We start from the raw sequence: 228,644 nt of genomic DNA on the forward strand, positions 1-228,644 counted from the left end.
CCATCCCGGTCAAATCCCCGCCGATACTGCCCAGCTCGGTCGCGATGTTCTTCCACGTCTCCGACTGCGCCGCAATCTCATCGGCATTGCCCGTCAGCCCGTTCAGCGCTTCCTTGAGCGGCCCGACATGCTCGATCAACCACCCCACCCCGGCAGCCAGGATCGCCCCGAACGGATCCATCGCCATCGACAACGCATCCAACGCCGTCCCGACAGCACCGAGCGCCACCGACGCCCAATCCCCGCTCTCGATCGCCGACTTCAGATCATTCGCCGACTCCAGCAGCGAAATCCCCGAATACGCCTGCGTGGAATCCTTCGTCTCCGCCACCAACGGGTTCGCCACTGCACGACCTTCTTCTCGCCGGGTCTCGGGACAAAATTAGCAGCGCTTGATCTTGCCGCGCCGGCACCCGAACCCGGCTGCCCGAAAATCCACGATCGCTGTCCGGGGCGGGCAACGGCGCCGGCGACGTGGAGGTGATCACCACCGGCGGTGGCCGACGAGTGGGCGGTTCGCACCTCTCGTCGCGGCCGGAACCGCTCCTAAAGTCACTCGCGACCCCGCCGCCACCCGACCGGAAGAGGCGCCATGGACGGGCTGATGCAGCCACGGCCGCTCACCATCGCCCACATCCTGGAGCGTGCCGAGCGGCTCCACGCGCACAAGGAAGTCGTCACGGCCGGTGGCGAGCGGCGGACGTACGCCGAGGTGGCCGACGGGACCCGGCGGCTCGCCACGGCACTGGCCGGCCTCGGTGTCCCGGCCGGGGCCCGGGTGGCGACCTTCGCGAGCAACCACCGGCGGCACCTCGAGCTCTACCTGGCCGTGCCGGTCACCAAGCGGGTGCTGCACCCGGTCAACATCCGGCTGACGGCCGAGCACCTCGAGTACATCGTCGAGCACGCCGAGGACGACGTGGTGTTCGTCGACCGCGCGCTGCTGCCGAGGATCCGGCCGAGTGCCGCCCGGCTGCCGCGGGTGCGGTACTGGGTGGTGCTGCCCGACGGCAGCGACGTGCCGATCCCGGCGGATCCCCGTTTCCTGCACTACGACGACCTGGTCTCCGGCGCCGCTCCGTTCACCGGTTCGTTCGAGGACACGTTCGCGCTCGCGGACGAGCACCTCGCGTCCGGGCTGTGCTACACGTCCGGGACGACCGGGCCGCCCAAGGGCGTGCTCTACAGCCACCGCTCGACCGTCCTGCACGGCCTGGGTACCCTGGCCGCGGGCCTGATCGGCCTCGGCGAAAGCGACGTGGTGCTGCCGATCGTGCCCATGTTCCACGCCAACGCCTGGGGCCTGCCCTACGGCGCGATGCTGGCGGGCGCCTCCCTGGTCCTGCCCGGCCCGTCGGCGGACCCGGACCACCTGCTGCGGCTGATGGCGGCCGAGGGGGTCACGGTCGCCGGGGCCGTCCCGACCGTCTGGGCCGGCATGGCGCCCGGCCTGCGGGCGCACGACCTGAGCGCCACGCGGTTCCTGCTCGGCGGCGGATCGGCCGTCCCGCCGGCGCTGTCGGAGACCTACCGCGCCGCGATCGGCGTGCCCATCACGCATTCCTGGGGGATGACCGAGGTCAGCCCGGTCGGCGCCATCGGCGGTACGCGTACCCGGCACCGGGAAGCGTCCGCGGCGGAGCAGGTGGCCGTGCGGGCCGCCCAGGGCCAGCCGCTGCCGCTGGTGAACGTGCGGATCGTCGACGTCGAGACCGGCCGGGAGCTGCCCCGCGACGGCGCCGCCGTCGGCGAGCTGCAGGTCGCGGGCCCGTGGGTGGCGGGTGGCTACCACCGGGTGGACGCCGACGGCAGCTTCACCGCCGACGGCTGGCTGCGCACCGGCGACCTGGCCACCCTCGACGCCCACGGCTACCTGCGGCTGGTGGACCGGATGAAGGACCTGATCAAGTCCGGCGGCGAGTGGATCTCCTCGGTCGAGCTCGAGGGCGCCATCGCGGCCCACCCCGACGTCGTCGAAGCCGCGGTCATCGCCCGCCCGGACCCGCGGTGGATGGAACGTCCCGTGGCGTACGTGGTGCTGCGCGAGGGCAGCGGGACGACGGCCGAAGGGCTCTTGGCGCACCTCACGCCGATGGTCGCGAAGTGGTGGCTGCCCGACGAATTCGTCTTCGTGACCGCCTTGCCGAAGACGGGGACCGGGAAGATCTCGAAGACCGCTCTGCGCGATGCGGCGCGGGCCGGCTGAGCCTCAAGACACGGCCGCCCGGAGCTGGTGCAGCCGGAGCCCGAGCTGCAGCTCCAGGTCGTTCTCGTGGCGCCAGTCGCGGCCGAGGACCGTGCCGGCCCGGTCCAGGCGCTTGAGCAGGGTGTTGACGTGCAGGTGCAGCGCACGGGCGGTCGCCGCCACGTTGGCGCGGTGGACGTAGTACGCGCCGAGGGTGCCGGCCAGATCGGTGCCGCGCCGCCGGTCGTACTCGAGGAGCGCGCCGATCGAGCCGGCCAGGAACCGGTCGAGCTCGCCGGCCCGCTCGGGGTCGAACACCATGGCGTACAAGGCATACCGGCCCGTGGTGGTGCCCCCGTCGGTGTGCCCGAGCGCACGCAGCACCGCGCCGCAGCGACCGGCCAGTGCCTGCGCCCGCGACCAGTCGTGGCCACCCGCCCGTTCCCCGACGACGATGACGGGACCGCCCAGCGCCCGCCGCAGTCTCGGGTGGACTTCCGCGACGGTCGCCTCGGCGTCGGCGCCGGGCAGGATCAGCGTGGCCCGGCCGAGGTGCTCGCCGGCCAGCCCGGCGCGCTCCCGGGCGATGTCGTGCAGGTGCCGCACGAGGTCGGCGGGCGGAACGGCGGGGGAGTCCGCGACCAGCACCAGATCCAGGCGGTCGACGTCGATGTTGCGCGCCCGGGCGCGGGCGCGCTGGGCCGGGCCGATCCCCGGACCGCCGACCATCAGCTCGGTCAGCAGCTCCCCGCTGAGCCGCTCGCCGGCTTCCGCGACGGCCCGCTCCTTGAGGATGAGCAGGCCCAGGATGTGCGTGGCGCGCTCGAGCGTCCGCAGGTCCGTGTCGTCGCCGGTGCCCGAGGGACGGCTCCACACGAGCGCGCCGAGGTAGCTGTCGCCCGCCTGGACGGCCGCCACGCTGCGGTCCGTGCCGCCGGGGCCGGACGACGTCGTGCAGCGGCCCGTGCGGCGGGCGTCCTCGACGGCGGCGGCCAGGTCCGTCCCGAGTGGACTCCCGGTCCGGTCGACGAGCGTGACGCGGCCACCGAGCTGGTCGGCCAGGTGCTGCGCGACGTCGTCCGGGGTGCCGCCGTCCAGCACGACCCCGGTCAGTGTTTCGTGGATCGCCTGCGCCCGCTCGATCTTCCCGTACGCGACCCGCAGCTCCCGCAAGGCGCGCTTGCTCTCTTCGTAGAGCCGGGCGTTGTCGAGGGCGACCGCGGCGTGGTCGGCGAACGCGTTGAGCAGCGCGATCTCCTCGGCCTGGAACGACCGTTCGGACCGGTCCGCGGCGAACAGGGCGCCCACCGCTTCGCCGCGGATGACCAGCGGCACGCCGAGCAGCGCCACCAGTTCCTCGGTGACGACCAGGCGGTCGAAGTCCGGATCGTGCTGGATGAGCGTCGAAGTGGCGTAGTCGCGCACCCAGTGCGGGCTCTTGGAGGCCAGCACCTTCCCGCCGAGCCCGACCGTGGCCGGGATGGTCGCCGCGAGGAACTCCGCGGAGATCGTGCCCTCCGACGCGCGGGCCGACAGCCTGCCGTCCGCGCCGACCAGCGAGAGGTAGGTGAAGTCCGTGCCGATCAGGTCGTGGGCGTGGTGCACGATCGACTGCAGGACCTCGTCGAGCTCGCCCAGGGCGGTGAGCGACTTGACGGTCGCGTACAACGACGCCAGTTCGCGCTGCCGTCGTGGTTCCGCCGCACTGGTCACCGGTTCGTCCTCCTCGGCATCGGGTGGGCGAAAGACCCACCGCTGTGGCGGGAGGAGTGGGTGGTCCACACCTCAGCCCGCAGCGTAACGGCGTCCTACTGTGCTGAACAGTTGCCCGTCCGACCACAGCCGGCGCTCCTCGACGAAGGCGGCACGCATGGCCATTCCGCTCACCCAACCCGAAGGGCAGTCCGGCACCGGCGTGCCCGCGACCCCGCGCCGGGCCTTCCGCAAGCTGCTGGCGGCCGGGCTGATCGGCAGCTCCATCGAGTGGTACGACTTCTTCCTCTACGGCACCGCGGCCGCGCTGGTGTTCCCCAAGGTGTTCTTCCCGGAGGCCTCGGCGCTGACCGGAACCCTCCTGGCCTTCAGCACCTTCTGGGCCGGTTTCGTGGCGCGGCCGATCGGCGGGGTGCTCGCCGGGCACCTGGGTGACAAGTACGGGCGCAAGCCGGTGGTCGTCGCCTGCCTGGCGCTGATGGGGGCCGCGACCTTCCTGATCGGCTGCCTGCCCGGCGCGGCGAGCGTCGGCGCGCTGGCGCCGACGCTGCTGGTCGTCCTGCGGTTCGTCCAGGGGCTCGCGGCCGGCGGGCAGTGGGGCGGCATCGTCCTGCTGCTGACCGAATCCGCCAGTCCCAAGCGGCGTGGCTTCGCCGGCACCTTCGGGCAGACCAGCGTGCCGGTGGCGGTGATCCTGTCCAACCTGATCTTCGTGGCCGCCAGCGGCCTGATGCCGGACGCGGCCTTCCTCGGCTGGGGCTGGCGCATCCCGTTCCTGCTCAGCGTCGTGATGTTCGGCGTGGTGCTCTACATCCAGGCCAAAGTGGAGGACACACCGGAGTTCCGGCGGCTGCAGGAAGCGGTGGCGGACCACGACGCCCCGGTGGTCCGGGCGCCGCTCGCCCAGGTCCTGCGCAGCAAGTGGGGCACCATCCTGCTCGGCTGCGGGCTGATGTCGGCCACCAACAGCCTGTTCTACGTCAGCATTTCGGGGTTGCTGAGCTACGGCACCGGCACGCTCAAGCTCCCGCGCGATGCACTGCTCGCGGTCGTGCTGCTCAGTTCGGCGGCGATGCTGGTGACGATCCCGTGGTCCGGGCACCTCTCGGACAAGGTGGGCCGCCGCCCGCTGATCCTGCTCGGCGGGCTGGGTGTCGCCGTCTGGGCCTTCCCGTACTTCGGGCTCGTCGGCACCGCGTCCCTGCCGCTGATCTTCGTCGCGGTGGCGGTGGGGTTCGTCTTCCAGTGCCTCACCTACGGCCCGATCGCGAGCTTCCTCGGCGAGCTCTTCGCCCCCCACGTCCGCTACTCGGGCGCGTCGCTGGCCTACCAGCTTTCCGCGATCGTGGTCAGCGGCGGCACGCCGTTCCTGATGACCGCGCTGATCGCCGGGACCGGCAGCACGTGGCCGGTCGCCGTCTACATCGCGGCGATGGGGCTGATCACCTTCGCGAGTGCGTGGTTCCTGCCCGAGACGAACCCCGCCGAGGTCCGGGCCGATCCGCACGCCGTCCCCGGCGCGCACCTGCACGAGACGGGGGCGCGATGAGGAAGGCCGTGGTGTCGGCTGCCGTGGTGCTGGCGGCGAGTGTTCCCGGCCCCGCTCTGGCGTCTCCCGCGGCGCCGGAGTGCGCCGGGCTGGCCGGGCTGCCGATTCCCGCCTCGGTGATCAGCCTGCCGACTTCGGGCGGGCTCGTCACGGCGGCTTCCGCCGTGCCCGGTGACCACTGCCGGGTCGACGCGGACCTCTACCCCGTCGACCCGGCCGCACCCGCCGTCAAGCTGCGCGTCGCCTTGCCGCGCGCCTGGAACCACAAGGCGCTGATGTTCGGCGGCGGCGGGTACAACGGCACCATCCCCGACGTGGCGGCGAACGTGCCGTTCGGCCCCGCCGACCGGCCGGTGCCGCTGGCCCGGGGGTATGCGACCTTCGCGAGCGATTCCGGCCACCAGCAGAACCCGGCGCGTCCGCCGTCCCTGGACGGGTCGTTCGGCCTGAATGACGAGGCCCTGGCCAACTTCGCCGCGGGCGACGCACTGAAGAAGGCACGGGACGCGAGCCTGTTCCTCATCCGGCACGCGTACTCCGCCACGCCCACCGAAGTCTTCTTCGCCGGTGGGTCGACCGGCGGCCGCGAGGCGCTCGTCGTCGCCCAGCGCTGGCCGACCGCGTTCGACGGCGTGATCTCCGCCTATCCGGCGTGGAACAACCTCGCCGAGATCCTGGACCTGGGGTACCTGGCGCAGGTGCTGTCGCGCCCGGGTGCGTTCCCCGGCCCCGCGCAGCAGACGCTGCTCTACGACAGCGTCGTCAAGGCGTGCGACGGCCGGGACGGCGTTGCCGACGGAGTCGTTTCGGATCCGGGCTGCCGCTTCGACCCGCGGGTGCTGCGCTGCCCGGGTGGGGCCGGCACCGGCCCGGCCTGCCTGCCGGATGCGCAGATCGGTGCGGTGACGGCGATGTCGTCGCCGTTCCGGTGGCCGTACCGGATCGCCAGTGGCGAGACGCAGTACCCGGGCTTCCCGTTCCTCTCGGGGGCGGACATGCGGACGCCGTTCCTCGGCTTCGGCACCACCGCGCCGGCCGACCCGATGCCGGTGACCAGTGGTTACGGGATGCAGTACTGGGACCAGTGGGTCAAGTACTTCCTGACCCGCGACCCGGGGCAGAAAGCGCTGGACATCGACCCCCGGCATCCCGGCCGGTGGCTGGCCCGGATCAGCGCGTTGTCCCTGGTCCAGGACCGCAACAACGCGGACCTGCGCCCGTTCGCCCGTGCCGGCGGCAAGCTGATCCTGCTGCACGGCGCCGCGGACGAACTGGTCTCCCCGTACTCGACGAGCGACTACTACTCGCGGGTGCGTGCGGCGGCGGGTCCGCGGGTGACCGACGAGTTCCTGCGGTACTACGTCGTTCCCGGCGCCAACCACGCCAACTTCGGGACACCGGCCTTCGCGGCGGGCTGGGACTCGCTCTCGGCGCTCGAACGGTGGGCCGGAACCGGCCGGGCGCCGTCGAACCAGGTCGTCACCGACCTGGCCCACCACCGCACCCGGCCGTTGTGCGCCTACCCGGGGTGGCCGCGGTACCGCGCGGGTGACCCGGACCGCGCGGCGAGCTTCGCCTGTGTTCGTTGAAGGCTGTGTTCGTTGAAAGACTGTGTCCGCTGACAGGCTGTGTTCGTTGAAAAGCGTCCCGCCGGCCCGGATCGGGCCGGCGGGACTGTTCACCCCGGTCAGCCGATGGCGGCCGTGAAGATGTGCATCGCCGTGGTGCCCATGTTCGCTCCGTCGCTGACGTCTGGGAGCGTCAGGTACTGCACCGTCTTGCCCGGCTGCAGCGGGATCGGGGCGTAGTACAGGCTCACCCGCTGGTCCAGCCGCCCGTTGCTGTTGTTCAGGTACGGCAGCGTCGTGAGGATGTCGCCGCCGGTGGCCGCGTTGGACCACCAGTCGGCGAAACTCACCGTGTGGGACTCGGTCGTCCCGTCCGTGTACGTCACCGTCGCCGTCCCGCTCGGGCTGCCGTAGTCACCCGTGCCGATCAGGCCCAGCGTGCGGCCGGAACCGGAGATCGCGATGGTCTGGCCACCGGCCACGCCGCCGGCCACCACGTTGTCCGGGCTGCCGGGCCGGACGTCCGGCCAGGTGAACGTCAGGCCGTTGTGGGTGAACGTGGCGCCCGGCGTCAGGCTGGGCGTCGCCGCGGCCAGTGCCTGTGCGGAGAAGCTGGCGTTGCCGCCGTCGAGGTTGCCCGCGCCGGGGGTGGCGTCGTCGCTGATGCCCACGTTGTTGTACGCCGCGGCCAGCGACGGGTACGGCGGGTGGGGCAGCAGCACGGTGGCCGCGTCCACCGAGGTGCCCCGCCCGTTGACCGAGGTGAACGTGGCCTGCGCCGACACGTCGAACTTGCCGGGCTGCGCCGACGCGGGCACGCCGATTTCCCACGTGGTGCTGACGGTCTGCCCGGCCGGCACGGTGGCGAAGGTGGACGGTGAGGTGGCCTTCACGGTCCAGCCGGCCGGCACGCTGAGCGTCAAGGCCACGTCACGCAGCGGCCGGGCGCCCGCCGGGTTCGGCAGCGTGGTGGTGGCGGGGTACGTCGTGCCCGCCTTCACCTGCCCCGGAGCGCTGAGTGTGAACGGCTGCTTGACCACCACCGGCGTGGTGCCGGTGACGCCGTCGACCGTGACGCTGATCGTCGCGACGCCCGGCGCCACCATGGTCACCTTCCCGGTCCGGCTCACCTGGGCCACGCGCGGATCGCTGCTGCGGTAACCGATCCGGGCGCGGGACAGGTCGACGAACGACTGGTCGTTGTGCACCGCTTCGACGATGTGGTCGGCGGGCACGTGCCGGTCGGCCTGGGCGGTGACGTCGGCGATCCACGGGTTCTTCGCGGTCAGGTCGAGGTTCTGCCCCGGCGCGAACACGACCTGACCGGGCTGCACGGTCACGTACTTCGTCTTCGGCGTGATCGCCCCGGTGACGGCCACCGTGGCGGCGCCGGCGAGGTGACCCGAGTCGGCGCCCACGCCGAACCGGTACTGACCGGGGTACACCACTTCCCGGCGCTTCCCCTCGTCCCAGAAGGACAGGTCACCGATCCGCACCGGGATGGCGATGTGCTGGGTCCGGCCCGGTGCCAGCACATCGGTCTTCTTGAAGCCGGCCAAGCGGTGCCGCGGCAGTTCCACACCGGGCACGGTGAACGCCGTGGCCGCGTACAGCTGCGCGACGGTGGCACCTGGCGTGCTGCCGGTGTTCGTGACGTCCACGTGCACCGTCACCTGCCCGTTCGCGTCGACGGCCTTGGTGTCGGCGTGCACGCGGGAGTAGGAGAACTTCGAGTAGGAGAGGCCGTAGCCGAACGGATAGGCGGGCGTTCCGGTGAAGTACTGGTAGGTGCGGCCGAGGCCGCCGGTCTGGGACGGCGTCAGCCCGTAGTTCTTCATGGGCGGCAACTGGGTGTCGTCGGCGTACCAGGTGAAGTTCAGGTGCCCGCTGGGGTTCTGCTTGCCGAACAGCACGTCGGCCAGCGCGGTGCCCTGGCTTTCGCCGTTGTACGCGCTGAACACGATGCCCGGGATCCCCGCGGCGTGGCCGAGGGAGACGGGGCCCGCCGCCTGGACGGCCAGCGCGGTCCGCGGGTTGCCGACCGCCTTGACCTGGTCGATCAGCGAGTCGTAGTTGCCGGGCATGGCGATGGTGGTGCGGTCCCGGCCTTCGGTGGCCACGTTCCCGTCGGTCCCGGCGAACACCACGACCAGGTCGGCCGTCTTGATCGCGGCCAGGGTCTCCGCCGAGCAGCTGGCCGCCGTGGTCGTGCCGGTGGAGGTGCCGCACGCGTCGAACGTGACCGTGGCACCCGGGTTGGCCGCCTTGACCGCGGACGTGATGCCCTGCACCGCGTCGACCTGCAGCGTGGGCTCGCCGGAGTAGCCGCCGAGGGTGACCTTGCCCGCGAGGTCGCCGACGACGACCACGGTGCCGAGCTTGGCCGGATCGGCGGGCAGCAGCGGCGCCCCGGTGCCGGCGACCGGGTCGTTCTTCAGCAGCACCAGCGAGTTGGCGGCGACCTTCGCGGCCAGCGCCCGGTGCCCGGCGCTCTGGATCACGTCCTTGGTGATCTTCGTGTAGGCCACCCGGTCCGGCGGGTCGAACTCGCCGGTCTGCATGCGCGTGGTGAACACGTGCACCAGCGCGTTGTCGAGCACGCCTTCGGACAGGACCCCGGCCTTGATGGCCTCCTGGATGTTGGCCACGGTGGCTTCCGAGCCGGTGCAGTTGAGCTGGGTGCCCGCCCGCAGCGCGTACGCCTGGCCGCCGGCGGCACCGGAGACCTTCTGGCCGGTCGCGGTGTTCGTCCACTGCGTCGCCGCCCCGGCGGTGGCCGTGGTCCAGCCCGGCGGCGCCCAGTTGTGGCTGCCCGGCGCGTAGATGTCGCCGACCGCGCCGCAGTCGGAGGTGGTGTAGCCGTCGAAGCCGTAGGTGCGCTGGGCGATGGCGTTCGCCGTGTAGGTGTCGGCCGGTGCGGGGGTGCCGTTGATCGCGTTGTACGACGTCATCAGGCCGGACACGCGCGCGTCCTGGATCAGGTGCCGGAACTGCCTGGTGTAGTAGTCGCGGATGTTGGTCTCGGTGGTGTCCGAGGAGTCCGCGTGCCGGTCGTTCTCCACGTCGTTGAGCGCGTAGTGCTTGGCGGTGGCCGCGACCTTGAGGTACGGCGTCACCGGCTTCCCGGACGGGGTCTGGCCCTGGTAGCCGTTGACGAACGCGCCCGCCATCTTCGCGACCAGGTGCGGGTCCTCGCCGAACCCCTCGTCGGTGCGGCCCCACCGCGGGTCGCGGTCCATGTTCACCGTCGGCGCCCAGTAGGTCAGGGAGCCGTAGTTGTTCTTGTCCGGGCCGATGTTGTTCTGCGCCACGCCCCACAGCGACTTGTCCAGCATGCCGCGGGCCTCGTCGGAGATCGCCGTGGTCTCCTGGTGGATCAGGTCCGGATCCCAGGACATCGTGCTCGCGAGGTTCGTCGGGAAGCTCGTGGCGTGCACCCCGCCGGTCGCCGTGCCGTCGTCGGTGTTGGCACCGAGGGTGTTGAGGCCGTGCTGGCCCTCGCTCCAGTAGGTGTACTGCTGCACGCCGAGCCGCGGGATGGCCGGTGCGCTGTTGGTGCGCAGCTGCAGCACCTTTTCGGGCAGGGTCATCCGGGCGACGAGATCGGCCGCCCGTTCGGCGAAGCTGTAGTGGGTGTCGCGGTAGACCGGCAGCGCGGCCGGCCGGTCCGGGGCCGCCGACGCGGCCGGGACGAGCGTGGCCCCCGTCATGGTGACGGTCATCGTGACGGCGAGCAGGGGAGCGGCGGCCAGCCGTACCCGTCGTCGTCCGGGGAAGCGCAAGGACATCGGATCTCCGTCGCAGAAGGTCGATGGGCCGGGTGCTCCGGTGCGTCGCCGGCCGAGGGGAACCGCCGGTTCGCAGGCTGGTCCGTGACCATCGTTCGCAGCGGATCCGGTTCTGGCAAGCCATTCACGGCCGTGCCGGTGTTGCCGCTGGCCGAAGCCCGGCGGCGGCTGAAAATTTCACTGACCCACGAGCGCCCCAAGGTGGCCTTCGGTGCGTTGAGCGCACCCAAGGTGGCCTTCGGTGCGTTGGACGCACCCAAGGTGGCCTTCGGTGCGTTGGACGCACCCAATGTGGCCTTGGGGCGCTGGGGAACTGCCGGCCGACGTCCCGGCGGGGGGCGGGTCAGGCCGGTTCGGCGTCGGCCATCAGGGTGCGCAGGCGGGCGCCGTGGTCGGCGACCTGGCCGAGCAGCTGGTGGCCGGCCTCGTCACCCCACAGCTTGCTCGCGGCCGGCCAGCTCGCGACCGAGGACACGCCGATCGTGCGGGTCATGCTGCTGGCCAACCGGGCCATGGCGCTGAGCCGCACCGGACGGCACGACGAGGCGATGCAGGACTGCCTCGCGGTGACCAGCCGGAGCAGCTGCTTTCCCGGCTGGTCCGGACGGACGTCCAGCTGCCGATCATGAACCGGTGAGCGGCCGCCGGGTCATGGGCGGCGGTGGATCGTGATCGAGTGGCCGACCTCGTCGATCGGGGTGCTGGTGCGGAGCAGCGCCGCCAGGCGGTCGTCGGCCTTGGCCATGGCGGAGTCCGACACGACGAGCAGCCCGTGCACGGATTCCGGGGGCACGGCCAGCGGGTCGGCGGCCTCGATGCCGTAGTGCGACGGCACGCCGCTGCCCTTGTAGACCAGCCAAACCCGCTCGCCGGGGTAGCCCTGCCGCAACCGGACGGCCAGGCGGCCGAGGTCCTGGCCCCAGTCGACGTTCGAGTCGTGCAGCAGGCGGTGGGTCCGCGCCGGGCCGCCGAACGCCTCGTTGGCGTAGGGCAGGTAGTACGGGAACGTCCGCAGCGAGCTGACCGCGACGAAGGCGACCAGGACCGCCACGGCGGCGGGCGCCCACCGGCGGCGGACGACGACCACCCCGGCCGCCGCGATCGCCAGGAACATCGGCACGAAGAGCGCGTACCGGACGCCCAGGTCGCGGCTGCCGGTCATCGCCGAGGCCAGCAGCACGGCCGCGGGCAGGAGGACGTAGGGCGCGGCCGGGCGCAGCCGGGAAACCATCGCGACGACGCCGGCCACCCACAGTGCCAGCGCACCCAGCGGGGTCTTCACCAGCAGCGCGGCCGGCAGGTAGTACCACAGCGCACCGACGTGCTGCTCGCCGAACAGGAAGGTGGTCCACACCCGGTCTTCGAAGCCGAACTGGACGCGCATCCCGTCGAGGTACGGCTCCGGCAGCGGCAGCAGGCCGGCCGCCGCCCGCAGGCCGTGCGGGGGCGGCAGACCCGGTGGCGGCACCCAGCGCAGCTGCGGATCGACGAGCAGGTACGAACCCCAGACCACGGCGACCGCGAGCAGCGCGACGCCGGCGGCCGCCGCGGCGCCGGCCGCGAGGTGCCGCGCCGTCCGGTGCGGACCGGCCGTGCGGCGAGCCTGCCACCAGGACAGCACGACCAGGAGCAGCAGTACCGGAACCGCGGCCAAGGCGCTCATCTTCGTGGCCACGGCCGCGCCCAAGGCCAATCCCGCGAGCGGGAGGTAGCGCCGGGGACGGCGCCGGGCCCGCCACAGCAACCACGCCGACGTCACCAGGAAACCGGCCGCCGGAACGTCCAAAGTGGCCAGTGAGCCGTGCGCGACGAGGTCGGGGGAAAGCGCATACAGCGCCAGTGCCACCACGCCGCCGGCCGGGCCGGCCAGGTCGCGGGCGAACGCGAAGACGACCAGCCCGAACAGCAGCGTCAGCACGATCACCGGCAACCGGGCGGACAACAGCAACCGGCCGGGGTCGTGGCCGGACTCGTACAGCACGGACCGGCCGAGCTGCGTCTGATCGCCCTCGAAGCCGGGGTCGACGTGCACGTCCGCGAAGGCCGTCCCGATCCCGATGAGCAGCTTGCCCAGCGGCGGGTGCTCGGGGTTGTACCGCAGGCTGTGGTGCTCCAGGGAGAAGATCGCCGTGCCGAGGTACACCGGCTCGTCGATGGTCGGCGTCTGCTCGACGGCCGTCGTGAGCATCGCGACGGCCATCTCGGCGAGCAGCGCGACCACGGCGAACGCCGGCAGCCACCGCCGGGCCGGACGCGCGTCCCCCGGGGGTGGCCCGTCCTCCCGGCGCACGTCGGCGATCACCTCCTGAAGACGTCCGGCGGCGGCGCTGGTTGAGTGCGCGGACGCTTTCCCGGCGGGAACCCCCGCTCGCGGGTTCCAGGTAATTTTCACGGGTTCCGAAAGTCGGTCGAAACTTTTTGCGTGGTGCTCCGGCGGCGTGCTCTCCTGCTGGCAATGGGGGAACCTCACGAAGGAGACCACGGATGGCGGAAAGTTCGTCGGACCTGCGCCGCAGGCGCTGGTGGCGGTCGACGACCACGCGAGTGCTGGCGGGCGTGGCGAGTGTGGCCGCGACCGCAACCGTTCTGGTGGCCGCGCCCGGCGCGGACGCCGCGGCCAGCACACTGGGCGCCGCGGCCGCGCAGACCGGCCGGTACTTCGGCACGGCGATCGCCGGTGGCAGGCTGAGCAATTCCGCCTACACCACCATCGCGGCGCGCGAATTCAACATGGTGACGGCCGAGAACGAAATGAAGCCGGACGCGACCGAGCCCAACCAGAACCAGTTCAACTTCTCCGCGGGCGACCAGATCTACAACTGGGCGGTCAGCCGCGGGTTGAAGGTCCGCGGGCACACCCTCGCCTGGCACGCGCAGCAACCGGGCTGGATGCAGAACATGGGCGGCAGCGCCCTGCGCAGCGCGATGATCAACCACATCCAGAAGGTGATGGCCCACTACCAGGGGAAGCTCGCGCACTGGGACGTCGTCAACGAGGCGTTCAACGAAGACGGCAGCCGCCGGTCGTCGAACCTGCAGGGCACCGGGAACGACTGGATCGAGGTCGCGTTCCGGACCGCGCGGGCGGCCGACCCGTCGACCAAGCTCTGCTACAACGACTACAACATCGACAACTGGAACTACGGCAAGACCCAGGGCGTCTACCGCATGGTCCAGGACTTCAAGGCCCGCGGCGTGCCGATCGACTGCGTGGGCCTGCAGGCCCACTTCACCGGCGGCAGTTCGGTGCCGAGCAGCTTCCAGCAGACGATCTCCAGCTTCGCGGCGCTCGGCGTCGACGTGGCGCTCACCGAGGTCGACGTCACGAACTCGAACACCGGACAGTACGCGGCGCTGACCCAGGCGTGCATGAACGTCGCGCGCTGCATCGGCATCACCGTGTGGGGCGTGCGGGACAGCGATTCCTGGCGGGCCAGCGAGAACCCGCTGCTGTTCGACGGCAACGGCAACAAGAAGGCCGCCTACAACTCGGTGCTGAACGCCCTCAACGCCGGCGGCCCGACCACGACCCCGACCACCCCGACCGGGCCCACCACCCCGACGACACCGACCACGCCCACGACACCGGGCGGAGGTAGTTGCACCGCAACGCTTTCGGCCGGGCAGTCCTGGGGTGACCGGTACAACCTGAACGTCTCGGTCAGCGGCTCGTCCTCGTGGACGGTCACGATGAACGTGCCCAGCCCCGCGCGGATCAGCTCCACCTGGAACATCAGCGCCAGCTGGCCCAGCAGCCAGGTGCTGGTCGCGAAACCCAACGGCAGTGGCAACAACTGGGGTGTCACCGTCATGGCCAACGGGAACTGGAACTGGCCCCGCGTCAGTTGCAGCTCCTCCTGACCGGCGTGGGGTGGTGACTCGCCCGCGGAGCGCGAGCTCCGCGGGCGAGTCGTCCCGCGGATCAGCAGACGTGGATGCCGTCGGTGGTCCGGATCGGGAAGTTCACCACCGGGATGAACTCGGGTGCCCGGGACCGGTCGAGCACCTCCCAGCGGCCGGTGGCGGCGTTCCAGTTGTTGAACACCGTGGTCGCGCCGGGCGACTGGTTGTTCTTGAACGACCGGATCCGGTCACTCCAGCCCATGGCGCCGATGTTTTCCCAGCCGCACCGGATGAACTGCAGCTTGGCGCCGTTGTAGTTGAACCCCTCCCAGACGCACAGGTAGAGGTACGGGCAGTTCGCGTCCGCGCTCGCGGTGGCGGGCGCGGCGACGAACGAAGCCGCCAGGAACCCCGCGGCGACGAACGGTGCCGCGATCTTCCGGATGATCTTCATGATTCCCCCTGGTTCAGACGAAGCGGACCGAGATCGGGCCGCTGAAGTACCCGCTGCCCGCGTGGGCCCACGAAATGGCCGGGGCGTTGACGACCGGGCCGCCGATCGTGGTGCAGCCACGCTCGTTGCACGCGGTGCCGATCACGTGGTACCGGCCGGACCGGCAGGACACGCCGACCGACTTGCCGTCGCCGGGTCGGTACGTCGTGCATTCCGCGGCGACCGAGCCCGTCGCCGCGCCGGCGCTCGCCGGTGTCACGCTCCAGCCGATTCCGCTCGCGGCCCCGGCGAGCACGAGTGCTCCGGGCACGAGGGTCTTCCATCGGTTCCCCATTCGCTTCCCCTCCCGTTGACGCGGGGCCACCCGCCGGTGCGGGAGCCCGCGGCAACGACGGTAACCGGACGAACCGAGCGAATCCGGCTCGCGGCCGAGGCGCGGACGGGTCGCCGTGACCTGGGAATTCCGGCGGCCGTGAAACACCATGAGGGGTGGTGTCACCGGCACTTTTGCCGGTGCTTCACCGGCCCAGCGGCACGGCCGCCGGACGCGCCGCGACGTCGAGGTAGACCCCTTCGAAAGTGTCCAATGTGGAGTCCAGGTCGTGGGCGGCGATCAGCTCGAGACTGGCCTTGCCCATCGCCGTCCGGGCCGGCTCGTCGGTCAGGACGGTGGTGAGGCGCCCGGCCAGGTCCGCCACGTCACCGGGCCGGTAGAGCCAGCCGTTGTGGCCGGGCCGCACCAGGTGGGGCAGCGCCATCGCGTCCGCGGCCACGACCGGCTTGCCCGCGGCCATGGCCTCCATCGTCACCAGGCTCTGCAGCTCGGCAGTGCCCGGCATGCAGAACACGCTGCACCGCCGGTAGGCCCGGATCAGGTCGGCGTCCGGGACGAAGCCGTGGAAGGTCACCCGGTCCGCGAGGCCCAGCCGCGCGGCGAGCGCCTCCAGCCGGGCGCGTTCGCTGCCGTCACCGACGAGCTCGACGTGCACGTCCGGGGGCAGCGCGACGGCGGCTTGCAGGAGTTCGTGGACGTTCTTCTCCGCGTCCAGCCGGCCCACGAACAACACGGACCGCGCACCGGCGGGCCCGGCGGGCGGGCCGGCGTAGTGCGCGCGGTCGACGCCGCAGGAGATCGCCAGCACGGGCCGGTTCAGGCCGTGGCGTTCGAGCAGCCCGGCCGCCCGGGGCGTGGGGGTGGTGCAGACCGTCGCCCGGCCGAAGACCCGCACGAGATCGCGCCACGCCAGCCGGGTCAGCGGGCGGTGGGTCCAGCGCGGCAGCGGGCCGTAGCCCAGCAGGTTCTCCGGCATGAAGTGGTTGGTGGCGACCACGGGGACGCCGGCCGCGGTGGCGGCGCGGACCGCGCTGCGGCCGACGAGGAAGTGGGCCTGGGTGTGCACGACGTCGGGGTCGATCCCGGCGAGCAGCGCCGGCACGGCCTTGGCCGTGCGCCACGGCGGGCAGATCCGGAACGTCGGGTGGAACGGCGTGCGCACCGAACCGAGCCGGTGGATCGTCACCCCGGCCAGGGTTTCGGTGAACGTCTCACCGCCGGGCGACGGGCACAGGACGTGGACGTCGTGCCCGCGCGCGGCCAGCCCGGCCGCCAGCCGGCAGGCGAAGTTCGCGGCGCCGTTGACGTCGGGCGGGTAGGTGTCGGCGGTGATCGCGACGCGCAGCGGGCCCTCGCGCCGCGTCCGGCGTGCGGGTGCGGACGGTGCCGGCAGGGCGCGGGTGAGGAGCACGAGCCCGGCGACGGCGACCACCCCGGGCACGGCCAGTCCGGTCAGCTGCCCCGGCGTCAGCTCGCCGTAGGCGAAGACGCCGATGAGGACCGCGCTGAGCGGGTCGGCGATGGTGGTCGCGCCGGCCACGATCGGCGCGGGGCCGCTCGCGTAGGCCTGGTGCAGCAGCCACGCCCCGGCGAGGGTCGCCGCCCCGGCCTCGGCGACCACGACTGCGGTCAGGCCGCCGGGCAGCGGGGCCACGGCCGCGGCCCGGACCAGCGCCGAGGTGAACCCGAAGAGCACCGCCGTCGCCAGCGCGGACAGCAGGGACCGGGTCCGGCCGCGGGTGTACCGGGCGGCCGCGGCCAGCCCGGCCGCGCCGAGCAGAGCCCACTGCGCGGTCCCGAGGCCGGGTGCCGGCAGGGCGGCGTTCGCGGCCGTGGCGGACAACGCGACGAACCCGGCCAGCCCGGCGACGCTCATCGCGAGCGCGGCGAAGACGGTCCGCGTGAGCGCAGTGCGCGCCAGCAGGACCGTGAGCACGAGGGTGAGCACGCCGATCGGCTGCACCACGGCGAGCGGGGCCATGGTGAGCGCGAGGACGTGCAGGGCGGCGCCCAGCCCGGCGAGCCCCGTCCCGGCGTACCAGCCGGGCGTGCGCAGGACGGCCCGGATGCCCGGCAGCCGCAGCACCGGGCCGCTCGCCGCCCGGTGGACCGCACGGTGCTGGAGGTGGACGGTGCCGGCGAAGCAGCACGCGCCGGCGGCGGCGAGGCCGATGGCCAGGGTCAGCATGATTTCCTCCCGGAGCGCAGGACGGCGAGGGCAGGCCCGCCGAGCAGGACGAGGTAGGCGACGAACACGAGCCGCTCGGCGAGCCCTTGGAACAGCGGGCCGTCGAAGCCGCGCGACGGCGCGAGGAGCACCGGCAGCTGGCTCAGCAGGAAGACCGCGAGGGCGGCCCACGCCCAGCGGGTGTGCCGCCGGAGCCGGGCGGCGAGGCCGCGGTGCACCGGATGGCGCGCGGCGCCGCGGGCGAGGAGCCCGGCCGCGGCGGGCAGGCTGACGAACAACACGAGGCCCGCGTAGCGGTGCACTTCGGCGGAGAACGTCATCGGCGCGCCGGTGGGGATGGTGGGGAAGACCGCGCACAGCGCCAGCCCGGCACCCCAGCAGGCCGCCAGCGCGACCACGGGCCGCGTCACCGGCAGCCCGGCCCTGGCCAGCCCGGCCAGCAGGAAACCGGTGCCGGCGGCGAGCGTCAGCACGCTGACGGCGAACCCGACGGCCCCGGCGGAGAGGGCGTAGTCGCTGATCACCTGCCGGACCGGATCGACCTCGGCCGCCTGGGTGAGGTGCAGGACGAGAGCGGTGGCCACGGACAGGCCGAAGCACGCGATCGCGGCGGTGGCCCAGGGTCTGGCGTTGCCTTGCCGCGGGCCCGCGGGAGCGGGACGGAGGGTTTCGACGGAGGACACGACTCGAACTTCGTGTCCTCGGATGAAGGAAGGTTAAGAACCGCCGCGGAGCCGGTTAAGAAAGCGGAGCCGGTCAAGACGCAGAGTCGGTCAAGAAGTGGAGTCAGTCAACTACTGGAGTCGGCCAACAAGTGGAGCCGGTCCAGAAACGGAGCCGGCCAAGAAGCACAGTCGATCAAGAAGCGGAGCCGGTCAAGCGAAGCGGTCCGACGGCAGCCGCACCCGCAGCTGCGCGCCGCCGCCCGCGGCCGCCCCGGCCACCACGCTGCCCGAGTGCGTCTCGACGATCTGCGCCACGATGGCCAGCCCGAGCCCGGAACCGGGCATGGACCGGGCCGCGGTGGCCCGGTAGAAGCGCTCGAAGACCTTCGGCCGGTCCTGCTCGTCGATGCCGGGCCCCTCGTCGGTGACGGTCAGCTCGGTGTATCCGTCCGTTGTGGACAGATCGACCCGGACGGTGCCGCCCGGCGGGCTCCACTTCGCGGCGTTGTCGAGCAGGTTCAGCACGACCCGGGCCAGCCCGCCGGGCTGGCCGGTCAGGTTCGCTGGCGCGGCCGAGACGGCGAAGACGACCTGCGGCCAGCGGGCGCGGGCGCGGATGACGGCGCCGTGGACCACGTCGGCCAGGTCGAGGGGGCCGAACGGCTCGGGATCGGTGTTCTCCGCGGCCAGTTCGACCAGCTCGGTGGTGAGGGTGGTCAGCTCTTCGGCCTGGACGCCGAGATCCCGCAGCAGCCGGGCACGGTCGTCCGGGGCGAGGGACCGGCCGGAGCCGGCTTGCGCCTCGGCGTAGGTGAGCAGTTCGACGTTGGTGCGCAGGCTGGTCAGCGGCGTCCGCAGTTCGTGCCCGGCGTCCTGCACGAGCTGCTGCTGGGCGGCCTTCGACGCGGCGAGCGCGGTCAGCAGGTGGTTGACCGCGGTGGCGAGCCGGGCGATCTCGTCGCGCCCGGCCACCGGGATGGAGCTGCCCAGGTCCTGCGTCTCGGCCACCTTCTCGACGGCCCCGGTGAGCCGGTGGACCGGCCCCAGCCCCGCCCGCGCGACGCCCCAGCCGACCAGGCCCGCGAGGGCGGCGCCGGCCAGCCCGATCCAGGTGAGCAGGATGCGAAGGTCGTCGAGGGTCTCTTCGATGCCGATGACGCGGCTCGCGACCTGGATCGCGCCGCCGGGCCGCGGCGCGGTGCTCACGCGGTAGACGGTGTCGTCCCCCGGCCCGGCGTCGGCGAAGTCCTGGCCGCTCCCGCTCGCCGCGATCCGGACGGCCGGGGAGGTCGCCGGCCCCAGCCACGCCGCTCCCGCGGTGGCGGCCACCGGGTGCCCGCGCGGGTCGAGGAACCGGACGACCACGGGCGGCGGCGGCCCGGCCGTGCCGAGCAGCCGCTCGACTTCCCGCGGCGGGCCGTCGTCGTCATCCCAGTGGCTCGGCAGCGCGTCGGCGCTGTCCACGCCGCGCAGCGCTTCCTCGGGGGTCGTGGCCGATGCCGCTTCGGTGGTGTCGGCGCTCAGCCGGCGGTCCAGGTTCTCGTACATCCGGCCGTGCATCAGCCACCAGCCCGCGAGGGACACGACGACGACGGCGAGCGCGACGCCGAGCGTGGTGAGGACCGCGACCCGCGCGCGCAGGGTGAGCTTGCGCCGTCCCAGGCCGCGCAGCAGCCTCACAGGGGGTCCTCGCGCAGGACGTAGCCGACGCCGCGGACGGTGTGCAGCAGCCGCCCGCCGCCGCCGGCTTCCAGCTTCTTGCGCAGGTAGCCGAGGTAGACGTCGAGGCTGTTGGAGCTGCTGCCGAAGTCGAAGCCCCAGACGTGTTCGAACAGGACGGACCGGGTGAGCACCTGCCGCGGGTGGCGCAGGAAGAGCTCGAGGATGGCGAATTCGGTCCGCGTCAGCCGCACCGGACGGCCCGCGCGCAGGACTTCCCGCGTGGCCGGGTTGAGCGCGAGGTCGCCGAAGCACAGGTCGGCAGGCGACTCCGGGACGGCTTCGTACCGCGCGCGCCGCAGCAGGGCCCGCACCCGCGCGAGCAGCTCCTGCAGCGAGAACGGCTTGGCGAGGTAGTCGTCGGCCCCGGCGTCCAGGCCCGCCACCCGCGCGGTGACGTCACCGCGCGCGGTGAGCATCAGCACGGGCACGAGGTTCCCGCCGGCCCGCAGCCGCCGGCAGGTCTCCAGGCCGTCGAGCACGGGCATGGTGACGTCGAGGATGACCCCGTCGGGCTCCCGCTCGCGGATGACGTCGAGCGCGGCTTGGCCGTCCTTGGCGATCTCGACGGCATAGCCCTCGAACCGCAGGGTCCGCGAGAGGGAGTCACACACGGCGTCCTCGTCGTCGGCGATCACGATCAGCACCCCGCCGATTGTCCGAGACGAGGGGGAGCGGCGGCCAGGCGAGGTTTTAAGAAACGGCTAAGAACTCGCCCCGGCGCTCTGTCTCCCGCACGGGCGGCCCCGCGCTGGCAGAATCGGGTGCGTGGACACGGGCAGGGGAGGCCTTCCGCACACCGAGCACACCGAGCACGCCCGGCACGCCGCCGCGGCGGGGGAGCCGTTCTCGGCGCTGCTCCGGCGGCGCCGGGGTGAGCTGGGCATCACGCAGGCCGAACTCGCGCGGCGGGCCGGCGTCAGCGTCCGGGCCGTGCGTTACCTCGAGCAGGGCCGGACGCGGAATCCGCGGAAGGCGTCGATCCGGCAGCTGATCGCCGCGCTCGAACCGCAGCCGGGGGCGCCGTCCGGGGCCACCACCCGGGTCGGCGTCCTCGGGCCGCTGCTCGTCGAGGTCCGCGGCGAGCAGCGGCACCTCCCGGACACGCGGTGGGCCCGGTTGCTCGGCCTGCTGGCCCTGCAGCCGAACCGGCCGGTCGCGGTGGACGAGATCGTCGACGTCCTCTGGAGCGGCCGGCCGCCCCGGTCGCACCTCGACCTGATCGGTGGCTCGGTGCGCCGGTTGCGGGCGCTGCTGCACCCGCAGCTGCGGCTGGCCGCCACCGGGCGGGGCGGCTACCGGCTCGAGGGCACGGCCGAGCAGTTCGACGTCCTGCGGTTCGACGCCCGGCTCGGCGAAGCCGAATCCGCGGGTGACCGCGAAGGCGTCTTCCGGGCCCTGGACGAGGCGATGGCGTGCTGGCGCGGCCCGGTGCTCGCCGGCCACGACGCCGTGCACCAGCACGCCGTCGTGGCCGCCCTCTCCCGGCGGCGGCTGTCCGCCGCGCTCGCCCACGCCGACGCCGGGATCGCCCTGGGGCGGCACGACGAGGTCGTCGCGCGGCTGGAGACCGTGCGTGACGACGAACCGCTGCACGAGGGGCTGCACGCCCGGCTCATGGTCGCGCTCGCCGGCAGCGGGCGGCAGGCGGCCGCGCTCGCCCTGTTCGACGACCTGCACACCCGGCTGGCGACCGAACTCGGCATCGAACCCGGGCCGGAGGTCCGGGCGGCCCAGCTGCACGTCCTGCGCCAGGAGGTGCCCGCCGCGGCCCCGCCGTTCGGCAGCGGCAACTACCTCCCGCGCGACGTCGACCCCTTCGTCGGCCGCGTGGCCGAGACCGGCCGGCTGACCGCCGCCGCCGGCCGGGCCGCGGTGTTCGGCATCTGCGGAATGGCCGGCGTCGGCAAGACCGCGCTGGCCGTCCACCTCGGCCACCGGTTCGCCGGCCGGTTCCCGGACGGGCAGCTGTTCGCCGACCTGCACGCCCACGGCCCGGACGGCGCGCTGCCCCCCGAAGCCGCGCTCGACTCGCTGCTGCGCCAGCTCGGCGTGGACGGGGCCCGGATCCCCGACCGGCTGGACCAGCGGGCCGCGCTCTGGCGGTCCCTGCTGGCCGGCCGCACCGCGCTGGTGGTGCTGGACGACGCGGCCGACGCCGCCCAGGTGCGCCCGCTGCTGCCCGGCGGCCCCGGCTCGCTCGTGCTGATCACCAGCCGGGCCCGGCTGAGCAGCATCGACGCCGTGACGACGGTGTCGCTGGACGTGCTCGCCCCGGCCGAAGCCGCGCAGCTGCTCACCCGGGTGGCCGGGGCGGATCTCTCGTCCGGGGGGTCCGGGTGGGAGAGCCCCCGGCCCGGGGCGGAGCCCCGGTTCCACCACCGCCGCACCGAGCACGATCCCGCGGTCGCCGAGCTGGCCCGGCTGTGCGGCCACCTGCCGCTCGCGCTGCGCATCGCCGCCGCCCGGCTCCGCGACCGTCCGTTGTGGACGGTGGCGCACCTGGCCGGCCTGCTGCGCGACGAGCACCGGCGGCTGGCCGAGCTGAGCACCGGCGACCGCAGTGTCGGGGCGGCGTTCACCCTCTCCTACCGCCAGCTCACCGAGCCGCAGCAGCGGCTGTTCCGGCTGCTCGGCGAATTCCCCGGCACCGACTTCGACGCCGGCGCCGCCGCGGCGATCGCCGGCCGCGAACCCCGTGAGACCGAACGGCTCCTCGAGGAGCTCGTCGACGTCCACCTGCTGTCCCAGCCCGCGCTCGGGCGCTACCGGTTCCACGACCTGATCCGCGACCACGCCCGCGCCACCGGCCGGGCCGGTCCCGCCACGGCCCGGGAAGCGGCGGCGACCCGGATGTTCGACTACTACCTGCACGTCGCCGGGCGCGCGGCCGACGTGCTGGAGCCGACCAGGAAACGGTTCCGGCCGGCCGGGTCCCCGCCGTCGTGCGGACCGGAGTTCGGCACCGCGGCCGAGTCGCTCGCCTGGCTGGAGGCCGAGCGGGCGAACCTCGCCGCGGTCGCCGCGGCGGCGGCCGGCCGGGACCGGCCGCGGCACTGCTGGCAGCTCGTCCAGACGTTGTGGCGGTTCTACTTCGTCCGCGGGCACGTGCACGACTGGATCCGGACGCACCGGCTCGCCCTGAGCGTGGTCCGGGATCCGGTCGCGGAGGCGGAGCTGCGCAAGAACCTGGGGCTCGGCCAGTGGCGCAGCGGCGACTTCGCGGCGGCGATCGGCCAGCACCACCGCGCCCTCGCGCTCGACCGCGCGAACGACGACGAGTGGGGCCAGGCCAAGACGCACAACCACCTCGGGTTCATCCACGCCCGCGGCGGCAGCCACGACGAAGCGCTCGGCCACCACCGCCGGGCGGCCGAGCTGTACCGCACGGCCGGCGACCGGTGTGGCGAAGCACGCGCCCTGGTCGGCCTGGGTGACCTGCACTACCACGCCGGCCGCCTCGCGCAGGGCGCCGCGGACTTCCGGCGCGGCCTGGATCTCGCCCACGAGGTGGGCGACCGCTGGGGCGAAGCACTGGCCGCGATCGGGCTCGGCTTCACGGCCGCGCCCCGCCACGCCCGCGGCTACCTCGAACGCGGCCTGGAGCACGCCCGCGCGGCGGGGGACCGCTGGGCCGAAAGCCTGGCGTTGACCGGCCTGGGCATGGTCCACCACACCGAGGGCGGCCTGCCGGAGGCGGCGAACTGCCTGCGGCAAGCGGTCACGTTGGCCCAGAACGCCGGCGACCGGTGGTGGGAACGCAGGGCGACCACCGCGCTGGGGCGGGTGCATTCGGCGCTGGGCCGCGACGCCGAAGCCGCGGTGCTCCACCGGCGCGCGGTGCAGCTGGCGCGGGAACTGGGTGACGAAGCCGCGGAAGCCGAAGCGGCGGCCGCGTTGGCGGAGATGCCGGTGGCGCACGGGAGAATCCACGCCTAGAGCGTGGTGGGCCGATCGGACGTCAGTTCTTCTTCAGCTCCTCGGCGAGCATCACGAGGATGCCGCTGGGACCACGGACGTACGTGAGCTTGTAGACGTCCTCATAGGTGGCCACGCCGCGAAGCGGACGGCAACCGTGTTTCGCGGCTGTCTCAAGGGCTTTGTCGATGTCGCCGACCGAGAAGGCAACGCGGTGCATGCCGATCTCGTGGGGAAGAGTGGGCTTCGACTCGATCGCTTCGGGGTGGATGTACTCGAAGAGCTCGAGGCGGCCGTGACCGTCCGGCGTCTGGAGCATCGCCACCTTGGCGTGGTTGCCATCGAGGCCGACGGCCGTGTCGGTCCACTCGCCACTGACCGTGTCACGGCCGACGACCGTGAGGCCGAGGTCGGTGAAAAAGGAGATCGCTGCTTCGAGGTCGCGAACGGCGATGCCGACGTTCTCGAGTTTGATGGCCATGGGTGGCATGTTACCGGGTCCCAGGGGTGGCCATCCGGCCGCTTTCTTGGCGGCGGGCGCCGATTTCCCGTGATATCCTGGTGGTGATCGGACCACTCGTTACCGAGACTTCCGCCCGCCGGCGAGATCTGCCTCGATTCGACGATCTTCTCCGGTTTTCGAACTCTTCGTTCAGCCCTGATCCATGTCCGGTGTGACGCACGAGCCCGCTGTTCCACGCGAGCGTGCGCGTGGACCGATGTGAAGGGGAATGTCCATGAGTGACACAGTTCTGGCCCAGGCCGTCAACATCAACCCCGGCCTCGCCGCCATCGGGTACGGGCTGGGGGCAATCGGCCCGGGAATCGGCGTCGGCCTCATCTTCGCCGCCGTCATCAATGGGACCGCGCGTCAGCCGGAAGCCCGCGGAAAACTGCAGACGCTCGGCTATTCGACCTTCGTGCTGAGCGAAGTGCTCGCGTTGATCGGCGTCGTGGTGTATTTCATCGCCTCCAACCGGTGAACCCCGCCGCCCGCGCCGGCCGGGAAGCCCGGGCGCGGGCGGCGGTTCGCCAATTCGGGAGGAGCCGGCCCGGCCGGTTACCCGGCTAGCTCGACCGCATCAGGATGAAGTCGCCGTGGCCGCCGTAGCCGAGGACGTCTTCGGCGTACTGGGTGCCGTCGAACGTCGGGAGCCACCAGCGGTTGCCGATCCTCACCAGCATCGGGTGCGGGATGTTGGTGCCGTACGGTGCGTTCAGCGTGCCGAGCTTGCGCAAGCTCAAGTCGTACACCGGGTATTCGCGGGCGTCGCCGTCGCTGGCGAACAGGTACCAGCGGCCGCCCACCCGCTGTAGGATCGTGCCCTCGGTCTGGTCGACCGACCGGTCGGCGCCCAGCAGCGTCAGCCCTTGGTCGTAGTCCGCGCCGCGCGGGGCGGCCGCCAGGGCCGGGTGGAACACGAACGCCGGTTGCTGGGCGGGGCTTTCGACGAACGCGATGTGCCAGCGGCCGTCGATCTTCGTCAGGGCCGGGTCCCACGAACTGACCGTCGTCGGCAGCGGCAGCTGCTCGGTGGGCAGGACGTGCACGCCCGACAGGACATTCGCGCGGGTGACCGTGTGGCGCACGTGGACGCCGTTGAACGCGAAGTCGCCCCAAGAGCTCATCAGCAGGATGAAGCGGTCGCCGTCACGGATGATCTGGCCGGCGTGGTCGCCGAGCACGACGCCGTCGCGCGCGAAGAACAGCGTCGCCACCTGCTCCAGCTTCGTCGGGTCGGCCAGGTCGAGCGTCCACACCGCCCAGTGCGCCTGCTGGAAGAACCCCAGACCGGCGTTGGTCATCGTCAGGTAGAGCTTGCCGTGGCGGATGTAGGGCCGGCCGTCGGCGTACTGCACGACGTGGGGGTCGCGGACGCCGGCCTGGCCGAAGTACCCGGCCCGGACCCGGCCCAGCCGCGCCGGCCCGCGGGTGCCGTAGGCGTAGCCCAGCCGGCCCAGCACGGCCGGGTCGCGCAGGTCGATCCGCGCCCGGACCTGGTCGCGCTCGGTCAGCAGCGGCCGCCAGCCGGTGCCCTGGTCGGCCAGGACCGTGACCGCGTTTTCGTTGACCACCACGGCGAAGCCGAACGGCGCCCGCAGGTCCGCCGGGGCGGTCTTGACCACGGTGGTGCCGCCGGCCGTGGTGAGCTCGATGCCCGCCCGGCCCGCCGCGGCGTCGTAGGTGCCGAGCACCGAAGTCCCAGCCCCGGCCAGTCCGGCGACGACGGGCGCGCCGTCGTCGCGCACCTCCACGGTCACCGTCCCGTACGGTGCCTTCGGCCGGATGCCGGTCCGGACGAGCGCGCCGGGGCGGGCGGGGGCGTCGAGCTCGACGAAGTTCGGGGCGATCAGGTCGAACGGCCGGAACTGCTCCGCGACGGAGAACTTCAGGTCCAGCGGGCTCGGGCCGGCCGCCTCGGCGGTGCCGCCGAACAGGCTCGCGGTCACGCCGGTCACGCCCAGGGCGGTGAGGGCACGCAGCACGTCACGTCGATCGAAGTCGGTCACCGTCGACCTCCGGGGTGGGGAGCGGGACCCCCAGTTTGCAACGTGGCATGCAACGTGGCAACCGCCGTCGGGCGTCATTCCTCGACGAGGCTCTCCAGGAGCCCGCCCGCCAGCTCCTCGGCCGGGCGCATCCACTGCTGACGCCGGGAGCGGAACAGCGCCGCGGCGCGCGTGCCCGGCCAGTCCGACGGCAGCAGGGCCGGCGGCAGGACCGGGTCGCGGCGGATCAGCAGGAGCCATTCCGCGCCCAGCCGGATGCGGCAGGCCAGTTCGTCGCCGGGCTCGCCGGGCGCGTTGCCGCTCCAGCGGCGGAGGAACTGCTCGTAGCCGGCCGCGATCCGGGGCAGGTCCCAGGCTTCGCGGGCGATCCGCGCGGGGTCGGTCCACATGAACGGTTCCGCGCGGAACACCTCGGCGTGGTCGAGCAGGTCGAGTTCGGCCAGTGCCGGCGCGATGTCGGCGGCGGACGCCGAGACCCACAGCCCGCTGCGCAGCGGGCCGAACCCGAACCAGCCCAGCCGGGTGCGCAGGGCGTACCGGTCCGCGCGGCGGCTTTCCGGCACCGAGAAGGTCAGCAGCGTCCACCGGCCGTCCCAGTGCCGGTCGACGACGTCGCCGTCGAGCCTGCGCTGCCCGTCGCGCAGCACGGCGGTGCCGTGCGCGGTCAGGCCCAGGAACGCCTGCCGCCCCCGGCGGACGGTGTGCAGCAGGTCGCGGCGGCTCATCCGGCTCAGCGTGGCCCGCGTCGCGTGTTCGCCGACACCGAGGCGGTCGAGCGCGGCGATGACCCCGCCGGTCGACACGGCGATCCCGCGGTCCAGCACGTGGTCGCCGAACAGCGTGAGCAGCAGGGCCTCCGGCCGCACGCCCGGCGCGCCCTCGTCCTCCGCCCAGCCGGCCGCTTCGAGCATGCGCCACCTCCGGCGTCCAACTTACCGCGCCGGATTGTTCGCTGTTCTGACGACGATCTTCAGTCATTTGTCCGGCGTTTCGAGAACATCGCCGAGTTCGAAACTTTCGGTCCGGGGAAATGCTCGATGAATTGTTGACGGTCGTCGGTGCTCTGCCTAATCTCAAGGCGCGAGGGGGGATCGCCGACCGGAGGTCACCGATGAGTGGATTCAGAACGGCGTTCGTGACCATGGCCAGCGCCCTGCTGATGGCCGTCACCACCGCCGTGGTCCCGGCCCCGGCGTCGGCCGCTTCGCTGGTGGAAGTGACCGGCTTCGGGAACAACCCGGGCGGGATGCGCATGCATGTCTACGTGCCCGACGCGCGGCCCGCCAACCCCGCGATCGTGGTCGCGATGCACGGGTGCGGCGGCTCGGGACCCGGGTTTTATTCCGGCAGCGAATTCGCCTCGCTGGCCGACCGGTACGGGTTCCTCGTGATCTACCCCAGCGCCCAGCAGCAGGCCGGGTTCGGCAAGTGCTTCGACACCTGGTCGGACGCGGCGAAGCGCCGGGGCGGCGGCAGCGACCCGGTGTCGATCGTGTCGATGGTGACCTACGCCCAGCAGCGCTACGGCGGCGACCCGAACCGCGTCTTCGCCACCGGCTCGTCGTCCGGCGGCATGATGACCAACGAGATGCTCGCGCTCTACCCGGACGTGTTCAAGGCGGGCGCGGCGTTCATGGGCGTGCCGTTCAACTGCTTCGCGAACGCCGCGGACTTCCCGCCGTGGTCGAGCAAGTGCACGGGCAGCGGCGGCGCGAACCGCACGCCCCAGCAGTGGGGTGACGCGGTCCGCCAGGCCTACCCCGGCTACACCGGTGCCCGCCCGCGCGTCCAGCTGTGGCACGGCACCGCCGACACGCTGGTGCCGTATTCGCTGCTGCAGGAGGAAATCGAGCAGTGGACCAACGTGTTCGGCCTGAGCCAGACGCCGACGTCCACCGACACCCCGCAGGCCAACTGGAACCGCCGCCGCTACGCCGACAGCGCCGGCGCGGTCCGGGTCGAGGCCTACAGCATCCAGGGTGCCGGGCACAGCCTGCCGTCGTCCGGCATGGCCGCGGCCGCCGTCGCCTTCTTCGGGCTGGGCGGGTGAGCGTCGCGCTCAGGCGGTGAGGACTTTCAGCGCGGCGGCGTGCACGCCGGGCGCGGAGGCGAGATAACCCCGGCTCGTCAGATCCCACGGGCCGCCGTCGAGATCGGTGACGACGCCGCCGGCTTCCTGGACCAGCAGGACGCCGGCGGCGTGGGCGCGGACGTTGTCGAACTGCCAGTGCAGGTCCATCCGGCCGGCGGCGATCTGGGCGAGCTGGTGGGTCACCGGCACGGAGATCCGGACGTATAGCGCGGCCTCCGACATCGCGGTGAACGAGCTCCCCATCCGGTCGAGGAATCCGTGGCCGGGCTGGGCCTGGCCCGTGCCCGCCAGCGCACCGTCCAGCGCCGTCTTGGCGGAGACCCGCAGCGGCTCGCCGTTCAGGTGCGCGCCGCCGCCTTCGGTGGCGGTGAACAGCTCGTCGAGCACCGGGAAGAAGAGCACGGCCAGCACCGGACGGCCGTCGCGCACGAGACTCACCCCGATGTTCCAGTCGGGCATGCCGTGCACGGCGTTGACGTTGCCGCCCACGGGATCGATGAGCCACCACTCGCCCGCGGGCAGCGGCCCGGACCCGTGTTCGTCGTCGAGCCAGCGCGCCTCCGGCCGGATCGCGCTCAACGCCGGCCGTAACACCTCGGCGACGGCGGAATCATTGTCGTGCAAGCTCTTCAGCAACTCGGGCAGGCCGAGCTGGCGGGACGCGGGGGAGTAGCGCGTCAGCATCCGGGCCCCGGCCGCGCGGACGGCGGCTGTGGTGGCGGCGAGCAGGTCCTGGGTCATGGTTTCTCCTGTGGTTGTCTTGCGTGCGTGCAACTCGACTTGAACTTGCTGACGGTGCTCGACGCGCTGCTCGAAGAGGGCAGCGTGATGGGCGCGGCCGAGCGGCTGCACTTGTCGTCACCGGCAGTGAGCCGGACCCTCGGCAGGCTCCGCGCGGTGACCGGCGACGACATCCTGGTCCGCACCGGCCACACGATGGTGCCCACGCCGTACGCGGTGGCCGTCCGCGAGGACGTGCACCGGCTGGTCCGGCGCGCGCGGGAGGTCCTGCAGCCGGCCCGCGAGCTGAACCTCGCCGAACTGGACCGCACCTTCACGATCCAGTGCCACGACGCGCTCGCCGCTTCGGTGGTCCCGGTGCTGGCCGTCCGGCTCCAGGAGCAGGCGCCCGGCGTGCGGCTGCGGGTGCTGGCCGAGCACTCCGCCGACACGGACGACCTGCGCCACGGCCGCGTCGACGTGGAACTCGGCGGCGCCCGGCCGGACCTGCCCGAGTTCCGGTCCGAGGTGCTCGGGCGCGACCCCCTGGTCGTGGCGATGCGCCGGGGCCACCCCGCGGCCGGGGGCCTCGACCTGCGGGCGTTCGCCGCGCACCCGCACGTCCTGGTTTCCCGCCGCGGCCGGCTCACCGCGCCGATCGACGACGTGCTGGCCGCGGAAGGCCTGCACCGCCGGGTGATCGCCTCGGTGGCCACCCTCGCGACGGCGTTGCAGCTGGCGGCGCGCAGTGACGCGCTGGTCACCTGCACGGCCGTCCTCGGCCGCCCGCTGATCGACGCGTTCGGCCTGCTCACCCGCCCGCTCCCGGCCGAGTCGCCGTCGGCGGAGATCTGCTGCACGTGGCACCAGCGCTACGACTCCGACCCCGCCCACGCCTGGCTCCGCGACCAGGTCCGGACGGCCCTCGAGCAAATCACCCCCGACCCCTGAGCCCACCACCGCCGGCCCTGCCTTGCCCTCCCCGGCCCGGCCCCAAGCGCCCCAATGTGGCCTTGGTTGCGTTCAACGCACCGAAGGCCACCTTGGGTGCGTTGAGCGCACCGAAGGCCACATTGGGGCGCTTGAGGTGCGGCTCAGGCGGGCAGCGGCAGGGCGATCGTGGCCGGGAAGCGTGGTGTCTCGGCCTCGTCGAGCATCGCCGCGGCGACGGTCGCCCGGCTGATCACCGCGTCGAAGTCGAGCGGGGGCCCCGATGCCAGCCCGACCGTGCGCCGCCGGGGGCTTTCCGGGCCGTCGGTGAGCAGGCCCGCGTGGAAGACCGTGCCGCCGGCGGCGAGGATCGTCGCGTCGGCCTCGACCTTGTCGGCGAGCCGGTCGCCCAGCAGCTTCGCGAGTGCACCGGCGGCTTCGCCCGCCACCTCGGCCGAGCGGCCCGTGCCGTACGCACCGAGCCAGATGATCCGCCGCGGCCCGGCCGCGACCGCCGCCTTGGCGCCCGCCAGGAGGACGCCCGCCCGGTCCGTGCCGAGTCCGGAAAGGACGGTCGAGCCGGCGGCGACGGCGAGGCTCGCCGGCTCCTCGACGTCGCCCGCCACCTTGTGCAGCCGCGCTGATTCGGGGAGGGCGATGCGTCCGGGATCCCGGGCGATCGCGGTGACGGTGTGCCCGCGCCGCAAGGCTTCCCGGGTGAGGGCGAGTCCGGTCCGGCCGGACGCCGCGAGGACGGTGAGGTTCATACCGGCCACGCTAGGGCGCCCGTCGATTAACATCAAATGCAAGTTGGCTAAGTCGTGATTTACCGTGGCGCAAGGGGCGGCCGCCGAGGAGTGCGGCCGCCCCTTGCCTCAGCGGCGGTCCGAGCCGGTGAGCGGCGCCGGGCGGTAGGGCAGGTAGCGGCCCGGTGCACCCAGCTCGGCCGCGGCTGCGTTGAGGCGCTCCGGCCGGAGGTCGGGCCAGCGGCCGGTTTCGATCCGGGATTCCAGGGCGTGCAACGCCGCCAGTGTCTCCGACGGCCGGAACGCGCAGTGCCCGGCCGCGCCGACGTAAGCCTGGCGCAGCAACGATTCCCGGCCCGCCGAGCGGACCCGCTGGGCGTACCAGTTCTCCTGCTCGACCGGGACCAGGTGATCCGCGGTGGTGTGGATGGCGAGCTCCGGGACGCGGAGCCGTCCGGTCGCCGTGGAGGTGCGGGCGAGCGTGCCGACGGCGTGGGCGTCGGGCGTGATGTCCGCGTGGCGGGTCAGCTCGGCCAGGTCGGCGTCGAGGTCGAGGCCCGCGCTGCGGTACAGCGCCCGCACCTGCCGGGCCAGCGGGCTGCCGGAGAGCAGTACGCGGTAGTCGACGCCGCGGGTGAACGCGCTGTTCCCGCCGGCCGCCAGTTCGATCTCGTAGCGGCCGGAGACCACGAACCCGAGCACGAACTGCGCCAAGGCCTGCTGCTGCTGCTGTTGCTGGCCCGCGTAGTCGGCGGGGCCGGGCGGTGCGTCACCGGTCAGCCACGGCGGCATGTTGATCAGCGCGGCACCGAGGGCGATCCGCGCCCGGCCGGCCGCGGTGCCCTGGGCGTCGGTGACGATCTTCGTCAGCGCCGCGCCCGCCGCGCTCGCTTCCTGGGCGTTCGCGTAGCGGACCAGCTTCACCGGCTGTGCCGGGGCAAGCAGGCGGGACAACGCGTATTCGCCGTCGAGCTGGTAGTTGTTCAGGTTCAGCGCACCCGCGACCAGGCCGCACGTGGTCAGCGCGCCGTCGAGCCGCCCGTTGCCGGACTCGGCTTCCAGTGCGCTGACCAGCCCGCCCATCGACGTGCCCCACGCGATGGTGCGGCGGGGCTCGCCGATCTTCCGCACGAGCTCGTCGAGGGAGGCGAACTGGTCCCGCGGGGCGGAGGCGAGTGCCCACAGCGACGGTCCGCTGTAGGACGAGCCGATCAGCGCGTAGCCGGCCGCGAGCAGGGCCTGCCCGGTCGGCTCGTCGGGCGCGTTGCGCGCCACGAGCGGGCCGAAGCCGTGGCTGTAGAGGATGACGGTGCCGTTCCAGGAGGACGGCACGTCCGCCACCCAGCTCGCGCCGTCGGGCAGCTGCCCGGTGTAGTGCGCGGGGGCGGCGGCCTGTGCCGTGCTTCCCGTGGTGAGGCCGAACGCGGTCAGCGTCGTCGCGACGAGGGCGCCGACCCGGCGGAGCCACTTGCTCATCCTCGGTTTCCTTCCCGCTGGGCGGCCGTGGGGACACCCGGCTCGGGGGTGAGGTCACGGCGGTGGGTCTCCCGCAGCGCCAGCATGCACACGGCGGAGAGCAGGCAGAACGCGGCGATGGTCCACGACACCGGGGTGGTCGTCCCGCCGCCGTTGGCGCGCTGGAGCTGGGCGAAGATCAGCGGCGCGAACCCGGCGCCGAGCCCGGCGAGCTGGTAGCCCAGCGACGCGCCGGTGTACCGGTTTTCGGTGGCGAAGAGCTCGGAGTACAGGGCGGCCAGCGGCCCGTACATCATCGGGTGGATCACGCCCTGGCCGATCACCAGCGCCAGGACCAGCAGCAGCCCGCTGCCGCTGCGGACCATCGGGAAGAGCAGGAACCCGAACACCGCCATCACGGTCACGCCGGCCAGGACGACCGGGCGGCGGCCGATCCGGTCGGACAGCGCCGACCACAGCAGGATCCCCGCCACCGCGCAGGCCGAGGACAGGGTGAGGGCGTTGAGTACGTCCTGCCGCGGGTGTCCCTGCTGGACGCCGTAGGCGAGCACGAAGGTCGTCAGCGTGGCCTGGACGACGAACGCGGCGAGCCCGACGCCGATCCCCAGCAGCAGCACGCGCGGGTGGTCGCGCAGCACGGCGACGACTGGGAGCCGGCGACGCTTTTCCTTGTCGGCGGCCAGGAACGCGGGGGTTTCCTCGACGCGCGAGCGCACGAACAGGCCGACCGCGAGCAGGACGATGCTGAGCAGGAACGGGATCCGCCAGCCCCAGGCGAGGAAGTCCGCTTCGGAGGTGAGCGCGGCGGTGGCGGACATCGCGAGCGTCGAGACGACCATGCCGCTCGGTGCGCCGGCGTTGGTGAAGCCGGCCCACAGCCCGCGGCGCGACCGCGCGTGCTCGGCGGACATCAGCACGGCGCCGCCCCACTCGCCGCCGACCGCGATGCCCTGGACGACGCGGAGCAGGACCAGGCCGAGCGGGGCGATCGGGCCGATCTGCTCGTAGCCGGGCAGCAGGCCGATGAGGAAGCTCGCGACGCCCATCATGGTCATGGTCAGCACGAGCATCCGCTTGCGGCCCAGCCGGTCGCCGAAGTGGCCGAAGATCAGGCCGCCGAGCGGCCGGGCGAGGTAGCCGGTGGTGAACGTGCCGAAGCTGGCGACCGTGGCCAGTGCCGGGTCGAGGTCGGCGAAGAAGACCTTGCCGAAGACCACCGCGCTCGCCGTGGCGTAGAGGAGGAAGTCGTAGTACTCGATGAGACTGCCGAGGTAGCTGGACGCGACCGCTCTGCGGAGCTGAGTGCTCATGAGGTTCACCCTCGTCTTTGGGGGCGGGGCTTCGGGGGGCGCTGCGGAGGGAGCAGGTTCGTCCGGGGTGGACGACGGGAGAGCGGACCCAACGTTAGTCATGGGTATGACGGCCGTCAACATTCTGCACAACATCAAACGGGTCGCGGCCCGGTTAGGCTGACGTCCGTGACGCACTCCGCCGAGACCGGCTCCGGGCCCCGCCCGAAGTCCGTCATGCTCACGTTCCTGGGCATCCACCTGCTCGGCCGGGCGAGTGCGATCTATTCGGGCAGCGTGATCGACGTGTTCGGGCGCGTCGGCGTCTCGGAGGAGGCGGTCCGTTCGACGCTGACCCGCATGGCGGGCACCGGGTTGCTGACCCGCCACCGGCACGGGCGGAAGGTCTACTTCGGTCTCAGCGAACGCCTCGCCGCGGTGCTCGAGGACGGCAGGCGGCGGATCTGGGAGACCGGAGCGGTCAACCGGTCCGAGGACGGCGGCTGGACGCTGGTCGGCTTCTCCCTGCCCGACACCCGCCGCGGCGACCGCCACGACCTGCGCCGCCAGCTGACCTGGGCGGGGTTCGGCCTGCTGCAGAACGGGTTGTGGGTCGCCCCCGGCGTCCGGGACGTCACGGCCATCGTCGAGCAGCTCGGGCTCGACGGGCACGTCACGGTGTTCACGGCACACCCGGCGAAGCCGACGGAAGCGGCCGAGCTCGTCCGCAAAGCCTTCGACACGGCGACCATCGCCTCGCGCTACCACGACTTCATGGAGAAGTGGGACGCCGGGACGCCGTCGTTCCCGGACGACCTGACGCGCCGGCTGATGCTGCACTCGGACTGGCTGCACGTCGTCCGCCGGGACCCCCACCTCCCGGCCGGGCACCTGCCCGGCGACTGGCCGGCGATCGAGGCCGAGACCTTGTTCCGCAAGCTGGACGCGGACTTCCGCGAGGGTGCGGACCGGCTGGCCGCCGAGACGCTCGAACTGATGCCGACGTCGGGTCAGCCCGGGTAGGTGTGCAGGCCCCGGCCGGTTTTCCGGCCCAGCCTGCCGGTTCCGACGAGCTCGGTCAGCAGCGGGCACGGGCGGTACATCGGTTGTCCGGTGCACTCCAGCAGCACCACCAAGGTGTCCAGGATGACGTCGAGGCCGATGAGGTCGGCCGTGCGCAGCGGGCCCATCGCGTGGCCGAAGCAGTTCTCGAAGACCTGGTCGACCGTGACGGCGTCGGCGACGCCGTCACCGACGGTCGCGATCGCCTCGTTGATCGTGGCCATCAGCACGCGGTTGGCGACGAAGCCGGGGCCGTCGGCCACCACGATCGCCTGCTTGCCGAGGCCGGCCAGCACATCCGTGGTGGTGCGCAGGGTTTCCTCGGCCGTCGCCGCCGCGCGGACCACCTCCACGGCGTTCTTGAGCGGGGCCGGGTTCATGAAGTGCGTGCCGATGACGCGGCCGGCCCGGGTGGTGGCGGCGGCGAGCCGTCCGATCGGGACGGCGGAGGTGCACGAGGCGAGGACCGTCGCGGCGGGACAGAGCCGGTCCAGCTCGGCGAACAGCTTTTCCTTCACCGCCAGCCGTTCCGCCGCGCATTCGACGACGAACTCGCTGCCGCCCAGCTCTTCGAGCCGGCCGGTCCAGCGGATCCGGTCGGTGACCGCGGCCGGCGGCCGGGTGCCGAGCAGTGCCGCCATCCGCAGGCCGGTCCGGATCCGCTGCGGCCCCCGGTCCAGCGCCCGCGGATCGGAGTCGGCGACGACGACGTCGTGCCCGGCCGCGGCGAAGCACTGCGCGACACCGGTGCCCATCACCCCGGCACCCACGATCCCGACTTTCACCGGCTCCTCCCGTCGACGATCCGGACGTGCGCGGGGCGCGGGGGTGGTGGCCGCCGCGGGTCGAAGACCAGGACCTGCTCGCCGGGGCCGGCCGGCTCGAAGCCCGCGAACCGCAGGGTCACCAGCATGATCCGGTTGGCCGCGGTGGGCACGAACCGGGCGACCGGACGCCGTCCGCGCGCGAGGACGTCCCGCACGAGGTGCCCGAGCAGGACGGTGCCGATCCCGCGGTTGAGCACCCGGCACGACGTCAGGAGCAGCTCCAGGACGACGTCCGGCCCGTCGTGGCGGAGCACGGCGAGCCCGACGGTGCCGTGCGCGCCGAACCGGTCGGTCACGTCCGCGACGAGCACCTCGTGCTCCGGTGACTCGCACAGCGCCCGCAGCTGGGCGGCGTCGAGGGTGCGGCCGGTGGTGTTGAGCTGGTGCGTCCGGAGGGTGAGTTCGTGCGCGCGGTCGAAGTCGGCTTCGGCGGCGGCCCGCACGGTCATCGTGAGCCCGAGCGAGGCGAGGAATTCGGGCGGGGAACCAGGGAACGCGCGTTCCGCCGCGGTGCGGTCGCGCTCGGCGAGGTACCGGTGGCGGCGACGGCGCGATTCGGCGGTTACCAGTTCCGGCCGGAACTCGGCCAGGCCGGCGAACTCGCCGACGCGCTCGGCGGGGTAGCAGCGCACCATCGGCAGCGCCGCGGCGACCTCGGCGCGCTCGGCCGGATCGTTGTCGGCGAAGGCGATCGTGTCCAGGCCGATGTTCAGCTCCGCGGCGATGCGGCGGATCGACGCGGACTTCTCGCCCCAGCCGACCTCGACCGCGCAGAACAGCTCCGCCAAGCCGTGTTCGGCCAGGTGGCCGGTGGCGCGGGCGAGCTCGCCCCGCCCCGCCACGGCGTGCAGGATGCCCCGGCGGTCCAGTGCGTGCAGCGCCTCGATCGCGGCGGGGAACGGCCGCGGCCGGTCGCCTTCGAGCACGACGCCGTCCCACAGCGTGTCGTCGAGGTCCCACACCAGGCACTTGACCGTTTTCACGGCCGCCACCGCAACGCGTACTCGCCGAGCTGCTGCTCGGCGACCTCGTCGGTGCCTTCGATGATCCGCATCACCTTGGCGTCGCGGAAGAACCGGCCCACCAGGCTGTCTTCCGCGCAGCCCGCCGCACCGAGGACCTGCCCGGCCCGGTCGGCGACCGCGGCGGCCGCCCGGGCGGCGACGTACTTGGCGAGCACGGTCCCGGCGACGGCCTCCGGATCGCCGGTTTCCCGCAGGGCCGCGGCGCGGGCGCACAGCCCGCGCGCGGCACTCGTGTCGGCCAGGCTCCGGCCGAGCAGGGCACGCACCGTCTGGTGCCCGGCCAGCCGCACCCCGCCCTGCACGCGGTCCGAGGCGTGCTCCGCGGCGGCACGCAGGCAGGCCTCGGCCATGCCGACGCAGCCCCAGGCGACGGTGAACCGCCCGTGGTCCAGCGCCGTCGCCGCGACGTGCGACAGGCCGAATCCCGGTGGGGCGAGCAGGTTTTCCGCGGGCACGAGCACGCCGTCGAACCGGACGTGGGCGAGCCGGGCCGCGCGCATGCCCAGCTGGCCCCGCACCGGCTCGGCCACGGTGCCCGGCCGGTCGGCTTCGACGAGCACGGCGACGGGTCGGCCCGCGCAGCCGACCAGCACCAGGAAGACGTCGGCGAGCTGCCCGAAGGTGACCCACAGCTTGCGGCCCCGCAGGCGCACCTGCCCGCCCTCGCGTTCGGCGGAGGTCGTCACGGCGGACAGATCGCTGCCGGCGCCGGCCTCGGTGGCCGCGAACCCGGCGAGCACGTCGCCGCGCGCCAGTGCCGGCAGCCAGTGGGCGCGCTGCCCGGCGGTGCCCCAGCGCAGCACGGCCGCGGCGACCATGCCCTGCACCGTGACGAGGGCACGCAGGGCACTGCACACCCCGCCGAAATCGGCGCACAGCTGCCCGAGGTCCGCCTGCGTGCGGTCGCCGCCGCCGAAGGTGGCGGGCAGGTCGGCGGCCAGGAAACCCGCGTGCGCCACGGCTTTGACGACCTCGGCCGGCAGGGCGCCACGGGCGTCCCAGTCCGCCGCTTCGCGCCGCACGGCTGCCGCGAACGCGGCGGAGTCCACTGTGGTCACGGAATTCCGGCCGATCTTTTCCGGAGCACGAAGGCGGTGACGCGGTTCATGGTCCGGAAATTGCCGAGGTCGAGATCTTCGACCGCGACTTCGATGCCGAACCGGCGTTCGATGTGGGCCACCAATTCCAGGGCCAGCAGCGAATTCACCAGCCCCAGCGCGAAGTAGTCTTCGTCGGGGCCGGGGGTGTTCCCGGCCGTCGCGGTGGCGAAGAACCCGGTCAGTTCGGCCAAGATTTCCTCGGCGGTGATGTCCGCCCCCACCGGCTGCTGGCCTGCCACGCGCCCCTCCCTCGACGGATGCCCCCGTTCGAAGCTAACACGGTCTGCGGTGCACCGACGGCGCCGAACGGCGTAATCGCTTGCGCGCGGTTTTGACTGTCCGCAGTGGACGATCCATTTCCGTTGTGGTCGGCGGCAATTATGGACAGTGACGATCAATCCCTCGATCGGCGGCTTGTCCGCGGCGCGAAGCCGCTGGAAGTATCCGGAGTTCGTCACCGCCGGGATTTCCGGCATCGTGCATGGGGAATTCTGGGGATGATTACCACGACCGGACCAGTGAGCAGCGTGGGCGATCTGCTGGCCCACCGGGCGGCGCGTACCCCCGCGGAAACCGCGGTGGTCTGCGGCCGCACCCGGATGAGCTACGCGGAGCTGGCCGCCCGCAGCGACGCGGTGGCTGCGCGGCTGGCCGGGCACGGCGCCGGCCCGGAGAGCCGGATCGGGCTCCTGCTCGGGCGTGGGGTGGACATGGTGGTGGCGGTGTTCGGCGTGCTGAAGGCCGGGGCGGCGTACGTGCCGCTGGATCCGGCGCACCCGGCACGGCACCGGGAATCGATCGTCGCGGACGCCGGGGTCACACTGGTGCTGACCCGGCCGGAACTGGCCGGCGGGCTGCCGCCGGAATGCGTGCCGGTGTCCGTGGCGGGCGGGATCCCGCCCGACGGCGAAGGCGGCGGCCCGGCCGAGCCGCCCCCGGAGGCTGCCGCCGGCTTCCGGCCCGGCGGCACAGCGGCCGGGAACCGCCCGGCCGTTCCCCGCCCGCGGATCCGGCCCGGCAACCTCGCCTACGTCCTCTACACCTCCGGCTCCACCGGACAGCCGCGCGGCGTGCTCGGTACGCACGGCGGGCTCCTCGCCCTCTTCGCCGCCCACCGCGCCGGAATCTTCGCGGCCGCGGGCGAACGGCGGTTGCGCGTCGCCCACACCGCCGCCCTGTCCTTCGACGCCTCCTGGGTTCCGCTGCTGTGGATGCTCGCCGGGCACGAACTGCACGTCCTGGCCCGCCTCGACCCGCAGGACGCCGTGGCCGCGCTGGCCGCCGCGCGGATCGACGTGCTCGACGTGACCCCGTCCTACCTCCGGATGCTGCTGCTCGCCGGGCTGCTGGACGGTCCCGCGAAGCCGCGCATGGTGGTCACCGGGGGCGAGCCCGTCGAGCCGGACCTCGGTGCCGCGCTGGCCGCCGCCGGGATCCTGGTCCGGACCGCCTACGGCACCACCGAGACCACAGTGGACAGTCTCGTCGGCGACACCGTGCCCGAAGGCCGCGCGGTCCTCGGCCGTCCCCTCGCGGGCACGCGGGCGCAGGTGCTGGACGACGGGCTGCGGCCGGCCGCGGAAGGCGAGCTGTACCTGGCCGGGGCCGGGCTCGCCCGCGGCTACCTCGGCCGGCCCGGCGCCACCGCGGCCGCGTTCGTCGCCGATCCGGCCGGGCCGCCCGGCTCGCGGATGTACCGCACCGGTGACCGCGTGCGCCGCCGGGACGACGGGCTGCTCGACTTCCTCGGCCGGGCCGACGGGCAGGTCAAGATCCGCGGCATCCGCGTCGACCCCGCCGAAGCCGAGGCGGCCCTGCTGAGCCACCCCGGACTGGCCGCCGCGGCCGTGGTGGCGAGGCGGGACGGCCGCGACGACGACCACCTCGTGGCCTACGTGGTCCCGAAGACCGGCCGGAAGACCGCGCCCGGCCTGCGGGAGTACCTGCGCGGCCGCGTCCCGGAGCAGCTGGTGCCCGCCCGGTTCGTCGAGCTGGCCGCCCTGCCGCTGACCGGCAGCGGCAAGGTCGACCGCCGGGCCCTGCCCGAGCCCGGCCACCCCGGTGGCGACGTCGCCACGCCCCGGAACCCGGCCGAGGAGGTGGTCGCCGGGGTCTGGTGCGAGGCACTCGGCCTGGACCGCGTCGGGACCGACGCCGACTTCGTCGAGCTGGGCGGTGACTCGATCCTCGCCATGCGGGTGGCCGGCACGCTCAACCGGCGCCTGGGCACGGCGCTGCCCGCCCGGGCCGTGTTCGAGCACCGGACGGTCGCCGGGCTCGCCGCGGCCCTGCCCGCCGCGCACGCCGGCCACGCGCCGTCCCGCACGGCGCCGGGGGCCGAGCTGCCCCTGTCGTCCGGGCAGCAGCGGCTCTGGTTCCTCGACCAGCTCGCCCCGGGCGGCGCGGAGTACAACACGAGCGCGGGTTTCCGGCTGCGCGGGCCGCTGTCGGTCGACGCGCTGGCCCGTGCGCTCACCGCGCTGGCCGGCCGCCACGAGTCGCTGCGCACGACGTTCCCCACCGTGGCCGGACGCGGGGTCCAGGTCGTCGGGCCGCCCCCCGAGATCCGGCCGGAGGTCCGCGCCGCCGAAGACGTCGAGGACCTCGAGGGCGCGCTGCTCGCCGAGGTGCACCGGCCGTTCGACCTCGCCCGCGGCCCGCTGTTCCGGGCGACCGTGTTCGAGCTGGGAACCGACGACCACCTGCTCGTGCTGGTGCTGCACCACATCGTCACCGACGGCTGGTCGATGGGCGTGCTCGCCGTCGAGCTCGGCCGGCTGTACTCGGACCCGGCGGCCGAGCTCCCGCCGTTGCCGTTGCGCTACACCGACTTCGCCGCCTGGCAACGCAACCGGCTCGCCGGGCCGGAACTGGACGACCGGATCGCCTACTGGGAGCGGCAGCTGGCCGGCGTACCGGCCCTGGAGCTGCCCACCGACCGGCCGCGGCCCGCCGTGCGGGGGACGGCCGGCGCCACGCACCGGTTCACCGTGCCCCCGGGCGTGACCACGCGGCTGACCGAGCTCGGCCGTGAGCGCGGCGCCACGCTGTTCATGACCCTGATCGCGGCGGCGCAAGTCCTCTTCGCCCGCTACACCGGCCAGCGTGACATCGCGCTCGGCACGGTGACGGCCGGGCGGTCCTGGGACGAGCTGGCGGGCCTCGCCGGCTTCTTCGTCAACACCGTCGTGATCCGCTCCCGCCTCGACGGCGACCCGGTCTTCGCGGACTTCCTGGCCGGCGTCCGCTCGACCGTGCTCGACGCGATGGCCCACGACGACGTCCCGTTCGGCCGCCTGGTCGAACTGCTCGCCCCGGACCGCGACGCGAGCCGCTCGCCGCTGGTGAACGCCATGGTGGTGCTGCAGAACGCGCCGTCGGCACTGCCGGAGCTCAGCGGCCTGGCGGTCGAGGAAACCGACCTGCCCCGGCGCTCGGCCCAGTTCGACCTCACGGTGGAGTTCGAACCGCGGGACGGCGGCCTGCGCACCACCGTCGAATACAGCACCGAGTTGTTCGACGCCGCCACCATCGGGTGGCTGGCCGAAAACCTCCTGGCCTTGCTCGAGGGCATCGCCGACGACCCGGGACGGCGGTTGTCCCGGCTGCCGTTCCCGGCACCCGCGCAACGGCGTGAGCTGCTGGCCGTGGGCCGTTCGACGGCGGACGGGCCCGGGCTGACCGTGCCGGACGTCTTCGCCGGGCGCGTCCGCGAGCGTCCGGACGCGCTCGCGGTGACCGGCGACGGCACGGCGTCGACCTACCGGGAACTGGACACCCGGGCGAACCGGCTCGCGCACGGCCTGCTCGCCCACGGCGCCGGACCGGACGTCCGGATCGGCCTCTGCGTGCCGCGGGGGATCGACGCGATCGCCGGGATGCTGGCCGTCCTGAAGGCCGGTGCCGCCTACGTCCCGCTCGACCCCCGCTACCCCGACGAGCGATTGGCGTGGCTGCTGGCGGATTCCGGGATCACGACGGTGCTCACCACGCGGGCGGTGCGCGACCGGGTGCCCCGCGGGGTGCGCGTGCTGACCCTGGACGACGGCTGGGAACGCGACCGGCCCGGTGCGGCCCCGCCGGTGCGGGCCCGGCCGGAGAACCTGGCCTGCGTGCTCTACACGTCCGGTTCGTCGGGCCGTCCGAAGGGCGTGCTGATCGAGCACCGTTCGGTGACCCGGTTGTGCGCGGACCCCTACGCCCGGCTCACCCCGGACGACGTCTCGACGCAGTACGCGCCGCTGTCGTTCGACGCCTCGACGCTCGAGATCTGGGGTGCGCTGCTGTCCGGGGCGCGGCTGGCGATCGACACCGACGACGTGCCGTCGGTCGACGCGCTCGGCGCCTTCGTGCGTGCCGAGGGCGTCACGGCGCTGTGGCTGACCGCGGGGATGTTCCACGAGGTGGCGGCGGCCGATCCCGGCGTGTTCGCGGGACTGCGGCGGCTGGTTTCCGGGGGCGACGTCCTGTCGCCGGGGCAGTGCGCGACGGTGCTGCGGCGGTGGCCGGACCTGGAGCTGGTCAACGGGTACGGGCCCACCGAGAGCACCACGTTCACCGCCTGCCACCGCGTCCGGGCCGCCGACGACGGACGGCCGGTGCCGATCGGGCGGCCGATCACCGGGACGCGGTGCCTGGTGCTGGACCGCCACCTCGACCCGGTGCCGGCCGGCGTGCCCGGCGAGCTGTACATCGGCGGCAGCGGCCTGGCCCGCGGCTACCTCGACCGGCCCGGGCTGACCGCCGACCGGTTCGTGGCCGACCCGTTCGGCCACGGCACCCGGCTGTACCGCACCGGGGACATCGTGCGCTGGCGCGCCGGCGAGGAGTGGGTGCTGGACTTCCTCGGCCGGTCCGACGACCAGGTCAAGATCCGCGGCTTCCGGATCGAGGTCGGCGAGGTCGAGGCGGCGCTGCGGCGGCACGCGGACGTCGCCGAGGCCGTCGTGCTGGCGCGGGAGGACACCCCCGGCCACAAGCGGCTGGCCGGGTACGTCGTCCCGCGGCGGCCGATCGAGCCCGGCGCGGTGCGGGAGTTCCTCGCGAAGAGCCTGCCGGGCCACCTCGTGCCCGGCGCGCTGGTGCTGCTCGACCGGTTCCCGCTGACGCCGCAGGGCAAGATCGACCGCCGGGCGCTGCCGGTGCCGCGGCCGCAGACCGCCGGAACCCGCGCGGCGCCCCGCGGGCCGGCCGAGGAGCTGGTGACCCGGGTGTGGGCCGAGGTGCTCGGCGTGGAGCGCGTCGGCACCCGGGACAACTTCTTCGAGCTGGGCGGGGACTCGATCCTCGGCATCCAGGTCGTGGCGCGCGCCCGGCAGCTCGGGCTGCGCCTGAGCGCGAAGGACGTCTTCCTCCGCCAGACCCCGGCCGAGCTCGCCGCGGCGGGGGAGTGGGCGGAACCGGCGGCGCGCGAGGCGCCCCGGCCGTCCGGCCCGGTGCCGCTGTCGCCGATCCAGCACTGGTTCTTCGAGACGGTCACCGAGCATCCCGGGCACTTCACCCAGTGGGTGTCGGCCGAGCTCGCCGCGGACGTCGACGTCGCGGCGTTGCGGACCGCGGTTTCCGCGCTGGCCGCGCACCACGACGCGCTCCGGCTGCGCTTCCGGCGCGCCGGTGGCTCTTGGCGGCAGGAGTACGCCGAATCCGTGTCCACCGACGTATTCCGCGTCGGTCCCATGTCCACTATGGACTTCTTCGAGCTGGACGGCGGCGCGTTGTTCACCGCGGTGCTGGACGGCTCGCGGCTGCTGCTGGCCGCGCACCACCTGGTCGTGGACGGCGTCTCGTGGCGGATCCTCCTCGCCGACCTGCGCACGGCCTACCGCGCGGCCCGCGCCGGACGGCCGGTGGAACTGCCGCCCCGGACCACGTCGTTCGGCGACTGGTCCCGGCGGCTGGCCGCACACGTGGCGGCGGGCGGGTTCGCCGACCAGCTCGGCTACTGGCGGACGCCGGCACCGGGCGCCCGCCCCGACGGCGACCCACGGCCACCCCGGTCGGTGACGGTCCGGCTCGACGCGGGCGAGACGGCGGCGTTGCTGCGCGACACCCCGGCCGCGTACCGCACCCGGATCGACGACGTGCTGGTGAGCGCGCTCGGCCGGGTGCTGGCCGCCTGGACGGGCCAGGACCGGGTGCTGCTGGAACTGGAGGGCCACGGCCGCGAGGACCTCTTCGGCGACGTGGACCTGTCGCGAACGGTGGGCTGGTTCACGACGCTGTACCCGTGCACGGTGGCGGTCCCGAAGGACGGCGGCTGGGCGGCGGTGCTGAAGTCGGTGAAGGAGTGCCTGCGCGCAACCCCGGACCGCGGCTTGGGCTACGGCGCGCTGCGGTACCTGGGCGAGACGCAGTTGCCGGCCCCCCGGCCGGTGGCGGCGTTCAACTACCTCGGCCGCTTCGACGCCGAGCCGGAGACCGGCGACCTGTTCCGGGGCGCGCCCTCCGCCATCCAGCTCAGCCGGGCGCCCCACGTGACCGGCACCGCGCGGCTCGACGTCACCGCGGCCGTCACCGCCGGTGGCGAACTCGAATTCGAGTGGACCTGCTCCCCGGGCGTGCACGACCACCGCACCGTCACCCGGCTCGCCACCGGGACGCTCACCGCGCTGCGGGAGATCGCCGCCCACTGTGCCGAGCCCGGTGCCGGTGGGCGTACCCCCTCCGACTTCCCGCTCGTCGCCGCCACCCAAGGCGAACTCGACCGGCTGCTCGGCGACGGCCGGCACGTCGAGGACGTCTACCCGCTGACCCCGATGCAGGCCGGGATGCTGTTCCACAGCCTGTCGGAACCCGGCACCTACCTCGAACAGGTCTGCTTCACCCTGGCCGGCGCCGCCGACCCCGCCGCCCTCGAACGCGCCTGGCACCGGGCCGTTGCCGACATCCCCGCCCTGCGCACCGCCGTCCGCTGGACCGGGGTCCGCGAACCGGTCCAGGTGGTGCACCGAGCCGTCACCCTGCCGGTGACCGTGTACGACGGGACCTCGCCGGACGAAGCCGACCTGCTCGCCGCCGACCGCGAAGCCGGGCTGGACCCCTCTGTGCCACCGCTGATGCGCGTCACCCTGATCCGGCTGGACGACCGCCGGATCCGGACGCTCTGGACCTTCCACCACGTCATCCTCGACGGCTGGAGCGTCTTCGAAGTTCTCACCGACGTCCTCGCGCACCTCTCCGGACAGCCCGCCCGGCGCCGCCGCCCGTTCGCCGACCACCTCGCCTGGCTCGCCCGGCAGGACGCGACGGCGGCCGAAACCCACTGGCGGAAGGTCCTAGCCGGGCTCACGCCCACCCGGCTGCCGTACGACCGGCCGCCCGGCCGGGCCCACCGCACCCGCTCCACGTCCACAGTGGAGCGTCAGTTGTCCACTGAGGACTCCCGGCGGCTGGCCGGCTTCGCGCGGCGGCACCGGCTCACCGTCAACGCCGTCGTGCAGGGCTCGTGGGCGCGGCTGCTCGCCCGGCACGGCGGCGACCCGGACGTCTGCTTCGGGGCGGTCGTGTCCGGCCGCCCGCCCGAGCTGCCCGAGGTGGACGCGATCGTCGGGATGTTCGTCAACACCGTGCCCGTCCGCGTCACCGTCGCCGAGGCGGAAGACCGGCCCGGCTGGTTCCGGCGCCTGCAGGCCGACCAGGCCGAGGCACGCCGGTTCGGGCACGTCTCGCTGGCCGCGCTGCGCCGCTGGAGCGGGCTGCCCGCCCCGGCCGGCCTCTTCGACAGCATCGTCGTGTTCGAGAACTACCCCTTCGACTCCGGCGCACTGGCCGAACGCGGCCTGCACGTGGCGGAGCTGACCGCCGTCGAAATCACCAACTACCCCCTGGCCCTCGTCGCCCACGGCAGCGCGCGCGACGACGAACCGCTGACCCTGCGGCTCGGCTACGACCCCGCGCTGTTCGACGGCAGCACGGCCGAAGCGCTCGTCGGCGAACTCGCGGACCTCCTGCGCGAACCGGCCGGACAGACCGCGCCGGCCGGAACGACCGCGCCGCCGCGAGACCGCCCGCCCGTCGCGGAGAAGCCGGACGGCAGCGCCCCGGCCTACCTCGAGCCCCGCACCGCGACCGAGCGGGCGCTGAGCCGCATCTGGGCCGAGGTCCTCTCCGTCGAGCAGGTCGGCGTCGACGACGACTTCTTCGCCCTCGGCGGCGATTCGCTGCTCTGCCTGCGGGTCACCGCCCGCCTGCGCGCGGACTTCGGCACGGCCCTGCCGCCGCGGGCGCTGTTCGACAACCCCACGGTCGGGGCGCTGGCGCTGATGCTGGAGCACCCCACCCTCGCCGCACTGGGCCGGGCGGTGGACCGCGGCCTGAACCCGCCCAAGGACTACGAGCTCTAGGAGGTCGGAGCCGGTGCGCAACGACGACGTGGCGATCATCGGGGTGTCCGCCCTGCTGCCGGGCGCCCACGGGCTCGACGCCGTGCACGACCTGCTCGCCGAAGGCCGCGACGTGGTCGGTCAGCCCGACCCGGAACGGCTGCGGCAGAACGGCTTCGCGGACGGCCCCGGCTACCTGCCGATGGGCTACCTGGACCGGATCGACCGGTTCGACCACCGCTTCTTCGGCGTGCCGCCGGCCGAGGCCGCGTGGATGGACCCGCACCAGCGGCTGATCCTGCAGCTGGCCCACGAAGCCCTCGAAAACGCCTGCTACGCGCCCCAGGCCCTCCGGGGCTCGCGCACGGCGGTCGTCCTCGGCAGCTCGCGGTCGGACTACGAAGACCTCTTCGAAGAGGAAGACCCGCAGCAGATCCTGGGCATCCTGGCCGCCTCGCTCGCGGCGCGGATCAGCTACCGCCACGACTTCACCGGACCCGCCCTCGTCCTCGACACCGCGTGCAGCGGCAGCCTGGTCGCCGTCGCCCACGCCGTCGCGCTGCTGCGCAGCGGAGCCGCGGACCTGGCGCTCGCGGGCGGCATCAGCGTGCGGCCGGTGCCGATCCGGGCGGCCGGGCACGTCCCGGTCCGCGGCGTCGAATCCCCCGAAGGCCGGTGCCGCCCGTTCGACGAGAAGGCCACCGGTGCGGTCGGCGGCGAAGGCGGCGGGATCGTCGTGCTCAAGCCGCTGCCCGCCGCGCTCGCCGACGGTGACCACGTGCACGCGGTCCTGAAGGGCATCGCGGTCAACCACAACGGCTACCGGATGGCCAGCATGAGCGCGCCGAGCCGGGCGGCCCAGACCGAGGTGATCACCGCGGCCTGGCGCGACGCCGGCGTCGAGGCGGCCACCGTCGGGTACGTCGAGTGCCACGGCTCGGCGACCCCGCTCGGCGACGTCGTCGAGGTCGAGGCCCTGCGGCAGGCGTTCCTCGACGCCGGCGTGACGACCCCGCACTGCGCGATCGGCTCGATCAAGGGCAACATCGGGCACCTGGACAACGCCGCCGGGGTCGCCGGGCTGGTCAAGGTGCTGCTCAGCGTGCGGCGCGGCGTCCGGTACCCGACCGCGCACTTCGAGACGCCCAACCCGCTGATCGACTTCGACGGCCCGGTGCGGGTCAACCCCGCGTTCGGCGCGTGGGACGACGACGCGCCGCGGCGGGCGGGCCTCAGCTCGTTCGGGCTCACCGGGACCAACGTGCACGCCGTCGTCGAGCAGGCCCCGCCGGCTCCGGCGCCCGCGGCACCGGACGGGACCGAGCACCTGGTGACGGTCTCGGCGAAGTCGGCGTCCGCGCTCGCGGTCTACCGCGACCGGCTCGCCGGGTTCGCCGAAGCCGGCGAGCACGGCGTGTTCGCGATCGGCCACGCGATGAACCGCGGCCGCGACGACCACCCGTTCCGTATCGCCGTGGTGGCCGGCGAACCCGGCGCACTGGCCGCGGCCCTGCGGTCGGTCGCCGTCCCGGACGCGCCCGCCGCGGACGACCCGCCGGTGGTGCTGCTCTTCTCCGGCGACGGCGGGGTCGAACCCGAGCTCTGGGAACAGCTGTGCGCGGCGTGGCCCGTCCTCGGCGACGACCCGCTGCCCGGCGAGCCGGGCCCCCGGCTGGTCGCCGTCCACCACGCCCTCCACCGGCTGGCCCGGTCGCTGGGCATCCCCGACACCCACCTCGTCGGTTCGGGCGTGGGCAACCTGTCGGTGCGGATCGCCCGCGGCGAACTGTCCCTCGCCGACGGCCTGGCGGCCGCGGCGGGCCGGGCCGTCGGCGCCACGCTCGACTCCGGACGGCTGGCCGAAGCCGTGCGCGGGTTCGTCCGGGACGGCGCGGTGCTGGTCGAGCTGGGCACCGGCGGTGTGCTGTCGCGGACGATGCGCCGCCTGGCGCCCGAGCTCGGCTGCGTCGAGCTGATCGCCGGGGCCGGACGGCGGGCGGTGCTGCGGCAGGTGGCGTCGCTCTACCGGCTCGGCGTCCGGCTCGACTGGGACCGCCACTACGCCGGTGCGGCCGTGCCGCGGATCGAAGCCCCGGTGTACCCGCTCGAGAGCGTCCGCTGCTGGTGCCGCCCGCCGGGCACACCGGCCGTCGAAACCCGCGTCCCGGCACCACCACCCGCCGCCGTGTCCGATGGGGACACCGAACGCCGGGTCGCCGAAATCTGGGCGCGTGCACTGGGCGAGGACGAACTCACCGCGGAATCGGACTACTTCGCCCTCGGCGGGACGTCCATCGCGGCGATCACCGCGCTGCGCACCATGGAACGCGACTTCGGTGTCGAGCTGACGTTCGCCGACCTGTACGCCCACCCGACCGTGCGGGCCTTCGCCGCCCGCATCGAGGCCGTGCGGGCCGAGCGCGGCCCGTTCGCCGACCTGCCCGCCGTCACGGTCCTGCCCCGCGGCGGCCCGCTGCCGCTGTCGGCAGGCCAGGAGCAGCTGTGGTACCTGGACCGGCTGAACCCCGGCAGCGCGCTCTACAACATCCCGCACGACCTGCGCCTGTCCGGCCCCCTCGACGAAACCGCGCTGACCGGCGCGGTGCACGACCTGCTCGCCCGGCACGAGGTGCTGCGCACCTGCATCCCCGACGAGGACGGCGTGCCCTTCACCCGGCTCGCCGAACCCGGGCCCCGGCTCGTCGTGCACGACCTGAGCACGCTGCCCGAAGCGGAGCGGAACACGGCGGCTCACCGGCTGGCCGACGAGGAGGCCGTCCGCCCGTTCGACCTGGCCACCGGCCCGCTGGTGCGGATCACCCTGCTGCGCCTGGCCGAAGACGACCACGCCCTGTTGTGGACCTACCACCACATCGTCTTCGACGGCTGGTCGCCGACGATCTTCTTCCGCGACTTCACCGAGCTGTACCGGGCGCGGCTGGCCGGCCGGGCGCCCGAGCTGCCGGACCTGCCCTTCCAGTTCGCCGATTTCGCGGCCTGGCAGCGGAAGCGGCTGACGGGGGAGACCCTGGAACGCGGCCTGCGGTTCTGGCGCGCCGAGCTGGCCGGGCTCCCCACCGCGCAGCTGCCGCTGGACCGGCCGCGCCCGGCCGCCCAGACCTTCGACGGCGGCCTCGTCGAGTTCACCATCGGCGAACCGGCGGCCGAGGCGGCCCGGGCGTTCAGCCGCGAACACGGCGTGACGACCTTCGTCACGATGCTCGCGCTGGTCGACGCCCTGCTGCACCGCTGGGCCGGGTTCACCGACGTCGTCGTCGGCGTGGCCACCTCCGGCCGGACGCACCCGGCGACGCACGACCTCATGGGGTACTTCAACAACCTGCCGCCGTTCCGCACGCGGGTCGAGGGATCGCTGTCGTTCACCGGCCTCGTCCGGCGCTGCGCGGACACCGTCGCCCAGGTCCTCGACCACGAAGAAATTCCCCTGGAGAAGATCGTTTCGGCGGTGTGCGGGCCGCGCGAGCCGGGCCGCCAGCCGGTGTTCGACGTCGCCTACACCTACCAGAACGTCCCGCAGGACACCGCCGAGCTGGGCGGGCTCGACTGCTCGCGCTTCTCCGACAGCGGCACGGTCGCCGGGATCGCCCCGGGCACCGCCAAGTTCGACCTCACCGTCGGCGTCATCGACCAGCAGGACGGGCCGATGGACGGCTACTTCGAGTACGCCACAGCCCTGTTCGACCGCGAGACGGCCGACGCGCTCGCCCGCCTGCTGCCCGGCCTGCTCGACGCCGTGCTGCGCGAGCCCGGCCGCGCACTCGATGCCTTGCCGGCCGTCGACGGCGAGCCGGTCCGCACCACCACCCACCGGGAGCCCGCCATGGCCGCACCTTCCTTTGTGGACAGTGACTCCGCCGCCCGTGCCGAACGGGTGCTCGCCGCGATCTGCGCGGACCTGCTGACCGGCGGTGGCCCGGTCGGCCCGAAGGACAACTTCTTCGACCTCGGCGGCGATTCGGTCCTCGGCGTCCGGGTGGCCGCGCGGGCGGCCAAGGACGGCGTCCACTTCACCCCGCAGCAGCTGCTGCAGTGCCGCACGCTCGGCGAACTGGCCCGCGCCGCGGTCGTCGACGGCCCGCCGTCGGCGTCGTCGGCGTCATCGGCGGGGTCGACGGCGGTGCCGGTGCCGTCCGGCACGCCGGTCCCCGAGCCCCTCCGGGCGATCCCGCCGACCCCGATCATGCTCAGCTTCCTGCACCGGATGCCGGACGACGTCGGGGACTTCGTCGACGTGCACACCGTGGAGACCACGCCGGGGATCGGCGCGGCCGCGCTCCGGACGGCGATCGGGCACCTGCTGGGCCTGCACGAGCCACTGCGCTACCGGTTGCGGCGCAACGCACTGGGCGCCCGGCTCGAGGTCGCGGACGTCGCCGTGACGGACGTGTTCGACACGAAGGTGCTCCCGCCGCTCGACTCCGGCGAGGAGCTCGGGATCGTCGCGGACGACTGCCTGGCGATGAAGGCGGAGATGGATCCCGCGCGCGGGCCGCTGTTCCGGGTCCGCCACTACGACCGCGGCCGGGCCCGCGGCGGCCTGCTCGTGTTGCTGGTCAACCACTTCGTCTTCGACAACATGTCCACTGTGGTCGTCCTCGACGACCTCGACGTGCTGCTCGCCGACCTCGCGGCGGGCCGCACCCCGGCCCCGGCGCCCCGGCCGGCGCGGTGGCGGGAGTGGGCCGGGCACCTGCAGGCGATGGCGGCCTCGGACGAGCTGTCCGGGGAACTGACCTACTGGACGGCGACCCTGCAAGCCGGCGGCGCCGCCGGGACGATCGGCGGCGCGCCCGGCGACGGCATCACGGCCCGGACCCTGGACGACCCCGCGGTCGCCACCCTGCTGTCCGCAGGCGGTGCCGAGGGCCGGGAGGCGGCGCTGTGCGCGGTGTCCTGCGGCCTGGCCCGCTGGCAGGACGCGCCGAGCGCCTTCGTGATGACCGAGGGGGAGGCGACCCCCAACCCGTTCCGGCTGGCCGGGCGCGGCCCGTCGGTGGGCTGGTTCACCACTCTGCACCCGCTGGTGCTGCCGGTCGGGCCGGGCACCACGGCCCGGGAGTGCCTGCCGGAGATCGCCGACCGCGCGCGGTCGGTGCCGAACGACGGCGTCGGCTACGGGATGCTGCGGCACCTCTCGCCGGACACGCCGGGCACCGCGCGGCTGCGCGCCCTGCCCGAGCCGGAAGTCCTGGTGCTGCACGGACCGAGCGACACCGCCGCCTTCGACTCCGGCGTCCGCCTGCTGCGGACCCGCTGGGACCTGTCGGTGAACCTCAAGCGCGCGGTCGCCTCCTGGTTCCCGCTCGTCGTCACGAGCGCGGTGCGCGACGGCGCGCTGCGGCTGGCCGTGGCCGGCGGCGTCGGCCAGGAGCGCCTGGACGCGCTCGCCGACGAAATCCTGGGCGCCTTCACCGAACTCCCGTGATCGCGCTCGCCGCCTCGGCCTGGTACCTGCCGGACACCTCGCTCGCCGTCGCCGACCTGCCGGAACTCGCCACGCTGTCCGGCACCGAACGCGCGACCTGCGCCGCGCTGGGCATCGACCGGGTGCCCGTCGACGACACGCTCACCGCGGCCGACCTGGCCGTCCGGGCGGGCCGGCGGGCGCTCGCCACCGCGGGCCTCGACGCCGGCGACGTCGACGTCGTCCTGACGGTGGAGCCGCGGGCCCCGCAGACGCTGGTCAGCTCGGAAGCCACCCGGTTGCAGGCGATGCTCGGCGCCGGGCGGGCGATGGCGTTCTCGGTCGGCGGCCTCGGCTGCGCGTCGCTCACCCCGGCACTGCTCGCCGCGAGCGGCTTGCTGCGCGCCGACCCGGACCTGGCGAACGTGCTCGTCCTGCACGGGAGCAAGCCCGCGACCCCCGGGCGCTACCGCCACCCCGTCACGGTCAACGGCGACAGCGGCGGCGCGCTTCTGCTGCGGCGTCGGGGAAAGCTCCGGATCCGGGACATCCTGCTGGAGACGAACGGCGCCTACGCGGACCTGTTCCGCGTCGAGTACCGCGACGAGGAGTTCGCCCGCTGGCGGGAGGAGTGCACCGATCCGGCGGCCTACTCGTTCCGGTTGGCCGTGGAGACCCGCAACCGGCTGCGGGCGCTGGTCACCCGCCTGCTCGACCGCAACGGCCTGAGCCTCGCCGACGTCCCGTGCTGCCTGACGCAGAACCTGTCCACGGCGGCGTTCCGGAACTGGTCGGAGGCGATCGGCGTCCCGATCGCGAAAGCGTGCTTCGAGAACCTGGCCCGCTACGGCCACCTCGGGCCCAACGACGTGTTCTTCAACCTCTCGACCGCCGAGGAGACCGGCGAATTCGGCGGGCGGGCGGTGCTGCTCAACATCAGCCCGGCCGCGGCCTGGAGCGCGCTGCTGGTGACCACCGACGACACCACAGCCCACGAGCTGTGAGCCCCGGGGCGGGCGGCGACCACCCGCCCCGGGGGGTTCACCAGGTCACCGCTTGCAGGGGTTGCCCGCCGGGTGCGCGGCGGTGCCGTGCACGTCGGCCTGGGACTCCGCCAGCACGATCTTCGCCAGCGGGGTCTCCAGCGCGACGGCCTGCTGCTTCACGACGCCGTTCGCGATGGTCTGGCCGTTCAGCTTCAGCGAGCCGATGACCAGCGCGATGGTCAGCGGGGCCGAGCCCACGGTGACCGAGACGCCGTTGATCTTCAGCGAGGCGACGTTCGAGCTGCCGGTCAGCACCGGGGCGAGCCCGCCCGGAGCCGGCTGGCAGGTCGCCGCCGCCTGGGACTGGATCACGCCCAGCTCGATGGTCAGCCCGAGCGTGCTGATCACCGTCTTGTCGATCTTGGCCGTTGCCTTCGCCTGGTCACCGGCCGCCGGAGCCGCCGACTGGTTGTCCGGCGTCAGGTCGGTCGACGCGGTCAGCGCGTGGGTCTGCACCTTGATCAGGCCGGCGTTGAGCGTCGCGTCGAGGACGGTCTTGCTGTCGTCGGCGCAGGGCAGGTTCGCCGGGTTCGCCACGGCCGCGGTGATGCCGATGACGTTCGCGGCGGTGCCGGTGCAGGAGAAGACGCCGTCACGGTCGTCGTCGACGATCGTGCCGACCCCGGTCGGGTCGACCAGCCCGGCGCCGACCGGAGCCGACAGCGTGACCGTGAACGTCTCGTCCGGCTCGTCGACGGTGTCCGGGTTGACCAGCACGGTCACCGGCTTGCTCGTCTCGCCGGGCGCGAAGGTGACGTCACCGCTCGCCGCCTGGTAGTCCGCCGGTGCGGTCGCGGAGCCGTTCGCTGTGGCGTAGTGGACCGACACCGGGTTCGGGCTCGCGCCGCCGAGCAGTGACACGGTGAAGGTGGCCGGCACCGGCGCGCCGCCGGAGCCCTCGTTCACCGTGACGTCGTTGATGCTCAGGCCGAGCACGCGCACGGTCGTCGTCTCGACGAACCCGCGGGACACGCCGTCGACCAGGTAGTCGACCGTGCAGTGGTAGGTGCCGGGCGCGGCGTCGGCCGCGGCGGCGACGGTCTCGGTGAACGTCGCGACGTCCCCGCTGGGCACCTTGACGCTCGCCGGGGCGTTGGTGACCGTCAGCTGCGGGTCGCAGGTGGTGACCTTCGGCGTCACCGTGACCTCGATGGACTTGATGCCGTCGAGGATGGCCTGCGAGACCTGGCTGGAGGGCACGTTGTTCAGCAGCATGCCGCCGGTGGCCGTGGCGATGGCGCTCGCCTGGCCGGAAAGGTCCAGGTTGCCGACGTTCACCGCGATCACCCGGATGTTCGCCGCCTGGAGCGCGGCGATCGTGTCGGCCAGGGTGTGCCCGCCGCTGGGGTCGTGCGACGGCGCGTCGCCGAACCAGGCGATGATGCGGGTGCCGTCCGGGCGGAAGGTGACCGCGCCGGTGGCCAGCTCGTAGAGGGCGTTGAGGTCGGCTTCCGGGAAGTCGCCGCCACCATTCGCGGACCACTGGTTGATCCCGGCCTGGACCGCGGCGGTGTCGCCGGTGATGCCCTGGTTGACCTTGAAGGGCACGGAGTCGGTGAAGTCCTTGTACTCGGCGACGCCGAACTGGGCGGTCGGCTGCGCGGCGAGCACGTCACCGGTGATGGCGCCGGCGTTCGTGCGGACGTTGGCGATCGCGCCGCCCATGCTGCCGGTGGTGTCGGCGAGCAGCACGAGGTCGGGGTTCGGCGGAACGGCGGAGGTGGTGACGTGCTTGGTGACGTCGACGCTCTGCCCGGCGGACAGCGTGAGATCGACGGTGGCCGGATCGACCCCGGGCGGCGCCGCGGCCGCCACCGCGGCCGGGGTGAGCAAGGCACTGACCGTGGTCAGCGCGACGAGCAATGATCTCCGCGACATGAACTTCCTTCCGAAGGCCGGATTACTGCGGGTTGCCTCGGGAAGACGGGAAAAGCGGGATTTCGTTAGCGAGCCGGGAAAACGTCACCCGGAGCGCCGTGTCAAGGAGCTCAACGGGGCATGTCACCGGATCGGGGCTACGTAAACCAGGGGTGCACTGCGCCGGACCATTGAAGATCGCCGGGGATTTTCACTCTATCCAGCGATGAAACGGGGTCGGACCGGCACGATGTGTACCGGCCGATCAAGGGCAGTGCAGTGCTTTTCGCAGCGCGGGGAGCGAATTTCCGCCCGGATGTCGTAATGCGGGAGGCGGTCAGCGTCCTGCCGGACCTGCCCGGCCGAGGTCGGCGAGCACCGCGCGGGCGGCCCGGGTGCCGGAGGCCAGGGCCCCTTGGAGCGAGCTCGTGTCCCGGTGGTCGCCGCACACGTACCGCCCCTCGCCCAGGCGCACCTCGCGCCGGAGCTCGTGGGGCGGGGGCATCGCCGGCAGCCCGTGGGCGATCTCGTACCGGGCGACCAGCGGCCACCGCGTCGCGTCCGTCCGGTACATCCGGCCCAGCGCCTGGCGCACCTCCGGTTCCGGCAGCGTCGTCAAGGCCGACGCGCTCACCAGCGCCGCCCCCGGCGGGGCGTAGGTGGGGCACACCTCGCTGACCACGCTGGTGTTGACGACCGGCCCGCCGCGGGCGTCGATCACGATCACCGGTTCGCGCAACGGCGACCGCGGCGGCGCGAAGTACCACGTCGTCCCGCTGTTCCAGCGCGGTTCCGCGACGCCGGTGAGCCGGGCGGCCGTGGATCCGTCGGTGGCGACGACGACCGCGCGGGCCGTCCACACCTCGCCGCCCGCCGTGCGGACCCGGCCCGCCCGGACCTCCTCGACCGGGGTGTCCCGGTGGACGGCCGACGTCGGCAGCGCGCGGGCGAGCTGCCGGGGCAGTTCGCCCATGCCCAGCGCCGGCAGCGACGGGGCCGACCGCAGGAAGCTCCGCCAGACCAGCTGGAAGAACCGGGCCGACGTGGCCAGCTCCGGTTCCAGGAACACCCCGGAGAGGAACGGCCGCAGCACCGTGTCCACGGCGCGGTCGGACACCCCGGCGCGGCGCAGTTCGTCGAGCGTCGTGCGGTCGTCGCGGTCGATGACCGCCTGGGCCGGTCCCGCGGCGACGCGGGCGGACAGCGCGCCGAGCGCGGCGAGGTCCTTCGCCGACAGGTAGCGGCGGGCCGCGATGTCGCGCAGCGCCTTGGGGGTGTCGATCGGGTGCCCGAGCAGCGAGACGCGGTCGTCGTCGGCCACCCGGACCGCGCGCCGGAACCGGCCGAGGTCCAGGGCGCCGACGTCCACCAGGCGGCGGATCGCCGGGTAGGCCGGGTTGAGGATCTGGAACCCGCGGTCGAGCCGGAAGCCGTCGACGACGTCGGTGCGCACACGACCGCCGACGTCGTCCGCGGCTTCCAGCACCACGCACGGAACTCCGGCCCGGTGCAGGGTGACGGCGGCGGCCAGCCCGGCGAGCCCCGCGCCGACGATGACGGCTTCGGCCATCCCGCTCACCCGCCGAAGTGCTTCGTCGCGGCGAGCCGGTTGAGCAGGCCGATGCGGCCGCGGTTGGGGACCGAGCGCAGCGGGTGCCCGGCGAGTCCCCAGCCCGCCAGGAGCGTGTTGGCCGCGGCCCAGCCGGTGGTGGCGGCGCGTTCCATCAGCGCGACCGGGAGGTCGATCCGCACGCCGTCGCCGGCCAGCGCCAGCGCCGGGTCCGGCGTCGCGACCGTCGGACGGCGGGCGAAGTCACCCAGCCCGAAGAGCGGGCAATCCTCGCGCCACAAGGAAACCGCCGCGGTGACCCGCGCGTCGAGGGTCTCCGGGTAGATCGCGTGCAGCCGGTCGTCCACGGCCTTCACCAGCGTCTCGCGGTCGTCCGTCGTGACCGCGTACGCGTGCAGCTCCACGACCGAGCCGCCGGTGCGGGCCGCCCACCGCCGGGCTTCGCCCTCGTAGCGCTCCAGCAGGCTGATGTTGTCCAGCGGCGGCACGCTGCCGGTGCCCAGGAACGGCGGCCGGGCGGGGTCGACGGGCCGGTCGAGCCAGAGCCGCCGGACGAGGAACGGCGGTGCCGTGCGCAACCCGGCCACGTTCGCCCGCCACCCGGCCGTGCCGAGGCCGGGCGAAGCGGCGACGATCTCCCGCAGGCCCCGCACGTCGCAGGCGAGCACGACGCTGTCGAACTGCGCGGTGTCTTCCGCCGTCGTGACCGTGAAGCCGTCGGACGTGCGGTCGAGCGACGCCACCGGAGTGCCGGTCCGGATGGTCACCCGGCGGTCGGCCAGGTAGCCGGCCAGGGGATCCCACAGCGCCTGCGGGAACGGCTCGGTCGGCACGTCGAACACCAGGCCTTCGCTGGAGCCCAGGAAGTACAAATGGAACATGGTCGCCAGTTCGGCCGCGGACAGCTCGTGCGGATCGGCGAAGAAGCTGCGCGAGAACACCTCGAACGCCAGGTGCTTGGCCGCTTCGGGGAAGTTGATCGCGTCGAGGAAGCTCGCGGCGTCGGTGCCGTCCAGCCGGTGGTAGGTCTCCGGGACGCTGACCGCCGCCAGCGGCAGGGCGGCGCGGCCGTTGATGCGCACCAGGTCCCGCCGGGTGAACGTCGGGCTGCGCCAGGCGAACGCGAGCGCGTTCCACGGCGGCGTCCGGGGGAGACCGGCGAAGGTGTCCGTGCGGCCCTGCGCGTCCAGCAGCGGGTAGTCCGCCAGCGGGGTCAGCCGGTCGAGCCGGGGATCGGTGCGCATGAGCAGCGACCGCAGGTTGTAGTACTGGCGGAAGAACGCGTGGAAGCCGCGGCTCATGGTCACCGCGGTGCCGTCCGGCAGCCGGTCGGCCCAGCCGCCGACGCGCCCGCCGAGGTGCCCGTCGCGCTCGAAGAGCGTCACCGTGACCCCCCGCTCGGCCAGCCCGGTCGCCGCGGTGAGGCCCGCGATGCCGCCGCCGACGACCGCCGCGGTCGGGCGGCGGCCGAGCAGCCCGGCGTCGGCCAGGCCGGGCGGGGCCGGCCGCGTCTCGATCCGGCGGTCGGTGCCGAGGGGGCGGGTCACGGGTGCTCCTGCGGGTTGGTGCCGAGGACGGTGTGGACGATGCCGTTCTGCCAGCCGGGCATCGAGGCGGTGCGGACGTCGGTGAAGCCGGCGTCGGCGAGCCGGCGGGCGAGCGCGGTCAGCCCGTCGAACTCGCACACGCTGCGGCGCAGGTGGCGGTAGAGGGTCGCGTCGCCGGTGGTGACCTTCCCGAGCGGGATGATCACGCCCGCGCAGACCGCGTTCCACACCCACCGGGCGCGCCGCGAATCCCGGACGGAGTACTCGTGCACCGCGATGCGGCCGCCGGGGCGCAGCAACCCGCGCAGCCGCCGCAGCTGCCGGGTCGGCTCGGTGAGGTTGCGCAGCAGGTAGGCCGCCAGGATCGCGTCGAACGGGCCGGAAATCCCGTCGAGCTCCTCGACCGGCGTGTGGACGAAGGCGACGCCGTCCGGCCAGTTCTTCGCCCGGGCCTGCGCGAGCATCTCCCCGGAGGCGTCGAACGCGGTGATCTCCGCCCGAGGGGCGACGGACACCAGTGCCGCCGTCGACGCGCCGGTGCCGCAGCCGGCGTCCAGCAGCCGCAGGCCCGTCCCCTCCGGCGGCAGGCCCAGCCGCCGCGCCGAGAGCCGGAGGTGCTCGTGGTAGCCCGGGTTGGCGCCGACCAGCCGGTCGTACCACCGCGCTTCGGTGTCGAAAGCCGACGGCACCGCGCCGCGGGGGAGGCCGTCCTTCGCCATCGCGTTCACGGTCGCTCCTCCCGGGAGCCGGTCCGTTCCCACCCGAGCAGCACCGCGGTCACCAGCGCGAAGCCGAAGAGGAAGTCTTCGACCGGGATGTCCCACGGGAAGCGCCAGTTCGTGATGTGCTGCGGGGCGTAGCGCACGATCGGGTCGGAAAGCTTGGTCAGCCAGCCGTCCACCGGGATCTGGAACGCGGTCACGATGGCGATCGTGATCCAGTAGGCGGGACGGCGGAACAGGCCCGTGCGCAGCAGGAGGAGCTCGGTCAGCACGACCGCGGCCACGGCGGCGACCGCGGGCACGGTGTAGCCCCACGGGATCACCGGCGTGCCTCCTGCCTGCCGAGCCGCCGGAGCACCGCGAGGGTGAGCTGGACGATCTCGTAGGTCAGCACCCCGCAGATCGGGACCACCACGAAGAACAGGATTTCCTCCAGCGGCACGGCGAAGGGGGCGCGAAGGCCGGTGACGTACTCGGGCGCGTAGTCCCAGACGCCGCCGGCGATCGCGAGGGCGTCCCAGACGAGGAACACCAGCGCGACCGGCAGCACCGCCCGCGCCAGCCGCCGCGGCTGCCGGTAGACGCGCGCCCCGGCGAGCTCCAGCGGCAGGGTGACGAGCACGCACGCGGCCAGCACGACGAGGTATTCGGCCTGGCCCACGTCAGCTCACCGCCACCGGGAGCGCCGGCGCGGGGTGCCGCCGCCGGGCCCACTGCGTCCGCGCGACCGCCCCGCACGCCACCGCCAGCCGCTGCCCGCGGGAAACCGCCGCGCGCCCGGCGAAGACGTCGTGGCCGGCGTCCTCGATGCGGCCGAGGATGCCGCCGTACAAGGTCGCCGCCGTGGCCACACACGGGCGGGAGACCGGGTGCAGCATGGCGAGGCCCGGCCGGGCCTCGGCGTAGCTCTCGCGGGTGACGGCGATCTGGTCGCGGATCGCGGCCCGGACCGGCCGATCGGCCTGGCCTTGCCTTGCGCACCAGGCCAGCCGGTCGCGGTCGACGCCGTGCGCGGCCAGTTCGTCGGCCGGCAGGTAGACGCGGCCGCGGCCGAGGTCTTCGGCGACGTCACGCAGGAAGTTGGTGAGCTGGAAGGCCTTGCCGAGCGCGGCCGCCCTCGGCTCGGCCTCTTCGCGCGGGGCGACGGTGCCGAGCACCGGCAGCACCTGCAGGCCGATCACCTCGGCCGAGCCGTGCACGTACGTGTCGAGCTCCGCGCGGGTGGCGTAGCCGGTGACGGTGAGGTCCATCCGCATCGAGGTGAAGAACGCCTCGAAGTACGCCTTGGCGAGCGTGTAGCGGGCGGCCGTGTCGATCACCGCGGTCAGCAGCGGGTCGTCGCTCACGCCGGCGTCGAGGTCGGCGAAGAAGCGCTTCTCGACTTCCTGCAGGCGGGTGTCGAGCGTTGCGGGTGTGGCATCGTCGTCCGGTTCGTCGACGATGTCGTCGAGCCACCGGGCGAAGCCGTAGAGCGCGTGGATCGCCGGCCGCTGCGCCGGGGTCAGCAGGCGCGTCGCGAGGAAGTAGGTGCGGCCGTGCCGGGCGTTGAGCTCGCGGCACCACGTGTAGGCCGCGCGCAACCCGGGTTCGCGGATGCCGGCGGCGTCGAGTTCGCGTCGGGTCATCGGGTCCCTCCGGTGAGCCGGTCGGCAGCCAGTCTGCCGGAGATGAGCACGGTCGGCACGCCGACGCCGGGCACCGTGGCGCCGCCGGCCAGGACAACGTTGTCCGTCCCGCGGGGGAGGTTCCGCGGCCGGAACGGCCCGGTCTGGCCGAACGAGTGGGCGTAGCTGAACGGCGTCCCGGCGACCAGGCCGCGTGCCGCCCATTCGGCCGGGCCGAGCACGTGCGTGAACTCCGGTTCGAAGCCGGGGAGGAGCCGTTCGCGGGCCAGGTCGAGGATTTCCCCGGCGTAGGCCCCGGTTTCGGCGGCCCAGTCCGCGGGGCCGCGGTCGAGGTTGGGCACCGGCGCGAGGATGGAGTAGAGCTGGCGGCCGGGCGGGGCGAGCCCGGGATCGGCCGCGGTCGGCCGCGTGACGAGCAGCGACGGATCGCTCATCCGCCTGCCCTGGGTGATGAGCTCGTCGAAGGTCGACCGCCACCCGTGCCCGAAGGAGATCGTGTGGTGCGCGACCTCGGGCTGCGTCGTGGGGCCGCCGGCGTGCACGACGAGCGCCGACGGCGCGGCCCGCAGCGGCACCGGCCGCCGGGGGCGCCGCCCGAGCAGCCGGTAACTCTCGGGGAGCTCGGTGGTGAGGACGACGGCGTCGCACGGGTGGCGGGCCCCGGAGGCGGTGCGGACCGCGGTGACGCGCGACCCGGCGCGCTCGAGTTCGTGCACGGCGTCGCCGTAGCCGAACTTGACCCCGGCATCGGCCGCGACGCGGGCGAGCGCCTGCGGCAGGGCCGCGATCCCGCCGGGCGGGAAGTACACCCCGCCGACGGTGTCCATGTACGAGATCACCGCGTACAGGGCCAGCGCCCGCATCGGGGATTCGCCCGCGTAGAGGGCTTGGAAGGTGAACACCCGCTTCAGGCGCTCGTCGCTCAGGAACCGGCCGACCCGGCCGTCGAGCCGCCGGAACCCGCCCATGGCCACGAGCCGGGCCAGTTCGGGCCGGAGCATGCCGAGCGGGGAGTCGATGTTCGCGTCGATGAACCGCCCGAACTCGGCTTGGTAGAGCCGGGTCAGCCAATCCCGCAGGCGGGTGTAGCCGGCGGCCTCGGCCGGGCCGGCGAAGTCACGGACGGCGTCGGCCATCGCGGCCGCATCGGTGTGCACGGGCAGCGTGCTGCCATCGGCGAACTGGGCGACGTACGCCGGATCGAGCCGGACGAGCGGCAGTTCGGCGGCGAGCTCCGCGCCGACGGCCCCGAAGGTGTCGCTCAGGATCGACGGCATGGTGAGCACGGTGGGGCCGGTGTCGAGCAGGTAGCCGTGGCGTTCGACCCGCCCCGCCCGCCCACCGGGGCCCGGATCGCGTTCGAGAACAGTCACTTCCCGCCCCCGCCCGGCCAGGTGCAGGGCCGAGGCGAGCCCGGCCAGCCCGGCCCCCACGACGACGACGCGGTGCACGGGTCCCGGCACGGTTTTCACCGGTCCCGCCCGCTGCCACGCCCGGCTGAGCCCGGCAGGACGACTGCTCGGACGACTTTGCCGGAACCCGGCCGTGCCGGGGAGGGGGCACGTTCGCGGATCGGGTGGCCCGTCATCGGTCCCGCTCCGTGCAGCGGGCGGCGAGCGCGGCGAGCAGGTCGACGGCGTGGCGCGGGACCACCGCCGGGTCGATCGCGGCCAGTGCCTTGTCGGCGCGTTCGGTGATCAGCTCGCCCATCCGCTCCCGCGCGCCGGTGGCCACGATGAGTTCCCGCCAGCGCCCGACCGCGTCGTCGTCCACGGTGTCCAGTGCGAGCAGCTCGGCGAACTCGGCCTGCCGGCGCCGGTCGGCCATCGCCGCGGCGAGGACGACCACGCTGGATGCCTTGCGCTCGCGCAGGTCCTGGCCGGCCGGCTTGCCCGTGACGTCCGGGGCGCCGAACACGCCCAGCAGGTCGTCGCGGAGCTGGAACGCTTCGCCCACCAGGCCGCCGAACTCGCCCAGCCCGGCCGTCAGCTCCGGGCCGCAGCCGGCCAGTGCCGCCCCGAACTCCAGCGGCCGCCGGACCGTGTAGTTCCCGGACTTGCGGCGCAGCACGTCGAGCAGGGTCTCCCAGCTGGGCAGCGCCCGCGCGTCGTTCACCAGGTCGGCGAGCTGCCCGACGGCCAGCTCGGCCCGCATCGCGTCGTAGTGCGGCCAGCCCCGCGCCAGCTGCTCCGCCGTCAGCCCGCTTTCGCGCAGCAGCTGCTCGGACCACACCAGGAACAGGTCGCCGAACAGGATCGCGGCGGACTCGCCGAACCGCGGTGCCGAACCCGCCCAGCCCTGCTCCGCGTGCCACCGGGCGAACCGGACGTGCAGCGCGGTGCGGCCGCGGCGCAGCGCCGAGCCGTCCATCACGTCGTCCTGGACCAGGGCGAAGCAGTGCAGCAGTTCCAGCGCGGCGGCCGCGCGGATCGCGGCGTCGGATTCCGGTTGCCCGCACCGCCACCCCACGTACGCGAAAAGCGGTCGGAGACATTTCCCGCCCGCGACGAACTCCGGTACCGCGGTTTCCGCAAGCGCTCCCTCGCTGCGTCCGGAGAAATGTTCCCGCGCCCGTGCGCGCACGAAATCGTGCGCTTCGGCGAGGCAGCGGCGGCCCAGCGCGTCCAGCTGCCCGGCGGGCGCGTCGTCCACGGGGACCGGCCCCGTCGTCATGGTCGCGGTCATCCGGCGCCCTCCCACTCTCGGCCCATTCGATTCGCAACCGTTTCACATGTGGGGTAGCTTGTCTACTTGAGCCCGATGAACCCCGGGCGACCCGGTCGAATCCGCCCGATGCACCGCGCGGTCGCCGAACTCTGCGCGGCAGTGTGGATCGATGCTGAATCGGGTACGACCTCCCTGTGGACGGGACGGCGATGCCACACGACGTCCCGGCGGGCCCGCCGTCCGATCCCCCGGCCGCGGGCCCCGCACCCGGCGGCGCCCCGCCCACACCCGGGCGCCGCCGGGTGTTCGTCGTGCATTTGATTGCCTATTCTTTGCTGGTTCAATGGCGTTTATCGGCGAAATTCGGGAAAGCGAGGCGGGTGACCCACGGCCGGTCTATTCTGCGTTCGTGATGGTTTCGCGGACTGCCGCATTCACCCGTCTCCGTCTCGGCCCGCCCGCACTGACCGCCTGGCTCTGCGCCGCGGCGACGGTGCTCTGCCAGATCCGCTACTCGGTGACCGACCCGGGCGGCCGCACGCCGCTGACCGTGCTCACGGTGCTGTGCTTCGCGGCCGCGTCACTCGCCGACGCCTGGTCCCGCTGCGGTGCCCGCGCGGCCGTCACGCTCGCGGTCGTCGCGGGCGGCGGCGGGCTGCTGGCCGAGGTGACGGGCCTGCACACGGGATTTCCGTTCGGGCGCTACGAATACACCGGCCTGCTCGGCTGGCCCGTCGCCGGCGTGCCGGGCATCGTCCCGCTCGCCTGGCTGATGATGGCGTGGCCGGCGTTGCTGGCCGGGCGCGCATTGGCCGTGAAGCCGGCCGGCGTGGTCGCGGTGGCGGCGTGCGCACTGGCGGCGTGGGACGTCTTCCTCGACCCGCAGATGGTGGACGAGGGGTACTGGATCTGGTCGTCGCCCGAGCCGTCGCTGCCGCTGGTGCACGGCATCCCGGTGACGAACTTCGCGGGCTGGCTGCTGGTCGCCGTCGTCATCCAGGCCGCACTGCACCACTGGGTGCCCCGGCCACCGGACCCGATCCCTGGCCCGGCCGCCGGGCCGGCACCGGCGTTGTACCTCTGGACGTGGTTTTCGTCGGTGTGGGCGCACTTCGCGTTCTTCGGCCGGCCGTGGGTGGCCGTCGCCGGTGGCGTGCTCATGGGTGCGGTGGCCGTGCCGTTCGCGATCCGCCTGGGAAGGGGATTCCGATGGGTTCGCGTGTCCGCTTGATCGTGCGCGCCGCCGCCTCGGCCGCGGTCGCCGGTGCCGCGCACGCGGCGTACAACGCGCGGATCGTCCGGGCACCGCGCGGAGGACCGGCGCGGTGCCGCGAGGCCGTGTCGATCCTGCTGCCGCTGCGCGACGAGGCCGCCCGCGTCGGCCCGGCCCTGCGGTCCCTGCTGGCGCAGCGCGGGCTCGACGACGCCGAAATCCTGGTGCTGGACGACTGTTCCACCGATGGGACGGCGGACGTCGTCCGCCGGATCGCCGGGCCGCGCGTGACGCTGCTGACCGGCGCCGAACCGCCGCCGGGGATGCTCGGGAAACCGCACGCGTGCCACCGGCTCGCCCAGCGGGCGCGGGGGAGCGTGCTGGTCTGCGTCGACGCGGACGTCGTGCTGGCGCCCGACGCGGTCGCCGCGGCGGTTTCCCTGCTGCGCGAGGCGGACCTCGACGCGGTGTCGCCGTTTCCGCGCCAGCACGCCGACGGGTTCGGCGCCCGGCTGGTGCAGCCGCTGCTGCAGTGGTCGTGGCTGGTGCTGCTGCCGCTGCGGCTCGCCGAGACGTCGCCGCGGCCGTCGCTGGCCGCCGCCAACGGCCAGTTCTTCGTCATCGACGCCGCGGTGCTGCGCAGGTGCGGCGGCTTCGCGGCGGTCGCGGGCGAGGTGCTGGACGACATCGCCCTGATGCGCGCGGTGAAACGCGCGGGCGGCTGCGGAGTGGTCGCCGACGGCAGCCGGATCGCGGAGTGCCGGATGTACGCGACGTGGGCGGAACTGCGCGAGGGCTACACGAAGTCCCTGTGGTCGGCGACGGGTTCGGCCCCGGCGGCGGCCGCGATCGCCGGGCTGTTGCTCGTGGTGTGGGTGCTCCCGGCGGTGGCGGCGCTGGGTGGTTCGCGGGCCGGGATGGTGGGGTACGCGGCCGGAGTGGCCGGCCGCGTGGTGACGGCCCGGCGCACCGGGGGCCGGGTGTGGCCGGACAGCTTGGCGCACCCGGCATCGGTACTCGCGCTGGCCGGGCTGATCGCGCGGTCGTGGCGGGCCCGCGCCACGGGCCGCCTGGTGTGGAAGGGACGGCCGGTGTGAGCGCCGTGGTGGTGGTGGGTGGCCTGGGGTTCGGGGCCTGGTTGGTGGAGGGACGGTCGGGGGTGGCCGGTGTCCGCGGGCTGGTTGGCGTGGAAGGGGCGGTCGGGGTGAGTCCTGCGGCGGTGGTCGGGGTGGCCCGGGGGATCGGGGCCGGTTGGTGTGAAGGGTGGCCGGTGTGAGCGCCGTGGTGGCCGGGGGCCGGTTGGCGTGGAAGGGGTGGTCGGTGTGACCGTCGTGGTGGTGGCCGCGCGTGGCCCGGCGTCCGCGGGCCGGTCGGCGTGGACGGGACGTCCGGCGTGAGCGCCGTCGTCGTGGTCGGGGGTGGCATGGGCGGCCTCGCGTGCGCGGCCCGGCTCGCCGCCGGCGGTCACCGGGTGACCGTGCTGGAACGGTCGGCGTCGTGCGGGGGCAAGCTCGGCACCCACACCCGGGACGGCTTCACCTTCGACACCGGTCCCTCGCTGCTCACCCTGCCCTCGGTCTACCGCGAGCTCTTCGCGGCCACCGGCGCCGACCTGGACGAGCTCGTCGACATCGTCCCGGTCGACCCCGCCTGCCGCTACCGGTTCGCCGATGGCACCGAACTGGCCGTGCCCCACGAGCGCGCCGCGGTGCCCGACGCGCTCGAAGCGGCCTTCGGCGGCGGTGCCGGTCAAGAGTGGCGCCGGCTGATGTGCGACGCGGAACGGCTCTGGGGCCTCGTCGGCGAACCGGTGCTGCGCCGCCCGCTCAACGGCACCCGCGACCTCCTCCGGCACGCCAAGGGCGTCCGGGACCTGATGGCGATCGCGCCGTGGCGCACGCTGCGGGGCACCGGGCGCCGTCGGCTGACCGATCCGCGCGCCCGGATGCTCCTGGACCGCTACGCGACCTACGCCGGCTCGGACCCGCGCCGGCTGCCCGCCGTGCTGAGCGTCGTCCCGTTCGTGGAGCAGGAATTCGGTGCCTGGTACGTCCGCGGCGGCCTGCGCCGGCTGGGGGATGCCCTGGTGGACCGGCTCGTCGCCCTGGGCGTCGACGTCCGGACGGGCGCGGAGGTCACCGCGATCGAGACCGGCCCGGCCGGCGTCCGCGGGGTCCGGCTGGCGGACGGCGAACGGCTCGCGGCCCCGGTCGTCGTCGCCAACGCGGACGCGGCGCACGTCTACGACGACCTGCTCGACGACCCCCGCACCCGACGGCCGCGACGGGCACTGCGGCGGACGCAGCCGTCGCTGGCGGGGTTCGTGCTGCTGCTCGCGCTGCGTGGCACGACACCCGGCCCGAGCCACCACCGCGTGCTCTTCCCGGCCGGCTACGACGCCGAATTCGACGCCATCTTCGGCCGCTGTCCCCGGCCGGTCGAGGACCCCACGGTCTACGTCTGCGCCCCCGCCGACCCGCAGCTGCACCCGCCGGGCTGCGAAGCGTGGTTCGTGCTGGTGAACGCCCCGCGCCACGATCCGGCGGCCGGGGTCGACTGGACGGCGCCGGGGCTGGCGGAGCGGTACGCGGACCGGGTGCTCGAGATCCTCGCCGCCCGCGGGGTCGACGTGCGGGACCGGGTGCTGTGGCGCGAAATCCGCACCCCGGCCGACCTGGAACACGACACCGGCGCGCCGGGCGGAGCGATCTACGGCTCCTCGTCGAACGGCCCCCGCGCGGCCCTCCTGCGCCCGGCGAACGCGACTCCGGTGCCCGGCCTGTACCTCGCCGGCGGATCGGCTCATCCCGGCGGCGGCCTGCCGCTCGTGGCGATGTCCGCCGAGATCGTGGCGGGGCTCGTGGGGCCGGCCGGTGCGTGAGCTCCGCCCTCCGGAAGGCCCCCAAGGGGCACTTTCACGTGAAAGTGCCCCCTTTGGAACGCGAAGCGAGGTCAGCGGCGCTCCGAGGCCCGTCGGAACGCCCGCGCGACACCCACCCACAGCTGGGCCAAGCCGATGAGTGAGAGACCCGTTCCCAGCACCGCGCAGGTCGTGCCCCACGGCCAGCCCGTCCACGGCGTCCCGGCCGGGGCCAGCGCCGCCCCGGTCACCGCGACCGCCGTCACGGCCAGGCGCGTCGGGCGCTCCGCCACCGTGATCGCCCCCGCGCCGCGCATCCCCGCCGCCTGTGCCCGGGCGCGGACGTACTCGTGCAGCAGCAGCAACACCGCCATCGCCGCGCACCACGCCGCCGGGGCGCCGAGCACCAGCAGAACGGCTACGAAACACAGTTCCGTCAGCCGGTCCGAAGCCGCGTCGAGGACCGCGCCCAGCGGACGGGCCCGGCCCGTCCGCAACGCCACCGCGCCGTCCAGGCCGTCGAACACCCCGGAGGCCACGATCGCCGCCAACGCGAGCCACAGCGCACCACCGCCCAGCGATGCCGGCCAGATCGCGGCCAGCGCGCTCAGCACGCCGCAGCCGGTGAGCACGTCGGGCGGCACGCCCAGCACCGGCCGGGCCAGCAGGTGGACCGCCCGCAGCCAGCCGACGGCGAGGGTGCTGCCCGACACGTCGTGCTCGTGCACCCGGGACCAGCCGGCCACCCCGTCATCCACCCCGCCGTCCGCCTCGCCGACCGGGGCACCGGTGTGAGCGCCTGCGAGGTGGCCCGCCGGGCGGGCGTCGTCCTGCGGCACGCCGGCCGGGAACTCCGCGGCCGGGACCTGTCCCTGTGGGCCGCCGGTGTCACGTTCTTCGCCGCGCTGGCCGTCGTCCCGCTGGTCCTCGTCGCGCTGCGGGGCGCCGCGTTCCTCGGTTCGCCGGAGTTCGTCCGCCACGGTGTCTCGCGCTGGGCCGACGCGCTGCCCGCCGATCACGGGCCGGGACCGGCGCTGGCCGCCCTGGCCACGGCCGCGCTCGGGACGCCGTGGACCGCGCTGCTGGTCACCCTGCTGCCGGCCACCTTCTACGGCGAAGGCCTGCTGCGCGGCCTCGTCCAGGTCGCCGGGCAGCCCGCCGGGGCGCTCGTGGGCTGGCGCGGACGGCTGATGTTCGTGCCCGTCCTCGTCCTCAGCCCGACCCTGGCGATCGCGCCGCTGGCCACCGCCGACACGGTGGCCGGCTGCTACACGCGCGGCGGGTGGGCGACGTTCTGGGGCATCACGCTGTCGTTCCACATCGACTGGCTGATCATCGCGGCGGTGACCGCGATCGTCTTCGCCGGCAGTGCCCCGCGCGGCGTGCGCCGCGGGCCGCTGGTCGCGGGCGCGCTCGCCGTGGCCGCCGTCCTCGCGGGGTTCTTCCACGGGTTCCTCCTCTTCCTGGCCATCCCGCTGGACTGGAGCGTGCCGTTCGGCGGCCTGGTGGCGGTCGGTGCGGTGTCGGCGCTGCTCCTGTGGCTCTACCTGCTCCACGTGCTGCTCCTGCTCGGCTACCGGCTGACCCTCAGCGCCGAACGAACCCGGCTCGGGTCCCGCGAACCACAGCCGGCGCCCTCGAAGCGTTGCACAAGCGACTCGATGACGCCGTCTCCCCGCCGCCCTCCCACGGGATAAACTATGATTCGCGCCACAAAGCACCCCTCGGAGCGTGCTCTCGAGCGCCGGGAGTGCCGGACCGGCGCCGGCGTGTGGAAACGTGGTGCGGATGGACGTCGACGCGGTGAGTGGCCGGGACGGGCCCCGTGCCGGGGGTTCGTGGACGCCCGGCAAGGTCGCCGAACTGCTCGGCGTCTCGCCGGTGACGCTGCGGACCTGGGCTGCGCGCTACGGGGTCGGCCCGACGCTGCGGGACGACGGGCGGCACCGGCGGTACTCCGACGCCGACGTCCGCCGGCTGCAGTACATGCAGCGGCTCATCGACCGCGGCGTGCGGGCCAGGGAAGCCGCCGCGGCGGCGTTCGCCGGCGTCGGCGAAGCGGTCCCGGAGGTTTCCGTCGGCCGGCACGTCGAGGAGCTCGAGCGGGCCGCGGACGGTCTGGACTTCGCGACGCTGGCCGCACTGCTGGACGAAACGCTGGACGCGCTCGGCCCGGCCGCGGCGTGGACCGAAGTACTCGTTCCCGTGCTGCGCCACCTCGGCGGCCGCTGGCTGCGCGGCGACGTCTGCTTCGACTCCGAATGGGCGCTGACCGGCGAGATCTCCCTGGCCCTGCAGCGCTACAGCGCCGGGTTCGCGAACACCCCGCCCGGACGGGCGGTGCTGCTGGCCTGCTGCCCGGAGGAGCGGCACAGCCTGCCGATGGAGGTGCTGCGGGCCACCATGGTGGAGGTCGGCATCCCGGCGGTCCACCTGGGCCAGCTGGTGCCCGCCGAGACGACCGTCGCCATCGCGGCCAAGCTCGACCCGGTCGTGGTGTTCCTGTGGTCGATGTCCGCCGGCACCGTCGACGACCTGCTGCTCCAGCGGCTGCGGCGGCGCGGCTTCGACGTCGCCACGGCCGGCCCGGGCTGGGAGAACCTCACCGAGCGGGACGTTCCCTGGGTCAACGACCTGGCCGCCGCCCTCGATCTGGCCACCGAACGCCTGAAGGCGTGAGGCGCCTCCGGAAGCGTTGCGCAATCGCTCCAAATGCCCGAGGATGACTCGCGTGCCGGTCTTCTCGGCCGGCCGTGGCAGGCGGGAGCGTGTCCGGTGGACCTCAAGCGGCAGGTGATCGAACGCTGGCCGGCGCGCTGGCCGGTGCAGCCGTTCCGGGAACCGGCGTGGGCGCGGCAGGAACCCACCTACGCCGACTGCAGTCCCGCGCTGATCGAGGCCGCGGTCAAGCGGGCGAGTGCCCGGCCGTCGGGCAACTGGTTCGTCTTCGCCGCCGGCCGCGAGATCCGCGCCGACCGGCCGTTCGGCGTCCGCGTCGGCGGCCGTGAGCTGGTCGCGTGGCGCGGGCCGGACGGCGCGCTGCTCGTCGGCCCGGGCGCGTGTCCCCACCTCGGCGCGCCGCTCGACCAGGCGCGGGTGCACTGCGGCGAGCTGGTCTGCCGCTGGCACGGCCTGCGCGTCGGCGCGGACCGTCCGGGGTGGACGGCACTGCCCGCCTACGACGACGGCGTGCTCGCGTGGGTCCGCCTCGACCGGATCGGCGGGGAGCAGCCCACGGACCGGCCGATCGTGCCGGTCCGCCCGGCCGGGACCACGGTCGACGCCGTGGCGACGCTGGCCGGCGTCTGCGAGCCCGAAGACGTCGTCGCCAACCGCCTCGACCCGTGGCACGGCGCGTGGTTCCACCCGTATTCGTTCGCGCGGCTGCGCGTGCTGTCGGCGCCGCAGGGGGTCGACGTCGCGGAGGCCGAAGACCGGTTCGTCGTCGAGGTGACCTTCCGGCTGGCGGGCAGGATCGGCGTCCCGGTGGTCGCCGAGTTCACCTGCCCGGGCCCCCGGACGGTCCTGATGACCATTGTGGACGGCGAGGGCACGGGCAGCGTGGTCGAAACGCACGCCACCCCGCTCGGCCCGGGCCCCGACGGCCGGCCGCGCACGGCGGTGATCGAGGCGACGATCGCCGCGTCCGGCCGCCCGGGATTCGCCAGGGCGGCCCGCATGGCGCCGGTGCTGCGGCCCCTCGTGCGCCGCGCCGCCGCCCGGCTGTGGCGGGACGATCTCGCCTACGCCGAGCGGCGTTACGCGTTGCGCGGGGACCACCACTGACTCACCGGCGGCACCTCGCCGAGGGGGATCCGGCTCAGGCGCTCGCGCGGGTGATCAGCGAAACCGGCAGCGAAATCCGGTCGGCGGTGTCCGCCAGCAGCGCCCGCACCAGGGCCTGGCCGTGGTCGTACTTGTCGATCCGGACCGTGCTGAGCGGCGGGTTCACGTAGGCCGACATCTCCAGGTCGTCGAAGCCGACCACCGCGCAGTCCCGCGGGACCGTGCCTCCGCGCGCGAGGACGGCCTGCACCGCCCCGATGCCCATCAGGTCGTTGACCGCGAAGATGCCGTTGACCCCGGGCCAGGCCGCGAGGAGCCGGCGGGCCGCTTCCGTGCCGCCCGCGATGGTCGGCGGGCCCTGGACGATCCGCGCCGAGACGTCGCCGAAGCCGTGGGCGGAGCACGCGGCGACGAACGCCGGCCGCCGCCGGTCGGCCGCGACGCCGACCGAGCTGTCCAGCATGCCGAGGCAGGCATCCGGCCGCCGCGCGAGCAGCTCGACGGCCGCTGCCGTGCCGGTCGCGAAGTCGTTGCTCACCGAGGCCGCCACCTCCGTCGGCAGTTCCCGGTCGGCGACCACCAGCGGGACCGAGCGCGCGTAGCCGGCGAGGACGTCGTCGGGCATGCCGTAGAAGAAGCCGACGACCCCGCGCGCGGAGCGGGCCAGCGCGTCCTCGATGGCGTCGCGTTCCCGGCCCGGGTCGGCGTCGGTGTTGTACAGCACGACGCTGCACCCGGCCGCCTCCGCCGCGTCGTACACCCCGCGTGCCACGGCCGGGTAGAACGGGTTCGCGATGTCGGAGACGATCAGGGCGATGACGTCCGACCGCTGGGTGCGCATGCCCTTCGCCAGCGCGCTCGGCCGGTAGCCCAGCCGGGTCGCCGCCGCCAGCACGCGCTCGCGGGTGTCCGGGGCGATCTCCGGCAGATCGCGCAGCGCACGCGAAACCGTCTGCCGCCCCACGCCGGCTTCCCTCGCCACGTCCTCGATGGTCACGCGCTTGACGCGCGGGAACCGCCCGTGTCCGGTCACGTCGTCACCTCCCTCCGCAGTTTCGACGAGCCTAAGGGGCAGCCCGGGGTGCCGTTCCTGCGCAGCTCGACGGCAGGTGCCGGAATACGTTTTCCCTCCTCTGGTGCAAGTGCTCGGACGGTGTGGCACCCACCATGGCCGGAAGGGCGGCTGACCCGCTCTTGACCTCGTCTGTGGTGCCCGCCACACTGGGGAATGCGTTTCCCGGGCCTCGCCGCAGAGACGACGGCATGAGCGCCCTCGGCGAACTCCGGCCTGTGGAGGAACATCCGTGGTGAAGAACAGGGTGCGTGCCGCGATCATGGCCTTGTCCTTGGTGCTGACCGCACCGCTGGTGGTGGGGGCCGGGACGGCCGCCGCGTCGCCGGGCACGGGCTGCGCGGCCGGGGCCGCCGGCGCGAAGACGGCGGCGGCCGCGATCAAGGTGTGGCTGGCGGGCGACTCGACCATGGCGGACCCGAAGTCGGCGTGTCCGGTGGGCTGGGGCAGCCGCTTCGATCGGCTGTTCACCGACGACGTCACGGTCGTCAACAACGCGGTCGCCGGACGCAGCGTCCAGACGTGGCTGTACGAGTCGAACGTGACCGGCGCGAAGGACGCCGCCGGCGAGTGCGTGGTGAGCCCGAAGGCGTACGCCCAGCGGTGGCTGAACATGCTCGACCCGGTGAAGGGTATGCACGCGGGCGACTACCTGGTGATCCAGTTCGGCATCAACGACGGTGATCCGAACTGCCCGCGCCACGTGGGCCGGGCCCGCTACCAGAGCCTGCTGACGGCGATGGCCCAGGCGGCCCGGGACCGCGGCGCCCACCCGGTCCTGCTGACCCCGGTGGCGGCGATCACGTGCAGCGGCAGCACGGCCGTGGGCAACCGGGGCTTCCTGACCGAGACGGCGGCCGCGGGGTCGGCGACCGGAGCGCCGGTGATCGACCTGCACAAGCTGAGCTACACGTTGTACAACACGCTGAAGCTGTGCCCGAACAACGGCGACTACACGAGGGGGGCGGTGGGGGCGTTCTTCTGCAACGACCACACGCACTTCGAGGCCGCCGGCGCGGACAAGATCGCCGAGGTGGTGGCGAAGGCGGTGCGGGCGCAGCGGATTCCCCTGGCGAGCTACCTCAGGTAGCCGGGCCCATCGCCCATGTTCAGCGCCGGAGGGCCCGGCGCCAGTGGCCGGTGACGCTCCGCCGCAGTGCCTCGGGATCGACGCCGGCCGGGTCGAGCAGCCGCTGCAGGGCGATCCCGCGCAACTGCCCGACGACGGCGGTCGCGACCTCGTCCGCGCCGACGCCGGCGTCGATGGTGCCGTCCGCGATACCGGCCTCGACGTCTTCGCGCAGGTCGGCGCGGAAGGCGGCGTCCCGCTCGCGGAAGATCGGGGCCAGCTCCGGCTGGGTGGCGGCTTCCGCCCACAGCAGCAGGAAAGCCCGGTTGAACGCCCCGATCCGGCCGAGCTCGCCGAGGTAGCCGTCGATCAGCCGCAGCAGGCGGTCGAGGCCGGGCGGCAGGTCGTCCAGCCCCGGGACGAACCCGGCCTGCGTGGCCCGCGCGAGCCGTTCGACCAGCGCCTGCTTCCCGCCGAAGTGGTGGGTGACGATGCCGCGGCTGTACCCGGCGCGTTCCCCGACGCGGGCGAGCGTCAGCGAACGCACGCCCTGCTCGACGACGAGTTCGGCGGCGGCGGCCAGGAGCGCGGCTTCGGCCTGCTCGCGGCGTTCCTGCTGGGTGCGGCGCATGATCGGAGCCTATCAAAGTAACTTGCGTGTCAGGCAACAAGTATGTGTAGGCTGCGGTCCCAGGAGGTTCTGATGATCGAAATCGAAGACCACGCCCTGCTCGCCGACGACCCGGGCGGCCCGGTCGTGCTGCTCAACCGGCTGCGGTTCCGCCCGGACGACGGCCGCGCCCCCGGGTACCAGGCGATCACCCCCCGGTGCACCGAGGCGCCGGGGGAACCGGTCCTGCCGCCGACCACGCCGGTGGTGGTCTGATGCCCGCGGTGTTCGTCCACGGCAACCCGGAGACGGCGGCGGTCTGGGACCTGCTGCTGGCGGAACTCGCGCCGGCGCGGTCCGATCTGGTCTGCCTGTCCCCGCCCGGCTTCGGCGCGCCCCTGCCCGCCGGGTTCGCCGCCACCCCGGCCGGCTACCGGGACTGGCTGGCCGGCGAACTGGCGGCTTTCGGCGAGCCGGTGGACCTGGTGGGCCACGACTTCGGTGGCAGTCACGTCCTCAACGTCGTGCTGAGCCACCCGCACCTGGTCCGCAGCTGGGTCAGCGACGCCCTCGGGGTCTTCGACCCGGACTACGAGTGGCACGAACTCGCCCGCCGCTGGCAGACACCGGGCGTCGGCGAGGTCGACGTCGCGGCGCGGTTCGGTGCCGCGGCCGAAGAGCGTGCGGCGGTGCTGGTGGAACGCGGGATGGGCCGGGCGGTCGCGGCCCGCGTCGCGGCGGGGCAGAACGAGGCGATGGGCCGCGCGCTGCTCACCCTGTACCGGTCCGCCGCCGCGCCGGGTGCACCCGGCCTCGGGTTGCCGCTGGAACGGGCGGCGGCCCGGCCGGGGCTGGCCATCCTGGCCACGGCCGACCACGTCGTCGGCACCGAAGAACAGCGCCGCCGGGCGGCCGCCCGCGCCGGTGCCCGGGTCGCCGTCCTCGACGGCCTGGGGCACTGGTGGATGACCCACGACCCGGCCCGCGCCGCCGCGGCGCTGACCGGGTTCTGGGCCACCGTCCACTGAGGATCAGCGGGCGTTCCACGAGCTGGTCGGCTGCCGGCTGTCCGGCGGGAGGCGGATCCCATGGGCTCTCCTCCCGCCACCGGTCAGCGAGCCGGCCGGTGGTCAGCCGCAGCCCGATCGCCGGGGGCCAGCCGACTGTGCTGACCCGGGGCTCCGCCCCGGCCCGGGACTCAGGCGCGCCAGGCCGGGTCGCGGCCGAGGAAGCCCATCAGCTGGTCCTGTGCCGAAGCGCCGTCCGCCACCGGCACCGCCCGGCCGAACTGGCCGCTGTCGCGCAGCAGTTGCTCCATCGGCCGCATCGCCGTCAACGCCTCCGCGCAGCGCTCCTCGCCGAGGTCGGGCTCGCGGCCGAGAGCCTTGGCGAGATCCCACGAATGCACCCAGACGTCTTCGGTGTAGAACTGGTCGATCGCCTCGTCCACCGGCCGGTCGCCGGTGTGCGGGTTGCTGAGCACCCGCCCGGCCGGGTCTTCGAGGATGGCCTGGATGTCGGCGACGTGCTGCTTCCACGCCCCGGCCGGGTCGGCCTCGACGGCCAGGGCCGGGAGTTCGATCCCCGCGCCGCGGAGGAAGCCACGGGGCCACTCGACCAGGTGCCGCACGACGTCGAGCGCCGTCCACTCCGCCACCGGCGACGGCCGCGCCCAGTCGCCGTCCGAGGCCGGCTCGACCAGCTCGGTGAAGCGGGCGGCGTCGGCCGCGTGCTTCCGGGCCGGGGTCATTTCGCGAGCAGTTCGTCGAGCTTGGCGTACCCCTCGTGAATGCCGGTCTCCATGCCGCTCGCCAGCATGCCGTCCCGGGTCGCGAAGTCCTGCACCACGCTGAGCATCCGCAGCCGGGTGCGGCCGCCCTCGATTTCCTCCAGGGTCAGCGTTTCCAGTGCGACGCCGTCGGGCTCGCCGTCGTAGGTGAACGTCGACACGATCCGCTCGTTCGGCCGCACTTCGTGGAAGCTGCCGTGGAAGGTGGCGAGCTCCTCGCCGTCGCGGTCGTTGGCGAAGGCCCATTCGCCACCCGTGCGTGCGTCCCACCGCAGGATCCGCGTGGTGACCGAGTGCGGCCCGACCCACTGCGTGTACAGCTGGGGGTCGATGTGGGCGCGGAACACCTGCTCGGGCGTGGCGTCGAACTCCCGGACGAGCCGGATCGTCGGGACCTTCTCGTCGGCCAGGATCTCGGTCTGGTGCTTCGCCATGGTCATGATGCGTCCTCTTGGGGTCGGGTTTCGTGGCCGGTCATGCGGCCCAGCAGGGCGTCGAGGCGCCGGTAGCGCTCCTCGGCCTGCCTCCGGTACCGCTCGATCCACTTGGTCATCAGGTCGAACACCTCGGCGTCCAGGTGAACCGGACGGCGCTGGGCGTCCTTGCTGCGCGTCACCAGCCCGGCCTCCTCCAGCACTTTCACGTGCTTGGAGACCGCCTGCAGGCTCATGTCGTACGGTTCGGCCAGCTCGCCCACGGTCGCGTCCGCGCCGGCCAGCCGCGCCACCAGATCGCGCCGCGTCGGGTCGGCCAGTGCCGCGAACACCCGGTTGAGCCGTTCGCTGTCTTCGTCCACCGGTTCTTCCTCAACTCTTCGGTTGAATAAGACGGTAGAGGGTCGCCCCGGCCGTTGTCAACCCGACGGTTGAGAAAGGGGTGGGGTTCCGCGCGCGGAACCCCACCCCGGGATCAGAAGCGGTCGGCCGTGCCGATGCGGCTCCGGACCAGGGAGCCGGACGCGGTCAACCGGCCGGTGCCGTAATCGCCGCCCGCGCAGGTGCCGGGCCGCAGTGCGGCGCTGCTTTCGTCGGCGTCGGAGTACGTCCAGTTCGCGTAGCCGATCTGCAGCTGGTCGAGCAGGTCCAGCCAGGCGGTGGTGCTCGCCTGGTCGAGGGTGCCGCCGCCGGTGGCGGTCACGGTGCCGAACTCCGTGACGAACAGCGGCAGCCTCGAGGCCGCCCGGCTCACCGTGGAGCGGTAGTTGTCCTTGTGGCTGGCGGCGTAGAAGTGGAAGGCGTACATGATGTTCGTGGCGTTGACGGGGTTGTTGACGACCTCGGTCTCGCTCGAACCGTCGGAGACGCCGAGGGAGGACCAGCCGCGGGTGCCGACGATCACGACGGCGTCCGGATCGGCGGCGCGGATCACCGGGATGACCTGCTCGGCGTAGTTCTTGATGGCGCTCCAGCCGACGCCGTTGGGTTCGTTGGCGATTTCGTAGATCACGTTCTTGCGGGCCGCGTTGCGCGCGGCCACCGCCGCGAAGAACGTCTTGGCGCGGTCGAGGTTGTAGTTGGGGTCGCCGGGGGTGAGGGTGTGGAAGTCGATGATCGCGTACATGCCGCGTTCCTCGGCCTCGCCGACGAGGCTGTTGACCCGGTCGGTGAACCACGCCGGGTTGGTCTCGTAGCCCTTTTCCTGCACGTACATGGCGATGCGGAGCAGGTCGGCGTGCCAGTCGTTCGCGAGGGCGTTCAGGGACGCGTCGTTGTAGCAGGAGTCGAACCACTGGAGGCCGTGCGTGCTCATGCCGCGCAGCTGGATCGCCCGGTTCGCTTCGTTGCACAGGTGGACGCCGCAGACGTGCAGCTGCCCGTTCGCGGCCAGCGGCGTGCCGCCGGGGGACGGGGTGGTGGTCGTGGTCGGCGTGCTGGTCGTGGTGGGGGTGGTGGTCGTGGTCGTCGACCCCGTGCAGGTGACGCCGTTCAGGGTGAAGGACGTCGGGATCGGGTTGGCGCCGGTGGAGGTGCCGGTGAAGCCGAGGTCGGTGACGGCACCCGTGGCCAGGGTCCGGTTCCACTCGGCGTTGGCCGCGGTCGCGGTCGCGCCGGACTGCGACCACGTGGCGTTCCAGCCCTGGGCGACCTTCTGGCCGGCGTCGGGGAAGGTGAACCGGAGCGACCAGCCGGTGATCGCGTCGCCCAGGTTGGTGACCTTGACCCCGGCCTGGAACCCGCCCTGCCACTGGTTGGTGACGGTGTAGTCCACCCGGCAACCCGACGTGGCGGCCGAGGCCTGCGGCATGGCGAGCACGGCGGTGCCGCCGAGAACCGTCGCGCCGGCGGCCGCCAGTGCAGCGATGGAGCGCTTCATTGAACTCCCTTGGGTCCGTGTTCGAGTGTTTCGACGGGCTGGGAGCGCTCCCAGAGATGAGAACATCCGGCACCGGCGGACGTCAAGGGTGTGCTCGCCGAAGGGGGAAGGGCCGCTGGTCTCGAACTCCGGTGGCGCTGGCTGGGTCGCGTTCCGGTCGTCTGCGCTGCGCGAGGCCGAGATGCCAACGCCCGGACACGACCACCAGGTCGGTGGCCGGATCGGGTCCGTTCGCACGTACCTGCTCGAGTGCGCCCAGTCGCCGGCCGCCGGCCAGCCAGAGGAAACCCGCCACGGCGGCGAGTTCGGCCGGGACACCGTCGGCGAGCGCGATCTCGCCGGACCGGTCGCCGAACAGACACGCGCCGCTGCCGACGGGAACCGTGACGATGGTGAGCCCGGGCAACCGGTCGAGGGTCGCGGCCACGACCACGCGTGCCGCGGTGCGGGACGGCTGGGGCGCTGTGACCGCGATGTCGGCCAGTGCCGGCAGGGCGTGGGCGTCGGCGTCGGCCAGGAAGATGCTGAACGCCGTCCCCAGGCGGGATTCGCGGCGGTAGCGCCAGCAGGTGAGCGGCGGCCACGGGATGCGGGTGGCGACGATCCGGTGCGCGTGGGCGCTCATACCGGCATCGCCACCGGCGCCGGCAGCGGGACCGGCGAGACGGGGACGGCACGGGCCGGTTCGGACAAGCCGAGCAGTCGGTACATCGTGCGGCGCAGGAGGTGCCCGGCTTCGCCGGGCCGCGAGCTGAGCAGCCTGCGGATCAGCTCGGGAATTCCGTTGGTGTCACGACCTTCCCGCGCCACCGCCAGCTGTGGCGTGAGCGGCCGGTCGTGCCGGCGGCGGGGAGCGTGGCGTGCCAGGGCCGCGGCGGGTGTGTCCTCCAGGAGCGGCTGGCCCGGCGTATCTTCGAGCAGGACGGCGGCACCGGCGGCCGCCGCGTAGCAGGTCACCGACCCGTAGTCGCCGATCACGTAGTCGGCGGCGGCCAGTGCCGCCCGCCAGCCGTCCTCGGGCGGCACGAGGACGAGCCCGGCGCGCAGGGCATCGGCGAGCCAGGACCGGACCTGCCAGGCGCCGTGGTGCGCCCAGATGTTCGGGTGCAGGGCCCCGACCACCCGGAACCGGTCACCCGGCAGCTCGGCGAGGACGCGGTCGAACAGGTCGGGATGACGGCCGAACGCCGAGCGCGGCGACCAGGTCGAAGTGACCACGACGATCTCCTGGTCCGCGGTGAGGCCGAGTGCGCGCCGGTAGTGGCCGCGGTAGGGAAGGCTGGCGGTGAGCCGGTCGAGGGTGATGTCGCCGGTGACGACCGCGGCGGGCAGCGCCTGCGGGCACTCCCGGGCGAGCAGGACGCGCTCCCGGTCGTGGACCAGCGCGAGCGCGTCGGCACGGAGCCGGCCTTCCCGCAGCAGCTGGTCCGGACTCAGACCCGTGCCGTGGCGCCGCGGCCGCGGCACGGCGGTGTCCGGCGGGCGCCAAGGCCGGTACTGGCCGAACCCGCCGCCGTGGGGTACCAGCAGGGTGGGGGCGGCTAGGTCGTCGAGACCCCGGGTGCTGCCGGCGAGCACGAGGTCGAACTCGCTGCGCCGGGCCTGCGGCCAGGGCAGCACGACGCCGCCCTGCGCATGCAGGAACGCCCGGCCGGCCTGCCAGTTGTCGCCCCCTTCCGGATCCGCGAAGACCACCTGAATGCGGTGGTCGGCCTCGATCAACGGCAGCAGGTCGGACAGCCGGGCGCCGGCGACGGGGTGCGGAACGAGCACCAGAACGGATTTCGTGCCACGCCGTGTGGCGTAGTGCCGGTCGGTGCGCCCGACAGGACTGCGTACCCAGGCTGTCTCGATCATGTGTTTCTCCCTCGCTGTCCGAAAACTGTCATCAGACTGCGCCGGGCGGTGGAAAACCGGGTTTGGCCTGCTGCTCCACAACTTGACAATGGATCGACAAAGATCGTCATTTCGGGACATTTGGGGCTTTGACCTGGTACTTCGTGGTGTTGAATGCGAAAATTCGGTGGGCGGAGAGGGGCGGCGTGCCGGTTCGCCGCGGGGAGGGGATCTGATGGAAATCGGGTTCGGAATTCTCGGGCAAACGGCTCTGCTGCTGCACGGGAATATGGACGTGAAGCCGGTTCGCGGTCGGCCCGGCCAGGTGCTGGCGGCATTGCTGGCGAATCCCGGCCGGCTGGTTCCGGTGGACACCGTGGTGGACTGGGTGTGGGCGGAACACGAAAATCCGCCCCGGGACGCGCTGGGAACGCTGCACCAGGCCGGCGCCCGGTTGCGGCAGGCGTTCCAGGCCGACGGCGTCGACGCCGACGTCACCATCGGCAAGGCGGGCTGTCGGCTGGAGGTCGACCGGCGCCGGATCGACTACCACCGGTTCCGGGCGATGATGGCCCGCGCGCGGGAATTCCACGACCGGGGGCAGCACGACCGCGCACACGTGGAGGCACTGGCCGCGGTGCGGCTGCGGCGCGACGAGCCCCTGGTCGGTCTGCGAACGGGCCTCGCCGACGGGTGGCGGCTGCGGTGGACGCGCAACGAGTGGGTCCCGGCCAATGCGTTCGTTGCGGCGCAACAGCTTCTGCTCGGTCAAACGGAACTGGCGGTGGTGCGGCTGGAGGAGCTCGACGTCAGCCACCCGATGGAACTGAGCCTGGCGAAGCTGCGGATCCGCGCTCTCGTCGCCGCCGGGCGGGCACTGGAGGCAACCGAGTACTTCCGCGACATCCGCCGCGAGTTCCGGGAATGCGGGGATCTGCACGCGGCCGGCGAGCTGCTCGCCGTCTACAACGAGGTGATCGAGTCCGGCGCGACCCCCTTCCCAGCGCCGGCGCGACCGGCGCTCACGGCCGCGGAAGAATCGGCGGACGGCGAGCCGCAGCTGCCCGCGATCTGGCACCTGCCGCCCGACGTCGACGGCGTCGTGGGCCGCGAAGCCGTCTTGGCCGAGCTCGACGCGTTCACTGCGGACTCGGCAGGCGTACCGCGCGCGGACGTGGTCATGCTGACCGGCGGCCCGGGCGTGGGGAAGACGACGGTCGCGGTGCGGTGGGCCCATCGGTCGGCGAACCGCTACCCGCACGGCGTGGTGCTGCTCGACCTGCGCGGGGACGGCCAGGTCGCGGGCGCCTCGGCGGCGGACGTCGTCGAGCTCCTGCTGGAGCTGCTGGACGTGCCGGTCGACCAGATCGTCTCCCCAGTGGCGCGGGCCGTGCGGCTGACCCGGCTGCTGCGGCGGCGGCGCCTGCTCGTGGTGCTGGACAACGTCGCGCGCACCGACCAGGTCGAGCCGCTGTTGCGGGTGCTGGCGGACTGCACGGTCGTGGTGGTGACGCGGCAGCGGCTGTCGGCGTTGCTGGCGGCCCGGCCGAGCCCGGTGGTGACGGTGGCGCCGCTGTCGGCGGACGCGGCCCGGGCGTTGCTGGAGCGGCGGATCGGGCCGCGGGCCCGGCAGGACCCGGACGGGGTCGCCGCACTGGTGCGGCTGTGCCAGGGCAACGCGCTGGCGTTGACGCTGGTGTCGGTCCGCGCCGCGGCCCGGACCGGAATGCGGCTGGGGACGCTGGCGGAAGCGTTGCGCGACGCGGACATGCTGCTGGACGTCGGCAACGACGGCGACTGGCCGGGACGCAGCCTGCGCTCGGCGTTCACGCTGTCTTACCGGGGTTTGCCGCCCGCCGAGCAGCGGACGTTCGCGCTACTGGGGCTGCACCCCGGCGCCGAGGTGGCTTCGGACGCGATCGCCGCGGCGGACGGGCGGCCGCTGTCGCAGGTGCGGCAGTCACTGGCCGTGCTGGTGGCCGCGCACCTGATCGAGCAGCCGGGTGACCTCGACCGCTATCGCGTGCACAACCTGCTGCAGCTCTACGCGGAGTCGCTGGCGCGGCAGCTGGCCGACAGCGTGGAGGCACGCCGGAGGCTGCTCGAGTTCTACCTGTTGACCGCGTACGAAGCCCACCGGACGGTATATCCGGGGCGGGACCGGCCGGAGCTGCCGCGGACCGGCGGCGACGTGACCGCGGCGCGGTTCGCCACGCCGGCGGCGGCTCGGCAGTGGGTGCTGCGCGAACGCACGACCCTTACTGCCGCGGTCGGGCTCGCGGCGGAGGCGCGGTTGCCCGGGATCGCGTTCACCCTGCCGTCGCTCACGGCGGACGTGTTCGATCGCCACGGCCACTTCGGCGACATCATCGCCGGGTTCACGGTCGCCGCGTCCTCGGCCGCGGCGGTGGGTAACGCCTACGCGGAGGCGTCGAGCCTCAACGACCTCGGGCAGGCTCTGCTGCTGATGGGTCAGGACGCCCAGGCCGAGCCGTACCTGCAGGCGGCGTTGCGGCTGGTCGACGCCCATGGCATCGGTATCGGCCGGGTGACGGTGATGCTGAACATGGCGCGGCGGCACCTGCACGCCGGCCGGGTCGTCGAAGCCGTGACGATGTCGCGCGAAACGCTCGAGGCGGCGCGGGTGCTGGGCGAGCCCGAGCGGTGCGCGGCCGCCCTGCACCGGCACGCGGACGCGTTGCTGGAGCAGGGCGGGCACCAGCTCGACGCGCTGGCGCTGTATCGGGAGGCGTTGGCGCTACGGGAGCGCATCGACGACGGACCGGGCCGCACGTTGACCCATCTCGCCTTGGGTGACCTGCTGACCAGGATGGGCCACCACGGCGAAGCCGGCGACCAGTGCGCTCGGGCGGCGCGCCTGGTGAGCGAGAGCCAGCACTTGCCGACGGCGATGAAGCTGAACACCGTCCTGGCGCGCTTGCGGCACGCCGAAGGCGACGACCGCGCGGCCCTGCGGCACGCCCACCAGGCGGTGGAGCTCGCCGATCGGTCGGGCCACGCAACAGGCCGCGGCAGGGCCTTGGACACCCTTGCGAAGATCCTTTTCGACCGCGGCAACATCGAAGACGCCCGCCTCCTGTGGGAGCGCGCGGCGCGGTTGTTCCGGGACCGGGAGCGCGTCGGGCAGGCGCAGCGGATCGAGGCGATGCTGGAGTCGCTGGACGCCGTGGTGATCCCATCGGCTCGGGACGGCGAGCGCGACACGGTCGCGATGCCGTCCCCGCATCTGTCGTCCGACGAGCGCGTGCCCGCATCGACTTCTCGACTGGGCACCTGAGGCGGTTGTCGCTGTCGGTTACCGCCAGTTGATCGGCCGTAGTGGCCCAGCGTGACGGCCACGAATGGCCGTAACCCATGATCGCGAATGGCGGCTCGGTGTATCGTCAGCGGCCACCAAGGTGTGAAAAGTCGGCCCGATAGTGTGAAGAACTTTCGCCTTGCCCGCGGATTCGTCATTTCGGCTGGTGTGTCGTCACTGGATCGACAGGTCCACCCCCACATTGAGTGACAGATGCATTGCGCTATTGTCTCGGCGACCCACTAAATGACGACTGCTGATCCAGGCAGTCGCATCGCCCCCGAGGTGACGATTTGAAGCGTGTTCGGTCGCATCCGCTGGTTTTGACCGGCATCGTGTGCATGCTCGCTGTAATGCCCGCCGTGATGGCGTGCTTGCCGGCGCACTGGCGTTATTACTGAGGGTTGCTGAGGCGCCCGGATCCCGCCGGGCGCCTCGACCGGTCAGAAATCGGTGAAGTCGGATCCGCTGGACGCTGACCTCGGTGGCCGTCCCCGCCCGCGAAGCTCCACCCCGGCTTCCAGCAACATCCGTTTGGTGATGTCCCGCCCGAGCCCGAACGCTTTCCCCGTGTCGGCGATCGACTTGCCGCTGCAATAGGTCTCGACCATTCCCGGCGGCGCAGGTGGCGTCATCGGCTGCGGCGCCCGAAACGTGACACCTTGAAGTTGCAGGACGGCGCGCAGAGTCCGATAGCTGCCGTCGAAATCTTCCAGCAAAGTGCTCAAGGTGGCACCGGCCAGGTACCGGCGCTTCAGATCGGCGGCTTCATCGGCTGGTACGTCGGCGGGAAGCCGGTGGGCCCGCCGGTTCGGTCTGTGTTCTTTCCCGGCCTCGTTCACGAGATCATCGCCGCCCCGAACAGCTGATCCGGTATCGCCGGGTTGTCGTTGCCGTCCCCGGCGATCTGAGGTGTTCCTCCAGGCAAGGCGATCGGCGAAGAGGCGTACACCGCCAGATGTGTTTTACCGGCTGCCCCGTACGAGCGAGGTTTGAGTTTGCCGTGGTCACCGCGGGTTCACCCCTCGGTTCGCGGAAGTGTTGCTGATTACGGGACATGGAGGGCCAGGACGACGAGGAGACGGGCGACCTTCCAGTTCGTGACGGGATTTGTCGGGACGAGTTGCTGTTGATCATGGCTGTCGCGCCGAAGCGACACCAAGATCCCGAGAAGGGTGAACGCGCCGGCGCACGGCCCGCTGCGCCGGCCACCGTCGAGTCGCTCCTTACAGCGGGCGGGACGGCCGGGGGTTGCTCACTCGCGCCTCGCCAGCCCAAACCCACGCGGCTCCCGCCGGGACCGGCCGGGCCGACCCGCGGCTCGAGGCCGGTTTCTGGCACAGTGTTGGCATGGGGGAAGCTGGCATGGGGGAAGACCTTGCCGTCGCCGTGGCGGCCGTCGTGCCCGCCGTCCGTGCCGTGATCCCGCCCGCGCCGGCCGCCGTGCTGGGCCGTCTCCGGCTCGAGCCGCCACGCCATCGGTTCCCGGACGTTCCCGAGCCCGATGTGGTGCGGTCACTGAGGACGCTGCCGTCGTGGGTGGTCGAGCGGGTGCACGGTGCGGTGGAGCTGACGCTGGCGTCGCTGGACGTGCCGGCGCCTTCGGTCGCGTCCGCGCTGGAACCGCCGCCGGACGGAACGTTCGGCTTCCTCACCTCGGACAGCGAAGCGGAAGCCCTGCGCGAGACGCGGTTGCTGGCCCGGCTCCGGCCCGGCCTGCTCGAGCTGGTGGCCGACCTGACCGCCGGCTTGGTGGCTCGAGCCCGGCTCACCGCCGAAGGTGACGAAGCCGCGATCGCGGCCGCGCACGGAGCCGGCCACCTCGCGATCGCGTTGGTGACCGCGACGATCGCCGCGCGCGAAGCCGGCCGGCCCGGCGTCGCGGGCATCGTCGGGACGGCGCTCGGGGTCGCGGCGAGCCTGCTCCGCTCGGCACCGGTGCCCGAAGGCTACGCGGCGGCGCTGCGGGAGAAAGAGCGTGCCGAGTACCTGCTGCCGCAGTCGGGTAGCACGTTCGTGAACGTCCGCAACCACGTCTTCGCCCTGACCGAGGGCGGCTTCCCGGCCTTCGGCAGCTTCGCGGAGAACGGTCTCGCGGAGGTCGCCGACGGTGGCGTGGTCGTCCGCACGGGCACCGAACAGGGGTCGGTCCGGGTCGGCGTCCGGGTGCTGGCCGAGCCACCTGCCACGGTCGAAACCCTGGGCTGGGAGGAAGTCGTCGACCTCAGCTGGCGCGCGGAGCACGGCTCGGCCGGTGTCGGCGGGGGAGTGACGACCCCGCCGTGGCCCGGCGACTACCGCGTCCGCGTGCACGCCTACGGCCGCGACGACCCCGAGAGCGAGAGCTACGACCTCCTGGTCTGGGCGGCACCCGCCGCGCCGCCGGTGGTGCACGCCAAGGCGGACCGCCTCGGCCACCGCCTGCGCGGCGAGCCGGAGCCGCCGGCCGTGGACCGGCCCGAGGTGCGCTACCGCTGGGTCGGGCGGTCCCGGCTGACGGTGGCGGCGACGGTCACGGTGGCCACCGGCCTTCCGGCGGACGAGGTCGTCCGCGCGTTCGGCGCGGACCCCGCCCGGCCGGAGCCGCTGGAGGAGCTGCGCGAGGCCTACGCCGACCCGTGGCTGGCGGTCCTCGACCTCGACGGCGTGGTCGTGGCGATCGAGGAAAACGGCTACCTCGGCTCCCACGCCCACGTGCTCACCGCGGTGTCCCGGGCCGGCCGGGCGGCGAGCATGTTCTGGAACGTCAACGCCGTGACGCGCCTGTCCTTCGCCCGCGGCGGGGAAGTCCTCTCGTCGTTCGAGCCGGGGCCGGCAGAACCGTCCGCGAACGAGGAGGTCGCCGCGGCACTGGCCGGTCTCGACCTGGCGGACTACCGCGACCGCACCGGGAAGGGCCTGGTGGCGGTGGAGCGGTTCACCGGCCGTGGGCTCTACCCCGAAGATCTGGAGGACCTCGACCGGCTCGGGGTGGCGTACCGGATCAGCGACCGCGGTTGACCGCGCTGATGTCGTCCTGGAGCCGTTCCCGGACACCCGTGCGGCTGTCCCGCGGCGCGGCCGCGGCCGACTGGGACGGCTCGCCCGCCGGGCCCGGCACCGGGAACACCCGCTGCTCCCCGGGCAGCGGGGTGCCGGGGCAGATGGTGGCCGCCGGTCGGCCGGCGCCGAGGAAGAAGCCGTTCACCAGATCGTCCACACAGGAATTGCCGCTGACGGCGTACTGACCGTGGAAGGGTGATTCCGCCACCGAGATCATCGGGATCCCGGCCGCCCTGGCCGCCGCCTCCGCCTGTTCGTAGCCGGTCTGCGGATCGAACTCGCCCTGGACGACGAGGATGTTCTTCGCCGCGCGCGGCGAGAGCCTCGGCAGCTCCTGCCGGGGCGGGTCGGACCAGTAACCGCACGCTTCGCTGAGGCCGTACGCCCAGCCGAACAGCGGGTAGGCCGGCCCCTGCAGATCGCTGAGCAGCTTGTACCAGCTCGCCGTCCGCGTCGGCTGGTCGCCGCACGCCACGGCCAGCCGCGTCCCCGGGACGTCGGCGTAGTCGGGCTCCGGCGGGTCCGCCGCCACGTCGGCGGCGGTCAGCCGGTCCGCCGGACGGCCGAAGACGGCCCGCGAAGCCCGGTCGAGATCGCTCCGCAGCGCGGCCGGCGTGGTGGCGGCCGCCCCGTCGAGCGCCGCCGCGCCCTTGGTGAGGACCAGGGCACCCACCATCCACTGCCGCGTGCTGCCGTTGCCGACGAAGACCGAGTCGAAGACGTCGGGCGGCACGCCCTGGGTCTTGAAGTAGGCCCGCAGCCGCTCCCACTTGGCCCGGACCTCCCCGGCGGTCTTGCCGAGCTGCTCCGGGAACCGGCGGGCCAGCCACGGCGCGTAGACGCGGTCGAACTGGCGCTGGTCGATCTTCGGGAACGCCTCGAACGCGGCCTGGAGGCGGCCTTCGAAGTTCACGCTGGAGTCGAGGACCAGCTTGCCGGCGTGGTCCGGGAACAGCGAGGCGTACTTCGCCCCGAGCCAGGTGCCGTAGGAGAAGCCGAGGTAGTTCAGCTTCTCGTCGCCCAGCAGCGTGCGGATCAGGTCCATGTCGTGCGCGGTCTGCCAGGTGGTGATGAACGGCGCGAGCGCGTCGCTCTGGCAGGCCTCGGCCAGGACGCGCGGCGTCCGCTGGTGCAGCGCGATGCTGGCCGCCGAGCGGTCGCGGGCGTCGAGGCCGTCGTCCTGGGGCAGCCGCCCCAGCGGCACCTGGCACACGTACCCGGGGTCTTCGCCGCCTTCCTGGCCGGTGCCGCGGGGGTCCATCCCGATGATGTCGTAGTGCTCGTTCACCGACGGTTCCAGGCCGGCCAGCGCGCCCGCGAGCGACGTGCCCCGGCCGCCGGGCCCGCCGGGGTTCACCAGGATCGCGCCCCGGCGGCTGCCGCCGGCCGTCACCCGGCTGATCGCCACCTTCAGGTCGTTGCCGTCGGACGGGGCCGCCCAGTCGCGTGGGACGGTGATCCGCGCGCACTGTGCTGTCCGGGACGGTGCTGTCCGGGGCTGGTTCCGCTGCTTGAACGGGCAGGCGCCCCAGGCGACCTCCTGGCTCCGGTACGGCGCGAGCGGGTCGGGTGTGGTCGCGGCGGCGGGCGCCGTGGTCGCCACCAGTACCGAGATCGCCACCACCAGTCCTGCTCGGGACGTTCGCACCGCAGCCTTCCTTCCTCGCACACCGGCCGGGCAAGATCCAATCACGGCGGGTGGGGGAGCGGCAGCGCAAAGTCGCGGCTCGCCGCGTGGATTCCTTCGATCCGGTGAACGCCGCGGGGCAGGTCAGGTGCGGTACGGCCCGTGGCTGCCGAGATCGGGGCTCACCCGCGGGTGCGGGCCGTCCTGGCCGGGCACAGGGGTGACGGCGGGGCGCCACGCGGGCTCCGTCGCCGCCGGTTCGACGACCACTTCGGTGGCGGGCCGGACGTAGGTTTCGGTGCCGCGCGGCTCGCCGCCGGAGTCCTGGAAGTGGTTCTCGACGATCCGGTCCTGGCGGCGGCGGGCGAGCACGGCCAGCGTGAGCACGTGGGCCACGGCCATCAGCAGCAGGAAGATGCCGAGCCTGCCGACCAGCGCGGCCGTCGAACCCGACCACTGCGGGCCGACCACCGAGAGCAGGGCGAGCACGCCGAACGAGACCAGGTGGAAGACGGTCACCACCATCCACGCCAGCGAGCCGGTGCCTTCCTCCCCGTCCGGCCCGCTGAGGTAGCGCCGGCCGCCGCGGTAGAGGATCTGGCCGTCGGCCACCACGAAGACCAGGCCGATGAGCAGGAAGCCGGTGAGGTCGTTGTCGGGCATGCGTCTCCTCCTCGTTTCCGGCGGAGTACCCGGCCGGGCGGGTGACCGGGCGCCGGTTCACCGGAACGAGCGACCCGCGCACCCCGGGAATCAATCCCGGGCGCCGGACGCTTGAGCAGGCGTGAAGAAGATTGGTTTCCTGTCGTTCGGCCACTGGTCGGCGAGCGCGCACTCCGAGACCCGGTCGGCCGCCGACTTCCTGCACCAGTCGATCGACCTGGCGGTCGCCGCCGAGGAACTCGGCGTGGACGGCGCCTACTTCCGGGTGCACCACTTCGCGCGGCAGGCGGCCGGCCCGTTCCCGCTGCTGGCGGCGATCGGCGCGCGGACCTCGAAGATCGAGATCGGCACCGGCGTGATCGACATGCGCTACGAGAACCCGCTGTACATGATCGAGGACGCGGGCGCCGCCGACCTCATCTCCGGCGGCCGGCTCCAGCTCGGCATCAGCCGGGGATCCCCCGAGCAGGTGATCGAGGGGTGGCGGTACTTCGGGTACGCCCCCGGCGAGGGCGAGACGGACGCCGACATGGCCCGGCAGCACACCGAGGTGTTCCTCAAGCTGCTCGACGGCGAAGGCTTCGCGCAGCCGAACCCGCGGCCGATGTTCGCCAACCCGCCGGGGCTGCTGCGGCTGGAGCCGCACTCCGAGGGCCTGCGCGAGCGCATCTGGTGGGGGTCCGGCTCGAACGCGACGAGCGTGTGGGCGGCGAAGCTGGGCATGAACCTGCAGAGCTCGACGCTCAAGGACGACGAGACGGGTGAGCCGCTGCACGTCCAGCAGCGCAAGCAGATCGAGGCCTACCGCGAGGCGTGGACCGAAGCCGGCCACGAGCGGGAGCCGCGGGTTTCGGTCAGCCGCAGCATCTTCGCGCTGACGAACGACCAGGACCGGGCCTACTTCGGCCGCGACCGCCACTCGCGCGACCAGGTCGGCATGATCGACGAGAACACCCGGGCGATCTTCGGCCGCTCCTACGCCGGGGAGCCCGACGAGCTCGTGCGGCAGCTCAGGGAGGACGAGGCCATCCAGGCCGCGGACACCCTGCTGCTCACCATCCCGAACCAGCTCGGCGTCGGCTACAACGCGCACGTGCTGGAGAACATCCTCACCCACGTGGCCCCGGAGCTGGGCTGGCGCTGAGCGAAGACGAACGGGCCCGGCCGATCGCGAGGATCGGCCGGGCCCGTTGCGCGGTTGCTCAGGCGAGGTCGAAGCGGTCGAGCTCCATGACCTTCGTCCACGCCGCGACAAAGTCGGCCACGAACTTCTCGCGGGCGTCATCGCCGGCGTAGACCTCGGCGAGGGCCCGCAGCTGCGAGTTCGAACCGAAGACGAGGTCGACCGCGGTGGCGGTCCACTTCACCTCGTCGGTCGAGACGTCGCGGATCTCGTAGACGTTCTCCGCGGACTCCGACGCCTTCCACCGGGTGCCCGGAGCGAGCAGGTTGGCGAAGAAGTCGTTGGTGAGCGCGCCCGGCCGGTCGGTGAGGACACCGTGCGCGGCACCGCCGTGGTTGGTGCCGAGCGAGCGCAGGCCGCCGACGAGGACGGTCATCTCCGGCGCGGACAGGCCGAGCAGGTAGGAGCGCTCGACGAGCAGCACCTCCGGCTGGAGCTTCTCGCCGGAGCGCAGGTAGTTGCGGAACCCGTCGGCGCGCGGCTCGAGCGGCTTGAACGAGTCGGCGTCGGTCTGCTCCTGCGAGGCGTCGGTGCGGCCCGGGTGGAACGGCACGGTCGTCTCGACGCCGGCGTCGCGCGCCGCCTTCTCGACGGCGGCCGAGCCGGCCAGCACGATCAGGTCGGCCAGCGAGATCTGCGCGCCGCCGGCCTCGTTGAACTCGCGCCGGACGCCCTCGAGGACCTCCAGGACCTTGCCGAGCTGCTCGGGCTGGTTGACCTCCCAGTTGCGCTGCGGCTCCAGACGGATCCGGGCACCGTTCGCGCCACCGCGCTTGTCGGTGGAGCGGAAGCTCGCGGCCGACGCCCACGCGGTCGAAACCAGCTCGGAAACCGAAAGTCCGGACTCCAGCACCTTCGCCTTGAGGGCGGCGATGTCGGCTTCGCTCACGAGCTCGCCCTCGACGGCCGGCACCGGGTCCTGCCACAGCTGCGGCTCGGCGACCCACGGGCCGAGGAAGCGGCTGACCGGGCCCATGTCCCGGTGCAGCAGCTTGTACCAGGCCTTGGCGAAGGCCAGCGCGAACTCGTCCGGGTTCTCCAGGAACCGGCGCGAGATCGGGCCGTAGACCGGGTCGAAGCGCAGCGACAGGTCCGTCGTGAGCATCGTCGGCTTGTGCTTCTTGGCCGGGTCGTACGGGTCCGGGATGATCTCCGGCGCGTCCTTGGCGACGTACTGCTTGCCGCCGCCGGGGCTCGTGGTGAGCTCCCACTCGTAGCCGAACAGGATCTCGAAGAAGCGGTTGCTCCACTCGGTCGGCTTGTCGGTCCACGTCACATCGAGGCCACTGGTGATCGTGTCCGGGCCCTTGCCGCTGCCGTGCGTGCTCAGCCAGCCGAGGCCCTGCGTCTCGATCGGGGCGCCCTCGGGCTCCGGGCCCACGTGGTCGTCGGCCACGGCGGCACCGTGGGTCTTGCCGAAGGTGTGGCCGCCGGCGATGAGGGCGACGGTCTCCTCGTCGTTCATCGCCATCCGGGCGAAGGTCTCGCGGATGAAGTGCGCGGCGGCCTCGAAGTCCGCGCTGCCCCGAGGGCCCTCGGGGTTGACGTAGATGAGCCCCATCTCGGTCGCGCCGACCTCGGGCGCCATCTCCGAGTCGCTGACGTAGCGCTCGTCACCCAGCCAGTCGTCTTCCGGGCCCCAGATGACCTCTTCGGGCTCCCAGACGTCCACGCGGCCGAAGCCGAAGCCGAATGTCTTGAAGCCCATCGACTCCAGGGCGACGTTGCCGGCGAGCACGAGCAGGTCGGCCCACGAGATCTTCTGGCCGTACTTCTGCTTGACCGGCCACAGCAGGCGGCGCGCCTTGTCGAGGTTGGCGTTGTCGGGCCAGCTGTTGAGCGGGGCGAAGCGCTGGTTGCCGTCCCCGGCACCGCCGCGGCCGTCGTGGATGCGGTAGGTGCCCGCGGCGTGCCAGCTCAGGCGGATCATCAGGCCGCCGTAGTGCCCGAAGTCGGCGGGCCACCAGTCCTGCGAGGTGGTGAGCACCTCGGTGATGTCCCGCTTGAGGGCCTCGACGTCCAGCTTCGCGAACTCCTTGGCGTAGCTGAAGTTCTCGCCGAGCGGGTTGCCCTTGGCAGAGTGGGCGTGCAGGACCGACAGGTCGAGCTGGTTGGGCCACCAGTCCTTGTTCGTGCGCGGACGGCCGCCCGTCTTCGGCTGCGGCGAGTCGATCGCCGGGTTCTCGCTCTCGCTTCCGTGCGAAGTCACCGAGTCGTGTGCGACCGGGCAACCGGCCGCCGCCTTCTTGTCCACGCCCTGCGCGCTGGACGGGTTGTCCTGGGTGGAGCTCATGTACTTCCTTCCGGGAGCGGCGAATCATTTCGGGAGCGGTCGGCCGAGCAACCGGGGCAGGTGCCCCAGTAGACGACCTCCGCCTGGTCGATCACGAAACCGTGGTCGTCCGAAGCGGTGAGACAGGGGGTGTGGCCGACGGCGCAGTCGACGTCGGCTATCGCCCCGCACGCACGGCACACGACGTGGTGGTGGTTGTCACCCACTCGTGCCTCGTAGCGGGCGTTCGCACCGGCCGGCTGGATGCGCCGGATCAGCCCGGTGTCGGTGAGCGCCCGCAACACGTCGTAGATGGTCTGGTGGGAAACCGTCGGGTGCCCGGTCCGCACCAGATCGATCACCGTTTCGGTGTCGACGTGGGGATGGTCGCGCAGCGCGGCCAGCACGGCCAGCCGGGGCCGGGTGACCCGCAGCGAGACCGCACGCAGCTGTGCTTCGAAGTCCGACATCGCCGCCGACCCTAAGGGCTTTTCTGGAATGGGTCAAGTTATGGGCCTCGTCCGTGTCGGCCATCCGGGGTTCACGCTGAGTCAGCGGCATCGCTAGGCTCCCGGGCATGCCGGACACGCAGTACGAAGACCTCCTCCGCCACGTTCTCGACGCGGGCGCCCGCAAGGGTGACCGTACCGGCACCGGCACGCGGTCGATCTTCGGGCACCAGCTGCGGTACCGCCTGTCCGAAGGCTTTCCGCTCATCACCACGAAAAAAGTCCACTTCCGGTCGATCGCCCACGAGCTGCTGTGGTTCCTGCGCGGCGACGCGAACGTCTCGTGGCTGCGCGAGCACGGCGTGACGATCTGGGACGAGTGGGCGGCGGACGACGGGGATCTGGGGCCGGTCTACGGCGTGCAGTGGCGGTCGTGGCCGACCCCGGACGGCGGACACGTCGACCAGATCGCCGAGGTGCTGCGCACGCTGCGTGAGAACCCGGACTCGCGGCGGATCATCGTGTCCGCGTGGAACGTCGCCGACATCCCGCGCATGGCGCTGCCGCCGTGCCACGCGTTCTTCCAGTTCTACGTCGCCGGCGGCGAGCTGTCCTGCCAGCTGTACCAGCGCAGCGCGGACCTGTTCCTCGGCGTGCCGTTCAACATCGCCAGCTACGCGCTGCTGACGCACATGATCGCCGAGCAGGTCGGGCTGCGCGTCGGCGACTTCGTCTGGACGGGCGGGGACTGCCACATCTATGACAACCACGTCGACCAGGTCCGCACGCAGCTCGCCCGCGAGGCGCGGCCGTTCCCGGCACTGAGCCTGAAGCCGGCGGAGAGCCTGTTCGACTACACCTACGAGCACTTCGCGGTCGAGGGCTACGACCCGCACCCGGGCATCAAGGCGCCGGTGGCGGTGTGATCGGGCTGGTCTGGGCCCAGGCGGCGAACGGCGTCATCGGGCGGGACGGCACGCTGCCGTGGCACCTGCCGGAGGACCTGCGGCACTTCAAGGAGCTGACCGCCGGGGCGGCGGTGCTGATGGGCCGCCGGACGTGGGAGTCGCTGCCGCCGCGGTTCCGGCCGCTGCCGGGACGGCGGAACCTGGTGCTGTCCCGTGCGCCGCAGGAGGGCGTGGAGACGTTCGCGGAGCTGCCGTCGGCGCTCGCGGCGGTGGCCGGGGACGTGTGGGTGATCGGCGGGGCGGCGGTGTACCGGGCGGCGCTGCCGGTCGCGGACCGGATCGTGGTCACCGAGCTCCGGGAGTCCTTCGAGGGGGACACGTACGCGCCCGAGGTGGGGCGGCCGGCGGACTTCGTGGGGGAGTGGCTCGAGTCCTCGACCGGCCTGCACTACCGCTTCCTGACCTGGGCCTGAAGCTTCCCTGCCCGGGCACTTTCACGGGAAAGCGCCCCCTTCGGGGCGGCACTTTCCCGTGAAAGTGCCCTCGGCGGGGCCGTTGCGCTCCCCGGGGCGGCGCTATACGGTTGGCTTGAACTAGAACACGTTACAGTTCTAGCGGCCGGTCGTACCGAGGAGCGAGTATGGCGAAAAGGGCGGCGCGCGGCGACGAGGCCGACTACGTCGTCGTCGGGTCGGGGAGCTCGGGCGCGGCGATCGCGGGGCGGCTCGCACAGGCCGGGGCCAGCGTGATCGTCCTCGAGGCCGGCAAGAGCGACAAGCAGCTGCTCGTCCGGAAACCGGGGCTCGTCGGGCCGATGCACGCCGTGCCCCAGCTCAAGAAGCCGCTCGACTGGGGCTTCTACGGAGTGCCGCAGAAACACGTTCTCGATCGCCGGATGCCGGTGCCGCGTGGCCGGGTCGTCGGCGGCTCCAGCTCCATCAACGGCATGGTCTACGTCCGCGGCAACCGCGCCAACTTCGACTCCTGGGCCGCCGAGGGCAACACCGGCTGGGACGCCGAGAGCGTCAACGCCGCCTACAAGCGCATGGAGGACTTCGAAGACGGCGAGAACGCCTTCCGCGGCGCCGGCGGGCCGATCCGGGTCACCCGCGCGAAGAACCCGCAGGAAGGCTCGCTGCAGTTCATCGACGCCACGTCCGACGCGCTCGGCTGCAAGATCCTCGACGACTACAACGCCGAGTCCCAAGAAGGCGTCAGCCGGATGCAGCAGAACGCCGCCGACGGCCTGCGCTACAGCGCTTCCTGCGGCTACCTCCACCACCTCGCGCCCCCGGCCCTGCAGCTGCAGTCCGGGGTCATGGTCGAGAAGGTGCTCGTCGAAAACGGCCGCGCCGTCGGCGTCGAGGTCCTCGACCGCGGCCGGCGCCGCACCATCCGCGCCGGCAAGGAGGTCATCCTCTCCGCCGGCGTCATCGGGTCCGCGCAGCTGCTCATGCTGTCCGGTGTCGGGCCCGCCGAGCACCTCCGGGAACACGGCATCGACGTCGTCGCCGACCTGCCCGTCGGCGACAACATGCACGACCACATGTTCCACGCCCTGACGTTCCACGTGTCGACCAGCAGGCACAAGGGCACGGCGCCGTACTTCGCCCGCGGGCTGGCCAGGGAGCTGCTGCGGCCCGGCACCACGTTCCTGGCCAACTCGGTCTTCGAGGCGGTCGCGTTCCTGCGGACCTCGCAGGCGGGCGCGGTCCCCGACCTGCAGCTGCATCTCCTGCCGTGGGCGTACGTCTCGCCCAACCAGGACGCGCCGATCCGGCACGACGTCGACAAACGCCCCGCGCTCACCGTGCTGACCACCCTGATCTACCCGAAGAGCCGCGGCACGCTGCGGCTCGCCTCGGCCGATCCCGCCGCGGCCCCCCGCATCGACTTCGGGTACCTGTCCGACCCGGCCGACCTCGAGCTGCTCGGCGAAGGCTCGGAGATGGTGCGCGAGATCTTCGCGTCCAAGGCGTTCAAGGGCGCGGTCAAGGAAGAGATCCACCCGGGCAAGGACCTCAAGGGCCAGGGCCTGCGTGACGCGATCCTCAACCGCGCGACGTCGGTCTACCACGGCGTCGGCACCTGCCGGATGGGTGTGGACGAGCTCGCCGTCGTCGGCCCCGACCTGCGCGTGCGCGGCGTCGAGGGCCTGCGGGTCTGCGACGCCTCGATCATGCCGTCGATCACCGGCGGCAACACCAACGCGCCCTGCATCATGATCGGGGAAATGGGCGCCCAGCTCGTTCTCGGGAGCCGGTCATGACCCTCACCCCGCTTCAGCTCACCCGTCCGGCGTCGGTCACCGACGCGTTCCTGCGGCAGCTCGTGGCGCGGGTGCCGGGCTCGTCCGGCGCGACCTGGCAGCTCACCGAGGTCTACACCGGTGACGTGCTCGTCGAGCTGCCGCAGTCGACGCCCGAGGACATCGAGCGGGCGTTCGCCGTCGCGCGGGAGGCCCAGCGGAAGTGGGCGGCCACGCCGGTCAAGGAGCGGCTGGCGGTGTTCAAGCGGGCGCACACGCTGTTCGTCGAGCACGCGCGGGCCGTCGCCGACCTCATCCAGGTCGAGAGCGGCAAGAACCGGCGGATGGCGATCGAGGAGACCTGCGACCCGCCGATGGTGATGAGCCACTACCTGAAGCGGGCCGCGAAGCTGCTGGCACCGGCCAAACGCGGCGGGCCGGTGCCGCTGCTGACGACGTCGACCGAGGTCCGGCAGCCCAAGGGGGTCGTCGGCATCATCGCGCCGTGGAACTTCCCGTTCGCCACCGGCGTTTCCGACGCCGTGCCGGCGCTGATGGCCGGCAACGCGGTCGTGCTCAAGCCGGACAACAAGACGGCGCTTTCCCCGCTCTACGGCGTCCGGCTGCTGGAGCGGGCGGGCCTGCCGGCAGGCCTGTTCCAGGTGGTGTGCGGCGAGGGCCCCGAGGTCGGCCCCACGCTGATCGACCACGCCGACTACGTGATGTTCACCGGTTCGACGGCGACCGGGCGGGTGATCGGCGAGCGGGCGGGCCGCAACCTGATCGGCTGCTGCCTCGAACTCGGCGGCAAGAACCCGATGATCGTGCTCGAGGACGCTTCGTTGGCCGATGCCGTGCAGGGCGCGATCTTCGGCGCGTTCGGCAACACCGGCCAGATCTGCATGCACATCGAGCGGATCTACCTGCCGGAGTCCCGGTACGAGGAGTTCAAGGCGGCCTTCGTGGCGGCGGCGTCGGCCCTCGACGTCCGCGCCGCCTACGACTTCGGCCCGGACATGGGGTCCCTGGTCTCGGTGGACCACCTGCGCCGCGTCAAGTCCCATGTGGACGATGCGGTCGCCAAGGGCGCCACCGTCCTCTGCGGCGGCAAGCCGCGCCCCGACCTCGGGCCCGCCTTCTTCGAGCCGACGATCCTCGAGGGCGTGACCAAGGACATGCTCTGCGGTGTCACGGAAACCTTCGGGCCGGTGGTGGCGCTGCACAAGTACCGCACGGTCGACGAAGCCGTGGCGCTGGCCAACGACACGGACTACGGGCTCAACGCGTCGGTCTGGAGCACCGACATCGCGGCGGCGCGGGCACTGGCGGCCCGGATCGAGTCCGGCAACGTGAACGTCAACGACGTCCTGGCCACTGCGTACGCGGCGAAGGGGACGCCGTCCGGCGGCGTGAAGAACTCCGGCGTCGGCGCCCGCCACGGCGACCAGGGGCTGCTCAAGTACACGGACGTGCAGAACCTGGCCGTGCTGAAGAAGCAGGTGATGGGGCCGAGGCCGGGGCAGGGCTACGAGAAGTACGTCGAGAGCATGCTTTCCGGGCTGAAGCTGCTGCGCAGGCTGCGGATCCGGTAGCGCTCAGCCGTCGACCAGCAGCCCGCGCAACGGCCCCTGCAGCCGGGCCACGCGCCGGGAGACCCCCGGCAGCAGCACCAGCCGGTGGGTCCGCTGCTCGCCCCGGCGTTCCCGCTCCGCCTGCTCCTCGGCCAGCGGCCGCCACAGGTGGTCCACGACGTCCGCCGGGTCGCGGTCCGCCAGCTCCGACACCGGACGGCCGAGGTGCTCGGCCCACAGCCGCAGCCGCGTCGCCCGGACCACCTCCGGGTCGTCGGTGGCGATGTTGACCTCGGTGTCGTTGAACAGCGAGTGCTCGTTCAAGTTCGCCGAGCCGATCGTCAGCCACGAGTCGTCCACGATGCCGAGCTTCGCGTGGACGTACACCGGGGCCGCCGAGTCGCCGTCGTGAGCGCTGATCGTCGTGGCCAGCAGGCGGCGGTGGCCGTCGTCGGCGTCGAGCAGCCTGCCCAGCTGGCCGCGGGTGGTGTCCGAGCCGTTGCTCGGCTTGCGCGGCAGCAGCAGGACCACGCGGAACTGTTCGTCCGGCGGGTTGCGGAGCTTGTCGAGCAGCACTTCGGCGATCTCCGGCGACCACAGGAACTGGTTCTCCAGGTAGACCAGCCGCCGCGCCGAGCGCAGCGCGCGCAAGTAGCCGTCCAGGACGGTGAACTCGCCCTTCGGCAGGAAGCCGTAGGTGTCGTTCGGCACCGTCCGCAGCAGCTGCACGCGGCTGCCGCCCACCGGCTCCGGCACCGCGGGTGACGGCAGGTCCTCGCCGGCCACCTCGGTCCACCGCCGCCGGAAGTGGTCGGCGACGTCGGCGACGACCGGTCCGTCGAGCCGCGCCATCAGGTCGTGCCACCCGATCGGCCGCGGCGGGTGGTCCGGGCTGTCGTGCCGGTCGCCTTCCAGCGCGGTGAGGTCCACCCCGCCGACGAACGCGACGGCGTCGTCGACGATCACCAGCTTTTCGTGGTGGCAGTGCAGGGTCCGCTCGCGCGAGTCCAGCACGCAGCGCACGTCCGTGCCCTCGGTGAACTTCCGCTGTTCGGACCGCGCCAGCTTCCGCGACGGCTGGAACGCGGGAAAGGGCGGCCCCGCCCACAGCAGGACCCGGACCTCGACCCCGCGCCCGGCGACCTCGGCCAGCAGCTGACGCAGGGTGGGCGAGCCGGGCTCCCGCGTCAGCCGGAAGTCCGCGCTGGCGTGCCAGTTCGCGATGTGCACGTGCGACTTGGCCTGCCGGATGGCCTCGGCGACGGCGGGCAGCGACTCCTCACCGTCGATCAGCACCTCGACGCGGTTGCCGTCGCGCACCGGACCCCGGCCGCCGAGCGGCTCTTGCGCGCCGCCCGGTTCGAGCACGGCACCCCAGCCGAGCCCGCGCAGCCGCCGCCGGTGGTGGGCGCACAGGAGCCCCTCCAGCCCGTCGCCGAGCCGCTCGTCCACCTTGTCCACGAAGGAGTGAAAGCTCTTCACCCGTCCCATATCACTACAGATCGGCCGGGTTCGCCGTGCAGTGACGCTCCGTCAGAGGTCGAGCACCAGCCGCGGGGAGCAGGCGCGGGAGACGCAGAGCATCATCACCTCGTTCTCGAGGCGCTCATCCGCCGTCAGCACCGAGTCGCGGTGGTCCGGTTCGCCGCCGAGCACACCCGTCTCGCAGGTGCCGCACGTGCCCTCTCGGCACGACGACAGCACCGTGACCCCGGCTTCCTCGACCACCTCCAGGATCGACCGGTCCGCGGGCACCGGCAGCACCCGGCCCGATCCGGCCAGCTCGACCTCGAACGCCGTGCGCTCACCGTCGTCCGGCGCCGCCGTGAAGCGCTCGACGTGCAGGTCGGCCGGGGCGAGTGCCTCCACCGCGGCCAGCAGCGGTTCCGGGCCGCAGCAGTACACCGCGGTGCCCGGCCGGGCCGTGGCCAGGAGCGTCGGGAGGTCGAGGAGCCCGTGTTCGTCCTGGGGCCGGAACGTCACGCGGTCGCCGTGGCGGGCCAGGTCGGCCGTGAACGCCATCGAAGCCGAAGTCCGGCCGCCGTAGACCAGCTGCCAGTCGCGACCCGAGCGAGCGACCCGGTCGAGCATCGGCAGGATCGGCGTGATGCCGATGCCGCCGGCGATGAACAGGTACCGCTCGGCGTCCACCAGCGCGAAGTGGTTGCGTGGGCCGTCCACCGGGACACGGTCGCCGGCGAGGAGCTTGTCGTGCACGTACGCCGAGCCGCCGCGGCCGTCGGGTTCGCGCAGCACGGCCACCCGGTACGCCGACGCGTCCGCGGGGTCGCCGCACAGCGAGTACTGCCGCACGACGCCGTCCGGCAGCCGGAGGTCGATGTGCGCGCCCGGCTCCCAGGGCGGCAGCGAACCTCCGCCGGGGGCGCGCAGCGTCAGTGCCACGACGCCGTCGGCCAGCTCTTCCTTGCGGTCCACCAGCAGTTCGAGAGTCATGAGTGTCCTTCGGGGTGGGCGAGCAGCCAGTCCCACAGCCGCACCGGGTCTTCGAACTCGCGCTCGGCGCCGCAGTGGCAGACCGCGCGCAGCCGGTCGGTGCCGAGCACCCAGTGGATGCGGTTGACGCGGTCGCCGGTCAGCATCGGGCGGGTCATGACGCGGCCATGCGCTGCAGCATCCGGCGGGCCGCCAGGCCGCCGGTGTCGATGTTGATCGACAGCTCCTGGTACCCGTCCGGTTCGGCCGCGATCACCCGCTCGAGGACGTCGAGGGCTTCGACGTCCTGCAGCACCACCGTGCGGTTGTTCTCGGCGAGGAACGCCGAAACGCCTTCGTCGTCGAGCGCGAAGTCCCGGGCCACCGCCCAGAAGTCGTGGGTCGAGTGCTCGGTCTCGGGGGTGATCGCGTAGACGACCTCGACGTGGAAGGCGTCCGGGTCGCTGCCGTCCGGGCGGGGCACGGATCCGACCGGCGCGATGCGGCTGTGCAGCTTGTACAGGCACGGCGGCGTGTACTCGATGTCCTGCCAGCGCGTGATGCGGCCCTCCAGGCCGGTCGACTTGGCGTAGAAGGGCGGGCACGCGGCGTCGGCCATGTGCCGGGAGACGTAGACGACGCCGGCGTCCTCGTCGACCTCGGTCGTGATCGGCGTTTCGGCGACCTCCGGGGTGCCGATGTAGCCGCCGTGCAGGTAGGTCTCGTGGGACAGGTCCAGCAGGTTGTCCACCAGCAGCGAGTAGCGCGCCTTGAGCGGTTCCATCCCGGCGACCGTGGTGTAGCCCGGCGAGTCGAGCCAGGGCGCCCGTGGAATCGCGGCCGCGTCGGCCTTCTCCGGGTCGCCGATGAACACCCAGACGAAGGAGTCCTGCTCCACCAGCGGGTAGCGCGTCAGCCGCGCGGTCCGCGGCACCCGGGTCTGCCCGGGCACGGCCACGCACTTGCCGTCCACGCCGTAGGTGAAGCCGTGGTAGCCGCACACGACCTGGTCGTCGACCAGCCGCGAAGGCGCCTGCGACAACGGGAACCGCCGGTGCACGCACCGGTCGGCCATCGCGGTGACGTTGCCGTCGCGGGTGCGCCAGAACAGGATCGGCTCACCGCAGATCGTGCGGCTGAACAGGCCGGCCCCGATCTCGGAGCCGTAGGCGGCGACGTACCACTGGTCGCGGGGAATGGCGCTCATCGGGTCGTCCTTTCGTGGTGGGCCGGGTCACAGGTTGCGGGACCGGTCCGGGGCCACGAAGGGCTATTTCATAAGATGGAAAGCGCTCGTGAGATTGCGCGGGCGCTGGTCATCACCAGCGGAGCGAGCGCGTGCGGTGCCGCGCTCCCGTACCGCACGACCAGCGACACCGCGGCGACCACCCGGCCCCGCGCGTCGTGGATCGGCGCGCCGACCGACAGCGCGTCGAGGGTCACCTGGCGCTCGCTGATGGAGAACCCGTGCGTCCGCACGTCGGCCAGCAGGTGCCGGAGCCGGTCCGGGTCGGTCACCGTCTCGCTGGTGTACCGCTCGATCGGGCTGCCGAGCACCTCCTCCTGCACCTCGGCGGGGGCGTGCGCGAGCAGGACGAGCCCGACACCCGTCGCGGTCAGGGCGAACCGGCCGCCGACGCGGGTCAGCACCGGAACCGCCCCGGTGCCGGCGATCCGCTCGATGTAGACCACCTCGGTACCCTCGCGGACGGCGAGCTGGACGTTCTCCCGCGTGATCTGGGAGAGGTCCTCCAGGAACGGCAGGGCGAGTTCCCGCAGGCCCAGGCCCCGCGGCGCGAGCGCGCCCAGCTCCCACAGCCGCAGCCCGACCCGGTAGACGCCGGCCTCGTCGCGCTCCAGCGCGCCCCAGGCGCAGAACTCCCGCAGCAGGCGGTGCGCGGTCGCGGCCGGCAACCCGGCCCGGCGGGCGACTTCGCTCAGCCGCAGCGCCGGCCGGTCCGGCGAGAACGCCTCGAGCACCCGCAGGGCGCGGCCCAGCACCGGCCCGGTGGCGCCGGGAACGCGACCTCGGTGCGGCACGGCGACCTCCGGCGGGTGCGGCTCAGAGGTCCACTATGCCCCGCGCCGCCCGGCGCGCGGCGGTCGCGTCACGCCGTTCCTCGAACCGGGACGCCTGGGTGTCGAGCCCCTTGACGAACGTGGCGAGTTCCTCCCGCGCGGCTTCCCCGACCGCGCCGAGGCCGGTCAGGTCGAAGACCTTCCAGTACCGCAGCAGCGGCTGGACGACGTCGTCGTGGTGGATGCGCAGGTCGTAGATGCCGGCCTTGGCCATCAACGCCGCCTTGCGCTGGAAGCTCGGGATCACCGCGCCCGGCATCGCGAAGTCCAGCACCTCGTCGGCGATCGCCCGCACCATGGCGTCCGGCGAGATCTCCAGCGCCGCCTTGACGAGGTTGCGGTAGAAGACCATGTGGAGGTTCTCGTCCGTGGACACCCGGGCCAGCAGCTTCTCGGCCAGCGGGTCCTGGGTGTAGCGGCCGGTGTTGCGGTGCGAGAGCCGGGTCGCCAGCTCCTGGAACGAGACGTACGCGCAGACGTTGAGCAGCGGCTTGTCACCGGTGTCGTAGCCCGCCTGCATGGTCTCCATCCGCATCCGCTCCAGTTCGACGGGGTCGACGGCGCGGGTGACCAGCAGGTAGTCGCGGATGCAGATGCCGTGGCGGCCCTCTTCGGCCGTCCACCGGTGCACCCAGGTGCCCCACGCGCCGTCGCGGCCGAACGCGCGCTCGATCTCGCGGTGGTAGCTGGGCAGGTTGTCCTCGGTGAGCAGGTTGACTTCCAGAGCCGTCCGGGCGATCGGGCTCACCCGGGACTGCTCCGGGTCCCAGGCCTCGCCGCCCAGGTCGGCGAAGTCGCGCCCCTGGCTCCAGGGGACGTATTCGTGCGGCATCCACTCCTGGGCGGCAGCGAGGTGCCGGTTGAGGTTCTCTTCGACCGTGCCTTCCAGCTCGTGCAGCAGGGCGGTGGTTTCCGGGACCGGCATACGACGTCCTTCCTGACCTACGCGACCGTAACTTACGGTGCCGTAGGAACGGACAACGGACGCGGGGCCCCGGTGGTTCCCGGGTGTGACGCAGGACCCGCCGGGCGGGGCTCAGGACGTGCCGGGCACCAGGTCGAACACGTAGTCCTTGAGGATGGGCCCGAAGGAGCTCTTCGCGGTGACCCGCACGACGGCCCGCCCGGGAACGCCGCGCGCCTGCGCCAGTACCTCGCACCGGGCGGCCGGGTCGGCGGGCACGACCTTCGTGATCTTCGGCGAAGCGCCGGCCGCCACCGGGATGGCGAACGACGGCGCGCCCGCGTCGAAGCCGCCGACCGTCCGGCCGCCGACCGTGATCCGGATCGAGAGCGGCCCGTCCGTCGGGACGGCCCGGCCGTTGAACTCCTGCCAATAGCGCACGCAGGTGTCGCGCCAGTCGCCCGCGTCGGCCTCGTGGGCGGCGAGCTTGGCCTTCACCTCGGCGAAGCGCCGGGCGTCGACGTGGGGCTCGAGCGAGTCCCAGGCCCGGCGCATCCACGCCACGTAGTGGACGCCCGTCTGGTAGCGGTACACGAGTTCGTCCCAGAAGATCCGGCCGCTGCGCATCCGCCGGTCCCACGGCACGTGGTGGAACCACATCAGCAGGTTCTCGGGAACGGTTTCGATGCCGGCGTACCGGGCCGCGAGCACCGGGAAGTACTGCGCGGTGAACCCGCTGCCGGTGGGCGAGCGGTCGTAGCCCAGCCCGGCGCGGTCGGCCCGGTTGTAGTACACCGGGCTCCAGTCGTCCCGCGCGAGCCGTTCGCCGGGGGCGGGACCGTAGTGGTCGCTGGACCGGAACTGGTGCGCGACACCCAGCGGGGTCTGGTAGCTCACCAGCGCCTCCCGCGAGCCCAGCATCATCGCCACGATCGTCCGGACGGCGAAGTCGCGGTTGCTCCACGTCAGCCGGACCCAGTCCTCGGCGATGCCGCGGGCGTCGAGGGTCCAGTCCCACGCCAGCCTGCCGAAGGCGTACAGGTTCGCCTGCGCGAAGTGGTGCCCGGTCAGGTTGTCCGCGTTGCCGAAGTTGGCCACGCCGACGATGGCGCTGTCCGGGTGGCCCTGCGCCGTGCCGTCCACCACGTGGCCGACCAGCCGCTTGTCCAGCAGCCTGCCGTCCTCGCCGGTGGCGTACGTGTCGGATTTCAGGACCTCTTCCCACAGCGGGCCGAGGTAGCACAGCATCGTGTTCTGCCCGGTGTACTCCTGGGTGATCTGCAGCTCGATGGCCTGTTTGGTGTGTTCCATCCGGCCGAAGAGCGGGTTGGCCGGCTCCCGGGGCTGGTAGTCGAGCGGGCCGTTCTTGGTCTGCAGGAACACGTTCCCGGCGAACCGGCCCGTCGTGCCGTCGGGCTGGGGTTCCTCGTCGATGGGGCCGAACTCCAGGTAGGCGCGCTTCAGCCGGTCCTCGTCCACGTCGGCGTTGTAGACGAAGGTGCGCCAGAAGATCCGCATCCCGAGCGGTGCCACCGCCGCCGCCATCCCGTTGGCGCCGTCGCCGTGGTCGTAGCCCAGGTCCTGGGGACCCGGCTGGCCTTCGGAGTTCGCTTTGACGGTGAAGCCCATGAAGTCGGGGATGGCGGCCTGCAGCATCCGGGCCCGGCGGGTCCACCAGCCGCGGAACTCCGCGCTGTAGGGGTCCAGCTGTTCCCGGGTGAGCGTGTCGGGCGCGAACCGGGCATCCGTGGGTGCCGCGTAGTTGATGGACACGGCCAGCTTGATGCCGTACGGGCGCAGCGCGTCCGCCAGCGCGGCTTCCTGCTCGATGGCGGCCGGGGTGAGGTAGAAGCTGTTGGCGTTGACGTTGTTGATCGTGATGCCGTTGATGCCGACCGAAGCCATCGCCCGTGCCGCCACGAGGTACCGGTCGAGGATCACCGGCAGGTTCAGCGCGGCCGAAGCGCCGGTGGCGAAGAAGTCGAAGATCGCCCCGGTTTCGCCGTTCAGCCCGCCGGTGCCGGCCGGGTCGTTCCCGGCGTAGAGGCGCTCGGTCTCCCAGTAGTTCAGGTACCGGCGGTTGATCCGGGGGACCGAGGAGATGTCCAGGTCGGCAATGGGGTGCTGCGCTTGGAGCCGCCGGAGGAAGGCGAAGGTCCCGTACAGCGCGGCGAGGTCGGTGTTGCCGGCGATGACGATCGACCGGTGCCCGCCGCGGGACAGCGAGCGGATGAGGTAGCCGTCGGCACCGAGCGGCGCCAGGTCGCCCGCCGGAACGAGCCGCCGCACCAGGGGCGAGCTGTCCGGGGTGCCCACGACCACCGCGCGGCCGGGGAACCCGCCCTGCACCGGCACGGGTCGCCCCAGCAGCCCGCCGAGGCCGCGGACGAGTTCGTCCCGCGCCGCTTCCAGGGTGCTTCGCACCAGGTGCTCGGTCGAACCGGGGGCCATGCTCAGGTTCGCCGTGTGGCGGTGGACCTTCGTCCGGGTGGCGTTCTCCACGACGATCGCGCCGAGCGCGGCCCGGTACCGGGCGAGGAGCCCGGGATCGGCGACCGGCTCGTAACGCAGCCACAGGTCCGAGCCGTCGTAATCGTCCGGGAAGGCGCTCGGCGGACTCGCTTGCGCCGGAACGGCCCCGAACATCGAAGTGGCCACGACAGCTCCGCTGCCGATCAGGAAGGAACGCCGGCGCAACCGGCTCTGCTCGTTCTCGTCGCTGGAAGACACCGCGCCCCCATCGTGTTCACGAGTATTTAGTTCGGTTCTCGCACTATTGCGGGCATGGTCCGCGCTGTCAAGAATTGGCGCTATACCAGGGAATTCCGAAAGTTTCGGCGAACGCCCGGCGTGTCGGGGACGGCGTGCTCCGGCCCGGATGATCGGCCGTGCCAGACTGCGCGGCGATGCTCACCCCAGCCGATCTCGCCGACCTGCTCGACTGCGAACACCGCAGCATCCTCGGCCAGGCGCTGGCCGCGGGCCTGCCGGGCGCGCCGCGGCCCGCGCCCGCCGAACCGGACACCCGCCGCGGGCAGGCCACGGCGATGCTCGCCCGGTTCCGCGCCGACGGGCGCGAGATCGCCGAAATCGACGTCGAGGACACCGCGCTCGCGGCGAAGTCGACGGAGGAGGCGATGCGGTCCGGGGTCCCGGTGATCCACCGGGCCGTCTTCCTCGACGGCGAGTTCTCGGCCCAGGCGGACTTCCTGGTCCAGGACGACGAAGGCCGCTACGAGGTCCACGACGCCAAGCCGGTCCGGCAGGCGACGCCGGCGGCGGTGGTCAAGCTGACCGCGTGCGCCGACGCGATCACCCGCGCCGGCCGGCCCGCGGGGCCGCACCTGCACCTCCGGCTCACCGACGGCGGCACCCGGACGCTGCGCGTCGAGGATTTCCGGCCGCTGGTGGACCGGCTGCGGGCCCGGCTGGACGGCCGGCCGCCGCGGCTGCCGGTCCCGCTGTGGGCCGACGAACGCCCGGCCTGCGCCGGCTGCGGGTTCGAGCGGCACTGCGCCTCGGCCCGGGAGGCCGACCGGGACCTTTCGCTCGTGGCCGGGATGCGGGGCGACCAGCGCCGCAAGCTCGTCGCCGCCGGGCTCGGCTCGATCGACGCGCTGGCCGCGGCCGGTCCGGCCGACCGGCCGCGGGACCTGTCCGCGACGGCGTTCGCGACCCTGCGCGCCCAGGCCGCGCTGCAGGTCCGGCAGGACACCACCGGCGAGATCGCCTACGAAATCGTCGACCCGGACGAGCTGGCCGCCCTGCCGGCCCCCGCCCCGGGTGACGTCTTCGTCGACCTGGCGGGCGATCCGCACGCCCTCGCCGGCGAGGGGCTGGAGTACCTCTTCGGCGCGGTCGGCGACCGGCAGTTCACGCCGTTCTGGGCGCACAGCCGCGCCCAGGAGCGGCGGGCGTTCGAGGAGTTCGTCGACTTCGCCGCGGCGCGCGTCGCCGAGCACCCCGGCTCACACGTCTACCACTACGCGCCGTACGAAGTCACCGCGATCAAGCGGCTGGCGGCGGTGCACGGCACCCGCGAGGAGACCGTCGACCACCTGCTGCGCAGCGGCGCGGTCGTGGACCTGCACGCGGTCGTCCGCAAGGCACTGCGGGTGTCGCAGCGGTCGTACTCGATCCGCCACCTCGAGCCGCTCTACCAGCCCGGCGCCCGCGGGAAGACCGCCGTGTCCGACGTCGAGGCGTACGAGGAATACCTGGCGCTCGCGCAGTCCGGCGAACCGGAACGCGCCGACGAGGTCCTGCGCCGCATCGGCGAGAACACCGAGGACGACTGCGTCTCCGCGCAGCGGCTGTTCGAGTTCCTGCACCGCGTCCGGGCCGGCGCGGGGATCGAGGTCCCGGAGCCCGCCGCGGAATCCGCCGAGGACGCGCTGCTGCGCGCGGCCGAAGAGGACGTCGCCGCCGAGCGGCGCGCCGAACGGGCCGCACAGCTGGCGGCGCTGGTCGACCCCCTCCTCGACGGGCTGCCGGACGACCCGGGTCACTTCACCGCCGACGAGCGGGCCCGCGCGCTGCTGGCGGCGTCCGTCGGCTACCACCGCCGCGAGACGAACCCGGCGTGGTGGGAGTACTTCCGCCGGCTGGCCGCCCCGCTGGGCGACCTCGAAGTGGACACCGCCTGCGCCGTGCCGGTGTCGCTGGACGCGGGGGAGTGGGTGCCCCCGGCCGGGCGGGCGCGCACCGCGAAGCGGACGCTGCTGCTGGCGTGCGACCCCGACCGGCCGCACCCGTTCGCCCCCGGCGACGACGTGCGGCTGCGCTACGGCGACACCGCCCGCGACGCGAAGGTCGTCGCCGCGTCGGCCGTGGAGCTGACGCTGGAGGAGAGCTGCCCGCCGGACGCCACCACGAACGACCGGCCGAGCGCGGTGCTGCCGGGCAGCCCGGTGCGGCCCTCGCCCAAGGACGAAGCCGTCGCCGACCTCGCGCGCCTGGTCGTCGACGCGCTGCCGGAGCTGCCGCGGCACCCCGGCGTCGACCTGCTCCGGCGGACCCCGCCGCGGCTGCGCGGCGGCGCGGCGCTGCCGGCACCGGGAGCGGACCTGGTCGCCACGGTGATCGAGGCAGTCGACGCGCTCGACGGGTCGGCGCTGGCCGTGCAAGGGCCGCCGGGGGCGGGCAAGACCTACCTCGCCGGACGGCTGATCGCCCGGCTCGTGCGGGCGGGCCGCACGGTCGCGGTCACCTCGACCAGCCACAAGGCCGTGGAGAACGTGCTGAGGGCGGCCAAGAAGAGCGCCCCGGAGCTGCCGTGCGCCAAGCGCGCGAAGAAGACGCCGGACCCGGCCGCGCCGTGGGACCAGCCGAAGAGCAACCCGGCGCTGGTGAAGTGGCGCGAAGAGCACGACGCCGGGCACCTGGTCGGCGGCACGGCGTGGACGTTCGCCAACGCCGCGGTCCGCGAAGAGCCCTTCGACCTGCTGATCATCGACGAGGCCGGCCAGTTCGCACTGGCCGACGCGCTCGCGGTGTCGATGTGCGCGAAGAACGTCCTGCTGCTGGGCGATCCGCAGCAGCTGCCGCAGGTGGTGCAGGGCACACACCCGGCGGGCGCCGAGGCCTCGGCGCTGGGCCACCTGATCGGCGACGCCGACATCATGCCGGCGTCACTGGGCTACTTCCTCGACGAGACCCGGCGGATGCACCCCGCCGTGTGCGAACCGGTGTCGAACCTGTCCTACGCCGGAAAGCTCCACGCCCACCCCTCGGCCGCGCAACGCGCACTGGACGGCGTCACCGCGGGGCTGTACCTGGCCGAGGAAGACCACCAGGGCAACACGACCCGCTCGGTGGAGGAAGCCGCGGCCGTCGTGCGCATCGTGTCCGAAGTGCACGGTCGCTTGTGGACCGACCACGGCCCGGCCCGGCCGCTCGGCGACCACGACGTCCTCGTCGTCGCGCCGTACAACCTGCAGGCGCGCACGGTGACCCGGGCGCTGGAGGAGGCCGGGTACCCGGGTGTCCGGGTGGGCACGGTCGACCGGTTCCAGGGCCAGGAGGCCCCGGTGGTGATCACGACGATGACGTCGTCGTCGGCGGTCGACCTGCCGCGCGGGCTCGACTTCCTGCTGTCCCGCAACCGGCTGAACGTCGCGTTGTCGCGGGCACAGGCGCTGGCGGTCCTGGTGTGTTCCCCCCGGCTCGTGGAGGCCGACATCCGGACGGTGGACCAGATGCGCCTGGTCGCGGGCATGATCGGCCTGATGACGGCGGCACGGCCCTGGCCGGCCGGTCAGCTGGGCGGCTCGATCTCACCCGCGTCTTCGTCGACGTCCTGAGAGCCGGGGTTCTTCCGCTGCCGGTCGGCTTCGGGAATTTCCACGTCGAGGTCGAGCTCCGGGGTGCCCGGAGGGGCCGGCACGTCGGGGGTCAGCGGGCGGTTTTCGGATTCGCTCATGCGAGCCGGTTACCCGGTGGCCGGTGATCGAAGCCTGGGCCGGTCAGGCGGAGTTGCGCGCGCTCGACCAGCGCCGGGGTGTCCTACGGCGGTCGACAGCGGCCGGCCCCCAGCGCCCCAATGTGGCCTTGGTTGCGTTCAACGCACCGAAGGCCACCTTGGGTGCGTTGAACGCACCGAAGGCCACCTTGGGGCGCAACGCCCGCATGTCAAGGCCGTGGCGGGTCGCACCGCGCGGAAGGGAGCTGCACCCCGGCCGCCGGGTCAGGCGGGGTTGCGGGGTGCCGCCGGTTCTCCGCCCGCGAGCTCTGCGGGCGCCAGGTCGTTCAGGGGCTGCCAGCGGAACACGCCGGCGCCCTGGGCGTAGGCCAGGTGCCCGCCGAGCGCGCCGCCCATGCTGGTCGCGGCCAGGCCCAGGACGCCGAGGAGCCGTCCGCTGCGGCCGCCGCGGCGGGCCAGGTAGGACGCGGCGAACAGCGCCGTTGCCGTGGCGTTGGCGGCCGCGTGGACCAGGCCGACCCGGCGTTGCCGTCCGTCCAGGCCCGTGTAGTCGGCCAAGCCGAGCACCATGGCCGCCGGGGCGGCCAGCAAGCCGGCCGCGACCAGCCGGCGCGCCGTGTCGCGGCCGTCCGGGCGCAGGTCGAACGCCGCCGAGCAGAGCCAGGCGCCGACGGGGACCGTCACCGCGAGCGGGTGCAGCGGATGCCCCAGCCCCTGGCCGCGCAGCTGCCGCGTTACGCTGCTTCCGGCCACGCCGCCCAGCAGCCGCTTGAGGCCGGTGGCCGGGCCGTCGAGCACCTGGGCTTCTTCGGCCTTCCACAGGATTCGGTGCGCCCAGCCGGGCTTCGACCGGGCCTGACCATCGTGTGTCGGATCCATACCGGCGCGGCTACCCCGCCGCGCGCCGGTCAACCCTCAGCCCGTCGCGCGGTGGCGGCGCGACACCGCCGCGGTGAGCAGGTCGCCCGGGCGGGGGAGCGTGCCGGCCAGCCTGGTGAACGCGCTGCGCCGGATCACCCGGCCGGGATGGCTGCCGTGGACCTGACCCGGTTCGTCCACAGTGGAATCGACGTTGTCGGTTCCGTTGTCGGGCAGCGTGTTGCGGAAGCTGCGCGAGCCGACGCGGCGCAGCGAGAGCAGCGCGTCGGTGATCGCGGGGGAGAGCCGCTGCCCCAGGAAGAAGCCGACCGCGGCGCCACCGACCGGGATCTCGCGGCGCGGGTGCGTCGAGGCGAAGACGATCGTGTCGGCGACCGTCTCGGGCGCGTACACCGGTGGCGGGGGCTTCGGCAGCGCGCCGAGCTTGCTGCGCGCGTGCTCGAAGAACGGCGTGTCGATGGCCCCCGGCAGGATGGTGGTGACGGCGATCGGGGCACCTTCCTGGGCGAGCTCGATGCGCAGGCAGTCGTAGAAACCGCGCAGCGCGAACTTGCTGGCGGTGTAGGGCGCGTGCAGCGGCACCGCCCGCACCCCCTCGACCGACGCCACGCCGATCACCGACCCGCCGCCCGCGCGGCGCAGGGCGGGCAGCACCGCGCGCACACCGTGGACGTGGCCCAGGAAGTTCACCCGCAGGACGCGTTCGAACTCTTCGTCGGTGATCTCTTCGACGCGGCCGAACACCGACACGCCGGCGACGTTCACCCAGGTGTCGATCCGGCCGAACTCCGCTTCGGCCGCATCGGCCAGCGCGCGGACGGCGGCCGGATCGGTGATGTCGGTGGGCACGGCCAGTGCCGTCCCACCCGCGCCGCCGATCTCCCCGGCCAGCGTGTCGAGGGCCCGCGCGGTGCGTCCGGCGCACACGACACGCGCTCCCCGGGCGGCGAAGGCGAGCGCGGTGGCGCGCCCGATCCCGCTCGACGCGCCCATGAGCACGACCACCTGGTCGGATACCGGTCGGGGCATGACGCCTCCTCGTGTTCGGGGGTACCGGAAGGCCCCGGATACCGCTGGTGGTGCCGCACAAACGCCGATAACCGGCGCGGTTCCTGACGGGGGAGCGCCTCGAACCCGGGGCACGCTTTCGGGTGGTCCCGGCCGTGGTGGGGGTGATCCTGCCGGCCAGAACCGGCGAAGGCGGCCGGTGTTTCGCCCTCGCGTCAGCGGGAAGCCCGGGGAACATGACCGAACCGGACCAGAGCTATGACCCGCCGCAGGACACCGGCGAACCGGACGCCGTCGAGACGGACCCGGCCGCGTTGAACAGCGCCGAGGACCTCGACGAGGACCGGATCCGCGCCGACCCGCTCGAGGAGGGCATGGATCCCCCGGAGCACTGGTCGGGCGTGACGAAGTACGGGATGACCCCGTGGGAGCAGGCGCACCCGAGGGGACTGGGCGACCGCATCGCGGAGGAGCGCCCGGACCCGGCCGCGGAAGTGCCCCCGGCCGGCCTCGGGGCCCGGACGGACGAGGAGGCGGACCCGGACCCGGACACGGGCGCGACGCCGGACCAGCCGATGCAGCTGGAACCGGTCGACGGCGACGGCCGCCCGGTCGACACCGAGCCCGACCAGGTGGGCGTGGAGGCCGGTTCGGCGGCGGCCGCGGGGCCGGAGCAAGGGGCGTTGCACGTGGAGGGGGAGACCCGGGGCCGCTGAGGCCAGGCATCGGGCGAGCCGGGCGTTCCGGCTCACCCGATGCGGACCCGCGTGTCCCGCAACCCGGGCGGGTGGCCCGACGACCGGAGGTGGTGCAGATGCCGGAAGCAAGACGGTCGACGTGGGCCGGGATCCTCACCGGGATCGGCGTCGCCGCGTTCGTCGACGAGACCGTCTTCCACCAGCTCCTGCACTGGCACCACTTCTACGACCGCTCGACCACCGACGCCGGGCTCGTCTCCGACGGGCTGTTCCACGCCTTCGGCTTCTTCGCCGTCGTGTTCGGGCTGGTGCTCGTCGCCGACCTCCGGCGCGGTGACCGGCTCTCCGGCCGCGCCTTCACCGGTGGCGTCCTCACCGGGGCCGGCGCCTTCCAGCTCTACGACGGCACCGTCCAGCACAAACTCCTCGGCCTGCACCAGATCCGCTACGCCGTGGACCTCACGCCCTACGACTGGACGTGGAACGTCGTCGCGGTGCTCCTGGTCGTGGCCGGTGTGGTCCTGGTGCGCCGCGCGCGGACGACCGCGTGATCGGCCACGTCGTCCACCAAGGCCTGGCGTTGTTCGCCCTCGCGGCCTACGAAACCGGCGCGTGGCGGCTGCGGCGCCGCGGTGACCGGTGGCCACCCGCCCGGGACGTCGTGTTCGCCGCCGGCGTCGGCGTTGCGCTGGTGCCGGGCACCCCGTCCTTCACCGGGCACATGCTGCAGCACGTCCTGCTCGGCATGCTGGCGCCCGTCCTGCTGGTGCTCGCCCGTCCGGTCACCCTCCTGCTGCGCGCGGTGCCGGCGGCCGCTCGACGGCGTCTCAAGCGGGTGCTGGGTTCGCGGCCCGCCGGCGTGCTGGTCCACCCGCCGGTCGCGGCCGTCCTGGAGGCGGGGAGCCTGTGGCTGCTCTACCGGACCGGCCTCTTCGCCGCGATCGGCGACGAACCCTGGCTGCACGTCCACGTCTTCCTGACCGGCCTGCTGTTCACCACGGCGATCTGCCGGCTCGACCCGCTGCGCCACCGGGCCGGGTTCGGCGTCCGCGCGGGCGCCCTGATCGGTGCCGCCGCCGCGCACGCCGTGCTGGCGAAGACCTTGTACGTCACCCCGCCGCCGGGCGTGGTCCTCGCCGTCGCCGACCGGGAGGCCGGGGCCGAACTCATGTACTACGGCGGGGACGTCGTCGAACTCGGGCTCGCGCTGATCGTCGCCCTGCAGTGGTACGCCGCCCGGGGCCGGGCCGAGGTCCGCGCGCGCCGCCGGATCGCGGCCGCGCCGGGGGAGTAGCCGCCGAACGGGGGTGCCCAGCGGAACGCGATGCTGATAAGCCTCTGCGCGTGACCATGGACACGATCGACCTGCACAGCATCAACCCGTGGGAGGTGTCCTTCCTCCGCGAGGAGGTGGGTGCCTACTTCGCCAACGGCGTCGAGCTCGCCCCCGGTGCGACCGTCCTCGACGTCGGCGCCAACATCGGCGTCTTCTCCGCGGCCGTGTACGAGCGGCTGGACGGCGACGTGCGGATCTACGCGTTCGAGCCGCTCCCGCCGCTCCACGCGACGCTGGAGCGCAACGGCCGCGACTTCTTCGGCGGACGGCTGACCGCGTTGCCCTACGGGCTGGCGGCCGCCGAGGACGAACTCGACTTCAGCTACTTCCCGGCGGCGACCATTTTCTCGTCGTCGTGGCGGGACGCGGCGAACGTCGACGCCGAGCGGCGCCGGGTCACCGCCAGCGTCGTCGAGATGATCCGCCGGGGCGGGCTGGGTGCCGGGCTGCGCCGCGTGCCCGCGCCGATCCTGCGCGGGATCGTCGGGCGCAAGCTGCGGGTGATGCGGGAACTCGAAACCCACCGCGTCCGCGTCCGGCCGCTGTCGGCGGTGCTCGACGAGCAGCGCATCGAGCGCATCGACCTGCTGAAGGTCGACGTCGAAGGCGCCGAGCTCGAGGTCCTGCGCGGGCTCGAAGACCGGCACTGGCCGCTGGTCCGCCAAGCCGTCGTCGAGGTCGAAGGGTGGCGGCAGCACCGCGACACCGTCCGCGAGGTCTTCGCCGCGCGCGGCTTCACGGTCGAGGCCACGCAGGACCCCGTCCAGGAGGCCGCCGACATCGGCATGGTGTTCGCGGTCCGCTAGCCGCGGTACCCGAGCCAGCCGAGGTCGACCGCACCGGCGTCACCCGCGGCGAGGTGCGCCCCAAGGTGGCCTTCGGTGCGTTGGACGCACCCAAGGTGGCCTTCGGTGCGTTGAACGCACCCAAGGTGGCCTTGGGGCGCGCTACCGGGCCGCGGTCACGAACCTCGGACGCGCGACCCCTTTCGGCGCCGGCGCCATTGCGCCACGGAACCCCGCAGTCTCTCTCCGGATACGGCCGGATCCTGTCCGTTCCTGCCCGCCACCGTGGTGGCATGTCCGGTGACCACGGGTGATCATGGACGGGTGTGGTCCGCCAACCGGGTGGCAGGGCCGGGCACCGCCGTTGCATACTGCTGGGATGGCGCCCAGGAACCCGGAGACCGCACGGTGAGTCCCCGAGAGGGGCCGAAACGCCCGAAATTCGGCCGCATCGACCCGTTCTGCCTGATGGCGGTGCTGCCGGTGCTGCTCGTCGCCGGGATCCTCGGCGCACTCGTCCACATCGCGCTGGGCATCGGCTGCGCGGTGTTCGCGGGCTTGATCCTCCTGTTCGACTCGTGGGTCAACCGGCCCCGCCCGGTCCCGCAGGCCGCCCGCCCGCCCCGGCCGGCCCGCCCGGGACCCCCACCACCGGCCCGCGGACCCGCGCGGGCACCCGGCCGCGCACCCGCAGGCGGTCCCCGCCCGCAGGACGGCCGTGGGCCCGCGCGAGCACCGGCCCGCGCCCCGGTTCGGCGGGGAGGTCCACCGCCTGCTGGGCGGTGAGCGTTCGGGGCTTGTGGTGAGCTCGTGACCCCGTCCGGTTGGGCGTGCTAACCGCCCACGTGGATGCCCGGGCGGCGAGCCGGGTCCTTCTCGCTGCTGCGGATGATCTCCCGGACGACCGGTGCCGTGTCGCCGCGGCCGAGGAGCAGGTAGCGGAACAGGTGACCGAGCGGGTTGCCCTCGGACCATTCGAAGTAGCAGCGGGGTTGCACGCCCGTCACGTCGCGCAGGGTCAGCAGGATCGCGGCGATCGCGTTGGGCGCCGCGGGGCTGTCCGTGCGGAGGATGCGGTAGCCGTCGATCTCCACGCCGCGCACCTTCAACACGTTGCTGAACTCCGAGGGGTCCACGACGTCGACCTCCAGGAACAGGATGTCGGCGGCGCCGGGCACCGGGTTCATCCCGCGCTGTTCGGCTTCCTTCGCGGAATACTCGGCGTGGTCGCCGTCCTGGCGCTTGTTGGCGACGATGTTCAGGGCGCCGTCGTGGGCCAGTGAGTCGGCGATGAAGCGGCGGGCCTCGTCGTCGAACTCGATGCGGTCGGCGCGCAGCTCCGTCGTCCGCGAAACGCGGGACACCAGCGAAACGACGATGATCCCGAGGATGAACAGGGCCGAAATGGCGATCCCGTCCGGCTTTTCGATGACGTTTTCGACGAGTGCGTACAGCAGGACGAGCGTGAGGACGACGAAGCCGGCGGCCGCGCCGCGCTGACGTCGCCGGATCGCCGAGATGCTGACCGCGACCGCGCCGGAGACCATCATCGCCAGGATCCCGGTCGCGTAGGCGCCGGCCTGGGCGTTGACGTCGGCGCCGAACGCGATGGTGATGAGGACGCTGATCGCGGTGTAGACGAGCACGACCGGCCGGACGGCGCGGCCCCACTCCGGCGCCATCCCGTAGGACGGCAGGTACCGCGGGACGATGTTGATCAGCCCGGCCATCGCCGACGCGCCGGCGAACCACAGGATCAGCACGCTGCTGATGTCGTAGGCGGTCCCGAAGACCTCACCCAGTTCGCGGTGGGCGAGGTAGGCCATGGCGCGGCCGTTGGCCTCGCCGCCGTCCTCGAACGCGTCGGCCGGGATCAGCACGGTGGTGACGAAGCTGGTGGCGATCAGGAACACCGACATGATGAGCGCCGCGGCGGTCAGCAGCTTCCGCGTGTTGCGGATCCGCGATTCCCGCTTCTCCTCGGCGGTCTTCCCGTCGGCCTTGACCAGCGGCATCATGCTGACGCCGGTTTCGAACCCGGAGAGCCCCAGCACCAGCAGCGGGAACGCGAGGATGGCCGGCCCGATGACGCCGGTGAAGCCGCCACCGCCGGCGGTCAGCGCGTCGGTCCAGTGCGAGAGCGCGGCGGGATCACCGAGCAGGTCGATCACGCCCGCGACCGTCACCACGGCGTTGAGCAGCAGGAACACCGCGACGAGCGGGATGGCGACCCCGACGGCCTCGCTGAAGCCGAGCAGGAACACCCCGCCGAGGACCAGCAGCAGCACGACGGTGATCAGCACCGCGTGGCCGTGCAGGAAGCCCGGCAGGTACGGGTTCTCCAGCATGTGCACGGTGGCGTCCGCCGAAGACAGCGTGATCGTGATGATCCACGACGTGGCGACGAACCCGAGCAGGGTGAGGACGAACAGCTTGCCGCGCCAGAACGGCAGCAGGTTCTCCAGCATCGCCACCGAGCCCTGGCCGTGCGGGCTTTCGCGGGCCACCCGGCGGTACATCGGCAGCATCCCGAGCAGCGTCAGCGCGACGATCAGCAGGGTCGCCAGCGGCGAGAGCGCCCCGGCGGCGAGCGCGGCGATACCGGGCAGGTAGGAGAGGGTGGAGAAGTAGTCGACGCCGGTCAGGCACATGACCTTCCACCAGGCCTGCGGCGTGCCGTGGTCCTCGCCGCCCGCGCGCCCGACCGGCGCGACGCGGTGCTCCAGCAGCCACCGGGCCACGGGCGAGCCGGGTGGCTTCGGCGGCACCGGGCTTTCGACGCTGGCCGGCACGCTCAAATCGGGTGAAACACCCATAACGCCCTCTTGTCCCCTCGTCCCCGGATAGCAGTGGCCACCAGCATGCCCGACCCGGCAGCGGCCCCGCGCAGGAGGCTCCGCCCGCCCGCTCGGGTCCTGTTAGGACGGTAGCGGCGCCCCGTCGCCGGCGCGAGGTCGCCACGCCGGTGCGGCAGCCGGGTCACATCCGGGCGATCCAGGTCGTGGTCGTGCTGGCCGCCGCCCCCGCAGCTACGCGACCCGACCCTGCAGCTACGCGATCCGACCCTGCAGCTACGCGATCCGACCCTGCAGGTACGCGACCCGACCCTGCGGGTACGCGACCCGACCCTGCGGGTACGCGACCCGACCCTGGAGGTACGCCAGCCGACCCTGCGGGTACGCGACCCGACCCTGCAGGTGCGCCAGCGGACCCGGCAGGTACGCGAACCGCACCCGGCGCAGCGGCACCGCGTACCCGGCCGGGTCGGTTTGCGTACCGGAACGGTCGGCCGGCGTACCCGGACAGTCGGTTCGCGTGCCCGGACGGTCGGCCGGCGGGCGCTCGCCGTTTCACCACGGGCGGTGGCGGGTAGCCGAGGTGGCATGCCCGGACGCGAAGACTTGCCCAGCACCCTGCTGCGGTCGCCGCGCAAGGCCCAGGACACGTGGGTCGCCGCGCACGACTCTGCGCTGAAGACCTACGGTCCCGGCCGGCGGGCGCAGCAGACCGCCTACTCGGCCTTGAAGCACACCTTCGAAAAGGTCGGCGACCACTGGGAGCCCAAACCCGAACGCGGCCCGTCGGACGAGCAAGCCGCCGGGGGAGCGGGGCAGCCCGGACGGCCGACCCGTGGCGGCGTCAACGCCACCGCGAGCCGGCAGCACCTTTACGAGCGCGCCAAGCAGCTCGGTGTCCCTGGCCGTTCGCGGATGTCCAAAGAGGAACTCGTCGCCGCGCTGGAAAAGGAGAACCGGCGGCGGACCGACCGGGCCCGCCGCTCCCGGTGAACCCGGTGGGGACGCTCAGAACTCGTCGCCGTCGGTGAGTTCGTGCTCGAAGGCGTCCGCCCGGGCGACGACCGCCTTGAGCGGCCGCTCGAACTCCTCCAGGATGCTGAGGTCCTCCAGCGGCACCGTGTGCTTGAGCAGCGCGACACCGTCCACCACCGCCGCGCCGCCGACGGCCGAGCCGCCGGCGAGCTCGAGCAGCCGCCGCAGGTCGACCTTGTCGGCCCAGCCGACCGGGGAGGAGATCTCGATCCACGAGCCGCCGTCGAGCTCGGCGAGGTGGTGCACCGTCACCTGCTGCGTCCGGTCCCGTGGCCCCTCCAGCCGGAACCGCAGCCAGTCCTCCGACTCCTCGAGGACCTCGTACCGCGTCCGAACAAAGTTGATCACGTCGATCCACGTGGTCACCCGCTGTGCCTCCCGCCTTCGGCCTGCCTGCGTGGTCGAGCATCTCACGTCCGCGGGAACCGCGGTGCCCTGGTCGCCGGGGCGGCCCCGCGACACCACGAAACCCGTGCGCGGCCGTCGGGAAGTGCGGCGGGTTTTGCCGGTCGACGCCGGCGGTGAGCGCCGGTGACCTCCGGCGATCCGGCGCGGTTCCCGGTCGTCGCCCTGGTCGCCTCGGCGGGCGGCTTGGACGCCCTCGCGCGCGTTCTCGGCCCGCTGCCCGCGGATCTCCCGGCGGCGGTGCTCGTCGCCCCAGCACCTGGACCCGGACCGGCCGAGCCTGCTGACCGCGATCCTGGCCGAGCGCACGGCCCTGCGGGTGGCCGACGCCGTGGACGGTGCCGAGCTGGTGCCCGGGGTGGCCTTGGTCGTCCCCGCGGCCCGGCACCTCCTGCTGACCCCGGAGTCGCGGATCGCGCTGCTCGACGTCGGCGCCCTGCCGCCGGCGCGGCCGTCGGCGGACCTGCTGCTGGTCACGCTCGCCGTCAGCTGCGGATCGCGCGCTGGCCGTCGTCCTGACCGGCAAGGGCACCGACGCCCAGGTCGGGATCCGGGCCGTCGTCCGCTTCGGGGGCACCGTGTTCGCCCAGGACGAGGCGACGTCCGCGCACTTCGGCATGCCCGGCGCGGCCAGCGGCACGAGCCTGGTCCACGCCGTGCTGCCGCTGCCGGGGATCGCCTCCGCCATCCTCGGCCACGTCCGTCCGGCGGACGCGGCGGATCCGGCGTTTAGCCCGCCCGGCGGGGGCTACCCGGAGTAGTGAGCGGCTTCCACTACCGTGCGGGGAAGAGTGAGGAGGTGGACGCTGTGCCACCTTTCCGGCGCGACCTCGTCGCGATCGGCGCTTCGGCCGGAGGCGTCGAGGTGCTGCGGTCGGTGGTGTCCGCGCTGCCGCCCGGCTTCCCGGGCACGGTCCTGGTCACCCTGCACCTGTCCGCCGGGACGCGCAGCGCACTGGGCGGCATCCTCGACCGCGCGGGTCCGCTGCCTGCCCGCTTCGCGCGGCACGGCGAACCGATCGAGCGGGACACCGTGTACGTCGCGCCGCCCGGCCGGCACCTGCTCACCGACGACGGATCCCTGGTCCTCACCCAGGGCCGACCGAGAACGGGCACCGGCCGGCGATCAACGCGACGTTCCGGTCGGCGGCCGTGACCGCCGGGCCGAGGGCCATCGGGGTCGTGCTGTCGGGGGTCTTGGACGACGGGGCGGCCGGGCTGCGCGCGATCGTGGGCCGGGGCGGGCTCGCCGTGGTCCAGGACCCGGCCGACGCGCTGTACAGCGGCATGCCGCAGAACGCGCTGTCGCTGGTGGACACCGAACACGTCATGCGGGGCGGCGAGATCGGCGTGCTGCTCGACAAGCTGGTCCGCCTCGACCCGGCGGGCCGCTACCGCTGCCGGATCGGGCACGCGTGGCCGGCCCAAGCACTGCTCGGGGCCCACGACGACGAGGTCCGGTTCGCGCTGCAGAAGGCACTGCGCGCGCTCGACGAAAAGGCGGAGCTGGCCAGGAAGCCGGCCGCGCAGTTCGCCGCCCGGCCCCCGGGCGGGTTGTCGGAACGTTACGCCGCTTCGGCCCGTGAAGCCGCCGATGCCGCCGAGACGCTACGCCGGTTCTTGCTCGAGACGAGCGAGCGGCCGGCAGAGGAGGCTGCTTCACCATGAACCGCACTCCGGTCCACCTGACCGTCGAACGCCACGGGGAGGCGACTGTCGTGCAGGCCACCGGTGAGCTGAACCGGGTTTCGTACCCGGCGTTGCGGGACGGCCTGCTCAAGATCGCCACCGACGCGCCGGAGGGCCTGGTGGCCGACATCAGCGGGCTGGTCATCGCCGACGTGGCGCTGGTGAGCGTCTTCTCCCTGATCGCCATGCGGATCGGCGACTGGCCGGGCATCCCGTTCACGCTCGCGGCCGGCGGGACCGGCCACCGCGAGCTGCTCAGCCGCCACGTCGTCGACCGCTACGTCCCGGTCCGCGCCGACCTGGCGGCCGCGACGGCGGCACTGGCGCACCCGGTGCGCCGCCGGTGCGAACGCGTCTTCCCGCGCAGCGAGGGTGTCTCGGCGCAGATCCGGGAGTTCGTCACGGGCAAGCTGACCGAGTGGGACGTGGCCGAACTCGGCGAAGACGCCCGGCTGATCGCCACCGAGCTGGTCGAGAACGTGCTGCGGCACACCACTTCCGATCCGAAGCTGCGGCTCGACCTGCGCCGGGGGATCTGCACGGTAGCCGTGGCCGACCAGGACACGCGGCCGGCCGTGCTGCTCGAACGGCTCTCCCCGTTCGAGCCGGGCATGGGGCTGAAGCTGGTCGCGCAGATCGCCCGTACCTGGGGCTGCAGCCGGTCGTGGGCCGGCGGGAAGGTCGTCTGGGCGGTGCTGCTCCCCGGTGCCCGCACCGCCGGTGACCGTCCGGCCGGGTAGCGTGTCGGACCGTGACCGAGCCCAGGGAATCCCCGGCGACTTCGAGTCCGTGCTGACCTACCTCAAGGAATCGCGGGGCTTCGACTTCACCGGGTCGAAGCCTTCCGGCAGCGGGTGAAGATCTACGCCACCGACGTCGACGAGGAGGCGCTGGCGCAGGCCCGGCACGCGGCCTACCCCCCCCGGCGGAGGTCGACGGCCTCACCGAGGCGCAGCTGGAGCAGTACTTCGAGCTGCAGGGCGGCCGCTACTGCTTCCGCAAGGACCTGCGCCGCTCGGTCATCTTCGGGCGCAACGACCTGGTGCAGGACGCGCCGATCTCCCGGATCGACCTGCCTCGAGGAACTGCGCGAGCACGCCTTCTCGGCGAACTCGGTCGCCCAGATCGTCTTCACCGAAGGGGAGACGACGGCCCTGATCAACGCGCAGGCGGAAGTCGCGTTCGGACTGTCCGAACGCGATGTCGGGCGGCCGCTGCGCGACCTCGACGTCTCCTACCGGCCGGTGGCGCTGCGCGCGTACGTCGAGCAGGCCCGGCTGGAACGCCGGTCGCTGCGATCAAGGACGTCGAGTGGCGCCGGGCCGGGGAGACCGTGTGGTACGAGGTGCACGTCAACCCCTTGGTGAACAAGAACAAGACGCTGCTCGGCGTCTCCGTGGTGTTCCACTCGATCCGGGCCGGCATCGTCGTCATCGACGCCGAGATGCGGATCAAGGCGTGGAACCGCGGCGCCGAGGACCTGTGGGGCGTGCGGCGTGACGAAGCCGAGGGCACGCACCTGCTGAACCTGGACACCGGCCTGCCGGTCGCCGACGTCCGCCCGATGGTGCGCGAAGCGCTGTCGGACCCGTCGTACTACGGCGAGCTGCTGCTCGACGCGATCAACCGGCGCGGCCGCACGACGGTCGTCCGGCTGCTGTGCAGCTCGAACGGCGAGAGCCACGGCGCGCTGCTGATGATGGACGAAGCGAAGCCCGGACAAGCCCCGTGAGCCATCGGGGGATTGCGGCGCCGCGGCGCGGCTGTTATCCGTTGACCCATGGGGTTGACCAAGGTGTGGCTCGCGACACTCAGTGACGGCCTGATCCGCGCCGACCAGGTCGTCGGCCTGACCGCGCACGCGACGCCGGCGCTGGCCGGGAAAGCACCGCGCTGGCTGCTCGACGTGACCCTCCGGGTGCCGGCGGGCAGCGGCAGCGTGGACGGCTGGGACGTGGGGATCCTCCACCGCACGCTGATCCAGACGCCCGGCGAACCGGTGGGGGCACCGGAGGCACTGGCCCGCCTCCTGGCCCGGCTGGACGGCGAGGACGCGGCCGGCTTGATCACCGCGGTGGCCGACAGCGGGGCCAGGACCCAGCCGGCGAGCGTGGTGCGGTTCGGCTTCCGTCCCTTCGAGGACGACGGCGCGGGCCCCGGCGCCTGACGCCGGGGCCTCCTCGTCGCTACTTGGTCAGCGCGGCGATCCGGCCGAGGACTTCCTCCTGGCCCAGCGCCTGCGTGATCGCGTGCAGGTCGGGGCTGCGCGTCGACCCGGTGAGGGCGATGCGGATGATCTGCGACGCCTCGCGGATGGAGCCGGGGAAGTCCTCCGGGTTCTTCTTGAACTCCTTGGCGTTGCGGGCGAAGCCGTGCTTGGCCGCGACCGCGCGGATCTGGTCGAACCACTCCTGGCCGTCGTCGAGCTGGCGGTAGTCCGCGGCGAAGTCCCGGGCCACGGCCCGGACGACCGCGGGGTCGACCCCGAGAGCGGCGATGCGCTCGTCGTCCGGTCCGGTGACGGCCGCGTGGAGCTGCGGGAAGAAGAAGCCGTAGACCGCGCGGAACTCGCCCCACTTCTTCAGGTCCTTGCGCGGGTTCTCGGCACCGTCGCGCTCCACGGCCAGCGCCCGCAGGGCGAGGTCCGGCTCCTCGTCGAGGACCCGGCGCAGCTCGGGGTCGAACCGCTCGGCCCAGGTGCGGACGGCGTCGAGGATCGCGGCACCGGAAAGGGTGGCGATGTGGTCGGCGGCGATGTCGTCGAGCTTGACCAGGTCCACCAGCGGGCCGGCGACACCGCACTCGTCGAGGTTGATCGGCTCGGTCAGCGCCTGCTCGAGCGGCAGTTCGGCGAGCCGGCCGTTGGCGAGGCCGCGCAGGTAGTACAGGACGGCTTCGGCGGGGTAGCCGGCCTCGATGTAGAAGTCGACGGACGCTTCCGGGTCCTTGCGCTTGGACAGCTTGCGCTTGCTGCCGCCCTCCTGCTTCATCAGCGGCGCGATGTGCGCGTAGGTGATCGGCTCGAAGCCGAGCGCGTCGAACAGCTGCTGGTGCACCGGGACCGACGAGATCCACTCGTCGCCGCGGATCACCAGGTTGACCCGCATGAGGTGGTCGTCGACGGCGTGGGCGAAGTGGTAGGTCGGCAGCCGCGGGCTCTGGTCGGAGCTCTTGAGGATGACGACGTCGTTGCGGTTGGCCTCGGCTTCCAGCGGCCCGCGGATGGCGTCGGTGAAGCGGGCGCGCGCGCCCGTGTCGTCCGGGGCGCGGAACCGCACGACGTACGGGGCGCCCGCGTCCAGCTTGGCCTGGACGTCGGCCGGGTCGGCGTCGCGCCAGATGGCCCAGCTGCCGTAGTAGCCGGTGGGCAGCTTCGTGGCCTGCTGCCGCTGGGTGATGGCGGCCAGCTCTTCCTTGGTGGCGAAGTCGAGGTAGGCCTTGCCCTGGCGGAGGAGCTCGCGGACGTAGGTGAGGTAGATCCGCTCGCGGGCCGACTGCTGGTAGGGGCCGTAGTCGCCGCCGTGGTCGATGTCCTCGTCGGCGGCGAGGTGGAAGTAGGAGAAGCCGCGCTCGAACTGCTCGAGGGCGCCTTCGACCTCACGGGACTGGTCGGTGTCCTCGACGCGCACGAGGTACCGGCCGCCGGAGCGCCGGGCGACGTCCTGGTCGATGGTGGCGACGTAGATGCCGCCGACGTGCACGAACCCGGTCGGGGACGGGCCGAAGCGGGTGACCAGCGCGCCCTCGGGCAGCTGCCGGGCGGGGTACTGCTGCTCCCAGTGCCCGGGCTCGGGCAGGTCGGCAGGGAAGAGGGCGTCGATGACCGCTCGGTCCAGCATGGGTTGTTCTCCCCGCGTCGTGGTGCACATGCGTCGGCGAAATGGTGGTCGTTTTCGCCGACGAAGAGCCTAGCCGTGCGGCCTGCCGCCACTTCCGGGCAGGTGGTGCTCGTCCGGAAACTGTCGGTGCCTCGTGTGACACTGCGGGCGTGATCATCGTCTTCGAAGCAGAGCTGTGGGAATGGGATGCCCGGCGCACCGACAGCTGGGTCTTCGTCAGCCTGCCCGCCGAGGCGTCGGACGACATCCGCGAGCTCGCTGCCGAGCCGCGGCGGGGCTTCGGTTCGGTGCGCGTCCGGGTGACGATCGGGGCCACGAGCTGGCAGACCTCGATCTTCCCGGACGGTGCGCGCGAGGCCTACGTCCTGCCCCTCAAGCGGGCCGTCCGGGTGGCCGAAGGTCTCGACGTGGGGGACGTCTGCACCGTGACCGTGGAGCTCGACGGCGGCTGAGGACCCGATCCGGCGAAACGCGATCCGCGGCGGAACGGATCTGTCATGATGCGGGCACAGGGGCCCCGAACCGCGCAAGGGAGACACGATGTCCGCCCAGATGGACGAGCTGATCGCCCAGTTCGAGAACTTCCGGAGCAAGGTGCGGCAGGCCGAGGCCCGCTTCGCCGGCGTAGGCGACATGCAGGAGCGGATCGCCCGGCTGGAGACCACCGTCACCTCGCCGGACGGCACCGTGACCGTCACCGCGGGCGCCGGCGGGACCATCACCGACCTGCGGCTCACCGCCGGGGCCACCCGCGTCGAGGCCGGGCAGCTGGCGGCGACGATCATGAACACCATCCGCCGGGCGGCGGCCGGGGCCGCGCAGCAGCAGGCCGGCATCGTGGACGAGACCTTCGGCGACGCGTTCGGCGTGGACGTCTCCGCGCAGGTGCGCGAAGCCCAGGCGGAAGCGTTCGGAACCGCGGCGGCCGAACCCGCGTCGGACCCACAGCCGCGGCAGCCGTCGCGGCCCGTCCGCCGGCCCGCTGCCGGGGACGACGACGACTTCGACCAGGGCCCCATCCTCCGCCGATCCTAGGGAAACCCGCGATGCCAGACGGAATCCAGACGAACATCGGGGCGATCTCCGCCTACGCCAAGCAGCTGCCGTTCTACGAGCAGGAAGCGGACAAGTTCGGCGCGAAGATCGACGCCGCCGACGTGACGAACGAAGCGTGGGGCCTGGTCGGCCTCTTCGCCAAGCAGGGTTACACCGACCGCCTCGCCGAACTGCGCTCGCTGCTGACCGACCTGAAGGACGGCGTGGACGGGTTCACCACGAAGCTGACCAAGGCCGCGGAGATGTACCAGGGCGCCGAAGACGCCGGCAAGGTCACCTTCGGCCGGCACGAGGCGCAAATCGACGCGATCGGGCAGGGCGAATGACCGAGCCGAAGAAGAGCATCGCCGACGCGCTGGACGTCGGGGCCTACGACGAGAGCATGAGCGCCAACCTCGACCGCGCCGCCGGCTTCGTCCCGGTGGCGGGCACGATCTACAAGTCCGGCAAGAAGATCGGCGAGCACGCCCAGCAGGCCGCGGAGGCCGACAGCCCGGCCGAGCTGGCGTCCGCGGGGGCCGCGCTGGTCGGCGACGGTGCGGCGTTCGTCGGTGCCGCCGCCGCCGACATGGTCACCTTCGCCATGGACCCGATCGGCTGGCTCGTCAGCCACGGCCTCAACATGCTGCTCGAACTGGTCCAGCCGCTGCAGGACGCGCTGCACCAGGTCACCGGCGACGGCCCGGCCATCGGCCACGCCTCCGGAAACTTCGTCACGATCGCGCAGGGCTTCGTCGCGCTCGCCGACGACTTCGAGCGCACCGGCGACACCGCGCTGGCCGAGTGGGTGGACGAAGCGGGCAACGCGGCGAAGGAAGCACTCGGCGACTTCTCCTCCGGCATCCGCGGCATCGGCTCGGCCGCCGGGTCGGTCGCCGAGGTGCTGCAGATGTGGTCGATGGTCATGGTGGTCATCGAAGAGGTGATCAAGGGCATCATCACCGAACTGGTGTCCTGGCTGATCACCCTGTGGCTGCCCGCGCTGGCCGCGTCGGTGATCAGCTTCGGCGGCTCGGTCGCCGCCGCGATGACCGCGTCCATCGCCAAGGCGGCCACCGTGCTGCAGAAGGTGACGCGCTACCTCGGCAAGTTCGGCAAGCTGCTCGACACGTTCATGGAGTTCCTGGTCAAGTACTCCGGGAAGCTCGAGGTGTTCGCCCGCAAGCTGCGCATCGGCGTGATGCCGGGGGAGACGAAGTTCGGCTTCGGCGCGGCGGCGCAGGGTTTCCAGCCGAGCAACCGGGTGCTCACCACGATGTTCGGCACCGACGCCGGGGTGAAACCGTTCCTCGCCGGTGCCGGCGTGAAGGCCGGCATCGGGGCGGGGAAGGGCGCGTTCGCCGAAGGCAAGGAAGCCGTCACGCCCGAGGGGGATGAACCGTGGTTCGACAAGAGCGAGATCGGCGGGGACCGGAGCCCGGAGGAGACCCGCAAGGACCTGGACATTTGAGCGGGTTCGCCGGACGCGTCGACCGCTGGTCCGAGGAGACCCAGGTCCGGCCCGGGTTCCGCGAACGCGTCGAGGCGCTGATGCGGGAGCGGTGGCACGAGCCGGTCATCGTGCTGCGCCTCGGCGACACCGACGTGGGTTTCGCCGTGCCCGGCCGTCGTCCGGACGGCACCGTCGAGGGCAAGCGGCTGGTCCGGCGGTTCTTCTGGAACATCCTGCGCGGGATCGGCACGGCGGTGTTCTCCGTGTTCGCGCTCGTGAACGGCGGCGCGCCCGGACGGCCGTCTCAGCGGGACATCGGGGTGTCCGGCCCGGAAAACGCGATGGTCCTCGACCTGGCCGACCGGCTCGGCTCGGTGAAGGGACCGTGGCTGGTGTGCTCGCCGTCGTGCCTGGCGGTGGTGGACACCGGAAGGACCTTCACCGACCCGGCCGACGCGCCGCCGCCGCGGATCGTCTGGGAAGCACGCAAACCCCAGGCGCCCGAGCTCAGCTTCCGCAAGAGCACGCTGACCTGGCCGGACGGCTCGACCTTCCGGTTCCCCCTGCACGGCAGGTCCGAGCAGCAGCACCTGCGGAAGTTCGTCGAGTTCCCGGACGTCATCCACTGGAACGGCCGCTAGTCCGCACAGGCGAGGCGTGCCCAGACGACCTTGCCGTCGTCGTGGTGGCTCACGCCCCAGGTGAGGGCGAGCTCGTCGACGAGCAGCAGGCCCCGTCCGCCGGACCGGCCCGGCACCCGCAGCCGCGGTTCGCCGGTACCGGTGTCGGCGACGGCCACGGTCACCACGCACGGATCGTGCGCGACGTGGAGCCGCAGCTGCCGCGGGCCGGTGGCGTGGACGTAGGCGTTCTCCAGCAGCTCGCCGATCACGATCACGGCGTCGACCCGGTCGGCGTCGGTGAGCGACGCCAGCTGCGCCTCGGCCCACCGGCGCGCGGCGGCCAGCCCCGAGGGGTCCGCTCCGGCGACGTCCAGCACCTGCCACCCCGGCTCGTGCGCCGCGCCCCAGTTCACTCGCACCGTGCGACTCCTCCTTCTGAGGAGGGCTACCCGGAAAACCGGGCGATACTCGTCCGGTGCCGCCCGGCCGGCGCTAGCGGAGCCCGGTCCGCCAGAGGAACGCGGCGCGCAGAGCTTCGATGAGCGTTTCGTCGTCGGCTTCGCTGGGGAGGTCGCCCATCGGGAGCCAGAGGCCTTCGTCCGGGACGCCGGCGATCACCCGCGTGAGCGTGACACCCGGATAGGTGAGCGTCTCGCGACCGCCATCGACGTCGGAGACGATGACGTGCCGGGACTCCGCCCGGACGAGCACCTGCCGCTGGTCGTTCATGTCGCGTGTCTTCCCGAGGCCGAAAGTCGTGCCGCCGTCAAGCATAGACACGCAAAGCGGCGAACACCTTCGGGCGAACAGCGGATTCTCGTTCACTTCAGCTCAAGAACCACTGCAGGCCAACATCTCCGCTGGCGGGCACGGCGCGCTCCGAGGGGGAGGTGAGCACGCCGTGCCCGTATCCGGAACGGTACGCCGCACCCGGGCCGGGGGCGGGGGAACCACTCGTACGCCGGAGCAGCGCACGGTGACGCACCGGTTTTGTCGGTGCTCGCCGATACGCTGGACCCGGGGGGCGCCCCCGCGGGCGGAAGTGGCTTCGCCAACCTGCCCGACGGCTCGTTTGCGTTGCCGAGTAACGGTTTCCGGCGCCCAGGACCCCGGCCTTCCGCGGCATCGGCCGGTGGCCGCTCGGGAACGGCGCGGATCCCGAGGTGCGTCGCCACCGGAGCCAGGCCCTGCTGCCCGCTTGCTGTGCGCAAACCACCGCTGGGCGAATTGCCCGGTACCTATCTTTTGTCCTGTCCGACGAAAGTCGGTACCGCCGCGCCCGGCCGCAGGATCACCCTCGATCACCGGTGCCGGTCCCCGGTGCCGCTCATCCGGCGTGGCCACCCCAGCGCCGGCTCGTCCGCGATCGCGAAAGTGAGTTACCGGCATGCGCAGAACGTCCCCGGGACACCACCTCCTCGCCCGCTCCGCCACCTCTCTCGTGGCCGCCGCCGCGGCCATCGGCTTCTTCACCCCCGTCTCCGCCTCCGCCACCACCATCGACGGCTACTCCGCCACGGTGCAGCAGGAAGCAGTTGCTTCCCTGGCCGCGGAAGCCGGGATCAGCGAGGCCGCCGCCGTTGCCCTGCTGCGCACCCAAGCGGCCAGCGTCGACACCCTGCAGCGCGTCACCGCTTCCCTCGGGTCCCGCGCCGCCGACGGGTACCTCGACGCCGCCGCCAAGCCCGTCGTCAACGTGCTGGACCAGGCCGCCGCCGACCAAGCCGTGCAGGCCGGCGCGCAGGCCCGGCTGGTCAAGCACTCCAGCGCCGCGCTGGCGAGCGCGCAGGACACCCTGCAGGCGCTGCCCGCGGTGGCGCACACCTCGATCGGGCTCGACCCGAAGACCAACCAGGTCGTGCTGACCGTGGCGGACGCCGCCAAGGGCACCGAAGCCCTGCTGAAGGCGGCCGGGTCGCTCGGTGACCGGGTCCGCGTGGAACGGGTCGCCGGTGAGATGCACACCGCGATCTACAACGGCGAAGCCATCACCGGCGGCGGCACCCGCTGCTCGGCGGGCTTCAACACCAACCGCGGCGGCCAGAACTACCTCATCGACGCCGGCCACTGCACCCGCGCGGTGTCGCAGTGGAACGTCGGCCCGTCGCAGGGCGCCAGCTTCCCGACCAACGACTACGGCCTGATCCGCAACACCACCGGCAGCGCACCCGGCGCGGTCACCCTGTGGAACGGCTCCACCCAGCGGATCAGCTCCGCCGGCACCGCCACCGTCGGGCAGCGGATCAGCAAGAGCGGCAGCACCACCCGGCTCACCTCCGGGTCGGTGCAGCGGACCAACGTGACGGTGAACTACGCCGAAGGTTCGGTGTACCAGCTGATCCAGACCAACGCGCTGGTCAACCCCGGCGACTCCGGCGGCTGCCTGTTCGCCGGCAGCGTCGGCCTGGGCATCACCTCCGGCAAGGGCGGTGGGAGCTCCTACTTCCAGCCCGTCGGCGAGGCGCTGAGCGCCTACGGCGTCACCCTCAACTGAACCGACGCCGGTGGGGGCACCTAGCCGGTGTCCCCACCGGTGCGTCAGTCGCGGCGGTGGAAGATGAGCCGGTAGCCGGCCAGGATGATCAGGGCGCCCAGGACGGCCAGGCCCCAGGTGCGCAGGTCGAAGAACGTGCCGAGCTCGGTGTGGAAGAGCGTCTTGCCCACCCAGCCGCCGACGAACGCGCCCGCGACGCCCAGCAGGACCGTGATGATGCAGCCGCCGGGGTCCTTGCCCGGCATGAGGGCTTTCGCGATCACCCCGGCGATGAGACCCAGCACGATCCAGGCGATGATGCCCACGGGGTGTCCTTCCGTCCGCTACCTCTTGACGGCACAGGATGGCAGGCCACCGCCTCGGCGGCGCGCCAAGCCACGCGGACGTGACCCGGATCTCACCCGGTCAGCGACGGGTTCGGTGGTGGCGAGGACGACGTGCTGATCCTGCTCGGTGCGCAGCGCCTGCTGCGTCACGGTCAGCGGGCCCACCAGGGGGTGGTGCATTTCGTAGACCGCGGCACCGCCGGACTTGACGCGCTGGTCCGCCCACCACGCTGCGAACTCCGTGCTGCGGAAGGAAAGTTCGCCGACGAGGGTGGCCGGGCGCGGGTCTTGGCCGGCCCGTGTGGCCGGCCGGCTTTGTTCGAGCCTCGAGTAGTAGGGCGTGCTCACCCCGGCCAGCCGGGCGAGCTCTTCGCGGCGCAGCCCCGGCACCCGGCGCAACCACACCCTCGCGGGGTGCGGCTCGAGGGTCAAAAAAAGGCCCGCCCGGAACTGTCCGGACGGGCCCTTCGCGATCAGGCTGCTCAGCCACCGCCGTAGGTGGCCTGGGTGACCGCGAAGACGTTGCGGTTGCCCGTGCCTTCCTGCAGCGACCAAAGCAGGTCGGCGGCGGTGTCGTCCTCCCAGTACGAAATGCTCTCGCCGCTGCTCACCCAGGAGAACGTCTGCGCGGCGGCCGCGGGCTTCCAGTAGTAGAGCTGCTTCTGGCCCGACGACTGGAACCACCAGCGGCCGTTGTGCGAGGCCACGCCGTTGAGCTTGTACCAGGGCAGCTGCAACGCCTGGCTCGCCGTCGTCGTCGCGGCGAAGGTGCCGGAGGCGGCGAACGGGTAGCGGATCGCCCGCGGTGCGCGGTTCGGGTAGGCCGTGCAGCCGGACGAGCAGGTGTACTCGGTCATCACGATCGACTTGCTGACGCGGTCGAGCGAGATCGACGACCACGCGAGGTTCGTTCCCGACGTCGTCTTCGAGGCGATGCTGCCGACCTGCGGCAGGACGTAGGCGTAGTTGTGGGCGTAGTACGTGCTGCCGCTCTGGTGGCCGATCTGGTCGGCGGTGCCGCCGGTGTTCGTCTTGAGGATCTTGCGCATGTCGAACACGCGCATACCCTTCCCGGTGTCGGCGACGTAGAGGTAGTCGCCGTACCAGGACATGCCGCCGACGTGGATCGGGATGTCCTTGAAGTCCGGCGCCGCCGCGGTCCCGGTCGGCTCGACCAGCAGGATCTTGCGGTAGGCGTTCGGGTAGTCGGCGTCCCAGTCGACCAGGGTGATCCGGCTCCGCTGCTGGCCGCCGTCGCAGCCGTCCTTGGTGTACCAGCTGACCGCGATGAGCTGGTGCCCGTCGTAGTGGCCGCCGTTCGCCGTGCCCACGGCGTCGCGGCTGGTGGTGATGCCCTGCGGGTAGTTGGTGCAGTCGGAGTTGTCGCCGCTGTCGAACCGGAACCCCGTGGAGAGCCCGGCGACGGAGAACGACGACGGCAGCGCGGTGCGGTCGTGGTTCGCGTTCTCCATCACGGTGTGGACGGCCGCGGTGCCCAGCGTCGACACCAGGGCGCTGTTCACCGCGTCGAACTGGTTGTAGTTGGCGGTCAAGGTGTATTGGTCCGCGGGCAGGGTGGCCGGCGCGGCCGCGGCGGCGGCCGCCGGCGCGGCGACCAGACCCGCGAGCACGCCGGCGGCCAGCGCGGCCTGGGCGAGGCGATGGTGCAGTGACATGGGGACCATCGTCGGACGGGGCCGTACAAGAGCCGTACAACCGCGGGTGAACACTTTCCGCCCGTCCCGCGACCTCCGGGCTTCCGAAAGGTCCACATCGGACATACCGGGTGCGCCGGGCCGGGCTAAGCCGGTCCGCCACGCCGGTCGAGCACCTTCAGCGACTGCTCGCACCACCGCAGGTTCTCCCGCTCGAACGACAGTCCCCGCATCAGCGTCAGGTACGGGCCGATCCGCTCGGCCTCGGTGAGGTAGTCGTCTTCGAAGCGGCCGTCCAGCAGCCGCGCGCGAAGCCGTTCGTAGCCGGCGATCTTGGCCTCCGCCCGGGCCATCCGCTCCGCCAGTGCCCGCCGGACCGCGGTCTCGTCGCCCACGTCCACGGCCTGGACCTGCACCAGCAGCTCGTCGCGGATCACCCCCGGCCGGGGCGGGCGCGCCGTGAACCCGTGCAGCGCCCGGCGCCCGGCTTCGGTCAGCGAGAACAGCCGCTTGTCCGGGCGCCGCTCCTGGTGGACCACCCGGGCCCGCACCAGGCCGTCGGCCGCCATGCGGTCGAGCTCCCGGTAGAGCTGCTGCGGGGTGGCCGCCCAGAAGTTCGCCACCGAAGCGTCGAACCCCTTGGCCAGGTCGTAGCCCGACGCCTCGCCTTCGAGCAGCGCCGCCATCAGCGCGTGCCGCAGTGCCATACTCAACTAGTTGACTGCTTCGCGCTGGATCCGCTCGAACTGCGCCGCCATCGCCGCCTCGAGGGCGTGTGCTGCCGACAGCGGCCGGACCATCACCGTGAACTCGTCGATCAGGCCGTCTTCGCCGAAGTGTAGGAAGTCGCAGCCCTCGACCCGCACGTCCCCGATCCGGGCCTCGAAGACGAGCGCGTGATCCCGGCCTTCGCCGCCACTCAGCTCGCGCACGTACCGGAAATCCTCGAACACCCGCAGCACGCCGCGCAGGATCGCGGCGGTGATCGCCTTGCCAGGGTACGGCTTGAACGCGACCGGGCTGCGGAACACGACGTTCTCCGCCAGCGTCGCGGCCATGGCGTCGGGATCGCGTGCCTCGACGGCCTTGCGGAAGCTGCTCATGCCTACCCCTGACCTACTCAATTAGTTGACTATCCAGGGGCAGTGTACCCGCTCGCCTTCGGTGACCACGTGGCGGCCGTATAACGGCCTACACGCCGGCGCTGCGAGGCTCGTACCGGGCGCGCAGCGCCTTCTTGTCCGGCTTGCCCAGGCCGGTCATCGGCAGCGACTCCGCCACGATCACCTGCTTGGGCACGTGCACCGGGCCCTTGCGTTCCCGGACCGCCGCCTGGATCTCGCCCGTGAGGCGCTCGAGGTCGCCGTCCGCGTCCTTGCGCAGGACCACCACCGCCGTCACGGCTTCGCCCCACTTCTCGTCGGGGGTGCCGATCACGCCGACCTGCGCGACCGCCGGGTGTTCGGCGACGACGTCCTCGACCTCGCGGGGGAACACGTTGAACCCGCCGGTGACGATCATGTCCTTGACCCGGTCGACGATGAACCAGAAGCCGTCCTCGTCTTCGCGGGCGACGTCGCCGGTGTGCAGCCAGCCGTCGCGGAAGGTCTCCGCGGTGATCTCCGGCAGGTTCCAGTAGCCGCCGGCGAGCAGCGGGCCGGCCACGCAGATCTCGCCCGGCTCGCCCGGCGCCACCGGGGCGCCGTCGGGGCCGAGCAGCGCCGTGCGCAGGAAGGCCGACGGACGGCCGCAGGAGGCCAGCCGCGCGTCGTCGTGGTCGCCCTTGGCGAGGTAGCTGATCGCCATCGGCGCCTCGGACTGGCCGTAGTACTGGGCGAAGATCGGGCCGAACCGGTCGATCGCCTCGCGCAGCCGGACCGGGTTGATCGACGCCGCGCCGTAGTACACCGTCTGCAGCGAAGACAGGTCGCGCGTGCGCGAGTCGGGGTGGTCCATCAGGGCGTAGAGCATCGTGGGCACCAGCATGGTCGCGGTGATCCGCTGCTCTTCGATGATCCGCAGGACCTCGGCGGGGTCGAACTTCGGGACCACGATCAGGGAGCCGCCCTTGAGCAGGGTCGGTGCGAAGAACGCCGCGCCGGCGTGCGAAAGCGGGGTGCAGATGAGGAACTTCGGCGCTTCGGGCCACTCCCACTCGGCCAGCTGGATCTGCGTCATCGTGGTCATGGCCTGCGCGGTGCCCATGACGCCCTTGGGCTTGCCGGTCGTCCCGCCGGTGTAGGTGATCGAGACGACCTGGTCCGGCGGCAGCACGGCGGGCACGAGCGGCTGCGGCTCGAACGTCGCGGCGGCCGCCGTCAGGTCCTTGCCGACGTGGGCCAGCCCCTCCGGCACCGGCCCGATGGTGAGCACCTGCGTGAGCCCCGGCACCTTTTCGAGGAGGCCGAGCGCACGGTCGGTGAAGGCGGGCACCGGGTCGATGATCAGCGTGGTGATGCCGGCGTCGGCGAGGATGTAGGCGTGGTCGTCGAGCGACCCCGGGGGGTGCAGTGCCGTCCGGCGCGAGCCCTGCAGCTGGCCGGCGGCGATGATGAGCAGGACTTCCGGCCGGTTGAGCGACAGCAGCGCGACCGGCGCGCCCGTGCCGGCCCCGAGTGCCTCGAAGGCCTGGGCGTACTGGCTGACCTGCTCGGCGGTCCGGCCGCCGGTCATCGTGGTCTCGCCCAGCACCATGACCGGCTTGTCCCGGTGGCGTTTCAGCGCCGAGACGACCAGGTGGCCGAGGTGGTTCGGATACCGCATCGCCTGCTCGTCCATCCCGGTCCCTTCCACGGCGCCAGACTAGAACACGTTACTGTTTCCGGCAAGATACGGCGATCAGGTCGCGTTTGTCAGGTGGGCGACGTGGTGGAACAGGTTTCAGCGCCGCGGAGGACGCGCCGCGTCGTGACGCGTCCTCCGCGGGCTGCCCTCAGCCGGGCAGGCGGCCGGTGTAGCCGCGGTTGACGGCGACCGCCGACACGCTCACGTACCCGTCGAACAGGGCCTTCGTGTCGCTGTCGGGCTCGAACTCCGGCGCGGGCGTGACCGGGTTGTAGGACAGCTGGTAGGTCCCGTCGCCCGCCGGCACGTACGTCACCCGGCCCTGCGCCACCCGGCCGACCTTCGTCCAGCGCACCGGCGACGGCCCGGATCCCGGCGTGACGTCCGGCTGGTTCACGTTCACCAGCACCATGTCCCGCACGAGGGTCCACATCCGGGGCGACGCCAGCAGCTTGACGACGACGTCGGCCGCGGCCGCGTAGGTTTCCGTCGACGGCGGGGGTGCCACGCGGGTGCCCGCGCTGACCGCCACCGTCGGCACGCCCCGCTCGACCGCCGCGGTGGCCGCGCCGACCGTGCCGGACAGGTTGATCGAGATGTCGGTGTTCGGGCCCGCGTTGACGCCGGAAACGACCAGGTCCGGGCCCTTGGTCCAGCCGAGCCGCTGCGGCAGGACACCGGTCAGCGCGAGCTCGACCACGTCCGCCGGGGTGATCGACGGGCTGCCGGGAACGCACGGGGCGCTGCCCTGGCAGGCGCCCAGCACCAGCCCGCGCCCCGGCGCGTTCGCGCAGTCGGCGGCGAACTCGGCCGGCACCGCCAGTGGCGGCGCCACGGACGCCGAGGGAGACCCCGCCGTCGACCGGCTCTTCGCGCCCTGTGACGCCCACGGGCCGACGATCGCCACGTCGGCTCCGGCCCGGCACAACGCCTGCCGGAGCACGTAGATGCCCCGCCCGTCCGAGCCGTCGGGCTTCGCCGCCTGCACCGAATCGTCGTTGACCAGCAGAACCTTCTTGCCCCCCAGCGAAACCGGTTGATCGGACCGCGGGCTGGCTTGGGCGGGCACGGCCAGCGACAGGGCAACCACTGCCGCGGCCGCGACGCGCAAAGCCTTGAACCGCATCGCCACCTCCTCGTCTGTTCGGAACTTCAATCGTTCGGAATCGGAGGGCCAGGGTAGCGAGAACGGCGGTGGCGAGGGGGTGTTTCGGCGGTTTCGACGGCGAGCCCGCCCCGGACCGGACGGGCTCGCCCGGGCAATTCCTTTGTGGACGGTTACGGCACCGGTGCCGCCTGTGCCCTGGCCACGGCCTCGTCGCGGTCGGCCGGCAGCAGGTAGCCCGACCGCACGGTCCGGTCCGCCGCCGCGGTGAACTTGGCGACGTAGGTGGCGTGGTCCGGGTAGAGCTGCCGGATCCGGTCCGGCGTCAGCGGCGTGGTCGTGCCCAGCAGCAGGCACGCACCCGGCACGTTGCCGCCGCTGTTGTTGGGCGAGTAGGACGCCACCGGCACGTCGAGGTCGGGCAGCCGGACGCCGCCGAGGGCGTTCTGGTCGGCGTCGCGCAGGATGATGAGGTTGAACAGCATCGAGATCGGGGCCGCGGTGGGCGGGGCCGCGCCGCCGCGCGCCCAGCGGTCCAGGTAGCGGAACGCCGTGTTCTCCGCGTAGCGGGACGTCATGCTGTTGACCGGCTTGTCACACGTCGTCGGGGCGCCGCCGTTGATCGACTTGTCGCGGGCGTTGGCGGCGTTGTACAGGTTCAGGCCGTACTGGTCGGCGTGTGCGGTGCCGGCGACCTCCCACGTGCGCACGCGGGCGGTGTCCTGCCGGACCGAGGCCGAGGCGATGACGTCGGTCTCCGACTGCAGCACGAACACCGGGACGCCGAGGTCGGTGCGGATCCGGGCCGACAGCGGGCCGACGACGCCGTCGCCGATCGGCGCCGCGAGCGCGGCCCGGCCGTGGACCATGAAGCCGTCGTGGCTGCGCCGCACCGGCTGGATCGCGTTCGCGTAGGTGGTCATCCGGAGCGCGGACTGCGAGTGCCCGCTGCCCAGCACGACCGACGGCGTCCGGCCGCCGAGCAGCTGCGGGTTCGCCCGGACCGCCTGGGCGGCCTGGGCGAAGATGTCGTAGGAGAGCGCGTCACCGCTGAGGTTCACCGCGGCGTACCGCGCGGGGTCGAGGCTCTTGAGCTTGTCGGCACCGGCTTTCTGGGTCGTCAAGCCGACGTAGGTGTAGCCCTCGCGGATGAAGTGTTCGTAGGACTGCGAGAAGTCCACCGGGATGTCGACGCCGAAGCTGACGTTGAGCCACTCGATCACGACGGTGCCGTTGAACCGGGCGGCATCGCGCGGCCGCACCACGACCATCCGGGTCGTGTACGGGTTGCCGGTGGTGGCCACGCGGGTGGTCCAGCGGCCGTCTTCGGTCCACAGGCCCACCTGGTCGAACGTGTCGGCCTGGCCGGAAAGCAGGTACTCCTCTTCGACGTACCCGCGGCCGGCGAGGTCCAGGACGCCTTGTGAGCCGCTGACCGGCCAGCCCCGTCCGGCGTTCGCGGGGATCGCCGTGACGGTGGGGGCGGCGGCGGCGGCGGACGGCCGGGCCTGTGCGGCCGGGGTGATCAGGACGGACGGCAGGAGCACGGTCAGCAGCACGAGCAGGGCTCTGCGCATGGGTAAACCCTTCTGATGGTCGACGGCACGCCGAGCGGCTCCCGGCTCGCGTACCGTCCACATCGGACTTGTGGGTGGTGGCCGGACAGCCACCACCGTTGTCTTCTACTCGCCGGTAATGGCGGGGGCAACGCCGTGTCCGCGAACCGGCGGGAAGCCACCCGGGAACGCTCAGGGATGTGACAAGTCCACGTCCCCGGCACTCGACGAAGGCAAATCGGGGAAAGTGCTTTCCGCGCCGCAACCTTGCGCTGGTGTCACTCGTTGCGCGACTATCTCGGGACGTTCTGCACGTGCATGCGCACGGCGAGGGGGAGTGGTGACCGAAGTGGCGCCGGCGGTGGCCGGGACGACGGACGTCCCGACCGACGCGGCCTTGATCGCGGCAGTCCGTGGTGGCGACATCGCGGCCTACGGCGAGCTCTACGACCGGCACCTCGCCGCCGCCCGCCGGGTGGCCGCCGCGATCGCGGCCGACCAGGCGGAGCGGGACGACCTGATCGCCGAAGGATTCACCCGCGTGCTGCGGATCCTGCGTTCCGGCGAGGGGCCGGACGAGGATTTCCGGCCGTACCTGCTGACGACCATCCGGAACACGATGATCAGCTGGCGCCGTCGTGACTCGGCCGTCTCACTGGTGGCCGAGGTGCCGGACGTCCTGCCGGGTGCGGGCAGCGACGAGCCGGTCGGCAGCCGGCTGCACGCCACGGTCGCCGCGGACGCGTTCGCGAGCCTGCCCGAGCGGTGGCGGACGGTGCTGTGGCGGACCGAGATCGACGGCGAGTCGCCCGCGCGGATCGCCGAGGACCTCGGGATGACGCCGAACGGAGTGGCCGCGCTGGCCTACCGCGCCCGGGAGGGGCTGCGCCAGGCCTACCTGGACCAGCACGTGCCCGAAGCGCGGCGGCGCAACTGCCGGAACGTCTCGGGCCAGCTCGCCCGGTGGGTGCGTGACGGCATCTCCGACCACAAGAAGCACCGGGTCGCCGCCCACCTCGACCGCTGCCCGGACTGCCGGGAGCTGGCCGACGGGCTCCGCCGGCTCAACCAGGAACTGCCCGCCGCGGTGGCCCCCCTCATCCTCGGCATCCCGATCGTCTCGCAGTGGTTGTCCACCACCGGCTCGCTCGCCACCTCGGGGGCTGCCGCCGGTGCCACCGGTACGGGCGTGTCCGCCCTGTCGTGGGCCACGGCGGCGAAGGTGGCGGCCGCGGGCGCGGCGCTGGTCACGACGGTGACGATCGGCGCGAGCACGTCCAGTGACGCCCCGCCGCCGCTGTCCGGCGGCGAGGGGACGACCCAGCCCGTCCGGACCGGGCCGCAGGCCGGCTCGCGTCCCGGCGTCCTGCCGGGCGGCGTCGCGCCGGCCTCGGCCGGGACGGGCACGCCCGCGGCCGTCACCCCGGGCGGGGAACCGGCGGGCGGGCAACCGGCGGGCGAGCCGGCGGGGACCGCGGAATCCGGGCAGCCGGCGGCGACGGGCACCGGAAACGGCAACAACGGCAACGGGAACGGGAACGGCAACAACGGCAACGGGGTCGGCAACAACCCGGACAAGGAAGCCGCGAAGTCGTCCAAGCAGGCGGCGAAGGAGTCGTCCAAGGCCGCGAAGGAATCCGCGAAAGAGTCCAAGAAGGCCGAGAAGACGAAGAACGCCGGGGAATGACCCGGCGCCGCGTGGCGCCGGGTCATCCCGCTCAGCAGGGCTGCAGCAGCCAGCAGAGCCGGTAGTTCGCCTGGTAGGTCGCGCCCGCCGCCGGCGCGACGACGTTCTGCGTCCGCGCCCCGCCGTGCGCCCAGCTGGTGAAGGCGTACTTCATGTTCAGCGGGGGCAGGTTCTGCGGGCTGTTCGCGCTGATCGAGTTGCTGGATCCGGCGATCACCGTCCGCGAGAACGGCGTCCGCTGCTGGGTCCCGCCCACGGTGAGCATCGCCTGGCTGGGGCTCGAGGTGAAGTTCAGCGTCACCGTCTTCGGCTGGAGGTCGATCGTCTTGGACCCGGTGCGGCCCGTCGAGTCCGTCGCGGTCAGCGTCAGCTGCAGGTGCGACGGGTATTCGTGGTCCGGCGCGACGAACGACCCCGCGGCGGTGCCGGGGAAGTCCTGGACGTTGTGGGTGTGGCAGGTGCCGTTGGCCGCGCAGTGCCGGATGGCGAGCCGCCAGGACAGGGCCGAGGGCGGCAGTTCGCCGTCCTGGGCGTCGACGGCGCGGCCGGAGAACGGCACCGTCTGCCCGACCGACCAGGTCAGCGTGCCGGCCGGGGTGTCGATGACCGGCACCGGGTCGAGCCCGGCCGGGGTCCCGACGGTCACCCGGACCGTCGTGGTCGCCGACGCGCCGTGGGAGTCGGTCACCCGCAGCCCGGCGTCGACCGTCGCCGCGGCGGTGTAGGTGCGGGTCGGCCGCGCGGCCGAGGAGTCGTCGTAGGCACCATCCGCGTCGAGGTCCCAGGCGTAGGAAAGCGTGTCACCGGCGTCCGGGTCGGTGGAACCGGTTCCGTCGAACTGGACGGTCAGCGGCGCCGGCCCGCTGGACGGTGTCGCCGTGGCCACGGCGACCGGCGGCCGGTTGGTGCCGCCCGCGTAGCCGACCCGGCGCAGTTCGCCGGCACCCAGCGCGACGTAGAACAGGTCGCCGCCGGGACCGGTGAGCACCTGCACCGGCGTGCCGGCGCCGGTCACGAAGGGCACCAGCTTGCTGGGACTGGGCTGGCCGGAGACGGTCTGCATCGCCCAGATGCAGCCGCGGGAGGAATCGGCGAAGAACAGCGCGCCGGCGTACTCGGCCGGGTAGTTGCTGCCCGACTCGAAGGCGATCCCGCTGATCGAGGAACCCCCGGTGGGACACGGGTCGGTCGCCACGACCTTGGCGGCGTGGTTGTAGGCGTAGTACGGCGCGGTCTGCCCGCCCGCCGAGTACAGCGATTCGCAGCGGTCGAGGTTCGCGCCGTCGTAGCCGGCCTGGCGGCCGGTGCCTTCGAAGCAGGGCCAGCCGAAGTTCTCGGCCACGCCGTCGCCGACGTTCGCGATGCGGTTGATCTCTTCCCAGGTGTTCCAGCCGACGTCACCGGACCACAGTTCCCCGGTGCCCGGCCGGAACCCGAAGCGGAACTGGTTGCGCGAGCCGTAGGCGATCACCCGGCGGGCGTTGGCGTCGGTGCTGCTCGCGAAGGGGTTGCCGGGCAGGCCGGCGCCGGTGTCGGGGTCGATGCGCAGGATGGCGCCGTTGAGCAGCACGGGCTGCCCGGCGGCGCGGCGCGGGGACTGCGACCGCAGCGCCCCGCCTTCGGCCGACGGCGGGGCGAGGTTCGTGCCGGCCGGCGAGGGCGGGTCGGCGCAGGGGTTGCCGACCTGGCCGTAGTCGGCGAAGTTGAAGCTGGCGCCGTCGCCGCCGCCCGCGTAGAGGGCGCCGTCCGGGCCGAAGGCCAGTGAGCCGACCGAATGACTGGGGTACTGCTGGCACCAGCCGGTGACCAGGGGTTTCTCACTCACCGCCGTCCCGGCCGCGCCCATGGTCAGCTGGGAGACCCGGCCGGTCACGACACAGCCCTGGTCGGTCGCGCCCGGCGGTGTCGGGCAGGTGTCGCCCCACCTCGGCGCGGTGCCGCCCGGGAGGGCGTCGAGGGTGTAGGAGACGTAGACGTACGGCCGGGCGGGGAAGGCCGGGTCGACCGCCAGCCCGAGCAGCCCGCGGTCCCAGAAGTCCTGGGTCGGGGTGCGGAGGTCGGCGAACACCGTCGCCGTCGGATCGGCGAGGGAGTCGAACACCTTGACCAGGCCGCTCTTCTCCGCGACGAACACCCGCCCGTCGGGCGCGAACGCGGCGGCGGTCGGCGAGCTGAGACCGCCGATGGCGACCGTGTCGGTGAAGCCGGCGGGCACGGCGGCGACGGCGGGGGCCGCGGCGGCGACGGCCACCGCGAGGGCACCGGCGACGGGTACGACCACCCCCGCCGCCAGTGCGCGTCTTGATCTTCGCAGGACCGGGAAACGACAAAAACCCATCACGAACTCCTCGTGCGGCGGGGACCGGACTGGCGCGGACGCCGTCCGGTATGGCGCGCGGAGCCGGAAAGTTGTTACGCGACACACAAGAATGTGCCCGAAAAGCTCAATCCCGTTAAGGGTCAACGGCTTACCGGTACTTGCGTGGCCGCCGTGGTGCGGCCATGCTGGGCGGCTCGCCCGAACTGATTCCAGTGTTAACTCACTCCTGGTATCAATGATGCTAACCTGGTTACTATCAGCGTGAACATCCACGAAGGGGAGCACCATGATCGTCATCACCGGGGGAACCGGGAAGCTCGGTTCCCGGATCGCCGAGCGGCTGCTCGAGCGGGTTCCGGCCGCCGAGATCGGGGTCAGCGTCCGGGAGCCCGGCCGGGCCGCGCAGCTCTCGGCACGGGGCGTCCGCGTCCGGCGTGGGGACTTCGCCGACCCGGGCTCGCTCGCCGAGGCGTTCGAGGGGGCGGCGCAGGTCCTCGTCGTTTCGACGGACGAGTCGGGCGACGAGGCCGTGGCCCACCACGTCTCGGCGATCGAAGCCGCGCGCGAAGCGGGAGCGAAGCGCGTCCTCTACACCAGCCACCAGGGTGCGGCCGCCGATTCGGTGTTCGCGCCCATGGCCGACCACGCCGCGACCGAGCGCCGGCTCGAAGGGGCGCCGTTCACCGCACTCCGCAACGGGTTCTACGCCAGTACGGTGCCGCTGCTGCTGGGTGCGGCGCTGGAGACCGGTGAGCTGGCCGCCCCGGCCGACGGGCCGGTGTCCTGGACGGCGCACGCCGACCTCGCCGAAGCGGCGGCGATCATCCTCGCCGACGAGGGCCGGTTCGACGGGCCGACGCCGCCGTTGACCGCGCCGGTGGCCCTCGACCTGCAGGACGTCGCCGCCCTGCTCACCGGCCTCACCGGGCGTCCCGTCCGGCGGGTGGTGGTCTCCGACGAGGCCTGGGTGGCCACGCTGACCGGGCACGGCGTCCCGGCGCCGCAGGCGGAGCTGCTGCTCGGCATGTTCCGGGCCGCCCGGCGCGGCGAGTTCGCGACGGCCGGGCCGGAGCTCGAAGCCGTGCTGGGGCGTCCGGCGACGCCGCTTCGGGCGGTCTTGGCCGAGGCGCTCGGGCGGTAACCGGGTCCGGCGGCGCGGGCAGGATCCACAAAGGACGGTCGCGGATACAAGAGGCGTACAAGGCCGGTGTATGGATTTTGGACCACCGGCTGGCGTACTTTCTCCCATGCGAACTCCGAAAGTGATCCTGCTCGCGCTGGCCGTGGCGGCCGGCGCGCTGGCGCTGCCCGGGACGGCCGGCGCCGCCTACAGCGATCCGCTGACGACGACGACCAAGCAGAGCCTCGTGTGGCACGCCACGCCGGCCGCCGCGTTGACCGCGCTGGACAACGCGCTTCCGAACGTCAGCCTCAACACCGTCGTCAACGACACCAGCTACGACATGACCGGCTGCACCGCCGCGGAAAAGGCCTCGCTGCCGAAGGCGCCGGTGGCCACCAAGGCGATGTGCTGGGACGCCGACCGCGCCGGGACGACGACGTGGAGCCCCCAGGGCATCACGACCTCCGGTGACGCCGACAACGACGGCAAGTGGGGCGAGGACAAGGTCATCCTGTCCGGCTGGCACGGCACCGACGCGCTCGGCCGCTACAACGACGCGCGGATCCAGGCGATCAACTACAACGACCCCGCCAAGCCGTCGTACCGGATGATGTACCTCGGCGTGCCCAACAGCACCGGCAGCAGCTTCTCCGCCGCGCAGGCGCACATGGGCGGGATGGCCTGGTACGGCGACAAGATCTACGTGACGGCCGAGGGCAGCACCTCGACCGCCATCCGCGTCTTCAGCACCAAGCACATCCTGCAGCTGACCGACACGACGTCGAACGCGATCGGCAAGACCTCGGGCGGGTACGCCGCCTACACCTACAAGTACGCGATGATGCAGATCGGCTACTACACCTACGCCGGCGGCACCTGCAGCATGTCGTCCGACACGGGTGTGCCGTGCTTCTCGTCGATGTCGCTGGACCGCAGCACCACCCCGGCCAGCGTCGTGACGACGGAGTACTTCTCGGACCAGAGCCGCCACGGCCGCCTCTACCGCTACCCGATGGGCACGGACTACCTGCTGGCCGCGTCGTCGGGCACGGTGGCCGCGACCGAGGCGGTCCGCAGCTCGGTGGGCAACATGCAGGGCGTGCTGTCCAACAACGGCAAGTGGTACGTGGCCCACAGCTCGGCGACGATCAACGGCCAGCTCTGGACCCAGACGACGGCGAAGAGCAGCTCGGCGACCTGCGGCACCGGCACGACGGCCTGCTGGGCGGTCCACCCGGAGGCCCTGACCTACGACTGGTCGACCGGTCTGGTGTGGTCCCAGTCCGAGTGGTCGACGGCCGACTGCACGGCGAAGAACCAGGTGTGCGGCCGCGCGGTGTTCGCGGTGCCGCTGTCCTCGCTGGCTGCGTGACCTGAGCTCGCGGAAAGCCGCCCCGGGAGAAGTTCTCCGGGGCGGCTTTCGGCGTTCAGGCGCCCGGGTGGCCGCAGGCGTAGACGTTCGCCGAGGCCAGTGCCACGCAGGCGGGGCAGGTGTTGACCGGCCGGTCGCGGCGGCCGTGGTACGGGTGGCGGGCGCCGCACAGTGCCGTGAGCACGTCCCCGGGGCGCGGGTCCGGGGTGCACCGGGGGCAGTAGGCGTGCGCGGCGCGTTCGACGTCGGCGCTCATGTCACCCGGGTACCCCCGGCGGCGGCGCGCCAACCCGCCGCCACGCCAGGACCGACCGGCCGCCGGTGAAGCACCAGATCGCGATGACCGGGTCGCAGATCGCGCAGCCGAACGACGAGTCGTGGGCGAACGGCAGGATCGGCTGGCCCTTGAGGTGGTGGACGACGTCCCAGCCGGTGTGCAGCAGCCAGCCGATGCCGATGAACGTCCACGAGCCGAGCCCGCGGAACGCGACGTAGGTCAGCACCGCGCAGAACACCAGCTCCCACGGCCCGAGCGCGCCGCCGGAGAGGTAGGCCGCGCCCGCGCCGCCCACCAGCACGGCGTTGAAGCGCTGCCGGTGCCGTTCCGGGATCAGCGAGCTGAGCAGGACGTAGCCGAGGCCGATGAGGATCGGCGCCAGGATCTGGATCACGAGCTCGACGTTAGGAACCGGCCGGGCGGGCGGCCAGTGGCCCGGCGGCCAGGCAGCACCGGGATTTCGCCACCTGTGAGTGAATTAACTCAAGTGATTGACTTAAAGCGGGGGTATGCTGCCGTCATGACCACCACGGAACCGCCGGTCCACTCTTCCCGCGACCGGCCGCGATCATGACCGTGCCGCTGTCCGCGGTGGCGCCCGAACTGCGTGGCCGCGTCCGGCGGATGCCGCGCCTGCCGCTGGAGCGCGCCTGGGTGCGGCGCCTGCTGCGGGCGGCGGGCGCGCGGATGCGGCCGCCGTCGCTGCCGGACGTCGCCGTCGAGCTGCACCCCGGCCTGCGCGTGTACCGGCCGCGGACGCCCCGGTCCGACCTCACGCTGTTGTGGATCCACGGCGGCGGCCTGGTCATCGGCGGCGCGGCCCAGGACGACCGGTTCTGCGCCGGGACGGCGGACGAGCTCGGCATCACCGTCGTGTCGGCGGAGTACCGCCTCGCGCCGGAGAACCCGTACCCGGCGGCGCTCGACGACTGCCACGCCGCCTGGACGTGGCTGCGGAGCCACGTCGACGCGGAGCGGGTGGTCGTCGGCGGGCAGAGCGCCGGCGGCGGGCTCGCGGCGGCACTCGTGCAGCGGCTGCACGACGAGGGCGAGCGGCCGCGGGCGCAGTGGCTGTTCTGCCCGATGCTCGACGACCGCACCGCCGCGCGGCGCGGCCTCGACGACGCCGGGCACCGCGTCTGGGACAACCGCCTCAACCGCTTCGGCTGGCGCTCCTACCTCGGGACCGAACCGGGCGCGCCAGTCGTGCCGCTCTACGCGGTGCCCGCGCGCCGGAACGACGTCACCGGGCTGCCGGACACCTGGATCGGCGTCGGGGACATCGACCTGTTCCACGACGAAGCCGCCGCGTACGCCCGGCGGCTGCGCGCGGCCGGCGTCGGCACGACGCTGCACGTCGTGCCCGGCGGGCCGCACGGGTTCGAAGCGTGGGCGCCGTCGATCGAGTTCAGCCGCCGCTACCTGGCCGAGGCGCGGGCGTGGCTGGGACGGCTCCGGTAACGGCATCCGTAAGGTGGGGTCCGGCAGAGCGTCGGGTGACCGGGTGGGTGGATGAACGTCAAGGCGGATCGCGCGAGTGCCACGCGGGAGACCATCCTCGTGACGGCGGAGCGGTTGTTCGCCGAGCACGGGGTGCACGCGGTGTCCAACCGGCACATCAGCGAGGCGGCCGGGCAAGGCAACAACGCCGCGGTCAACTACCACTTCGGCACCAAAGTGGACCTGGTCCGCGCGATCGCCCGCCGGCACTCCGGCCGGATCGAGCGGTTGCGCGCGGAGCTCGTCGACGCCATTGACGGCGACGGCGACCTGCGCGACTGGGTGGCCTGCCTGGTCCGCCCGTCGACGAGCTACCTGCACGAACTGGGTTCCCCGACGTGGTTCGCGCGGTTCAGTGCCCAGGTGATGACCGACCCGGCGCTGCGGGCGATCCTCGAGGAGGAGTCGCTGGCCTCGCCGGCGCTGGCCCGCGCGGTCGAAGGACTCAACCGCTGCCTGGACGGCCTCCCGCCCGAAGTCCGCGCCGAGCGCGGCGACATGGCCCGCCAGCTGATGATCCACATGACGGCCGAGCGCGAGCGCGCGCTGGCCGAGGGCACCCCCACCCCCCGCGCGAGCTGGAACGACGCGGGCACGGGCCTGATCGACGCGATCACCGGCCTCCTCCTCGCCCCGGTGACCCCCGCTTCCTGACCCGGCCGGACGACAGACGGCAGGTCCGCCGCCCGCCCGGCTGTCCCTTGTGGACCCGGAAGGGAAGCGGGCTTCCTCAGTGCACCGAAGTGGACGCGGCCACCGTCGGCCCGCGCCGGATCAGCCAGCTGCCCGCGAAGGTGACCAGCCCGACGATCCCGGCGACGGCGAACGCCGCTCGCAGGCCCGCGGCGTCCGGGCCGGTGGCCGCGGCGTCGTGGCTGCCCAGTGTCGCCACGCTGATGAACACCGCCGTGCCGAGCGCGCCGGCCACCTGCTGCAGCGTCGAAAGGATCGCGCTGCCGTGCGAGTACAGGTGTTCGGGCAGCACGCCGAGCGACTCGGTGAACAGCGGCGTCATCATCAACCCGAGCCCGGCCATCATCAGCACGTGGATCCCGATCACCGCGATCAGCGGCGAATCCGGCCCCAGCACCGCGAACAGCCACAGCGAAGCCGCCATCGCCGCCGCGCCGGGGATGACGAGCGGGCGCCCGCCGACCTTGTCGAACAGCGCGCCGACCGGGCGGCCCAGCAAACCCAGCACCAACCCGCCGGGCAGCAGGACCAGCCCGCTGACGAACGTGCTGGTGTGCAGCACCGTCTGCAGGTACAGCGGCAGCAGGATCGCCGCGGCGCCGATCAGGCACACGAACAGCAACGCCGTCAGCACCAGCGCGACCACGAAGCTGCGGTGGGTGAACGGCCGCAGATCCAGCAACGCCCGGTCCCGGCGCTGCAGCCGCAGCTGCCGCCAGGTGAACACCACCAAAGCGGCGACCCCGGCGACGACCGGCACCCACCCCGGCACCAGCGGCCCGGCCCCGGCCTGCTCCCCACCCGACGACAGGCCGTACAGCACCCCGCCGAACCCGATCGCCGACAACAGCACCGACGGCAGGTCCAGCGGCACCCGGCGGCGTTCGCTGCCGAGCCGCAGCAGAAGACCACCGGCCACCAGCGCGGCCACCGACAGCGGCAGCACGATCCAGAACATCCAGCGCCAGCCCAGCGACGACAGCACCGCACCGCCGATGGTCGGCCCGATCGCCGGCGCCACCGCGATCACGATCGTGATCGTGCCCATCGTCGCGCCGCGCCGCTCAGCCGGCACCAGCCGCATCACCGTCGTCATCAGCAGCGGCAGCATCACCGCCGTGCCGCACGCCTGCACCACCCGCCCGGTCATCAGCAGCCCGAACCCGGGCGCGACCGCGCTGAGCACCGTGCCCAGGGTGAACGCCGACAGCGAGAACAGGAACACCTGCCGCGGCGAAAACCGTTCCAGCATGAACCCGGTCGTGGGAATGACGACGGCCATGGTCAGCAGGAACCCGCTGGTCAGCCACTGCACGGTCGTCGTCGGCACCCGGAGGTCGACGGTCAGGTCGCGCAGCGCGACGCTCAGGATCGTCTCGTTCAGGATCATCACGAACGCGGAAAGCACGAGAATCCCGATGAGGACTCCCGAGCGCGCCGGGGCGCGGTTCACATCGGCGGGCGGAGTGGACATGGTTTCGGTCATCGGGGTGGGAGTCTCCTGGTCGGCCGGGACGGCCGGGACGAACACGGACGTCCCTCGCAGTGTGCCCGCTCCGGACTGCTCCTGCCAGGCGGTTTCGGCACACCGGACCCCCCGCAAACCGGCTCGCGGCGTCCGATATGCTTCTGTCAGTACGAAGTTCCGCAGCGCGCGATTAGCTCAGCGGGAGAGCGCTTCCCTGACACGGAAGAGGTCACTGGTTCAATCCCAGTATCGCGCACCACGAGTCCACCCCCGGATTTCGTGAAAGTTCGTACCACGGGCGATTAGCTCAGGGGGAGAGCGCTTCGTTCACACCGAAGAGGTCACTGGTTCGATCCCAGTATCGCCCACAGTGTGTTTGGACTGGTCAACGGCCTGCCGATGATTTTTGTCGGCAGGCCGTTGACCGTTTCGGGGAGCAGGTTCTGCTGACCACAGACGCGAATCCGAAGGGTTCATGCCGCTGTCTCGGCCTGGCTGAGACGTTCGTCCCATGACCAGCCCCCGTCCTGCTCCCAGCGTTGCCGGAGGGCGGTCAGGAGGTCTTCGACCATCCGGTCGGTGACGTGCGGCCCTTCGCGGCCGGCCGGGTCGTGCTTGTCACAGCCGAGGTGGTCGGTGATCTCGCCCTCGAGCGCGGACTCCGGCAGCCGCTTGGTCAGCTGCGCCAGCACCCCGCCCTCACCGGTCAGCGCCGGCCCACCGGCCTTCGCGCGGCTCACCAGCTGCGCCACGAGCTGCTCGTCCAGGCCGGTCCCGGGGTTCGAGTTCTCAGCGTTCTCCACGCCGGACATCATGTCGGTCATCAGGTGCACTTCCATGATCGGGAGTTACACCGAACTTTTACAGTCCCTTCGTTCCGGCAGGTTCAGGCGGTCGTGGCAGGTGATCTTGGCGATCGGTGGGGGAAGGATTCCCTGTCGTGCGGGAGATGGTGACGTTGGCCGATCGGGAGGAGATCTCCCGGGGCCTGGTGGAGTTGTTGGAGTTCAAGGACATCGCGGCGCGGATCGGTCGTGATCCGTCGGTCGTGTCGCGTGGGGTGGTTGATCGCGTTACGCACCGGCCGCACCGGCCGCACCCGGCGCACCGGTCCACGTCCGGCCCCGGCGCCGCGGATCCGGGAGCCCCGCTACATCGACGAGCGCCCGACGAGGTGCAAGGGCGTGCCGTGCCTGGTCACCGGGAGGGGGATCTGGTGATCGGGAAGGGCGGCAGGTCGGCCGTGGCGACCCTGGTCGAGCGCACCAGCAGGTTCGGTGATCCTCCTCCGGCTCCGATGCCCCTCACCGGACACTCCCCAGGCGGTACTTCGAAAGCCCGTGTTCGCGACAGCACCTTTGCGCGGCGCCCGGGGTCAGCCGCCGGTGGCGCTCGGGAGGAGGGCTGGGCAGCCCGCGCTCACGTCGCCCGCGTCGTACTCGAAGTGCCAGGGTTCGTTCTCGTAGCGGCGGCACCAGCCCAGGGGGCGCCCTCGCGCTCCACCCGGGCCGCGGCCGACAGCGGTGGCACGTCCACGGCGATGCCCTGCACGTGCATAGACTCCTCCGGTTGCAGCACGTAGCGCGAGGCCAGTTCGCGGGCGCCGAACTTGCGCACGGCCTCGGCGAACTCGCGCTGCTGCTGGGCCACGCTGCGCTTGCCGTCCTGCGCGCACAGCCGGACACCCCGCTGTTGTGCGGTGGCGCGCAATCGGGTCCTCGATGAGGATTTCCCTGGGCTGACCGGCGATGGCCTCGGTGGGCGCGAGCGCGGACAGCGGGACGGTCAGCCACCGGGGCCCGACGAGGCCCGTCGCCAGGCTCGCGAGGAACACCAGCACCGGCGCGAGGCCGATCGTCGTGCGCCTCTCGCGGTCTTCGGCGTGGTGGACACTGATCCGACAGTACCGAGGGACCGGCCCACCCTGACCCGTCCGGTCCGCGCGGGCCCGCGCCGCCCTGGCCGTGGATCCGTTGCCCACCAACGGTTCCGCCCCGATCAGACCCTCGTGGATTCGGCGGCCCGGGGCGGCACCGCGTCGAGGGGGGCGTCGCGCAGCGCGGGCAGCACGGGGGCGATGACGGCCAACGCGAGCATGACCGCGGCGATGCCCAGGAACGCGTTCCCGTAGCTGTCGGCCAGCGCGGCGGGCGCGGCCGTGCTGTTGGCGGTGGTGAGGGTGATCAGGACGGCCAGGCCGAGTGCGCCGCCGAACTGCCTCGTGGTGTTCATCAGCCCCGAGGCGGCGCCCGCGTCCGCCACCGTGACGCCGGAGGTGACCGTGCGTGCCAGCGGGGTGCCGATCAGCCCGCCCGCGAGCGAGATCAGCACCGCGGGGCCGAGGACGCCGGTCAGGTAGTCGCTGTCCGGGGTGATGGTGCTCTGCCACCAGAAGCCGATCGCCCCGAGGACACCGCCGAGGGAGATGACCACCTTGGCCTGCAGGTGCCGCATCAGCACCGGTGTCAGGCGCAACCCGACGGCGAGCATCAGCACCGCGTGCGGCAGGAACCCCGCGCCGGTCTGCGCGGCGTCGTAGCGCAGGACGTCCTGCATGGTCAGGGTCAGGAAGTACCAGACGGGCACCTGGCTGGCCCCGGCCAGCAGCATCGCGACGTTGCCCCAGGCGATGCCGGGCAACCCGAAAAGCCGGGGCGGGATCAGCGGGGCCGCGGCGAACCGGGCTTCCACCAGCACGAACGCAGCGAGCGCGGCGACCCCGCCGAGCAGCGGCACCGCCGCGGCCGGGTCGGTCCAGGCGTGCGCGTGGGTCTGCGAGGCGCCGAAGGTGAGCAGCGTCAGCCCGGCGGTGGCCAGCACCGCGCCGGGCAGGTCGAGCCGGGCGCGGTGCGACCGGTCGGTGCGCTCGGACAGCGCCCGCAGCGCGAACCAGATCACCGGGATCCCGATCGGCACGTTGACCAGCAGCACCGACCGCCAGGTCAGGTACTCGGTGATCACGCCGCCGAGCAGGTTGCCCGCCGCCCCGCCGACCAGGCTGACCGCGGTGGAGATCGTCATCGCCCTGGTGCGCTTGGCCCCCTCGGGGAAGGTTGTGGTGATCATGGTCAGCGCGAGCGGGGCGAGCACGGCCGCGCCGACGCCCTGCGCCGCCCGCGCCGCGATCAGCACCGCAGGCGAGGTCGCGACCCCGCCGACGAGGCTGGCGGCGGTGAACACCGCGAGCCCGGCCACGAACACCCGCCGGTGCCCGTAGAGGTCGGCCAGCCGCCCTCCCAGCAGCAGTAGGGCGGCGAAGGACAGGGTGTAGGCGTTCACCACCCACTGCAGCACGCCGGGGCCGACGCCGAGGTCCTCCTGCATCGACGGCAGCGCGACGGTGATCACCGACATGTCGAACAACACCAGGAACTGCGCGATGCACGCGAGCGCCAACGCGGTCTTGACGGACTTCCCAGCCATGGTAGGACATTCCCCCTGATCGAGTGGCGGACCTGCGCTGCGCGGAGTGCGCCGATGACCCGGAACCGCTGTTCGGCAACGGTTCCGGTTCGTTCGCTGTCCTATCGGGAGAAATCGACGCCCTGGGCCAAGGCGACCCTGCCGGAGTGGTTCACGGTGTTGGTGGCCCGGCGCATGTAGGCGCGCCAGGCGTCGGAGCCGGACTCGCGCCCGCCGCCGGTCTCCTTCTCACCGCCGAACGCGCCGCCGATCTCCGCGCCCGAGGTGCCGATGTTGACGTTCACGATGCCGCAGTCCGCGCCGTCGGCGGCCAGGAACCGCTCGGCCTCGCCGTGGTCGCGGGTGAAGATCCCGGCGGACAGCCCCTGCGGCACGTCGTTCTGCAGCCGGATCGCCTCGTCGAGGTCGGTGTAGGTGAGCACGTAGAGGATCGGCGCGAAGGTCTCCTCGCGCACGACCGCGGTCTGCCCGGGCATCCGCACGAGGGCGGGCCGCACGTAGTAGGCGTCCGGGTTCGAGTCGGTGAGGCACCGCTCGCCCCCGGTTCGGACCTCGCCGCCGTCGGCGCGCGCGCGGTCGAGGGCGGCCCGCATCCGGGTGTGGGAGTCCGCCCCGATCAGCGGGCCGACCAGGGTGCCGTCCTGGAACGGGTCGCCGACGGGGAGTTGGTCGAAGGCCGCGGTCAGCCGCTCGACGACAGTGTCGACGACGCCGGCGTGCACGATCAGCCTGCGCAGCGTGGTGCAGCGCTGGCCCGCGGTGCCCGCCGCGGAGAACACGGTGGCGTCCACCACGAGGTCGAGGTCGGCCGACGGCGCCACCACGGCGGCGTTGTTGCCGCCGAGTTCGAGCAGGGAGCGCCCGAACCTTGCGGCCACCCTCGGCCCCACCTCCCGGCCCATGCGCGTGGAGCCGGTGGCGCTGACCAGCGGCACCAACGGGGAATCGACGAGCCGCTCCCCGACATCGGCCCCGCCGAGCACGACCTGGTTGAGCTTCGCCGGGGCGCCGGACTCGACGGCGGCGCGGTCGAGCAGCGCGGCGCAGGCGAGCGCGGTCAGCGGGGTCAGCTCCGAGGGCTTCCAGACGACGGTGTCGCCGCAGACCAGCGCCACGGTGGTGTTCCAGGCCCAGACGGCGACCGGGAAGTTGAAGGCGCTGATCACGCCGACGACGCCGAGCGGGTGCCAGGTCTCCATCAGCCGGTGCCCCGGGCGCTCCGAGGGCATCGTGCGGCCGTAGAGCTGGCGGGACAGACCCACCGCGAAGTCGCAGACGTCGATCATCTCCTGCACCTCGCCCAGCGCCTCGGAGCCGATCTTGCCCGCCTCCGCGGTGACCAGGTCGGCCAGGTGCCGCTTGTGCTCGGTGAGCAGCTCGCCGAACCGCTTGACCAGCGCGCCCCGCACCGGCGCCGGGGTGGTGCGCCAGGTCAGGAACGCCGCGCGCGCGTCCTCGACGGCCCGGTCCACCTCGGCGGGGGAGCTGGCGCGCAGGGAGGACAACCGCCCGCCGGTCACCGGCGTGCGGGCGGTCAGGTCGTCGCCCTTGGCCGCGGCGAGGTCGACCCCGCACGCCACCAGGGCGGTCTCGGCGATGGCGCGGACGTCGGCGGTGCTGTTGACTGCGGGACTCACGGGCACTCCTCGTCGTTCGTGGTGGTGGTCAGCGGGTCGCACCGGTCTTGCGGATGTCGATGTAGTTGCCGCCGATCCAGTCGTTGAACGTGGCGGTCTCCCCGGTGAGGCTCACGTCGAAGCCCAGCTCCTTGGCCCGGAGGACGGAGAAGGCGAAGTCGGGGTTGGGGCGCAGGAAGAACACGCTGGACGTGCGGGCGCTGCCCACCCGCTGCTCGGCGCCCGGGGCGGCCACGTGGTGCCGGGGTGCCTTGACCCGGCCGTCGGCCACCAGGGTGGCGATGGCCCCGCAGAACACCAGCACCGCGTCCGGTTGGGCGGGCAGCCCCACGAACTCCCCGCCCACCTCGCACTGCAGGCTGACGAAGCCGTTGGGGCACGGGGTCTGGTGGATCAGCGTGACGGTCGACAGGTCGTAGTGCGGCGCCATCCGCAGCGGCTGCTCCTCGGCGACCCGGTCCTCGGGGACCTCGGGGAAGGAGCGCAGTCGCAGCAGGGGCTCGCACTCCAGGAACGACTCCATGCCGCCCTCGGGTTCGCCGCCCGCCGCGGTCAGCACCTGCTCCGCGGCGGCCCGGGCGGCGGCGTACATCCGGTCGAAGTAGTCGGTCCAGATGGCCTCGAACTCGGGGGTGGGGAAGAGGTTGTCGGTCGTCCCCATCGAGTAGGACATCGAGTAGTCGGTGTACTGGCCGGTGTTGGTGATGCGCGCGGTGCTCTCGGACTCCAGCCTGGTGAAGCCGCGGCGAATGGTCTGGACCGGTGAGGTCACCGCCTGCTTGGCCGCCTCGTCGGCGTTGTCGAAGAAGTCCACCGCCGCTTCCCTGGCGGCTCGGTGGTCGGCGTCGGTCAGCCCGCTGTCCACCAGGTGGAAGACGCCCTTCTCGGCCAGGCAGCGGCGGAACTCCTCCCGGTGCAGGCCCTGTCGCAGCTCGACCAGGCTGAAGGTCGGCACGGTCGTGTCCGCCACGTTGATCACTCCTCGTGTGTTCGGCTTGTCGTTCAGACATCCGGGTGGGTGCGGCGGACGCGGGAACCGCCGCACGGTGAAGGGGACAACCGCTGCCCGAGCCGGTCCGGTGGTGCCAGGCCGTGTCCCCGAGTCCGCGTCCGCACCCCCGATCGAACGAGACTCACCGGACACGGCCTAGGCCCGCATCAGTTCCTTGAGCGCCTCGGCGAGGCGCTCCACCTCTGCCTCGGTGTTGTAGAAGTTCGTGGACACCCGCAGCAGCGCCTGTTCCGGCCGCTCGACGACCGGCACCTCCACGCGGAACCCCTCCCAGAGCCCGCGGTGCAGTTCCGCCCCGTCGGTGCCTTCTGGCAGCCGGAACGCCGTCATGGCGCCGGAGAGCGCGGGGTGGTTCGGAGTGACCGGTTCCAGGCCCCGCCAGCCGGTGAGGCGTTCGCGGGTGAAGGCGACCAGTTCGCCCCTGCGCGCCCGGATGCGATCGTGACCGAGTCCGGCGTGGAAGTCGAGGGCGGCGGGGACCGCCAGCCACGGCGTGATGTCGCGCGTGCCCTCGCACTCGAACTCGCGCAGCCGCGGCGTACTGCCGAAGCGGTCCCGCCCGTCGGGCGGACCGGCGCCGGCGGGCGGCTCGAACCCCCAGCTCACCTGCGTGGGTCGCAGCAGCCGCGCGGTGCTCGCCCCGGTCCGCTCGTCCGCTCCGAAGTGGAGGAAACCGGTGCCGGTGGGCGCGAGCAACCACTTGTGACCGCTGCCCGCGTAGAAGTCGCACGGGATCGAGGCGAGGTCCACGTCGGTGAACGCCGGTGCCTGGGCGCCGTCGACAACCGTGGTGATGCCGCGGCGGCGCGCCTGCTCGCACAGCTCCGCGACCGGCAGGACGACGCCGGTCGAGGAGACCACGTGGCTGAGGAACAGCAGGCGGGTGCCGGGGGTCATCGCCGCCACGGCCGCCTCGACGACCTCGGCCGGGTCGCTCGGCCGCGCGGGCAGTTCGAACTCCCGCACGGTCAACCCCTGCCGCCGCGCCGCCCGCTCCCAGCACCGGCGCATCGGGGCGTACTCGTGGTCGGAGAGCAGGACCTCGCCGGGTCCGGCCAGCGGCAGCGCGGTGGCCACCAGGTTGACGGCCCCGGTGACGTTGGTGGTGAAGGCCAGCCGGTGCGGGTCGCCACCGAGGAACGCGGCCAGCCGCGCTCGCGCCTCCCAGAGCAGACCCGGCACGCGGCGCAGCAGGAAGTCCATCGGGGCGCGGGCCAGGTGCGCGCGCAGGTTCGTGACGCGGTCGAAGACAGTGCGGGGCAGCGGGCCGCAGGAGCCGGTGTTGAGATTGACCACGGTGGGGTCGAACAGCACGCCCTCGCGGGCGGCACCCCAACCAGAAGCGACCATGACGGTTCCCCAAACAAGTGATTCGTCGGGGGTGCGAATCCGCCGGGGATCGGGCACGGGGCGGAACGCGACACCACTCGACTGTCCGACGGGCGGTTCAGGTGGACCTGCTGGCCGGTCCGACCACCGTACCAGCCGCATCGGGAAGGGGAGGACCGACGAAGGTGGCAATAGGCAATAGGGGGTATAGCGCTGTTTCCCATGGCCGAACGGTGTTTGCGCTGGGCTCGCCGCCACCCCCCCCGGCCCGGGTTCAGCATCACTCCATCGGCGGTGTCCGACAAGGTCAACCCTGTTAATCTCCAAACAGGTGGACAACTGGCGGAACCCTTGACGCCAACTGATTCCAAGAGCGAATTGCTTTAGTCATCGCAAGCACGCCCGGGTGCGACGGGAATTGCGGTCGGTCTCGCGAACGGATGCGGCAGGACCGGGAACGACGCACGAGGCGTGGATCGACTCGGTCCCTGGGGGCCGTTCACCACGAGCACCACACTCACATCACGCGGCGGTTCCGCCGAGTGGGCGAACGCCTGCCGAGGACCGCTAATGCCGGGGGACGCATACCTATGAGTACGCCGACAGCAGCGCAGGAGCCGTCGGGCACCCGCGAACTCAACGCGAACGACGTGCACGGGGCGCTCGAATCCCACGTGCTCGTCGACGGCTACGACATCGTGCTCGACCTCGCGGCCAGCTCGGGCAGCTGGCTCGTCGACGCCGTCAGCGGCGACTCCTACCTCGACCTGTTCTCATTCTTCGCCTCCGCGCCGCTGGGAAGCAACCCGTCTTGCATAGTGGACGACCCGGCGTTCCTGGCGGAGCTGACCGCGGCTGCGGTGAACAAGCCGTCGAACCCCGACGTGTACACGGTCCCGTACGCCAGGTTCGTGACGACCTTCGCCAGGGTGCTCGGTGATCCGCTGCTGCCGCACCTGTTTTTCGTCGACGGCGGCGCGCTGGCCGTGGAGAACGCGCTCAAGGCCGCCTTCGACTGGAAGGCCCAGCGGCTCGGCCTGGCCGACGACGCCATCAACGACCTGCAAGTCCTGCACCTGGAGCAGTCCTTCCACGGCCGCAGCGGCTACACCATGTCGCTGACCAACACCGAGTGGGCCAAGACCGCCCGGTACCCCAAGTTCGACTGGCCGCGCATCCCCTCGCCCGCCCTGCGCCACCCCGTCGAGGCGCACGCGGCGGCCAACGCCGAGGCCGAGCGGCTGGCGCTGGCCGCCGCCGAGGCCGCGTTCGCCGCCGCCGACGGGATGATCGCCTGCTTCATCGCCGAGCCGATCCAGGGCGAGGGCGGCGACAACCACCTCAGCGCCGGGTTCCTGCTGGCCATGCAACGGCTCTGCCACGACCACGACGCCCTGTTCGTGCTGGACGAGGTGCAGACCGGGTGCGGAATCACCGGCACCGCCTGGGCCTACCAGCAGCTGGGACTGCGCCCCGACCTGGTGGCCTTCGGCAAGAAGACGCAGGTCTGCGGCGTGATGGGTGGTGGCCGCGTCGACGAGGTGGTCGACAACGTCTTCGCCGTCTCCTCCCGGATCAGCTCCACCTGGGGCGGCAACCTCGCCGACATGGTGCGCGCCACCAGGGTGCTGGAGACGATCGAGTCCGAGCGCCTGCTCGACACCGTGGCCCGGCGCGGCGAGTACCTCCGCGACGGCCTGGCGGCCCTCGAGGGCAAGCACCCCGACGTCGTCGGCAACGCCAGGGGGCGCGGGCTGATGTGCGCGGTCGACCTGCCCGACGGGGCGTACCGCGACGAGGTCCTGCGCCGGATGTACGAGCGGCACCGGGTGATCGCACTGCCCTGCGGTGCGCGCGGATTGCGATTCCGACCGCCGTTGACCATCACCGAGGAGCAGATCGACCTCGGTCTCTCGGCCTTGGCCGACAGCGTCGAATCCATGGCCGAGTGAGCGGGCACCGATAGCGGCCCACCCGAATTCCACCCGGCCGCAGCCGGGCCGGTGGGTCCACGACGACCACCACACCGAGTCGCACACCGTGACGATAAGGAATTGTCCCCGATGACGTCAGCACGACACCTGAAATCAGCCGCGGACTGGTGCGACCGCATTGACGGGATATCGGACCAGCGGTGCGACCTGGAAATGCTGCTCAAGGACGAGTGGCGGCACCGGGTCGCGGTGCGCGACGACGATCCCCAGGTGCGGGCGACCCACCGGCGGGAACTGGTCGTCGACGGCCAGGACTACGCGGCGCTCACGGAGGTGCTCGCGGGCGGGGACCTCTCCCTCGGCGCGTTCGCCCTCACCGCGCTGCACAGCGTCCTGCACGCCTACGGCCACGGGCACCAGACTGTGGTGGCCTTCCTCGACGCCACCCGGGCCGACCCGCGCGCGGCCGGGGTGCTGCCCGTCGTGGTGGACCACGTCGAGCAGGCGGACCTCGCCTGCGCCGAGGCGGTCGGGCGGATCGACGACGCGGTGCGCAGGCCGAGCGCGTACCTCGCGCAGCCGGAACTGCTGCAGCGCGGCCTCTTCGACGCCCTGCTGGTCCTCGTGGACCGCGAGGTCGGGCTGACCGACCTGCCGCCGTCGCCGCTCGTCGCCGTGGTGCGCGACGACGCGGCGGGCGGGCGCCTGGTGTGGACGATGGCGTACGCGGGCGAGCTGTTCGAGGACAAGATCGTCGCCGGGGTGCTCGACGTGGCGCGCGAGGTGCTCGGGCACCTGCTGCACCGCCCCGGCCAGCTCGTCGCCGACATCGACCTCGTCTCGACCGAGCAGGAACTGCGGCTGCACCAGTGGAACGGCACCGACGGCGACTTCCCGGCGGACAAGCGGCTCAACCAGTTGTTCGAGGACGCCGCCCGCCGCGGCCCCGACCGCGAGGCGGTCGTCTTCGACGAGGTGCAGCTGACCTACCGCGAGGTCGACGAGCGGTCCAACCAGCTCGCGCACTGGTTGCTCGGTGCCCCGGTCCACGTGCGACCGCAGGAGTTGGTCGGGCTCTACCTGGACAAGAGCGACCACGGTGTGGTCGCCACCTTCGGCATGTGGAAGGCCGGGGCGGCCTATGTCCCGATCGACCCCGCCTACCCGGCCGAGCGCATCCGGTTCCTGGTCGCCGACACCGGCCTCAACGCGATCGTCACCAGCACCCGCCACGCCGAGCGGCTGCGGGAGGTCCTCGGCCCGCGCCACGCGGGGGTCCACGTCGTCGAGGTCGACGCCCTGTTCGCCGAGGGCGGCGCCGCGCTCGAGCAGCCCCGGGAGAACCCCGACCTGCCGCTGGGCAGCCAGGACCTGGCCTACGTCACCTACACCTCCGGCACCACCGGTGTGCCCAAGGGCGTGCCGAAGTACCACGACAGCGTCGTCAACAGCATCACCGACCTCTCCGAGCGCTACGACATGCTGCGCGCGGGAACCGAGCGGGTCGCGCTGTTCGCCTCGTACGTGTTCGAGCCGCACCTGCGCCAGACGCTGATAGCGCTGATCAACTCCCAGACCCTGGTCATCGTCCCCGACGAGGTCCGCCTCGACCCCGACCGCTTCCCCGAGTACATCGAGCGGCACGGCGTCACCTACCTCAACGCCACCGGGTCGGTCCTGCAGCACTTCGACCTGCGGCGCTGCCCCAGCCTGACCCGGTTGCTGCTGGTCGGCGAGGAGTTGACCGCGGCCGGCCTGCAGCGGCTGCGGGAGAGGTTCGACGGCCGCGTCGTCAACGAGTACGCCTTTACCGAGGCCGCGTTCGTCACCGCCGTCAAGGAGTTCGCGCCCGGGGTGGGCGAGCGCCCCGACCGCAGCATCGGCAGGCCGCTGCGCAACGTCAAGTGGTATGTGCTGAGCCAGGGCCTCAAGCAGTTGCCGATCGGCGCGATCGGCGAGCTCTACATCGGCGGCCGCGGTGTCGCCCCCGGCTACCTCAACCGCGACGACCTGACCGCCGAGCGGTTCACCGCCAACCCGTTCCAGACCGAGCGGGACCGGGAACTGGGGCAGAACGGCCGGTTGTACAAGACCGGTGACCTCGCGCGCGTGCTGCCCACTGGCGAGGTCGAGTTCATGGGCCGCAGCGACTTCCAGCTCAAGCTCAACGGCGTGCGCGTCGAGCCGGGGGAGATCGAGGCGCGGGCCACCGAGTTCCCCGGTGTGCGCAAGTGCGTCGTGGTGGCCCGCGAGGGCACCGGCGGCGCGGCCGACCGCCACCTCGTCGGCTTCTACGTCACCGAGGACTCCGCCGAGGTGACCGAGGACGAGCTGCTGGCCCACCTCGGGGAACGGCTGATCCGGATCATGGTCCCGGCGCGGATGGTCCGCGTGGCGAGCATCCCGGTCAACGTCAACGGCAAGGTGGACTGGCGGGCGCTGCCCGAGGTCGGGCCCCGGGAGTCCGCGGCCCCGGCCGAGGACCGCCCGGTGGCCGGGGTCGCCGGTCGGCTGCGCGAGATCTGGAGCCAGGTCCTGGGCGTGCCCGCGGCGCGGATCGGCGCGGAGGACGACTTCTTCCGGCTCGGCGGGCAGAGTATCTCCTGCATCCTGCTCATCGCCAAGGTGCGGCAGCGGCTGCGCGTGTCGGTCGGGGTGGACGACGTCTTCACCCTGCGGACCCTCGGCGAGCAGGCGCGGTTCCTCGAACAGCAGGTGGCGCAGGGCAGCGACGCCGCAGCCGACGCCGAGCAGGCGGTGGCGGACGCGCCGACCGGCGGGGAGCCCACCCGGCTGCTCGCGAACGGCCTGCAGCAGGGCCTGCTCTACCACGCGCTCAAGAGCGTGGCGGGCGATGACGCGTACGTGATGCAGTCGGTGCACCACTACCGCTGCGCCATCGACCCGGACCGGATGCGGGAGGCCTGGCAGCACGCCAGGCAGCGCTACCCGTCGCTGCGCCTGCGCTTCGAGTGGGCGGGGGCGCCCGTGCAGGTCGTCGACAACGACGACGAGCCCTTCGACTGGCGCTTCACCGACCTCACCGATCTCACCGACCTCCGCGACGAAGCCGAGCAGGACGCCCGCGTGCGCGAGCTGCAGGAGCGCGACCGCACCGAGCCCTACGACCCCGCCGCAGGCAGGCTGTTCCGGGTATACCTGATCAAGCAGCGCGACGACCTGTTCTCGCTCATCTTCAGCTGCCACCACATCATCCTCGACGGCTGGAGTCTGCCGGTCCTGCACGACGAGGTGCACCGCGCCTACCTGCGGCTGCTCGACGGCCTCCCGGTCGAGTCCACACCGGACACCGCCTACCTCGCCGCGCAGCGGTACTGGGAGGACCACCGCGGCGACCACACCGACTACTGGGTGCGGCAGGTCGAGCGCATCGACGAGCGCGGGGACTTCGCGGGCCTGCTCAACGAACGGAGCCGCTACCGGGTCGGCCTGGGCAACTACGACCACATCCGCGACCACCGCACGCGGACGCTGGGCCTGGGTGCGCGGCGGACCGCGGCGCTCAAGGCGGTGTGCGCGGCCGACCGCGTGACCCTGCACTCGGTGCTGCAGTTCGTCTGGCACAAGGTCCTCTACGCCATCGGCGGCGGGAACACCACCGTGGTCGGCACGATCGTGTCCGGCCGCAACGTGCCGGTCGACGCCGTCGAGGCGTCGGTGGGGCTGTTCATCAACACCCTGCCGCTGGTCGTCGACCACGACGACCAGGCCACTAAGAGCGTCGCCGACGCCGTCCGCGACATCCAGTCCACCGTGAACACGATGAACAGCAAGAGCGTCGTGGAACTGGGCAGGTTGCAGCGCGGCGAGATGAAGCGCAGGCTGTTCGACACCCTGCTCGTGCTGGAGAACTACCCTCGCCTGCTGGACGAGGCCGAGGAGCGCGAGCACCAGGAGCGGCTGAGCTTCGAGAAGGCCTACGACGCCGACAACGTCGACTACCCGCTCGCCGTCGTGGCCCGCGAGGAGGGCGACGAGCTGACCGTCACCCTCTGGTACGCCGGTGAGCTGTTCGACGACTCCGCCATCGACACCCTGCTCGACCTCACGGAACTGCTTTTCCAGCAGGTCATCGACGACATCTCGGGGCCGGTCGCCGACCTGGGGTTCGCCTCGCCGACCACGCTGGCGACGTTCGACCGGTGGAACAGCACCGCGGAGGACTTCCCGGCCGACAAGACCCTGCACGGCGTGTTCGAGGAGATGGCCGAGCGCTGGCCGGACGAGATCGCGCTGGTCCACAACAAGACCCGGCTGACCTACCGCGAGTTCAACGAGCGGGCCAACCAGCTCGCCCACCACCTGCGCTCGGTTGCGGAGCTGCGGCCGAACGAGGTCATCGCGCTCGTGCTGGACAAGAGCGAGCTGATGATCATCGCGATCTTCGCGGCCTGGAAGACCGGCGCGGCGTACGTGCCCATCGACACCGGCTACCCCGACGACCGCGTCGCGTTCATGGTCGAGGACACCGACGCCAGGATCGTGCTGACCAACCAGGCCCACGGCGACCGGCTCCGCTCGCTCGCCCCCGGCCGCCCCGTCCTGGAGGTCGAGGCGCTGCGCCTCGACGGGCAGCCGCGCGAGAACCCCGTGACCGCGACGACGAGCACCGACCTGGCCTACGCCATCTACACCTCCGGCACCACCGGCAAGCCCAAGGCGGTGCTGCTGGAGCACCGAGGCGTCGTCAACCTCCAGTCCTCGCTGGCCACGCTGTTCTCGCTGCGCAAGGAGGACGGCGACGAGGCGCTGCTGTCGTTCTCCAACTACATCTTCGACCACTTCATCGAGCAGATGACCGACGCGCTGCTCAACGGCCAGAAGCTCGTGGTGCTCGACGACACCATGCGCACCGACGAGGCTCGGCTGTGCCGGTACATGAACGACGAGCAGGTCACCTACCTCTCCGGCACGCCCTCGGTGCTCTCGCTCTACGACTACTCCGCGGCCACCTCGCTGACCCGCGTCGACGCGATCGGCGAGGACTTCACCGAGCCGGTGTTCAACAAGATCCGCGGCACCTTCCCCGGCACGATCATCAACGGCTACGGCCCGACCGAGGTCTCGATCACCAGCCACAAGCGCCCGTACCCGCCGGAGCAGGGCCGGGTCAACAAGAGCATCGGCCACCCGGTGGGCAACACCAAGGTCTACGTGCTCAACCGCGAAATGAAGCTGATCCCGGTCGGCGGCATCGGCGAGCTGTACCTCGGCGGCATCGGCGTCGCCCGCGGCTACCTCAACCGGGAGGACCTGACTGCGGAGCGCTTCCTCGACAACCCCTTCCAGACCGAGGAGGAGGCGCGGCTCGGCGAGAACGCCCGCGTGTACAAGACCGGTGACCTGGTGCGCTGGCTGCCCAACGGCGAGATCGAGTACCTCGGCCGCACCGACCTGCAGGTCAAGATCCGCGGCCAGCGCGTGGAGCTGGGCGAGGTCGAGGCCGCGCTGACGTCCTTCCCCGGGGTGCGCCGGTCGCTGGTGATCGCCCGCGAGCACCGGATGACCGCCTCGGCGGTGTCGCAGAAGTACCTGGCGGGGTTCTACGTCGCCGACGACGAGTTCGACGAGCAGGACCTCAAGCGGTGGATGCGCAAGACGCTGCCGGAGTCGGTGGTCCCGGCCCGCGTGGTGCGCATCCTCGACATCCCCGTGACGCCGAGCGGGAAGCTGGACACCCACAGGCTCCCGGAGACCGACTTCGGGCCCGGCGACGGCGTCCGCTACGTCGGCCCCTCGACCGACGTCGAGATCAAGCTCTGCGGCATCTGGTCGCGGGTGCTCGAGGTGGCCCCGGACCTCGTCGGCGTGCACGACGACTTCTTCGCCCTCGGCGGCGACAGCATCCGCGCGATGGCCTTGGCGCAGGCGATCACGACCGGCTTCGGCGGCGGCCTCGGTGTGACCACCGTGCTCCAGCACACCACGCTCGCCGCGCAGGCGGCCCACATCCAGGAGACGGCCGCCGCGCGCGACGCCGAGGCCTCCGAACCCGCCACCGGCCGGGCCGCGGCCCACGAGCAGCACCCCCCGGTGTCGCTGGCCCAGGAGCGGCTGCTGTTCATCGACGACTTCGAGGGCGGCACCGCCGCCTACAACATCCCGTTCGCCCTGCGGGTCGAGCTGGACGACCGGGTGGGCCCCGACGCCGTCGTGGCCGCCCTGCGCACGCTGGTGCGGCGCCACCCGGCGCTGCGCACCCTGCTCAGGACCGGTGCCGACGGCGTCCGCCGCCAGCACGTGGTGCCCCCGGTCGAGGCGGTGGGCATGCTCGAGCTGACCACGCACGCCGTCGACAGCACCGCCGAGCTCGACAGGTTGCTGGTCGAGCTGTCCGAGCACGTGTTCCGTCTGCACGAGGAACTGCCGATCCGGGTGCGGCTGTGCGAGCTGGGCACCGACCCCGGGGCCGCGCAGGTGGGTCTGGTGATCCACCACAGCGCCTTCGACGGCTGGTCGTGGGGCCTGTTCCGGCGCGAGCTGGCCGAGCTGCTCGGCGGCACGCCCGAGTCCGCCCTGCCCGGGATCCGCGGCTCCTACGGCGACTTCGCCGTGTGGCAGCGGCAGTACCTCACCGAACAGCGGCTCTCGGCGCTCACCGACTTCTGGACGGAGGCCCTCCGCGGGTTCGACACGATCAAGCTGCCGCTGGACCACCCCCGGCCCCCGCAGTTCGACTACCGCGGCCGCGAGCTGGAGTTCGCCCTCGACGCCGCCACCGCGGAAGCGCTGCGCGAGCTGGCCCAGTCGGCCAGGGTGAGCCTCTACAGCGTGCTGCTGGGCGCGTGGAGCCTCGTGCTGGCGATGTACACCGGCCAGCACGACGTGGTCGTGGGCACCCCGTCGGCCAACCGGGGGCGCCCGGAGTTCGACCGGACGGTGGGCTTCTTCGCGAACCTGCTCGCCCTGCGCGTGCGGGTCGACCATGGCGCGAGCGTGCGCGACCACGTCCGCGCGGTCGGCGAGGCCGTCATCGCCGCCCAGGTCCACGGCGAGCTGCCGTTCGAGCAGCTGGTCAAGGAGCTGGCGGTGGTGAAGGACCCGAGCAGGCACCCGATCCTGCAGGTCAACTTCACCCTGCAGAACGTCACCGACCGGGTCGAGCCGCCCGAGGACGCGCCGGCGGTGGCCGAGTACAAGCCGGACAGCGGCGGCTGGACCAGCACCAAGTTCGACCTGTCCGCAACGCTTTCGGAGACCCCGGACGGCCTCGCGGGCAACCTGACCTACGCCGCCTCCCTGTTCGACGACACGACCGCGGCCGGGATCGTCGAGACCTTCCGGCACGTCCTGGCCGAGTTCGCCCGGCTCTCCGCCACCGGGGACCGCACGGCGCTGTCGGCCATCACCCCCGTCGACCGGGACCGCGCGGCCCCGGCCGGGGCGCCGGTCGAGGCGCCCGCCCCGGCCCGCACGCTGCACTCGGTGTTCGAGGAGGCGGCGGCGCGCACGCCGGACGCGGTGGCGGTCGTGCACGGCGACACCCGGTTGACCTACGGCGAACTCGACGAACGGGCCAACCGGCTCGCCCACCACCTGCGGTCGGTGGCCGAGGTCCGGCCGGGTGACCTGGTCGCGCTGGTGATCGACCGCGACGAGCTGGTGGTCGTGGCGATCCTCGCGGTGTGGAAGTCCGGCGCGGGGTACCTGCCCGTGGACCCGGGCTACCCGGACGAGCGGGTCGACTTCATGCTCTCCGACACCGGGGCCCGCCTGGTGCTCGCGGGCGGGGACCACGGCGCCCGGGTGCGGGAGCTGCCCGCCGCCTCGGCGCTGCCGGTGGTCGACCTCGACCGCGTGGTGCTCGACGAACACCCGGGGCACGCCCCGGAAAACGCCGTGACCAGCGGCGACCTGGCCTACGCCATCTACACCTCGGGCACCACCGGCAGGCCCAAGGCCGTCCTCGTCGCGCACCGCTCGGTCGACAGCTTCCGCACGAGCCTGGTCCACGTCGACGACGACGCGGCGGACCGGACCGTCCTGCTGCTGTCGAACCACGTCTTCGACTTCTCCGTCGAGCAGTTGGCGCTGTCGGTCCTGAGCGGGGCGAAGCTCATCGTGCCGCCGCCCGACCCCGCGGGGGACGACGCCTTCTACGACCTCGCCGACCGCGAGGGCCTGAGCTACCTCAGCGGCACGCCGACGCAGGTCGAGCGGCTCGACCTCGCCCGGCTCCCGCACCTGCGCACCGTCCTGGTCGCGGGCGAGGCGTTCCAGGAGCGGCACTTCGACAAGATCCGCTCCCGGTACGGCGGCGTGCTGTTCAACGCCTACGGGACCACGGAGACCTCGGTCTACAACACCGTCGAGCGCTTCGAGCCCGGCGCGGGGTACCGCAACTCCCTGGGCGAGCCCCTGGCCAACACCCGGCTCCACGTGCTCGGCGACGGGATGCGGCTGCTCCCGGCGGGCGCCGTCGGCGAGCTGTACGTGGCGGGCGAGTGCGTCACCGAGGGCTACCTCAACCGGTCGGAGCTGACCGCGGAGCGGTTCCTCGCCAACCCGTTCCAGACCGACGCCGAGCGCGCGGCGGGCCGGTTCGGGGTCCTCTACCGCACCGGCGACCTGGTCCGGCGCGGGCCGGGCGGCGACCTGCGCCACCAGGGCCGCGCCGACGCGCAGCTCAAGATCAACGGACTGCGGGTGGAACCGGGCGAGGTCGAGGCGGCGCTCGGCTCCTGCGACGGCGTGCGGCAGTGCGCGGTGGTCGCAGGCGTGGACGAGCGCTCACCCGACCGCAAGCGGCTCGTGGCCTACTACGTCCCGGAGGACGGCGCGGTCGTCGACGAGGCCGCTGTCCTGCGCGCCCTGCGCGGCAAGCTGATCCCGGGCATGGTGCCCTCGCTGCTGGTGCGCCTCGACCAGCCGCTGCCGATGACCGTGAACGGTAAGGTCGACACCGCCGCCCTGCCCGGGGTCGACTTCGGGGCGCGGCGGACGGCCTACGCCGCCCCGCGCGATCGCGTGGAGGCCAGGCTGTGCCACCTGTGGGGCGCGCAGCTGGGGGGCGGCTCGGTCGGCATCGACGACGACTTCTTCCGCTCGGGCGGCGACAGCATCAGCGCCCTGCACCTGGCGAGCCAGGTCCAGCGCGAGGTGGGCCGCAAGCTCAGCGTCAAGCACGTCTTCGACCACCCGACCGTTCGGCAGTTCGCCGACGCCGTCCTCGCCGCCGAGGAGGGCCCGGACGACGGCCGCGGCCACGCCGAGCAGGGGCGGCTGAGCGGACCCTGCCCGACGCTGCCGGTCCAGGACTGGTTCTTCGCCAAGTCGCTGCCCGAGCCCGCCCACTGGAACCAGACCTTCGCCATCCGCACGCCCGAACTCGACGTCGCGGTGCTGCGCGGGGCGCTGGACCGGCTCGTCGAGCACCACGACGCGTTCCGCCTGCGCTTCCGGGGCGGGGAGCAGTTCTACGGCGACGGCGACCCCGGCGTGGTGCTGCACGAACTCGACCTGCGCGGCCTGTCGGAAGAGGACCTGCACCGGCAGCTGGCCCGGTGGCAGTCCGGGTTCGACCTGGAACACGGCCCGACCGGCTGCGCGGCCTACCTGCACGGGTTCGAGGACGGCTCCGCGCGCGTGTGGTTCGCGGTGCACCACCTCGCCGTCGACAGCGTCAGCTGGCACATCCTGGCCCAGGACCTGGAGATCCTGCACCACGGCGGCGACCTCGGCGAGAAGACCGCCAGCTACCGCCAGTGGGCGCGGGCCGTGCGGGACCACGAGCCGGACGAGGGCGAGCGGCGAGCCTGGGCCGAGGTCGTGCGCGCCATGGCCGACGACGCGCTCCCGGCCGCGGGCGCGACGAGGCACCACGCGGAGTTCGCCCTCGACGCCGCCGAGACCCGGATGCTGCTGACCGAGAGCACTTGGGCCTACGACACCGAGGTCAACGACCTGCTGCTGACCGCGACCGGGTACGCGCTCAGCTCGATCACCGGGCGCGCCGGCAACCACGTCACCGTCGAGGGCCACGGCCGGGAGCTGTTCGACGGCGCCCCCGACGTCCGGGCCACCGTCGGCTGGTTCACGACCATGCACCCGGTGGCGGTCGAGGCGCACCCCGACGACCTCGCCCGCGGCATCCTGGCCACGCGGGCGAACCGGCGGCGGGTGCCGCACCACGGCATCGGCTACGGCGCGCTGCACCCCGGCTACGACGCGGGCGGGGTGCCGCTGCCCGCCGTCACCTTCAACTACCTCGGTCGCCTCGACGACGGCGAGGACGCGACCGCCCCGGGGTGGTCGCTGGACTCCGCGCTCTGCGGCGGCCACTCCGCCGAGGGCAACGAGGTGGCCAACGACTCCGCCGTCGACGTGACCGTGCGCTGCACCGGCGGCCGCCTCGTCGCGGAGGTCGACAGCCGCTGGGACGAGGCCACCACGCGGCGGTTCGCCGACGAGCTGCGCCGGTGGCTCGGCCGGGTCGTCGAGCACACCACCGGCGTGGCGCGCGCCGGGGCCACCGCGGCGGGCGAGCGGCGCGGCGCCGACGCCTTCGACCCGTACATCCTCGTCGACGAGGACGCCGAGCCCACGATCTTCGTGCTGCCACCGGGCGAGGGCGGTGCCGAGAGCTACCTGAACAACATCGCCAAGAACCTGCCGGGTCACCGGTTGGTGCTGTTCAACAACGTCCACCTGCACTCGCCGATGGGCTCCTTCGAGGAACTGGCCGAGTACTACGTCGAGCACGTCCGCCGGCTGCAACCCGAGGGCCCGTACCGCCTGCTCGGCTGGAGCTTCGGCGGTGTGCTCGCGGTGGAGCTGGCGTTGCAGCTGGCCAGGGCGGGCGAGCGGATCGACGCGCTGACGTGCATCGACTCCTACTTCGCCATGCGGCAGGCCTGCGCCGCCATCGGCCTGCCCGACGTCGAGGACATCCTCGACCCGATCAACTACCACTACCTGCCGAGCCAGGAGGACCTGGCCGGCCTCAGCGCCAACCTCGGGGACCTGGTGCTGTTCAAGGCCGGTGAGCGCAACGACGTCGTCACCGGCGAGCACCAGCGCCGCCTGTTCGACCACTACCAGCTCACGCCCCACAACAACCTCGACAAGCTCCTCCCGGCCGAGACCATCGAGACCCGCGTGCTGCACGGCGGGACGCACCACTCGTGGGTACAGGACGACGCCCTCGTCGCGGCCGTGTGCGAGCGGGTCTCGGCGCTACGGAGTCAGCCATGAAGATGCCCTCTTCGGAAGTCCCCACCATCGACGTCTCCCCCCTGCTCGGCGACGACCCGGCGGAGAAGGCGCGAGTCGGCGAGGAGATCAACAGGGCCTGCCGAGGCTCGGGGTTCTTCTACGCCGCCAACCACGGTGTCGACGTCCAGCGGTTGCAGGACGTGGTGAACGAGTTCCACCGCACCATGACCCCGCAGGAGAAGCACGACCTCGCCATCCACGCCTACAACCCGGACAACCCGCACATCCGCAACGGCTACTACAAGGCGATCGAGGGCAAGAAGGCCGTCGAGTCCTTCTGCTACCTCAACCCGTCCTTCCACGCCGGGCACCCGATGATCGTCGCGGGCGACCCGATGCACGAGGTGAACGACTGGCCGGACGAGACCAGGCACCCCCGGTTCCGCCCGTTCTGCGAGGAGTACTACTGGACGATGTTCCGGCTGTCCTCCGCGCTGATGCGCGGGTTCGCGCTGGCACTGGGCAAGGACGAGGAGTTCTTCCAGCCGGAGCTGGCCGAGTCCGAGACGCTGTCGTCGGTCTCGATGATCCGCTACCCGTACCTGGAGGACTACCCGCCGGTCAAGACGGGACCGGACGGCACCAAGCTGAGCTTCGAGGACCACTACGACGTCTCGATGCTCACCGTCCTGTTCCAGACCGAGGTGCAGAACCTCCAGGTCGAGACGGTCGACGGGTGGTGCGACCTGCCCACGTCGGGGGACGATTTCCTGGTCAACGCGGGCACCTACCTCGCCTACATCACCAACGACTACTTCCCCTCCCCGCTGCACCGGGTGAAGTTCGTCAACGCGGAGCGGCTGTCGCTGCCGTTCTTCTTCCACGCGGGCCACCACACCCTGATCGAGCCGTTCTCCCCGGACGGCTCGCGCGACGGCGACCTGAACCCGCCGGTGGTGTACGGGGACTACCTGCGGCACGGCTTGCAGGCGTTGATCGTCAAGAACGGCCAGACCTGAGGCGCACACCCTCCCGAGAACAAGGACTGCTCAGTGGACAACGGCTCGAAAGAGAAGTACCTCGACCTCAACCTGTTCCGCGGCCTGGGCGAGGACCCGGTCTACCACCCGCCGGTCCTCACCGACCGGCCCCGGGACTGGCCGCTGGACAAGTGGGCCGAGGCACCGCGTGACCTGGGGTACTCCGACTTCTCCCGCTACCAGTGGCGCGGGTTGCGGATGCTCAAGGACCCGGAGACCCAGGCCGCCCTGCACGACCTGGTCTGGGAGGTGCGACCGCGCACGATCATCGAGCTGGGCGTCTACGGTGGCGGGTCGTTGGTGTGGTTCCGCGACATCGCGAAGCTGATGGGCCTCGACACCCGGGTGATCGGGCTCGACCGCAACCTGTCCCGCTGCCAGATCCCGGCCGAGGAGAGGGAGAACATCTCCCTGCACGAGGCCGACTGCGACGACCTGGCGTCCTTCGAGGTGCTGCGCGACGCCGTCCACCCGATCCTGTTCATCGACGACGCGCACGCCAACACCTTCAACGTCATGCGCTGGGCGGTCGAGAACCTGCTGACCCCGGGCGACTACTTCATCATCGAGGACATGATCCCGTACTGGTCCCGGTACGCGCCGAAGCTGCTCTCGCAGTACCTGGCCACCTTCCGCGACGAGCTGACCATGGACATGGTGTACGCCAACACCAGCCCGCAGCTCGACCGCGGGGTCTTCCGCCGCTCGTGACGCACGGCAAGGAGGGGTGCCATGTCGACCACGTCGACCCAGCTGTACTACAGCGCACCGCTGGTCCCGGGCGGCCGCGCCGACGACTGGTGCATCGACGCGGTGTCGCGGCCACCGGAGGTGCTGTTCAACTTCCGCAAGGTGGCCGTGGAGTCGGAGATCACCGACCTGCGCCACGGCGGGCTGCAGCCGCGGCTCGACGTCACCGGATTCGAGCGGGCCGTGGCACCCACCCGGGTCGACCACCGCGCGCTGGCGGCGAAGTCCGAAGCCGCGCTGGCTCAGTACCAGGAGGAGACGGCGGAGCTGCTGATCTCGCTCACCGGCGCGGACGAGGTGGAGTTCTTCGACGCGACCGTGCGCCGCGAGGTGTCCGGTGAGGACCGGGCAGCGGAGAACCAGTCGGCGCACCAGCGGGTGCACGTCGACCAGAGCGCGCGCAGCGCGCTGGCGCGGGCCGAGCACCACCGCGCCGGGCGCGGGTTCAGCCGGTTCCAGATCGTCAACACCTGGCGACCGCTGCTACGGCCCGTGCGCAACTTCCCGCTGGCGGTCTGCGACTTCCGGTCGCTCGACGTCGCCACCGACCTGGTGCCGACCCGGTTGGACTTCCCGGAGTGGCTGCGCGACCGGGAGAACTACTCGGTGCGGCACAACCCCGACCACCGCTGGTACTACTGGGACGCGCTCACCCCGGACGAGGCGCTCCTGTTCAAGTGCCACGACAGCGCGAGCCGCGACCTGGCGCCGGACGGCGCGCCCGGGGCGGGCCTCGCCGACGTGGCCGGGTTGTGCCCGCACACCGCGTTCTTCGACGAGGACGGGCCGAGCACGGGACACCTGCGGGTGTCACTGGAGCTGCGCGCCCTCCTCTTCCACGACTGACCCGGAAGGAGCACGTGGACATGGCCACGACGACGGTGCCCATCTTCAGCCTCGAGGACCTGCGGGAGGGGGTCTCGGACGAGTTCCGCAGGTGCGTGGCGGACCTGGGCGTCTTCTACCTCACCGACTACGGCGCTGTTGACGCCGACCACGAGCTGGCTTACGACACCACGATGGACTTCTTCGCCAACGGCACCGCCGAGGAGAAGCAGGCCGTCACCACCGCCACCCCGACGCTGCGCCGCGGCTACTCGGGCCTGGAGGCCGAGAGCACCGCGCAGGTGACCAACACCGGCACCTACACCGACTACTCGCAGGCGTACTCGATGGGCGTGTCGGGCAACCTGTTCCCCAACCCGGAGTTCGAGTCCGTCTGGAAGACCTACTTCGACACCCTCTACGCCGCGGCGAAGGAAGCCGCCGCGCTGGTGGTGCGGGCCAACGGCACCTACGACGGCGGGGACCTGGACCGGCTGCTCGACTGCGACCCGGTGCTGCGGATGCGCTACTTCCCCGAGCCGCCCGCGCACCGCGCCGCCGAGCACGAGCCGCGGCGGATGGCCCCGCACTACGACCTGTCGATCATCACGCTGATCCACCAGACGCCGTGCGCCAACGGGTTCGTGAGCCTGCAGGCCGAGGTCGGCGGCACCATGGTCGACCTGCCCGCCGTGCCGGACGCGATCATCGTGCTCTGCGGCGCCATCGCGCCGCTGCTCACCCGAGGCGTGGTGCCCGCGCCCAACCACCACGTCGCGTCCCCGGACGCGGCCAACCTCGCGGGCAGCGACCGCAAGTCGAGCGTGTTCTTCCTGCGGCCCTCGATCGACTTCTCCTTCTCCGTCCCCGCTGCCCGGTCCTACGGCCTCGACGTCAGCCTCGACGCCGAGACCGCGACCTTCGGTGACTGGATCGGCACCAACTACGTCACCATGCACACGGTCGAGCCGCGGAGCTGATGGAGGGACACAGATGCTCGTCGTCGCAATGAAGCCGGGTCACGACGGCGCGATCGCCGCGATCGAGAACGGCAAGTTGCTCTATTCACTGGAGTCGGAGAAGGACTCGCGGCCGAGGTACTCGCCCTTGCTGCCGACGACGTTCCTCGACATCGCCGAACGGCTCGACGCGATCCCGGACGTGGTGGCCCTCGGCGGCTGGGGCGACCTGCGGCCCAACCGGGTCCAGTACACCGGCGCGGGGTACTCGGGCGTCGCCGAGCCGACGGTCACCACGTCGCGCTTCTTCGGCAAGGAGGTCAAGTTCTTCACCTCATCGCACGAGCGCTCGCACGTCTACCAGGCGATCGGCATGGCGCCCAGGGGCGACGCCCCGCTGCGGACCGTCCTGGTCTGGGAGGGCGACGTGGGCGCCTTCCACCTGGTCGACCGGGAGAACCGGATCGTTCGCACGGCGCAGGTCATGACCGGCCCCGGCGCGCGGTACTCGTTCCTGTTCGCCCTGGCCGACCCGACCTTCCCCGACACCGGCGGCAAGCCCCGGCTCAACGACGCGGGCAAGCTGATGGCGTTGGCGGCCTTCGGCGACCCCGCCGCGGCGAGCGCCGACACCACCGGTGTCGTCGAGCGCATCCTCAAGCAGGACTCGCTCTACCCGGCGCCGAAGTCCGAGTACCGCGACTCGCCGCTGTACAACGCGGGAGTCGAGTCCGACGTCTGCAAGAGCGCCGCCGCGCTGCTGACCGAGCGCCTGTTCGAGGCGTTCGTGCGGGTCGCCAGGGAGGAGATGCCCGAGGGCAGCCCGCTGTACATCTCCGGCGGCTGCGGGCTCAACTGCGACTGGAACCGGCAGTTCGCCGACCTGGGCTACTTCTCCTCGGTCTCCGTCGCCCCGTGCACCAACGACTCCGGCTCGGCGATCGGCACCGCGCTCGACGCACTGGCCACCTTCACCGGCGACCCGCACATCGAGTGGGACGTCTACAGCGGCCTGGAGTTCGTCCACGACGTCCGCCCCGACACCGCGCGCTGGCGCGCGACCCCGCTGGTGCTCGACGAGCTGGCCACCGCGCTGGCGGCGGGCAGGCCCGTGGCCTGGGTGCAGGGCCGCTGGGAGATCGGGCCGCGCGCGCTGGGCAACCGCTCACTGCTGGCCGAGCCGTTCAGCCCCGGCACCCGCGACCTGCTCAACACCATCAAGATGCGCGAGGACTACCGCCCCATCGCGCCGTGTGCTCGGGTCGAGGACCTCGGGACCGCCTTCGACGCCGACTTCGAGGACCCGCACATGCTCTTCTTCCGGCGGGTCCGCCCGTCGAGCGGCCTGCGGGCGGTGACCCATGTGGACGGTTCCACCCGGGTCCAGACGGTGCGGGAGACGGGGAACCCCCGGCTGCACCGGCTGCTGACCGCGTTCGCCGCGCAGCGCGGGCTCGGGGTGCTGTGCAACACCTCGCTGAACTTCAACGGCGACGGCTTCATCAACCGCATGTCCGACCTGGTGCACTACTGCGAGTGGCGCGAGATCGACGACATGGTGGTGGGCGACACCTGGTACCGGCGGGTCGGGGACCGATGACCGCGCGGGGCTCAGCCCAGCGCGCCCACGGCGACCCGCGCGGCGTCGGCGAGCAGCGCGTCGACCCGCGCGCCCCGGGGCGTCGGGCGGTTGGTGAGCACGGTCAGCACGATCGGCGCGCGGTTCGGCGGCCACAGCACGGCGATGTCGTTGCGGCCGCCGTAGGAACCGCTGCCGGTCTTGTCGCCGACAACCCAGCCGGCGGGCACGCCCGCGCGGATCACCGTGGCGCCGGTCGTGTTGCGCCGCAACCAGTCGGTCAGGACGGCGCGGTCCTCCTCGTCCAGCGCGTTCCCGAGGACGTACGTGCGCAGGCTTTGCGCCAGGGCGCGCGGGGTGCTGGTGTCACGCACGTCACCGGGGATGGCGGAGTTGAGGTCGGGCTCGAAGCGGTCGACCGAGGTCACGTTGTCGCCGATGGCGGCCAGCGCCGCGTCCAGGCCGGGCGGGCCGCCGAGGCGGCGCAGCAGCAGGTTGCCCGCGGTGTTGTCGCTGTAGCGCACGGCGGCGTCGCACAGCTCGCGCAGAGTCATGCCGGTGGCCAGGCGCTGGTCGCTGATGGGGGAGTTGGCCTGCATGTCGGCGGGGGTGAAGCGCACGACCTCGTCCAGCTCCGCCGTCGTGGTCTTCGCCAGGACCGCGGCGGCGGCGAGCACCTTGAAGGTGGAGGCGTAGGCGAAGCGCTCGTCGGCGCGGTAGGCCACGGTCCGCCCGGAACCGGTGTCGAGCGCGAACACCCCGAGCCGGGCGTCGTACCGGGTCTGCAACCGGTCGAACTCCTGCTCCACCGCGGGGTCCGGCGGGGGCGAGGTGGTCGCGGTCGTCGTCTGCGCCGGGCTGTTCGGTGCGGGCACCCGGTCCGGGGCGACCGGGGCGGGCGCGCACGCGGTGAGCGCGAGGAACACCACCGCTCCCGACACCGCGCACCGGGGTGATGTCCAAGGCATTCGGTCGATCCTCCAGTGGTTTCCGGGCGACGCACCCACTATGGCACGGTGCCGCGCCGGGACGCGCGCGCCCTCGGCGAAACCACCGAGAAGTGTTCACGGCCACGCGAATCCGATTCCCGGTTCGGTTGTCCACGCCGGATTGCGAGTCGTCTGCATTCTACTGTGGACACCAGGCTGGAGAGGTCCACCCGTTCAGCGGATCGCTCGCCCGTCAGCGGTCTGATTGGCTGGCGCCGAGGCCCGATAGCGTGGTCGGTGCGAGACTGAGGGGTCGAGCAGATGGATTCGCGACACGCACCACCACCGCACGGCGCGCACAGGGCAGTGAGGTCGGTGGGGTCGGTGCTGTCCCGCCGAACGCTGCTCGCCGCGACCGCTGCCGCCGCCGGGGTGGCCCTCGTCGGCCTGCCCGCCACCGCCGCCGCGCAGGGCACACCGGCGACCACGCCTGACGGGTGGCCGGTGGACGGCGCCATCGCCCCCGTGACGGTCGAGGGCAGCGGGGTCGTGGTCGCCCTGCGCACCGGCGCGGCGACCACCGTGCTCGCCCACGTGCTGCGCCGCTTCCACCTGGAGGTCGCCGCGTTGGCCCCCGGTGACGTGGTCGGTCACCTCGACGGCGCGCCGGACGGGGTCGACCACCGCTCCGGCACCGCCGTGGCCGTCCTGCCGGGCAGGCTGCCCGCCGGGGCGAGCGGCGGTCTCTTCCCGCACGAGGTCGTGGTCGTCCGCGACATCCTCGCCGACTGCGAGGGCACCGTCCGCTGGGGCGGCGACGACCCGGCCGTCCCTCGGGAGGGCAACTTCCGGATCGACGTGCCCCCGCACAGCGCGCGGCTGCAATCGGTGTCCGAGCGGCTCCTGGCCCGCCGGGGCCGGGACGCGGGCCCGCAGGTCGACCCGCACGAGCCCGCCCGCCGCGACGCCGCCATGGCGCTCGCGCGCAGGCAGGCCCGCTGAGGAGGGATGGACGTGTCAGACCCCAAGGTCCTGGCGGCCCAGCAGTGGGTCAACGCCACCTACGGCGCCGTCTCCGGCTACGTCCGCTGTCCCGAGGACGGCAAGACGGGCTGGAGCACGATGTACGCGCTCACCCGCGCGCTGCAACACGAACTGGGCATCACCGCGCTCTCCGACAGCTTCGGGCCCACGACGCTGAGCAAGCTCACCGCGCTCGGCCCGATCGGCACCGGCACGACCAACCGCAACATCGTCAAGATCGTCCAGCACGGCCTGTTCTGCAAGGGCTACTGGGGCGGGGCGGGCGACGGCGTGTACGACTTCAGCACGATCACCAGCGTCCAGCAGCTCAAAGCGAACATGGGCGTGGCCGCGGGCGACGGATTCGTGCAGCCCAAGATCTTCAAGGCGCTGCTGACGATGGACGCCTACGTGCTGCTGGCCGGGGGCAGCGAGGAGATCCTGAAGATCCAGCGCTACCTCAACGGCGCCTACCTCGACCGCTCCACGTTCTTCGTGATGCCCTGCGACGGGCACTACTCGCGCGACGTGCAGCAGGCGCTGATGAAGGCCATCCAGTACGAGATCGGCATCCCGCCCGACCAGGCCACCGGCAACTTCGGCCCGGCCACCCAGGACGGCCTGCGCGCGCACCCCGCCGGACCGGGCACGAACGCGACCTGGATGCGGCTGTTCAGCGCCGCCTGCGTGTTCAACGGCATGGTCGACAACGTCATCACCTCGTTCAAGACCGCCTGGGACGACAAGATCTCCCAGTACGTCCGCGCGTTCCAGAAGTTCTCCGTCCTCGAGGAGAACGGCGTCGGCGACTACCGCACCTGGGCGCAGCTGCTCGTCTCCACCGGCGACCCGGACCGGCCCGCGGGCGCGAGCGACACTCGCTTCCACATCAGCACCACCCGGGCGCGGGCGCTGGTGCAGGCCGGTTACAAGGTCGTCGGCCGCTACCTCGACGAGGACGCCGACAGCACCCTGGACAAGGAGTTGCAGCCCGGCGAGCTGGACGCCATCTTCGCGGGCGGCATGCGGGTCTTCCCCATCTCGCAGTACAACGGCCGCAGCATCGACAACTTCACCTACCCCCAGGGCTACCAGCACGGCCTCCGGGCACACGCGCGGGCGGTGGGCTACGGGTTCAACCGGGGCACGGTCATCTACTTCGCCGTCGACTACGACGCGACCGACGAGCAGATCACCTCGAACATCCTGCCGTACTTCCACGGCGTGCAGGCCGGTCTGGCCAACCAGGGCAAGCGCTACATCGCGGGGGTCTACGGCTCGCGCAACGTCTGCGGCAGGGTCAGCGCGGAGGCGTACGCGCGGTACTCGTTCGTCTCCGGCATGTCCTGGGGGTTCTCCGGCAACCTGGGCTTCCCGATGCCGTCGAACTGGTCGTTCAACCAGATCAAGGAGTTCCGCTTCGCCGCGGGGTCGGACTCCTTCGACCTCGACCGCGACGTGCACCGCCCGGGCAGCGACCCCGCGTGCGGACCGGAGAACGTCAACGGCACGTCCTCACCGGTGGCCGCGTACCTGGCCTACATCGACGGCCTCTACGCGACCGCCGTCAGCTACGGCAGGGGCGACCCCAGCCTGCGCGTGCTGGAGTACCTGCGCTTCCCCAACTACGTCGACTTCTACGACGGCTGGGAGGTGCTCATCGGCGACGTCGACCGCGCCTGGATCGACTACGCCAAGGCGCACGCCCCCGCCAAGGTCACCACCTTCGTCGACCCCTCCTACGGCGTCACGGTCAACGTCGACCACTTCGGCGCGACCGCCAACGCCGTCCTGCTCAAGGGCTCCGGCCCCGGCTCGACGCCCACCGGCGAGGGCTGGCGCGGCGACTTCGGCGGCTGGGGCGGCGACCTGAGCACGTTCTACGGCGAGTGGCGGGCGGAGTCGGACCAGAATTCGTCCGGGTACACCTTCTGCCGCGACCGGCTGGCCAAGATCAACGTTCAGTCGTCGTTCTCCTTCAACGACCTCATCGAGGACGTCGACGGGTACCTGATCGGCACCGCGGTGCGCGGTGGGGCCAAGGTGCACGAGGCGATCCGCGCGCACATCGGCGGCACCGGCCACCTCTCGCGCTTCCAGCGCTTCGTCTCCGGCCGCTACGGCAACACGGCGGGAATCATCGCCGCCGCGAAGACCATGCTGTGCGACGTGGGACCGGACGACACCCTCGACGCTCTGCGTACCGCGGCGATCCGCAAGGTCTCCGGCGCGCTGTCGCTGATGCCCGCCTGGCTCCCCGCCGACAAGCTCGACGAGTTCCTGCGCGGGTACGCTGACACCCTGCAAGCGCTGGTGGGCCAGGAAAACGCGCGCCGCGCCGGGCGCTGACGAGGGAGGTCCGCAGAACATGCCGTCGAGTCCGGTGCGCGGGTTCGCCCGGGCCTCCCTGGCCGCGCTGCTGGCGGCCGGAGCGGTGGCCGCCTGGGGCGCCTGGCACCTGTTCAGCCTGGCGATGCCCATCTCCGAGACCTGCGAGGTCATCCACGGCCAACCGTTCGACCCCGACTACGGCGTCTCCCGGCTGTTCCCCCTCAGCCGCAAGTGCAACGCGACCTACGACCTGGTACCGGGGTACGTGAACCCGACCATCGTGGTCCTCGTGTCGGCGGCGGTGCTTTTCGCGCTCGCGGCGCTGGTGACCTCCCGGCGTCTCAGGGCCGCTCGTGCGCGCTGACCAGTGCCGCGTCAGGTTTACCCGCGGTGCCCAGGACGCCGATGGTGGCCCCGCCGAGCACGCCACCCTCCCGACCGCCCGAACGTGGCACCCCCAGGGGGCGAGCATCGAACTGACCGCCGCCGTACCCGCACCCGGCGCACCCCCCACGATCGCCGAACGCATCCCCACCGCGGGCACCGTGGCCCTGGTAGTCCCCCCGGTCACCGCCGGAACCGCCATCCTCACCGAAGCCACACGCGTCGCGATCGAACACGCGCGAACCGCAGGGCCCGAGCCCTCCTGGTCGACCTGGCCCTCACCGCCTCGGGCCTGGCCGTCACCGGTTGCCGCCCGGGCACCCACCCCCCGGGCCTGCTCGGCCCCACACGCCCCTGGCTCACCGCGTACCGCGCAGGCACCACCGCCATCGGCCACACCCTCGGCGAAGCACTGGCCCGCACCCACCTCCACCGCGGCGACCCTCCACCGACGAGCGGAGTCATCCACGTCGCCGTTGACGGCGCAGCCCTGTGGTCGGCCCTACTGCCGCTGCGCGAACTCCTCGACCTCGGCTTCACCCTGACCGCCACACCGAACATGCGAGCCCTTTTACGCCGCCACGCAATTCCCGCGGCGACGGGCGGCAACGCCGACGTGGTGGTGGACCGGTCCACTGTGGCGGAACTGCCCGCACTGGTGTTCACGATCCAGGCGCTGGCCTCGATGCCCGCAGACCCGGCGCAGTCCCTCACCGCCGGAACCCGCGGATAGGGACCAGCTGCCACAGACCCGCACGAGGTCAACAAGACGGCGGGTCTGCAGGTCTGACAGAGCGGAGAAGCGAGTAGGGGCATTCGAGCAGGGCTCGCCCCACTGGATCGGATCGATCTGCTGATCCCGGATTCGCCGTGCGCCCGCAGAGCGGCGGGACGGCTCTGGTGGACAGCCAGACGGTGTTTCCGGCGATCGTGTTCGTGTCGACCAGCAGGTGCTGGTGGCGGGACATCCGCCGTCGTTCGGGGTGGCGGCACCGCCAGCGCACCGCAGGTTCACGCAGTGGGTCGCGGCCGCGCTCTGACGCGGGGTGCGCCAGGCCGTCCTCGACCGGTTCGAGGGACTGGAAAAAGTTCGGTGTAACTCCCGATCATGGAAGTGCACCTGATGACCGACAGCGTCCGTGTGCGGCAGCCGCTCGCGGACGGACCGTGACAGCGGAGTGTCCGCGTAGCGAGCTCGCAGATCCCATCCGGAAGGCTTCGGCGCTGCTCAGCGGACCTGAGCGGTGACGGTCTGGTCGCGGCCGCGGTCCTTGGCGCGGGAGACCGCGTTGTCGACGGCCGGCAGCAGGGTGGTCAGGTCGTCGCCATGGTCGGGGAACAGCGCGGCGCCGATGGAGGTGGTCAGGGTGATCACCGCGCTGTTGCCGGTGCGGCGGTCGTTGGCGGGCACGGTGATCGCGGATCCGCTCGGCGGCTGCGGTGAGCCCGGCCGGGTCGACGCCGGGCAGGGGGACCGCGAATTCCTCCCCGCCCCAGCGGCCGGCCGGGTCCGGTCCGTGGCCGCGCACGCAGCTGCGGACGGCGTCGGCCACGGCGCGCAGCACGGCGTCGCCGGCGAGGTGGCCGAGCTGGTCGTTGGTTTGTTCGAAGAGCACGCGAACCAACCCAGGAACGCGAAGTCCGCCTCGCCGCCCAGCGCATCCTCACCGACCACCTCAAACCGCGCCGAGACGTTCTGGACAGACATCGACCTCGACCTCACAGGCGCTCACCTCGTCCACTTCAAGTTCGTGAACGGACGCACTCGGACGGCCCTGTTCCCCCGCGCGACCTTCACCGGTATCGCCTCGTTCGGCGAGGGCTCGCCAGGTCTCGCGTCGGGCAGGGGTGCCGTAGGCGAAGAACTTGGTGGCCGGGGAGCAGGGTGGGGAGCGAACGGGAGCGGCGCCCTGCGCTGAAGGTCCTCGAACGGACCCCAACGGCCTCGAATGCACCCGCGCTGACCTGCAGAAGCGCTATTTTCGCAGGTCAGCGCAGTATATCCGGCATAGTTCACACCGAAGAGGTCACTGGTTCGATCCCAGTATCGCCCACTCGATCGCGGGAGAGCCCTGTTTGCGGATTGCGCAAACGGGGCTCTCTTCGTCGTGTCCTGTGGGGGCCGAGCCCCCACACCCCCGCCGGGGGCGAGCCCCCGGACCCCGCGTGTGGTTGCGTTTCGGTGGGCGTGCGGCTTGGTCCACACCGGATCTTTGTTACAGCAGGCGGCGTTGGACGACGTCGGCGATGATCGTGTCGACCATTTTCTCCACGTCCTTGTGGTCCCGGAGGGTTTTCCGGCGGTGGTCGGCGGAGAGCAGGTGGGCTGCGCCGATCAGTGACAGGGCCAGGGAGTTCGTGTCGGCGTCGGGGGCTATGCGGCCCTGTTCCCCTTCAGCTGACAGGTAATTCGACAGCATCGTGCGGGCCTCCGTGAGGATCGGGAGGCCGCTGTCGGTGCGTACGCGGGTGCGGAGCTCGTCGCGGAAGAAGACGAGGCTCGTCAGGGCCACGGTGACCGGGTCGAACAGCTCGATCAGCGCGGCGACCAGGTTTTGCGCCACCGACCGGGTTCCGGCGGCCGCGTGCAGGAGCACGGCCTGATCCGCCAGGCGGGCGAGGCGGTCGCGGACGAGTTCGGCCAGGAAGTCGTCGAAGTCGGCGAAGTGCCGGTGCAGAACGCCCTTGGCGACGTCCGCCTCCGCGGTGACCGCCCGGCTGGTCAGCGCACCCGGGCCGTCGCGCAGGAGAACCCGCTCGGCCGCGTGGAACAGCTGCTGGCGCACATCGCGCAGGTGCACTCCGGTCGGCATGGCGGCCATTCTCCGTTACGCCGGCCGCGAACGCCCGCACGGTAGCCTTAGTGGGCAAGTGCCCATTAAAGTGGGCGCATGCCCACTCAACCTCATGAAGCACGTTCGATGGCCGAATCCTTCGGGGCCGACGCCGAACGCTACGACCGGGCGCGGCCGGCGTACCCCCGCGAACTGGTGGCCCGGATCGTCGCCGCGAGTCCCGGTGCCGACGTCCTCGATGTCGGCTGCGGGACCGGGATCGAGGCGCGGCAGTTCCGCGCGGCGGGCTGCCGGGTGCTCGGCATCGACCCCGACGCGCGGATGGCCGCCTTCGCACGGCGCGGCGGGATCGACGTCGAGGTGGCGACGTTCGAGGACTGGGAGCCGGCCGGGCGGACGTTCGACGCGGTCGTCGCCCGGCAGGCCTGGCATTGGGTGGACCCGGTCGCGGGCCTGGCCAAGGCGGCGCGGGTCCTGCGGCCGGGCGGGTTGCTCGCCGTGTTCGCGCACGTGTACCAGCCGCCCGCCGAGGTGGCCGCGGCCTTCGCGGCGGCGTGCCGGCGGGTGCTGCCCGGCTCGCCGTTCGCGGGGGAGTCCCGGCCGGCCGCGGAGATCTACGACGTGATGTTCACCGGATTCGCCGACGCGATCGCAAAGGCGGACGGCCTCGGCAGCCCGGATCGCTGGCGCTTCGCGTGGGAGCGGACGTACGCCCGCGACGAGTGGCTCGACTTCTTGCCCACGACCGGCGGCCTGACGCGGCTGCCGCCGGCCGCGCTGGCGGAGGTGCTGTCCGCGGTCGGCGGGGCGATCGACGAGCTCGGGGGGAGTTTCGTGCTGCCGTACACGACCCTGGCGGTGGTCGCGGGCAAGTCTTGACAAAAAAAGTTGTCGGTGAGACGGTGGTGACAGACGGGGAAGACCCCGACTTCGTTCGGCTCTAGCTGGGGAGCAACCATGTCTTTTCAGGCCTACCTCGACAACGCGGAGAAGCAGACGGGCATCACCCCGCGCGGCTTCCTCGAGCTGGCGGCGGGCAAGAACCTCACGAAGGCGGCCGAAATCGTGGCGTGGCTGAAAGCGGACCACGGCCTCGGCCACGGCCACGCGACGGCGATTGCCCGGTTGGTCACGAAGGGGCCGGAGTTCGTCGCGCAGCACCACACCGGCGGGGTGCTGCACCTCGACGGCCTGGCCGCCCGGACATAATCCGGGCGGCCACCGCCCTCGACGCGGCCGGTCGGCGGTGGCGGTCGGCCGGTCAGCGGCCGGCGGCGGGGGCGGACTCCGGCTGGGCGGTCGTGGTGGCTGCGGGTGACCAGCGTGGCAGGAAGGCCGCGACGGCCAGTGCGATCAGCGCCGCCGCCGAACCCATCCCCAGCACGAGGCGGAACCCGTCCTGCGACGGCAGTGTCGCCGGTCCGAACGGAATCGTCAGGCGGGCGAGGATCAGCCCGGCCGTCGCGCTGGACACCGAGGTGCCGATCGAGCGCATCAGCGTGTTGAGGCTGTTGGCGGCCGCCGTTTCGGACACCGGTACCGCGCCCATGACCAGCGCCGGCATCGCGCCGTAGGCGAGCCCGACGCCGGCGCCGATGATGCTCGAAATCAGCACCAGGTGCCAGGTCGCGCTCATCAGGACGATGCCGAGGGTGTACCCGGCGGCGACGACCACCGCGCCCAGCATCAGCGTCGTCTTCGGGCCGCGCGTGGCCGAAAGGCGCGCGGACACCGGAGCCAGGGCCATCATCACCAGCCCCGACGGCGCCATCACCAGGCCCACCGTGAGCATCGAGCTGCCGAGGCCGTACCCGGTGGCCGCGGGCAGCTGCAGCAGCTGCGGCAGGACCAGGGACATCGCGAACATCGCGAAGCCGAACACGGCCGAGGCGATGTTCGTCAGCAGCACCTGCCGCCGCGCGGTCGTCCGCAGGTCCACCAGCGGCTGCGCCGTCCGCAGCTCCCAGCGGCCCCACAACAACAGCACAACGACGGCGGCCGCGAGCAGGCCCAGTGTCGCCGCGCTGCCCCAGCCCCAGTCGGCGCCCTTCGAGATGGCCAGCAGCAGGCACACCAGCGCGATCGACAGCCCGGCCGCGCCCGGCACGTCGAACCGGCCGCCGGTGCGGACCGGCGACTCCGGCACCCACGCGACGACCAGCGCCGTGACGATCACGCCGAGCCCGGCCGCGGTCCAGAAGAGCGCGTGCCAGTCGGCGTTCTCGGCCAGCAGCGCCGCCGCGGGCAGGCCCAGGGCGCCGCCGACCCCGAGTGACGCGCTCATCAGCGCCGTGGCGGAGCCGAGCCGCTCGGCGGGCAGTTCGTCGCGCATGATGCTGATCCCGAGCGGGATGACGCCGGCGGCGAGGCCCTGCAGGGTCCGCCCGGCGACCATCGGCACGAGGCTGTCGGACAAGGCGCCGATCGTCGAGCCGGCGACCAGTGCGCCGAGGCTGATGAGCAGCATCCGTCGTTTCCCGTACATGTCGCCGAGCCGTCCCATGGTCGGCGTCGCCACCGCGCCCGCGAGCAGGGTGGCGGTGATGGCCCAGGTGGCGTCGGCGGCGGAGGCGTGCAGCAGCCCGGGCAGCGCCGGGATCAGCGGGATGACCAGTGTCTGCATCAGCGAGACGGTGACGCCCGCGAGAGCGAGGACCGCGACGACGAGGTTCGCCCGCGGCGAAGCCTCCGGTGCGGACGGGGATGGGTCGGGCACGGGAGGTCCTCCGGAGGTCGCTTTAAATCAGTCGCTTGACTTAGCGTAGCAGTCTTCGGGTTGACTGCTCACGAACTGACGGCCACCGCGGAGGAACGATGACGAGTACCGCCGAGGTCCCGATGACCCGGGCCGCGGGCTGTCCGTTCGACCCGCCGCCCGCTCGCTGCAGGAAGCGGCGCCGCTCGCCCGCGTCCGGCTGTGAGCTGCTCGGCGTCCCGTACGCCGGTCACGGCTTCTTCCGGGAGAGCAGCAAGTCATCATCCGCCGCGACGCCAAGCCCGAGGAGCGTGCGGCGGGACACCGGGCGCCGATCGGCTACCTCGACCGACTGGTGGGGGAGAAGCTCGAACACCCCGCCGACGACCCGCTTTCCGGGCTCGCCACCCGCGTCGTCACCTGGTGGGTCAGACGCTCCGCAGCACCGACACGACCGCGCCGAGGATCACCGCGCGGTCGCCGTCGATGACGTCGTAGGCCGGGTTGCGGGGTTCGAGGTACACGTGGCCGTCGCGGCGGCGGTAGACCTTGACGGTCGCCTCTTCGTCGATCATCGCCGCGACGATCTGGCCGGAATGGGCCTCGGACTGCTGCTTGACCACGACGATGTCGCCGTCGCAGATGGCCGCGTCGATCATCGAGTCGCCGCGGACGCGCAGGCCGAACACCGTGCCGCGGCCGGTGAGGTCGCGGGGGAGCTTGAGGACGTCGTCGGTGTGCTCGATCGCCGAAATCGGTGTGCCGGCCGCGATGTCGCCGACCACGGGCACCGGCACCGAGTCGCCGTCCTCGGCGGAAGCCGGGCCGTGCAGGAACGCTCGCACGTCGATCGGGCGCGACACGGTGGCCCCGCGGCGCAGGAAGCCTTTGTCTTCGAGGCTCGCCAGGTGCTTCGACACCGACGACGTCGACTGCAGGCCGACGGCCTCGCCGATCTCCCGCGTGCTGGGGGAGTAGCCGTGCTGAACCGCCCAGTCCCGGATCGCGACCAGGATCCGCTGCTGCCGCTCCGGCAGCGCCGAGGGGTCGAGGTGCTCGAACGTGTCGTCGTAGGTGGTCACCGGCGTGATCCTAGAGGCACGCGCCCGCCGCCTCGCCGCCGGACTCGCCGCCGCGGTCCCGCTCACCGGAACAGCGGGGGACGGTTGGCGCCTTACCAACACCGACTGCGACTTGGCCGGCCGTTGACCTGCGTAACGATTCGCCGTATGGTCTAGACCACAATTTTCCTTCGCTCGTAACCCTTCCCGTCGCGGCGGACCTCCCAGCGAGGCCGGGGCCGCGGCCTCGCCGTGCCCGGCGGCGGGAGGCGAGCCTGTCCCCGAAGGAGCTTGGCATGAACCGCAAACTGATCGCGGCCGCGGCGGGTGTCCTGCTCGCCCCGGTGCTGGTGGTGCTCAACCCCGCCGGGATCGCGAGCGCGCACGGCTACGTCAGCTCGCCGGCCAGCCGGCAGGCGCAGTGCGCCCAGCACGTCGTGCCGTGCGGGCAGATCCAGTACGAGCCCCAGAGCGTCGAAGGACCCAAGGGCCTGCGGTCCTGCAACGGCGGCGTGGCCCAGTTCGCCGAGCTCAACGACAACGGCAAGGGCTGGCGCGCCGCGAAGGTCGGCCGCACGGTGACCTTCACCTGGACCTTCACGGCCCGCCACCGCACGTCGAACTACCAGTACTTCATCGGTGGTCAGAAGATCGCGGAAGTGAGCGGCAACAACCAGCAGCCGCCGTCGACGGTCGCGCACCCGGTGAACCTGGGCAACCACACGGGCCGCCAGACCGTCCTGGCGGTGTGGAACATCGCGGACACGGCGAACGCGTTCTACGCCTGCATCGACCTGCAGGTGAGCTGAGCCGGCGCACCGTCCACTGTGGCCGGGCGGACCGTGCCACCCTCGCCGGCACGGTCCGCCGGGTTCCGGTACGCGTCACTCGCGTGATCAGGCGCGGATCTCGCGTGATCAGGCGCGGATCTCGCGTGATCGGGGGCGGATCTCGCGTGATCGGGGGGCGGGGCCCGGGGGCATCCTGGGTGTTATGGCCTTGCACGATCTCGGCGCCGCGGTGCGCCGGCTGCGGGAAAACACCGACCCGGCCGCGGCCGGGCTGCCGGGTGGACGGCGGCGGACCCGGGGGTTGCGGCGGGAGGAGCTCGCCGAGCTGGCCGGCGTCTCCGCGGACTACGTGCGGCGCCTGGAGCAGGGGCGCCGTCACCCGTCGGCCGGAGTGGTGACCGCCATCGCCGGGGCGCTGCGGCTCGGGCGGGCGGACTACGAGCGGCTCTGCGCGCTGGCCGGGTACGCCGCGGTGGACGGGCAGGTGCCGCGGGAGGCCGGGGCGGCGGCCCTGCGGCTGCTGGAACGGTTCGGCGGCACCCCCGCGTTCCTGGCCGACCCGGCGTGGAACGTGCTCGCCGTCAACGGGGCGTGGCTCGCGCTGCAGGCCGGCGGCCCGGCCGGGCACGCCAGGGACTGGAACGTCGCCTGGCGCACGTTCCGCGACGCACCCCGCGGGATCAGCCGCACCGACGAGCGCGCGGCCGGGTTCCGGGCGATGCTCGCCGCCCGGCTGCGGGACACCTCCTTGCGCTACCCCGGCGACGCCTCGCTCGCCGAGCTCGTCGACGAGCTGCGGAGCACGAGCCGGCCGTTCGACACCTTGTGGCGTGCCTCGGAACCGGTTGGCTCATACGAAAACCGGGCCGTGTTCCGGCATCCGGACGGTGGTGACATCACACTCGACGGCGCCCTGCTCGAGGTGCCGGGGGACGGCCTGATGGCGGTGGTCCTCACCGCGGCACCGGGCTCGGCCGACGCGGCCCGGCTCGGCGAGGTCGTCAGCGCCTCCGGTGCGCCGTCCGTCGTCAGGGTGGGCCAAGCCGGCCCAGGCTGATCCGCTCCGGGGCCGCGATCCTGGGGACCCGTGTGGATCACCGACGAAAGCGAGAAAGCTCGATGAAGGCAGTGCGGTTCCACGAGTACGGCGATCCCGGCGTCCTGCGCTACGAGGACGTGGACCTGCCCGTCCCCGGCGCCGGACAGGTCCGGATCCGGGTCGCCGGACAGGTCCGGATCCGGGTCGCCGCGACGTCGTTCAACCCGGTCGACGGCAACATCCGGGCCGGCTTCATGCAGGGGCCGATCCCGGTCGTGCTGCCGCACACGCCCGGCCTCGACGTCGCCGGCACGGTCGACGCCCTCGGGGAGGGACTGGACGGCCTCGCGGTCGGTGACCAGGTCGTCGGCTTCCTGCCGATGGACAAACCCGGCGCCGCCGCGGAGTACGTCCTCGCTCCCGCCGAAATGCTGGTGGCGGCCCCGAAGACCCTCCCGCCGGCTGACGCCGCCGCGTTGCCGCTGGTGGGTCTCACCGCTTACCAGGCGCTGTTCGACCACGGCAAGCTGACGGCCGGGCAGCGCGTGCTGATCAACGGCGCCGGCGGCGCGGTCGGCGGCTACGCCGTGCAGCTGGCCAAGAACGCCGGCGCCCACGTCATCGCGGTCGCCGGCCCCCGCGGCGGCGACGCGGTCAAGATCGCCGACGAAGTCGTCGACCACACCACCACCGAGGTGACGACGGCGGTGACCGAGCTGGTCGACGTCGTGCTCAACCTCGCCCCGGTCACCCCGGACCAGCTGGCCGCGCTGGTCGCGGTGGTCCGCCCGGGCGGTGCCCTGGTCAACACGACGGTGTGGATGCCCGCGCCGTCCGACGAAGAGCGCGGCGTGCGCGGTATCGACCTGTTCGTCCGCAGCGACGCCGACCAGCTGGCGAAGCTGGTGGCCCTGGTCGACCGCGGCGAGCTGCGCATCGACGTCGCCGAGCGGGTGCCGCTGGCCGAGCTGCCGTCACTGCACGCCCGGGCCGCCGCGGGCGAGGTGCACGGCAAGGCGATCGTCGTCCCGCCGGCCACCTGAGGCGTGACCCACCACAGTTGACGCGTGTGGACAGTGAGCGTCAGCGGCGCTGTGCTGCGGGGAGCCCGGCGGCGGCCAAGGCGTCCCAGAGCGGCCTCGCGTCGTACCGCCGGGTTCCCAGGCCTTCGACGAACTGGCAGCCGTGACTCGCGGCGGTGAGCGTCGTCGACCGGCCTTGGGCGTCGAGGAACCGGAGTTCGTAGCTGGGCCCCAAGTCGGCGGTGCAGGCCAGGTCCGACGGCGGCTCCGGCAACGCGCACGCGGCCGCGGCGATCTTCCTGATGGCGGCCGCGTCGGTGGTGCGGCTTTCGGAGGGCACGCGGCCCGGACTGGCGGGCAAGTCCGGGTACCGCGGCCCGCTGCCGACGAGTTCGCGGGGCTCGTAGGAGGCCGAGCACAGCGCCGACGCCGAGCCGGGCCGGGCGTTGCTGCCGCAGGCCACGACGCTCAGGACGACGAGCGCCACGGCCGGAACAGCGGACCACCTGCGCATGAGTGCCTCCCTCGGCTCCGTCGATCCCTGGACGGAACCGAGGGCCGCCGGGTTGCACGTGTTCGGCCCGAGGCGGCGGCGCGTCCTAAGGGTGCACCCCCTCGGCGAGGATGATGTCGGCGAGGTTGTCCATCGCGCGGGTCATGTCGGCGCGGAGTCCCGCGGCGACGACGCGGTGCACCAGCGGACCGAGCGGCCCGAGGCCGAGGCGGTAGTGGACGGCGTACGTCATGATCGTGTTTTCCGTCCCGTCGCCGCGGGTGATCGGCTCGAACTCGAAGACGTTGGTCAGGTCCTGCAGCGGGGCGAAGCCGACGCCCGTGTCGACGCGGCGGGTGAGCGGCTCGATTTCACGGACCGTCCAGGTCGACCGGGTGGTCAGCGGGCCGAGTGACTTGTTGTGCTCGCGGTAGGTCCGGCCGATCTCCGCGGTGCCGTGGTGTTCGGTCACCTCGAGGACGGTCGGGACCCATTCGGCGTAGCGGTGGGTCGCGGAGATCACCTCCCACACCCGCCGCACCGGGTGCGGGATGATCGCCTGCTCGGAAACGGTGTAGTCGCGCACCATCGTCCCCTCTACTCGTGGCCGAGGACGGCGCGGGCGGCGGTTTCGCCGGAGCGGACCGCGCCGTCCATGTATCCGTTCCAGTGATCCGAGTGCTCGGCGCCTGCCCAGTGCACGCGGCCGAACGGCCGGTCGCGCCACGGGCCGAGCTCGGTCAGCACGCCGGGCCCGGGCACGGACGTCGGTCCGCCGCGGGTCCATTCCTCGCCGACCCAGTCCTGTTCGAAGTAGTCCACCGGGCTCAGCGCCGGTTTCCCGACGGCGGCGGCGAAGGCGCGCAGGACGGCGGCACGTCGTTCGCGGGGCGGCCGGGCCGCCCAGGTGTGCCACTGCGGGCCGCCGAGGAAGCCCATGAGGACACCCGGCTTGCCGTCGGGCGGGGAGTTGTCCCACATGGAACAGATCGGGGAGCCGTGCCGGAACACCGCCTGGCCGTTGAGCCCGTCGGCGCGCCAGAACGGCTCGGGGTACACGGCTTCGCACTTCATCAGCGCGCCGAAGGTCATCCGGGAGAACAGCGCGTCCTGCTGCGGGGGCAGCAGGGGGCGCCAGGAGATCCGGGCGGCCAGCGCGGGCGGGACGGCGACGACGACGTGCCGTGCGCTCCAGGTGTCCACATCGGACTTCACGGTCACCCGGCCGTCGTCCTGCTCGATCGCCCGCACCGGCGAGCCGAGCACCACGCGTCCGTCGAGCTCGTCGCCGATGCGCTGCGAGATCAGCTGGGAGCCGCCGGCGAAGCGGGATTCCTGGGCGCCGCCGGTGACGCCGATGCCGCGTTCGACCGTTCCGGGGGTGGTTTCGTTGCCGAAGCCGGCGATGTACCAGAGGCTGTAGAGCAGTGAGGCGTTGGCGGCACTGCCGCCGTAGGCCGAGCCGAGCAGCACGTTGACCAGGTCCAGTGCCCCGGCGCCCGCCGTGGTGTGCCGGATCCAGCTTTCGAACGTCATGCTGTCCCACGCCCGTGCCTTGGGCGCGCGCCACGGCGCGTCGAGGGGGATCTTCCCGGCCAGCTGGTTGATCCGGCGCATGGCGATCCCGAGGTCGGGCAGCGCGAGCGGGTCGGGCGGGATGTCGCCGCGGTACCGGCGGGCCCGGTCGCCGTTGACGTAGACCGACGCTCCCCAGGTGAAGGCGGGGAACGTCTCGACGCCGACCTGCTTGGCCAGCGCGAGGATGTGGTCCTGCGTCGGGCCGACGAACTGCCCGCCCGCTTCCACGACCTTGCCGTCGCCGAGGTCGTGGTTCACGGTGCGGCCGCCGACCCGGTCGCGGGCCTCCAGGACGACCACGTCCCGGCCGGCCGCCGTCAGCTCGCGGGCGGTGGTGAGCCCGGCCAGGCCCGCGCCGACCACGACGACGTCAGTGCGGCGCATCGGCGGCCTCCAGCGTGGGTGTGGCCGCGGCGAACGCGTCGGCGGCGGCCAGGTCGAACTCGCCGTGGTCGCTGCCCAGTCCCTGGGCGACCAGGGCCGCGGCGGCCGAGCCGAGCACCGCGGCCTCCCGCGGGGAACGGTCGAGCCCGATGCCGCGCAGGAAGCCGGCGGAGAACGCGTCACCGCAGCCGGTGGTGTCGACGACGTCGACCGCGAACGCGGGCACGGCGATCACCTCGTCCGCGGTGATCACCAGGGCACCGCGGGCCTCCCGCGTGACGGCGACACAGCCGACGCCCTGGCCGAGCAACGCACGAGCGCCGTCTTCGAGGGTCTCGGCGCCGGTGAGCCCGAGGACCTGCTGCTCGTTGGGCAGCAGGTAGTCGAGGTGGGGCAGCGCGGGCGCGATCCAGGCCAGGATGCCGGGGTCGCCGGGGGCGAGCAGGTCGGCCGAGGTGACCACCCCGGCCGCCCGGGCGGGGGAGAGGATCTTCGCCGCGTTCTCCCCGCCCATCAGCTCGGGGGCGCCCAGGTGCAGGTGCGTGGCCTGGGCGACTTCGGCCTGCGCGATGTCGTCGGGCCCGTAGGTGAGGTTGGCGCCCGGGACGTGGAAGGCGGGCCGGCTGCCGTCCGGGCGGATGGGCAGCACCGACGCCGAGGTCTGCACGTCCTCGCGGCGGACCACCAGCGAGGTGTCGATCCCGTACCGGGTCAGCATGGCCAGCAGCAGGTCGCCGATCGGGTCGGTGCCGATCGCGCCGGCGGTGCGGACCGCGGCGCCGAGCTTGGCCAGCGTCAGCGCGGTGCCGGCCGCGGTCCCGGCCGGGCCGAACCGGATCTGCTCGACCAGGGCCGCGCCCTGGCCGGGCGGAATCGCTTCCACCGGCCGGACCTGCACGTCGAACACGTGCGCCCCGAGCGTGATCACCGTTTGCGTCACAGATCCTCCTCGATCCGTCGGGTACTTCCGTAGCCACGCCGCAGGGCGGCTTCGATCACCGCGGTCTGCTGGGCGGTGTCCAGGACTCGGGGGGTGCCGATCGACGCGGCGTGCCGGTAGAGCTCGCAGGCCCACTCGAGCAGCAGCGCGTTGTCCACCGCCGCCTGGAGCGTGGGGCCGTGCACGACGGCGCCGTGGTTGGCCATCAGCGCCGCCGACTTGCCTTCCAGCGCGGTCCACACGTGCTCGGCCAGCTCGTCGCTGCCGAACACGGCGAACGGTGCGACCCGCACCGCCCCGCCGAGCAGGAGCTGCTGGTAGTGCACGCACGGGAGTTCGTCGAGCACGAGGGACACCGCGGTGGCCTGCGGCGAGTGCGTGTGCACGACCGCACCGGCGCCGGAGCGGCGGTAGATCCCGAGGTGCAGTTCCAGTTCCGACGTGGGCGCGAGCTCCCCGGCGACGACGGTCCCGTCCAGGTCGACGACGGTCACCTGCTCCGCCGTGGCCCGCCCGAGCACGACCCCGGTCGCGGTCACCGCGACGTGGTCGCCGGCGCGCACGCTGACGTTGCCGGCGGTGCCGATCAGCAGCCCGGCGCCGGCCAGTTCGTGGCAGGCGGCGACCACGGCCTGCCGCTCGGCCTGCAGGAGCACTGTCCCCGGTGTCATCGGCTCAGCGTAGGATAAACGTGAAACAAAGTCACGTTCACCTTCGCCGAGCGCGGCGGGACGGTGCGTAGGCTCGCGGCGAACGGACGATCCGGCCCCGGAGCGGTGAGGAGCCACGATGAGGAAATGGGCGATCCTGGTCGCCGCGATCGTGCTGGAGGTCGCGGCGACACTGGCGCTGCGGGCGGCGATCGACAACGCCTGGTGGGCGGCGCTGACCGTCGCGGGGTACGCCGGTGCGTTCGTGGCGCTGGCGGCGTTGCTGCGCCTGGGCGCCCCGATCGGAGTCGTCTACGGCATCTGGGCGGCGGCGGGCGTCGCACTGACCGCGGTGCTGGGTACGGTGCTGTTCGCCGAGCCGTTCACCCCGCTGATCGGAATCGGGATCGCGGCGGTCATCGCGGGTGTGGTGCTGGTGGAAACCGGCCACGACCGCGAGGTCCGCTCATGACGTGGCTGTTGCTGGCCGGCGCGATCCTGGCGGAGGTGGCGGCGACGCTGTCGCTGCGGGCCTCGGAGGGGCTGAAGAAGAAACGCTGGATCGCCCCCGTCGCGGCCGGCTACCTCGGCGCCTTCGGGTTGCTGACCATCGCGCTCGCTCAGGGCATGCCGGTCGGGATCGCCTACGGCATCTGGGCGGCCTGCGGTGTCGCGTTGACGGCGATCGGAGCGCGGGTGTTCTTCAAGGACGCCCTCACCAGGCGGATGGCCGCCGGCGTCGGGCTCATCGCGGCCGGCGTGCTGATCATCGAACTCGGCGCGACCGCGCACTGACCGGAGGCACCGCGATGGCCAGGCTGGTGGACGAGACGATCCTGATCGTCGGCGCGTCCTCGGGAATCGGTGCCCAGGTGGCCCGCGACGTCGCCGGCCACGGCAACCGGCTGGTGATCGTCGCCCGGCGGGCGGCGGAACTCGCGGCCGTGGCGGCCGACGTCCGCGCGGCGGGGAGTGCCTGCCTCGACATCGTCGCCGACGCACTCGACCCGGAGGCGGCGGCCGCGGTGGTCGCGCGGACGGTGGCGGAGTTCGGCGCGGTGGACGTCGCGCTGCTCAACGTCGGCCAGGGCCCGGACATGTCCATGGCCGAGGCCCGGGTCGAGGACATCGCCCGGATGATGGCGCTGAACTACGACGTCACCGTGCACTACCTCGTCCCGCTGATCGCGCAGCTGCGCCGGCAGGGCGGAGGCTTGATCGCGCAGACGAATTCGCTGGCGGGCCTGATGGGCATCCCGCGCCAGGGCCCGTATTCGGCCGCGAAGGCCGCCGTGCGGATCCTGATCGACGCGGCGCGCGTCGAGCTCGCGCCCGCGGGAATCCGCTTCACTTCGCTGTACCCCGGCTTCGTGGCGACCGCCCGCGTCAGCGCCGACGGCCTGCCGAAACCGTTCCAGATCAGCCAGGAACAGGCCGCCCGGCACGTGGTCCGGGCCCTGCGGCGGGAACCCGCCGACGCGTCCTTCCCGTGGACGACGTCCGCGCTGGTCCGGGTCCTGCGGGCGCTGCCGGTCCCGGTTTCCGGCCCTTTGCTGCGAAAACTGGCTCGCTGAAGGGGAGGGCCACCCCGGGGCAGCCGCCGCGGTGAACCGGACGGCCCCGCGAACCGTGTAACCGGCACGGGTGTGGAGCGGAAGTACGGGAGATCGCCGTTGGCTGCCATCGATGAGGGCCGGCGCCGCGCCGCCGGCCGGGAACGGGACGGACAGCCGGGCTGGAACGTCGATCCCGTCCTCGTGCTGACCTTGGTCCTGCTGGTCGGGTTTCTGGCGCAGGGCCCGGTCCGGCGGCTTCTGTCCACTCCGGTCATGCAGAGCTGGATGACGGTGTTCGTGGCGGTGGTCGTGCAGGCGCTGCCGTTCCTCGTCCTCGGTGTGCTGCTCTCGGCCGGGCTCGCGGTCTTCGTGCCGCCGTCGTTCTTCACGCGCGTGCTGCCGAAGCGGCCGTCGCTGGCGGTGCCGGTGGCCGGGCTGGCCGGGGCCGTCCTGCCCGGCTGCGAGTGTGCGTCGGTGCCCGTGGCCGGCGCGCTCGTGCGCGGCGGCGTGACCCCCTCGGCCGCGGTGGCGTTCCTGTTGTCGGCGCCCGCGATCAACCCGGTGGTGCTGACGGCGACGGCGGTCGCGTTCCCCGGGCAGCCGCGGATGGTCGTCGCCCGGTTCGTCGCGAGCCTCGCGGCGGCGTGCGTGATGGGCTGGCTGTGGCAGCGGCTCGGCCGCCCGGAGTGGCTGCGTCCGCGTCCGCACGGACACGGCGGGACCGGGGGAGCGGCGTTCTGGGGATCGGTGCGGCACGACGTCATGCACGCGGGCGGGTTCCTCGTCGGCGGCGCGATGGCCGCCGCGACCCTCAAGGCCGTGGTGCCCGCGACCTGGCTGCACGCGGCCGCCGATCAGCCGGTCGTGGCGGTACTGGCCCTGGCGGCGCTGGCGGTGCTGCTGTCGATCTGTTCGGAGGCCGACGCGTTCGTCGCGGCCTCGCTGACGCAGTTTTCGCCGACGGCGCGGCTGGCGTTCCTGGTCGTCGGCCCGATGGTCGACCTGAAGCTGTTCGGCATGCAGGCCGCCACGTTCGGCCGCGGGTTCGCGCTGCGGTTCGCGCCGGTGACCTTCGCCGTGGCCGTGCTGGCCGCGGTCCTGACCGGGGCGGTGCTGCTGTGAACAGGACGGTGCAGGCGATCCTGCTGTTCCTCCTCGGCGGTGTCCTGTTCCACGCCGGCGTGACCGGGCTGTACCTGCGGTACGTCAAGGCCGGGCTGCGCCCGCTGGTGCTGGCGGCCGGGGTGGTCCTGGTGATCGCGGCGGTGGCGACCGTCTGGTACGCGCGGCGCCGCCCGGCGGGCGACGCGGCACCCCTGGTCTCGTGGCTGCTGGTGCTGCCGGTGTTCGCGCTGGTCCTCGCCGCCCCACCGGCGTTGGGCTCCTACAGCGCGATGCGGGACGGCACGGCGGTGACCGCGCCGCGGATCGTCACCCCGCTCCCGGACGGCAATCCCGTCCGCCTGAGCGTGATCGGCTACGCGGACCGCGCGGTCTTCGACCACGGCCGGTCGCTGGCCGGCCGGACGGTCACCATCACCGGCTTCGTGGCCTTCGACCAGGGTGGCGCGCCGTACCTGGTCCGCATGCTCCTCAACTGCTGCGCGGCGGACGCCCAGCCCGTGAAGGTCGGCCTGACCGGCCGGGTGCCACCGGTCCTGCAACCCGATTCGTGGCTCGAGGTCACCGGGGTGTACTCCGCCGAGCAGGCCCGCGACCCGGTCAACGGCGGCACCATCCCGTTCGTCGACGTCGCCCAGGCCCGGCCCGTGGCGCCGCCGGCCGATCCCTACGAAAGCCTCGGCTAGCGTCGCGTGCCGCGAGTTCGTTCGATGATCGGGGTTGCCGGACGGGGTCGCCCGCCGACGGGTGCGCCCCAAGGTGGCCTTGGTTGCGTTCAACGCACCCAAGGCGGCCTTCGGTGCGTTGAACGCACCGAAGGCCACATTGGGGCGCTCGGGACTCCACCCAGCGGGCACTTTCACGTGAAAGTGCCCGGTTCGGAGCTTTCGGGTGAAGGCTGTCGGCGAACCTCGGACGCGTGGCACCGACGGCACCACCGCGGACACCGGCCGGTCAGCGGCCTGCCTGTGGGCCGATCATCGAGTTCACGTCGATCGGCGACGGGATGGCGCCGAGCTGCAGCAGCAGGTCCGGAACCCGTTGCAGGCGCCGGGAGTCCAGGACCGCGCCGTAGCCCGGCAGGGTGAGCAGCTTGGCGGTGTCCTCGTCGATCTTGGCGAACCGCACCAGCAGCGGCTCGACCTTGGCGCGGTCGAACAGGGCGTCGTGGGTGGCCTTCTGCAACGCGCGCTGGAACGCGGCCAGTGTCTTCGGGTTCTCCTTCACCCACTTCCGCGTCGCGCCGTAACCGGTCAGCGGGAAGTCCTGGGTCGCACCGGTGTTGATGTCGATCACCGGGATCGCGCCGGCCGTCTTGGCGGCCTGCGTGATGTACGGCTCCGGCAGGTACGCGGCGTCGGCCTGCCCCTGCTGCAGCGCCGCGGCGATGCCGGGCAGCGGGACCAGCACCCATTTCACCTTGCCGAAATCGACGTTGTGATCTTGCATGACCGAACGGGTGAGAAGATCCGAAGCCGTGTTTTTGGCCGTGATGGCGATCTTCGCGGTGGCCAGGTCGGTGAGGGTTTTCACCGGTGAATTCGGGACCGTGACGATCGCATTGGACTTCGCGTTGACCGACGTCGCGTCGGCGACCAGTTGCATGTCGGCGGCGCCGGTGCTGCGCGCGGTGAAGAACGGCGGGTAGGTCGAGAACGCGATGTCGACGTCGCCCGAGATCGACTTCGTCAACGAAGCCTGGCCGCTGGCGGCGATGACGGACTCGACGGTGAGGCCCTCGGCCTGGAAGTAGCCTTCGTCCTGGGCCAGCCAAAACGGCGCGAGGTCCGTGGTGGGCAGGATCGACACCTTGAGCGCCGCCTTCTCCAGCCCGCTGCCGCTCGACGAGGTACTCGTGCCGGTCGCGCCGAGCGCACCGCAACCGGTTACGACCGTGACGACCGCGAAGACCAGCGCGGCACGAACACGACCGGTGCTCCTGACGAATTCAAACAAAGTCCGCTCCTCGAGGGGAGATCACAGTTGATGTACCGGCTCCAAGGAAGGTGCGTGATTCACTCCCCGGCGTCAGGCGGGCCACTGTAGGGACACCGGCAGTCCTTGACAATGCGTGATGCCGCCGCATCCGGGATTTCACCAGAATGGCCGCACGAATACTTGATCGACGATCTTGCGCGGCCTTTGATCGCCGAGCCACTCGGCACGGGGCTCGCCCAAGTCGCCGATCGAGTGCGAAAAACGTGGCTGAAGGGCGGCAGGCAGGGCGGAAAACAACGGATTGGCCGTCTTGTCCCGGCGCGGCCGACCCGGCGTGCGAAATAATCCGATCACGGTATTCGCGGGTTGTCTGCGAAGGCAGGCAATAGCTGGATCGAGTGCCGAATCGTCGATGGACCGGACCTTGCTGACGCGGAGTAGCCGCCACCGGAAGGCCTTCTTCGCCATGGATGTGGGGCCGGTGCGCCTGTGTTGCAATGCTTTTCGCCGGACCCGGGGTCGTTGCTCCGTTCTTTGTCCGGGCCGTCCGTGTCGCCGGCAACCGGTGGGCGGGCCGCCGGTGATCCACCGGGGCCCGGCGGGTGAATCACTCTTCGATCACGAATCGGGGGATTTGCTGAATGAGAGGTTTCGGTGTCGCGAAGTGTGGACAGACGGCAGCAGTTGTCCGCCTGCCGGGTGGGCCTCTTGTTGGGGAACAGGTTTTACTTCTAAAATCCCTCGTGTGCGACCGCTTACGGACGGTACGGAGCTGCTGGTCGGCCGGGACAGCGAGCTGTCCCGGCTGGCCGGGTGGATCCGTGACGTCGCCGCGGGCCGCGGCCGGGCCGTGCTGGTGGACGGCGAGCCGGGGATCGGCAAGTCCGCGCTGGTCCGGTCCGCCTGCGCGGCCGCCACCGATGCGGGCTGCCAGGTGTTCTGGGGCGCGGGTGACGAGCTCGGCCAGGCGCTGCCGCTGCTGCCGCTGCTGGACGCACTGGAGATCAGGCCGGTCACGCGGGATCCCCGGCGTGACGCCGTTTCCGAGCTGCTGGGCGGCGGTGCCGTCGCGGGCAAGGGCGCCGACCTCGCCGCCGCGGCCGCCGAGCAGCTGATCGCGCTGGTGGACCAGCTGTGCCAGGACGGGCCGGCCGTGCTGGTCGTCGACGAGCTGCAGTGGGCCGACAGCACGACGGTGGCGGTGTGGAGCCGGCTCGCCCGCTCGGTCCGGCAGCTCCCGCTGCTGCTGATCGGCGTGCTGCGGCCGGTGCCGCGCCGCGACGACCTGCGGTCGCTCTTCCGGATCGTCCGGCCGGCCGAGCGGCTGCGGCTGGGCCGGCTCGCCGAACCGGCGGTGCTGGAGCTGGTGGCCGCGCTGGCCGGCGGCAAACCGGGCGCCCGGCTGGAGGAGCTGGCTGCCGGCGCCGCCGGGAATCCGTTGTACCTCACGGAACTCCTCGACGCGCTGACCAGGAGCTCGTGCCTGGAGGTCGACCACGCGGGCATCGCGGAGCTGACCGGCGCGGCCACCCCGGACTCCCTGCCGGAAGCGATCGCGGACCGGCTGGACTTCCTCACCGAGCCGGCGCGGGAAGTGCTGCGGACGGCGGCGCTGCTCGGCGTCGGCTTCTCGGTCGCGGACCTGATGACCGTGACGAACTCCCCGCTCGCCGAGCTGCTGCCCGCCCTCGACGAGGCCCGCGCCGCCGGCGTGCTGGTGGCGGCGGGCGACGACCTGGAGTTCCGGCACCCGTTGATCCGCACGGCGTTGTACGACGAAATGCCGACGGCGGTCCGCGTCGCCTGGCACCAGTCCGCCGCGTGGGCGCTGGCCGAGGCGAGTGCCCCGGTCGAGCGGGTGGCCCGGCAGCTGCTGCCCATGGTGTCCACAACGGACACTCGGGTGCCGGTCCCGGACTGGGCCGTGCGGTGGTTGCTGAAGGTGGCCATGCCGTTGATCGGCCAGGCACCCGTGGTCGCCGTCGCGCTGCTGAGACGGGCAGTGCGGGACGCGCCGCTCGACGACGCGGTGACCGGCGCGCTGGCCTGCCGGCTGGCCGACGCGTACTACCGCGTGGGCAACGTGGCGCAGGCCGAGCGGATCGCCTGCCGCGCTTTGGATCGCGTCCGCGACCCCGACGTGCGCGTCGATCTGCACACGACGGTCGTGCAGAGCCGCGGGACGGCAGGCCGCGCCGCCGAGTCGCTCCCCGCGCTCAACGAGGCGCTGAACCAGCCGGGGCTGCAGGCCCGGCACCGGGCCAGGTTGCTGGTGCTCATCGCGCGGATCCGGCGCGTCCTCGGCGAGGTCGACTCCGCCGGCCGGGCGGCTTCCGCGGCGCTGGCCGAGCTCGGCTCGGCCGAAGACCGCTGGGCGACGGGGTGGGCGTTGCACGTGCTGAGCCAAGTCGCGATGACGCGGGGCGAGTGGGCTGCCGCGCTGCCGCTGTTCGAGCGCGCGATGGCGATCGTGCGGGGCGACCCGACGCTGATCGAGCTCACCCTGCTGCTGCGCATCAACCAGTCGGTCACCTTCGGCGCGCTCGACCGCTACGCCGACGCGCTCACCGCCGCCGGGCAGGCGCGCGAACTCGCCGACCGCACCGGCAGCGTGGCGCGGCTGACCCAGGTCCAGAGCGCGATCGGGCAGCTGATGCTGGGAGCCGGCCGGTGGGACGACGCGCTGGCCGAGGTGGACGTCGTCCCGGACGACCGCAAGGACCCGGGGGTGGTGTGCTGCGACCACGGCGTCGCGGCGATCATCCACTTCCACCGCGACGAAACGGCCGCGGCCCGCCGCCACCTCGACGTCGCGGCACTGCATTCGGAACGGGCCGGCGACGAAGTGGTGGAATCCCTGGTCCGGGCCCGCAGCCTGGCGTTCGAGCACGCCGGCGCACCGGAGCGGGCGCTCGCGGTGCTGACCGCCGTACCGGCGGGCGAAGACGCGGGGGAGGAGCGGCTGGGTGACGCCGCCCGGCTGGCGATGACGATCGGCGACGTCCGGACGGCGGCGGAGATCGAGAGCCGGGCCCGCGGGATCGCCGCCGAGTCCGCGGTGCCGCACCGCCGCGCGCTGGCCCTGTACTGCCGCGGCCTGCTCGAACGCGACGGGACGATGCTGCTGCGAGCCGCGGACGGCTACGCCGACGCGGGCCGGCCACTGTCCCGGGCCAAGGCCCTGGAGGCCGCCGCACTCTTCTTCGCCGAAGCCCCGGACGAGGACCGCGGTTCGGCGCGGGCCGCCTTCACCCACGCCATCGACGTCTACACGGAGCTGGGTGCCCAGTGGGACGTGTCGAGGTTGCGCGCCCTGTTCCGGGCGCTGGGCATCCGCCGCGGCCCGAAGGTGAAGCACCGCCAGGCCACCCACGGCTGGGACAGCCTCACCCCGACCGAGGGCCGGATCGCCGCACTGGTGGTCGAGGGCCTGTCGAACCCCCAGATCGCGGCCCGCCTGTACCTGTCCCCCCGCACGGTCGGCACGCACGTCTCCCACATCCTGACCAAGCTCGGCGTGCATTCCCGCATCGACATCGCCCGGGAAGCGGCCCGCCACCAGTCCGCCTCCGGCTGAGCCGGCCCTCCCGGCACGCGACCCGCCCCACCGGAGCCGACCCTGCGGATCCGCGAGCCGACCGCCCAAGTACGCGAACCGACTCTCCGGGTACGCGGGCCGACCCTCGGGGTACGCGAGAAGGCGGCCGCCCTGGATGTCCGGGCGGCCGTGCCCGCGCGCGGGTTCAAGCAGCGACCTCCGGAGCGTCCCCCTGGGGACGCACGGGGAACGGCGAGGTGGTCGCCGGAGTGGGGGCCCGGCGCGTCACCGCGATGTGCCCGCTGACCATCTGGCCGAGCAGGACGGCCAGTACCAGCATCAGCGGCGTCTGCCAGGTGCCCGTGCCCGTGTGCAGCCAGCCGCAGACCAGCACGCCGAAGCCGGCGATGACGTACCCCACGCCCTGGACCACGGCGGACAGCGCCACCGAACTGTCCTTGCTGCGCAGCGAAATGGTCGTCAGGGCGAACGCGAGGGCCCCCATGCCGGTGCCGGTCGCCGCGGCCCACAGCCACGGGGCGGCCGCGGGCGCGAGGAGCAGGCCGGTCACCCCGATCACGTTGGGCGTGGCCAGGACGACGATGAGCAGCGTCTGGTTGCGCCAGCGGCGCGTCCAGCCCGGAACCAGCCACATCATCGGCAACCCCATGGCCATCGACAGCGCGAGGCACGCGCCCGCCGTCGTCGGGGAGACGCCCGCGTCGCGCAGGATGCCGGGGAGCCACCCCATGACCAGGAACGTCACCGTCGAGATGAGTCCGAAGTGGATGGTGAGGGCGGAGGCCGACACCGTTCCGGGCGCCGACCGCGGCGACACGAACTCACCGGGGGTGCGGCGCCACATCTGGTGGGCCACCAGCGCCGCGGTCGCCCACACGCCGAGGGCGACCCGCCACGACGACGACATGACCGCCGTGGGCGTGACCAGCGCACCGGCCGTGCTGCCCACGCCGAGCCCGAAGGTGAAGGCGGCGGAACCCTGGGCCAGCAACGGCAGCATGGTGCCGAGCACGGCAATCGACAGGCACGCCAGCGCCGTCCCGATCAGCAGCTCCGCCGAACCTCCGAGTACCCGCCCGGCCAGCGACAGCACCAGCCCGATCAGGGCCACGGTGACGGTCCGGTGCGTCCCCACCCGGCCGCACAGCCACGGCGTTGCCCAGCCGCCGAGGCCGATCGCCCACAGCGGCAGGGCGACGAGCAGGGCGGCGACGAGCCCCCCGGCGATCGAGATGTCCGGCAGCGCCGCGCCCAGGCTCGTCACGGCCGGCCGCAGGTTCAGTGCGAGAACGAAGATGACCAGAGTGGAGACGGTGGTGGTAGCACGCGACATCGCTCCTCCTCGGCGTCGAGGCCGGAGCGTTCAAACTCCGTAGAGCAATGCTTCGCGTCGCGCGCGCCGCAGACATCCGTCACCTGACGGATGAAGGAAGTTTTGTTGCCTGTCAACGGTTATGGCCGCTCCGATGGGCTCTGCGGATGGGCGTGCATCGGCACGGCCGGACGCCTCGGCGTGGAAGACACGGTCAGTTTGGTCACGGTCCGTGTGGGCGGCTCCCCATAACGGGGCGAATTATGCTCGGCCGGCCCAGTGGAGAGGCCGGGGATGCCGGCGTCGTCACTGCCGATCACCGTCACCCTGCCCGGACAGCAAGCCACCCTGGCCGCGGCCGTCGCCCGGATCCACAGTGGAGAGCCCCGCCGCCGGCGCGGGCGGCGGGGCCGTGGCCGGGTTTCAGCAGCTGAGGTACGGGGACAGCCAGTCGCCCCAATCCCCGGCCGAGCCGTCACCGGCGTCGTCGACGGCGAGGGCGAGCACCTGCACGCCCGTCACCGGGACGACGAGGCGCTGCGCGGGGTCCCCGTGCCGCAGGTCGCCGGTCGCCTCCAGCTCGACGCCGTCGCCGAGGACGCGGAACCCGAGCGTTCCGTTCGGCCCGCGGTCGTCGACACCGACCGTCGCGGTGAACTGCCGGCACTTGCCGCCCAGGTAGTAGCGCACGACCGAGGGCGCGTGCGCGCCCAGGCCGCCGTGCGCGTCGGTCTTGCCGTTGATCGTCAGCGGGTGGCCGTTGCCGGTGCTGTCGCGCTCCACCGGGCCGAGGCCGTTCTCGCTGGAGATCCACGGCTGCGTGTTGAGCAACCCGTTCGTGTGAGGCGGGTTCGGCGCGAGCATGAGCGGTGCCTCGGCCGACGCGGTCGCGGTCCGTGCGCCGTGCGCCGTGGTGTAGGTGACGGTGGCCGGCATCTTGAACGGCTGGGTCGCGGCCGAGACCGGGTGCAGTGTCACCGTCGTGTGCCACGTGTCCCCGGGCCCGACGGTCGCCGTGGTCGCCTCGGCCGGGGTGTCGAACTGCCGCTGCGCGGGCGCGGTCAGCCGCAGGTGGGCGCCGGTGACCGGGGTCGAACCGGCGTTGGTGAACCGGACCGTGGCGGTCACCGGCCGGTCCGGCGGCACGGAGCCGGGCAGCTCGACGGTCAGCGACGTCCGCGGCGCGGCGGTCGTGTTCGCCGGCCAGACGCGCAGCACGGTGGCGGCGTGCCGGCCGACCGTCCCGCCCAGCGCACCGGTCGTCTCGGTCTCCTCGCCGGTCCACAGGTCGCGCACGCGGTAGCCCGGCGCCGCCGGAAGCCCGGCGTCGGCCACGGAGGTGGTGATCGGCGCGGCCAGTTCGCCGCGGTTGAACAGCACCAGCACGGCCGAGCCGTCGGACATCGGTTTCGTCCAGACCTCGGTCCAGCCAGTGTCGCGGACCTTGTGCCCGGCGACCCCCGCCCAGTCCTGGTCGACGGCGATGATGTCGGGGTTGTTCAGTTCCGCGACCGGGAGCGTGGTGTCGGCCGCCAGCGCCATGTCGGCCACCAGCGGAGCGTTGAGCACCGCCCACAGCCCGAGCTTGGCCTGGCGCTCCGCGGTGTCGAGGTAGCTGAAGGTGAACGAGCCCGGCATGTTCCAGCCGCCCGGGCCGGGGTAGGCGCCGAGGCCGTACTGCTTGTCGAGACTGCCGGTCGAGTACCCGAAGTTGAAGGTCGCGTTCTTGTAGGTGCGCCAGACCTGGGCGCCGGCTGCCCTGGCCCACAGCCACGGGCTCTGGTTGCGGTCGTAGTCGTCGACTTCCAGGGTGATCGGCCGTCCGGTGCGCTTGAGGGCGTCGGCCATCTTCCCGACCCGGGCGGGCGCGTCGCCGTTGACGCTGTAACAGGTGTCGTAGCGCAGGTAGTCCGCGCCCCAGCCGGCGAACGTCTGCGCGTCGAGGTCCTCGTGGCCGAGCGAGCCCGCCGCCTGGCCGCTGCAGGTCTTCGCGCCGGTGCCGCTGGAGAAGCCGATCTTGAGCCCGCGTGAGTGCACGTAGTCCACCAGTGCCGGGATGCTCGGCGAGAACGTGGCGCGGGCGGTCAGCCTGCCCTCGGCGTCGCGCTGGGCCGCCTGCCAGCAGTCGCCGAGCATGACGTACTCGTACCCGGCGTCGCGCAGCCCGGAACTGACCAGCTGGTCCGCCGCGGCCTTCACGACGTCTTCGCCGGAGTTGTAGAGGCAGTAGGGATCCCCGGTCGCCCAGGTGATGCCGAGCGGGGGTCTGTCGCCCGGAACCGGATCGGGTGGCGGATCGGCCGACGCCGGGGTGGCGGTGGCGAGCAGGAAAAGCGCGCAGAGCAGCACGGAAAGCCGTCGCATGGGATCCCCTCCGGAAACGGGCAAGACTCCCAGGATTGCCTGGCCGTGACGGGGTCAAGGAGGGCAAATCTGCCCTGGCCGTGGCCTCGTATCCCGGACGGACCGAAGGTGGCGAACGCGCCTGCTGCCAGCCAAAGCGGCACTTTCAGGTGAAAGTGCCCCGGAGTGGGCACTCCGGATCACTTTCGTAGGGAAAGTGCCGCCTTCGAGGGGCCGAAGCGGAACTTTCCCTACGAAACCGACGCCTGCGGGGTCAGCGCCGCGGTGTCACCGTGTTCGCCACGACGAGCGGGGCGAGCTGCACCCAGTCGACGTTCGGGCCCCAGGCCGCGGGGTTGCCGAAGGTGAGGGCGCCGCCCTTCGTGGCCAGGTCGATCGGTGACGTCTCCGGCCAGAAACCGTCCCAGGTGTAGTTGTGGCGGTAGGGCGCCCGCGTCACCGTGCCGCCCGCCTCCGTCGCCACCAGGGTGCGGGTGATGGTGTCCGTGTTGTACGGGTGCCCGGTGTTCTTCTCCGCCTGGGCGTAGACGACCGTGAGGCCGTACTGACCGGGGCCGCCGGTGCGCGGGATGGTCAGCGTTCCGCCGTTGCCCAGGTAGCCGACGTAGGAACCGCCGGAGGCCCAGGGGCCGGTCGCCGTGGCCGCTCCGCCCGCGAGCAGGCCCGACTCGGCCTCGACGCGGACCGCGTTCCGGTCGGCCGCCGCGTCGCGCACCTGGGTGAGCGTGCCGGCCACCAGCGGGGTGCGGCCCTCGTTGGACAGGACGGCTTCGGTGACGCCCGCCTTGAGGAACACCGTCGTGCTGCCCGACCAGACGCCGATGCCGGTGGCGGTCAGGTCGCCGCCCGCCACGCGGCGGCCGGACAGCGTCAGTCCCAGCGTGCTGCGGCCGGCGCCGGCCCAGGACGTCGACAGGCGGTAGTAGCCGTCTTCGGCGGCGGACAGGTACGTGGTGACGCGCTGGCCCGGAGCCAGGACGACCGCGCCGGGCGCCAGGACCTGGAGCGCGCCCGCGCCGTGGTCGAGGGCACCGCCGGACCGGCGGGCGTCGGCGAGCGGGTACTCCGCCCGCTCCGGGCCGGTGGTCTCGGTCAGGTCGAAGCGGTCCAGCGTGATGTCGGACGAGCCGCCGAGGAACCCGCTGGGATCGCTGGTGCGCAGGGAGACGCGGTGCTTGCCCGCGCTCAGCGTGAGCGGCGTGTCCAGCCGGCCCCGGTAGGTCCAGTTCAGGGTGGCCGGCAGCGTCAGGGTGCGGACGTAGGCGTCGTCGACGTAGAGCGCCTGCCTGCCGACGAACGCGTTGGTGCCGTAGAGCACGCCCAGCCGGTAGGCACCGTCGCGCGGGACGTCGACGTCCACCGTGACGCGGGAAGCGGGGGTGTTCATGGCCCCGACGTCCTTGCGGCCCGACGTCATGTACCGCATGGCCATGTCCCACGAACCCGAACCGTCGTCCTGCACGAAGACCTGGGCGTTCTCCACGGTGCCCGCCTCGGCCTCGTAGCCCGCCTGCCACGGCGCGGTCACCGCCGGCGGCGTGCCGAGCCCGGCCGGGGTGACGATCACCTGGTACGCGGCCAGCGGGTCGCCGCCCGGCACCGAAACCGTCGCCTTGCCGTCCTGCACGCGGAGACGGGCGGCCGCCACGACCGGCGGCTGCTGGGCGTCACCCTCGTACCCCGACCAGGTCGTCTTCGCGACGCGCACGTCGACCCGGTCGCCGAACACCTTGCGGTCCAGGCCGGTCAGCGCGACGTTCACCGCGTCCGCCGTGCCGCCGAGCAGCACCGTCGCCTTGGCGTCCTTCCGGTTGACGGTGGCCAGGCCCTGCAACGAGTCCCGGGTGTCGGGCCGCGGCGGTGTCACGCGCACCGTGTCACCGGACAGGTCGGCGTACCACTTCGTGAGCCACCAGCCGCCGTTGGCGCGTCCGGCGCGCACGGCGTTGTCGCTGAGGTTGCCCGCCAGCGACCAGTAGGCCAGCTGACCGTCCACTTTGGTGTCTTCCAGCATGGTGATCCACTGGATCATCTGGCCGGGCACCGAGGTGTCCCGCCGGTTCGAGTACTCGTTGATGTTGATCGGCCGCGGCGTGATGCCGAGCGACCGTTCGATGTTCCGGTAGTCCGCGTAGTGGCCGCGGTAGCTCGCCAGCGAGTCCGGGCCGAGCTCGTGCCAGGTGGTGACGTCGGGCAGCACGTTGTTGGCCTTGGCGTAGCCGAGGAATTCGCGCAGGTGGTCGGCGCGGTACCGGGTTTCGCCGATCCCGGTGATCCGGGCGTTCGGCAGGACCGACCGCACCGCGCGGTAGACCTTCGTCCAGTCGGCGAAGAACTTCTCCTTCTTGTTCGCCCAGTCCTGGTACCAGATCCCGTCCGGTTCGTTGAAGATCGTCCACACGAACCGGTCGCGGTCCGGCCGCTTCGCCACCTTTTCCAGCTGGGGCTTGAGCCGGGCGAGGTAGTCGTCGATGCCCAGGTCCTGGTACGGCCAGCGGCTGTAGGTGTCCTGGGCGTAGATGTGCACGTCGGTGCCGCCGGCGGCGAAGAAGCCGTCGGCCACCGCCAGCGCGTCGCCGTTGGGGTGCTGTTCGCCGTCGGGTGCCTTCTGGGAGATCGTGCGCGGGCGCATCCCGGCGATCAGGTCCTGCGACGGCACCCCGGGGTCGCCGAGGCCGTAGAGGATGCCCGTGGCACCGCCGTGGAACGCGCCGGTGGCCGAGCCGAGGTCGACGCGCAGTGTCTCCGCCGCCGCCGAGGCCTGGCCGGTGGCGGCCGGGGTCAGGGTGGTGAACGCGAGGACGGCGGTGGCCGCACCCGCCAGTAGTCGTTGTCGCATCAGGACTCCGCTTCGATGGGGAGGGGGTTCACTTGACGGCGCCGCTGGTGATGCCCGAGATGATCTTCCGCTGGGCGACGGCGAGGACGACGATCAGCGGCAGGCTCATCAGCACCACGTAGGCGAAGATGAGGTGCCAGTTGTTGAGGTACAGGCCTGCGCTCGCGACGCGGAACAGGTTGAGCGGCAGGGTGTCGAGCCGCCCGCCGACGACGAAGAAGGCGTAGAAGACGTCGTTCCACACGTAGAGGCAGATGAGGATGGTGGCGGTGGCCAGCGCCGGCCGCAGCAGTGGCAGCACAATGCGCCGGAACACCGTGAACGGACCGGCGCCGTCGATCTGCGCGGCCTCTTCGAGCGACACCGGGATGGTCCGGACGAAGCCGGTCACGAAGAAGATCACCGTGGACAGGTAGATGCCCAGGTAGACACCGATCATGCCGATGGCACTGCCCGCCAGCCCGAGCTGGCGGAGCAGGAGCACCACCGTGACGACGGCCGGCGGCAGCACGATGCCGCTGATGCCCAGCGCGTACAGGGCGGCGTTGAGCCGGCTGGCGCGGCGGGCCAGTACCCAGGCGGCCATCGACCCGAAGGTGAGCACCCCGGCGACCGTGGGCACGACGATCAGCAGGCTGCCGAAGAACGCCGCCGGTACCTCGCCTTCGACCCAGACCTGCCGCAGGTTCCCGAACAGCTGCCAGTGGCTGGGCAGCGAAAGGCCGGGGTCGAGGGCTTCGCCCTGGGACTTCCCGGCGGTCACCACGACGAGCCAGAGCGGGATCCCGATGAGCCCGAGGACGAGCGCGGTGGTGACGACCGGCTGCAGCCGGGTCCAGAGGCGGGCGTCGCTGACGCGCTGCCGGGTCACAGGATCTCCTCCCGTTTGCGCAGGGTGCGGATCACCGGGAAGGCCAGGAAGGCGACGAGCAGGAACAGCACCAGGCTCATCGCGGTCGCCTGGGCGAACAGGCCCTGGCCGAAGGTGCGGTAGATGAAGATGTTGAGGATTTCCGTGGTCCGGGCCGGACCGCCGCCCGTGGTCGCCTGGACGACGTCGAAGCCGTTCATCGATCCCAGCAGGGCGGTGGCGACGTTGAACGTCACCGCCGGCGCCAGCAGCGGCGACTTGACGACCCAGAACGTGCGCCAGCGCGAGGCGCCGTCGATGCGGGCGGCTTCGAGGATGTCCTCCGGGACGGTCTTGAGCCCCGCCAGGTAGATGAGCATCGACAGGCCCATCCACTTCCACGCGTGGATCAGCGCGACCACGACGATCGACCAGGTGGTGTCCCCGAGCCAGGCGTAGTCGAAGGTCCGCCCGAGCACCGCGCCGATCAGCTCGTTGAGGCTGCCGTGCGGTTTCAGGAGCGCCTGGAAGACGTAGCCGACCGCGAGCGCCGACATCAGCACGGGGACGAGGAAGAAGATCCGGGCGATGCGGTTGAGCCGGTTGTCGCGTTCGAGCAGGACGGCGAGCACGAACCCGAAGAGGTTCTGGAAGACCGCGACCAGCACCGCGTAGACGAGCGTGATCCGCACCGCCCGCAGCAGCGTGCCGTCCGACGCCAGCTGGGTGAAGTTGTCCAGCCCGACCGGGTTGATCGAGCTCTTGAAGCCGGACCAGTCGGTGAACGCGTAGACGAAGTTGAACAGCGTCGGCAGGAAGAAGAAGACGAGCAGGATGGCGAACGCGGGTGCCAGGAACCACATCGGGTGCGTCCGCTTGCCGTGGGTGCTCGTGGGGCGGGCGCCCGGCCGTGGAGCGGGCCGGGCGGCCGGCCGCTCCACGACGAGCGTTCGTTCTGCGGTGGACATTGCGCGCGACTCCTCGGGGCGGCCCGGTCAGAAGCCCGGGGCTCCGGCCGCCTTGGCCAGCTGGGCGAACTGGTCCTGGGTGGCCTTGGCCACCTGGTCCGGCGTCATGGTGCCGGCGATCATGTCCGCGAGGTTGATGTAGAGGTCCGGGTTGGCGACGGCGAGCGCCTGCATCGAGCCGACCGCGGTGGGCAGGGCCTTGTGCACGTCGAGCAGGGCCTGGGGCACGCCCGGCGGGTTGGCGACCGACGGCTCGAGCGAGACGGTCTTGCGGTCGGCGACGAAGCCGGCGTAGCCGGGGCCCATCCAGTACGCCAGCAGCTGCCGGGCCGCGGCCTCGCGCTTGGCGTCCCCGGTGCGGAAGGCGACCAGGGCGTTCGACTGGTCGGGGATGAAGGTGCCGACCTGACCCGACGGCGCGATCGGGAAGAAGCCGATCTTCTTGTCCAGCGTCGCGGTGTCGGCCTTGGCCTGCAACTGCCCGAAGAACGAGTTGACCTGCACCGCCATCGCCGCCTTGCCGTCGAGCAGCGCGGCGCTCTGGTCCTCCAGCTTGGCCGTCTTGATGTCGGCGTTGAACAGGCCTTCGTCGATCAGGGCCTGGTACTTCTTGATCGTGTCGAGCACGACCGGGCCGGTGAAGGTGTCCTGCTTGGTGTTGATCCGGTCCCAGAGGCCGTTCTTGGCCGCGTCGGCGAGCTGGACCTGCACCCACCACTGGGTCGCCCACCGGTCGCCGCCCATCTCGAAGAACGGGGTGACGCCCTTGGCCTTGAGCGCGCGGGCCGCGGTGACCATGTCGTCGAAGGTCTTCGGCGGTTCGGTGATCCCGTTGGCGGCGAAGACTTCCTTGTTGTAGTAGACGCCTTCGACGGCCGGGCTGGTGATCAGCGCGGCGTAGCGCTTGCCGTCCAGCTTGCCGGTGATGTCCCGCAGTTCCGGCGCCAGCTTGCCGAGCCACGGTGCGTCGTCGAGGGGCTGCAGGGTGGTCTTGGCGTTGATGGCGGTCAGCATCGAGGAGGTGGGCTGCCAGAACGCGAGGTCCGGCTTGTCGCCGGTGGCCACCTTGGTCTGGATGCTCTGCTCGTACGGGTCGGGGATCGTCACGACCTCGACGGAGGCACCGGTCGCCTGCTCGAAGGCCGCCACGACCTGCTTGGGCACGGTGTTGCTGTTCTGCGCCGCCCAGAGGGTCAGCTTGACCCCGTCGAGCTTCGCGGCCGGGTCGGCCCAGGTGACGGCCGCGGCGTCCGCGGGGGCGTTCGCGGACGGATCGCTGCAGGCGGCGAGGCCCAGTGCGAGCGCAGCGACGGCGACGGCGCTGATCCAGTTCTTCATCGTGGACGATCCTTCGGTGGGGGGTGGGTTCAGCCGGCGACGATGCGGAAGAGCCGCGCGGACGCGGTGGCGTGCGGGGTGGGGGTCAGGGTCAGCGAGCCGGTCGCGGTGTCCCATTCGACGGTCCAGGCGGGCAGCTCCCGTGGGTAGCGCACCTCGATGTGGACGTGCTGGGACCGCAGGTGCGGCAGGGACAACGTCACGGGTCCCGGGTCGCCCCCGCGCCGCCACACTGCCAGGTGGGTGACGTTGCCCGAGCGCAGGGCCAGGCTGAGCCACGGATCGCTCCACCCGGGCAGGCCCAGCGGCCACAGGGGAACCGTGGCCGTCAGCCCACTCCGGATTTCGCGGTGGACCGCCACCGCGGCGCGCACGGAGGCCTGCTGCTCCGCGGACATCAGGTCGAGCCGTCCGGACAGGTAGAGGCGGCCGAGCAGCCCGGTGCACACGGTGTAGGCGAAGTCCTCGGCCGGCATGTCCGGCTGCGGGTAGGCCCAGCTGGCCGCCTGCTCCGGCAGCACCGACAGCGGCGCCGCCACGGCGATCGGCGGGTAGCGGAGGTAGTCCTGCTGGTCGCTGGTGGACTGCAGCTGCATCCGGGCGAGCATGGCGTAGTCCATGCGCATGGCGCCCGACGCGCAGTTCTCGAGGATCAGCGCGGGATGCCGGTCCAGGACGCCGTCCAGCCACGCCAGGTGCGCCCGGTTGTGGCCGAGCAGCCCGGCGCCGACGCTGTCGGTACCCAGGTCGGTGCCCGCGCCGGGGTCGACGTTGTAGTCGAGCTTGAAGTAGCCCACGCCCAGGTCTTCGACCAGCCGGTCGACGACGCCGTCCAGGTGCGCGACGGCGCTCGGGTGGCGCAGGTCCAGGACGTACCGGTCGTGTTCGACGAGCCGGACGCCGCCGCGCTGGAGGAAAGCCGCGTCGGGCAGCTTGTCCGCCATCGGGCTGCGCACGCCGATCACTTCCGGCTCCAGCCACAGGCCGGGCACCATGCCGCGCGCACGGATGCGGGTGAGGACCTCCCCGAGCCCGCCGGGGAACCGGGTTTCCGACGGCTGCCACTCGCCGACGCTGTCCCACCAGCTGGAGCCGTTGTCGTACCAGCCCGCGTCGATGCAGAACACCTTCGCGCCGGCCGCCGCGGCGGCATCGACGAGCGGAAGCAGCTTCGCCGTGGTCGGGTCGCCCATCAGCGTGTTCATGTAGTCGTTGAAGACCACCGGCAGGGCGGACCGGTCCGGGTGCGGGCGGACGAGCTCGCGCCGGTGCGCGGTGAGCGCGGCGACCGCACCGTCCAAACCGGACTCCGACACGGCCACCGACACCGGCACGGTGGTGAAGGACTCGCCGGGCCGCAGGCTCTGGTGCCACTGGTGGTCGATGTCCGTCGGCCCGAGCAGCGCGAGGTAGGCGCCGTCCCGGCGTTCGCCCACTTCCCACCGCCAGGCGCCGTTGTGCTCGACCTGCCACAGCCACGTCCGCCCGGTCCGGCGGTCGGTGAGCCCGCCGGTGGGCAGGTGGATCCCGGTGGACCAGGTCCCGGAACTGACGGCGGCGAACCGGCCGCGGCCGTCCTGGCCGTGCAGCCCGAGGTTGAGGTCGGGCAGGACGTCGTCGCGCAGCGGACGGCGGCTCCACCGGCCCTCGCCGAGCCACTCGCTGTCGGCCCGGACCAGGTCGACGTCTTCGACGCGCGCGCCGGGGAAACCCGCGGCGAAGGAGGTCACGCCCTGCAGCAGGACCGGTGCGGGGCCGTGGTTGGTCACGGTGGTGGTGATCTGGCAGGCGGCGACCCCGGTGACCGACCGGAACGACGTCCGCGTGGTCAGCCCGGTCCGTTCGTCACGCAGGTCGACGTGCAGTTCGAGCCACTTCCCGTCCACACCGCGGGTGGAGCCGGTGTAGCCCAGCCGCCGTCCGACGGCGGTCTCGGAGAACCGGTGCGACGCGCGTGCCCGCCCTTCGCCGGCGACCAGCAGTTCCACCAGCGGCTGTCCCGCCCGGGGGTGGTCGTGGGCGCTCTTGCCGGCGAGGCTGCGGACCCCGGCGGGGCCGTCGGGGGCCACGTCCACGACGAGTTCCAACGCCGGGTGGCCCCAGGTCACGGTCGTGGCCTGCTCCGTCGAGATCACCGTTGCTCCCTCTTGCACCGTTCGGCATTTCCGCTGTTCATGGCCTATGTGACCGGTCACAATCGCAGACCGGCAGTGTGCCGGGTCACCCGAGGGGTTGAAAAGCCCGCGTTACCTTGTTGTGATGAACAGTTCGCGGCGCGGAGGGGCGGTGGATTCGCGGATCACCAGTGACGGCGCCGCGAGTTCGAGCGCCGGTTGCGGCGCCTCGGCCAGCTCGGCGGCCAGCGCGGCCAGGCAGGCGTGGCCGAGCGCCACGAAGTCCATCCGCACGGTCGTCAGCGCGGGGGTCCAGTAGGCGGCGCCGGGCACGTCGTCGAACCCGACGATGCTGACGTCGCCGGGGACGGCTCGGCCGGCTTCGTACAGTGCCCGGCGGACGGCCATGGCGGTGTCGTCGTTGCCGCAGAGGATGGCGGTCACGGCCGGGTCGGCCGCGAGCTGCTGCCCGGCCGCGTACGCCGAGCGCACGTCCCAGCCCGCCGGCACGACCGGCGGCACCGGTGCGCCCGCCGCTTCGAGCGCGCCGCGCCAGCCCGTCTGGCGGGCGCTCGTGCCGGTCTCCGAAGGGATCGCCACGTGGTGGACCGTGTGGTGCCCCAGCGCGAGGAGGTGCCCGGTCGCCTCGGCGGCGGCCTGCCGCTCGTCGAGGAAGATCATCGGGCGGGCCACGTCGTCGAGGCCACCGGCTTCCGTGGCGGCCACCACCGGGACCGCCGGCGGCAGCGCCCGCAGCACCCCGGCTCCGGCGGCGTCGAAGGCGACCACCACGATGCCGCCGGCGTGGGGATCGTTGACGTACTCGACCGCCTGCCGGACGTCGTCGGGCCGGTCCGATTCCACCACCCGGACCCCGACCGCGAACCCCCGCAGGCGGGCGGCCTCCTCGATCCCGCGCAACGTGGAGGCGTACCCGTACAGGGTCGTGTCGGCGATCACCACCGTCACCGCGCGCGATCGGCCCGAGCCGAGGGCCCGCGCCGCCCGGTTCGGGCGGTACCCCAGCCGTTCGATGATCTCCAGGACGTGCTGCCGGGTACCGGCGTTGACGTTCGGCGAGTCGTTCAGCACGCGTGACACCGTCTGGTAGGAGACGCCCGCCGCGGCAGCGACGTCACGAATGCTGAGCGCGGAGGAACGTCGGGTCACGGTGCCATCGTTGTCGGTCCCGATCGCGCCGTCAAAGCGTCCGGATCAGTACACCTGGACCTGCCCGGTGGCCAGGTCGTAGGAGGCGCCGACCACGCGCAGCTTCCCCTGGGCGATCGGCCCGGTGAGCGACGGGGTCTTCTCCAGCGTCGCGACGACACTCCGGATGTGGGCCTCCAACGCGGCCGCGTAGATGTCCGCGCCCCGGTCCTCGACCTCCCGCGCGGCCGGCAGCAAAGCCGAAACGAGGCCACCCAGCGGGCCGGACGGCAGCTTGGCCGGGTCCTTCATCGCGTCCACCGCGGCTTTCACCGCGCCGCAGCTCTGGTGCCCGAGCCTGGGCGTAGGGCGCCTGTCCGGCCGCGTGCTTGCGGATGTCGTCGAGGGTCTGCGGGTGCAAGGTCTGGTTGATGAGCAGGCGTTTGTTGCTGTCCAGGAGGCGTTGCAGCGCGCCGTCGGGGTCTTGGGCGCTTCGGGGTTCGGCAGCACGGGCACCACGGAGCCCGGTGCGCTGCCCGCGGCGTTGCTCGCGCCGGCCGCGCACGCGCTCAACGCGAGCGAAACCCCGCCGAGCGCGAGACCGCGCAGCACCGTCCTCCGCGGTCTGCGGGAAGGGTTTCCGCTTTTCGCATAGGACAGGAACTGACCTGTATCGCCGTTAGCGTGAGACCACCAACGCGAAAGGACTCACGATGACCGCCACTCCCGCCGGCTACTCCACTGTTGCCCCCTGGGTCGTCACCAAGGACACCGGCGCGCTGCTGGACTTCGTCACAGCGGCCTTCGACGGCGTCGAGCTGGTCCGGGTGCCGCTCGAGGACGGCAGCATCGGGCACGCCGAGATCCGGATCGGCGACACCGTCGTGCTCGCCTTCGACCAGCACGAGGACTGGCCGGACCTGCCCTCGCTGCTGCGCGTCTTCGTGCCCGACGCCGACATCGCCTACGCCGCGGCCCTGGAGGCGGGCGCCCGCGAGGTGACCGCGTTGTCCGACAGCGCCTTCGGCCAGCGCGGTGGCCGGGTCCGCGACCCGTTCGGCAACATCTGGTGGATCACCGCCGTCGTCGAAATGGTGGCACCGGAAGAGGGCATGCGCCGGCTGGGCGAGCCCCGCTACCAGGAGCAGATGCGGCTCGCCCAGGAAACCCTCGACGCCGAACTGAGCGGCCGCACCCGGGGACGCGCGAGCGCGGTGATCACGTCGTAGCCGCGCGAGGCCCGGTGCTCGGGCCGGGGCCCGGCCCGCCGTGCGACGATCTGCGGGGAACCCGGATCGGACGAAGGAGCACTGGACCTTGCCGTTGGTGCATGCTCTGTGGTCTCCGGGCCGGGGTCTGCTGTTCTGGGCGGAGCACGACCGGGCCCCGGCGGGCACGTCGAGCCGGTCGGCGCACATCGCGCTCCCGCACCCGTTCGCGGTCTCCAGTGCGCAGCTGACCGCGCTGCATCCCGGGAAGCCCACGTCGGCGACGTTGCTGCTGCCGTCGCGGGCGAACCGGCCGCTCGCCTCCGCCGAGCCCGGGGCGGGCGGAAAACGGCGGGTGCTGTCGTTGCGGCCGTGGTCGGTGCCGGCGTTGCTGGTGGACGTGACCGAACTGGATGACCTCGACGACTCGGCCTCGTACGGCGCTTCGGTCACCTACCTGCGGGCGGTGGCCCGCCTGGCCGGGGATCTGGTGCGGCGCGGGCGGGTGCTGCCGACGCTGGTCCGCCAGGGCGACGCGGCGGAAGCCCGGTGGCGCCCGGTGCTCCAGGGCGTGGACTTCGTCGCGTTCGACGCACTGGTCGCGGCCATGCCGCCGGTCGGGCGAGCCGAACAGGTCGCGCCGCTCACCGGCGCCTCGCCGCGCACGCTCGTCACCGATGCCCTCCACGCACTGGTCGACACGGCGGTCCGGGACCGGCTGGCGCGGGCGGACCCGCCCGTCGACCTGCGCGGGGGCCGGGGCGCGGCCGGGGTGTGGCTGTCCGCCTTGCAGGGCGGCGCCGCCCGCGTCGAGCTGCCGCTGGACGAGCTCGGTGCCCTGGCCGGCGCCGTCGCGAAGTGGGACGAGGTCGCCGATACCGACATCGTCGACGGCCGGGCGTGCTTCCGGCTGACCGAAGCCGCCACCCTGCGTCGGCCGGACGCGGACGATCCCGACGACCAGACCGGCGACGGCACCAAGTGGCAGCTACAGTTCCTCCTGCGGGCGACGGCCGATCCGAGCTTGCTGCTGCCGGCCGGGCAGATCTGGTCGGGCGAGGCGAACGGCCTGGTCAGGGACCCGAAGGGCCTGTTCGTCGCCGAACTGGGCCGGGCCGCGCTGGTGGAGCCGATGCTGGCGCCGGCGTTGCGCAGGACCCGGCCGTCCGAGTACGACCTGACCGTCGAGGAAGCCGAACGGTTCCTCACCTCGAGCGCGACCCGGCTGATCGAGGCCGGGTTCGAAGTGCAGCTGCCGGCCGCGTGGGACGGCAGGCGACGGCTCGGGCTCCGGCTGTCGGTCCGCAGCACGCCCGCCGAGCAGGTCGTGACCCGCAGCCGGGTGGGCCGCGACGAGCTGGGCGGGTTCCGCTGGTCGATCGCGGTGGGCGACGACGAAATCGGCCAAGAAGAGCTGGCCAAGCTCGTCGCGGCGAAGTCACCGCTGGTGCGGCTGCGGGGCCGGTGGGTCAGCGTCGACGCCGACCGGCTCCGCGCCGGTCTCGAGTTCCTCCGCCGCGACCCGCACCGGCACACCGGGGGCCCCACCGCGGCCGAACTGCTGGAGCTCGTCCACCTCGGACAGGAGACGCCGCTCCCGGTCACCGACGTCAGCGCCGACGGCTGGATCGGGGACGTCCTGGCCGGGCGGGCCCACCAGGCCGTGCCGCCGGTCGAGCTGCCACCGTCGTTCCGCGCCACGCTGCGCCCCTACCAGCAGCGGGGTGTCGCCTGGCTGGCGTTCATGTCGGCGCTCGGGCTCGGTGCGTGCCTCGCCGACGACATGGGCCTCGGCAAAACCGTCCAGACGCTGGCGCTCGAGGCCGTCGAGCGGGCCGGCGACGATCGCCGTCCGACGTTGGTGCTGTGCCCGATGTCGCTGGTCGGGATGTGGCAGCGGGAGGCGGCGAACTTCGCCCCGGGCCTGCGTGTCCTCGCCCACCACGGCAGCGCCCGCGCGCACGGGGACGCGCTCGCCGAGCGGGTCGCCGCGGCCGACCTCGTCGTCACGACCTACGCCACCGCCGCCCGTGACGCCGGCGAACTCGAGACGTTCACCTGGCGCCGCCTGGTGCTCGACGAAGCCCACGCCATCAAGAACGCCGACACCGCGACGGCCAAGGCGGTGCGGCGGTTCACGGCCGGGCACCGGCTCGCGCTGACCGGCACCCCGGTGGAAAACCGGCTGGCGGACCTGTGGTCGGTGCTGGACGTGCTCAACCCCGGGCTGCTCGGCAGCAGGTTCGAGTTCCGCCAGCGGTTCGCGGCCCCGATCGAGCGCCGGGGCGACACCGCCACGGCCGCCGCTCTGCGCCGGCTCACGCAGCCGTACCTGCTGCGCCGGGTGAAGACGGATCCCGCGATCGTCCCCGAGCTCCCGGAAAAGCTCGAAATCCGGCAGGAATACCGGCTCACCCGCGAACAGGGCACGCTGTACTGCGCGATCGTCGACGAGATGATGAAGAAGATCGAGAACAGCCAGGGCATCAAGCGCCGCGGCAACGTCCTCGCCGCGATCACGAAGCTCAAGCAGGTCTGCAACCACCCCGCGCACCTGCTGCACGACGGTTCCCCGATCGGGCAGCGCTCCGGCAAGGTCATCCGCCTCGAAGAGATCCTCGCGGAAATCCTGGCGTCGGGCGATCGCGTGCTGTGTTTCACGCAGTACACCGAATTCGGCCACCTGCTCGTGCCCCACCTGTCGGACCGGCTCGGCACCGAAGTCGCGTTCCTGCACGGCGGCCTGGCCAAAGGGGCGCGAGACGCGATCGTGGAACGCTTCCAAGCCGGCGACGGGCCGCGGATCCTGTTGCTCTCGCTCAAGGCGGGCGGTTCCGGGCTCACGCTGACCGCTGCCAGCCAGGTCCTGCACCTGGACCGCTGGTGGAACCCGGCCGTGGAGAACCAGGCCACCGACCGGGCGTTCCGGATCGGGCAGGGACGCACCGTCCAGGTCCGGAAGTTCGTCTGCCCGGGCACCATCGAGGACCGCATCGACACCTTGATCACCCAGAAGCGCGCGCTCGCGGGAATGGTCGTCGGCGAAGGCGAAAGCCGGTTCACGGAGTTGTCCACGGACGCGCTGCGCGGGGTGCTCACCCTGGGGGAGGAGGCGATCGATGACTGAGCCGCTCCCGTGGTGGCCGACCCGGTTCATCCGGGCGTTGACGGCGATCGGCGTCCTCCTGCCCGCGAAGGGCCAAGGGCGCGTGGTGTCGCTGGAGATCGGCGCCGGACGTGTCGACGCCGAGGTCCACGACGGCCGTCCGCACCAGGTGAGAATCGGGTTGACGGCGTTCGGGAAAGCGGACTGGGCGGTGATCATCCGTGCGCTGGCCGCGAAAACGTCGGCCACGGTCCTCGTGCTCGGCGGCGAGGTGCCCCGTGACATCGAGCAGATCTTCAAAGCGGTCCGGCTGCCGTTGTTCCCGTCATCGGCCCGCGAGGTGTCACTGGACTGCACCTGCCCGGCCGCCGAGGTACCGTGCGGCCACCTGAACGCGGTGTTCTCCGCCCTCGTGGCGCAGGTCGCCGCCGATCCGTTCACCATCCTCGCGCTGCGCGGCCGAAACCGCGAAATGCTGTTCGAGGAGCTGAAGAACCGGCTCATCTCCGCCGAGCCCCTCGACCCGGACGACCGGTCACCGGCCTTGACCGAAGTCATGGACACCTACTTCGACTGCGGCCAGGCCCCGGGCCTGAACGGCGCGGCGCCGTTGCACCGGCCTCCCACGCCGTCCGACGCGCTCTTGGGTCAGGCCGCGCCGTTCCCGATCCGGGTGGACGGCGAAGACGTCGCCGAACTGCTCCGGCCGGTGTATCGGGCCCTCGCCGAAGAGTGAGGTGTGGTGGCTGCGGGTCCTGCCGACGCCCGGGACTCAGCTCAACACCGCGATGATTCGAGTACCCGGCGCGAAGGCGCCGGCCTCGATGTGGGCGAACAGCCCGTAGAGCATCTTCGCCTCGTACACCCAATCCGGTGTGACGCCATGCCGTTCGGAGAAGTCGGCGATGAAGCTGTCGAGTGCCGAGGTGCGCTTCGCGTAACCGCCGAAATGGAAGCCGGCATCGAGAGACCAATTCGTGGTGGCGGTCCCATACGCTTCCTGCTGCAGGCGACGGACTTCGTCTTCCAGGAACTCGCCGCCCTTGAGCACCGCGAAGCCGAGCGCACGCTGTGGACCCGACAGGCCGGCCGCGATGCCGGCGAGGGTGCCGCCGGTTCCAGTGGCGCAGCAGATGACGTCGAAGCCCGTCCTGATCTCGTCGACGAGTTCCGCGGTGCCGCGCACGGCAAGGCCGTTGCTCCCTCCCTCGGGAAGGAGGTAGCAAGGACCGAACTGCCGCTCGAGCGCGGCGAGCACGTCGGGGTCGGTTTTGCGGCGATAGGTGGCGCGGTCCAGGTAGGTCAGTGTCATGCCGCGTTCAACGGCGTAGGCGAGGGAATCGTTGAGCGGGTCGTGTTCCTCACCGCGGATGACCCCGACCGTCCGGAACCCGAAGTGGTGGCCGGCCGCCGCCGTGGCCCGGATGTGGTTGGAGAACGCGCCGCCGAACGTCAGAAGCGTGGAGAACCCCCGGTCCCGGGCGGCTTGGAGGTTGTTCTTGAGCTTGCGCCACTTGTTGCCCGGTATTTCCGGGTTGACGAGATCGTCCCGCTTCAGCCGGAGGCGGACACCATGAGGCACGAGCCGCTCGTCGCGCAGCTCCACGAGTGGCGACGGCAGGCTCACGAAGCCGGCTGGGAACCGCTTCACGGGCGTGGGGGAGCGGTGGTGCGCCGCGGGACCAGTTTCGGGGCGAGCTTGACCTGGGACGCCGGGCGGGTCCGATCGGCGATGCGCTGCAGCAGGAGCCGGGCGGCGTCGGTGCCGATGTGGTGGCCCGCCTGGTCGACGCTGGTGAGGGAAATCGGGCCCAGTGCGGCGAAACTGGTGTTGTCGTAGCCGGCGAGCGAGATGTCGCCGGGCACGGACAGGCCGGCCTCGGACAACGCGGTCAGCACGCCCATGGCGACGATGTCGGCGCCGGCGAAGATCGCCGTCGGGCGGTCGGGGCGGGCCAGGATCTGCTGGGCGCCGAGGTAACCACCCTCCTGGGTGTAGCTGGTGGAAACGATGTCCACGGCCAGTCCCCGGGCCCGCATGGCTTTCCGGTAGCCGTCGGCGCGGACCGCGTTGGGCATTTCGGCGAGGCGGGCGGGATCCGTCTCGTGGTGCTCGATGTGGGCGATGCGGCGGTGCCCGAGGCCGGCGAGGTGGTCGACGACGAGCTCCGCGCCGGCCGTGTCGTCGTCGGTCACCGTGTCGTAGTGCGCCGACCGGGAGTGCCGCCCCACCACGACCGTGGGGATGGTGGTGGCGAGCCGTTCGAGCCGGGCCTGGGGCATGACCGGTGCGATGAGGACGAGGCCGTCCATGCCCCGGTCGACCATGGCGTCGGTGAGCTTTCCTTCGTCGGTCTCGTTGTCGCAGCTGGGACCGAGCAGCACGTGGTAGTCCGTGTCGCGCAGCGTGTCGGTGAGGCCGTCGATGATGTCGGGGAAGAACGGGTTGCGGATGTCGGGCAGCATGACCCCGAGGGTGTAGGTCTGGCCGCGCAAGCCCCGTGCCGCCGCGTAGGGGCGGTAGCCGAGCTCGTCGATCGTCTGCTGGACCTTCGCCCGCATGGCGGGGCTCGCTCCGTAGGCGTTGCGCAGCACCTTCGACACCGCCGTCGTCGAGACGCCTGCGTGGCGGGCGACGTCGACGATCGTCACCCGCCGTGGTGCCTCTGCTCGGTCCATATGGGAAACGTTACCTGGTGTACGCAAGCTGACGACCAGGCATCTTGACGGGCCTTGCGAGGACTCTTAAAGTCGTCCGCACCCTTCAGTGGGCAACGTTACCCAAAGATCCTCGACCAGGGCCGATGCGTCGGCCGCAACGTTGAAACGTTCAAACGAGGTGGGCGCCGATGACTGTCGCCATCAAGGACCGACGCGCGGAGGCCGTCGTGCCGCCGCCGGACCGGCGGCGCGGCCGGGGGAACCGGCGCGCGACCCCGCCGTGGTGGTTCACCGTGCCGGCGTTGCTGCTGTTCGCCTTCGTCGTGCTGGTGCCCAGTGCGCGAGGGCTGTACTACGCCTTCACCGACTGGGACGGCCTGTCGCCGGACTTCTCCTGGATCGGTTTCGGCAACTTCGCGGACATGCTCGACGATCCCGCGGCCACCCAGGCGCTGTGGCACACGCTGGTGATCGCGGTGGCGATCACGGTGCTCCAGAACGGGGTCGGCCTGCTGCTGGCCCTCGGCGTCAACAGCACGATCAAGTCCCGCAACGTGCTGCGGGTGTTCCTCTTCGCGCCGGCGCTCGTCACGCCGATCGTGGCCGCTTACCTGTGGCGCAACCTGCTCGGCCCGGACGGCGCCGTGAACAGCCTGCTCGGCCTCGTCGGACTGGACTCCTGGCGGCAGGACTGGCTGGGCGACCCCGGCGTCGCGCTGTGGTCGGTCGTGGGCGTGATCGTGTGGCAGTACGCCGGCTACTCGATGGTGATCTTCCTGGCCGGGCTGCAGTCGATCCCGCGGGAGATCCACGAGGCGGCCGCCATCGACGGCGCCGGCGCGGTCCGGCGGTTCTGGTCGGTGACCCGGCCGCTGCTCGCGCCGGCGTTCACGATCAACCTGATGCTGTCGATCATCGGCGGCCTCAAGCTGTTCGACCAGGTGTACGCGCTCACCGGCGGCGGGCCGGGCCACGCGACCGACACGCTTTCGACGTTGATCTACAAGGATGCCTTCACCCTGGGCGAGTTCGGCTACAGCATCGCGCTGGCGGTCGTGCTGACCGGCGTCGTCGCGGTCACCTCGACCGGTCAGTACCGCGGGCTGTCCCGAGCCGAGAAGGCCGCGTCGTGAACCGCTACCGCGCCCGCACGCTCACCCTCGAACTGGTGATGATCGCCGTCGGCCTGGTCTTCGCCTTCCCGGTGTACGTGCTGGTGAACCTCGCCGTCCGGCCGCCATCGGACTCTTCGTCACCCCTCACGCCGACGACTTCGCCCACCTTCGACAACTTCACGCAGGCCTGGCAGCAGGGCGCGCTGGGCGGGGCACTGGCCAACAGCGTGCTGGTCACCGCGGGTTCCGTGGTGGTCATCCTGGCCGCTTCGGCGCTGGCGGCGTACCCGCTGGCCCGGGTCGCCGCTCGCTGGTCGCGGTGGACGTTCCTGCTGATCATGCTGGGGCTGGTGCTGCCGTTCCAGCTGGCCGCCCTGCCGCTCTACCAGACGATGCGCGACCTGGGCCTGCTGGGCACGCCGTGGTCGCTGATCCTCTTCTACTCGGGCCTGCAGGTGCCGTTCACGACGTTCCTGTACACCGGGTTCCTGCGCGCGGTCCCGCGAGAGTTCGAAGACGCCGCGGTGATCGACGGCTGCACGACCCTGCAGGGCTTCCGGTACGTCGTGCTGCCGATGCTCAAGCCGGTCACGGTGACCGCGCTGGTCCTGAACGTCGTGGCGGTGTGGAACGACTTCTTCACCCCGCTGCTGTACCTCAGCGGCGGCGCCCGGCAGACGCTGCCGGTCGCCATCGCCGGGTTCGTCGGCCAGTACGTGTCCGACTGGAACCTCATCTTCGCCGCGCTGGTGATCAGCATCGTGCCGATCCTGGTCGTCTACTTCGCGCTGCAACGCAGCATCATCAACGGTTTCGCCGGAGGGCTCAAAGGATGACGGACACGCTGACGCCGTACGCGCTGCGCACCGAGCAGCGCCACGAGCCACTCGGCCTCGACGAGCCGCGGCCCCGCCTGTCGTGGCGGCCGGCGAGCGACCGCCGCGGCGCCGCGCAGAGCGCCTACCGGATCACCGCCGCCGAACGCGCGGCCGACCTCGACGACCCGTCACGGCTGCTGTGGGACAGCGGCCGCCGCGAGTCCGCCGACAGCGTGCTGGTGGCCTGGGACGGCCCGGTCCTGCGCTCGGCCACCCGCTACCACTGGCGCGTCCGGCTGTGGGACGAAACGGGTGCCGCGGCGGGCACGGGGGAGAGCTGGTTCGAGACCGGCCTCCTGCACCGCGACGACTGGACCGCCCGGTGGATCGGCCGGGATCCCCACGCCCAGCCGGTGTTCGACCCGCCGGCCGACCACGACCAGCCGCTCGGCGAGCCGCCGCTGAACCTGCGACGCGAGTTCGAGCTGACGCGGGAACCGGTGCGCGCCCGCCTGTACGCCACCGCGCACGGCGTCTACGAAGCTTCCCTGAACGGTGCCCGGGTGGGCGACGTCGAGCTGGCACCGGGGTGGACGGAGTACCACCACCGGCTCCAGTACCAGACCTACGACGTCACCTCGTTGCTCCGGAAGGGAAGCAACGACCTCGGCGCGGTGGTCGCCGACGGCTGGTGGTCCGGGTTCGTCGGGTTCGACGAGCGCCGGGCCGCGCGGCACTACGGTGACCACCCGGGCTTCCTCGCCCAGCTCGTGGTCGGCTTCGCCGACGGCTCCCGGCAGGTGGTGGCCACCGACGCCGCCTGGACCGAGCGGCCGGGTGCGGTCCGGTTCGCGGACCTGCTGCTGGGGGAGCACGTCGACGCGTCCGTTGCCGAGGGTCCGTGGCGACCGGTGGTCGTGCTCGGCAGCGACCTGGGCCCCCTGGTCGCGGAGCCTGATCCGCCGATCCGCGTCACGACCGAAGTGCCGCCGATTTCGATGACCGAACGGGAACCGGGACGGTGCATCGTCGACTTCGGACAGAACCTCGTCGGCCGGGTCCGGCTGACCGTCCGCGGCGCCCCGGCCGGTCGGCGGGTCGTCCTGCGGCACGCCGAGATCCTCGACGACGGCGAGCTGTACGTGGCCAACCTGCGGCGCGCCGCGGCCACCGACAGCTACGTCACCGGCGGCGAGCCGGTCGAGGTGTTCGAACCGCGGTTCACCGTGCACGGCTTCCGGTACCTGGAAGTCCGCGGATACGCCTTCTCCACGGACGACGTCGTGGCTCGTGTGCTGCACAACGACACCCCGTGGGCCGGGACTTTCGAGTGCTCCGACCCGATGGTCAACCAGCTGCAGGCCAACATCCGCTGGGGCCAGTGCGGCAACTTCGTCGCGGTGCCCACCGACTGCCCCCAGCGTGACGAACGCCTCGGCTGGCTCGGCGACGCCCAGATCTTCGCCCCGACCGCGAGCCGCAACGCCGACGTCGCCGCGTTCCTCGCCCGCTGGCTGGCCGACGTCGTCGACGGCCAGGACGCCGACGGCGCGTTCGGCGACGTCGCCCCGCGCATCGCGATGCCCCGCGAGGCGGCTCCGGCCTGGGGCGACGCCGGCGTGATCATCCCGTGGCACCTGTGGCGCACCTACGGCGACCGCCGCGTGCTGGAGCGGTGCTTCGACGCGATGGTCGCCTGGGTCGCCCACATCCACCGCCACAACCCCGACCTGCGCTGGCGCCACCGGACCGGCAACTCCTACGGCGACTGGCTGCAGATCGACGTCACCACGCCCCGGGACGTGCTCTCGACGGCCTACTTCGCCCGCAGCACGCAGATCGTGGCCGAGGCCGCCGGGGTACTGGGGCGGCACGACGTCGCCGCCGAACACCGGGCTCTGCACACGGCGATCCGCGCCGCGTTCATCGAGTCCTATGTGGACTCCGACGGCGCGGTCGAGGGCGGCACCCAGACGGCGTACCTGCTGGCCTTGGCGTTCGGGCTGGTGCCGGACGACCTGGTGGCGGCCGCGGTCGACCACCTCGCGGCGGACGTCGAGAAGCGCGGGAACCGGCTGACGACGGGGTTCGTCGGGGTCGCGCTGCTCTGCCCGGTGCTGGCCGGCCACGGCCGCGGCGACCTGGCGTACGCGTTGCTGCAGCAGGAGGAGTTCCCGTCGTGGGGTTACTCGATCCGCCACGGCGCCACCACGATCTGGGAACGCTGGGACGGCTGGACCGAGCACGGTGGTTTCCAGTCCGCCGCGATGAATTCGTTCAACCACTACAGCCTCGGCAGCGTCGGCGACTGGCTCTTCGGCCGCGTCGCCGGCATCGACCAGACACCCGGCTCCGTGGCCTACTCCGAACTCCTGCTGCGCCCGCTGCCCGGCGGGACGCTCACCTGGGCCCGAGCCGAGCAGGAAACCGCCAGGGGACACGTCGCCTGTGGCTGGTCGCTCGACGGCGACCGGATCACCGTCACCGCGAGCACGCCGCCCGGAACCACCGCCGTGCTGGACGTCCCCACTCCCGACCCGGCGAGCATCCGGGTCGCGGACCAGGACGGCGTGCTGGAGCAGACCGGCACCACCCTCCGGCTGACGTCCGGCCGCCACGTCGTCACCGCCGCCTTCCCGAAGGAGCCGAGATGAAGATCCTCCCCGCCCTGCTCGCCGCGACGACCGGCGCCGCGCTGGTCGCCTGCAGCGGCGGCACGAACGCCGCCGCCCCCGGTGGCAACACCCTCTCGCTCGCTTCGGTCGACCAAGGTTCGGTCGAAGACGTCGTCAAGGCGTTCGAGGCGGCCAACCCCGGCGTGAAGGTGAACTTCACGACGAGCGGCGCCGACCAGTTCCAGCAGCAGATCCGCACCCAGCTGGCCTCCGGCACCGCTCCCGACGTCATGTCGGTGTGGCCGGGCAACGGCAACCCCGGCACCGTCACGGTCCTGGCCAAGGGCGGTTACCTGCGTGACCTGTCCGGCCAGCCGTGGGCCTCGAAGTTCCCGCAGGTGGTCAGCGACGTCGCCCGGTACGAGGGGAAGACGTACAACGCGATCTACGGGATCAACGGCATCGGCGCCGTGTACAACCAGGAGGCGATAAGCAAGGCCGGCCTGACGCCGCCGGCGACGTGGACCGAGCTGCTCGCGTTCTGCCGCGCGGCCAAGGAAAAGGGCACGCGCGCGTTCGCGCTGGGCATCCAGGACAACTGGGTCACGCAGGTCGCGCTGTACCCGCTGGCCGCCACGCTCGTGTACGGCCAGGACCGCGGCTTCGAGAAGAAGATGGCCACCGGTCAGACGTCCTTCGCGAGCTCTCCCTGGGCGGCCGCGTTCGCGAAGTACGGCGAGCTGGAGCAGAACGGCTGCTTCCAGGACAACCCGCTCGGCACCAGCTACGAGGCCAGCCAGAAGCTGGCCGCGACGGGCAGGACACTGGGCATCATCCAGGGCAACTGGGTGATCTCCCTGCTCAAGAAGCAAAACCCGGGCGCCACGTTCACCCTGAAGCCGGTCCCGGCCACCGATGATCCTTCGCAGACCATCATCCCGGCCGCGGCCGGCGCGGGCTACGGCGTCAACGCCAAGGCGAAGAACCCGGAGCTGGCGATGAAGTTCATCAGCTTCGTGATGTCCCCGGAAGGCATGAACCTGTTCGCGGGAAAGCAGGGCGGCCTGCCGTCCCTTTCGGACACCGGGTACCGGCCCGACCCGTCGCTCACGGAGCTGTCGACGTACATCACCCGGAACAGGACGGTCCCGTTCATGGACCAGCTGTGGCCCAACCCGAAGGTCCAGCAGACCATGCTGACCGGCATCCAGGAGGTCTTCAGCAAGCAGTCGACCCCGGACAAGGTCCTGGCCGCGATGGACGCCGACTACAAGTCCGGCGCCTAGCGGCGGGTCAGCTCAAGGGGTGAGCCCAGTACCCGACTCATGGGCGAGCTCAGTACCCGAGGTGACCAGACTGGGGGTCCGGGGGCTCGCCCCCGGCGGGGGTGGGGGCTCGGCCCCCACAGGGCACGACGAAGAGAGCCCTGTTTGCGCAGTCCGCAAACAGGGCTCTCCTGCGATCGAGTGCGCGATACTGGGATTGAACCAGTGACCTCTTCCGTGTCAGGGAAGTGCGGCACATGGCTTGACCAGGTGAAACGTTCTTGTCCTTATGACGTGTCAGAAACGCCTTCACTGCGGACGAGATCGCTGTCGAGCGGGATCTCGCCCCGGAGGAACGACCAGTGTGTCGGGAAGACCTTGCTGAACTGACGGCGGAGCCCACCCGCCGTGTGGAGCCGGTAGGCGGAAGCTGCCGCGACGGTGAGTCCCACGCGTGCGGTTCCGCGGGTCGGGGCCGGACAGTACCGGGGGCTCACGGTGCCTCCGCGCGGGATCGGGGCCGCCGGCGCCCCGGTCCGGCAGCTGGGGCAGCGCGGCGATCACGACGTCGAACCCGTTGCGCAGCAAGAGTTTCCCGGCGTGCGCCGAGTGTGGACGGTCACCTCGTAGCCGGACCTTGTCCTCGCCGAGGCCAGTTCTTCGACGTGGGTGTGTCGGCCGCCGGCGGAGGCCTGCCCGGCAGCGGACCGGCGTGCTCCGACACCATCGTGATCTTCACGGTCGGTCAGTGCCGAGGTCGGCGCGGTCGACCTTGCGGTGGAACCGCATCCCCGCCAGACCGCCGAGGATCGCTCCGACCAGGGTGACGACGAGGGCCACCGCCACGCCGATGATCGTCGTGATGGTCGCGGCGTCGTCGCTGACCGGCAGTTTCGGCAGCCCGCCGACACGGCTGACGACGTCGAACCGGTCACCGGCGACGGCGGCGAGAATCGCGACGACGACGGTGATGACGATCGTCCAGACCCACACGGCGATGCCCTGCTTCACGCCGTTGAACCGGGCCATGCGTCCGGCGACGTAGCCGCCGCAGTAGTACGCGACCAGCAGGACGGCCGCGGCGATGATGGCGCTGACGACCCCCGCGGTCCGCGTCAGGTCGGGATTCTGCGCGGCCTGCCCGGCCACTTGCCCGCTGTTGTCGGTGAGGGACAGGCCGATCAGGCCGCCGATGGCGGTGAGCAGGGCGAAGAGCAGGACGGCGGTGCCGATCGCGGTCAGCCAGCCGAAGAACGCCGAGCCCCACTTGATGCCCCCGAAGCGGTCCTTCTGCCGGTGGAGGACCTCCCCGCGGGAAGGCCCGGGGTCGGTGTCCGCCTCGCGCCGGTCGTGGTGATCGAGGTCGGTCCGGGCGTCGTCCGGGTGCTGCCCGGGACTCGCGCGACCGGTCAGCCGGTTCCGCACCGACGGCTCCCGTCGCGGGGAGTCCTGGCTGGTGGGGTGCGCAGCGGCGCGGCCGCGGGGGTCGTCGCCTTCGCGTTCGGTGGGCATGGTGGCTCCTTCGGTGGTCCGGTGGCCGGCCGGGGCTCCGAGTGCCGGGACCGGAGTCGAGCGGAGGATCAAAATTGCCGGCGCGACTTTCGCGGACGTGCTCGAGAAGGCAACACCGGACCTCCGGGTGGCACTCGCCGTCGGACACCGGGGTCTGGGGTGTGTGACCGAGCCAGGGGTGGCTCTTGCCGGGCGAATGCCCTCGACCCGCCCCCTCAAACATCGGCACGGCAAGACGTGAGTGCGGCCGCTTCGCCGTTTCCGGCGGTCGTCCCCGGGTAATCGCGCACTCCGGCAGCGAACGGAGAACGCCATGCCCACCCCCATCCGCACCGACCAGGCTTCCGCCGAGCGGCGACGCCGGAGCGGGCTCGTGCGGCTCGCCGCCCTGGTGCTCGGCGTGGTCTACCTCGTGCTCGGCGTGGCCGGGTTCTTCGTGCCCGGCAACGCCGGGTCGACGTCCGCCGGTCCTTTCGGCACCCACGCGACGCAGTACACGCTGCTGATCTTCAGCGTCAGTCCGCTCTTGAACGTCTTGCACACCCTCGTCGGTGTGGTGGGCGTGGTGGCCGCCCGCAAGGTCGGCGGCACCGCGATCTACGCGTTCGCCCTCGCCGTCGGGTTCGCCGGGTTCAGCGCGTACAGCGTCCTGGTGCTCGGCTTCGGCACCGGCGACCGGTTCAACCTCAACTGGGCCGACGTGATCCTGCACCTGGTCACCATGGCCGGCGCCGCGGTGCTGGCGTACGCGGCGTTCCGGATCCGGCGGGCCGAGGCCGCCGGATCCTGACCACACCGACGATCGCGCCGGAATGGGCGGGCCGCCGGACAGCCGGTACCCGACGCAGGGCCGAAGACAGGAGATGCTCGTGAGCGTGGGTACCGAGCGCGAGCCGATGGTCCGCCCGCCCGCACTGCGCACCGGGCAGGAAGCGTCGGCGAGCAACCTCGAGCTGTTCTTCGACCTCGCCTACGTCCTGGTCGTGAACGAGCTCGCCGTCGCCTTCCTCAAGCACCTGACGTGGTCCGGGGTCGGCACGTTCGGCGCCCTGTTCATCGCCATCTGGACGTCCTGGGTGGGGTACACCCTCTACGCCAACCGGTTCGACACCGACGACGTCCTGTTCCGGATCGCCAAGCTCGCCGCGACCCTCTCCATCGCCGGGTGCGCGGCGAGCGCCGCGACCGCGACCTCGTCGTTCTCCACGCCGTTCGCGGTGTGCTTCCTGGCCGGCCGGGTGATCCTCCTGGGGCTTTACGCGCGGGCGTGGCGGCACGTCCCCGACGCGCGGGGCACCATCGACGTCTACCTCGCCACCATCGCGGCGAGCTCGGCCCTGTGGGCCGTGTCGCTGGCTTTCGGGGGACCGGCGCGGTATTGGCTGTGGGGCGCGGCGGTCGTCGTCGACGCCGTCGGCCCGATCGTCGCCACCTGGCGCGACAACCACCTTCCTCTGCACATGGAACACCTCCCGGAACGGTTCGGTCTCTTCGTGATCCTGGTGCTCGGGGAGGCCGTGGGTGGCGCGGCCATCGGCGTGCACGACGCGGCGTGGGGCCCGTCTGCGGTGGCGGTCGGGGTCGCCGGGTTCGCCATCGCCGCCGCGATGTGGTGGATCTACTTCGACACCGCCGCCGCCGTGGGGGCCGCCGCGTTGCGCCGGCGCGACGACGAGTCCCGGGACGACGGCACGCCCGCCGACGAACGGCACGACCTGTTCGTCTACGGCCACCTGCCGCTCGCCCTGGGCGTCGTCATGGCCGGCGTCGGCGTCGAAGAGCTCGTGCTGCACCCCGGGGCAGCGCTGCCGTCGGCGGGCGGCTGGGCCTTGGCCGCCGGCGTCGCCCTCTTCCTGACCGGAACCGCCCTCGTCCTCGGCGGCAGCAGCCGGTCTTGGCGGGCGATCTGGCCGTGGCCCGTCGCCGCGGTCCCGCTCGCGCCGGCCGCCGCCGCGTTCGGGCACCACCGGGCCCTGCTGCTCGTCGCGGGACTGGCACTGCTGTGCCTCGGCCTGGCCGTGCGGGGAACGGTCGTCCGCCGCAACGGTGGCTCGGACCCGGTGGCGCGGAAGACGCCTCGTACCCCGGTCTAGACCCTGCTGGGTTCCTTCGGTTCGACGACGAGATCGACGAGGTCATCACCGGCGCGGAAGTCCGCGAACAGCGTGTGGCGGTTGCTCGAGATCCGGCTGACTCCTGCGGCCCCAGGACGGCTGGAGCACCAAGGCGGGGCTCGAGTACTTGACCGACCCGAAGCCGCTGGGCGGGTCCGGGTCCCGCTCCGGAGCCGGATCCCCGCGTTGTACGCACCTATTCGCCGACACTGGATGCCGTGGGCACGGTGAAGGCAAGGCGAAGTCGGCGAAGGGACCACCCAACGATCGTGGACGATCTGCCGCGGCCGGCGGAGCCCGGGCTGGTCGCGGGCGGCTGTCGGAAGGCGCGGGGACACCGGGGACGACCACCCGACGTGCTGGGTCTTGCGTTGGTCGGCGCTGGCCTGCTTCGGGCGTGCGCCTACGCAGGGAGCCGAACCGAATGTCCCCTCCGAAGGGCTTCACGCACACGTGTCGGTTCGGCTGCGCGTAGCCAATCGAGAAGCGCCTCATAGACAGCGTCGTCGTGGAGCAGGCTGAAGTGGTTCAGCCCGCCGAGCCAGACGATGTCGGCGTCTTCGGTCAGGTCGTCGGCCCGCACCGGGGCCACGAGGAGGTCGCCGACGAGCCGGCCCCACGTGCTTCCTTCCGTGCGGGAGAGCGTCGCTGACACGAACAAGCGTCGGACGCCCGCTCCGCCTTCCGGCCGCCAGGGGGATTCGGCTCCGGCCGACCATTGTGACCGGTGCACGTAGCCGTGTGCGAGGTCCTGGATACCGTCGCTTCGGGTCGAGAGCAGGCGGGCCAGGGGCGTCGCGACGGGCGACTTGCCCAGCAGTCCCGCGACCTGGGCGACGCGTCGTTCCAGCGGCGCGCCGCTGTGCGGCGTCCCCAGGCACACCAAGCGCGTCACCCGGGAAAGCCATGAGACGTCTTGTTCCTGCGCTTGGTAGAGGGCACTTCGGGCCACCAACCCCCCCATGGAGTGTCCGATGAGGACGATGTCGGTGACGGGTACCGGCCACGAGTCGACCAGCCGGCCCAGCAGGGCGACGAGATCGCCGCCGTTCTCGGAAACGTGCCGGCCCGAGTTGTACCGGACATACACGGGAGTGGTGTCCAGGTCATCGGCCAGGCGTGCGCCGAAGCCGGTGCCGCGGAACCAACAGCGCTCGGTTTCGACGAGTCCGTGCAGGAAGACCACCAGCCGGCCCGTCGCGTCGGGATGAGCGGCGGTCAAGGAGCTGTGGTCGAGGGTGACCGGCCGGCGAG

General features: G+C 72.4%; 186 protein-coding genes, 2 tRNA genes and 5 pseudogenes (1 of these 193 running past the window's edge). 89 read left to right on the top strand and 104 right to left on the bottom strand.

Annotated elements, in window-relative coordinates; genetic code table 11:
* The coding region (locus ACLJQE_RS34590) for a hypothetical protein (protein ID WP_410643752.1) at positions 1 to 346 on the bottom strand (346 nt) is incomplete at its 3' end.
* Positions 347 to 592: 246 nt separating this feature from the next.
* On the opposite strand from ACLJQE_RS34590, the gene ACLJQE_RS34595 reads away from it, so the two are divergent.
* Positions 593 to 2,206 carry a long-chain fatty acid--CoA ligase gene (locus ACLJQE_RS34595; protein ID WP_410643753.1) on the top strand — a complete coding sequence of 538 codons (1,614 nt, stop codon included), beginning with the start codon at positions 593 to 595 and terminating at the stop codon, positions 2,204 to 2,206.
* Positions 2,207 to 2,209: 3 nt separating this feature from the next.
* Here ACLJQE_RS34595 and ACLJQE_RS34600 read toward each other — a convergent pair whose 3' ends face one another.
* Complete coding sequence (locus tag ACLJQE_RS34600) at positions 2,210 to 3,898, bottom strand: helix-turn-helix domain-containing protein (protein WP_410643754.1); 1,689 nt, start codon at positions 3,896 to 3,898, stop codon at positions 2,210 to 2,212.
* A gap of 157 nt (positions 3,899 to 4,055) precedes the next feature.
* Here ACLJQE_RS34600 and ACLJQE_RS34605 point away from each other — a divergent pair, with 157 nt between their 5' ends.
* Both ACLJQE_RS34605 and ACLJQE_RS34610 read left to right on the top strand, forming a co-directional pair.
* Complete coding sequence (locus tag ACLJQE_RS34605) at positions 4,056 to 5,447, top strand: MFS transporter (protein ID WP_410643755.1); 1,392 nt, start codon at positions 4,056 to 4,058, stop codon at positions 5,445 to 5,447.
* Complete coding sequence (locus tag ACLJQE_RS34610) at positions 5,444 to 7,036, top strand: tannase/feruloyl esterase family alpha/beta hydrolase (protein WP_410643756.1); 1,593 nt, start codon at positions 5,444 to 5,446, stop codon at positions 7,034 to 7,036. Before ACLJQE_RS34605 ends, ACLJQE_RS34610 begins: the two co-directional genes overlap by 4 nt.
* A gap of 98 nt (positions 7,037 to 7,134) precedes the next feature.
* Here the strand turns inward: ACLJQE_RS34610 and ACLJQE_RS34615 are convergent, their stop codons facing one another.
* Positions 7,135 to 10,803, bottom strand: a complete 3,669-nt coding sequence (locus tag ACLJQE_RS34615) for a glycoside hydrolase family 3 C-terminal domain-containing protein (RefSeq protein WP_410643757.1) — start codon at positions 10,801 to 10,803, stop codon at positions 7,135 to 7,137.
* A 343-nt stretch (positions 10,804 to 11,146) separates the two neighbouring features.
* On the bottom strand, positions 11,147 to 11,296 hold the full coding sequence (locus ACLJQE_RS34620; protein ID WP_410643758.1) for a hypothetical protein: 150 nt from the start codon (positions 11,294 to 11,296) through the stop codon (positions 11,147 to 11,149).
* Here ACLJQE_RS34620 and ACLJQE_RS34625 point away from each other — a divergent pair.
* Positions 11,295 to 11,432 (top strand): hypothetical protein, encoded by a 138-nt coding sequence (locus ACLJQE_RS34625; protein WP_410643759.1) that lies wholly within the window; start codon positions 11,295 to 11,297, stop codon positions 11,430 to 11,432. The two genes, ACLJQE_RS34620 and ACLJQE_RS34625, sit on opposite strands and share 2 nt — an antisense overlap.
* A 20-nt stretch (positions 11,433 to 11,452) precedes the next feature.
* Here ACLJQE_RS34625 and ACLJQE_RS34630 read toward each other — a convergent pair whose 3' ends face one another.
* The gene (locus ACLJQE_RS34630; RefSeq protein WP_410643760.1) at positions 11,453 to 13,105 is read right to left on the bottom strand and encodes a phospholipid carrier-dependent glycosyltransferase; all 1,653 of its coding nucleotides are present in this window, start codon (positions 13,103 to 13,105) and stop codon (positions 11,453 to 11,455) included.
* A gap of 182 nt (positions 13,106 to 13,287) precedes the next feature.
* On the opposite strand from ACLJQE_RS34630, the gene ACLJQE_RS34635 reads away from it, so the two are divergent.
* The gene (locus ACLJQE_RS34635; protein WP_410643761.1) at positions 13,288 to 14,664 is read left to right on the top strand and encodes an endo-1,4-beta-xylanase; all 1,377 of its coding nucleotides are present in this window, start codon (positions 13,288 to 13,290) and stop codon (positions 14,662 to 14,664) included.
* A 61-nt stretch (positions 14,665 to 14,725) separates the two neighbouring features.
* Here ACLJQE_RS34635 and ACLJQE_RS34640 read toward each other — a convergent pair whose 3' ends face one another.
* The 6 genes from ACLJQE_RS34640 to ACLJQE_RS34665 all read right to left on the bottom strand — a co-directional run bounded on the left by ACLJQE_RS34640 (position 14,726) and on the right by ACLJQE_RS34665 (position 20,653).
* The gene (locus ACLJQE_RS34640) at positions 14,726 to 15,100 is read right to left on the bottom strand and encodes a peptidase inhibitor family I36 protein (protein WP_410643762.1); all 375 of its coding nucleotides are present in this window, start codon (positions 15,098 to 15,100) and stop codon (positions 14,726 to 14,728) included.
* Positions 15,101 to 15,113: 13 nt separating this feature from the next.
* Positions 15,114 to 15,434, bottom strand: coding sequence for a hypothetical protein (locus ACLJQE_RS34645; protein WP_410643763.1), 321 nt, complete (start codon positions 15,432 to 15,434; stop codon positions 15,114 to 15,116).
* A gap of 184 nt (positions 15,435 to 15,618) precedes the next feature.
* On the bottom strand, positions 15,619 to 17,622 hold the full coding sequence (locus ACLJQE_RS34650) for a glycosyltransferase (RefSeq protein ID WP_410643764.1): 2,004 nt from the start codon (positions 17,620 to 17,622) through the stop codon (positions 15,619 to 15,621).
* Positions 17,616 to 18,305, bottom strand: a complete 690-nt coding sequence (locus ACLJQE_RS34655) for a DUF998 domain-containing protein (RefSeq protein ID WP_410643765.1) — start codon at positions 18,303 to 18,305, stop codon at positions 17,616 to 17,618. The genes ACLJQE_RS34650 and ACLJQE_RS34655 overlap by 7 nt, the downstream gene beginning before the upstream one ends.
* 192 nt (positions 18,306 to 18,497) lie before the next feature.
* Positions 18,498 to 19,967, bottom strand: coding sequence for a sensor histidine kinase (locus ACLJQE_RS34660; RefSeq protein WP_410643766.1), 1,470 nt, complete (start codon positions 19,965 to 19,967; stop codon positions 18,498 to 18,500).
* Positions 19,964 to 20,653, bottom strand: coding sequence for a response regulator transcription factor (locus tag ACLJQE_RS34665; RefSeq protein WP_410643767.1), 690 nt, complete (start codon positions 20,651 to 20,653; stop codon positions 19,964 to 19,966). Before ACLJQE_RS34665 ends, ACLJQE_RS34660 begins: the two co-directional genes overlap by 4 nt.
* Before the next feature lie 121 nt (positions 20,654 to 20,774).
* Here ACLJQE_RS34665 and ACLJQE_RS34670 point away from each other — a divergent pair, with 121 nt between their 5' ends.
* On the top strand, positions 20,775 to 23,945 hold the full coding sequence (locus tag ACLJQE_RS34670) for a BTAD domain-containing putative transcriptional regulator (protein ID WP_410643768.1): 3,171 nt from the start codon (positions 20,775 to 20,777) through the stop codon (positions 23,943 to 23,945).
* A 22-nt stretch (positions 23,946 to 23,967) separates the two neighbouring features.
* Here ACLJQE_RS34670 and ACLJQE_RS34675 read toward each other — a convergent pair whose 3' ends face one another.
* Complete coding sequence (locus ACLJQE_RS34675; protein ID WP_410643769.1) at positions 23,968 to 24,414, bottom strand: VOC family protein; 447 nt, start codon at positions 24,412 to 24,414, stop codon at positions 23,968 to 23,970.
* Positions 24,415 to 24,661: 247 nt separating this feature from the next.
* On the opposite strand from ACLJQE_RS34675, the gene ACLJQE_RS34680 reads away from it, so the two are divergent.
* Positions 24,662 to 24,907 (top strand): ATP F0F1 synthase subunit C, encoded by a 246-nt coding sequence (locus ACLJQE_RS34680; protein ID WP_086849931.1) that lies wholly within the window; start codon positions 24,662 to 24,664, stop codon positions 24,905 to 24,907.
* A gap of 85 nt (positions 24,908 to 24,992) precedes the next feature.
* Here the strand turns inward: ACLJQE_RS34680 and ACLJQE_RS34685 are convergent, their stop codons facing one another.
* Together ACLJQE_RS34685 and ACLJQE_RS34690 are read right to left on the bottom strand one after the other, a co-directional pair.
* Positions 24,993 to 26,435 (bottom strand): hypothetical protein, encoded by a 1,443-nt coding sequence (locus tag ACLJQE_RS34685; RefSeq protein WP_410643770.1) that lies wholly within the window; start codon positions 26,433 to 26,435, stop codon positions 24,993 to 24,995.
* Positions 26,436 to 26,509: 74 nt separating this feature from the next.
* On the bottom strand, positions 26,510 to 27,346 hold the full coding sequence (locus ACLJQE_RS34690) for a PaaX family transcriptional regulator C-terminal domain-containing protein (RefSeq protein ID WP_410643771.1): 837 nt from the start codon (positions 27,344 to 27,346) through the stop codon (positions 26,510 to 26,512).
* 200 nt (positions 27,347 to 27,546) lie between these two features.
* Here ACLJQE_RS34690 and ACLJQE_RS34695 point away from each other — a divergent pair, with 200 nt between their 5' ends.
* The gene (locus ACLJQE_RS34695; RefSeq protein WP_410643772.1) at positions 27,547 to 28,485 is read left to right on the top strand and encodes an alpha/beta hydrolase family esterase; all 939 of its coding nucleotides are present in this window, start codon (positions 27,547 to 27,549) and stop codon (positions 28,483 to 28,485) included.
* A gap of 9 nt (positions 28,486 to 28,494) precedes the next feature.
* Here ACLJQE_RS34695 and ACLJQE_RS34700 read toward each other — a convergent pair whose 3' ends face one another.
* Entirely contained in the window at positions 28,495 to 29,268 is a 774-nt protein-coding gene (locus ACLJQE_RS34700; RefSeq protein WP_410643773.1) for an inositol monophosphatase family protein, read from the bottom strand.
* Positions 29,269 to 29,295: 27 nt separating this feature from the next.
* Here ACLJQE_RS34700 and ACLJQE_RS34705 point away from each other — a divergent pair, with 27 nt between their 5' ends.
* Entirely contained in the window at positions 29,296 to 30,198 is a 903-nt protein-coding gene (locus ACLJQE_RS34705) for a LysR family transcriptional regulator (RefSeq protein WP_410643774.1), read from the top strand.
* A gap of 143 nt (positions 30,199 to 30,341) precedes the next feature.
* On the opposite strand, the gene ACLJQE_RS34710 is transcribed toward ACLJQE_RS34705, so the two are convergent.
* The 3 genes from ACLJQE_RS34710 to ACLJQE_RS34720 form a co-directional block, all read right to left on the bottom strand.
* The gene (locus tag ACLJQE_RS34710) at positions 30,342 to 30,944 is read right to left on the bottom strand and encodes an NAD(P)-dependent oxidoreductase (protein WP_410643775.1); all 603 of its coding nucleotides are present in this window, start codon (positions 30,942 to 30,944) and stop codon (positions 30,342 to 30,344) included.
* A gap of 108 nt (positions 30,945 to 31,052) precedes the next feature.
* The gene (locus ACLJQE_RS34715) at positions 31,053 to 32,399 is read right to left on the bottom strand and encodes an alpha/beta hydrolase (protein WP_410643776.1); all 1,347 of its coding nucleotides are present in this window, start codon (positions 32,397 to 32,399) and stop codon (positions 31,053 to 31,055) included.
* Positions 32,396 to 33,709, bottom strand: a complete 1,314-nt coding sequence (locus tag ACLJQE_RS34720) for an MFS transporter (RefSeq protein ID WP_410643777.1) — start codon at positions 33,707 to 33,709, stop codon at positions 32,396 to 32,398. Before ACLJQE_RS34720 ends, ACLJQE_RS34715 begins: the two co-directional genes overlap by 4 nt.
* Before the next feature lie 168 nt (positions 33,710 to 33,877).
* Here ACLJQE_RS34720 and ACLJQE_RS34725 point away from each other — a divergent pair, with 168 nt between their 5' ends.
* Entirely contained in the window at positions 33,878 to 34,711 is an 834-nt protein-coding gene (locus ACLJQE_RS34725) for a PaaX family transcriptional regulator C-terminal domain-containing protein (protein WP_410643778.1), read from the top strand.
* Here ACLJQE_RS34725 and ACLJQE_RS34730 read toward each other — a convergent pair.
* From ACLJQE_RS34730 to ACLJQE_RS34745, 4 genes are read right to left on the bottom strand one after another with little or no spacing between them, the layout of a single operon-like run.
* On the bottom strand, positions 34,699 to 35,535 hold the full coding sequence (locus tag ACLJQE_RS34730; RefSeq protein ID WP_410643779.1) for a 3-hydroxyacyl-CoA dehydrogenase family protein: 837 nt from the start codon (positions 35,533 to 35,535) through the stop codon (positions 34,699 to 34,701). The two genes, ACLJQE_RS34725 and ACLJQE_RS34730, sit on opposite strands and share 13 nt — an antisense overlap.
* Entirely contained in the window at positions 35,532 to 36,560 is a 1,029-nt protein-coding gene (locus ACLJQE_RS34735) for an HAD-IIIC family phosphatase (protein WP_410643780.1), read from the bottom strand. The genes ACLJQE_RS34730 and ACLJQE_RS34735 overlap by 4 nt, the downstream gene beginning before the upstream one ends.
* A complete protein-coding gene (locus ACLJQE_RS34740; RefSeq protein WP_410643781.1) occupies positions 36,557 to 37,660 on the bottom strand; it encodes an acyl-CoA dehydrogenase family protein in 1,104 nt (367 codons plus the stop codon). Before ACLJQE_RS34740 ends, ACLJQE_RS34735 begins: the two co-directional genes overlap by 4 nt.
* Positions 37,657 to 38,250: an acyl carrier protein gene (locus ACLJQE_RS34745; RefSeq protein WP_410643782.1), complete on the bottom strand. Its 594-nt coding sequence runs from the start codon at positions 38,248 to 38,250 to the stop codon at positions 37,657 to 37,659. The genes ACLJQE_RS34740 and ACLJQE_RS34745 overlap by 4 nt, the downstream gene beginning before the upstream one ends.
* On the opposite strand from ACLJQE_RS34745, the gene ACLJQE_RS34750 reads away from it, so the two are divergent.
* From ACLJQE_RS34750 to ACLJQE_RS34760, 3 genes are read left to right on the top strand one after another with little or no spacing between them, the layout of a single operon-like run.
* Positions 38,221 to 46,044, top strand: coding sequence for an amino acid adenylation domain-containing protein (locus ACLJQE_RS34750; protein ID WP_410643783.1), 7,824 nt, complete (start codon positions 38,221 to 38,223; stop codon positions 46,042 to 46,044). The two genes, ACLJQE_RS34745 and ACLJQE_RS34750, sit on opposite strands and share 30 nt — an antisense overlap.
* Positions 46,045 to 46,057: 13 nt before the next feature.
* Entirely contained in the window at positions 46,058 to 51,469 is a 5,412-nt protein-coding gene (locus tag ACLJQE_RS34755; RefSeq protein ID WP_410643784.1) for a condensation domain-containing protein, read from the top strand.
* A complete protein-coding gene (locus tag ACLJQE_RS34760) occupies positions 51,466 to 52,452 on the top strand; it encodes a 3-oxoacyl-ACP synthase (RefSeq protein ID WP_410643785.1) in 987 nt (328 codons plus the stop codon). Before ACLJQE_RS34755 ends, ACLJQE_RS34760 begins: the two co-directional genes overlap by 4 nt.
* Before the next feature lie 45 nt (positions 52,453 to 52,497).
* On the opposite strand, the gene ACLJQE_RS34765 is transcribed toward ACLJQE_RS34760, so the two are convergent.
* From ACLJQE_RS34765 to ACLJQE_RS34805, 9 genes are all read right to left on the bottom strand, one after another.
* Positions 52,498 to 54,372, bottom strand: a complete 1,875-nt coding sequence (locus ACLJQE_RS34765; RefSeq protein WP_410643786.1) for a Calx-beta domain-containing protein — start codon at positions 54,370 to 54,372, stop codon at positions 52,498 to 52,500.
* A gap of 316 nt (positions 54,373 to 54,688) precedes the next feature.
* The gene (locus ACLJQE_RS34770) at positions 54,689 to 55,921 is read right to left on the bottom strand and encodes an NAD(P)/FAD-dependent oxidoreductase (RefSeq protein ID WP_410643787.1); all 1,233 of its coding nucleotides are present in this window, start codon (positions 55,919 to 55,921) and stop codon (positions 54,689 to 54,691) included.
* Between the two features lie 5 nt (positions 55,922 to 55,926).
* Positions 55,927 to 57,468, bottom strand: a complete 1,542-nt coding sequence (locus ACLJQE_RS34775) for an FAD-dependent oxidoreductase (RefSeq protein ID WP_410643788.1) — start codon at positions 57,466 to 57,468, stop codon at positions 55,927 to 55,929.
* A complete protein-coding gene (locus tag ACLJQE_RS34780) occupies positions 57,465 to 58,196 on the bottom strand; it encodes a class I SAM-dependent methyltransferase (protein WP_410643789.1) in 732 nt (243 codons plus the stop codon). Before ACLJQE_RS34780 ends, ACLJQE_RS34775 begins: the two co-directional genes overlap by 4 nt.
* Positions 58,193 to 58,513 carry a lycopene cyclase domain-containing protein gene (locus tag ACLJQE_RS34785; protein ID WP_410643790.1) on the bottom strand — a complete coding sequence of 107 codons (321 nt, stop codon included), beginning with the start codon at positions 58,511 to 58,513 and terminating at the stop codon, positions 58,193 to 58,195. Before ACLJQE_RS34785 ends, ACLJQE_RS34780 begins: the two co-directional genes overlap by 4 nt.
* The gene (locus ACLJQE_RS34790; RefSeq protein WP_410643791.1) at positions 58,510 to 58,851 is read right to left on the bottom strand and encodes a lycopene cyclase domain-containing protein; all 342 of its coding nucleotides are present in this window, start codon (positions 58,849 to 58,851) and stop codon (positions 58,510 to 58,512) included. Before ACLJQE_RS34790 ends, ACLJQE_RS34785 begins: the two co-directional genes overlap by 4 nt.
* Before the next feature lies 1 nt (position 58,852).
* Entirely contained in the window at positions 58,853 to 59,815 is a 963-nt protein-coding gene (locus ACLJQE_RS34795; RefSeq protein WP_410643792.1) for a phytoene/squalene synthase family protein, read from the bottom strand.
* A complete protein-coding gene (gene crtI, locus ACLJQE_RS34800) occupies positions 59,812 to 61,287 on the bottom strand; it encodes a phytoene desaturase family protein (protein ID WP_410643793.1) in 1,476 nt (491 codons plus the stop codon). The genes ACLJQE_RS34795 and crtI overlap by 4 nt, the downstream gene beginning before the upstream one ends.
* Positions 61,288 to 61,399: 112 nt before the next feature.
* A complete protein-coding gene (locus tag ACLJQE_RS34805; protein ID WP_410643794.1) occupies positions 61,400 to 62,500 on the bottom strand; it encodes a polyprenyl synthetase family protein in 1,101 nt (366 codons plus the stop codon).
* Between the two features lie 394 nt (positions 62,501 to 62,894).
* Here ACLJQE_RS34805 and ACLJQE_RS34810 point away from each other — a divergent pair, with 394 nt between their 5' ends.
* The 3 genes from ACLJQE_RS34810 (at position 62,895) to ACLJQE_RS34820 (ending at position 66,576) form a co-directional block, all read left to right on the top strand.
* Positions 62,895 to 63,713, top strand: a complete 819-nt coding sequence (locus ACLJQE_RS34810) for a carotenoid biosynthesis protein (RefSeq protein ID WP_410643946.1) — start codon at positions 62,895 to 62,897, stop codon at positions 63,711 to 63,713.
* Positions 63,692 to 64,792 (top strand): glycosyltransferase, encoded by a 1,101-nt coding sequence (locus ACLJQE_RS34815; RefSeq protein WP_410643795.1) that lies wholly within the window; start codon positions 63,692 to 63,694, stop codon positions 64,790 to 64,792. The genes ACLJQE_RS34810 and ACLJQE_RS34815 overlap by 22 nt, the downstream gene beginning before the upstream one ends.
* 296 nt (positions 64,793 to 65,088) lie before the next feature.
* Positions 65,089 to 66,576, top strand: coding sequence for a phytoene desaturase family protein (locus ACLJQE_RS34820; RefSeq protein WP_410643796.1), 1,488 nt, complete (start codon positions 65,089 to 65,091; stop codon positions 66,574 to 66,576).
* Positions 66,577 to 66,647: 71 nt separating this feature from the next.
* Here ACLJQE_RS34820 and ACLJQE_RS34825 read toward each other — a convergent pair whose 3' ends face one another.
* On the bottom strand, positions 66,648 to 67,313 hold the full coding sequence (locus tag ACLJQE_RS34825; RefSeq protein WP_410643797.1) for a CDP-alcohol phosphatidyltransferase family protein: 666 nt from the start codon (positions 67,311 to 67,313) through the stop codon (positions 66,648 to 66,650).
* A 33-nt stretch (positions 67,314 to 67,346) separates the two neighbouring features.
* On the opposite strand from ACLJQE_RS34825, the gene ACLJQE_RS34830 reads away from it, so the two are divergent.
* The 3 genes from ACLJQE_RS34830 to ACLJQE_RS34840 all read left to right on the top strand — a co-directional run bounded on the left by ACLJQE_RS34830 (position 67,347) and on the right by ACLJQE_RS34840 (position 70,341).
* Positions 67,347 to 68,252 carry a YhjD/YihY/BrkB family envelope integrity protein gene (locus tag ACLJQE_RS34830; RefSeq protein ID WP_410643798.1) on the top strand — a complete coding sequence of 302 codons (906 nt, stop codon included), beginning with the start codon at positions 67,347 to 67,349 and terminating at the stop codon, positions 68,250 to 68,252.
* A gap of 91 nt (positions 68,253 to 68,343) precedes the next feature.
* Entirely contained in the window at positions 68,344 to 69,234 is an 891-nt protein-coding gene (locus tag ACLJQE_RS34835) for a MerR family transcriptional regulator (RefSeq protein WP_410643799.1), read from the top strand.
* 96 nt (positions 69,235 to 69,330) lie between these two features.
* Positions 69,331 to 70,341: a DUF5914 domain-containing protein gene (locus ACLJQE_RS34840; protein ID WP_410643800.1), complete on the top strand. Its 1,011-nt coding sequence runs from the start codon at positions 69,331 to 69,333 to the stop codon at positions 70,339 to 70,341.
* 34 nt (positions 70,342 to 70,375) lie between these two features.
* Here ACLJQE_RS34840 and ACLJQE_RS34845 read toward each other — a convergent pair whose 3' ends face one another.
* Positions 70,376 to 71,374, bottom strand: a complete 999-nt coding sequence (locus tag ACLJQE_RS34845) for a LacI family DNA-binding transcriptional regulator (RefSeq protein ID WP_410643801.1) — start codon at positions 71,372 to 71,374, stop codon at positions 70,376 to 70,378.
* A 271-nt stretch (positions 71,375 to 71,645) separates the two neighbouring features.
* Here ACLJQE_RS34845 and ACLJQE_RS34850 point away from each other — a divergent pair, with 271 nt between their 5' ends.
* Positions 71,646 to 72,503: a GDSL-type esterase/lipase family protein gene (locus ACLJQE_RS34850; protein ID WP_410643802.1), complete on the top strand. Its 858-nt coding sequence runs from the start codon at positions 71,646 to 71,648 to the stop codon at positions 72,501 to 72,503.
* Positions 72,504 to 72,522: 19 nt separating this feature from the next.
* Here ACLJQE_RS34850 and ACLJQE_RS34855 read toward each other — a convergent pair whose 3' ends face one another.
* Positions 72,523 to 73,113, bottom strand: coding sequence for a TetR/AcrR family transcriptional regulator (locus tag ACLJQE_RS34855; protein WP_410643803.1), 591 nt, complete (start codon positions 73,111 to 73,113; stop codon positions 72,523 to 72,525).
* Between the two features lie 72 nt (positions 73,114 to 73,185).
* On the opposite strand from ACLJQE_RS34855, the gene ACLJQE_RS34860 reads away from it, so the two are divergent.
* Positions 73,186 to 73,368 (top strand): hypothetical protein, encoded by a 183-nt coding sequence (locus ACLJQE_RS34860; RefSeq protein ID WP_410643804.1) that lies wholly within the window; start codon positions 73,186 to 73,188, stop codon positions 73,366 to 73,368.
* Positions 73,368 to 74,120, top strand: coding sequence for an alpha/beta fold hydrolase (locus ACLJQE_RS34865; RefSeq protein ID WP_410643805.1), 753 nt, complete (start codon positions 73,368 to 73,370; stop codon positions 74,118 to 74,120). Before ACLJQE_RS34860 ends, ACLJQE_RS34865 begins: the two co-directional genes overlap by 1 nt.
* Before the next feature lie 170 nt (positions 74,121 to 74,290).
* Here the strand turns inward: ACLJQE_RS34865 and ACLJQE_RS34870 are convergent, their stop codons facing one another.
* The 6 genes from ACLJQE_RS34870 to ACLJQE_RS34895 form a co-directional block, all read right to left on the bottom strand.
* Complete coding sequence (locus ACLJQE_RS34870; RefSeq protein WP_410643806.1) at positions 74,291 to 74,842, bottom strand: maleylpyruvate isomerase family mycothiol-dependent enzyme; 552 nt, start codon at positions 74,840 to 74,842, stop codon at positions 74,291 to 74,293.
* Positions 74,839 to 75,321 carry an SRPBCC family protein gene (locus ACLJQE_RS34875; protein WP_410643807.1) on the bottom strand — a complete coding sequence of 161 codons (483 nt, stop codon included), beginning with the start codon at positions 75,319 to 75,321 and terminating at the stop codon, positions 74,839 to 74,841. Before ACLJQE_RS34875 ends, ACLJQE_RS34870 begins: the two co-directional genes overlap by 4 nt.
* A complete protein-coding gene (locus ACLJQE_RS34880) occupies positions 75,318 to 75,677 on the bottom strand; it encodes an ArsR/SmtB family transcription factor (RefSeq protein WP_410643808.1) in 360 nt (119 codons plus the stop codon). The genes ACLJQE_RS34875 and ACLJQE_RS34880 overlap by 4 nt, the downstream gene beginning before the upstream one ends.
* Before the next feature lie 113 nt (positions 75,678 to 75,790).
* Complete coding sequence (locus tag ACLJQE_RS34885) at positions 75,791 to 77,194, bottom strand: cellulase family glycosylhydrolase (protein WP_410643809.1); 1,404 nt, start codon at positions 77,192 to 77,194, stop codon at positions 75,791 to 75,793.
* Positions 77,195 to 77,276: 82 nt separating this feature from the next.
* Positions 77,277 to 77,819, bottom strand: a complete 543-nt coding sequence (locus ACLJQE_RS34890) for a hypothetical protein (RefSeq protein ID WP_410643810.1) — start codon at positions 77,817 to 77,819, stop codon at positions 77,277 to 77,279.
* The gene (locus tag ACLJQE_RS34895; RefSeq protein ID WP_410643811.1) at positions 77,816 to 79,051 is read right to left on the bottom strand and encodes a hypothetical protein; all 1,236 of its coding nucleotides are present in this window, start codon (positions 79,049 to 79,051) and stop codon (positions 77,816 to 77,818) included. Before ACLJQE_RS34895 ends, ACLJQE_RS34890 begins: the two co-directional genes overlap by 4 nt.
* Positions 79,052 to 79,265: 214 nt before the next feature.
* On the opposite strand from ACLJQE_RS34895, the gene ACLJQE_RS34900 reads away from it, so the two are divergent.
* Positions 79,266 to 82,328, top strand: coding sequence for an AfsR/SARP family transcriptional regulator (locus ACLJQE_RS34900; protein WP_410643812.1), 3,063 nt, complete (start codon positions 79,266 to 79,268; stop codon positions 82,326 to 82,328).
* Positions 82,329 to 82,792: 464 nt separating this feature from the next.
* Here the strand turns inward: ACLJQE_RS34900 and ACLJQE_RS34905 are convergent, their stop codons facing one another.
* Positions 82,793 to 83,191 (bottom strand): hypothetical protein, encoded by a 399-nt coding sequence (locus ACLJQE_RS34905; protein WP_410643813.1) that lies wholly within the window; start codon positions 83,189 to 83,191, stop codon positions 82,793 to 82,795.
* Positions 83,192 to 83,699: 508 nt separating this feature from the next.
* Here ACLJQE_RS34905 and ACLJQE_RS34910 point away from each other — a divergent pair.
* The gene (locus ACLJQE_RS34910) at positions 83,700 to 85,349 is read left to right on the top strand and encodes a DUF6461 domain-containing protein (protein WP_410643814.1); all 1,650 of its coding nucleotides are present in this window, start codon (positions 83,700 to 83,702) and stop codon (positions 85,347 to 85,349) included.
* On the opposite strand, the gene ACLJQE_RS34915 is transcribed toward ACLJQE_RS34910, so the two are convergent.
* A complete protein-coding gene (locus tag ACLJQE_RS34915) occupies positions 85,333 to 87,012 on the bottom strand; it encodes an alpha/beta fold hydrolase (protein ID WP_410643947.1) in 1,680 nt (559 codons plus the stop codon). The two genes, ACLJQE_RS34910 and ACLJQE_RS34915, sit on opposite strands and share 17 nt — an antisense overlap.
* 150 nt (positions 87,013 to 87,162) lie before the next feature.
* The gene (locus ACLJQE_RS34920; protein WP_410643815.1) at positions 87,163 to 87,681 is read right to left on the bottom strand and encodes a hypothetical protein; all 519 of its coding nucleotides are present in this window, start codon (positions 87,679 to 87,681) and stop codon (positions 87,163 to 87,165) included.
* Positions 87,682 to 87,802: 121 nt separating this feature from the next.
* Between ACLJQE_RS34920 and ACLJQE_RS34925 the strand changes: the two genes are divergently transcribed.
* Positions 87,803 to 88,825: an LLM class flavin-dependent oxidoreductase gene (locus ACLJQE_RS34925; RefSeq protein WP_410643816.1), complete on the top strand. Its 1,023-nt coding sequence runs from the start codon at positions 87,803 to 87,805 to the stop codon at positions 88,823 to 88,825.
* Positions 88,826 to 88,883: 58 nt separating this feature from the next.
* Here the strand turns inward: ACLJQE_RS34925 and katG are convergent, their stop codons facing one another.
* On the bottom strand, positions 88,884 to 91,157 hold the full coding sequence (katG, locus tag ACLJQE_RS34930) for a catalase/peroxidase HPI (RefSeq protein ID WP_410643817.1): 2,274 nt from the start codon (positions 91,155 to 91,157) through the stop codon (positions 88,884 to 88,886).
* Positions 91,154 to 91,606, bottom strand: a complete 453-nt coding sequence (locus ACLJQE_RS34935) for a Fur family transcriptional regulator (RefSeq protein WP_410643818.1) — start codon at positions 91,604 to 91,606, stop codon at positions 91,154 to 91,156. The genes katG and ACLJQE_RS34935 overlap by 4 nt, the downstream gene beginning before the upstream one ends.
* Before the next feature lie 107 nt (positions 91,607 to 91,713).
* On the opposite strand from ACLJQE_RS34935, the gene ACLJQE_RS34940 reads away from it, so the two are divergent.
* The 4 genes from ACLJQE_RS34940 (at position 91,714) to ACLJQE_RS34955 (ending at position 96,333) form a co-directional block, all read left to right on the top strand.
* On the top strand, positions 91,714 to 92,511 hold the full coding sequence (locus ACLJQE_RS34940) for a thymidylate synthase (protein WP_410643819.1): 798 nt from the start codon (positions 91,714 to 91,716) through the stop codon (positions 92,509 to 92,511).
* Complete coding sequence (locus ACLJQE_RS34945; protein WP_410643820.1) at positions 92,508 to 92,966, top strand: dihydrofolate reductase; 459 nt, start codon at positions 92,508 to 92,510, stop codon at positions 92,964 to 92,966. Before ACLJQE_RS34940 ends, ACLJQE_RS34945 begins: the two co-directional genes overlap by 4 nt.
* A gap of 167 nt (positions 92,967 to 93,133) precedes the next feature.
* The gene (locus ACLJQE_RS34950) at positions 93,134 to 94,762 is read left to right on the top strand and encodes a GMC family oxidoreductase (protein ID WP_410643821.1); all 1,629 of its coding nucleotides are present in this window, start codon (positions 93,134 to 93,136) and stop codon (positions 94,760 to 94,762) included.
* Positions 94,759 to 96,333: a succinic semialdehyde dehydrogenase gene (locus ACLJQE_RS34955; RefSeq protein ID WP_410643822.1), complete on the top strand. Its 1,575-nt coding sequence runs from the start codon at positions 94,759 to 94,761 to the stop codon at positions 96,331 to 96,333. Before ACLJQE_RS34950 ends, ACLJQE_RS34955 begins: the two co-directional genes overlap by 4 nt.
* Before the next feature lie 3 nt (positions 96,334 to 96,336).
* Here ACLJQE_RS34955 and ACLJQE_RS34960 read toward each other — a convergent pair whose 3' ends face one another.
* The 7 genes from ACLJQE_RS34960 to ACLJQE_RS34990 form a co-directional block, all read right to left on the bottom strand.
* The gene (locus ACLJQE_RS34960) at positions 96,337 to 97,794 is read right to left on the bottom strand and encodes a phospholipase D-like domain-containing protein (RefSeq protein ID WP_410643823.1); all 1,458 of its coding nucleotides are present in this window, start codon (positions 97,792 to 97,794) and stop codon (positions 96,337 to 96,339) included.
* A gap of 51 nt (positions 97,795 to 97,845) precedes the next feature.
* On the bottom strand, positions 97,846 to 98,766 hold the full coding sequence (locus tag ACLJQE_RS34965) for a PDR/VanB family oxidoreductase (protein WP_410643824.1): 921 nt from the start codon (positions 98,764 to 98,766) through the stop codon (positions 97,846 to 97,848).
* A complete protein-coding gene (locus ACLJQE_RS34970) occupies positions 98,763 to 98,924 on the bottom strand; it encodes a hypothetical protein (RefSeq protein WP_410643825.1) in 162 nt (53 codons plus the stop codon). Before ACLJQE_RS34970 ends, ACLJQE_RS34965 begins: the two co-directional genes overlap by 4 nt.
* Positions 98,921 to 99,952 carry a Rieske 2Fe-2S domain-containing protein gene (locus tag ACLJQE_RS34975; protein ID WP_410643826.1) on the bottom strand — a complete coding sequence of 344 codons (1,032 nt, stop codon included), beginning with the start codon at positions 99,950 to 99,952 and terminating at the stop codon, positions 98,921 to 98,923. The genes ACLJQE_RS34970 and ACLJQE_RS34975 overlap by 4 nt, the downstream gene beginning before the upstream one ends.
* 68 nt (positions 99,953 to 100,020) lie before the next feature.
* A complete protein-coding gene (locus ACLJQE_RS34980; protein WP_410643827.1) occupies positions 100,021 to 100,785 on the bottom strand; it encodes an IclR family transcriptional regulator in 765 nt (254 codons plus the stop codon).
* Positions 100,786 to 100,807: 22 nt separating this feature from the next.
* Entirely contained in the window at positions 100,808 to 101,749 is a 942-nt protein-coding gene (locus ACLJQE_RS34985) for an acyl-ACP desaturase (RefSeq protein WP_410643828.1), read from the bottom strand.
* A gap of 111 nt (positions 101,750 to 101,860) precedes the next feature.
* Positions 101,861 to 104,458 (bottom strand): alpha-glucuronidase family glycosyl hydrolase, encoded by a 2,598-nt coding sequence (locus ACLJQE_RS34990; RefSeq protein WP_410643829.1) that lies wholly within the window; start codon positions 104,456 to 104,458, stop codon positions 101,861 to 101,863.
* A gap of 176 nt (positions 104,459 to 104,634) precedes the next feature.
* On the opposite strand from ACLJQE_RS34990, the gene ACLJQE_RS34995 reads away from it, so the two are divergent.
* Positions 104,635 to 108,030 carry a TM0106 family RecB-like putative nuclease gene (locus tag ACLJQE_RS34995; protein WP_410643830.1) on the top strand — a complete coding sequence of 1,132 codons (3,396 nt, stop codon included), beginning with the start codon at positions 104,635 to 104,637 and terminating at the stop codon, positions 108,028 to 108,030.
* Here the strand turns inward: ACLJQE_RS34995 and ACLJQE_RS35000 are convergent.
* From ACLJQE_RS35000 to ACLJQE_RS35010, 3 genes are all read right to left on the bottom strand, one after another.
* Entirely contained in the window at positions 107,985 to 108,149 is a 165-nt protein-coding gene (locus ACLJQE_RS35000; RefSeq protein WP_410643831.1) for a hypothetical protein, read from the bottom strand. The genes ACLJQE_RS34995 and ACLJQE_RS35000 overlap by 46 nt on opposite strands.
* Positions 108,150 to 108,413: 264 nt before the next feature.
* Positions 108,414 to 109,028, bottom strand: coding sequence for a DUF2231 domain-containing protein (locus ACLJQE_RS35005; RefSeq protein ID WP_410643832.1), 615 nt, complete (start codon positions 109,026 to 109,028; stop codon positions 108,414 to 108,416).
* Positions 109,029 to 109,064: 36 nt separating this feature from the next.
* Positions 109,065 to 110,057, bottom strand: a complete 993-nt coding sequence (locus tag ACLJQE_RS35010) for an SDR family oxidoreductase (protein WP_410643833.1) — start codon at positions 110,055 to 110,057, stop codon at positions 109,065 to 109,067.
* Between the two features lie 215 nt (positions 110,058 to 110,272).
* On the opposite strand from ACLJQE_RS35010, the gene ACLJQE_RS35015 reads away from it, so the two are divergent.
* The 5 genes from ACLJQE_RS35015 (at position 110,273) to ACLJQE_RS35035 (ending at position 113,641) form a co-directional block, all read left to right on the top strand.
* On the top strand, positions 110,273 to 110,752 hold the full coding sequence (locus ACLJQE_RS35015; RefSeq protein WP_410643834.1) for a hypothetical protein: 480 nt from the start codon (positions 110,273 to 110,275) through the stop codon (positions 110,750 to 110,752).
* 98 nt (positions 110,753 to 110,850) lie between these two features.
* Positions 110,851 to 111,285 carry a DUF2243 domain-containing protein gene (locus ACLJQE_RS35020; RefSeq protein WP_410643835.1) on the top strand — a complete coding sequence of 145 codons (435 nt, stop codon included), beginning with the start codon at positions 110,851 to 110,853 and terminating at the stop codon, positions 111,283 to 111,285.
* Complete coding sequence (locus tag ACLJQE_RS35025) at positions 111,282 to 112,028, top strand: cytochrome c oxidase assembly protein (RefSeq protein WP_410643836.1); 747 nt, start codon at positions 111,282 to 111,284, stop codon at positions 112,026 to 112,028. The genes ACLJQE_RS35020 and ACLJQE_RS35025 overlap by 4 nt, the downstream gene beginning before the upstream one ends.
* 56 nt (positions 112,029 to 112,084) lie before the next feature.
* A complete protein-coding gene (locus ACLJQE_RS35030; protein WP_410643948.1) occupies positions 112,085 to 112,876 on the top strand; it encodes an FkbM family methyltransferase in 792 nt (263 codons plus the stop codon).
* 387 nt (positions 112,877 to 113,263) lie between these two features.
* Positions 113,264 to 113,641: a hypothetical protein gene (locus tag ACLJQE_RS35035; RefSeq protein WP_410643837.1), complete on the top strand. Its 378-nt coding sequence runs from the start codon at positions 113,264 to 113,266 to the stop codon at positions 113,639 to 113,641.
* 47 nt (positions 113,642 to 113,688) lie between these two features.
* Here ACLJQE_RS35035 and ACLJQE_RS35040 read toward each other — a convergent pair whose 3' ends face one another.
* Positions 113,689 to 115,671 carry an amino acid transporter gene (locus ACLJQE_RS35040; protein WP_410643838.1) on the bottom strand — a complete coding sequence of 661 codons (1,983 nt, stop codon included), beginning with the start codon at positions 115,669 to 115,671 and terminating at the stop codon, positions 113,689 to 113,691.
* A gap of 567 nt (positions 115,672 to 116,238) precedes the next feature.
* Here ACLJQE_RS35040 and ACLJQE_RS35045 point away from each other — a divergent pair.
* Positions 116,239 to 116,643, top strand: coding sequence for a ChaB family protein (locus tag ACLJQE_RS35045; protein WP_410643839.1), 405 nt, complete (start codon positions 116,239 to 116,241; stop codon positions 116,641 to 116,643).
* A gap of 15 nt (positions 116,644 to 116,658) precedes the next feature.
* On the opposite strand, the gene ACLJQE_RS35050 is transcribed toward ACLJQE_RS35045, so the two are convergent.
* A complete protein-coding gene (locus tag ACLJQE_RS35050; protein WP_410643840.1) occupies positions 116,659 to 117,051 on the bottom strand; it encodes a hypothetical protein in 393 nt (130 codons plus the stop codon).
* Between the two features lie 352 nt (positions 117,052 to 117,403).
* Here ACLJQE_RS35050 and ACLJQE_RS35055 point away from each other — a divergent pair.
* The 6 genes and pseudogenes from ACLJQE_RS35055 (at position 117,404) to ACLJQE_RS35080 (ending at position 120,946) form a co-directional block, all read left to right on the top strand.
* Positions 117,404 to 117,851 (top strand): annotated as a pseudogene (locus ACLJQE_RS35055) (chemotaxis protein CheB).
* Positions 117,852 to 117,898: 47 nt separating this feature from the next.
* Positions 117,899 to 118,246, top strand: a complete 348-nt coding sequence (locus ACLJQE_RS35060) for a chemotaxis protein CheB (RefSeq protein ID WP_410643841.1) — start codon at positions 117,899 to 117,901, stop codon at positions 118,244 to 118,246.
* Positions 118,243 to 118,758 (top strand): chemotaxis protein CheB, encoded by a 516-nt coding sequence (locus ACLJQE_RS35065; protein WP_410643842.1) that lies wholly within the window; start codon positions 118,243 to 118,245, stop codon positions 118,756 to 118,758. The genes ACLJQE_RS35060 and ACLJQE_RS35065 overlap by 4 nt, the downstream gene beginning before the upstream one ends.
* Positions 118,755 to 119,519, top strand: a complete 765-nt coding sequence (locus ACLJQE_RS35070) for an ATP-binding protein (protein ID WP_410643843.1) — start codon at positions 118,755 to 118,757, stop codon at positions 119,517 to 119,519. Before ACLJQE_RS35065 ends, ACLJQE_RS35070 begins: the two co-directional genes overlap by 4 nt.
* Positions 119,520 to 119,612: 93 nt before the next feature.
* Positions 119,613 to 120,511: pseudogene (locus ACLJQE_RS35075) on the top strand (PAS domain S-box protein); the annotation flags it as partial.
* Between the two features lie 48 nt (positions 120,512 to 120,559).
* Positions 120,560 to 120,946 (top strand): hypothetical protein, encoded by a 387-nt coding sequence (locus ACLJQE_RS35080; RefSeq protein ID WP_410643844.1) that lies wholly within the window; start codon positions 120,560 to 120,562, stop codon positions 120,944 to 120,946.
* Between the two features lie 19 nt (positions 120,947 to 120,965).
* Here ACLJQE_RS35080 and ACLJQE_RS35085 read toward each other — a convergent pair whose 3' ends face one another.
* The gene (locus ACLJQE_RS35085) at positions 120,966 to 122,618 is read right to left on the bottom strand and encodes a glutamate--tRNA ligase (RefSeq protein ID WP_410643845.1); all 1,653 of its coding nucleotides are present in this window, start codon (positions 122,616 to 122,618) and stop codon (positions 120,966 to 120,968) included.
* A 149-nt stretch (positions 122,619 to 122,767) separates the two neighbouring features.
* On the opposite strand from ACLJQE_RS35085, the gene ACLJQE_RS35090 reads away from it, so the two are divergent.
* The 5 genes from ACLJQE_RS35090 to ACLJQE_RS35110 all read left to right on the top strand — a co-directional run bounded on the left by ACLJQE_RS35090 (position 122,768) and on the right by ACLJQE_RS35110 (position 125,747).
* The gene (locus ACLJQE_RS35090; protein ID WP_410643846.1) at positions 122,768 to 123,070 is read left to right on the top strand and encodes a DUF1905 domain-containing protein; all 303 of its coding nucleotides are present in this window, start codon (positions 122,768 to 122,770) and stop codon (positions 123,068 to 123,070) included.
* 88 nt (positions 123,071 to 123,158) lie between these two features.
* Positions 123,159 to 123,653 carry a YbaB/EbfC family nucleoid-associated protein gene (locus ACLJQE_RS35095; protein WP_410643847.1) on the top strand — a complete coding sequence of 165 codons (495 nt, stop codon included), beginning with the start codon at positions 123,159 to 123,161 and terminating at the stop codon, positions 123,651 to 123,653.
* Positions 123,654 to 123,664: 11 nt separating this feature from the next.
* Positions 123,665 to 124,000: a hypothetical protein gene (locus tag ACLJQE_RS35100; protein ID WP_410643848.1), complete on the top strand. Its 336-nt coding sequence runs from the start codon at positions 123,665 to 123,667 to the stop codon at positions 123,998 to 124,000.
* The gene (locus tag ACLJQE_RS35105) at positions 123,997 to 125,124 is read left to right on the top strand and encodes a hypothetical protein (RefSeq protein WP_410643849.1); all 1,128 of its coding nucleotides are present in this window, start codon (positions 123,997 to 123,999) and stop codon (positions 125,122 to 125,124) included. Before ACLJQE_RS35100 ends, ACLJQE_RS35105 begins: the two co-directional genes overlap by 4 nt.
* Positions 125,121 to 125,747: a hypothetical protein gene (locus ACLJQE_RS35110; RefSeq protein WP_410643850.1), complete on the top strand. Its 627-nt coding sequence runs from the start codon at positions 125,121 to 125,123 to the stop codon at positions 125,745 to 125,747. The genes ACLJQE_RS35105 and ACLJQE_RS35110 overlap by 4 nt, the downstream gene beginning before the upstream one ends.
* Here the strand turns inward: ACLJQE_RS35110 and ACLJQE_RS35115 are convergent.
* Positions 125,744 to 126,148, bottom strand: a complete 405-nt coding sequence (locus ACLJQE_RS35115) for an ATP-binding protein (protein WP_410643851.1) — start codon at positions 126,146 to 126,148, stop codon at positions 125,744 to 125,746. The genes ACLJQE_RS35110 and ACLJQE_RS35115 overlap by 4 nt on opposite strands.
* 73 nt (positions 126,149 to 126,221) lie before the next feature.
* Positions 126,222 to 126,503, bottom strand: a complete 282-nt coding sequence (locus ACLJQE_RS35120; RefSeq protein ID WP_410643949.1) for a hypothetical protein — start codon at positions 126,501 to 126,503, stop codon at positions 126,222 to 126,224.
* Positions 126,504 to 127,116: 613 nt separating this feature from the next.
* Between ACLJQE_RS35120 and ACLJQE_RS35125 the strand changes: the two genes are divergently transcribed.
* On the top strand, positions 127,117 to 128,223 hold the full coding sequence (locus ACLJQE_RS35125; RefSeq protein ID WP_410643852.1) for a S1 family peptidase: 1,107 nt from the start codon (positions 127,117 to 127,119) through the stop codon (positions 128,221 to 128,223).
* A 44-nt stretch (positions 128,224 to 128,267) separates the two neighbouring features.
* Here the strand turns inward: ACLJQE_RS35125 and ACLJQE_RS35130 are convergent, their stop codons facing one another.
* The 8 genes from ACLJQE_RS35130 to ACLJQE_RS35165 form a co-directional block, all read right to left on the bottom strand.
* A complete protein-coding gene (locus tag ACLJQE_RS35130) occupies positions 128,268 to 128,528 on the bottom strand; it encodes a GlsB/YeaQ/YmgE family stress response membrane protein (RefSeq protein ID WP_410643853.1) in 261 nt (86 codons plus the stop codon).
* An 18-nt stretch (positions 128,529 to 128,546) separates the two neighbouring features.
* Positions 128,547 to 128,939, bottom strand: coding sequence for a hypothetical protein (locus tag ACLJQE_RS35135; protein WP_410643854.1), 393 nt, complete (start codon positions 128,937 to 128,939; stop codon positions 128,547 to 128,549).
* A 92-nt stretch (positions 128,940 to 129,031) separates the two neighbouring features.
* The gene (locus ACLJQE_RS35140) at positions 129,032 to 130,225 is read right to left on the bottom strand and encodes a hypothetical protein (RefSeq protein ID WP_410643855.1); all 1,194 of its coding nucleotides are present in this window, start codon (positions 130,223 to 130,225) and stop codon (positions 129,032 to 129,034) included.
* A 125-nt stretch (positions 130,226 to 130,350) separates the two neighbouring features.
* Entirely contained in the window at positions 130,351 to 130,911 is a 561-nt protein-coding gene (locus ACLJQE_RS35145; protein ID WP_410643950.1) for a PadR family transcriptional regulator, read from the bottom strand.
* Positions 130,912 to 130,917: 6 nt separating this feature from the next.
* Positions 130,918 to 131,307 carry a nuclear transport factor 2 family protein gene (locus ACLJQE_RS35150; protein WP_410643856.1) on the bottom strand — a complete coding sequence of 130 codons (390 nt, stop codon included), beginning with the start codon at positions 131,305 to 131,307 and terminating at the stop codon, positions 130,918 to 130,920.
* A gap of 88 nt (positions 131,308 to 131,395) precedes the next feature.
* Positions 131,396 to 132,997 (bottom strand): fatty-acid--CoA ligase FadD8, encoded by a 1,602-nt coding sequence (fadD8, locus tag ACLJQE_RS35155; protein ID WP_410643857.1) that lies wholly within the window; start codon positions 132,995 to 132,997, stop codon positions 131,396 to 131,398.
* 139 nt (positions 132,998 to 133,136) lie between these two features.
* Positions 133,137 to 134,114: a 5'/3'-nucleotidase SurE gene (gene surE, locus ACLJQE_RS35160; RefSeq protein WP_410643858.1), complete on the bottom strand. Its 978-nt coding sequence runs from the start codon at positions 134,112 to 134,114 to the stop codon at positions 133,137 to 133,139.
* 152 nt (positions 134,115 to 134,266) lie between these two features.
* Positions 134,267 to 135,670, bottom strand: a complete 1,404-nt coding sequence (locus tag ACLJQE_RS35165; protein ID WP_410643859.1) for an alpha/beta hydrolase domain-containing protein — start codon at positions 135,668 to 135,670, stop codon at positions 134,267 to 134,269.
* A gap of 319 nt (positions 135,671 to 135,989) precedes the next feature.
* Here ACLJQE_RS35165 and ACLJQE_RS35170 point away from each other — a divergent pair, with 319 nt between their 5' ends.
* Positions 135,990 to 137,336 carry a sigma-70 family RNA polymerase sigma factor gene (locus ACLJQE_RS35170; RefSeq protein ID WP_410643860.1) on the top strand — a complete coding sequence of 449 codons (1,347 nt, stop codon included), beginning with the start codon at positions 135,990 to 135,992 and terminating at the stop codon, positions 137,334 to 137,336.
* A gap of 31 nt (positions 137,337 to 137,367) precedes the next feature.
* Here the strand turns inward: ACLJQE_RS35170 and ACLJQE_RS35175 are convergent, their stop codons facing one another.
* Positions 137,368 to 139,674, bottom strand: a complete 2,307-nt coding sequence (locus ACLJQE_RS35175) for a PQQ-dependent sugar dehydrogenase (protein ID WP_410643861.1) — start codon at positions 139,672 to 139,674, stop codon at positions 137,368 to 137,370.
* 268 nt (positions 139,675 to 139,942) lie between these two features.
* Between ACLJQE_RS35175 and ACLJQE_RS35180 the strand changes: the two genes are divergently transcribed.
* Both ACLJQE_RS35180 and ACLJQE_RS35185 read left to right on the top strand, forming a co-directional pair.
* Positions 139,943 to 140,797, top strand: coding sequence for an NAD(P)H-binding protein (locus ACLJQE_RS35180; protein ID WP_410643862.1), 855 nt, complete (start codon positions 139,943 to 139,945; stop codon positions 140,795 to 140,797).
* A 106-nt stretch (positions 140,798 to 140,903) separates the two neighbouring features.
* On the top strand, positions 140,904 to 142,151 hold the full coding sequence (locus ACLJQE_RS35185; RefSeq protein ID WP_410643863.1) for a hypothetical protein: 1,248 nt from the start codon (positions 140,904 to 140,906) through the stop codon (positions 142,149 to 142,151).
* 55 nt (positions 142,152 to 142,206) lie between these two features.
* On the opposite strand, the gene ACLJQE_RS35190 is transcribed toward ACLJQE_RS35185, so the two are convergent.
* Together ACLJQE_RS35190 and ACLJQE_RS35195 are read right to left on the bottom strand one after the other, a co-directional pair.
* Positions 142,207 to 142,407: a hypothetical protein gene (locus ACLJQE_RS35190; RefSeq protein ID WP_410643864.1), complete on the bottom strand. Its 201-nt coding sequence runs from the start codon at positions 142,405 to 142,407 to the stop codon at positions 142,207 to 142,209.
* A 1-nt stretch (position 142,408) separates the two neighbouring features.
* Positions 142,409 to 142,822 (bottom strand): DUF6010 family protein, encoded by a 414-nt coding sequence (locus ACLJQE_RS35195; RefSeq protein WP_410643865.1) that lies wholly within the window; start codon positions 142,820 to 142,822, stop codon positions 142,409 to 142,411.
* Positions 142,823 to 142,998: 176 nt separating this feature from the next.
* Between ACLJQE_RS35195 and ACLJQE_RS35200 the strand changes: the two genes are divergently transcribed.
* Positions 142,999 to 143,889, top strand: coding sequence for an alpha/beta hydrolase (locus tag ACLJQE_RS35200; RefSeq protein ID WP_410643866.1), 891 nt, complete (start codon positions 142,999 to 143,001; stop codon positions 143,887 to 143,889).
* A gap of 51 nt (positions 143,890 to 143,940) precedes the next feature.
* Positions 143,941 to 144,582 carry a TetR/AcrR family transcriptional regulator gene (locus ACLJQE_RS35205; protein ID WP_410643867.1) on the top strand — a complete coding sequence of 214 codons (642 nt, stop codon included), beginning with the start codon at positions 143,941 to 143,943 and terminating at the stop codon, positions 144,580 to 144,582.
* 76 nt (positions 144,583 to 144,658) lie between these two features.
* On the opposite strand, the gene ACLJQE_RS35210 is transcribed toward ACLJQE_RS35205, so the two are convergent.
* Positions 144,659 to 146,107, bottom strand: a complete 1,449-nt coding sequence (locus ACLJQE_RS35210) for a DHA2 family efflux MFS transporter permease subunit (protein ID WP_410643868.1) — start codon at positions 146,105 to 146,107, stop codon at positions 144,659 to 144,661.
* 166 nt (positions 146,108 to 146,273) lie between these two features.
* Here ACLJQE_RS35210 and ACLJQE_RS35215 point away from each other — a divergent pair.
* Positions 146,274 to 146,348, top strand: a tRNA-Val gene (locus ACLJQE_RS35215).
* Between the two features lie 37 nt (positions 146,349 to 146,385).
* A tRNA-Val gene (locus ACLJQE_RS35220) sits at positions 146,386 to 146,457 on the top strand.
* Positions 146,458 to 146,562: 105 nt separating this feature from the next.
* Here the strand turns inward: ACLJQE_RS35220 and ACLJQE_RS35225 are convergent.
* The gene (locus ACLJQE_RS35225; protein WP_410643869.1) at positions 146,563 to 146,928 is read right to left on the bottom strand and encodes a hypothetical protein; all 366 of its coding nucleotides are present in this window, start codon (positions 146,926 to 146,928) and stop codon (positions 146,563 to 146,565) included.
* Between the two features lie 110 nt (positions 146,929 to 147,038).
* Between ACLJQE_RS35225 and ACLJQE_RS35230 the strand changes: the two are divergent.
* A pseudogene (locus ACLJQE_RS35230) lies at positions 147,039 to 147,134 on the top strand (helix-turn-helix domain-containing protein); the annotation flags it as partial.
* 105 nt (positions 147,135 to 147,239) lie between these two features.
* Positions 147,240 to 147,365: pseudogene (locus ACLJQE_RS35235) on the top strand (IS30 family transposase); the annotation flags it as partial.
* Positions 147,366 to 147,508: 143 nt separating this feature from the next.
* Here ACLJQE_RS35235 and ACLJQE_RS35240 read toward each other — a convergent pair.
* The 5 genes from ACLJQE_RS35240 to ACLJQE_RS35260 all read right to left on the bottom strand — a co-directional run bounded on the left by ACLJQE_RS35240 (position 147,509) and on the right by ACLJQE_RS35260 (position 153,511).
* The gene (locus ACLJQE_RS35240) at positions 147,509 to 147,799 is read right to left on the bottom strand and encodes a D-alanyl-D-alanine carboxypeptidase family protein (protein ID WP_410643870.1); all 291 of its coding nucleotides are present in this window, start codon (positions 147,797 to 147,799) and stop codon (positions 147,509 to 147,511) included.
* Between the two features lie 288 nt (positions 147,800 to 148,087).
* Positions 148,088 to 149,512 carry an MFS transporter gene (locus tag ACLJQE_RS35245; RefSeq protein ID WP_410643871.1) on the bottom strand — a complete coding sequence of 475 codons (1,425 nt, stop codon included), beginning with the start codon at positions 149,510 to 149,512 and terminating at the stop codon, positions 148,088 to 148,090.
* A 101-nt stretch (positions 149,513 to 149,613) separates the two neighbouring features.
* On the bottom strand, positions 149,614 to 151,149 hold the full coding sequence (locus ACLJQE_RS35250; protein ID WP_410643872.1) for an aldehyde dehydrogenase family protein: 1,536 nt from the start codon (positions 151,147 to 151,149) through the stop codon (positions 149,614 to 149,616).
* A gap of 28 nt (positions 151,150 to 151,177) precedes the next feature.
* Positions 151,178 to 152,119 carry a 2OG-Fe(II) oxygenase family protein gene (locus tag ACLJQE_RS35255; protein WP_410643873.1) on the bottom strand — a complete coding sequence of 314 codons (942 nt, stop codon included), beginning with the start codon at positions 152,117 to 152,119 and terminating at the stop codon, positions 151,178 to 151,180.
* A gap of 177 nt (positions 152,120 to 152,296) precedes the next feature.
* Positions 152,297 to 153,511: an aminotransferase class V-fold PLP-dependent enzyme gene (locus tag ACLJQE_RS35260; protein WP_410643874.1), complete on the bottom strand. Its 1,215-nt coding sequence runs from the start codon at positions 153,509 to 153,511 to the stop codon at positions 152,297 to 152,299.
* 569 nt (positions 153,512 to 154,080) lie between these two features.
* Here ACLJQE_RS35260 and lat point away from each other — a divergent pair.
* From lat to cmcH, 7 genes are all read left to right on the top strand, one after another.
* A complete protein-coding gene (lat, locus tag ACLJQE_RS35265) occupies positions 154,081 to 155,442 on the top strand; it encodes an L-lysine 6-transaminase (protein WP_410643875.1) in 1,362 nt (453 codons plus the stop codon).
* 111 nt (positions 155,443 to 155,553) lie between these two features.
* Complete coding sequence (locus tag ACLJQE_RS35270; RefSeq protein WP_410643876.1) at positions 155,554 to 166,638, top strand: amino acid adenylation domain-containing protein; 11,085 nt, start codon at positions 155,554 to 155,556, stop codon at positions 166,636 to 166,638.
* Positions 166,635 to 167,618 carry a 2OG-Fe(II) oxygenase family protein gene (locus ACLJQE_RS35275; protein WP_410643877.1) on the top strand — a complete coding sequence of 328 codons (984 nt, stop codon included), beginning with the start codon at positions 166,635 to 166,637 and terminating at the stop codon, positions 167,616 to 167,618. Before ACLJQE_RS35270 ends, ACLJQE_RS35275 begins: the two co-directional genes overlap by 4 nt.
* Before the next feature lie 33 nt (positions 167,619 to 167,651).
* Complete coding sequence (locus ACLJQE_RS35280; RefSeq protein WP_410643878.1) at positions 167,652 to 168,350, top strand: CmcI family methyltransferase; 699 nt, start codon at positions 167,652 to 167,654, stop codon at positions 168,348 to 168,350.
* A gap of 21 nt (positions 168,351 to 168,371) precedes the next feature.
* Positions 168,372 to 169,235: a CmcJ/NvfI family oxidoreductase gene (locus tag ACLJQE_RS35285; RefSeq protein ID WP_410643879.1), complete on the top strand. Its 864-nt coding sequence runs from the start codon at positions 168,372 to 168,374 to the stop codon at positions 169,233 to 169,235.
* A gap of 20 nt (positions 169,236 to 169,255) precedes the next feature.
* Complete coding sequence (locus ACLJQE_RS35290; protein ID WP_410643880.1) at positions 169,256 to 170,194, top strand: 2OG-Fe(II) oxygenase family protein; 939 nt, start codon at positions 169,256 to 169,258, stop codon at positions 170,192 to 170,194.
* A gap of 13 nt (positions 170,195 to 170,207) precedes the next feature.
* Positions 170,208 to 171,773 carry a 3'-hydroxymethylcephem-O-carbamoyltransferase gene (gene cmcH / locus ACLJQE_RS35295; RefSeq protein ID WP_410643881.1) on the top strand — a complete coding sequence of 522 codons (1,566 nt, stop codon included), beginning with the start codon at positions 170,208 to 170,210 and terminating at the stop codon, positions 171,771 to 171,773.
* 11 nt (positions 171,774 to 171,784) lie between these two features.
* Here cmcH and bla read toward each other — a convergent pair whose 3' ends face one another.
* The gene (gene bla, locus ACLJQE_RS35300; RefSeq protein ID WP_410643882.1) at positions 171,785 to 172,720 is read right to left on the bottom strand and encodes a class A beta-lactamase; all 936 of its coding nucleotides are present in this window, start codon (positions 172,718 to 172,720) and stop codon (positions 171,785 to 171,787) included.
* Positions 172,721 to 173,065: 345 nt separating this feature from the next.
* On the opposite strand from bla, the gene ACLJQE_RS35305 reads away from it, so the two are divergent.
* The 4 genes from ACLJQE_RS35305 to ACLJQE_RS35320 all read left to right on the top strand — a co-directional run bounded on the left by ACLJQE_RS35305 (position 173,066) and on the right by ACLJQE_RS35320 (position 177,152).
* Entirely contained in the window at positions 173,066 to 173,683 is a 618-nt protein-coding gene (locus ACLJQE_RS35305) for a hypothetical protein (RefSeq protein ID WP_410643883.1), read from the top strand.
* Between the two features lie 12 nt (positions 173,684 to 173,695).
* A complete protein-coding gene (locus ACLJQE_RS35310; RefSeq protein WP_410643884.1) occupies positions 173,696 to 176,053 on the top strand; it encodes a glycoside hydrolase domain-containing protein in 2,358 nt (785 codons plus the stop codon).
* Between the two features lie 19 nt (positions 176,054 to 176,072).
* Positions 176,073 to 176,399: a hypothetical protein gene (locus ACLJQE_RS35315; protein WP_410643885.1), complete on the top strand. Its 327-nt coding sequence runs from the start codon at positions 176,073 to 176,075 to the stop codon at positions 176,397 to 176,399.
* Between the two features lie 579 nt (positions 176,400 to 176,978).
* Complete coding sequence (locus ACLJQE_RS35320) at positions 176,979 to 177,152, top strand: hypothetical protein (RefSeq protein WP_410643886.1); 174 nt, start codon at positions 176,979 to 176,981, stop codon at positions 177,150 to 177,152.
* Between the two features lie 495 nt (positions 177,153 to 177,647).
* Here the strand turns inward: ACLJQE_RS35320 and ACLJQE_RS35325 are convergent, their stop codons facing one another.
* The 3 genes and pseudogenes from ACLJQE_RS35325 to ACLJQE_RS35335 form a co-directional block, all read right to left on the bottom strand.
* The gene (locus ACLJQE_RS35325; RefSeq protein ID WP_410643952.1) at positions 177,648 to 177,794 is read right to left on the bottom strand and encodes a diguanylate cyclase domain-containing protein; all 147 of its coding nucleotides are present in this window, start codon (positions 177,792 to 177,794) and stop codon (positions 177,648 to 177,650) included.
* Between the two features lie 61 nt (positions 177,795 to 177,855).
* Positions 177,856 to 178,035, bottom strand: a pseudogene (locus ACLJQE_RS35330) (diguanylate cyclase domain-containing protein); the annotation flags it as partial.
* 600 nt (positions 178,036 to 178,635) lie between these two features.
* On the bottom strand, positions 178,636 to 179,232 hold the full coding sequence (locus tag ACLJQE_RS35335; protein ID WP_410643887.1) for a TetR/AcrR family transcriptional regulator: 597 nt from the start codon (positions 179,230 to 179,232) through the stop codon (positions 178,636 to 178,638).
* A gap of 108 nt (positions 179,233 to 179,340) precedes the next feature.
* Between ACLJQE_RS35335 and ACLJQE_RS35340 the strand changes: the two genes are divergently transcribed.
* Both ACLJQE_RS35340 and ACLJQE_RS35345 read left to right on the top strand, forming a co-directional pair.
* On the top strand, positions 179,341 to 180,093 hold the full coding sequence (locus tag ACLJQE_RS35340; protein WP_410643888.1) for a class I SAM-dependent methyltransferase: 753 nt from the start codon (positions 179,341 to 179,343) through the stop codon (positions 180,091 to 180,093).
* A gap of 78 nt (positions 180,094 to 180,171) precedes the next feature.
* Entirely contained in the window at positions 180,172 to 180,423 is a 252-nt protein-coding gene (locus ACLJQE_RS35345) for a DUF4287 domain-containing protein (RefSeq protein WP_410643889.1), read from the top strand.
* A gap of 52 nt (positions 180,424 to 180,475) precedes the next feature.
* Here the strand turns inward: ACLJQE_RS35345 and ACLJQE_RS35350 are convergent, their stop codons facing one another.
* Positions 180,476 to 181,930 carry an MFS transporter gene (locus ACLJQE_RS35350; RefSeq protein ID WP_410643890.1) on the bottom strand — a complete coding sequence of 485 codons (1,455 nt, stop codon included), beginning with the start codon at positions 181,928 to 181,930 and terminating at the stop codon, positions 180,476 to 180,478.
* 407 nt (positions 181,931 to 182,337) lie between these two features.
* On the bottom strand, positions 182,338 to 182,991 hold the full coding sequence (lexA, locus tag ACLJQE_RS35355) for a transcriptional repressor LexA (RefSeq protein WP_410643891.1): 654 nt from the start codon (positions 182,989 to 182,991) through the stop codon (positions 182,338 to 182,340).
* Positions 182,992 to 183,266: 275 nt separating this feature from the next.
* Here lexA and ACLJQE_RS35360 point away from each other — a divergent pair, with 275 nt between their 5' ends.
* The 3 genes from ACLJQE_RS35360 (at position 183,267) to ACLJQE_RS35370 (ending at position 185,843) form a co-directional block, all read left to right on the top strand.
* Entirely contained in the window at positions 183,267 to 183,779 is a 513-nt protein-coding gene (locus ACLJQE_RS35360; RefSeq protein WP_410643892.1) for a lytic polysaccharide monooxygenase auxiliary activity family 9 protein, read from the top strand.
* A gap of 184 nt (positions 183,780 to 183,963) precedes the next feature.
* Entirely contained in the window at positions 183,964 to 184,818 is an 855-nt protein-coding gene (locus tag ACLJQE_RS35365) for a helix-turn-helix domain-containing protein (RefSeq protein WP_410643893.1), read from the top strand.
* Positions 184,819 to 184,880: 62 nt separating this feature from the next.
* Complete coding sequence (locus ACLJQE_RS35370) at positions 184,881 to 185,843, top strand: NADP-dependent oxidoreductase (protein ID WP_410643894.1); 963 nt, start codon at positions 184,881 to 184,883, stop codon at positions 185,841 to 185,843.
* 40 nt (positions 185,844 to 185,883) lie between these two features.
* Here ACLJQE_RS35370 and ACLJQE_RS35375 read toward each other — a convergent pair whose 3' ends face one another.
* From ACLJQE_RS35375 to ACLJQE_RS35395, 5 genes are all read right to left on the bottom strand, one after another.
* Positions 185,884 to 186,336, bottom strand: coding sequence for a hypothetical protein (locus ACLJQE_RS35375; protein ID WP_410643895.1), 453 nt, complete (start codon positions 186,334 to 186,336; stop codon positions 185,884 to 185,886).
* Between the two features lie 85 nt (positions 186,337 to 186,421).
* Positions 186,422 to 186,901: an SRPBCC family protein gene (locus ACLJQE_RS35380; protein ID WP_410643896.1), complete on the bottom strand. Its 480-nt coding sequence runs from the start codon at positions 186,899 to 186,901 to the stop codon at positions 186,422 to 186,424.
* 11 nt (positions 186,902 to 186,912) lie between these two features.
* Complete coding sequence (locus tag ACLJQE_RS35385; RefSeq protein WP_410643897.1) at positions 186,913 to 188,277, bottom strand: flavin monoamine oxidase family protein; 1,365 nt, start codon at positions 188,275 to 188,277, stop codon at positions 186,913 to 186,915.
* Positions 188,264 to 189,217 (bottom strand): carbohydrate kinase family protein, encoded by a 954-nt coding sequence (locus tag ACLJQE_RS35390; protein ID WP_410643898.1) that lies wholly within the window; start codon positions 189,215 to 189,217, stop codon positions 188,264 to 188,266. Before ACLJQE_RS35390 ends, ACLJQE_RS35385 begins: the two co-directional genes overlap by 14 nt.
* On the bottom strand, positions 189,214 to 189,873 hold the full coding sequence (locus ACLJQE_RS35395) for a class II aldolase/adducin family protein (RefSeq protein WP_410643951.1): 660 nt from the start codon (positions 189,871 to 189,873) through the stop codon (positions 189,214 to 189,216). The genes ACLJQE_RS35390 and ACLJQE_RS35395 overlap by 4 nt, the downstream gene beginning before the upstream one ends.
* Before the next feature lie 133 nt (positions 189,874 to 190,006).
* On the opposite strand from ACLJQE_RS35395, the gene ACLJQE_RS35400 reads away from it, so the two are divergent.
* The 5 genes from ACLJQE_RS35400 to ACLJQE_RS35420 all read left to right on the top strand — a co-directional run bounded on the left by ACLJQE_RS35400 (position 190,007) and on the right by ACLJQE_RS35420 (position 193,231).
* Positions 190,007 to 190,339 carry a DMT family transporter gene (locus ACLJQE_RS35400; protein ID WP_410643899.1) on the top strand — a complete coding sequence of 111 codons (333 nt, stop codon included), beginning with the start codon at positions 190,007 to 190,009 and terminating at the stop codon, positions 190,337 to 190,339.
* Positions 190,336 to 190,662 carry a DMT family transporter gene (locus ACLJQE_RS35405; protein WP_410643900.1) on the top strand — a complete coding sequence of 109 codons (327 nt, stop codon included), beginning with the start codon at positions 190,336 to 190,338 and terminating at the stop codon, positions 190,660 to 190,662. Before ACLJQE_RS35400 ends, ACLJQE_RS35405 begins: the two co-directional genes overlap by 4 nt.
* Before the next feature lie 14 nt (positions 190,663 to 190,676).
* Complete coding sequence (locus ACLJQE_RS35410; protein WP_410643901.1) at positions 190,677 to 191,441, top strand: SDR family NAD(P)-dependent oxidoreductase; 765 nt, start codon at positions 190,677 to 190,679, stop codon at positions 191,439 to 191,441.
* 99 nt (positions 191,442 to 191,540) lie between these two features.
* Positions 191,541 to 192,545: a permease gene (locus ACLJQE_RS35415; RefSeq protein WP_410643902.1), complete on the top strand. Its 1,005-nt coding sequence runs from the start codon at positions 191,541 to 191,543 to the stop codon at positions 192,543 to 192,545.
* Positions 192,542 to 193,231, top strand: coding sequence for a TIGR03943 family putative permease subunit (locus ACLJQE_RS35420; protein WP_410643903.1), 690 nt, complete (start codon positions 192,542 to 192,544; stop codon positions 193,229 to 193,231). The genes ACLJQE_RS35415 and ACLJQE_RS35420 overlap by 4 nt, the downstream gene beginning before the upstream one ends.
* Positions 193,232 to 193,499: 268 nt before the next feature.
* Here the strand turns inward: ACLJQE_RS35420 and ACLJQE_RS35425 are convergent, their stop codons facing one another.
* Complete coding sequence (locus ACLJQE_RS35425; RefSeq protein WP_410643904.1) at positions 193,500 to 194,501, bottom strand: ABC transporter substrate-binding protein; 1,002 nt, start codon at positions 194,499 to 194,501, stop codon at positions 193,500 to 193,502.
* 138 nt (positions 194,502 to 194,639) lie between these two features.
* Positions 194,640 to 194,951 (bottom strand): hypothetical protein, encoded by a 312-nt coding sequence (locus ACLJQE_RS35430; RefSeq protein WP_410643905.1) that lies wholly within the window; start codon positions 194,949 to 194,951, stop codon positions 194,640 to 194,642.
* 277 nt (positions 194,952 to 195,228) lie between these two features.
* On the opposite strand from ACLJQE_RS35430, the gene ACLJQE_RS35435 reads away from it, so the two are divergent.
* A complete protein-coding gene (locus ACLJQE_RS35435) occupies positions 195,229 to 198,060 on the top strand; it encodes a helix-turn-helix transcriptional regulator (RefSeq protein WP_410643906.1) in 2,832 nt (943 codons plus the stop codon).
* A 166-nt stretch (positions 198,061 to 198,226) separates the two neighbouring features.
* Here ACLJQE_RS35435 and ACLJQE_RS35440 read toward each other — a convergent pair whose 3' ends face one another.
* From ACLJQE_RS35440 to ACLJQE_RS35480, 9 genes are all read right to left on the bottom strand, one after another.
* Positions 198,227 to 199,375, bottom strand: coding sequence for an MFS transporter (locus tag ACLJQE_RS35440; RefSeq protein WP_410643907.1), 1,149 nt, complete (start codon positions 199,373 to 199,375; stop codon positions 198,227 to 198,229).
* A gap of 402 nt (positions 199,376 to 199,777) precedes the next feature.
* Positions 199,778 to 201,718 (bottom strand): NPCBM/NEW2 domain-containing protein, encoded by a 1,941-nt coding sequence (locus ACLJQE_RS35445; RefSeq protein ID WP_410643908.1) that lies wholly within the window; start codon positions 201,716 to 201,718, stop codon positions 199,778 to 199,780.
* Positions 201,719 to 201,971: 253 nt separating this feature from the next.
* A complete protein-coding gene (locus tag ACLJQE_RS35450; RefSeq protein ID WP_410643909.1) occupies positions 201,972 to 204,557 on the bottom strand; it encodes a hypothetical protein in 2,586 nt (861 codons plus the stop codon).
* A gap of 28 nt (positions 204,558 to 204,585) precedes the next feature.
* The gene (locus ACLJQE_RS35455) at positions 204,586 to 205,428 is read right to left on the bottom strand and encodes a carbohydrate ABC transporter permease (RefSeq protein ID WP_410643910.1); all 843 of its coding nucleotides are present in this window, start codon (positions 205,426 to 205,428) and stop codon (positions 204,586 to 204,588) included.
* Positions 205,425 to 206,375 carry a carbohydrate ABC transporter permease gene (locus ACLJQE_RS35460; protein ID WP_410643911.1) on the bottom strand — a complete coding sequence of 317 codons (951 nt, stop codon included), beginning with the start codon at positions 206,373 to 206,375 and terminating at the stop codon, positions 205,425 to 205,427. Before ACLJQE_RS35460 ends, ACLJQE_RS35455 begins: the two co-directional genes overlap by 4 nt.
* Before the next feature lie 27 nt (positions 206,376 to 206,402).
* Positions 206,403 to 207,713, bottom strand: a complete 1,311-nt coding sequence (locus ACLJQE_RS35465; protein ID WP_410643912.1) for an ABC transporter substrate-binding protein — start codon at positions 207,711 to 207,713, stop codon at positions 206,403 to 206,405.
* 29 nt (positions 207,714 to 207,742) lie between these two features.
* A complete protein-coding gene (locus tag ACLJQE_RS35470; RefSeq protein ID WP_410643913.1) occupies positions 207,743 to 209,848 on the bottom strand; it encodes a glycoside hydrolase family 36 protein in 2,106 nt (701 codons plus the stop codon).
* 111 nt (positions 209,849 to 209,959) lie between these two features.
* Positions 209,960 to 210,997, bottom strand: a complete 1,038-nt coding sequence (locus ACLJQE_RS35475; RefSeq protein ID WP_410643914.1) for a LacI family DNA-binding transcriptional regulator — start codon at positions 210,995 to 210,997, stop codon at positions 209,960 to 209,962.
* A 45-nt stretch (positions 210,998 to 211,042) separates the two neighbouring features.
* The gene (locus ACLJQE_RS35480; RefSeq protein ID WP_410643915.1) at positions 211,043 to 211,288 is read right to left on the bottom strand and encodes a hypothetical protein; all 246 of its coding nucleotides are present in this window, start codon (positions 211,286 to 211,288) and stop codon (positions 211,043 to 211,045) included.
* On the opposite strand from ACLJQE_RS35480, the gene ACLJQE_RS35485 reads away from it, so the two are divergent.
* From ACLJQE_RS35485 to ACLJQE_RS35500, 4 genes are all read left to right on the top strand, one after another.
* Complete coding sequence (locus tag ACLJQE_RS35485) at positions 211,272 to 211,631, top strand: hypothetical protein (RefSeq protein ID WP_410643916.1); 360 nt, start codon at positions 211,272 to 211,274, stop codon at positions 211,629 to 211,631. The two genes, ACLJQE_RS35480 and ACLJQE_RS35485, sit on opposite strands and share 17 nt — an antisense overlap.
* A gap of 58 nt (positions 211,632 to 211,689) precedes the next feature.
* Positions 211,690 to 212,205, top strand: coding sequence for a VOC family protein (locus ACLJQE_RS35490; protein WP_410643917.1), 516 nt, complete (start codon positions 211,690 to 211,692; stop codon positions 212,203 to 212,205).
* An 88-nt stretch (positions 212,206 to 212,293) separates the two neighbouring features.
* Positions 212,294 to 215,311 (top strand): DEAD/DEAH box helicase, encoded by a 3,018-nt coding sequence (locus ACLJQE_RS35495; RefSeq protein WP_410643918.1) that lies wholly within the window; start codon positions 212,294 to 212,296, stop codon positions 215,309 to 215,311.
* Entirely contained in the window at positions 215,304 to 216,026 is a 723-nt protein-coding gene (locus ACLJQE_RS35500) for a hypothetical protein (RefSeq protein ID WP_410643919.1), read from the top strand. Before ACLJQE_RS35495 ends, ACLJQE_RS35500 begins: the two co-directional genes overlap by 8 nt.
* A 36-nt stretch (positions 216,027 to 216,062) precedes the next feature.
* On the opposite strand, the gene ACLJQE_RS35505 is transcribed toward ACLJQE_RS35500, so the two are convergent.
* Together ACLJQE_RS35505 and ACLJQE_RS35510 are read right to left on the bottom strand one after the other, a co-directional pair.
* Entirely contained in the window at positions 216,063 to 216,896 is an 834-nt protein-coding gene (locus ACLJQE_RS35505) for a 1-aminocyclopropane-1-carboxylate deaminase/D-cysteine desulfhydrase (RefSeq protein WP_410643920.1), read from the bottom strand.
* Positions 216,897 to 216,937: 41 nt separating this feature from the next.
* Complete coding sequence (locus ACLJQE_RS35510) at positions 216,938 to 217,969, bottom strand: LacI family DNA-binding transcriptional regulator (RefSeq protein WP_410643921.1); 1,032 nt, start codon at positions 217,967 to 217,969, stop codon at positions 216,938 to 216,940.
* Between the two features lie 170 nt (positions 217,970 to 218,139).
* Between ACLJQE_RS35510 and ACLJQE_RS35515 the strand changes: the two genes are divergently transcribed.
* The 4 genes from ACLJQE_RS35515 to ACLJQE_RS35530 are packed head-to-tail and all read left to right on the top strand — an operon-like array spanning position 218,140 to position 223,785.
* Positions 218,140 to 219,084 (top strand): carbohydrate ABC transporter permease, encoded by a 945-nt coding sequence (locus tag ACLJQE_RS35515; RefSeq protein ID WP_410643922.1) that lies wholly within the window; start codon positions 218,140 to 218,142, stop codon positions 219,082 to 219,084.
* On the top strand, positions 219,081 to 219,902 hold the full coding sequence (locus tag ACLJQE_RS35520; RefSeq protein WP_410643923.1) for a carbohydrate ABC transporter permease: 822 nt from the start codon (positions 219,081 to 219,083) through the stop codon (positions 219,900 to 219,902). The genes ACLJQE_RS35515 and ACLJQE_RS35520 overlap by 4 nt, the downstream gene beginning before the upstream one ends.
* Positions 219,899 to 222,538: a family 78 glycoside hydrolase catalytic domain gene (locus tag ACLJQE_RS35525; protein ID WP_410643924.1), complete on the top strand. Its 2,640-nt coding sequence runs from the start codon at positions 219,899 to 219,901 to the stop codon at positions 222,536 to 222,538. Before ACLJQE_RS35520 ends, ACLJQE_RS35525 begins: the two co-directional genes overlap by 4 nt.
* Entirely contained in the window at positions 222,535 to 223,785 is a 1,251-nt protein-coding gene (locus tag ACLJQE_RS35530) for an ABC transporter substrate-binding protein (RefSeq protein ID WP_410643925.1), read from the top strand. Before ACLJQE_RS35525 ends, ACLJQE_RS35530 begins: the two co-directional genes overlap by 4 nt.
* 714 nt (positions 223,786 to 224,499) lie before the next feature.
* On the opposite strand, the gene ACLJQE_RS35535 is transcribed toward ACLJQE_RS35530, so the two are convergent.
* On the bottom strand, positions 224,500 to 225,276 hold the full coding sequence (locus ACLJQE_RS35535; RefSeq protein ID WP_410643927.1) for a hypothetical protein: 777 nt from the start codon (positions 225,274 to 225,276) through the stop codon (positions 224,500 to 224,502).
* A gap of 313 nt (positions 225,277 to 225,589) precedes the next feature.
* Here ACLJQE_RS35535 and ACLJQE_RS35540 point away from each other — a divergent pair, with 313 nt between their 5' ends.
* Together ACLJQE_RS35540 and ACLJQE_RS35545 are read left to right on the top strand one after the other, a co-directional pair.
* Positions 225,590 to 226,066 carry a DUF4383 domain-containing protein gene (locus ACLJQE_RS35540; RefSeq protein ID WP_410643928.1) on the top strand — a complete coding sequence of 159 codons (477 nt, stop codon included), beginning with the start codon at positions 225,590 to 225,592 and terminating at the stop codon, positions 226,064 to 226,066.
* Positions 226,067 to 226,145: 79 nt separating this feature from the next.
* Positions 226,146 to 227,369, top strand: a complete 1,224-nt coding sequence (locus ACLJQE_RS35545; protein ID WP_410643929.1) for a low temperature requirement protein A — start codon at positions 226,146 to 226,148, stop codon at positions 227,367 to 227,369.
* Positions 227,370 to 227,793: 424 nt separating this feature from the next.
* On the opposite strand, the gene ACLJQE_RS35550 is transcribed toward ACLJQE_RS35545, so the two are convergent.
* Positions 227,794 to 228,644: the 3' portion of an esterase/lipase family protein gene (locus ACLJQE_RS35550; RefSeq protein WP_410643930.1), read on the bottom strand. 226 nt of this gene lie beyond the right edge of the window; only the last 851 of its 1,077 coding nucleotides appear in the window; its start codon lies off the right edge, out of view — the gene reads right to left on this strand; it ends in the stop codon at positions 227,794 to 227,796.

It is taken from the genome of Amycolatopsis sp. lyj-346, from assembly GCF_046548975.1.
Lineage (GTDB): Bacteria > Actinomycetota > Actinomycetes > Mycobacteriales > Pseudonocardiaceae > Amycolatopsis.

What these genes read in the sequence shown, in the direction of transcription:
- ACLJQE_RS35125 (WP_410643852.1), top strand. Translation starts at nt 127,117, where the DNA reads ATGCGCAGAACGTCCCCGGGACACCACCTCCTCGCCCGCTCCGCCACC.
- ACLJQE_RS34895 (WP_410643811.1), bottom strand. Translation starts at nt 79,051, where the DNA reads ATGATCGAGACAGCCTGGGTACGCAGTCCTGTCGGGCGCACCGACCGG.
- ACLJQE_RS34860 (WP_410643804.1), top strand. Translation starts at nt 73,186, where the DNA reads ATGATCGAAATCGAAGACCACGCCCTGCTCGCCGACGACCCGGGCGGC.
- ACLJQE_RS34700 (WP_410643773.1), bottom strand. Translation starts at nt 29,268, where the DNA reads ATGACCCAGGACCTGCTCGCCGCCACCACAGCCGCCGTCCGCGCGGCC.
- ACLJQE_RS34625 (WP_410643759.1), top strand. Translation starts at nt 11,295, where the DNA reads ATGCTGCTGGCCAACCGGGCCATGGCGCTGAGCCGCACCGGACGGCAC.
- ACLJQE_RS35450 (WP_410643909.1), bottom strand. Translation starts at nt 204,557, where the DNA reads ATGCGACAACGACTACTGGCGGGTGCGGCCACCGCCGTCCTCGCGTTC.
- ACLJQE_RS35085 (WP_410643845.1), bottom strand. Translation starts at nt 122,618, where the DNA reads ATGCTGGACCGAGCGGTCATCGACGCCCTCTTCCCTGCCGACCTGCCC.
- ACLJQE_RS35365 (WP_410643893.1), top strand. Translation starts at nt 183,964, where the DNA reads ATGGCCTTGCACGATCTCGGCGCCGCGGTGCGCCGGCTGCGGGAAAAC.
- ACLJQE_RS35070 (WP_410643843.1), top strand. Translation starts at nt 118,755, where the DNA reads ATGAACCGCACTCCGGTCCACCTGACCGTCGAACGCCACGGGGAGGCG.
- ACLJQE_RS35525 (WP_410643924.1), top strand. Translation starts at nt 219,899, where the DNA reads ATGACGGACACGCTGACGCCGTACGCGCTGCGCACCGAGCAGCGCCAC.
- ACLJQE_RS35335 (WP_410643887.1), bottom strand. Translation starts at nt 179,232, where the DNA reads ATGCCGACCGGAGTGCACCTGCGCGATGTGCGCCAGCAGCTGTTCCAC.
- ACLJQE_RS35000 (WP_410643831.1), bottom strand. Translation starts at nt 108,149, where the DNA reads ATGAGCGAATCCGAAAACCGCCCGCTGACCCCCGACGTGCCGGCCCCT.
- bla (WP_410643882.1), bottom strand. Translation starts at nt 172,720, where the DNA reads ATGCCTTGGACATCACCCCGGTGCGCGGTGTCGGGAGCGGTGGTGTTC.
- ACLJQE_RS35165 (WP_410643859.1), bottom strand. Translation starts at nt 135,670, where the DNA reads ATGCGCAGAGCCCTGCTCGTGCTGCTGACCGTGCTCCTGCCGTCCGTC.
- ACLJQE_RS35430 (WP_410643905.1), bottom strand. Translation starts at nt 194,951, where the DNA reads ATGGCGAAGAAGGCCTTCCGGTGGCGGCTACTCCGCGTCAGCAAGGTC.
- ACLJQE_RS35370 (WP_410643894.1), top strand. Translation starts at nt 184,881, where the DNA reads ATGAAGGCAGTGCGGTTCCACGAGTACGGCGATCCCGGCGTCCTGCGC.
- ACLJQE_RS35445 (WP_410643908.1), bottom strand. Translation starts at nt 201,718, where the DNA reads ATGCGACGGCTTTCCGTGCTGCTCTGCGCGCTTTTCCTGCTCGCCACC.
- ACLJQE_RS35030 (WP_410643948.1), top strand. Translation starts at nt 112,085, where the DNA reads ATGGACACGATCGACCTGCACAGCATCAACCCGTGGGAGGTGTCCTTC.
- ACLJQE_RS35190 (WP_410643864.1), bottom strand. Translation starts at nt 142,407, where the DNA reads ATGAGCGCCGACGTCGAACGCGCCGCGCACGCCTACTGCCCCCGGTGC.
- ACLJQE_RS35205 (WP_410643867.1), top strand. Translation starts at nt 143,941, where the DNA reads ATGAACGTCAAGGCGGATCGCGCGAGTGCCACGCGGGAGACCATCCTC.
- ACLJQE_RS35290 (WP_410643880.1), top strand. Translation starts at nt 169,256, where the DNA reads ATGGCCACGACGACGGTGCCCATCTTCAGCCTCGAGGACCTGCGGGAG.
- lat (WP_410643875.1), top strand. Translation starts at nt 154,081, where the DNA reads ATGAGTACGCCGACAGCAGCGCAGGAGCCGTCGGGCACCCGCGAACTC.
- ACLJQE_RS35015 (WP_410643834.1), top strand. Translation starts at nt 110,273, where the DNA reads ATGACCGAACCGGACCAGAGCTATGACCCGCCGCAGGACACCGGCGAA.
- ACLJQE_RS34835 (WP_410643799.1), top strand. Translation starts at nt 68,344, where the DNA reads ATGGACGTCGACGCGGTGAGTGGCCGGGACGGGCCCCGTGCCGGGGGT.
- ACLJQE_RS35150 (WP_410643856.1), bottom strand. Translation starts at nt 131,307, where the DNA reads ATGAGCAGCTTCCGCAAGGCCGTCGAGGCACGCGATCCCGACGCCATG.
- ACLJQE_RS34605 (WP_410643755.1), top strand. Translation starts at nt 4,056, where the DNA reads ATGGCCATTCCGCTCACCCAACCCGAAGGGCAGTCCGGCACCGGCGTG.
- ACLJQE_RS35515 (WP_410643922.1), top strand. Translation starts at nt 218,140, where the DNA reads ATGACTGTCGCCATCAAGGACCGACGCGCGGAGGCCGTCGTGCCGCCG.
- ACLJQE_RS35185 (WP_410643863.1), top strand. Translation starts at nt 140,904, where the DNA reads ATGCGAACTCCGAAAGTGATCCTGCTCGCGCTGGCCGTGGCGGCCGGC.
- ACLJQE_RS34985 (WP_410643828.1), bottom strand. Translation starts at nt 101,749, where the DNA reads ATGCCGGTCCCGGAAACCACCGCCCTGCTGCACGAGCTGGAAGGCACG.
- ACLJQE_RS35260 (WP_410643874.1), bottom strand. Translation starts at nt 153,511, where the DNA reads ATGGTCGCTTCTGGTTGGGGTGCCGCCCGCGAGGGCGTGCTGTTCGAC.
- ACLJQE_RS34855 (WP_410643803.1), bottom strand. Translation starts at nt 73,113, where the DNA reads ATGCGCCGCACCCAGCAGGAACGCCGCGAGCAGGCCGAAGCCGCGCTC.
- ACLJQE_RS35270 (WP_410643876.1), top strand. Translation starts at nt 155,554, where the DNA reads ATGACGTCAGCACGACACCTGAAATCAGCCGCGGACTGGTGCGACCGC.
- ACLJQE_RS34615 (WP_410643757.1), bottom strand. Translation starts at nt 10,803, where the DNA reads ATGTCCTTGCGCTTCCCCGGACGACGACGGGTACGGCTGGCCGCCGCT.
- ACLJQE_RS35400 (WP_410643899.1), top strand. Translation starts at nt 190,007, where the DNA reads ATGAGGAAATGGGCGATCCTGGTCGCCGCGATCGTGCTGGAGGTCGCG.
- ACLJQE_RS34765 (WP_410643786.1), bottom strand. Translation starts at nt 54,372, where the DNA reads ATGTCGCGGAGATCATTGCTCGTCGCGCTGACCACGGTCAGTGCCTTG.
- ACLJQE_RS34885 (WP_410643809.1), bottom strand. Translation starts at nt 77,194, where the DNA reads ATGAAGCGCTCCATCGCTGCACTGGCGGCCGCCGGCGCGACGGTTCTC.
- ACLJQE_RS34710 (WP_410643775.1), bottom strand. Translation starts at nt 30,944, where the DNA reads ATGAACCTCACCGTCCTCGCGGCGTCCGGCCGGACCGGACTCGCCCTC.
- ACLJQE_RS35510 (WP_410643921.1), bottom strand. Translation starts at nt 217,969, where the DNA reads ATGGACCGAGCAGAGGCACCACGGCGGGTGACGATCGTCGACGTCGCC.
- ACLJQE_RS34715 (WP_410643776.1), bottom strand. Translation starts at nt 32,399, where the DNA reads ATGAGCAAGTGGCTCCGCCGGGTCGGCGCCCTCGTCGCGACGACGCTG.
- katG (WP_410643817.1), bottom strand. Translation starts at nt 91,157, where the DNA reads ATGAGCTCCACCCAGGACAACCCGTCCAGCGCGCAGGGCGTGGACAAG.
- ACLJQE_RS35465 (WP_410643912.1), bottom strand. Translation starts at nt 207,713, where the DNA reads ATGAAGAACTGGATCAGCGCCGTCGCCGTCGCTGCGCTCGCACTGGGC.
- ACLJQE_RS35180 (WP_410643862.1), top strand. Translation starts at nt 139,943, where the DNA reads ATGATCGTCATCACCGGGGGAACCGGGAAGCTCGGTTCCCGGATCGCC.
- ACLJQE_RS34865 (WP_410643805.1), top strand. Translation starts at nt 73,368, where the DNA reads ATGCCCGCGGTGTTCGTCCACGGCAACCCGGAGACGGCGGCGGTCTGG.
- ACLJQE_RS34805 (WP_410643794.1), bottom strand. Translation starts at nt 62,500, where the DNA reads ATGACCGCGACCATGACGACGGGGCCGGTCCCCGTGGACGACGCGCCC.
- cmcH (WP_410643881.1), top strand. Translation starts at nt 170,208, where the DNA reads ATGCTCGTCGTCGCAATGAAGCCGGGTCACGACGGCGCGATCGCCGCG.
- ACLJQE_RS35385 (WP_410643897.1), bottom strand. Translation starts at nt 188,277, where the DNA reads ATGCGCCGCACTGACGTCGTCGTGGTCGGCGCGGGCCTGGCCGGGCTC.
- ACLJQE_RS35375 (WP_410643895.1), bottom strand. Translation starts at nt 186,336, where the DNA reads ATGCGCAGGTGGTCCGCTGTTCCGGCCGTGGCGCTCGTCGTCCTGAGC.
- ACLJQE_RS34910 (WP_410643814.1), top strand. Translation starts at nt 83,700, where the DNA reads ATGGGGGAAGCTGGCATGGGGGAAGACCTTGCCGTCGCCGTGGCGGCC.
- ACLJQE_RS34770 (WP_410643787.1), bottom strand. Translation starts at nt 55,921, where the DNA reads ATGGCCGAAGCCGTCATCGTCGGCGCGGGGCTCGCCGGGCTGGCCGCC.
- ACLJQE_RS35440 (WP_410643907.1), bottom strand. Translation starts at nt 199,375, where the DNA reads ATGTCGCGTGCTACCACCACCGTCTCCACTCTGGTCATCTTCGTTCTC.
- ACLJQE_RS34635 (WP_410643761.1), top strand. Translation starts at nt 13,288, where the DNA reads ATGGCGGAAAGTTCGTCGGACCTGCGCCGCAGGCGCTGGTGGCGGTCG.
- ACLJQE_RS35010 (WP_410643833.1), bottom strand. Translation starts at nt 110,057, where the DNA reads ATGCCCCGACCGGTATCCGACCAGGTGGTCGTGCTCATGGGCGCGTCG.
- ACLJQE_RS35500 (WP_410643919.1), top strand. Translation starts at nt 215,304, where the DNA reads ATGACTGAGCCGCTCCCGTGGTGGCCGACCCGGTTCATCCGGGCGTTG.
- ACLJQE_RS34810 (WP_410643946.1), top strand. Translation starts at nt 62,895, where the DNA reads ATGGTTTCGCGGACTGCCGCATTCACCCGTCTCCGTCTCGGCCCGCCC.
- ACLJQE_RS35045 (WP_410643839.1), top strand. Translation starts at nt 116,239, where the DNA reads ATGCCCGGACGCGAAGACTTGCCCAGCACCCTGCTGCGGTCGCCGCGC.
- ACLJQE_RS34965 (WP_410643824.1), bottom strand. Translation starts at nt 98,766, where the DNA reads ATGACTCTCGAACTGCTGGTGGACCGCAAGGAAGAGCTGGCCGACGGC.
- ACLJQE_RS34870 (WP_410643806.1), bottom strand. Translation starts at nt 74,842, where the DNA reads ATGACCCCGGCCCGGAAGCACGCGGCCGACGCCGCCCGCTTCACCGAG.
- ACLJQE_RS35245 (WP_410643871.1), bottom strand. Translation starts at nt 149,512, where the DNA reads ATGGCTGGGAAGTCCGTCAAGACCGCGTTGGCGCTCGCGTGCATCGCG.
- ACLJQE_RS35345 (WP_410643889.1), top strand. Translation starts at nt 180,172, where the DNA reads ATGTCTTTTCAGGCCTACCTCGACAACGCGGAGAAGCAGACGGGCATC.
- ACLJQE_RS35200 (WP_410643866.1), top strand. Translation starts at nt 142,999, where the DNA reads ATGACCGTGCCGCTGTCCGCGGTGGCGCCCGAACTGCGTGGCCGCGTC.
- ACLJQE_RS35020 (WP_410643835.1), top strand. Translation starts at nt 110,851, where the DNA reads ATGCCGGAAGCAAGACGGTCGACGTGGGCCGGGATCCTCACCGGGATC.
- ACLJQE_RS34675 (WP_410643769.1), bottom strand. Translation starts at nt 24,414, where the DNA reads ATGCCACCCATGGCCATCAAACTCGAGAACGTCGGCATCGCCGTTCGC.
- ACLJQE_RS34955 (WP_410643822.1), top strand. Translation starts at nt 94,759, where the DNA reads ATGACCCTCACCCCGCTTCAGCTCACCCGTCCGGCGTCGGTCACCGAC.
- ACLJQE_RS35315 (WP_410643885.1), top strand. Translation starts at nt 176,073, where the DNA reads ATGCCGTCGAGTCCGGTGCGCGGGTTCGCCCGGGCCTCCCTGGCCGCG.
- ACLJQE_RS35480 (WP_410643915.1), bottom strand. Translation starts at nt 211,288, where the DNA reads ATGAAGGACCCGGCCAAGCTGCCGTCCGGCCCGCTGGGTGGCCTCGTT.
- ACLJQE_RS34890 (WP_410643810.1), bottom strand. Translation starts at nt 77,819, where the DNA reads ATGAGCGCCCACGCGCACCGGATCGTCGCCACCCGCATCCCGTGGCCG.
- ACLJQE_RS35105 (WP_410643849.1), top strand. Translation starts at nt 123,997, where the DNA reads ATGACCGAGCCGAAGAAGAGCATCGCCGACGCGCTGGACGTCGGGGCC.
- ACLJQE_RS35100 (WP_410643848.1), top strand. Translation starts at nt 123,665, where the DNA reads ATGCCAGACGGAATCCAGACGAACATCGGGGCGATCTCCGCCTACGCC.
- ACLJQE_RS35140 (WP_410643855.1), bottom strand. Translation starts at nt 130,225, where the DNA reads ATGTCACTGCACCATCGCCTCGCCCAGGCCGCGCTGGCCGCCGGCGTG.
- ACLJQE_RS34640 (WP_410643762.1), bottom strand. Translation starts at nt 15,100, where the DNA reads ATGAAGATCATCCGGAAGATCGCGGCACCGTTCGTCGCCGCGGGGTTC.
- ACLJQE_RS35460 (WP_410643911.1), bottom strand. Translation starts at nt 206,375, where the DNA reads ATGTCCACCGCAGAACGAACGCTCGTCGTGGAGCGGCCGGCCGCCCGG.
- ACLJQE_RS34970 (WP_410643825.1), bottom strand. Translation starts at nt 98,924, where the DNA reads ATGACCCGCCCGATGCTGACCGGCGACCGCGTCAACCGCATCCACTGG.
- ACLJQE_RS34680 (WP_086849931.1), top strand. Translation starts at nt 24,662, where the DNA reads ATGAGTGACACAGTTCTGGCCCAGGCCGTCAACATCAACCCCGGCCTC.
- ACLJQE_RS35225 (WP_410643869.1), bottom strand. Translation starts at nt 146,928, where the DNA reads ATGGAAGTGCACCTGATGACCGACATGATGTCCGGCGTGGAGAACGCT.
- ACLJQE_RS35005 (WP_410643832.1), bottom strand. Translation starts at nt 109,028, where the DNA reads ATGGATCCGACACACGATGGTCAGGCCCGGTCGAAGCCCGGCTGGGCG.
- ACLJQE_RS34650 (WP_410643764.1), bottom strand. Translation starts at nt 17,622, where the DNA reads ATGCTGACCCTGGCCATCGGCCTCGCCGCCGCCGGCGCGTGCTGCTTC.
- ACLJQE_RS35490 (WP_410643917.1), top strand. Translation starts at nt 211,690, where the DNA reads ATGACCGCCACTCCCGCCGGCTACTCCACTGTTGCCCCCTGGGTCGTC.
- ACLJQE_RS35080 (WP_410643844.1), top strand. Translation starts at nt 120,560, where the DNA reads ATGGGGTTGACCAAGGTGTGGCTCGCGACACTCAGTGACGGCCTGATC.
- ACLJQE_RS35530 (WP_410643925.1), top strand. Translation starts at nt 222,535, where the DNA reads ATGAAGATCCTCCCCGCCCTGCTCGCCGCGACGACCGGCGCCGCGCTG.
- ACLJQE_RS35535 (WP_410643927.1), bottom strand. Translation starts at nt 225,276, where the DNA reads ATGCCCACCGAACGCGAAGGCGACGACCCCCGCGGCCGCGCCGCTGCG.
- ACLJQE_RS35275 (WP_410643877.1), top strand. Translation starts at nt 166,635, where the DNA reads ATGAAGATGCCCTCTTCGGAAGTCCCCACCATCGACGTCTCCCCCCTG.
- ACLJQE_RS34795 (WP_410643792.1), bottom strand. Translation starts at nt 59,815, where the DNA reads ATGACCCGACGCGAACTCGACGCCGCCGGCATCCGCGAACCCGGGTTG.
- ACLJQE_RS34995 (WP_410643830.1), top strand. Translation starts at nt 104,635, where the DNA reads ATGCTCACCCCAGCCGATCTCGCCGACCTGCTCGACTGCGAACACCGC.
- ACLJQE_RS34875 (WP_410643807.1), bottom strand. Translation starts at nt 75,321, where the DNA reads ATGACCATGGCGAAGCACCAGACCGAGATCCTGGCCGACGAGAAGGTC.
- ACLJQE_RS35285 (WP_410643879.1), top strand. Translation starts at nt 168,372, where the DNA reads ATGTCGACCACGTCGACCCAGCTGTACTACAGCGCACCGCTGGTCCCG.
- ACLJQE_RS35360 (WP_410643892.1), top strand. Translation starts at nt 183,267, where the DNA reads ATGAACCGCAAACTGATCGCGGCCGCGGCGGGTGTCCTGCTCGCCCCG.
- ACLJQE_RS34690 (WP_410643771.1), bottom strand. Translation starts at nt 27,346, where the DNA reads ATGCTCGAAGCGGCCGGCTGGGCGGAGGACGAGGGCGCGCCGGGCGTG.
- ACLJQE_RS34595 (WP_410643753.1), top strand. Translation starts at nt 593, where the DNA reads ATGGACGGGCTGATGCAGCCACGGCCGCTCACCATCGCCCACATCCTG.
- ACLJQE_RS35210 (WP_410643868.1), bottom strand. Translation starts at nt 146,107, where the DNA reads ATGACCGAAACCATGTCCACTCCGCCCGCCGATGTGAACCGCGCCCCG.
- ACLJQE_RS34940 (WP_410643819.1), top strand. Translation starts at nt 91,714, where the DNA reads ATGCCGGACACGCAGTACGAAGACCTCCTCCGCCACGTTCTCGACGCG.
- ACLJQE_RS34950 (WP_410643821.1), top strand. Translation starts at nt 93,134, where the DNA reads ATGGCGAAAAGGGCGGCGCGCGGCGACGAGGCCGACTACGTCGTCGTC.
- ACLJQE_RS35340 (WP_410643888.1), top strand. Translation starts at nt 179,341, where the DNA reads ATGGCCGAATCCTTCGGGGCCGACGCCGAACGCTACGACCGGGCGCGG.
- ACLJQE_RS35120 (WP_410643949.1), bottom strand. Translation starts at nt 126,503, where the DNA reads ATGCTTGACGGCGGCACGACTTTCGGCCTCGGGAAGACACGCGACATG.
- ACLJQE_RS34900 (WP_410643812.1), top strand. Translation starts at nt 79,266, where the DNA reads ATGGAAATCGGGTTCGGAATTCTCGGGCAAACGGCTCTGCTGCTGCAC.
- ACLJQE_RS35145 (WP_410643950.1), bottom strand. Translation starts at nt 130,911, where the DNA reads ATGGCACTGCGGCACGCGCTGATGGCGGCGCTGCTCGAAGGCGAGGCG.
- ACLJQE_RS35175 (WP_410643861.1), bottom strand. Translation starts at nt 139,674, where the DNA reads ATGGGTTTTTGTCGTTTCCCGGTCCTGCGAAGATCAAGACGCGCACTG.
- ACLJQE_RS34815 (WP_410643795.1), top strand. Translation starts at nt 63,692, where the DNA reads ATGGGTTCGCGTGTCCGCTTGATCGTGCGCGCCGCCGCCTCGGCCGCG.
- ACLJQE_RS34645 (WP_410643763.1), bottom strand. Translation starts at nt 15,434, where the DNA reads ATGGGGAACCGATGGAAGACCCTCGTGCCCGGAGCACTCGTGCTCGCC.
- ACLJQE_RS35040 (WP_410643838.1), bottom strand. Translation starts at nt 115,671, where the DNA reads ATGGGTGTTTCACCCGATTTGAGCGTGCCGGCCAGCGTCGAAAGCCCG.
- ACLJQE_RS34695 (WP_410643772.1), top strand. Translation starts at nt 27,547, where the DNA reads ATGAGTGGATTCAGAACGGCGTTCGTGACCATGGCCAGCGCCCTGCTG.
- ACLJQE_RS34920 (WP_410643815.1), bottom strand. Translation starts at nt 87,681, where the DNA reads ATGCCCGACAACGACCTCACCGGCTTCCTGCTCATCGGCCTGGTCTTC.
- ACLJQE_RS34935 (WP_410643818.1), bottom strand. Translation starts at nt 91,606, where the DNA reads ATGTCGGACTTCGAAGCACAGCTGCGTGCGGTCTCGCTGCGGGTCACC.
- ACLJQE_RS35410 (WP_410643901.1), top strand. Translation starts at nt 190,677, where the DNA reads ATGGCCAGGCTGGTGGACGAGACGATCCTGATCGTCGGCGCGTCCTCG.
- ACLJQE_RS35095 (WP_410643847.1), top strand. Translation starts at nt 123,159, where the DNA reads ATGTCCGCCCAGATGGACGAGCTGATCGCCCAGTTCGAGAACTTCCGG.
- surE (WP_410643858.1), bottom strand. Translation starts at nt 134,114, where the DNA reads ATGCGGTTCAAGGCTTTGCGCGTCGCGGCCGCGGCAGTGGTTGCCCTG.
- ACLJQE_RS35405 (WP_410643900.1), top strand. Translation starts at nt 190,336, where the DNA reads ATGACGTGGCTGTTGCTGGCCGGCGCGATCCTGGCGGAGGTGGCGGCG.
- ACLJQE_RS34620 (WP_410643758.1), bottom strand. Translation starts at nt 11,296, where the DNA reads ATGACCCGCACGATCGGCGTGTCCTCGGTCGCGAGCTGGCCGGCCGCG.
- ACLJQE_RS35540 (WP_410643928.1), top strand. Translation starts at nt 225,590, where the DNA reads ATGCCCACCCCCATCCGCACCGACCAGGCTTCCGCCGAGCGGCGACGC.
- ACLJQE_RS34720 (WP_410643777.1), bottom strand. Translation starts at nt 33,709, where the DNA reads ATGAGCACTCAGCTCCGCAGAGCGGTCGCGTCCAGCTACCTCGGCAGT.
- ACLJQE_RS34610 (WP_410643756.1), top strand. Translation starts at nt 5,444, where the DNA reads ATGAGGAAGGCCGTGGTGTCGGCTGCCGTGGTGCTGGCGGCGAGTGTT.
- ACLJQE_RS35320 (WP_410643886.1), top strand. Translation starts at nt 176,979, where the DNA reads ATGCGAGCCCTTTTACGCCGCCACGCAATTCCCGCGGCGACGGGCGGC.
- ACLJQE_RS34975 (WP_410643826.1), bottom strand. Translation starts at nt 99,952, where the DNA reads ATGAGCGCCATTCCCCGCGACCAGTGGTACGTCGCCGCCTACGGCTCC.